This window comes from Ralstonia sp. A12, assembly GCF_000801955.1.
GTDB lineage: Bacteria > Pseudomonadota > Gammaproteobacteria > Burkholderiales > Burkholderiaceae > Ralstonia.
The window spans coordinates 57672-288357 of record NZ_JSZO01000008.1 but is presented as its reverse complement, the minus strand read 5'-3'; the positions used below and the strand labels follow the sequence as shown (position 1 = coordinate 288357).

Sequence of the window (230686 nt, the reverse complement as noted above, 5' to 3'; positions counted from 1 at the left end):
AGGTCAGCTTTGTGTCAGGCGTAGGCCAGAAAGGCCCGGTCGCGACCAAGATTCAAGCCATCTGATCAATCGCGCCCGCCAGGAAGAAACCCCGCCACGCGGGGTTTTTTTTTTCGTCTTCCGCGCATGGTCGTGCGCGCGTCAAACATGCGGCTGGTCATAGTGGATGGTCGCCGCCATGGAAACCGAGAAGATGAAGAAAGACGCGCTCTAGGTGCTCACATTGGCGAGTTCCGGACCAAGAGCGATACCCGCTTGGGCAGCGGACACTTCAGTGATCAGCGTACGCTCCCGAGCCTCACGAGACATTCGCGTCTTCCCGAAGCGGCCATTCAAGAATGAACGAACAGGGAAGGGCCGAGCACCGTGGCGGCGGGCTTTCTCAACGCCCAGGTCGAGAAAACACGTTGACGAGATTCCCATCCGGGTCGCGCAGCAGGAGCGAGCGATTGCCCCAAGGCATCACTGTCGTCGGCATCACGATGTTGGTTCCGGATGCATTCATCCGTTCGAACACCGCGTCAACGTCGTCCACCTCGAACTCCAGGATTGCCGATTGATTGGCAGCAGCAGTGGCAGCACCCACATTGAAAAGCTTGATCAGGCGCTCAGATGAAATCGCAAGCGTCGCGCACTCGAATCGTACTTCGGCAAAGCCATCGGCCAGCCGTACCGCATCGATGCCGGAAAGCTTCTGATAGAACATGACCAGCCTGTCGACATCCGGGGTCACAACACGAACCGATGCGAACTTCATTTTGAGCTCCTCGTTAAGAAAGGAGCTTCAGTCTATTGGTCGATACTGTCAGATTCTGGCAGTATCGTGCGACCGTCGACCTGATTGAGCTTGCGCCACTCACGAAGCAGTGTGGAACGCCGCTTTGGGTAGCGCTCCTCCAGTTGCTCGACGCTCAAGATCCGATCCGAACGGAAGTTTCGAAAATCAGCGCGAAGCTCGCACCAGCACATCAGCACACGCGCCTGGTCGAAATACACCAGGGCAAAGGGCCAGACGACACGCCGCGATTGAATACCGTTGCCGTCCACGTAAGTCATATCGAGCTTTTGCTCCGCACGCACCGCGGCACGCAGAAGGTCTGGCGAGACGATGTGGGTAGGCCTCTTCAATGGCGCGCCGACCAGCAGCGAAGACTCCTCCAGTTCGCGACGCAACTCAGTGGGCAGTACGGCGGCGATCTTCGCAAGTGTGCTGAGCGCGCCGGCCGACAGCGTCTTGTCGCCGCGATCGACCACCCAGCGCATGCCGAGCACCAAGGCATCGAGTTCCTCTGAGCGGAACATGATGGGCGGCAGCATGAAGCCCGGCTTCATCATGTAGCCAATGCCTGGCTCCCCCTCGATCATCGCGCCTTGCGCCTGCAAACTGGCGATGTCCCGGTATAGCGTGCGGATGCTTACGCCGAGCTCATCAGCGAGGGCCTTGCCGCTCACGGGACGTCGATAACGACGTAGCACTTGCAGGAGCTGGAGGAGGCGTTCGGCGCGGGACATACGTGAATCCTGTATCGACATCGAAGGCAATCAACGACGCGATCGGTGACTTCAGGCCGAGCGCAATAGGCGCGCTCGGGAAGGAGTTGCATGGTTGGCAATCTATGCGGCTTTGTCGAACGTCTCAAACTGGCCGAATGCGGCCGTTTTCGAACGGCAGCTTCCAACCCTAAACTGCCTTTCAGCGCTTAGGTCAAAGGGCGCCCCGACTCGGGCACATCCTCTTCAATCGATTGTTGGGCGACTGCTGGAATCGGGGCGCTAGGAACGAGCCCGTAGCGGGACATGACTGCCAACAACTTCTGGCGGTCTGGTGGCCCGCCGGCATTCACCACGCCCTGTACATCCAAAAAATACTGCGCACCCAGGTCAGGGGTAAGGACGATTAGTGCCTTGGCTGTGGCTTGATGAGGGTTGCTGAACGCATGGATGGAGCCTTTGGGGGTATGCATCCACTGCCCCGGCGCCAGATCCCTGACAACGCCGTCAACCGAATAGCGGATGAGCCCCTCCAAGGCGTATATGCATTCTTCATTGTGGGTGTGGCTATGTGGCGGCGGAACGTTTGCTCCCGGGGCGATCGTCAACTCGAAGACGCCCATGCCCTGCGTGGCGGAACCGTCTATGAGATAGCGCACTGTCAGGCCACCAATTGTGATTGGCTCAAGCGTGGATGTGTCTTTGGTCATCGCGAATGCTCCAAACAGGAAAGGTGTCCTCGGTGGAGGCACCGGGGCAGCAGATCTGAGATGCCTGGCTCGATAGCATAAACATACTGTCTGCATCCGAGCGCACAAGAAGAATGCGCGTCCGCCCACGGAAAAAAGCGGATTGAAGTCGCAAGGGCCGTTTGCGGCCGGAAGCGACAGGCCAAATGCCGAACCCCGATGACCGCTTCTGGCCGGGAGGAGGCAGAGCGCTGACTAGCAACTAGCGAACACGGCCAATCACGAAGAGGAGCAGGACGACAATGACCAGCCCCGCCAAGAATCCTCCGAACATTTTCCGGTTGCGGAACCAAGTTGGGCCGAATGCCACTGGTGAAAGATTTGCCACTACCTGACTGCGTCCGTTGCTGATGTCACCGAGGCGTCTGGCAACAGTTTCGAGATTGGACAAAAATCTTTCGCCGCCAGTCGAGTCGCCGTCAATCGTTGCTTTCCAGAGATTCACGCGCGCCTGCAGGGCCCCATCATTCCATTCGAGCGCCCATGCATAGTTCTTAAGCAACGTATCCAGAGCACGGCAAAGTTCGCCGTCCGCCGCGACGGCTTGCGCAAGGCTGGGTGCTTGTTTGCCATACGCGAAGAGCCCGGGGCGGATTTCTACCTTCGTAAGAAAGGACAGCGGGTTTATCAGTCGCGCTTTCTCTTTTGCGTAGAACCCCACGTCGACTCGCTTGGTGCACTCGACTGGAATAGTCGCGACCTCAAGTGCTCGCAAGCGATCTATGGAAACGTTGTGCTGCCGAGCCATCTCGTCGAGTGAAAGCATACGGTGCAGCCTCCCAAACAGAACCCGATGGGTATCCCTATGTTATCGAACGGCCGCTTCTGGCCGGTAGCTGCTACTCGTGAGGCAGGAGATCAACGACCGCTTCCGACCCGAAACAGGCTGCCAGAGTTGCAAAAAGCGGGCGATCAACGGAAAGCAAAGGGTAATTTCCTTCAATACGTGCGGTCCCATCACGCTATACCTTCGAGCGCTGTGATTTCCCAACGAGCGTATCGAAGGCAATAGATGAGCCATCTTCTTTCCATGAGCGCCTTTGCCCTGGCTGCATCGATTTCTCCCGGACCCGTCAACATCGTTGCGTTGAGTACAGGCGCTCAGCATGGACTGCGTGCCAGCATGCGGCATGTTACTGGCGCGACCTTGGGTTTTACGTTGTTGCTCTTGCTGACAGGGTTGGGATTACACGAAATCCAAAGTCATTGGCCAAATCTGACGAAGTTAATTCAGTTGGCCGGGGTAGCGTTTCTGTTTTACATGGCCTACAAGCTCGCTGTCGATGACGGGCGACTCGGAGCGGAGGAGGCGACAGATGGTCCGTCGTTGATCTCCGGAGCAGCGATGCAGTGGCTGAATCCGAAAGCATGGCTAGCGTCCGTTGCGGGCATGGGGGCATACGCAGCAAACGGCGACCGCATATTGGTCTGGCAGTTCACGGTAGTCTATTTCGTGATCTGCTATGGATCGATTGCCTGCTGGGCATACGCAGGATCATTTTTGCGTCAGTACTTGAGCGACCCCAAGCGGGTCCGGCTATTCAATCGCCTGATGGCGCTGTTGCTTGTGGGCAGCGCCGTGTACCTACTTCTGGCGTAGGCGGCAGGCTCGGCCATGCCCTGAGGCTCAACCACGATACTGGCGAGGCGTAGCCGCAACAAATTGCCGGAAAGTTCGTTGCAGATGGGCCTGATCAGAGAATCCCGCTTCAATGGCGACGTCGGCAATAGCTCGCCCCCGCCTGAGCTCTGACCGGCTGTATTCGATACGGCAATTGATCAGGTACGCGTGAGGCGTCATGCCGTAGCGATCTTTAAACGAGCGGATCAGATAGGAAGCAGAGAGATCTGCTGCTGCACAAATCTCCGCCAGCTTCAGCGAGCGCGTGCAGTTTTCTCGGATGTAGTCCGCCGCCCGGACGAGCTTTCTATTTGGGCTCCCAGCCACTGCAGGGGCCGGGTCCAGCGTTTGCTGCACTTCCGAAAAGAAGGTGAGCGCTGCACTATGTTTTCTCAGATGATCTGCGCGCTCGTCGGTGCAGATGGCGTATAGGCGATTCAACCCAGCATACAGGTCAGGCCGCGTCGTCATGGTGGTCGAGAACGCACGAAAACCGCAGCCATGACTGAAGCCGAGTTCATGCTGAAGATCCATCAGCCAAGAAGCGTCCACATAGAACATGCGATATGACCATGGCTGATGATCGATTGGATTGCAGGCGTGGACATCTTCCGGGTTAATGACAACCACCGCGCCGGCCCCAACCTGCTCCTGGACTCGCCCGTTGAGATATGTACTGTGGCCACCCGTGATCGCACCGATTGAGAACGTGTCATGCGCGTGTTTAGCGTAGCAAATCTGGTGACCGCCTTGTATTGAACGAGCCTCGATAAACGGCAGCGTTTCATCGCGCCAGAACGTCGGCGCTATTCTCTCTTTGGCCGTAAGGGGCGCACTGTTACTGTTCATTTGGATTCGCGGCTATGTCCACACATGGCATTGGGCACTGTAACGCATCCTCGGTCGAGCACGGTGTTTGGATTGGCCCGGGATTCGGCCGGCCGTTTCTGTCCGAGCGCAGTCGGATGCAATTGGCGGGAACGACTCAAAGCGACCACGCCGATGCACTAGTCAGTCGATGAGACCCAGCCTTGTCGATCGAGATATAGCTTAATTTCCTCAAGCGAAGCCTCCGTCGAGCAGCCCAAGAAAAGTGCTGCTGTAACTGCCCCCCAGGCCTGATAGACCTTCTCGAGATCACCTTTGGTCAGCGCCGAAAGTTCGTCCAAGCTCTGCACGACCACCTTAGGCGGAAAATCATTGCTGATTACTTGCTTGACCCGCTCGGCCTGATCAGCCGGACATTTTTTGAATGTTGCCATCCGCCTGCTATTTCCCGTTGTAGGCGAAGGCGTTTGCCCCGATTGTGACGATTCTCGGCGGTATGTCGAACGGCCGCTCTTGGCCGGAAGCGGACATGCGATGCTGGGCTGATTTCTCTCAGCAACTACGGTAGGCCTCAACGTACGCTAAAGACTACTTGTAGTAACCGACGCCGCATCCCAGGCCGGCGACCGCGGTAACGAAGCTCGCCTTCGGCACCCACGTCTTTTCAGCGCCGGCCTTGGGAGACATGTAGCTGACTTCACTGACCTGGCCCTCTTTCGCCGCGTCATAGAGCCTTGGGCCGTACACGTCGCCCGTGGGGTCCTTGAATGTCCTCACATCCTTGCCGAGCAACCCCTTAACGTTGGGATTGCCGACCGCGACGAGGAGACCGTCGCTGAGGTTGAAGCAGAACGGATAGAGGTCACCAACAAGGAAGCCGTTTTCGCCCTTGTTGATCTGGTCGAGCGTCTTGGCCGGATCGGCTTTGATGGCCGCAACCGTCTTCTTAAGCATGACCTGAGCGTCCGCCGCAGTACCTTGCGCAAATGCCGTAGTCGAGGACAAGGCAGCCATGGCGCCTAGCGCGCCAATCACGAGTTTGCGAAACATGGACATTCCTCCCTGCTCGTCGAGCCATTTGCAATTGTCATGCGCCGTGCGCGGACGTCAGTGCTGGTTTGCGCGATGGCCATAGGCGTACACAGCACCACCCGTCACTGACTTACGCTTGCCACACCGCATACCCTTCCTCGCGCAATCCGATCGCCAGTTCCACTTCCATTTCCCGCGCCGCCTCGTAAGGCATCGGGTTGAAGCACTCGTACAGCTCCGGTACCAGCCGCAAACCGTACTCCCGTACAAACCGGTTCGCTTTCAGCCCCGCCTTGTGTTTGTCAAAGCGCACGTCCGGTGACTGTCCTGTCATGCCGACATAAACGCAAGGCTTGTCGCCGAGGTAATCGGGATTGGCCTTCCTGAAGCGCGCTTCGGTCAGCACTTGCCGCGAGAGTTCGACGACGTAGACGTGGTGGTGGTGACGTGGCATTGAGGAGGGCTTCGACAGCGAAGAAACGGACTGTGAGGATAGATCGTAGCGCCCGCGCGTTTCTTCGACCACTGAGCAGAGAGACGCTTGCGGTTACCTGTTGGGCTCCCCTGTTTTCACCATTTCTGCCCGCTCGTCGTCTCTTCTTAATTATGCGAATTTCGTGATCTTCTTCACGGAGCGCATGTTTTGCCGGCCGGACGTTACGTAACGCGAAACGTTTTCAAGCGCTTGATACAGCGCTTTTTCGTGACAATCTTGTCAGATTTGGCGACCCGCAACGCCTTATGCGACAACGGTTACATCTGATTTAGATGATGTTGCCATCGTCCGTGGCACGCTCTTTGCAGAATTGCTCCCCATAAAAATGGTCACCAGCCGCTGCCGGAACTGCGTCTGCGTGAACCATCACAACGGAACGGCCTTCGGGTAGCCGGTCTGGATCTACGAGGGGAGCAGACGATGTCACTGCGTGGCGAGTCGACGTTTGGGGAGAGCCTGTTCATCAAGCCGGCACCACGCTGGCCGGAACCGGTTGCGCCGGCGATAGAGCTGGCAAGGGTCAAGATCGCGGTGGTGGGTCTGGGCTATGTCGGTGCACCGCTGGCGGTGGCGTTCTCGCGGCACTTTGCGGTGTCCGGGCTCGATATCGATGCCGCACGCGTGGCCGAGCTGGGCGAAGGACACGACCGCACCAATGAGCTGACCAGCAACGAACTGCTGGAAGCTGCTGCGCGCTTCACCACGGATGCCACTGTGCTGGGCCAGGCCGACGTGATTGTCGTGACGGTGCCCACGCCGGTGGACCACGCCCGCGTGCCCGACCTCAACCCCGTGATGCAGGCGTCCATTTCGGTGGGCAAGCACATGAAGCGTGGTGCGCTCGTCGTCTACGAAAGCACGGTCTACCCTGGCGTGACGGAGGAGATCTGCATTCCGCTGCTGGAGCGCCACAGTGGCCTGAAGCATCTGAAGGATTTCCACGTCGGTTATTCGCCCGAGCGCATCAACCCTGGGGACCGCGTGCACACCCTGACCACGATGACCAAGATCGTGGCCGGCGACACACCCGAGACGCTTGACGCGCTGGTGCGCCTATATGGCGCGGTGACGCAGGTGCATCCGGCCAAGAGCATCAAGGTGGCGGAGGCCGCCAAGGTGCTGGAAAACACGCAGCGCGACGTCAACATCGCGTTGATGAACGAGGTATCGCAATTGCTGGCGGCGCTGGGCGTGGACACGCACGACGTGCTGGCTGCTGCGCGCAGCAAATGGAATTTTCTCGACTTCCGCCCGGGTCTGGTGGGTGGGCATTGCATCTCGGTCGATCCGTATTACCTGACGCACAAGGCGGCGTCGTGCGGCTTTAATGCGAGCCTGATCCTGGCCGCACGTGAAACCAACGACAGCATGTCGCAGTTCGTGGTCGACCAGCTCATGCGGCGCATGACGCAATGTCATCTGCTCGGGCCGCAGACCGTCGTCACCATCCTCGGCACCACCTTCAAGGAAGACGTGCCGGACATCCGCAATTCCAAGGTGGCCGACATCGTGAAGAAGCTCGGCGCGCTGGGCATTCGCGCGCAGGTTGTCGACCCCTTTGCCAACAGCGACGAGGTGGCGCACGAATACGGCTTCCGCCTCACGCGACTGGCCGATGCTAAGCCGGCCGATGCCATCGTGCTGGCCGTGCCACACACGGAGTACCGCGAGGGCGGGTGGGCGCTGGTGGAATCGCTCGCCAGGCCTGGTGCGCCATTCGTGGTGAGCGATCTCAAGGCCGTGCTCGACCGGGATACGTGCCCGGATCGCGCAGTGCTGTGGCGTCCCTGACTTCGGTCTTTCGTTTCTTCCTTTCGTGGTTCGCCTGTCATGGATGCCTATCTGCTGCTGACGCTTTCGCTCGGCTGGGTGCTGTCGGCCCTGTTGTATCTGGTTCCGCTGCTGTGCGTGATTTTTTGGCGCAAGGAGACGTTTCTTGCGACGGATTACGCCGTGCAGCGCCGCGTGTCGGTGCTGCTGCCTTGCTTTAACGAAGGCCCGCACGCCTACGACACGATTAAGAGCATCAGCGAGTCGAACTATCCCGCCGGATTGCTGGAGATCGTTGCCGTGGATGACCACTCCACCGACGACAGTTGGGAGTGGATTCAGAAAGCGCAGCGCGACTTCTCTGGCGCAGTGAATATCGCCGCCTATCGGCAGCCCGTGAACAAAGGCAAGTACGAGGCGCTGAACCGTGCGGCCAACATCGCAGCCGATGCAGAGATCTTCATCTGCATCGACAGCGATTGCACCTTCCACCAGGATGCGGTGCGCGAGTTGGTGGCGTCGTTCACCTCGGACAGGATTGCCGCCGTGGGCGGGCATGTGCGCGTGAGCAACGTCAACGAGAACCTCGTCACCAAGACCCAGGCAACGGTGTACTTCTACGCCTACAAGGTGATGAAGATGTTCCAGAACCGCCTGCGCAACGTGACGTGCATCAGCGGTTGCCTGTTTGCCATCCGGCGTGATGCGTTCTTCGAGATCGAGGAAGACGTCAAGGCCTGCAACTTCCTCGGCGCCAAGTTCTCTGCCGGCGAAGACCGCTACATGACGCACCTGCTGATGCTGCGCGGGTACCAGACCGCGGTGAACCTCGATGCCATCTGCTGGACCGAGGTGCCGACCACCTTCCGCAAGTTCTTCACACAGCAATGGCGCTGGCGCCGCAGTGGCACGCAGGACTACCTGCTGACGCTGCGTTCGCTGGGTCGGCACGCGCGCAACGTGCATCCGCTTTCAGCCATGAACCTGATCCTGCCCGAGACCGTGAACTACCTGATGCTGTTCACCTTCGTCTTTGCGCTGGCATCGGGCAACGCGCTGGAGTGGATCGTGTCGCACCAGGTGTTCACGTACACCGTGTTCGCCCCGTTCTTGATGGGTGTGCATTTCTGGGCCAAGCGGTGTGCGCCCGATCAGGCGGTGGAGGGTGGTCCGCTGCCATTGCTGCCGTTCATCGCGGCGTGGGCGCTGGCGGGCACCGTCACCTGCGCAATGATGGCCATTTTCACGATGGACTCAAGCAGTTGGGGCACACGCGTTTCCAAGCAACCGGAAGAACCTGCAGGTACCGCGGAGGACGGCGCCGCAATTGAAGGCATGCAGCCGCAGCAGGGCTGACACATACAAAAACAAATCGAACGGACCGACCTCACGAGAGAGGCGGCCCGGGGGAGCTCAGACCATGTCTCATCGTTCAATGCGCTGGAAGGGCGCGGTGTTGCTTGCGCTATCGGTGTTGCCGATGCTCGCCTCGGCGGGCGAGGCCGATCTGTTCTGCGAGCTATCGGGCGTGCAGGCCGATGCGGAATCGAAGGTGCTTGACGCCCCCTATGCGTTTGTCAACGTGGGCAACCCGTCCATCTCGAACAAGGTTGTGTCAGCCGGCGTGAGCAAGAGCCTGTCGCAGGCACGCCGTGCGGGGTTGGTGCACGAGCGGGCGGCGGCTGAATGCGAGGCCTATCGCTCGGGCCTGGCGCTCAAGGAATCGGTGGACGGTGTGCCCGCGAAGATTGAACTGCGCTCGCTAGCAGCGCGGCAGCAGGGGTTGGCGCAAGCGCTGCAATCTGCCGAGCGCAACCTTGCCACGGAGCAGACCCTGCTGGCGAGCAACGACGCCACGCTGGCCGATTTCACCACTGCGCTGCGCCTGCGCGACGGTATTGCGATGGACTTGGCTGCACTGCGCCAGCGTGAGGCAGAACTTGCCACCGCCGCCGAGCCGGCACGGCAGCCGTTGCGCGAGCTGGTGAGCCAGAACGCCACCGCCCAGGCGCGTGCCGCGCAACTGGCTTCGCGCGTGAGTGCCACGCTAGGCTGGGATGTGACGATCCTGGCCGGCATGCGCCACGATTTCACGTCGGGATCGCAGTCACCGTTCGTCGGGCTCACGGCGTCACGCAGCTTTGGCTATGACGCTTCGGTGCGCGCGTCCGATCGCGTGGGTGAGCTCACAGCCAAGCTGGTTGCAGAGCAGCGCGACGGCGCGTACCAGCAGGTCCAGCGCATGCGGCAGTCGCTGGAAGGCGTGCTGCATGCCGAGATGCTGCGTCAGCGCAGCCTGGAACAGCGCAACACGGCCATCCACACCATGATCGAACGTACCCAGGACGTCGATACCAACGCCTCGCGCCGCCTGCTGCGCAACATGTCGGTAGAGAGCCTGACGACCTCGGCAGAGCTTGCCGCCAGCAATGCGCGCATTCATGACATCGACGCCTGGCTCAAGGCCAATCCCGACTTCAACTGATTCCGACTTCACCAACCTGCGGGGCACCTCAGATGATTGCCGCCTTCTCCAACTACTTTCAGTCGAAGATGCTTGTTGTCTATCGGCTGGCCTCCTTCTTCGTGCTGATTGCCATCATTGGCGGCATCTTCGGCTACATCGCGCTGCTGTTCTTCTACTTGCAGAGCACAAGCTGGGGCGCGCCGCTGGTGATCTCGCCCGCCCAGGAGCGCGTGCTCTCCTATCAACCGCAGGTGGCGCAACTGCGGGCGCAGCTCGACAAGCAACGTGCCGATCTGGCTGACCTTACAGCGCAGCTCGCGGTCAAGAAGGAGGGGTTGCAGGCGCTTGATGCACTGATTGCCCGCACCACTGAGGCGCAGCAACGCCAGATCGAGAACATGTCGCATGTGTCGAAAAATCTCGGGCGCCTGGTGAGCCTCAAGTCTGTCGACATTGCTGACAGCGAGCGCGCGCACACGCAGCTCAGGAGCATGATGGCCTCGACCGACGCAGAGCTGCGTGCGGGCCTGATCTCTAAAGAAGACGCAGCGGCGCGCATGGTGACGCTGCAGTCTTCCGCCAACGCGCTAACGGATTCGAAGATCGCCGCGGTGCAAGTGGGCGTGAACTCGACGCAGAGCCGCGCGGTGATGTCGACGTTGGGCGGCGCGGCGGATGATCTGCAAACCATGACCACGCTGGCGCAGACACAACAGATGATCTTCTCGCGCATGCAGCTCAAGGCCGAGATTGATTCGGCCCAGGCAAACCTGGTCGTGCTGGGGGCGAGCATCAAAGAGTCGGAGCGCATTCTGACGGTGGCGATGCGCTCGCCGTACTACAAGGCGCTCACGCAACCGGTGTCGGTGGCCTTTGTGCCGTACGAAAACATGGAGCGTGCCAAGGCGGGTGAGCCGGTCTATGACTGCGTCCTGCAGATCTTCCTGTGCAAGCAGGTGGGCAAGGTCGCCGCCACCTACGAAGCCGAGGAATATGCCAAGCACCCGCTGTTCCGCTACGACCTCAAGGGCAAGCTGGTGGAGGTGATCTTTAACGATCCGGCGTCGAGCACCAGCCGCGTGGTCTTCTTCGGCCGCAAACCGCTGCTTCTGTGAGGCCCGCCATGCTACGTCGTCTGTTTTGCTTGTTGGCCTGCCTCGCATGCGCATGTACGGTAGCCACCGCCCGGGAGATCGAGTTTTCCGGCCAACGCTGGGTGGTGCGCTCGTCAGGCGGGCAACTGAGCGGGCCGGGTCCCAACGTGTTCTCGGATGGTCTGGATGCCGTGCGTGTTGATGAGCAAGGGCGCTTGCACATGGCGATCGTCAAAGCTGCGCAGGGCTGGCATTCCGCCGAGGTGACGCTTTCCCGACCGTTGGGCTACGGCACCTATGCGCTGGATGTGGAGACCAATCCGTTCGGCATGGACCGTCAGGTGGTGTTCGGCTTTTTCAGCTACAGCAGTGCGCCGGAGCAGGCGCATCGCGAGCTGGACGTCGAGCTGTCGTACTGGGGCCGCGAAGGCGAATCAAACAACGCCCAGTTTGTCGTGCAGCCTTCTGGCAGCCCGGACACCTTGCGTCGGTTCAACGTCAATCACGGGCGGGTGACGTATCGCATCCGTTGGGAGCGGGGGCTGGCGGAGTTCAGTGCCACCGCAGCCGATGGCACGGTACTGCAGCACTGGTCCCGCACAGCGGGAGTGCCCGAGGTGGGCGACGCGCGCATCCAACTGAACCTGTGGCTGTTCCAAGGCAAGCCGCCGCAGAACGGGCAACCGGTGGAATTCATGGTGCGGGCGTTCCGCTTTACGCCAAGTGCGGCAGGGGGCAGCCGTCCACTCAGTGGATCACAGCCGTGATGGCGCTCCAGAAGCTGGCGTTCTCCGCGCCCAGCACCCACATCGATACACCAGCCAGGTTCAGCGTGTTGGCCATGGCGGCCTTGGTCTGCAGACCTTGCGCGCTTTCGTACCAGACTTCGTGCGCGCTGCCGTCGGCGGCGGTGTAGTTGAAGTGGGCCGATTGCGTGGTGGCATCCCACTGGGTTGTCGCACCCGTGGTGGTGATCAACGCAGGGATGTCTTTGAACGCAACCGAGGTGCCAGTGTTCCGTGTGCGATTCCAGTCATAACCATAAGCGGGTAGGCCAAGCAGCAGCTTGGTTGCAGGCACGACGCCCACGGCGTATTGCAGCGAAGCGAGCATCCAGTCGCTGCCGGCAACCGGGCCGGGGTGACCGCTCGGCACGTGCTCGTCGTAGGTCATGACCTGGATGAAGTCGGCACTCTGACCAAGTGCGGCGTAGTCGTACGGCCACGTCCAGGTGTTGCCGATGGAGTCTGCGGTCTTGGCTGGCAGGCTCAACATGAGCGTGGAATGGTTGGCATGCAGTTGCGCAGCCAGATCCGCGACGAAGCTGGTGTAGGCGTCACGATCCGTTGTGTATAGGCCTTCAAAGTCGAGGTTGATGCCGGCCAAGTTTTGCGTCTTGGCCAGCGCAATGATGTTCTGCAACGTTGCCGCCCGGTTGGTGACGAGTGCGCCGTGTGCGATGGCCGGATCGAAGTCTGTGCCGAAGTTGGTGATGCAGGCATACGAAAGTTTGCCGGCTGCCTGGTTGTTCGAGAGCAGTGTCGCGGGCAGTGTGCCGGTCAAGCCACCGTTGACATCAACGCGAATCACGTCCACCGAAATGGCGTTGACGGGCGTGGCGGCACTCATGGCCGATGCCATCGAAGTGGTGCTGCCGAGCGCGAACCCAAGCAATACCTTGGGCGCCGCCGCGGTGGTTTTGGCGGACGTTGGGGTGGTGGCGGCAGGCGTGGAGCTGCCCGTGGTCGCGGCTCCGTCGCCTCCTCCGCAACCAAATAGCAGAAGTGCGGCGCACGCCGCGCTGATCAGACCGACAACCTTCATTTGAAACCCCGTTCGTGTTTTGTGTTCTCTCGGGGTTTATCGGTCTGGTGCGCGCAACCTTGAGACGTCTACGTCTCATCCATATGCCCTAGGGATGAGGTGTGAAGTCAGGTGTTTGAATCGCTCGTGAGAACGGCCACGCGGCAGGCGCGAAGTCGCCTGCGGTGGGCGGCTTGGCTTTGCAATGGCCTCGATCAACGTCAAAGCGTCGATCAACGCAGCATCAGTACACCTGACTGGTCGGCCGAAACAGCACCTCGTTGATGTCAACGGCCTCAGGTTGGCTCATCGCAAACACCACCACGCGTGCAAACGAATCGGGTGAAATGGCCCGTTCGTACACCGCATGCACGCCGGCCGCGACGTCGGGGTCGGTGATCGTCTGCGTGAGTTCGGTTGCCACGGCGCCGGGGGAAACAATGGTCGTGCGGATATTGTGCGGTTTCACTTCCTGGCGCAGTCCTTCGGAAATCGCCCGGACAGCGTGTTTCGTTGCCGCGTAGACCGCACCCCCTGGGCCGACCTTGTGGCCGGCAACCGACGACACATTGATGATGTGCCCGTGCTTTTGCCGAATCATGTGCGGCAGCGCGGCTGCAATGCCATAGAGCACGCCTTTGATATTCACATCGATCATGCGATCCCATTCATCGACGTGAAGCTTCTCCAGCATGGAGCTCGGCATGAGCCCCGCGTTGTTGATCAGGACGTCGATGCGGCCGTGCAGTTTCACGGCGTGATCGACGAGGCGCTGAACATCAGCGCGGCGCGTGACATCGGTTTGGACGATGGCTGCGTTGCTGGGGCCGATGTCGCGTGCCAGGTTTTCCAGCCTGTCTACACGCCTTGCACCCAACACGAGCTTGGCGCCGAGCGCCGCAAGCTGTCTGGCAGCCGCCTCACCGAGGCCGCTGCTCGCCCCGGTGATGACGACCACGTTGTCTTTGATGTTGTCCATTTTGGCAATCGCTCCAATTTCCTAAAGGTGTGACGGGTCGTAGCCCGGCTTTTGGTACAGCGTGTCCCACTTGTCGAGGATGTCGGGTTGATACACATCCTTGACCCAGGCGGACGGCTGGACGACTTCAATGTCCACGGAAACAGACGCTGTTCCATAGCCGAGGGTGCGGGTGACGGCCTGCGTGATCTCGTCGGAAAGCTGCTGCTTCTGCTGCTCCGACTTGCCCGGCCAACACTTCACGATGACGTGCGGCATCGTTGCTTCCTGTCGTGATCAGTGCGATGCAATCGCGCCGGGGTACTGCGCGTCGCTGACGTGTTCAAGCCAGTCGACAACCTTGCCGTCGAGCGCTTCCTGGATCGCGAGATGGGTCATGGATGTGTCGGCAGACGCGCCGTGCCAATGCTTGACGCCAGCGGGAATCCACACCACATCGCCCGGGCGGATTGCTTCGAGCGGGCCGCCCCAACGCTGCACAAAGCCGCAGCCGGCGGTGACGATCAACGTCTGGCCGAGCGGGTGTTCATGCCACGCGGTGCGTGCACCCGGCTCGAATGTCACGCTGCCACCCGAGGCGCGCGCCGTGTCGTTGGCCGGGAACAGTGGGTCCACCCGAACGCTGCCCGTGAACCAATCGCCCGGTCCCTTGATGGAAGACACGCTCCCGCAACGCTTGATTTCGATTTCCATTTCTGGCTCCTGTTTTGACGTGTGCAACGCAACCGATGGGTGAACTTTACGGACAGATCGGTCCCCCTGGTAGTCGCTATACTTCGCAAACCGATATGAGCCAGATTCATGATGTCGACCATTGATCTGAACGTTTTGCGGGCATTTTTTGTGGTCGCGCGCGAGCGCAGCTTCACCCGGGCGGCGGCGCAGCTTGGCGTGTCGCAATCCGCGCTGAGTCATTCGATGCGGGGTCTGGAGGAGAGGATCGGGTTGCGATTGCTGACGCGGACGACCCGTGGCGTTTCCCCGACCGAGGCCGGCGAACGTCTGTTGTTGAACGTCGGGCCGTACTACGAGGGGATCGAGGCGGAGCTGGAGTCGCTGAGTGTGCTGCGGGACAAGCCGGCCGGGTTGATCCGCATCTCGGCCCACGATCATGCGGCCGATACCATCCTCTGGCCAAAGCTCAAGGCGGTGCTGCGGAACTACCCCGACATCTCGGTCGAGATCAACATCAACTACGGCATGGTCGACATCGTCGCGGAGCGCTTCGACGCTGGTGTGCGCAGCGGCGACCTGATCGCGCAAGACATGATTGCCACGCGTATCGGTCCGGATTTCAAAATGGCGGTGGTGGGTTCACCCGACTATCTGGTGTCGAACGGTAGGCCGGCCACGCCGCGTGATCTGGCGGCGCATCAGTGCATCAACCTGCGGCTTCCCACGCGCGGTGGTTTGTACGCCTGGGAGTTCGCCAAGAAGCGTCAAGCCTTGCACGTGAACGTGCACGGTCAACTGATCTTCAACACAACGCCTCAGATGCTTGAGGCAGCGCTGGAAGGATACGGACTGGCCTATGTGCCGCACGACCTGGCTGCACCGCATCTGGCCAAGGGGCGACTGTCGAGCGTGCTCGAAGAATGGTGCCCGACAGTGCCCGGCTATCACCTGTACTACGCAGGCCGGCGGCAAACGTCACCGGCCTTTGCGTTGATTGTTGAGGCGCTTCGGTATGTTGTGCCCTCGCCCTGATTAGATCAGGGTCGAATCATCATCCGAATAATCGCTGCCGCCCAAGTCGCTGTCATCGATCAGGCCAAGGCTATCGTCACGCGAGGCCGTGTTGCGATTGCCGCTGTCGCCGTCGTAGTAGTTGTTGATCACCGTTTCCGTGGTGCCGCCCATCAACGGCTGCTGACCAAAGAAGCCGCCACCGCCACTGTTGTGGTGGAACATGTTCTCGATGCCCTGGAACAGGAGTGCACCGCCTGCCACGCCCGCCGCTGTGGTGGCAACGCTGCCGAGCGTGCTGCCCAGGCCGCCGCTAAAGAAGCCCGAGCGCACGGGTTGCGCCGGGGCCTGTTGGGGCGATTGGGCCTGCGGCGGCATCTGCATGGGGGCGGCCTGCTGCGGAGCGTATGCGGGGTTGGGCGCGGCGCTGGTGCCGTGGCCGCCCCAGTTGTTGGCCGAATCCATGAACGACGTGCTGCGGCTGGCTTGTGCCGCCTGCAACTGGCTCTGTAGCGATGTGATCTGCGTTTGGGCCGATGCCAGCGCCTGGTCGAGCAGCATGGCGCGCTGCACGAGCAGGTAAGCGGCATCCGGCTGGCGGGCGGCGGCTTCCAGAATGCGGGCTTCGGCCTGCGGGTCTTTTGCCCCGGCGCGTGCTTGCGTCAGTTGGGCCAGGAAGTTTTCCAGGGCTTGCTGTTCTTGCGGGGACATGGCGCGGTTTCCTATTGGGGTGGGTGCGATGTGACCAAGTTAGGGGCGAAGTCTTAAACGAAAATTAAAGCCGGGCAGGTTCTTGTGTAACGGCCTGTAACCCTAGGCAGCGGGGCGGTACTGACTGGGGTTGGTGCCCGACACCTTGCGCATCAGGCGCCGCAGCGCGGTGGCATCTTCATAACCCACGGCTTCGGCCACGCGGTCGATGGTCATGCGGCTGGATTCGATCAGCATGCGGGCGCGGTTCAGGCGCACGCTCTGCACCAGTGCCAGGGTGCTTCTGCCGGTGGCTTCCTGCACGTGCCGCGACAGCGTGCGTTGCGACATCGCAAACGCATCGGCCAGTGCCTGCACGCTGGGCGGGTTGGGTAGTGCGGCTTCGATATGCGCCACCAGGCGGCCGATCAATGCGTTGCCGTTGGCCAGCATGGCGGGCACGACAAACGGTGCCTGCGCGTGGCGCCCGTCGATCAGCAACACGCGCCCGACGGCATCGGCAAGCGCCACGCCAAAGCGCGTGCGTAGCAGATGCAGCATCAAATCGGTTTGTGCAAAGGCGGCGCCTGCCGTGCTGACCGGGCCGTCTGCGCAGACCATGCGATCGGCGTCGACCGTGCAGGTAGGTTCCCGCTGCTGCAGCGTGGCAGCCAGCCACCACGAGGTCGTCACCCGGCGCTCTGGCAGCAGCCCCGCTGCCTGCAACAGAAAGACTGCCGAGCACGATGCCGCCACCTGCCCACCCGCTGCCACCTGCGCGGCAAGGGTGCGCGCTGCCCGCTGCGCATCCTCACGCGCCAGGCGTGCGGCAAGGGCGCCCACATCATCAATGCCGAGCCCAGGCACAACCCACGTGCTGCCATCGGGGCGGGGTCGCTTGGGCAAGGCGGTTGCGTCAACCTGCATGCCGCTGCTCAACCGTACGCTGGGTGCGTCGGCTGACAGCACACGCCACGTGGGGCGTGCCGCCTTTACGCGCGGCGCCAGTGTCGACGCTGCCTGCAGTACATCCAACGTGGCTGCTACGCTGGTGGCATACGCGCCGGAGAGTACGAGGATGGTGAAATCCGCCATGGCCAAATTTGCCTGAAAGATGTCGAAATCGACACTCGAAGTGTAGCGGCCGCGGGCGTTCAATGCAGGCATGCCCACCACACGCAAGGCCGCCCGCATGACACCGCCCAGCCCTCAAGACGACCGCCTGGAAGACTTCGCGCGCCGCCAGATCACGTTGGATGGCACGACCAAAACCGTGTACGTGGCCGGCACTGGCCCGGGCGTGATCGTCATGGCCGAGATGCCCGGCATCAGCCCGCACGTGGCGCGGTTCGCGCGCTGGGTGCGCGATGCGGGGCTGACGGTCTACATGCCGTCCTTGTTCGGCCGCGACGGCGCGGTGCCCGAGGCGGACGCCGGTGCGGAGGTCTTCCGGCACGCGTGCGTGAGTGCGGAGTTCCGCGCGTTTGCGGCCAACCAGTCGAGCCCGGTCACGCAGTGGCTGCGCACGCTGGCGCGGCTGGCCAATGCGGAGTGCGGTGGTCCCGGCGTGGGCGCCATCGGCATGTGCTTCACCGGCAATTTTGCGCTGACGATGATGTTGGAGCCGGCCATGCTGGCGCCGGTGCTGTGCCAGCCGTCGTTACCGTTGAACGCACCGGGCGGGATCGAGATTGCGCCGGAGGAGGTGGCCGCCGTGCGCCAGCGGCTGGAGCGCGAAGACCTGACCGTGCTGGCTTATCGGTTTGAGGGCGACCGCTTCTGCCGCGCCCAGCGCTTCGCGGCCTATGCCGAGGCGCTGGGTGATCGGTTCGTGGCGCGAGTGCTGCCCGACAGCGCCGCGCACCCGAACCCGCCGTCGTTCTTTGCCCAGCATGTGCCTTGCCCGCACAGCGTCGTCACTGCCCACCTGATCGACGCAGCCGGGGAACCCACGCTGGCGGCCCGCGACGAGATTCTGGCGTTCTTCCAACAGCGCCTGGCCTGAGTGGGGACTCACCTACTGCTGTGCGCCCGGCGCCGCTCGTCTGGTGTAAACCCCGGGGCCTCCATCCGAGCAAATTACTTTACAACTAAACTATTCATGACTAATGTAATACCGCATCGAACGCGGAGCCGTTGTCATGAAGATCGTCTGTATTGGTGGTGGGCCGGCTGGCCTGTACTTTGCCCTGCTGATGAAGCTGCAGGACCCGTCGCACGACATCACGGTCGTGGAGCGCAACCGGCCGTATGACACCTTCGGCTGGGGCGTGGTCTTCTCAGACCAGACGCTGGGCAACCTGCAGCGGGCGGATGCCAAGAGCGCCGCGCAGATCCTCGACGCCTTCAACCACTGGGACGACATTGAAGTCCACATCCGCGGCCAGGTGGTGCGCTCGGGCGGCCACGGCTTCTGCGGCATCGGGCGCAAGCGCCTGCTGAACATCCTGCAGGCGCGCTGCGAGGAAGAGGGCGTCAAGCTTGTCTTCGAAACCGATGTGCAAGATGACACGGCCTATGCCGACGCCGACCTCGTCATCGCCAGCGACGGCCTGAACAGCCGCATCCGCACCAAGTACGCCGCCACGTATCAACCCGATATCGACACGCGCCGCTGCCGCTTTGTCTGGCTCGGCACGCACAAGCTGTTCGAGGCCTTCACCTTTGCGTTTGAAGAAACCGAGCACGGCTGGTTTCAGGCGCATGCGTACCGCTTTGATGATGAGACCTCCACCTTCATCGTCGAGGCGCCCGAAGAGGTGTGGCGCGCGGCAGGGCTGGAGACGATGGAGAAGGAAGACGCCATCGCCTACTGCGAGCGCCTGTTCGCCAAGTACCTCGACGGCAACAAGCTGATCTCCAACGCCACGCACCTGCGGGGCTCGGCGCAGTGGATTCGCTTCCCGCGCGTGGTGTGCGGGCATTGGGTGCATACCAATGAACACAACACGCCGGTGGTGTTGATGGGCGATGCTGCGCACACGGCGCACTTCTCGATCGGCTCGGGCACCAAGCTGGCGCTGGAAGATTCGATTGAACTCGCACGCAGCATCAGCCAGTACCCCGGCGATCTGCGCGGTGCGCTGGAACACTATGAGTCTGTGCGCAGTGTGGAAGTGCTGCGCATTCAGAACGCGGCGCGCAACTCGACCGAGTGGTTCGAAAACGTGTCGCGCTACGCCAACCTGCCGACCGAGCAGTTTGCGTATTCGCTGCTCACGCGCAGCCAGCGCATCAGCCACGAAAACCTGCGCCAGCGCGACAAGCGGTATCTCGAATCGTTTGAAGACTGGATTGCTGAGCAGGCCGGTCTACCCAGCAGAAGCCGCGCACCTGACTACGGCCCGGTGCCGCCGATGTTCACGCCCTTTACCGTGCGCGGCGTCACGCTCAAAAACCGCGTGGTGGTGTCGCCCATGGCGCAGTACTCGTGCGAAGACGGTCAGCCCGCGGATTACCACCTCGTGCACCTGGGCGCGCGCGCCATGGGCGGCGCGGGCCTCGTGATGGCCGAGATGACCTGCGTGTCGCCAGATGCGCGCATCACCCCGGCATGCCCGGGTTTGTGGAACACCGAACACCGCGACGGCTGGGCGCGCATCGTGCAGTTCGTGCATGCCAACAGCGATGCGAAGCTCGGCATCCAGCTCGGCCACGCAGGCGCCAAGGGCTCGACCCGCGCGGCGTGGGACGGCATTGATCTGCCGCTGGAAGACGGCCACAACTGGCCGCTGATCTCCGCATCCCCGCAGCAGTATTTGGATGGCGTGAGCCAGTGGTCGCACGCCATGACGCGTGACGACATGGACCGCGTGCGCGACGACTTCGTCAACTCGGCGCGCATGGCTGCGGAGGCGGGTTTCGATTGGCTGGAACTGCACTGCGCGCACGGCTATCTGCTGTCGTCGTTCATCTCGCCGCTGACGAACCAGCGCAATGACGCGTACGGTGGCTCGCTGGAAAACCGGCTGCGCTTCCCGCTCGAAGTCTTCCATGCGGTGCGCGAGGTGTGGCCGCAAAGCAAGCCGATGTCGGTGCGCATTTCCGCGCACGACTGGGTGGAAGGCGGCATCACGCCGGACGATGCGGTGGAAATCGCGCGCGTCTTCAAGGCGGCGGGCGCAGACATGATCGACTGCTCGTCGGGCCAAGTCAGCAAGAAGGAGCAGCCGGTGTATGGCCGCATGTTCCAGACGCCGTTTGCCGACCGGGTGCGCAACGAGGCAGGCATCGCCACGATTGCCGTGGGTGCCATCTCCGAGGCGGACCACGTCAACAGCATCATCGCTGCCGGCCGTGCCGACCTGTGCGCCGTAGCGCGCCCGCACCTGGCCAACCCGGCCTGGACGCTGAACGAAGCCGCGCGCATCGGTTACCTCGACGTGGCGTGGCCCAAGCAGTACCGCGCGGGCAAGCTGCAGCTCGAACGCAACCTGGAGCGCGAGCGCGCCATGGCGGCGCAGGCGGCGGGGTTGTCTCCGCTGGAGCAGGCCAACCGCATGCAAGGGGTTTGAGATGCCGACACCAGCGATGCTCGCGGGCCGCCATGCCGTCGTCACCGGCGCAGGCCGGGGGATTGGCGCTGCGATTGCCGCGCAACTCGCGGCGCAAGGCGCCACGCTCACGCTGATGGGGCGAAACGCTGCTGTGTTGGAGGCGACCGCCAAGACGTTGCCGGATAGCGCCCGCGCGCAGGTCGTCACATGCGATGTGGCGGATGCGGCGAGTGTGTCGGCGGCATTCGAATCGGCGCGCGCCGGCCTTGGCCCGATCTCCATCCTCGTCAACAACGCGGGCCAGGCCGAGAGCGCACCGTTTGCCAAGACCACGCTCGACCAATGGCAGCGCATGCTGGCCGTGAACCTGACGGGCACGTTCCTGTGCACGCAGGCGGCGTTGGCGGATGTGCAGGCAGCAGGCCACGGCCGCATCGTCAACATTGCCAGCACGGCGGGACAGCGCGGTTATGCATATGTGTCAGCGTATGTGGCGGCCAAGCATGGGGTGATCGGCCTCACGCGCTCATTGGCGCTGGAGCTGGCCGCACGCGGCGTCACCGTCAATGCCGTGTGCCCCGGCTATACCGAAACCGACATCGTGCGCGAGAGCATCGACCGCATCGTCGCCCGCACCGGCCGCAGCACAGAAGAAGCGCTGGCCGAGCTGGTGAAGGGCAATCCGCAAGGCCGGTTGATCACGCCCGATGAAGTGGCGAATGCCGTGGTGTGGCTGTGCTCGGATGGCGCATCGTCCATCACTGGGCAGGCCATCTCGGTCTCCGGTGGGGAGGTGATGTGAGCAAGCCGCGCAAGACCGCACTCGCCACGCGCGTGTCTGGCTACCACGCCGTCGCACAAGCGCTGGGCGATGAACACATCGGCCTGGAAGCCCGAGCGCATGTGGATGACCACGTGGACGTGAAGATCTGGTTGCGCCTCTTGGCCTGCAGCACGCAGATCGAACAGCAGATCCGCCAGCGCCTGCGCACGCGCTTCAACACCACGCTGCCGCGCTTCGACTATCTGGCGCAGCTTGATCGCCACCCGGATGGCCTGCGCATGAACGTGCTGTCGCGCTACCTGATGGTGACCGGCGGCAACGTCACCGGCCTGACTGATCAGTTGGAGAAGGAAGGTCTGGTCAAACGCGAGTCGGACCCGGATGACCGCCGCTCCTTCCGCGTGCTGCTGACAGAGGCGGGCCGTAGCCATTTCGCCGAGATGGCTGCCGAACATGAACGTTGGCTGATCGAAATGTTCGAAGGCCTGGGTATGACCAACAAAGACGCGCTGTATGCGCAGCTCGGCCACCTGCGCGTGCATCTCGCACAGCGCGAGGCCGAGCTGGACGCCCGCGACGATCAACTTCAAACGAACACGACCAAATCATGACCGACCGCATTGACCCGGCCCTGTTGGCCGGCAACCGCCGCCCGCTCGCGGGCTACAAAGCGACGCATTTCAAGTGGAGCGTGGAAGGCGGCGTTGCCACCATCACACTCAACCGGCCCGAGCGCAAGAACCCGCTCACGTTTGATTCGTATGCCGAGCTGCGCGACCTGTTCCACCAGCTCAAATGGGCAGATGACGTGAACGCTATCGTGCTGGTGGGCGCGGGCGACAACTTCTGCTCCGGCGGTGATGTGCACGAGATCATCGGCCCGTTGGTGCAACTGAAGGCGCCCGAGCTGCTGATGTTCACGCGCATGACGGGCGAGCTGGTGAAAACGATGCGCGCGTGTCCGCAGCCGATCATTGCTGCCATTGATGGCGTGTGTGCTGGCGCTGGGGCCATCCTGGCGATGGCATCGGACTTGCGCCTGGGCACCGTGCGCAGCAAGACGGCCTTCCTCTTCAACCGCGTCGGCCTGGCGGGCTGCGACATGGGCGCGTGCGCCATCCTGCCGCGCATCATCGGCCAGGGCCGCGCGAGCGAATTGCTCTACACCGGCCGTTCGATGAGCGGCGAAGAGGGTGAGCGCTGGGGCTTCTTCAACCGCCTGTGCGAACCGGCCGAGGTGCTGGCGCAGGCGCAAGCGCTGGCCGCCGACGTGGCCGCCGGCCCGACCTTCGCCAATGGCATCACCAAAACGATGCTGCATCAGGAATGGACGATGACGATCGACCAGGCAATCGAGGCCGAGGCGCAAGCGCAGGCCATCTGCATGCTGACCGAAGACTTCTCGCGTGCGTACCACGCGTTCGTCGCCAAGCAAAAACCGGTATTCGAGGGCAACTGACATGAGCGACAAGGACTACCTGCAGTGGCCGTTCTTTGACGACAAGCACCGCCAACTCGAAGCCGAGCTGGATGCCTGGGCCACGAAGCACATCCCGCACGACCACGGCCCCGATGTGGATGCCGAATGCCGCGCGCTGGTGAAGCTGCTCGGCCAAGGCGGCTGGCTGCGCCACGCAGTGGGCGGCACGGCGCACGGTGGCGCGGGCGAGACCATCGACACACGCGCCATCTGCCTGATCCGCGAGACGCTGGCGCGCCATTCCGGCCTGGCTGACTTCGCCTTTGCGATGCAGGGGCTGGGCTCGGGCGCCATCTCGCTGCACGGCACGCCGGAGCAGCGTGAGCGCTATCTGACGAAGGTGGCGCGCGGTGAGGCGATCTCCGCTTTTGCGCTGTCTGAACCCGAAGCCGGTTCCGACGTGGCCGCCATGGCCTGCGCCGCGCGCGAAGACGGTACCGACTACGTGCTCGACGGCGAGAAGACGTGGATCTCCAACGGCGGCATTGCGGATTTCTACGTGGTGTTTGCGCGCACGGGCGAGGCACCGGGCGCGCGCGGCATCAGCGCGTTCATCGTCGAGGCCGGTACGCCGGGCTTCGAGATTGCCGAGCGCATCGACGTGATTGCGCCGCACCCGCTTGCGCGCCTGCGCTTCACCAACTGCCGCATCCCGGCCAGCCAACGCGTGGGCGCGGCGGGCGAGGGCTTCAAGGTGGCGATGCGCACGCTCGATGTGTTCCGCACCTCCGTGGCTGCCGCAGCGCTGGGCTTCGCGCGCCGCGCACTGGACGAAGCACTGACACGCGCCACCACCCGCAAGATGTTCAACGGCTTGCTGGCTGACTTCCAGCTCACGCAGGCCAAGCTCGCGCAGATGGCCACCGCCATCGACAGCGCCGCGCTGCTGACCTACCGCGCCGCGTGGCAGCGTGACCAGGGCCGCAACGTGACGCGCGAAGCCGCCATGGCCAAGATGACCGCCACCGAGAACGCGCAGCAGGTGATCGACGCCGCCGTGCAGATGTGGGGTGGCCTGGGCGTGGTGAGCGAGCAACCTGTGGAGCGCCTGTACCGCGAGATTCGCGCGCTGCGTATCTACGAAGGTGCGACCGAAGTGCAGCAACTCATCATCGCGCGCGAGTTGTTGCGGAACGTCAGCCCGGCGGCACCCGCCAAGCCCTGAACACGCCCTACGCCAGAGACGGAGAGCTCTCCATGCCCAGCGCCCATATCGACACCTTCGCCCGCGACCGGCTGCCGCCGGCGGAGCTGCAACCGGTGTATCGCTTCGACTTGCCGGCATTGCAGTTTCCGGCGCAGCTCAACTGCGCAACCCAACTGCTCGACCGTCGCGTAGCGGCAGGCGAGGGCGGCCGTCTCTGCATCCAGGCCCCCGGCATCCGTTGGACGTATGCGGATTTGCAGGAGCACGCCAACCGCATCGCCAACGTACTGGTGAACGAGATGGGCGTGGTGCCGGGCAACCGCGTGCTGCTGCGCTCGCCCAACAGCCCGATGCTGGCGGCATGCTGGTTTGCGGTGATGAAGGTGGGCGCGATTGCCGTGGCGACCATGCCGCTGCTGCGCGCCAAGGAGCTGGGGCAGATCATTGCCAAGGGCGAGATCGGCTTTGCACTGTGCGATGCACGGCTGATCGACGAGCTGAACGATGCGCTTAATGCGACCGATATGCAGGCGGCCAAGCCGGTGCGGGTTCTGCACTTTCACGATGACACGCCAGAAGGGTTGGAGGCCGCGATGGCGCGCCAGCCAACCACGTTCACCAATGTCGACACGGCCGCCGATGACACCTGCCTGCTTGCCTTCACCTCGGGCACGACCGGTGTGCCGAAGGCGACGATGCATTTCCACCGTGACATCCTGGCCATCTGCGCGTGCTGGCCTCCGCATGTGCTGCAGCCGCGTGCCGACGACATCTTCATCGGCAGTCCGCCGATGGCGTTCACGTTCGGACTGGGCGGCCTGCTGCTGTTTCCGATGAGCGTGGGGGCGTCGACGGTACTGCTGGAGAAGGCCTCGCCCAATGAACTGGTGGAAGGTATCCGTACCTTTGGTGCCACCGTGCTGTTCACCGCGCCTACCACGTACCGCACCATCGCCGCGCGTGGTGAAGAACTGCGCGCCACGCCGCTGCGACGCTGTGTGTCGGCGGGCGAAGCGCTGCCCGTGGCCACGCGCACGCTGTGGAAGCACGCCACTGGCATCGAGTTGATCGACGGTATTGGTGCGACGGAGATGCTGCACATCTTCATCTCCGCCGCCGATGCCGATGTGCGCCCCGGCGCCACCGGCAAGGCCGTCCCCGGCTACGTTGCGCGCGTGGTGGATGACCAAGGCAACCCTGTGCCGCCGGGCACGGTGGGCCGTCTGGCGGTGCAGGGCCCGACCGGCTGCCGCTACCTTGCCGACGACCGCCAGCGCGCCTACGTGCGCGACGGCTGGAACCTCACGGGCGACGCCTACGTGATGGACGACGAGGGCTATTTTCACTACCACTCGCGCACCGACGACATGATCATCTCGTCGGGCTACAACATCGCCTCGCCGGAAGTGGAAGACGCGCTGATGCAGCATCCGGCCGTGGCCGAGTGCGGTGTGATCGGCGTGCCGGATGAAGAGCGCGGCCAGATCGTCAAGGCGTTCGTGGTGTTGCATCCGGGCCATGAGCCAGGGCCGGAGATGGTCAAGATGCTGCAGGATTTCGTCAAGCAGACGGTGGCGCCGTACAAGTACCCGCGTGCCATCGAGTTTCGCTCGGCCCTGCCGCGCAGTGAAGTCGGCAAGCTGCTGCGCTACCGCCTGCGCGAGAACACCAAACCATGACGTATCACTTTGAGCGCACGACGCGCATCCGCTTTGCTCACTGCGACCCGGCCGGCATTGTGTACTTTCCGCAGTACCTCGTGCTGTTCAACGGGCTGGTCGAAGACTGGTTTACCGATGGCCTGGGCATCTCATATGCGCAGATGCTGGGGCCGCGCCGCATCGGCCTGCCCATCGTCAAGCTGGGCTGCGAGTTCAGCGCCATCAGCCGCATGGGCGACGACGTGCAGTTCAAGCTGAGGCTGGACCGGCTGGGTGGCAAATCGCTGTCACTGTCGCTCGACTGCTGGGCGGGGGATGAACAGCGCGTGCGCTCGCAGCAGGTGCTGGTGTTTACCGATCTCAATACGCATCGCGCCATTGCGGTGCCGCCGGATGTGCGGCAGGCGCTGGGCGAGTGCGTTCAACAATAAAAGGAACCCAATCATGCAAGTACTGCTTCCTCCCGGCTGGCCGCGCCCGAAAGGCTACGCCAATGGCGTATCCGCGCGCGGGCGCATGGTCTTCGTCGCAGGCATGATCGGTTGGGATGCGCAGGGCGTGTTCCATACCGATGACCTTGGCGGCCAGGTACGCCAGGCGCTGCAGAACATCGTCGAGGTGCTGGCCGAAGGCGGTGCCAAGCCCGAGCACATCGTGCGCATGACGTGGTACGTGACCGATAAGAAGGCCTACGTTGAGGCCTATCCGGAAATCGGCCGGGCCTTCCGCGACTTGATCGGCAGTTTCAGCATTGCGATGACGGCGGTGGAGGTGGCGGCGCTGGTGGAGGATCGGGCGAAGGTGGAGATTGAAGTGACGGCTGTCGTGCCGGACTAGCCGATGATCTCTGCTGACGGAGTACAAAAAAGTCTGGACCTGTACAAAAAAGTCCATACCAATACAAAAAAGTTTGTACCTGTACAAAAATGTCTGTACCAACCGCGGATTGGAGGGCTGTCGGCACCAGTCTGCTCTCCAAATCTGGTGCCAATGTCTCTCCATGTGACACCTAAGCGCGGAGGGATGGTATCAACCGTTGATGCGGATGGCCGCTTCTCTTGGACTGAGTATCACTATTGAAGTGAAGAGCGGTGTTGGGTTGTTTACTTACAGAGTTGTCGATGAACCGTCGACTGACGTTGGGGTGTTCCAACATCAATTGGCTGCCCTTGGGAAAGGGACGGTTGGCGAGAGGGGGGAGAAACGACGGGGCTACTTGTTAAGGCTGCCTTGCCGGCAGCAACTCAGAACTAGGGTGAAGCAGCGCACACCTGCGGCGCGGCATACCAGATGCTATAGCCGGTGTTTTTGCAGGAGAGTCGAGGGCTCGACTTTCAGTGCGACGGCGATGCGCTCAATGTTGTAGATGGTCACATTCTTTTCTGCGCGCTCAAGCATGCCAACGTAGGTCCGATGTATTCCGGCCCTCTCGGCAAGTTCCTCTTGAGACAGCCCGAGCGCAAGACGTTCGCGCCGAACATTGTCGGCGAATATGGTGACGAGACGGCAGTTCTGTGGCGCAACGGACATGCGGCAAATGTCGGCCGTTGCACACTATGATTCTACATACTATGATTGGCATATCCATTCGGCATGCAAGATGTCGAGCCTCAATAGCTACGGTTAGTTTGGGGGAGTACAGTGAAGTCTCGTGGCCGGAATCGATCGACCGGTAAGTCTGGGTGTAGTGCTTGCGAGTTGCGGATCGGATTCGAGGGCGGCAAGATCGTTTTTCGGGCCGTGCAGAGTGGCTTTGACTTTGTGCTCGATCAAGGTGAGGTGAAAGGGCTGCTCTTCCATGAAGCGGCCAAGAAGCTGGAAGTTTCACTACATCACGGAAGCACGATCAGCATTAGGTGCGACTTCGAGAGTGCGAAGTTCTACGCGGTGCGCCTGCTTCCGGAAGAGCGCGACCACGAGTTCATGTACCAGCCAGCCGTCGGAGAGCGCTGCCGCGCGTGGGATGATCTTCGGTAGGCATGCATCGCGAACTCTTCGGTTTTCTCAGTTTTGCACATCTTCGGCGGACCACACAAACGCCCGATGGTGTATGGTTTGACTGTGTAATAGCACGAATCGACTCAACCGCTCATATCTCCATGGCTGCCAAGGACATTCGCCGTCACCAATCGACCCTAGCGGTCGGTTTCGGCAGCCGCACGTTCGTTCCGTCTGGACGAACTCGTACGCGAATAGCGCGCTGATTCCCAGCCCCTATTTGTCCCGGCTTTACCCGGTCTGACATCTGCGGCGACACGCCGCCAGTTCGCGTATGGAGAAACATCTTGACCGCTCCCCGAAAGCCACCGGAGTACCCACCTGGATTTGTTCCTTTGAGGGAGCTTGCCGTACTGCGCAGTCCGGCATCATGGGAGCTACTCGTCCCGTCGACCACGTATACGGCCCTTGATGCTGCCGAACACGCCAAAGTGGACCTTGCTGAGGTCAGGGAGGACGAGCCCGAATCCCGGTCGGCAGAACAACCTACGGTCGCGGCGACAGAAGTCGTGCCGGCGCGCCGCCGGACCAGGGCTAGGCATATTCCCGTCTTTGCACAGGAGGCGCTGGAGCAAGCCAACGCAAACCTGCAAACGGCTGACCGCCATCAGCAGAAGCACGCGAAAGCATTGTTGGAGCAAGCTGGTACCAACGATGGATACCGAGTACTGCCTCGTATCCGACCAGCCCTGAAGAAGCTCGAAGAAGCCCACAGCTTGTTAAGCAATCTCCGTGAGCCAATCCAGAAGCTGAAGATTGACCTCATGCTTGCAAGTGCAATGCGGGCGACCTTGCCTCCAGGCGCTTCCAGACAGCGATCGATGAAATCGACAAGTCGATCGACCACCTGCAGAAGACGAAATTCTCGTGTCGGACCACACAGATTCCACCTACCACCAAATGCCGATCCCCACGTAACATTCGGTTCTTGGGTCTCGTCGCCGTTGAACGGGTCGACTATCTCGCTATTGTGATGAATCCAGATAAGCTTCGGCTTACGCTTGGCGTTTATCGGCGAGCTGCGCCGCCTCTTTGAAGTCGGTGAGAATGCTTTTACGCTGCTCAATCGCGCTGCGGGCCTGAAGCAGCTCAACAGCATCGATGATCTGTTCCGCGATCTGGTGCTCGACGATCGGTCGGCCTTCCAGCGGGCTTTGGAGGTTGCATCCGAGTTCGATACGCTCGCCCAGATCCGACAGGAGTTGGAGATTGCGCGCAAGCAGCGCGATGCGTTGTTGCCGTTTCGCCAGCAGCGCGTGAGGGCGAGTGAACTGTTTCAGCTTGCCGCGGTTGCAAGTCATGTTGTCATTGTCGAGAACGAGCGATCTCTTCATCAGCTACCGGAGTTGTCCGGCGCGGTAGCGATTCTGGGCGCCGGATTGAGCCTGGGGTGGGTGCATGATGCGTGGCTGACCAGTAAGCGGGTAGCGTATTGGGGTGATATGGACACCTGGGGCCTGAGCATGCTTGCAAGGGTGCGCCTGGCGATCCCATCCGTGACAGCATTGCTCATGGACCAGGATTGTTTTGACCAATACGCGCCGGAATTGGCGGTGTGCGAGCCGGTTCCGGTGGATGGCGGGATACCCGACGGGCTCACTCTGGACGAGGGAGCCTTCTTTGCTTATCTCCTGACGCAAGAGAGGGGGCGCCTGGAACAAGAGTTCTTGCCGAAGGAACTTGTCAACAAAGCCTTGTGCGAGTGGCACGGCGCATGATTTCCTGGCGTGATCCGCCACAGCAAAAGGCTTTGCTTGCGCGGATGCCTACCCGTTGAACACTCCACTCAATCAGATGTCGCAAGGGCACGAATGTGGAACCTCGCCGTCAGGAAGTCACGTCCTGTTCATCGACCTCGTCGCTGCAGTCTATCGCTTCTTCAGAGCGGCTTTGGTGGTGCGCGGACGTTGCGCGAGCGACGCTTAGCACTTTGTCCTAGGCGCCCCCTTTCGGTACCCCAACCAAACTGTTCACGCCTCAGCATCCGTGCTGTTGCTTCAACCACGAAACCGCTTCATCGACCATGGGATGGTGGCGGTTCGTATTCCAGACAGCCGCGGCTGTCAGCACCATCACCTTCTCTTTCAATGGCCGAATGACGACGTTCTCCGGTGCCAGCTTGCGCATGGACGCCGGTACCAGCGCGACGCCCTGGCCGCAACCGACGTAGGCAATCTGCGATGTGACCGAACGCACTTCGCGCATCACGCGAGGCGTCAAGCCGTGCGAGCGGCAGATGGAGGTCAGCATGTCGAAGTAGACCGGGCTGACCTGTCGGGACGACATCACCAGTTGCTCATCAGCAAGCGACTGCAGGCGCACCCTTGGCAGCGCGGCCAGCGCATGGTCCTTGGGCAGCGCCACGGCGAGGCGGTCTTCAGCCAGCGGCATCGTCGCCATGCCGCTCCCTAGCTCACCATCCAGGCGGACGAAGGCGATATCCAGTTCGCCCGCTTCCAGGGCGGGAATGGCCTCGACGCTATCGATTTCGCTCACGAATACCGTCAGGTTCGGATGCGCGCGCTTGAGTGCGTTCAGCAGGGGCGGGACGGTATCCAGCATCGCAGACGTAATGGCCCCGACGTGCAGCACGCCGGACTGGCCGGCGGCCACTTCCCGCACGACGCGCTCCAGGCGCTCGACCTGGCCCACGAACTGGCGGACTGCAGGCAGGATGGCCGCGCCTGCAGGGCTGAGCTGGGTCCCGCGTCGGGAGCGATAGAACAGTTGCAGCTTGAGCGACTGCTCCAGCACCTTGATCTGCTCGGTGAGCGGCGGTTGCGACATGTTCAGACGCTTCGCCGCCCGCCCAAAGTGCTGCTCCTCGGCCACGACGAGAAACATCCACAACTGCCGTATCAGCCTGAAGTCAATCGCGTTGCTCATCTGGGATGTGTCTCCTTGCTGGATGGCGGTGTGTTCTCTCTGTTCTGGAAATCGTATCAGACAGATACGTAATGAGAAATTTACATATCAGACCGCTGAGACCACGATTGCCTCACTGCGATCGGAAACCAGCGTGATGACCCAGACCTCCCTCCTTGAACGCCTCGCATCGCTCGATACCAACACGGTGTCGGATGCGCTCGATTTTCTTGGCCTGCCGGGCGCAACGGTTGGCCTGCGCCCGCTGTGGGACTGCCCGAAGATCGTCGGCCGTGCGAGCACCATCCAACTCGGCCCCAAGGCGGATGCCAAGCCCACGGTGCACCTGATTTCGCCTGTCATTGATGCCATCGAGACAGACGACCGCGTACTGGTGATCGCCGGCGGTGCGGATGGCATTTCCTGCTGGGGCGACATCCTGGCCAACGCGGCCACTGCCAGGAAGGTTCGCGGCTCGGTCATCGATGGCCTGAGCCGCGACATCGAGGGCAGCGAATCGATCGGCTACCCGGTCTATGGCCGCGGCATCACGATGATCAGCGCGCGTAACCGGGTGATCCAGATCGACTCCGGCAAGCCGGTGCAGATGGCCGGCGTCACCGTGCACGAAAACGACTACGTGATCGCTGACCGCTGCGGCACGGTCTTCGTACCTGCTGTCCGCATCGAAGAGGTGCTCGACCTTGGTGAGCGCATTGCGCGCCGTCAGGACGGCATGGTGGCCGCCGTGCGTGCCGGCCGCTCCGTGGCCGAGGTCATGCACGACAAGGAATTCGAGGCCATCGCGGTCCGCTGATCAGACAACAGACATGCTTCGATTGGAGAGTTGCACATGACGAATCCACAGAAGGCCCGCGCGGAGGACCAGGAACTGGTCGCGCTGTTTGCTGGCCTCGACACACCCGGCGTCTCGGACGCCATGGACAAGCTCGGCTTGCATGGTCAGGCGCTGGGCATCATGCCGCTGGCCGACTACACGCAGGTCGTGGTCGGGCCGGCCTTCACGGTCAAGTACGTGCCGGCCAGCGTCCCGGCGGGCACCGTCGGTGATTTCATCGACGACGTGGCCGAGGGCGATGTCGTCGTGATCGACAACGACGGCCGCACCGACTGCACGGTCTGGGGCGACATCATGACCCAGTACGCAGGGCTGCGCGGCATTGCCGGCACGGTGATTGACGGCGTCTGCCGCGACGTGAACAAGGCGCTGGGCGATCACTACCCGCTGTTCACGGCAGGCCGCTTCATGCGTACCGGTAAGGACCGCGTGCAGGTCGAGTCGGTGAACGCAACGGTCGGTATCGGCACCGTGCGTGTCGCGTCGCGCGACATCGTAGTTGCGGACGCAAACGGCGTTGTCATCGTGCCGCGCGCCCGTGCCCGCGAAGTCGCGCAGATCGCCCGCCAGATTGAGGAAGTCGAATCGCACATCCGCGAGCAGATCGCACAGGGCAAAGCGCTGGGCGAGGCCCGCGCTGCGCTGGGTTATCACACGCTGCAATCCAAGGCCTGAACCATGAGCACGATCAAGACCTACGACGCGGCGCTGCTGGAGCGGGCGCGCAAACTCGGCACCTCGACGCTGTTCGAAGCGTCAGGCTTGTCTACGAGCGCGGTCGATCCGGCCGTCCGTACGGTATGGCCTGGCGCATCGATTGCTGGCCCGGCCTACCCGTTGGAATGTTCGCCGGGCGACAACTTGTCCATCCACATTGCCATGGAGCGCGTATCGCGCGGCAGCGTGCTCGTCATTTCGACTGGCGGCTTCGTCGCGGGCTATTGGGGCGAAGTGCTGACGGTTGCAGCAGAGGCGGCCGGCGTGGTTGGCCTCGTCATTGATGGCGGCGTGCGCGACATCGCTGCACTTACCGCGCGACGCTTTCCAGTGTTTAGCCGTGGCATCTCCATGCGCGGCACGATCAAGGCCAGCGCACCGTCAGTCGGCCAGCCGATCAGCTTTACTGGCACACCGGTCGCCGTCGGTGACTTGGTGGTGGCAGACGACGATGGCGTGCTCGTCATTCCCGCAGATCACGTCGCGCAGACGCTCACCCAAGGTCAGGTCCGCGCCGACAAGGAGGCAAAGATGATGAGTGCCTTGCAGCAAGGCAAGAGCACGCTGGAACTGATGGGCCTCACGAGCTGGAGGACAGCGCAATGACCGATCCCGCCTACGGATTGAACCGCTTCCTGGCTGCCGCACGACCGTCGGCCACGTACCGCGTGATGGATCGCGTGGCGGCACGGCGTGCCAGCGGTGCCAGCGTCATCTCGCTGAGTGCCGGGGAGCCGGACTTCGATACACCCGAGCACGTGCGTGAGGCCGGTATCTCGGCCATCCGTGCCGGCCACACCCGCTATACGCAGGTGGCAGGGCTGCGCGCGCTGCGCGAGGCGATCGCTGCCAAGTTCCAGCGCGAGAATGGCCTGGACGTCGACTGGCGTAACACGCTCGTGTGCAGCGGCGGCAAGCAGGTGATTTTCAATGCGCTGGCGGCCACGCTCAATGAAGGCGACGAAGTCATCGTCCCAGCGCCGTACTGGGTGAGCTACCCCGAGATCGTGCAACTCTGTGGCGCACGCCCGGTGATCGTGGAGTGCGGTGCGGAGACAGGTTTCAAGCTGACCCCGCAGGCGCTGGAGCAGGCACTGACGCGCAAAACGCGTTGGCTGATCCTGAACTCGCCTTCCAACCCGACCGGGGCGGTGTACACGCGCGAGGAGCTTCTCGCGCTGGCGGGTGTCCTGCTTGATCATCCTGACGTGCTGGTGTTGTCCGATGACATTTACGAGCACCTGATCTTCGACGATCTGGCGTTCTTCACCATCGCCCAGGTCGAGCCCCGGCTGCGCGAGCGCGTGCTGACGATGAACGGTGTCTCCAAAGCCTATGCGATGACGGGCTGGCGTATCGGCTTTGGCACTGGGCCTAGCTGGCTGATTGAGGCAATGGAGAAGCTGCAGGGCCAGCAGACTTCGGGTGCAGGCACGATCTCCCAGCACGCGGCCTTGGCAGCGTTGACGGGGCCGCAGGACTTCATTGAGCAGTCTCGCGCGGTGTTCCAGCGCCGACGCGATATGGTGGTCGAACTGCTCAATCAGGCGCAGGGCTTGCACTGCGTAGTGCCACAAGGCGCGTTCTACGCCTTCGCATCCTGCCAAGGCCTGATCGGCAAGACGACCTTGGCGGGTACACGCCTGGACAGCGACGAGGCTGTGGTCAACGCGTTGCTCGACGAAGCAGGTGTGGCGACCGTGCACGGCAGTGCGTTTGGGCTTGGGTCGTACATTCGCATTGCCTATGCGCTTGATGATGCGTCCTTGCGGCAAGCGTGCACAGCCATTCAGGATTTCTGTCGCGCGCTCATTGCATGAGTGCACTCGGGAGCGTGAGTTCAATGCCTCAGGAGTTCGTCAAATCGCAGTTTGCTTTCATCATCGATGGTGCGGCGGTGGACATCGCTGCCATCCATCGCGATGGTGAAAAGGCGCCGATCGTGTTTCTGCACGGCTTCGGTTCCACCAAAGAGGACTACGCCGATATCCTTCGCCATGCGGAATTCGCCGGCCATCCTTTCGTTGCGTATGACGCGCCCGGCTGCGGCGAAACCCGCTGTGCCGATCTGTCGAGAATCAGCATCCAGTTCCTGGTCGACACGGCGCTGGCTGTACTGGAGCGCATCGGCTTCGAGCGTTTTCATCTGATCGGACACTCGATGGGCGGCCTGACCGCGTTGATGCTCGCGCACCGGCATCCCGAGCGGGTGCTCAGCTTTGTTGATATTGAAGGCAACATTGCGCCCGAGGATTGTTTTCTCAGCCGGCAGATCGTCGACCACCCGCGGGAAGACGCCGAGCGGTTCTTCGACGATTTCATCGAGCGCACCCGGCATGCACCGGCCTATGCAAGCGCGCTATACGCCGCGAGCCTGCGTCACAAGGTCCGGGCCGGGGCAGTGGGCGGTATCTTCCGCTCGATGGTCGACCTGTCCGACAACGGCGATCTGATGCGCAAGTTTCTCGGCCTGCCATTCCCGCGCATGTTCATGTATGGGGCGCAGAACGCTTCGCTTTCATACCTGAGCCACATCCGCGAGCAGGGCGTCGTGTTGGCTGAGATTCCGGAGTGCGGACACTTTCCTATGTATTCGAATCCGGTGCTGATGTGGAAGGCGATTGCCGCGTTTCACGCGGGTACGCGTTGAAACCTTCCGCAAGAGCGTTTTAGTCGCTGCCTGGGTCGAGAAGGTTCGAGCTGAAATCGCATGTCTGTGCTGCCAACCGGGCAATCACGGCAACCAATGCCTGCGGCGTGCTGGGGCGGTGCAGGGCAACGTACCGAACCGGCGGTAAGGCAGGTTGTGTACGGATGATCGAAAGTGCGCCACGCGCAACCATATGACCCAGACACGCCTTCGGAAGATAGCTGACGCCAAGACCTGAGAGTGTCAGGCCCAATTGCGCGATCAAGCTGTTGCTTGCCAGAATGCGCGGCGTACCGATGCCTTGTTCCTGAAGAAAGCGCATGTACAGGTAGCCCGTTCCAGACTGCGTGCCCTGCAAGATCAGCGGAAACTGCGTAATCTCGGCTAGCGCGATGCTCGCCTTCTTGCGCCCAAGCGCCGGTGAACACATCCAGGCGTTTTCCACCTCGCCAACCTGAGTCGTGGCGAACGATTCCGTGCCGTGGGTCTGCGGAACCACGATGAGATCGATGGTGTCGGCTGCCAGGCGCTCACGGAGTGTCGCTGTCAGATCCACCTCGGCTTCCACCTTGGCCTTCGGGTATTCGGCCTGTATCGCGGAGATCAGGCGAGGAAGCCACGTGAGCGCCGTCAGTTCGGTGACGCCAATTCGCACCTGCTTGACCAGTACATCCTTTGAGCTGATCTGCTCGACAATCTGATCGCGCCGCTCCAGCAGTTCCTTTGCATATTCGAAGATCTCCGAGCCTTTCTCGGTGAGCCGTGCGCTGCGGTGCGTGCGGTCGAACACCTCAATGTCGAAGATGCGTTCCAACTCCTGCACGCGCTTCGAGACTGCCGACTGCGTAGCATGAAGCCGACTCGCTGCGGCTTCGAAAGAGCCCAACTGAACAATCCAATACAGCGCCTCCATCTGCTTGAACGTCAGCATCGTTAGCTCCAATATATGAAAAAAAGCGATTATTCATCATACAAAAAAATCGCTTTTTGTTCTAATTTAAGACGCTTATGGTTGTGTCCAGCCGCCTGCTTTGAGCAGACGGATATGACTACAAGAGGAGACAACCATGGAATCCGCAGTCGAAAGTCCGCCCCTGCAGGGCGTATCCCCCAAGCCTCGCATCGGCCTCGCATGGCAGATCGTTATTGGCTTGGCCGTCGGCATTGCGGTCGGGCTCGCTCTGAATCACTTCCCGCAGATCCGGGAAGGCGTGGTTGCCGGGCTGCTCCAGCCGGCTGGCGACATGTTCATCAAGCTGATCCGGATGATCGTGGTGCCGATCGTCTTCACAAGCATGGTGATCGGCATCGCGGGTGTGGGCGACGGCAAGACGCTGGGCCGGATCGGCTTGAAGACGCTGGTGTATTTCGAAGTCATCACGACCATAGCGATCGTGTTGGGCCTCGTTATCGGGAACGTGTTCCAGCCTGGTGCGGGCACAGATATGGCACAACTAGCGCATACCGACATTTCGCGTTACCAGCAGGTCACGCAGCAAGTGCAGGGCCACCACGGGTTCATGGCGCTGGTGCTGAGCATCGTTCCCGACAACATTCTGGCTTCGATGGCCAAGGGTGACCTGCTGCCCGTGATCTTCTTCTCTGTGCTGTTCGGTTTGGGCCTGCAGTCCGTGCCCGAGGAGTTCCGCAAGCCGGTGGTCGCCACGCTTAAAGGTATCGCCGAGGCGATGTTCAAGGTGACGGGCATGGTGATGCACTATGCCCCCATCGGGGTCTGTGCACTGATTGCCGTTACGGTGGCCAATTTCGGCTTTGCATCGCTGCTGCCGCTGCTCAAGCTTGTTGCCGTGACCTATCTGGCGATTGCGGTGTTCGTCATTGCGGTGCTGGGCGTGACTGCCCGTCTATTCGGCTTCCGCATTCTCACGTTGTTGCGTGTCATCAAGGACGAACTGATCATCGCGTTTTCCACGTGTAGCTCAGCTACGGTGCTGCCGCAGCTCATGAAGAAGATGGAGGACTACGGCGTACCGAAGAGCGTGACGGCCTTTGTTGTCCCTACGGGCTACACGTTCAACCTGGACGGCGCATCCATCTATCTCGGCATCGGCACGCTGTTTGTCGCGCAGCTGTACGGCATCCATCTTGGCTGGCAGGAGCAGCTTGTCCTGACACTCACGATGGTGGTCACCTCGAAAGGCGCGGCGGGCGTACCCGGCTTCATGTTCGTGATCCTGCTCGCCACGCTCGCCAGTGCCGGTCTGCCGCTGGAAGGGCTCGCGTTCATCGCGGGTGTGGACCGCATCATGGACATGGGCCGCACAGCACTCAACGTTGTCGGCAATGCACTGGCACCGCTCGTGATCGCCAAGTGGGAACGCCAATATGACGCCAAGAAGGGCGAGGCCTATCTCGCCTCGCTCGAAGCATGAACAGCAAGATCGCACGCCGCCAAGCAGCGATCAGACATCAGTCAGACAGCGGAGTTATTCAGATGGATGCCAGCAAAGGCGAATTCTTTTCCGAAGCGTTGATGCGAGAGATCGTCGCGCGGTTTCACCATGTCGAACGCGACATGGACGGGCGCGAACGACTGTTCTTCGATAACGCCGGCGGTTCGTTCCGACTCAAGGCTGCCCTGGAGGCATATGCGGGTATCGATGCACTGCCGGATTGCCCTGAGCGTATCCATGAGCGCGCGCGCCATCTCCAGGACGTGCAGGCGCGCGGTGAGAGCGACATCCGGACCATCCTCAACGCAGAAGGCGGCAGCATCTATGCTTCACTAACGGCATCAGGCGCGATGTTCGACATGGTGCGAGCCATCATGGAGAACGTGCCAGGCACCAACGCGGTGACCACCGTACTGGAGCACCCGTCTTCGTACGATGCGATGGTGTTCTATGCGGAACGCACGGGCAAGACGCTGCGCGTTGCACGGAGCAACCCGGAGACAGGTGGCGTGGACGTGGACGAGATCCTATCGCTCGTCGACAAAGACACGACACTGTTGAGCGTGATCTATGCCTCGAACATCTCCGGCGCGAAGCTCGATATCGCCACCATCGTGGAGCGAGCACGTGCGAAGAAGCCAGGGCTGTTCATCGTTGTGGATGCGGTACAGCACGCCCCTCACGGTGTGATTGATCTGAAGAAGACGCCGGTCGACGGCATCAACTTCGCGCCGTACAAATTCTTTGGTTGCCGTGGTTCCGGCATGTCATGGCTCTCGCCGCGCGCGGCGGGGCTTCCTCATCACCGGCTGAGCGCAAAGCAGCCGGGAGAATGGGAGTTGGGCAGCCCTGCGCCGGCGCAATTCGCGGTAGTCAGCACGATTGTCGACTACGTGACGTGGATCGGCCGGTATTTCAGCGATCAGACCGACCGCCGCGCGCTGTTCGTTGAAGGTATGCACCGGATTGAACAGCATGAACGAGCGCTACTTACGGCGTTGCTGGATGGCTATGGCGGGCAGGGCGGTCTGCGTCAGATGCGTGGCATCGAAGTCTACTGGGACCATCCTGATCTAACGCAGCGCGACCTGATCGTTGGCGTGGGCTTTCAGAATATTGAGCCCACCGAAGCGGTGCGCGAGTATGAGAAGCGCGGGGTCATTGTCTACGAACGGGTCGCCTCCAGCCTTTACTCTGGACGCATGTTGAAGTCGTTCAACCTCTCCGGCGCGGTGCGGGTATCCCCGCTGCATTGCCATACGCCTAGGGACATCGTGCGCTTTCTCGCCATCACAGAAGAGTTGGCAGCACTTTAAAGAAAACGGCCCGGATCGTCCGGGCCGTTTTGCTCTGCGCGGCAGAAACCTGTGCGCATGGAGTAGTGCTAGGGCAGTGCAGCGTCCACCAACAGGGTACAGCTCAGTGCCCGAATGCGCTGATCGACAAAATAGCCGCCTCCTTCCGTATATCGAAGGAAGACGCGGTCGCAAACCATGCATTCCCAGACATCGCTCCGGTTGTACGGAAGATAACGAGGGGCGATCGGTGCATCATCAGACCAATACCCCGTGCCGCCGGGGTGGAACTCTGCAAAGGTAGCTTCGTCAACATTGCCCTGGACGAGCGTGCCGATGCGCTGCAACTGTTCTTCAGGGAAAGAGACGGGGAGGCTGGACCAGCCTGCCAGCGACGTCTTGGAACACTCACAAGGCATCTGCACGCTGTCGGAGCGTGAAGCCAGGTTTTCGAGTTGCTGGAAATCCAGGTAAGGCAGATCGTTCATATGGAGCGACGCCACAAGCGATTGCGGTGCTCAAGTTTTTCGTTGCAGGTCATGGTAAGCCAATAACGCGCGCTTGCCTCACTCTCGCCGGCGCTGGTTGGGGACAGCCATTCAATCGTCCCAAAACCATTTTCAAAAGTTACTGCCTTGAGTTGCGCAGCCACTTTGATGGCCTATCAAAGTTCAAGATAGGTGCATCAGAAAATGGTATTTCATGTCAGTGGCTTCCCCCATATAGGATGGCTCGCCAAGGGTCATCACACACTCACCACGGGGCAAGGCGGTGCCAAGCAGAGCGGCGCATGCCCAACCGCGCCAGCGCCTCGAATGCAAGTGCATGAAGACCGACACCTTATGGGTTGGCCACACGAGGAGGGGAGCATGAAGAAGGTCATTCTGACCTGTGTCGCACTTGCGGCGCATTGGGTATCGCAGCAGGCCATCGGCGCTGAACTTGGCCCGTCGTTGCAGAAGATCAAGGACACGGGCGTGATTTCGCTCGGCGTGCGCGAGAGCTCTGTTCCGTTTAGCTACAACCTGGGTGGCCTACGACAGGTCGGCTACTCGCACGACATCAGCCTCAAGATCGTGGAGGCCATCAAGACGCAGTTGAAGTTGCCAAACCTCCAGGTGAAGGAGGTTCCGCTTACAGCGCAGAATCGCATTCCGCTGCTGCTGAACGGCACCATCGATCTGGAGTGCAGCGTCACGACCAACAACCTCGAGCGGCAGAGGCAAGTAGCGTTCAGCAACACCATCTTCATTATCGGAACGCGCCTGCTGACCAAGAGGGACAGCGGTATCAAGGATTGGTCCGATCTGCAGGGCAAGAACGTGGTGGTCAATGCCGGCAGCACAACGGAGCGGTTGCTGCGCAAGATGAATGATGAGCGCAAGCTCGGCATGAACATCATCAGCAGCAAGGATCAGGCACAGTCATTCTTGACGCTTGAGACGGGGCGAGCCGTCGCCTTCATGAACGACGATGCGCTCGTGTATGGCGAGCGTGCGAAGGCTAAGAACCCCTCGGACTGGATTGTCGTGGGTAAGCCTCAGTCCAGAGAGGCGTATGGCTGCATGCTTCGCCAGAATGATCCGCAGTTCAAAAAGCTGGCGGACGACGTGATCGCCGGGTTGATGAAGGACGGCACCATCGAGGCGATGTATACGAAGTGGTTCACCCAACCGGTTCCACCAAAAGGGTTCAGCCTCGACTTCCCGATGTCCGACGACATGAAGGCGCTGTTGAAACACCCGAACGACAAGGCGCTCGACTGAACAGGCGTCAGGCTCAGAGGTTGCCGCTCGGTGACCTCCGCGGCCGCTGTAGCAGGCTGTGCGGGGCTCGCAATCGGCACCGGGCATGCCGCGTTCGGTAGCACCGAACGCGCGGTTCGCATTTTCGAGATTGTCCGGCCAGGGCGATAGCCCGAGACTGGTACCTACTAAAAAAGACCAGGAGACAGTGATGTTGCATGAAGACATCGGCGTTACCGCCGATGGCGCGTCTGCTCGCCCAGCCGCCGCCCAAAGATCCCAACGTGTTCGCGGAATCATCGGAGCATGCTCCGGCAATTTGGTGGAATGGTTCGACTTCTTCGTCTACGCCTACACCGCGATCTACTTCGCGTCTGCGTTTTTTCCAAGCGGTGATCAACTGAGCCAGCTGCTTTCGACCGCGGGCGTGTTCGCTGCGGGCTTCTTCATGCGGCCGCTAGGCGGCTGGCTGTTCGGCTGGATTGCCGACACGCGCGGCCGCAAGATATCGATGATCATTGCCGTCTTCATGATGTGCGGCGGGTCGATGATGATCGCGGTGCTGCCGACGTATCAGTCCATTGGCATGCTTGCGCCGATCTTGCTGGTGGTGGCGCGTCTCATCCAAGGGTTGTCGGTTGGCGCGGAGTATGGAGCTGGCGCGACCTACTTGAGCGAAGCCTCCTCACGGGGAAACCGCGGCTTTTTCGGCTCATTCCAATACTTCACGATCATTGCTGGCCAACTGCTGGCGTTGCTGACTGTCGTGACGCTGCAGCACACACTGAGTATCGCGGAGTTGAAGGCGTGGGGCTGGCGTATCCCCTTCTTCATGGGGGCCATCAGTTCGGTGGTCGTGGTCTATCTGCGGCGTTCCATGATCGAGACAGCCTCCAGAACCGGCATGAAAAGCAAGGAGGCGGGCTCCATCCGCGGTTTGCTCAAGCACAAGAGGGCAGTTCTGCTGGTACTCGCGTTTACCGGCGGTGGTTCTCTGTACTTCTACACGTTCACAACCTACATGCAGAAGTTTCTGGTGGTGTCGACAGGCATGAGCGCCGAGACCGTCAGCGTGGTGATGACCGCGTCACTGGTCTGTTTCATGCTCTGCCAACCACTGTTCGGCATGCTGGCGGATCGTCTTGGCATTCGAGCGCACATGCTGCTGTTTACAGGGCTGGCATCCGTGTTGGTCGCACCCATCCTGTTTGCGCTCAAGTCGGTCTCTAACCCTTACGCAGCGTTTGCCTTGGTCACAGGGGGCCTGCTCATCTCGTGCTTCTACACGCCGATTGCCGGCCTAGTGAAGGCCGATCTGTTTCCGTCCTCGGTGCGCGCGCTGGGCGTCGGCTTGCCCTATGCCTTGGCCAACGCCGCGTTTGGCGGCACCGCGGAGTACGTTGCACTAGCGTTGCGTTCCGCTCACATCGAGTGGTACTTTTTCGTGTATGTCGCGGTCCTTGCCGCAGTCGGGTTTCTTGCCTCTGTGGCGCTGCCTGATCTGGGCAAGCATGGTTATCTGGATGGATCGGGCGAGGTTGAGCGGAATACCCGTTTCAGGCTGTTTTGACCGACGGTCGAGCGAACAGCTTTTCCGGCGCGACGGGCTACGTACCGACCCAGCTCGCGCCCGGCCAAGCGCCGCTCAGTACGAGTCGCCGCGCAAGCGCCACAAGCTCCAACGAGGCGACGTTGGCCGCTGGCGACACCCGTCGCGTCATGAGTTTTGCCAAGACGATGCGGCGCGAAAGGTCCGGCGAATCCAGCGGGGCCGCAGCGAGCGCGCCGCTGGCGATTTCCTCTGACACGGCGGATGTGGGTAGGACGGTATAGCCAAAGCCAGCGGCTACGAGGGATTTCTGCAGATTTAGCGAGTTGGTCTCGACCGCGACCGTTGGCGTAATACCGGCCACGGCACAGGCGTGTTCCACGACCGTTCGCAGGCCATGTGGCGCGTTTGGCAGGATCAGCGGCAGGTTTTGCAGCGCTGCGACATCATGCACGTCGTCCAGCGCCACGCTGCCCGGCGGGCCAACCAGATAGAGGCGTTCATCCAACAACGGCTCCAGGTGCAGGCCCGCACTGGATTTCACATCGTAGAGCAATGCAACGTCCACATCGCCCGCCTCCAACCATTGCACTAGGTTGCCGGCATAGCCGGCAGTGAGACGCACGACCAACGCCGGATGCTTGTTCTTGATCGCAGCCACCAGTTCTGGCGCCAGCAGCTCGCATGTGCTCGGTAACAAGCCTAGCGACGCGGTGCCGGTGATCGCGCCGCTCGACGGCTTGATTTCGGCTCGCGCGCGATCGAGTTCCTGCAGCGCACGCCGCCCATATTCCGCCAGTGTCTTGCCGGCCTCGGTCAGCACCATGCCGTGCCGCTCGCGGCCGAACAACTCGACGCCGAACTCCTCCTCCAGCAACCGGATGTGCCGTGATACCGCAGGCTGGACGATGCGCAACATCTCTGCAGCCTTGGTGGCGCTGCCCGTTTCCGCTACGGCCAGAAGCGCGCGTAATTGCCTGATGTCCATGCTGGGTGAGCCTCTTGATGGCTTATCGCAAGCGGTGATTGAGCCATCAAATAATTGTATTTCAGAAAGCTTGCCAGTCAATTCTATGATTCATTCCGCAGTTCCATCAACCCACTGAACCGCCATGAATCACCCCACATCTGATCATCTGACCTGGCATGAAGACATCTTCCAGGTACTGAAGCAGCGCGACGTCGAGCAAGTTGCCTATGTGCCCGACGCCGGGCATTCCCATGTCATCAAGCGTGCGATCGCCGACCCTGACATTCGAGACATCGTCCTGACGACCGAGGAGGAGGGCGTAGGCGTTGTGAGCGGCGCATGGCTCGGCGGTCAGCGCGCTGTGCTGCTGATGCAGAGCAGTGGGGTGGGCAATTGCGTGAACATGTTCTCGCTGCTGGATAGCTGCCGCTTTCCGTTCATGACCATCGTGACCATGCGCGGTGAGTACGCCGAGTTCAACCCGTGGCAAGCCCCCATGGGGCTCGCAACGCAGCGCGCGCTCGAACTGATGGGTATCACCGTCTATCGCGTTGACCGACCGGAAGACGCAGCGGAGATCATTGATGCGGGCTTGGTATCCGCATTCGATGCAGGCCAGCGCGTGGCTGTGCTGCTCTCCCAAAGTCTCATTGGCCGTAAAAAGTGGATTCGCTGAACATCATGACGACCTCGACTCAACAACGTACGATCGACCGCCGGGCCTTCGTGGCGGCGCTGCTCAAGCAGTTTCCCGATGCCCTGGTTGTGACTGGTCTCGGCTCACCGTCCTACGACGTGTTTGCCGCTGGCGACCGCCCCAGCAATTTCTACCTGTGGGGCGCTATGGGCGGATCGACTTCGGTGGCTCTGGGCTTGGCAGTTGCCCAGCCGGACAAACAGGTCATCGCTATCACCGGCGATGGCGAGCAACTGATGGGCGTGGGCAGCATCGCCACCGCGGCTGCTCAGCGTCCGGACAACCTGGCCGTTGTCGTGCTGGACAACGGCCACTTTGGCGAGACCGGCATGCAGCAGAGCCACACGAGCCTGGGTGCGAACCTGGCTGCGGCTGCCAAGGCATTCGGCGTGCCCAACACGCTGGAGATTTCATCCGCAGAGCAGGTCGGTGAACTGGTAGAAGTCATCAAGCGTCGCCAAGGGATGACGCTCGCGCAGGTGTACATCTCGTCAGAGGAATGCCAGCGTGCACTGCCGCCGCGCGATGGCGTGTTCGTGAAGAACCGTTTCCGTCAACACCTGGGCTTCGCCCCGCTGTAATTCGTTCATCGTTTTTTTGGACCGCGCCGCCATGCAGCAGTACCCAATGCTCATCGATGGCGCCCACGCTCCCGCGAGCGATGGGCGCTGGTTTGAAACGCACAACCCATACACGGGCGAGCCCTGGGCGATGGTTGCCCGCGCCACGCCTGCAGATGTCGAACGCGCTGTGGAGGCTGCGGACCGCGCGTTCCGCTCGGGTCCGTGGGCGGAGTTGACCTGCACGCAGCGCGGCGCGCTCCTGCGGAAGCTGGGCGACCTGATCACGCGCGATGCCGAACGCCTCGCACAAACCGAAGTGCGTGACAACGGCAAGCTGCTGGCCGAAATGCGCGCGCAAGTAAACTACCTGCCGCAGTGGTTCTACTACTTCGGCGGCCTGGCGGACAAGATTGAAGGCGCCGTCATCCCGCTCGACAAGAAGGGCTACTTCAATTACACCCGCGCGGAGCCGCTCGGTGTGGTCGCGGCCATCACGCCATGGAACTCGCCGTTGATGCTGTTGGCTTGGAAGATCGCGCCAGCGTTGGCAGCCGGGTGCACGGTTGTGGCCAAGCCTTCCGAGTTCACGTCGGCATCGACGTTGGAGCTTGCCAAACTGTTCGAAGAGGCCGGCTTTCCGCCGGGCGTCTTCAACGTGGTAACGGGCTTTGGAGCAGACATCGGCTCTGCACTTGTGACCCACCCCAAGGTTAAAAAGGTCACGTTCACCGGATCGGATGCCACAGGCCGCATCATCAATCAGCAGTGCGCGGCGCAGTTCAAGCACGTCAGCCTTGAGCTCGGCGGCAAGTCGCCGAACATCGTCTTCAGCGATGCCAATCTGGATGATGCTGTCAACGGCGCGGTGTCAGGCATCTTCGCTGCCACTGGACAAACCTGCATTGCGGGATCGCGGCTGCTGCTGCAGGACGAGATTCATGACGCCTTCATCGAGCGCTTGTTGGCGCTCGCGAAGACCGCCAAGCGCGGCGATCCGACGCAGCCCGACACGCAGGTGGGCCCCATCACCACGCCCGCGCAGTATGAGAAGGTGCTTTCCTACATCGGCATCGCGCAGGGAGAGGGCGCACAACTCGTCTGCGGTGGCCGTCCTGCACCGGAAAGCGGAAAATGGTTTGTCGAGCCGACGATCTTCACCGGCGTCACGCCCAAGATGCGCATTGCACAGGAAGAGGTGTTCGGCCCCGTGCTGTCCATTCTGCGATTCAAAGACGAGGATGAAGCTGTTGCGATAGCCAACGACAGTTGCTATGGACTTGGTGCTGGCGTGTGGACATCCGACATTGGCCGCGCATTCCGCGTGCCTCAGCGCATCGAGGCGGGCACCGTCTGGGTGAACACGTATCGAGCCGTGAGCTTCATGTCGCCGTTCGGCGGCTACAAGGATTCGGGTCTCGGGCGCGAAAACGGCATGGTCGCTATCCAGAGTTATCTGCAAACGAAGAGCGTGTGGGTGAACATCGGCGCGGCGACAGGCAATCCGTTCACGATCCGATAAGCTACGGTGCGCAAGCATCGGAGCTCAATCCATGACTGAAACCACCTTGCTGGCGGGGTTGGCAGGAAACATTGAAGTATTGATCGATGTCCCGGCGTACACCCCACTGGGTGTTGCTGTGGTGGCCCACCCGCACCCGTTGCAGGGCGGGTCTGCCAGCCACAAGGTGCCGCATCAGATGGCCAAAGCGCTGCTCGCCTGCGGCTACGTGGTGGTGCGCCCCAACTTTCGGGGCGTCGGCCGGTCAGAAGGTGTGCACGATGGCGGGCTAGGCGAGGTTGGAGACCTGCTTGAAGTCATTCGGTACTGCCGGCAGGCGTACGCGGGCCAACTCCTGTTGGCGGGGTTTTCCTTCGGCGCTTTCGTCATGGCACACGCCGCGGCTGCCTTGACGCGCGAAAGCGTCACGCAGGATGGCCTGATACTGGCTGGCACGCCTTGGGGCACGGTCGACGGCCAGCGCACCTACGAAACGCCGCCCGTTCCCGCCGACACGCTGGTGATTCATGGCGAGCAGGATGAGCGCGTGTCGCCTACTGCCGTATTCGACTGGGCGCGGCCGCAGGGGCTGCCGGTGGTCGTGGTGCCGGGCGCCAATCATTTCTTCACGGGCAAGCTTGGCGTTCTTGGCCGCTTGGTGACGGACTACGCCCACATGAAGCGCGCCGCCCCGGCGGGCATCTGAGTGCCAGCGATGCCCAACGCTCTGACCCATGATGCAACCCTCGATGGTCTTCCCGTCCCCCAGCGGGTGTTCGCTGCGCTTGCGATCCTAGCGGGGGTGTTCATGGGGGCGCTGGATGCATCCATCGTCAACGTGGCGCTGCCGACCATCGCCCGCGATCTGGAGGTGTCGGTGTCGGCCGTGATCTGGGTGGCCAATGCGTACCATATTGCCGGCGCGGCAACCATGATGAGCTTCGCCGCTTTTGGCGGCGTAGTCGGCCGCAAGAGGGTCTATGTAGCGGGGCTGGCTGTGTTCACCGTTACGTCCTTGGGTTGCGCCATGTCCGGGTCGCTAGCGTGGCTCGTAGCGTTTCGTGCCGCACAGGGCCTCTGTTATGCCGCGATTGTGAGCATCGGTATTGGTATGTATCGGCGGATCTACCCCGCGCATCTACTTGGGTCGATTCTCGGTATCAATGCACTCGTGGTGGCGGTAGGTACGGTAGCCGGGCCGACGGTGGGTGGTGTGATCGTGACCGGGCTGGGCTGGCCCTGGCTCTTCCTTGTCAATCTGCCCCTTGGCATGTTGGCGATCGGCTTGGCTTGGCGCAACCTGCCGCCCGATCACGAAACTGGCGGCGGGTTCGACGCAAGGGGCGCAGTGCTTTCGACCATCGCACTGGTTGCACTCGTTACGGCAGTCGACCAAGCGGGGCGCTGGCCCAGTCAGGTTGTCGGTTTGCTGGCTGCGGTCAGTTTGCTGACGGGGGTGCTGTTCTACCGGTCGCAGCGGGCGGCATCCGCACCCTTACTGCCATTGGCCATCTTCGCGTCTAGTCGCTTCTCGTTGGCAGCCGTGACTTCGCTGGCATCGTTCACGGCGCAAGGGCTTGCGTTTGTCGCGCTGCCGTTCTTGTTTCAGGCGACGTATGGGCGCAGTGCGATTGCATCGGCACTGCTGTTTACACCGTGGCCGCTCACGGTGGTGTTTGCCGCGCCGCTGGCGGGGCGGCTGGCTGATAGATTCGACGGCACTGTCGTATCGAGCATCGGCACAGCGATCTTCGCCATCGGATTGGCAGCCACCGCGCTCCTCGGTGCGCAGCCGGCCATCCACGACATTTTGTGGAGGCTCGCCCTCTGCGGTCTTGGCTTCGGGCTGTTTCAGGCACCCAATAACCGGGAGATGCTGAGTAGCGTGCCCAAGTCGCTGAGCGGGGCAGCATCGGGCATCTTGTCCACCGCGCGGGTGCTGGGGCAGTCGTTGGGGGCGGCCATTGTCGCTGTCATGATGGCAACAATGGCTATACCTGCGCAGCGCCTGGGACTCGACGGCGACGCCGTCATGCATGGCGTACTGTGGATGGCCACGGCAATTGCGGCATGCTCAAGCCTGTTCAGCGTGCTACGTATTGGCAAGCAAGGGAAGGCAGAGGAGTACAGGTGAGACGGTTGGGTGGCTTCCTAAGCCACCTTAAGCACCTTCTTCCACAGCAGAGCAGCCTCCTGCGTATTTGGCTCTGGTGAATGTCTATATCGGAAATTCGAGATTTACCGGAACGCGTGACCGCCCGAAACTAGGTGACCCGCGTTGACAGTTCCGGAGACAAGCGACATGTACGCAGACACACTACCCCGCCTTCGCTCGCTGCTATTCGTTCCTGCAGACAGCGAGAGAAAGCTTGCCGCGTCTCTGAAGTCCCCGGCGGACGGGCTGATATTCGATCTCGAGGACTCGGTGCCAGAAAGGGGAAAGGACGAAGCCCGGCACAAGCTCACCACGTTCCTGGACGCGCACGGAACCTCAATGCACGCGGCGCTTCTGGTACGTGTGAATGGGCTGGCTTCCGGGCACCTGCTGAAAGACCTGAAGGCAGTGATGCCTTACCGCCCGAACGCTATTGTTCTACCGAAATGCAGGAACGTCGAAGACGTCCATCGTCTCAGCGATTTTCTGGCCGCCTTCGAGTGCGCCATGTTGAACGGCGAGTGGCAGACAAGCATTATCGCGATGGCCACAGAGTCGTCGGAAGGCGTGTTTGGCCTGTCGTCTTATAGAAACGCGTCGTTGCGCTTGCGGGCTCTGATGTGGTGCGTTGATGATCTGGCTGCAGATTTAGGGGCATTCTCGTCACAGACAGGGCGCGAACTCGCCGCACCATTTTCCGTGGCACGAACCATGTGCCTGATGGCGGCGGCACAGGCAGGTATCGAAGCCATCGATGCTGTCAGTACGAGTCTGTCCATGCCCGAGCAGATCGAGCAGGAAGCCGCTCAGGCGAAGCGCGACGGTTTCACCGCCAAGGCGGCGGCACATCCTTCCCACATCGAGGCCATCAATCGCGCGTTCCTGCCGCAGGACGAGGAGGTCAAGTGGGCGCGCAGCGTTGTGGCGGCGTTCTCAAGTGGTGGGGCGTCTGGCGTTGCTCGACTGGGCGACAGGATGATCGATCAACCCCACTTGCGCCTGGCCCATCGCATTTTGTGCCAGGTGGACGGCGTGGACTAACGCTGCGCATTCATTGAAGCGCTGACTAGTGTCAATCCGAACTGGTGTCCGACGGTATGGAAGCGCTGCCACCGGCTGCCTGCGCCACCTTGATCAACTCATCGATCAGCGCACGCGCACAACCAGGAAGCCCCTCGAGATCGCGCGCGATGACCGCACGCTCTCGGACGGCCCAGGCGTCGGCCAGTTCGACAAGCTCAAGTTGCATGGTCTTGCGGTGCCGCAGTGCAGCGGATAGTGGCACCACACCGATCCCCACACCGGTTTCGATCATGCGGCACATTGCCTCGAAGCTACGGACCTGAATACGGATCTGCAGCTTGCGCCGCTGGTCGCGCACGAGTTCTGTGAGGAACGCATGTAGCGTGCTGCCTTCGTGGAGGCCCACATGCGGATAGTCCAGCGTGTCGGCGAATCCGACGCCGCGATCGGCTGTGGCCAGAGGGTGCCCGATCGGTGTACAGAGCACGAGCTTGTCAGTGCTGAAATGCACCACTTCAAGCCCGTCGGATTGGACTGGGCCCGAGATGATGCCAAGGTCCGCGCTGCCATCCAGCACGCCGCGGATGATGTCGCGAGTCAGTCGCTCTTGTAGGTCAACCGTCACGGCGGGCCGCTCGGCCATGAACGTGGCCAGAACCTCCGGCATGAATTCGGTGACCGCCGTGGTGTTGGCGAAGATGCGGATATGCCCGACCTCGTCCTTGGAGAACTCTTCGAAATCACTACGAACATGCTCGAACTGGCGCTCGATCACGCGGGCGTGCCGCAGTAGCTTTTCCCCGGCGGGCGTGAGCGAGAGGCCCTTGTTGTCGCGGTAGAAAAGTCGTGTGCCGAGTTGTTCTTCCAATGCTTTCAGGCGTGCGCTGGCTGCTGCCGGTGATAGGAACGCGCGCCGGGCGCCCCGAGAGAGGTTCTGCTCCTCGGCGATACGTGAAAACAATCGTAAGTCGGCGAAATCGAAGTGCATATGGGTTCCTCGGCGCGCCACTGTAGCAAGCTGCGAAAAGGCTCGCAATTGGCAATGACCAGAGTGCGGACTGTTTGCTTCACCTGATGTTCGATAGAGCTGAATGCGTGGTTCGCATTTTTGAGATTTACGAGCGCGAGCGATGAACCGAGACTAGTCTTGCGCCGCCGCGCAGACCTTGCTCGACTCTTCATACCCGCTATGCGTCCTCTCGATGGCATCACTGTAGTTTCGCTCGAACATGCAATCGCTGCGCCGTTTTGTACGCGCCAGCTGGCTGATCTTGGCGCTCGCGTCATTAAGGTTGAGCGGCCCAAGGTAGGTGACTTTGCGCGCGGGTATGACGAACGCGTGGACGGCCTGTCGTCCCACTTTGCCTGGACCAATCGCTCGAAGGAAAGCCTTGCGCTGGATTTGAAGCATCCCCAGGCGCAGACCATTTTGGATTCACTGCTCGATAAGGCTGATGTGCTGGTACAGAACCTGGCCCCCGGCGCTGCAGAGCGCTTAGGTTTGTCCTACGAGACGCAGTCGAAGATTCGCCCACGCCTGATCGTCTGTGACATCTCTGGCTATGGCAACGACGGGCCCTACCGCGACAAGAAAGCCTATGACCTGCTGATCCAGGCGGAGTCCGGCTTTGTGTCGATCACCGGCACGGCGGAGCAGCCCTCCAAGGCCGGGTGCTCGATTGCTGACATCGCCGCTGGCATGTACGCCTACACGAATATCCTGGGCGCACTTCTGCAGCGCAATCAGACCAACCGAGGCGCGCACATCGACATCTCGATGTTGGAGAGCATGGTCGAGTGGATGACCTACCCGCTGTACTACGCCTACGAGGGTGCCGCACCTCCGCCCCGTGCCGGTGCGTCCCACGCCACCATTTTTCCCTATGGTCCGTTCAAGGCCGGCGATGGCAAGACTGTCATCCTTGGCTTGCAGAACGAGCGCGAATGGGAGGTGTTCTGCCGCGTAGTGCTTGAACAGCCGGCGTTGGCTACCGACGAGCGCTTCTCAGCGAATTCGCTGAGAGCCAGGAACCGCGAGGCACTGACGGCGCTCATCCATGAGGCGTTTGCTTCGCTGACGGCCGAGGCCGTGGTCGAACGGCTTGAGCGGGCACAGATCGCCAACGCACGCATGAACGATATGCAGGACGTCTGGAACCACCCGCAGCTCATGGCGCGCGGGCGGTGGACGAGCGTTCCGTCTCCCGTCGGCGAGATCCCAGCCCTGTACCCGCCCGGCATGCCCGGCGCATTTGCACCACGCATGGATGGTGTGCCAGCTCTTGGCCAGCAAAGCCGGGCCATCCTGGCTGAACTCGGCTACGACAAGACCGAGATCGATCGACTCGCGGAAGCTGGCGCGATCTGACAACGTTGACTCGCGGCACCACAGTTCATCCTGGAAATCACTCGCAATGACTGATCAACGCTCAGCCCGGTCCTACCTCTTCGTTCCAGCCAACCGCCCCGAGCGCTTTGCCAAGGCGCAGGCCGCAGGAGCGGATGCGGTCATCCTGGACTTGGAGGATGCGGTGTCGATGGAAGCCAAGAACGCGGCCCGGCACCATCTGGCCGACTACCTTGCTGGCGGAGGGGCCGGCATCGTTCGCATCAACAGTCTCGAAACACCTTGGTGCGATGACGACTTGAGACTATGTACGCTGCCGGGGGTGCAGGCTGTAATCGTGCCCAAGACCAGTACTGAAGATGACGTTGCGGCGGTACGTGCGCGCCTCTCCTCAGTACCGTTGTTGCCCCTGATCGAAACGGCGCGCGGTATGGTCAATGTCAACGCGATTGCCGCAGGGCGAGGTGTGGACCGGCTCGTGTTCGGTACCGTCGATTTCCGCACGGAGCTCGGCATTGACGGCGACGATGCGGAGCTGCTGACGTTCCGTTCACAGCTTGTATTGGCATCTGCTCTGGCAGGGATCCAGTCGCCGGTTGATGGCGTGACGCTCGAAATTGGAAATGAAGACGTGCTGCGAGCTGCCTGTGTTCGAAGCCGACGGCTCGGGTTCGGCGCCAAGCTTTGCATTCATCCCAGCCAAGTCGGTACGGCCAACCAGGCTTTCAGCCCCAATCCGGTCGAGATCGAGTGGGCGCGACGTGTGCTTGAACAGGCGAAATTCAGCCCGGGTGCGTTCCAACTCGACGGAAAGATGGTTGATGCCCCAGTGATTCAGCGTGCGGAAAAACTGTTGCGTCAGTCGGGCGAATCGGCGCCGTGAACGCCGAACGAGATTCCCATCCTACGTACGTCCAGCATGAAGACAGTCCGTAGCGTGGGGGATCTGCATCCCGCGCTTCTGGAGCGGGCTAACCATCATGGTCGCCCGTTGCCGTCTTCAGAGACCACCTTCACGCAGTCGCGCGACTGTTTGTAACGAAACACCGAACCATTCATAGAAGGTGACTTCGAGGTCGCGCGCTTCCGGCCAACCGATGCGGCGCTTCAGATGCCCAACCGGCATCTCCGTCTGCGCCGATTCAAATAATGCGCGCATGAGGCGCTGTGTTCTGCAGAGTTGACTAAGCGCCGCGCCGCGGGCGAACAAAAGCGCCCGCAGGCGCTCGGGCTCCATCCCTAGGGTCGTGGCGGTGGACTTCGCATTCCATGGCGTATCCGGCTCTCGGAAAATCAGCCTTGATACAAGCACTGGCAATACCTTCTCCTGTGCAGCGGGTTCCAGCGAAGTGGCTTCTTCTTCGTTGAGCTCGATAGCGCAGCCGGTTGCATTGAACGTGTCGCCGGTAAGTTGGAGGTCGAAGGGTTCGAACGCGGGTACGCGCACTGGGTGGCCCACCGGCAGCAACCTCCGGTAACCACGCTGGCGAATGCTATGTCCGGTATTCGACGCAGTGAGCGTTACCGGGAAGGCTGGTACAAGCCGCTGCAGCAGGAGGGGCGTGCGGCATTGGAGCTGGACGTGCATGCCGAATCAACACTGATGAAACAGATGGCCCTATCGTCGCAGAGCCTTGAGGGCGCGACCATCCGGAAGTTCCGAACGCCCCGTTCAGCGCTACGCGAGACCGCCCGTGTTCGGCACAAGCGAAGTGCGTGTTCCGAACTTCGGAATTTGAAGGGTTGCGAGTCGAGCGCATAGTCGAGTCCGATGCAATTCACTCTCGAAACTGCCATGGACATCGATACGCTGCGCCAATGGATTGGCCGTACGGAATCGTTCGAAGATGAGATCACCGCTTTTCCGGTGCGTGCTCTAGGTGCAACGCTGGACCTCGGCCTGCCGCCGGTTGTGCGCGGCGATGCCGTGCGTCCGCTCTGGCATTGGCTGTACTTCCTACAGCCCGCTCCCCAATCGGAAATCGGTGAGGATGGCCACCCGAAACGCGGCGGATTTCTCCCGCCTGTGCCATTGCCGCGCCGTATGTGGGCTGGCGGACGACTGCAATTCCACCAGCCGCTGCGCGTGGGTGAGGTGGCGTCACGGCATTCGCGCATTCTGGATGTGACAGCCAAGAGCGGTCGGAGTGGCTCGCTCGCGTTCGTGGCGGTGGAGCACCAATATGCGAGCGCTCGCGGCCTCGCCATCACCGAGCAGCACGACATCGTGTACCGCGAAGCAGCGGCGCCCGACGCAGCGCCACCTGCGGCGGTACTGGCACCGACCGACGAGGAATGGTCTCGCAACATCGAGGCTGACCCTGTTCTGCTGTATCGCTATTCGGCGCTTACGTTCAACGGCCATCGAATTCACTATGACCCGGACTATTGCCGCGATGTTGAACACTATCCAGGCCTGATTGTGCATGGGCCGCTGCTGGCCACGCTGCTTTTGGATCTGGTCCACCGCGAACTGCCCACAGCGCTGGTGCGCAGTTTCACGTTCAAGGGCGTGCGCCCGACGTTTTCAGGCCAGAGATTCCAGGTGTGCGGCAAGCGCGATAAGACGGGCACCCAGATCTCGCTCTGGGTGCGCCAGGAAGATGGGGCGCTGGCTATGACCGCCACCGCCGAAATTCATTAAGACCGCATTTGGAGACCAACGTGCTCACCCGAGTCGACGAATATCAAGACATCCGCGAAGCTATCCGCGATCTGTGCAGCCAATTTCCGGCGGAGTATTTCCGCAAGATCGACGAGCAGCGCGGATATCCGGAGGACTTCGTCAATGCCCTGACGGCTGCCGGATGGCTGGCGGCGCTGATCCCCGAGGAGTACGGTGGTTCTGGCCTCGGACTGACACAGGCCTCGATCATCATGGAAGAGATCAATCGCGCGGGTGGTAATTCCGGTGCGTGCCACGGCCAGATGTACAACATGGGCACGCTACTGCGCCACGGCTCCGAAGCGCAGAAGCGCGAGTATCTGCCCAAGATCGCCAGCGGTGAGTTGCGCCTGCAGTCGATGGCTGTGACCGAGCCGACCACCGGCACGGACACTACGCGAATCAAGACCGTGGCGGTTAAGAAAGGCGATCGTTACGTGGTGAACGGCCAGAAAGTGTGGATCTCGCGCGTGCAGCATTCTGACCTGATGATTCTGCTCGCGCGGACCACCCCCATTTCCGAGTGCAAGAAAAAGTCGGAAGGCATGTCGATCTTCCTGGTCGACCTGCGTCAGGCGATCGGTAACGGCCTGTCGGTCCAGCCCATTCTGAACATGGTCAACCATGAGACCAACGAGCTGTTCTTCGACAATCTGGAGATTCCTGCCGAGAACCTGATTGGCGAGGAGGGCAAGGGCTTCAAGTACATCCTCGACGGCCTGAACGCGGAGCGCACCCTGATTGCGGCCGAGTGCATCGGCGACGGTTACTGGTTTATCGACAAGGTGACCAAGTACGTCAACGAGCGTGTCGTGTTCGGCCGCCCGATTGGCCAGAACCAGGGTGTGCAGTTCCCGATCGCCAAGGCGTTCGTCAACATTGAGGCGGCGAGCCTGATGCGCTTCAAGGCGGCGGGCCTGTTCGATGCGCACAAGCCTTGCGGTGCCGAGGCCAACATGGCCAAGCTGCTGGCAGCGGATGCTTCTTGGGAAGCGGCCAACGCGTGCCTGCAGTACCACGGCGGCTTCGGTTTTGCGGCGGAGTACGATGTGGAGCGCAAATTTCGCGAGACGCGCTTGTATCAGGTGGCGCCTATCTCGACCAACCTGATCCTGTCGTACGTGGGCGAGCATATTCTCGGCATGCCGCGGTCGTTCTGACGCATGCTTGCGATGCAACTCCACGATCCCGGCTGCGACACCGTCTGCGAAGAAATGGACGTGCTGCGCGAAGCGCTGCAGCCGTCCGCCCTGCGCATTCCGCTGCGGGACATCCTCGAGATCGGCTGCGGAACGGGCGACATGACGCGCAAGATTGCCGACGCATGGCCGACGGTACAAATTCGCGCCCTGGAGGTCGACCACATCCAGTTGGAGCGCAACCAGGCCCGCAACCTTCATACCAATATCAGTTACGAAGCCGGGTCCGCGCAGGCCATTCCCTGCAAGTCAGAGTCGTGCGATGCGGTACTGATGTTCAAGTCGTTGCACCATGTTCCCATCGACCTGCTGGATCAAGCCCTCGACGAGATTCATCGGGTACTACGTCCGGGTGGGGTCGCCTGGTTTGCCGAACCGGTTTTCACAGGGGAGCTGAACGAGATCATCCGGTTGTTCCATGACGAGCAGGTGGTGCGACGGGTCGCGTTTGACGCCCTTGTGCGCGCCAGTGCTGACGGCAGATGGGCACAGACGAGCGAGATTCACTATTTGGTTCCGGTGCAGTTTCGAGATTTTCCCGATTTTGAGCGCAAGGCAATGCACGTCACACACAGCGATTTCGGACTGACCGATGCCCTGATCTGGCGTGTGCGCGAAGCATTCGAGCGACACATGGGCCAGGACGGCGCGCGCTTTGTGCGGCCGATGCGGGCGAATCTGTTTCGCAAGGCGGATTGCTGAGCCAGAACTTGCGTTGAGCTGTTTAGGGCTGATCTTTCCGAACTGGTCGCCACGAAGGGGCACGGGTTCTCGCTGAAGTGCTTGCCAGTACCGCAAGCATCGAAGGTTGCGATCAACCCATGTCTAACCTGCATTGGCAGTGATTCTTCGTGTACCTCTATTGTGATAACTAGGCCATCAACGCTAGTGGCTGATCCCAGCCGGTCCAGGTCGCAGAGCCAGCATGCTCGGCGGTGTGCGAGGTCGTTGCGTTTGCGGGTATCAGCTGCTCGAGTTCGCTGCCAAACAGGTTGGCGCAGGCTGCGTTCAATGCGTTGATGGATCGCAAACCGCTTTGTAGGGCAAGCGTCTTCAACATCTCCGACATTTCCAGCGTATCTGCGGGCGGCATGGCGCTGGCTTCCAACGTGGCCAGAGTGTAGAGCGCCCGCACACCAGCGCATGCAAGGCTTCACCTTCCACAAATAGGAGCACACATCTGGCGCGTGCCTGTCTGCCAACGCTCGCCCAGCGTCGCTGCATTCCACATCTGCGCTGGATACTCGAATGCCAAGATGGCCAAGGTGCGCGACCACGGTCTGTCGTGGTGGATGGCCGCCATGTAGGCCGGATTGCGTGCTTTTCGCCGTTGCCCTAGGACTTACCCTGATTCCCTCCCAGGATTCAGTTTCCGTTCAGGTTCGGGAACCAAGAATGGCGGCATGAACCGTCTTCATCCGAGCCGCGCATGAGCCCCGCATTTCGTTCCCGTCTCTTTCAGATGCATCGCTATACCGGCTTGACGGTCGGGCTCGTGATCCTACTGATGGCGGTGACGGGCGCATCGATCGCATTCCGTCCGGAGCTTGAGCCCGTGCTCAATAGCGATCTGCTGACGGTGCCGACTTGCACGGGCCGCGTGCCTCTCGATACGCTGACGGCCAATGCAGCCGCGTTGCGGGCCGATGCCAAGCTCGATTACATCCGAATGGTTGCGGGCGAACCTGGTGCAGTGCGCATGCCGTCTGCGATGGTCCGGTTCACCGATCAGCATTTCGTCTACCTGAACCCATGTACCGGAGCGGTGCTGGGCGAGCGGGCCCGCTATGGTGGTCTGCTTGGCACCATCGAGAAAATCCACCGCTTCCGTTTCATGAAGAACGGCAGCCTGATCACTGGGACAAGCGCGATCTTGTTCGGCGTGTTGCTGATTGGCGGCGGCGTTGCGCTCTGGTGGCCCCGCACGCGCGGTGGCTGGCGGGATGCGTTCTCGCTCAGGTCTGGAACAACGCGCGTGGTGTCGCCTTACCGCCTGCATCGGACGGCTGGCATTTATGGCGGCCTGATCCTCCTGTCGATGGTACTGAGCGGCTTGCCACAGGCGTTTGACTGGTATGCGCACGGTCTCTATGCGCTCGTGGGCTCGCCCGAGCCTGCAAAGCCGCCAAAGTCGGAAGTGCAATCAACCGGCGCGACACGCCTGCCGCTTGAGCGTTTCTGGCAGACCGCACAGTCGTTGTCGCCCGAGCCGCGTGATGCGCTGATGCATATCCCGGAAAAACCACGGGCGCCGGTCGAGATGTACCTGATCGATCGTAGTGCCCCGCATGCGAACGCACGCACGATGCTGTACATGGATGCGTACTCGGGGAAGGTGCTGAAGTACGTTCCGTACACGCAAAGCAGTCTCGGGCACAAACTGTATTTCTGGTTGCTGTCATGGCACACCGGGCTGGTGGGCGGCGTGTTGGGGAAATTGCTCCTGATATTCGGTGCGCTCTGCGTGCCCGTGCTGGCCTACACCGGCATCCGCAATTACCTGCGCCGGGTGCGGCGCAGTGGGGCGAACCACGCACGCCTGGTGGTGCGTGTTGCGAAGAAGACGAAGGAAGCCGACGCCGTCTGCGCGTTCGAGCTGGTGCACCCGGCAGGGAAAAAGCTGCCACGGTTCACCGCCGGAGCGCATATCGACGTGCACATGGGCAATGGCATGGTGCGCCAGTACTCGCTGTGCAACGACCCGCAGGAGCGGCATCGCTATGTGATTGCGGTGCTGCGGACCGACCCATCGCGCGGCGGATCGATTGCGATGCATGGGCACGTTCGCGAAGGGGACTTGCTTGAGATCGGCAAGCCCAGCAACCGCTTCGCACTGGACGAGTCTGCACCGCATTCGTTGCTGCTGGCCGGCGGCATCGGCATTACGCCTATTGTCTGCATGGCGGAGCGGCTGTCGCGCCGCGCGGCGGAGTTCGAAATGCACTACTGCGCGCGCTCGCGGCCCCGGGCGGCGTTCTTGCAGCGGCTTGCGAAGGCGCCGTTTGCACGCCGGGTGGCGTATCACTTCAGTGATGCCGGTGTGCAGCACCGGATCAACGTTGAACAGGTGCTCGACCGGCAGCCGGCGGGTACGCATCTGTATGTGTGCGGGCCGTCGGGCTTCGTCAACGCGGCACTAGCTGCTGCACGGCAGCGTGGCTGGCCGGAGCAGCAACTGCATTGCGAACGCTTCGGGCCCATCGTGGGCAAGCCCACCATCGTGCATGCCTTTGACGTGCAGCTCGCGAGCACCGGTAAGGTCTACCGGGTGCCCCAGCACATGACGGTCACCGCATTGCTGGCCGAACACGGTGTGAAGATCCCGACCTCGTGCGAGGAGGGCGTCTGCGGCACGTGTGTCACGCGGGTGATCGCAGGTGAGGTAGAGCATCTCGATTGTGTGCTCACAGATGAGCAGCGGCAGCGGAACGAGCATTTCACGCCGTGCTGTTCGCGCGCGAAGGGCGAACTTCTCGTGCTGGACATCTGACCCATCGGGGATGCCCGCGCCATGCGGGCCGCAGTTTCTGTTTTCTTACGACGTCGTCCTGACGAAATACGCATGACATTCAACTTGATTCGAGCATTCGCGCACACCGCCGCTGCCGTCGCTGCGCTCACGGGGGCGCTTCATGCAGGCGTTTCCGTTGCAGCCGAGCCCGCCGCCAGCGATGCGCAGTCATTGATCATCACCTACCAGACTACCCCCGTGAACCGGCCAGTGCTGCGGCAAGCGATGGAGCAGTCGACTGCGCCCGAGCTTGCCCGCTGGAAGCAGGACGGACGAATCAAGCAGTACAACTTGCTCTTCAACCGCTACGCCGATTCGGACAACTGGGACGCCATGGCCGTGCTGACGTTTGCCACGCCGGACGACCTGTATCGGTGGCGAGAAACCGAGCGGTTGCGGCCCGCAGGCCTGTCAAAAGAGGCCGCTGCGGTGACGACGTCGATCCACACGACACCGGTCGACATGAAGCGCCTGGCGCCGTTGGATGCCAAGTCTGCGCATGCCGTGTACGTGGTCATCCCCTACAAGACGCTGGTGTCAGAGCCCGACTATGAGAAGTATGCGGACGGCTATGTCATTCCGCAGTTCAAGGGATGGATGGAGGAGGGCGTGTTGCAGGGGTATTCGCTCTACACGAGCCGGTTTCCGGCCGGCCGCCCGTGGAATGCGATGGTGGTGCTGCAATACAAGAATGAAGCCGCGCTGAGCACGCGTGAGGCGGTGGTTGCGAAGGTGCGTGAGCGTCTGAAGGCCAATCCGGAATGGAAGGCGATCAGCGACGGCAAGAAAGAGGTGCGTACCGAGCTGCAAGTGGTGATCGCCGATCGCATTGCCGTGAACCCATGAAGAACGCTGTTGAGGACTCTCCAATGAACACCCGCATCGTTGCCCTGACCCTCCTTGGCCTGGTTGCTGGCCACGCGCTGGCTGCCGAGCCGGCTGTCTCTGATGCCGCTGCCGCGCCGGAGCGCATCGTCCTGCTGGTCGATGAGATCAAGGCGATCCGCAACTTCCCGGTGGTCCTGGCCGAGCGCCTCGGCTATCTGAGCGATGGGCGGACTACCGTGACGGTCATGAACATCCGTGACGACGTATCGACCGCCGAGATGCTCAAGGATGGCCGCGTCGATGCCGTGATGGCTTACTACCACCACAACGTGGTCAACCAGTCGCGCGGCATCGATACCGAGGCGGTTGTCACGCTAGGTGTTACGCCCGGCGCCAAGGTGCTGGTCGCGAACCAGGCGAAAGCGAAGTACCAGAGCGTGGCCGATCTCAAGGGCGCGCGCTTCATCGCTGGCGGGGCAGGTTCGTCGAAGAGCACGCTGGCGAATGCGCTGGTACTGGCAGGCGGGCACGGCATTGGCGACTACATGCGTCTCGGGACGGATGGGAAGGAGAAGAACATCGAGGCGCTGCGCGACGGGCGCGCTGAGTTCGTTGTCGCGCCCACCCCGGATGGAGACGTCTATGAGTCGAACGGCGTGGCGACCGTGTTTGCCGACCTGACCACGGTTGACGGCACACGCCGGAACCTGGGCGCGCTGTTCCCGTCGAGCACGGTCTACATGTCGAGTGCGCGCGTGCAGGCCCACCCGGAAATCGCCCGGCATCTGGCGGGTGCGTTCGTTCGTACGCTGCACTACATCAACACCCATACGCCGGAGCAGATCCTGGCCGTCATTCCGCAGGAGATCAGCGGGAAGGACCGCGCCGCCTATCTGAAGGTGCTGAAGCAGGAGATTCCGATGTTCGCCAACGATGGCCGCATGCCGGAGGACGGCGCAGAGAAGGAGTGGCGAACCCTCGCAGCGGCCAATCCAAGCTACGGCTCGGTGAAGATTGCCCGGACCTATACCAATGTATTCGTCGACGAAGCACTGAAGACCTTGCGCTAATGCATGGTTTGCTGTGAAAAAACACGAGGAAGTGATGCATGCCGCTATTGCGTGTTGCACGTACCGCCGGGATCGCCGCGATGTTGGGCCTGTCCACGCTGTCGGCCCATGCCGTACTCCCCGATGAAATCCAGGTCTACACAGGTGACATCAACGCACCGGGCGAATTGGGTCTGGAGTTGCACCTCAATACCACCCCCAGCGGTATCGGCGAGCCGTCGTATCCCGGCGAGGTCACGACGCCGCATGGCTGGCGCGCAACTGCCGAGTTCTCCTATGGCTTGACGCCTTCGATCGAGCTTGGGCTGTACATCCCGACCGCGCTCACGCGCGGCAATACGTACTACGTCACTGGCCCCAAGGTGCGCATGAAGTGGATGCCCGTGCGGCCGGAGGACGGCGTTGGCCGCTTTGCCGGTATCAACGTGGAGCTGGCCCATGTGGCATCCCGATTTGAACAGTCTCAGCAGGCGGCGGAGTTGCGCCCCATCTATGGTTATCAGAACGAACAATGGTTGTGGGCCATCAACCCGGTGCTCGATTGGAATCTGAGCGGGCCCGACCGCAGCGGCGTTCCTGAAGCGGCACCTGCCTTCAAGGTGGCCCGCACGGTGGCGGCCGGTGTGCGTGCGGGGCTGGAGTACTACGCGGGCCTCGGTCGCATCAACCATCTTGCGCCGTTGCACGAGCAGCAGCACACCGTCTTCCTGGCATTCGATGTAGATCGCAAGCCGTTCGTCTTCAACGTCGGCATCGGCCGCGGCCTGACGCGTGCGACGGACCGCTGGACGATCAAGTGGATTTTCGAGATTCCGTTTCATTGATCCGGGCCACATCGGGCGCAGCGTTTCGCAGAGTCGCTGTGCCCCGGTATGGCTCCGGCCGTTTTCAGTGCGCGGTGCTGGCGGCCCTCTGTCGAACGAGCAGCATGCTGACTAAGATGAACCCGACCAGCGCAGCCGATGCGGAATAGCGGCTGAGCGCCAAGCCGCCTGCGTTCAGCGGCTTATCCAGGAAGTCGCCCACGACGGCGCCCAGCGGCCGGGTCAGGATGAACGCGGCCCAGAACAGCAGGGTGCGTGATACGCGGGTCCAGTAGTAGGCCATCACGATCAAGGCCAGCAGCGCGCCGAACACGATGGCTGCACCGGTGTATCCCAGGCCTGCCGTGTCGGCGGTCCAGTCGCCCAGCGCTGTCCCCAGCGTTTGGGAGAACATGATCGTCACCCAGTAGAACGCCTCGACCTTCGGCGTGCTGACGGTGCTGACCGAGATGGAGCCGAGGGTTCGGTGCCAGAAGACGAGTGAGCCCAGCAGCAGTACCAGCAGCAGGGCCGAACCACCGGCGTATCCGATGCCGAGCGATCGGTCCGCAAAGTCGGCCAGCGTGGTACCGACGGTGGTGGTGGCGATGATGGTGGTCCAGTACAGAAAGGGACGGAATGCTTTGGCCTTGATCTGCGCCATCACCAGTGCCAGGAAGATCGCCGCGAAGATGCCGGTGCTGAGCAGGTAGCCCAGGTTCATTGACATCGAGACGGCATCGCCGCCGGTTTCTCCAAGCGTCGTCGCGGCGATCTTGATGATCCAGAACCCGAGCGTGACCTCGGGGACTTTGGCCAGGGCGGCCTCTGTCGAGTGGCGTGATTGGATGACTGACATGGTTCTCTCCAAGGCTGATGCAAGTAGCGGTATGTCGGATTCTGGTAGGCAAGTCTCCTCTTGCAGACTTAGGTTACTCATAGGCAGTTTTCGTGCCCTGCGCGTGTTTGGTATCGCTGGAACCGTGGGGGAAATCGTTCTCTACGTACCAGACCGGATTGCAATCAGCTGTTAAGCAAGCATCATTTGGAGATGAGGCGTTGCGTCCGCTTGTGGTGCGCGAAATGCCCGATGGAATTTGCAGAGGATGCGTATGAAGGCGTTGATTGTTGAGGATCAAGATCGGTTAGGCCGGTTCCTTCAGCAAGGGCTGACGGAGTGCTCATACACCGTCACGCTGGCCCGGACCTGTGCAGCGGCGACCGACGCCATCGTTGAGTCCTCTTACGATGTCGTGATCCTGGATCTTGGGTTGCCCGATGGCGATGGCCTTGACCTGCTCCGTACTTGGCGTAAGGGCGGTTTCCAGGAGCCGGTGCTGATCCTGAGCGCACGCGACGGCGTACAGGACCGCGTGAAGGGGCTGGACATCGGTGCCGACGATTACCTTGCCAAGCCATTCAGTCTGGAAGAACTGCTTGCGCGCGTGCGATCGCTGGTCCGCCGCCACGCTGCCGTCAAGCAGGTGGTGCTCGAGCATGCAGGCATTTGCCTGGATCTGCTCAGTCACACCGTCACGCTCAATGGCAAGCCGGTCGACCTGACCAGTCGAGAGTACGCGCTGCTCGAAGTCTTCATGCAGAACCAAGGGCGGATTCTGCCGCGCACGCTGATCTCGGAGAAGATCTGGTCGGCACACTACGACGTGGATACAAATCTGCTGGATGTCTACATGAGCAGGCTGCGTGCCAAGCTCGAAGTACCGGGCAAGCCGCTTTTCAAGACCGTACGCGGTGTCGGGTACCAGCTCCTCTGACAGGTGGCTGGTGTGTCGCCTGCGGCGCCGGTGAGGTGAAATCAGTCCAGCGCTGACAGCCGCCGCAGTTCTTCCGCACGCTCGCGGGCATTCAACGGCAGGTATCCGAGCCCTTCATTCGCGATGGCCTGCTGCCCTTCGTAAGACAGCATCAAACGCAGGTACTCGCGGGCGACAGGATTAGCCTTCCGCTGCGCGTCGGTGCGCAAATAGATCAGCAGATAGCGGTCCAGCGGGTAGCGGTTGGTGACGATGTCTTCTCGCGTTCCGCTGGAGGGTGCATCTTCCTCGTGCTCCGACAGCGGTACTACCCTGACCGCCGGAACGCCTCGGTTGATGGCGGCGAATCCGATCGCCAGCGGGTCCGCGGCGACGCACTCCACCGCATCTCGAGACTGCTGGAACGCGGTGAACCCTTTGGCGAATGGTTGGTCGCCCAGCCGGCGCTGCATGAGCCGGCCCAGCGCTGTCGATGGTGCAAGCCCGCAGAGATGGATGGGGCGCGAAGCCCATTCACCATCCAACCCGAGTTGGCCCCACGTAGCCATGCCATGAGGCGACGCCGTGAACACGCGGGCCAGTTGCTCCATGTTGAGGTGGGGCAACGGATTCTGCGCGCCCACGAAGATGGCCAACGGCGCCGACAGCGCAGCGGGATTCAACGAATCGTGTGCAACCCGGAACATGACCGGCGCTGTTCCGGTCTGCTTCATGTAGGCCGCCAACTCTGCGTCGGAAAACTCGGCGCCCATCGGGGCGAGCAGGGATGTGCCGCGTGCCAGTGCGCCTGGCGCAGTGCGTGTGCCTTTGAGAATCAGTTCGAACCTGAACTCAGGATGGAGCCGCTGAAAGAGCGCATTGATCCTGACGAGCATGCCCTGCATGTCGTTGTAACCGATGATCCGGATGACACCATCGGAATTTTGATAGGGCGCCCCCATGGGTTGTTGGAGCCGTGCGGGCTGAAAGTGCGGTAATGCGCTGCCGGTTTCCAGCTGTGTTTCGACTGGTGTGTCTACGCTTGCAGCCGGGGCTGCGGATGCCGCGAAGATTGCGCCAACAGCGATGGTGAATCCAACTTGGCGGACCATCCGCCGGATGGAAATTGCATGCATGGGGTTGTCTTCCATCCTGTCCGCCCGCTCACGGCGCCTCCGTTGTGGTCAACGGCTGCGCCGGAGCGACTACGGTTGTGTCTTCTCAATCGAGCTTCTTCAACTCCTCCTTCACCACTTCCGGCTGCAGTGGAATAAAGACGCGTTCGTTGGCCACCGCCTGCTGGCCTTCCTGGCTCAGCACCAGCTTGAGGAACTCCTTGACCTTCGGTTCAAGCGGTTTGCCAGGTGCCTTGTTGACGTAGATGTAGACGTAGCGGCTGAACGGATACTTGTGCGCATAGACGCTCTCCACCGTCGGCGCATAGCAGGTGCCGCCCTGCGTGGATGAGAGCTTCAAGACCTTCACGTTAGGCGTGACGTTTGCCATGAGCGCGTAGGTCAGGCCGCCCGGATGCGTCGCCATATCTTCTGCCGCGACGGTGAACGCGTGCGTGAAGCCCTTGCCTTTGACGAACTGGATGTTGTCCTTGTATTCGCCACCGTGCATCGCGATCTCTTTGAAATACTGCTCGATGCCGTTGACGGGCTTCAGGCCGTAGAGATGAATCGGGCGGGAAGCCCAATCCCCTGTTGCGCCGAGGTCGCCCCAGGTGTTGACTTCCTTGTAGCCGAGCTTGCGCGTCTTCGAGTAGATGGCGTCGAGTTGCGGCAGGCTCAGGCAGTCGATCGGGTTGTCCTTGTCGACGAGGATGATGCTGGCCGCGGTCTTGCCCAGCGAGCCGACGCTGCCCGTGGCCACTTTGATCTCCAGTGGCTCATAGCCGAACTTGTCGACGAAGGCCTTGCGCTCGGCGGGGAACATCTCACGGCCGACGGGCGCAAGCTCGCCCTTGCCCGAGACCAGCCCCGGTGCGCCGGCGCCGGAAGCACGCAGGTCCATCGTGAGCGACAGGCGCGGGTACTGCTTGCGATAGATCTTGGTCCACTCCATCACCATCTCGTCCATGATGTCGGCGCCGACGATATTCAGCTCCTCTTCCGGCTTGCTCTCGACCGGGCCGGGATTCCATTTCGGAATCGACGGGTCGGCCTTCAGCGAATGCTCCGGCGCTGCGTACTTCAGTGCATGGGCGGGTACGGCACTCAGCGCGCAGATTGCGGCTGCGATACTGACGGCCAGGGTGGCTGTCCTTGTCATGGATGTCTCCTAGTTTGGGTGTCGACGCTCGGTTGGGCGTGATCGTCTCTACCTTAGGAGCCCCACCCGAATGCAGGATGAATGTGACCTGAAAGTTCGTTCAGGATTGGGCATGGCAAACGTGAAACGTACGCACGTCTGCCACGGCTCCGCGATTACAAGTCGAACTTGACGTTGAATTTGATGGTGCGGTCCATGCCGATGCCGTAGGTGCCGGTCGTCACGGAGTTCCAATAGCGCTTGTTGGCAAGGTTGTCGATCGCAAGCTGGAACGTCGTGCGGCGCCCCTGGATGCGCGTGGTGTAGCTGGCACCGATGTTGTACAGGCTGTAGCCCGGGATATAGCCCTGGTCCTGCGCGTTGACAGGCCGTTTGGAGATCAACGCAATACCGCCGCGCAACGTCAGGCCGGGCACTGCGGCGGGGCTGTACGACACGCCAATGTTGCCGGTCCAGTCCGGCGTGTTCTCCGGCGTCATGCCGTTGATCAACGGCTGGTTCGGGGCCTCCTGGCGTGCCTTCAGGCGTAGCACCGCAGCGTGGATGCGCCAGGCGCGATTGATCTCATAGGTTGCTGTGGCCTCGACACCCTTGTACGACAGGTCGCCGCTGTAGCCAAAGATGTTGGTGACCGGGTCGGTCACCGCATTACCGCGCGTGATCTCGAAATACGACGCACTGACCGACAGCCCTTTGAAGAACGAATCGCGAATGCCGAATTCCTTCTGCTTCGAGATGGCAGGCGCCAGGATCACGTTCGCGTTTGCAGCATTCGCGGGCGCTGTGCCGCCAGCTTCGAGACCCTGCATGTAGCTGGCGAACAGCGTGGTGGTGGGCAGCACGTCGAACAGTACGCCATACGCAGGCGAGAACACATGGTTCTGCGACGTGACGGAGCCGGATTCCTCCGTATCGAGCACCTGGCGCGCCCCCACCAGCAGCTTCAGGCGCTTGGTGAGTGCGATCGTGTCGTAGGCGTACACGGCCTCGTCGGTACTGGTCTGCGACGGGCTGGTCACCCCGGGCTTGGTGTAGACCGGCGGGTTGAGGACGATCGGGTCAAAGATGTTCTGGCGCTGCGGCAGCGTCATGTTCTGCACGTCCGCGGCCAGCGAATAGCGCGACGTGCGCGACACGCCCAGAGTGAGATCGTGCGTGATGGGCCCGGTCGCAAAATGGCCGAGCACCTCGGTGCGGATGAAGGTATTGCGATATTCGTTGGTGACCGGCTGTACGTTCACCAGACCGTTGGCGCCGGTGTTCAGGTCGTAGCCGGAGATGCGCACGGTGGTGCGGTGGCGGTGCGAAGCCGAATAACCGAGCTGGGTGAAGACCTTCCAGTCGTCACTGATCTGGTAGTCGGCGCGGCCTTGCCAGTTGAAGGTTTCGGGGGTGTACAAGTCCCACCGGCCAGAAAGCAGGTTTCTAGGGTCCGGCACCGGCGTGATCGGCACAACGCCGTTGACGGCCGGCTTGAGCGAGATGCCGGCCTGCTCCGGCACCTGGCGGCGGTAGTACTCGAAGTCGCTCTGGAAGGTGAGCCGGGACGTGGCCTTCAGATCCAGGCCGAGGCTGACGAACTCGCCGTCGCCACCCAGGTCGCGGACGCCGTTCTCATAGTGCGTAGCCGATGCATTCAGGCGCACGCCAAGTTGCTTCTGCGGGCCGTAGCGCCGTCCAATATCGATGCTGGCGCCATACTGGCCGAATGCATTGCCAGCCAAGCCAAACGTGGTGACGTCCTGCTCGCCCGCGCGCTTGGTGACGAAGTTGATGATGCCGGCCGGGCTGGCGATCCCGAACATCAGCGCATTGGCGCCCTTGAGCGTTTCAACGCGCTCCTTGTTCTCGGTGGGGTTTGTGATGACGCCGGTGACCGGCAGGCCACCATCCAAGCGGTAGTTGGAGAACAGGTTGAGCTTGATGCCGCGAATGGCGAAGGCATCGTTGGCGCTACCGGCGGAGTTGGTCGACACCACGCCGGCCACGTTCTTGATGGCCTCCGAATAGCCTTCCTGCGTCTGGCTCAGTGCGTGGCCGGACGAGACCTCCTTGGTCATCGGCAGGCTCTGCTCGTTGGCAAGCTCCGGCTTGTTGTATTCCTTCATGGCGTCGCTGCGCGGGGCCACGCCCGCGGCAGCGTACGGGGCATCCAGCCCGGACGCAATCGAAATGCGTTCGCGCAAACCGCTTGCGATGCGCTCGGCCTGCTTGCGCAACGCCTCCGGGTCGGTGCGGGAGGAATACGGAAACACGACAGCCAGTACACCGATCGTGGTTCCCACCGCGTCCTTGACCGGCACCTTCCATTCATAGCGAGCACCACGTGCGTCGACGGCTCCGTGGGGCGTGCCGCTTTCAATGACGGCAAGGTCACCGGGCTCCGCTGGCTTGCCGTATCGGCCAATGTTGGAGGCGGTGATGGGATAACCCGAGACCTTCGCTGTGCGCGCGTGCAGCGCCAGAACCTCCACCCCGGGATACTGTTCGAGCGCGTCATCAATCAGGAACTGCGCATAGGACTCGGTGGGGATGCGTTCGTCGAGCTGCATCGGCGCCGTCAGGCTCTCAGGATCGAGAATGCGGCGGCTGAGGTCATTGCGGTATTGCGCGGCCTGACGCAGGAGGGCATCTTCATCGGTCCCGGGCGCATAGGGGAATGTCAGCTCGGCAATGCCAATGGGCCGCCGGGCGATGTCGAACAGTGGCAGCGTCACCTCGACGTTCTGGTCACCCTTGCGGTTGATCTCGACGAGTGCGCGGCCGGTGCGGAACACGGCCACATCTTCGGGGCTCGAAGGCGTGCCCACGAGTGCGGGTGTTCTCGATGCCACGATCGTGCTCTGCCCGCTGGGCAGTGAAGCGTGCAGTTCGATGCCGATCAGTTCCGGATGCAGCCGTGCGTAACTGTCGACGAGATACTGCGCGTAGGATTGCGCTCCGTCTTTGCGATCGACCCGACTGTCCTGCGCGCTCGACGCTTGTGCGTCCGCAGCCAGCGCCCGCATTTGCGGGATCGCCAACAGGATGGCCAGGGCCAGGGTTGTCTTGGCCAGCTTCATATTGTCTCCACCTTTATTTTGCCCGGCCTGTCAGATCGGCCTGGTGCGTCTGGTACTGCCTGACCAATGCTCTTGCGCTCTTCTCCGTACGCCTTCAGGTTGGCGCTGCAGCATTGGCCTGCTTCAGCAAGTGCGCGGCTCCGTTAGTTGGCGCGTCCGTCCACCAATCCGCGCGCCGTGCTCACCTGTGATGCACGCAGCGGCACGTAGCGGGCGTGGTCCAGGACGACCTGCTGCCCCTCGCGGCTGAGCACAAATTTCAGGAATTCCTCCAGGGCCGGGGGCAGCGGCTTGCCCGGCGCCTTGTTGGTGTTGAAGTAGGTCAGGCGGCTGAGCGGATACGTCGCCAGGGCAACGTTCTCATAAGTCGGGGCTTGCGGCGTGTCACCCGCCTTCTCGACCAGCGGCACGAGCTTGACGGGGGCATCCATGTAGGCCATGCCCGAATACCCGATGGCGTACCGGTCGGCGGCGACGTCCTTGGCCATGGGAAACACGAGCTTCTCGAACTTGACGCCATCGCGCCATTCGCCACGCTTGCCGTCTGCGCTCAGCACCCGCTGGCGCACGAACTCCTCAAAGCCGTTCCACGGGCGGATGCCATACAGATTGATCGGCTTGTCGGCCCATTCGCCGGTCAGGCCAAGATCGCCCCACTTGGTGATGGCTGCACCGCCGCGGGCATGTGTGGACGAGTACATCTGGTCGAGCTGCTTGAAGGTGATCTGCTCGATCGGGTTGTCCTTGTTGACGAAGAAGGCGACCGTATCGAGCGCGCCGAAGTGCCGGTACGAACCTCCCGTGATCGGCACGCTGAGCGGGTCGTAGCCGAACTTGGCTTTGAACTTGCTGATGTCATCGGGCTTGAGTTCGCGTGAAACGAAGACGAAGTCCAGGTCGCCCTTGATCAGTTCGATGGCCCCCAGGCTGCCCGCATACGGCGGCGAGATCGACAGGTTGACGTCCGGGTAGTAGGTCTTGAACTTCTCCATCCACTTCTGCGCCAGGACCACCATCACATCGGATGCCGCGCCCTTGAACGTGCCGCTGATCTTGATGTCACGCCGCGGTTGATAGGATGGGAGCTGCGCGTCCAGCGTCGGCTGCAGGACTTCCGGGGCCGGCAGATCGCGGCCGTGTTCGACGCCCGCCTTGGCTTGCGCTTCGGTCTGCGGCTTGTTTGTCGCGGTTGTCGGGGTCACCCACATCAGCATGGGCGTCGTGCTCTGCTGCGCCTGGGCATGGGCCGGCGCGAGCATCACCAGCGATGCAGCGGCGGCCAGCGCCGTGGCGGCGAGTGTGATGGATCGGTTCATGGTTAGGGTCTCCTCTCGTGTTGTCGTTCTATGTCTGTTCGTGCTCGCCTTCCAACTCATCTGAGCTTGGCAAGCTCTTCCTTCACCTCTTGCGCGGTCAGGGGGTAGTAGCCGGAGTACAGGATGGGCTCCTGGCCCTGGCGACTGAGTACGTAGCGCAAGAATTCCTTGATCACCGCAGGCACTGGCTCGCCCGGGTTGCGTCGCAGGCGGATGTACATGTAGCGCGTCAGCGGGTAGCGGCCGCTCGATGCCGTCTCGTGTGTTCCGGCAACGGCCTGACTGCCAGCATCGCGTGCCACGGGCACTGTCTTGAGCCCGGGGCCGCCATCTTCGAAGCCGCCGAAGCCCATGGCTGCCGTGTCGGCCGCGATCGCTTTCGCGGTGTCGGCCACGGACGCCTCGTGCACGGTGCTGCTCCAGGCGCCGCCTTTGAGCGCCATGATCTGCATCGACATGGCATTCGGCGTGATGAGGGGTGGTACATCGAGGGTGATCGGGCGGTTGGCCCATTCACCCGTCAGGCCGAGCTGGCCCCAGCGCGTGATGGTGGGCGAGCTACCGAAGATGCCGGCCAGCTGCTGCATCGTGAGGCGCTCGATCGGGTTACTCGCATTCACGAAGACCGCCTGTGCAGTGGTGCGCTGTTGGGTATCGAACCCGCCCCGCGCGACCCGGATCTCGAACGGCATGTGCCCGGCATTCAGTTGCTTGAACGACGCCGTCTCGTCGGGCCAGAGTTCGCGGCCCATGGGGGCCAGATCGGTTTCGCCGGCCATCAGGGCATGGAAGCCGTTCAGCGTGCCGAGGTGCTCCCAGCGGTCACCTTTGCGGACGCCGGGCTGCAGCGCGTGAAAGTCATGCATCCACCGTTCCATCAGCGACTTCATGCCGTCGCTGCCGATGCTGCGGATTTCGCCTTTGACCGGCCCACCCGCAACGTAGCGGGGCAGCGCGGGGTCGAGCGTGGCGCGATAGCCGTCGAGCTTGGGCAGCTCCTGCGCGATCTGGTCGGCGGGCAGCGGTGCAAAGCCGGGCTGGCCTGCGGCGATTTGCTGCCCCTCGGGGCTCAACGCAAGGCCGACGAATTCCAGGACGGCCAGGGGCAGCGGGGAGTCCGGCCGTTTGTTGAATGCCAGGAAAACGGGCTTGCCGTTGTGCAGCGCCACGCGCACGAGCACCGGGGTCTTCATCATGTCACCGGCGAACTGGTGCGCATAGGGCGCGAGCTCGGCCGGCAGGGGCGGGCGCGTCATCGGCGCAACGTCTGCGAGTTCGAACATGAGTGCGCCGATGGCGGCGGCATCGCTGACATGCTGCCAACGCGGGCCGCGGGAGATGTCCGGCTGCCGCTGGTGCAATGCATGCAGCCATGCGTTCATCAACGGACCCATCTCGCTGCTGCCGACGCTGCTCACCGTCGTGGTGTCGGTCCGCTGTGTGGATACGGCGGCTGTCACGCTGGCCGTGCCGGCCAGCAGTGTTGCCGCCAGCAGTGGGCCGAGCGCGCTCCTGAACCTCGGCATCATGGGTCGATCTCCTCAAGCGCCGGTGTGGCTGCAATGCGGATCTGAAGTTCGTCGCGCAGTGCCACAGCGTGGGTTGTCAGGGCTTTCGCGTCCTGACCGCTGCCGTAGGCGTAGCCCACGTTCAGTGTGCCGATTGCGACGCCGCTGCGGTTGCGGATCGGCAGGTCTACGCCAAAGCGCTTGCCGTTCGAATACACGCCGGTGATCGGCGCGGTGGCGTCCAACACTTTCATGTCATCCGTGTCGGCCTTCTTGCCGTGGCGTCCGAAGGTGGAGCCCAGCAGGACCAGGTCGCCCTTCGGTTGAACCCGTGAACGCAAGGCCAGCACCGTCACTTCGGGGTGGCGTTGAAGCGCTTCTTCCACCAGGGTTTGCGCTCTGGATTTGGTGGTCACCAGCGGCGCGAAAGGGTAGGGGTCCATCAGGTTTGCGAGACTGAGGATGCGTCGCGACAGTGCGTCACGGATGATGCCGGCAATGCGCTCAAACTCAGCATGGTTGCCTCCGACCGGATAGCGCCACACCAGGCCGAGACTGCCAACCGTCTGACCGCCGACATCGTGCAACGGCAGCTCGATTTCGATGCGCTTGTTGCCCTGGTCCATTGCGACGTGTGCCTTGCCGGTGGCGATCACATCGAGGTCATCGGCATCGGCGGGTTTCCCGATGCGACCGATGTTCGAGGCAATGACGACGTTGTCAGCCGCGTTGGGCGGCGTCACGTGCATCACGACGGCCCGGAGATCGGGATGCTGCGCGACCGTGCGGTCAACGAGTTCCTGGGCGTAGCTTTTCACCGGTATCGACGCCGGAAACTGTGCTTGTGCTGCCGATACTGCAACGAGCGCCAGGGCAGCGATGGCGTATTTCGGGACCCTCGCGGCCGGGACCTTGGCTCTTGTTTTGTCGATCATCATGATGAGGTCTGTTGGTTGGACGCTGACCGGGAACGAGGAGGTAGGTCCACTGGTCTCCAGCGGACCCAACCAGACTCAGTGCGTGTCTTGCAGCGGTGCCGGACGCCATTTGGCCAGGCGCATTTCGACCAGCGTCATCAGGTATTCAGCCGCGAGCGCGACCACCATGATGATGACGATCGCCGCGTACATCCCGGCTGCATCGAACGAGCCCTTTGCGATGTTGATCAGCAGGCCGATGCCATACCGCGCGCCCACGAACTCGCCGACAATGGCACCTACGATGGCAAAGCCGAAGCTGACGTGCAGCGAAGCGAAGATCCAGCTCATGGCCGACGGAATCACAACCGAGCGCGTGAGTTGCCAGCCGCGGGCGCCCAGGATCTGCGCGTTGGCCAGCAGGTTGCGGTCGGCCTCACGCACGCCCTGGAAGGCGTTGGCAAACACCACGAAGAACACCATCACGAACGACAGCGCCACCTTGGAGGTCAGCCCCAGGCCAAAGATCATGATGAAGATGGGTGCCAGCACCACGCGGGGCACCGAGTTGATCACCTTGATGTAGACCGAGAACACATCGGACAGCATGCGATTGCGCCCCAGCGCGATGCCCGCGATGATGCCGGCCACCGCGCCCGTGATGAAGCCCAGCATCGACTCCTCCATGGTCACCCACAGGTGGTACCACAGCGGTCCATCGGACGTGCCTTCGGTCAGCCAGGTATAGAGGCGCGAGACGATCTCCGACGGCTTGGAGAAGAAGAACTCGTCGATCAGCTTCATGCGGACCAGCACTTCCCACCCGCCCAGAAAGACGATGAGAATGAAGTAACGCCAGAAGTAGACGGTCTGCTTGCGGCGCTTTGCGCTGCGCGCGGCTGCGGCTTCAATCTCTGCCGAGGATGGAACGGAGACGCCGACCGGTGGCTTGAGAGTGGCTTGATTGTTCATGCTGCAGCCTCCGCAACGCGGGCTTCCTCTTGTGAGGCACCGCGCTGCACTTCTTCGCGCAGGTCATTCCAGATGGTGCGCGAGATATCGATGAATTGTTCGTCGTAGCGGATTTCGCTGGCGATGCGCGGGCGCGGGATGTCGATCGTGTAGACCGACTTGACCGTGGCAGGTCCAGACGTCAGCACGTACACCTTGTCTGCCAAGGTGATGGCCTCTTCGAGGTCGTGGGTGACGAACACCACCGACGCCTTTGATTGTGACCACAGGCGCAGCAGCTCGTCGTGCATCAGCACGCGGGTCTGTACGTCGAGCGCGGAGAACGGCTCGTCCATCAACAGGATCTGCGGGCCGTTGATGAAGGTCTGCGCAAGCGAGACCCGCTTGCGCATGCCGCCCGAGAGCTGATGGGGGAACTTGGTCTCGTGCCCGGTCAGGTTCACGCGCGCCAGCCATTGGCGAGCGCTGGCATACGCTTCTTCTTTCGAGACTCCGCGAAACAGCGGCCCAGCGACGACGTTGTCGATCACGCTGCGCCAGGGGAACAGCGCGTCGGTCTGGAAGGCGAACCCGATGCGGCTGTCGATGCCGTCAATCGGGCCACCGAACAGGCGCACCTCGCCAGCGGAGGGCTTGGCCAGGCCGGTGATGAGGTTCAGCGTGGTGGACTTGCCGCAGCCGGTCGGGCCGACAACGGCAACGAACTCGCCGCGCTCGACGGTCATCGTGAAATCCCGGATGGCCGTCATTGACTTGCCGTCGGGCGTCAGAAAGCGACGGCTGACGTTGATCAGCTCGATGGCTGGCTTGGAGGTGGTCGTTGCCATTGCTGCACCCATGATCACTTCACCTTCGCGACGAACTCGGTCGTGTACGTCTTTGCGAGGTCGATCTTCTTGCCCTTCACGTTGGGCGAGAACGCGCTCAGCACCGACAGCACGGTTTCCGGCCCGCCCTTGGGCATCACGCCGTCTGCCGTGAACATCGCCTTGCCGCCTTCCAGCGCTTTGATATAGCCGTCCTTGTCACCCACGTAGAAATCCTTGGGCATCTTCTCGGCAATCTCTGCCGCGCTGTGCGTGTTGATGTAGCGCAGCGTTTTGACGAAGGCGTTGGTGAGCTTCTGCACGGTGGGCTTGTTCTTCTCGACCCAGTCCGTCGGCATGTAGAGCGAGGCTGCCGGATAGGTGCCGCCCAGCGCTTCCTTGGTTTTCTCGGCCGTGCGCAGGTCTACCAGGACGCGTGCTTCGCCGGTCTTGAGCAGGCGCGTGATCGTGGGCTCGGTCGTCATGCCGGCCTGGATCTTGTCTTGCTGCATGGCCATGATGAACGTCGTACCGGCGCCCACTGGCAGCGAGGTGAACTGCCCGATTGGCACACCGGCCTTGACCATCAGGTACTGCGTCAAGAAGTTGGTCGACGAACCCAGGCCCGTCACGCCCATCGTCTTGCCCTTGAGGTCGGCCATGCTCTTGACCTGGGGCTGCTTGCTCGACACGAGCTCGACCTCGCCCGGTGCATGGGCCAGCTGCACGACCGACTCGATGTACTTGCCCTTTGACTGCAGGTCGACGCAGTGGTCGTAGAAGCCCACCACGCCCTGCACGGCGCCGGCCAGCATCTCGTTCTCGGCATCCACGCCGGCGCCTTCGTTGAGCAGTTCGACGTTCAGGCCTTCTTCCTTGAAGTAGCCCAGGCCTTCGGCCAGCTTGGCGGGCAGATAGATGATCTTCTCGTAGCCACCAACCATCAGGGTGATCTTGTCGGCCGCCTGCGCGGCAGGGGCTGCGGCCATCATGCTGGCGATGGCGGAACACAGCAGGAGTTTGTCTCGGGTTTTCATCGTTATGCGTCCTTGGTAGCGAGGGATCACGTGGTAGTTGGTTCGTTCCAACCGTGTCCACACACTAGACAGCCAGCCTGTCTCGAACGTGAACTGATTCTGAAAGCGCGTTCAGGTCACACTGGATTTTGGGGTGGGTTTTCCCTAGACCTGCTGTGCCAACCATTTGCCGCCGGCGTAACCGCGGGGACGGCCCGGCCGCAAGAAGCGCGTCAGATGGCCTCGGGCGGGGTGCTGCACAGAAGCAGCCGTGATGGACCAGTGCAGTGGGATGCCGGAGACAGGGCGCCTCTCCCGTGAGGTCGGTAGATGCCCGTAGCAAAGCTTTGCGTCGAGTCGAGGATCTCGAGTCGACCAAATTCCCGCAGATGCCCTGCGGGCCGCATCACGCAGCGAGCGCGGCGGGAATCTCAATCACGACACGCAGCCCGCGGCCGACGTCGCGGCTGGTAGCCCAGATCTTTCCCTTGTGCATTGCGACAATGCTGCGGCAGATGGCCAGGCCCAAGCCGCTGCCGCGCTGATCCTGTCCGGGCGAGGGCAGGCGCACGAACCGTTCAAAAATGCGTTCGCATTCGTCGGGCGTCAGGCCGGGGCCTTCGTCCACCATGCTGATGCGCCAGGTGCCGGCCGCCAACGTCGAGTCGAGGTACACCACACCGCCCTGAGGGCACACTCTCAAGGCATTGGTCAGCAGATTGAGCAGGACCTGTCGGATGCGTGGCCCGTCGATGTTGACTTCCCCCTCGCCCCGGTGTGACCAGGCAAAGACTTTGCCGACGTGTTCGGCCAAGGCCGAGGCGTCCTGCGCGAATGCACTCAGAAGCGCGACTGGAGACTGTTCACGCAGCTCTATGAGTACGGCGCCGGCGTCTGCGCGTGAAAGGAACAGCAGCTCGTCGATGATCCGGTTCACGCGGCCGAGTTCTTCCAGGATGACGGCCACCGAATCCATCTGCTGCTGCGTCAAACCATCACTGACCAGCAGCCGCTCGGCGTGGAGCGCCACCAGCGACATAGGCGTCTTGAGTTCATGCGAAGCCTCCGCCGCGAAGCGCCGGATCTCGGCAAACGACATCTCAAGCCGGTCGAACATCTGATTCAGGAACGCAGACAACTGCGCGATCTCGTCCTTCACATCGCCAACCGGAATGCGTTGACTGAGATCGTCGGAGCGGATGCGGTTGGCGGTGGCCTGGATCACGCGCACGGGGTGGAGGATCAACCGGCTCAGACCGTAGCCCACCGCCACGCTGATTACCAGCGCCGTGCCAAGCAGCCCGAGGAAGACCAGTCGATACCCGGCCATCAGGTCCCTCACCGGCGCTAGCGGCGTTGCGACGATGACGTCGAACGGCGCGAGTTGAAACTCGCTCACCCGCACCTCGCCGATTGTGTCCATGCCGATCGAATACGCACGCTCCCCAGCAATGTCGGGAATCGATTGCCCGTGCAGGTTGCTCGACTTGAAGAAGCGGTTCGCCATCGAAGCGTGCATGTCGATATAGAACAGCGACGACGCCGATTCGGTGGCCTGGCGGATGCGATCGTCGATCTCTGGCGGCGTCAGCTTGGCGTAGTCCCTGCCGAGGGTGGCCTTGAGATGCTTGAACTGGGCCTCGTTGAGCTCGTCGAGCTGCTTGACGAGATAGCGGTCGAGCAGGAAATGGCCCGCGATGAAGAGGCAAGCCAGCGTTGCCGTAACGGTAATGGCATACCAAAGGGTGATGCGGCTGCCGATCGACTTCATGCGAGGTGCTCCAGTCTCATAGCGCGGCGAAGAGGGTTCGCGTTTGGTCGCGTGCGCGTTCACGTTGATGCTATTCGATCCGGCGCGAGCTTGGCTGAATGAATTTTAAGGATCACTACAGGAAGCGTACAGAGTCCCCCCCTAGACTCGGTTCACGCTTCCACGGATCGGATGCGACCAACGACATCTCAAGAACGGAGACACCCCATGAGCAAGTTTTTCAAGCTGGCGCTGGCAACGGCACTGACCGGCATGGCCGCTTTGAGCAGTGCGCCCTCCTGGGCGGACAAGAACTGGACGCCGCCTTCCCACAAGATCTACGGCCAGAAGCTGTCTGACGAGACGATGTCCAAGCACCCAGAACTGCTGAGCATCACGCTGCACGGCGTACCGCCGGGCCAGACTGATGTCTACACGATGTTTGCGGGCTCGTACCCTGAGCGTATCGGCAACGCGGACGATCCGGATGACATCGACGTGAGTAAGAAGGGCATCACCATTGTCGATCCGCGCTGGAACCGCACGAAGGACAACCCGAAGAAGTTCGTCGTGCTGATGCCCATGCGCGATGCCAAGGGCAACAACATCGGCCTGGTTGTCTACGCGTTTAAGAACCCGCCGGCCAACCCGAACACCAGCAGCCAGGAACTGGCGTTCCTGAAGAAGTCGAACGCGCTGCGGGACGCCCTGGCCAAGAAGATCCCGAGCTACGACGCCCTGTTCGAGCAGGCCAACTGAAGCGGCGCGCCGCATTTGCGAAGGGTGAAGACTCCCATGAAAGCGAACATTCGCACGGTCGCCACCGCCATGGCGCTCGCAGCATCGACGTTGTTGTCCAACGTTGCCATGGCGGGCGAGCCATTGCGCTTGCTCAGCCGTACCGATCTGCCCGGGTATGACGGTGATTTCGATCATTTTGGTGCGGACATCAAAGGCAACCGGCTGTTCCTGGCCGGCGAAGACGGCGGAACATTGGAGGTCTTCGACCTGCGCAGCGGCGCACACCTGAAGACCGTCAAAGGCATGGAGACGCCGCATGCCATCCATTACGAGCCGAAGACCAATCGGCTGTTTGTCAGCAACAGCGGCGCAAGCCTGAGCAAGGTGCTGGACGGCAAAAGTTATGCGGTGACCGGCACGATCAAGCTGACACCGGGTGCGGATGTGATGAGCTACGACCCCTCGTCACGCCGCCTGTGGTTTGTCACCGGCGGAAAGAACGCGCCCACCAAGATGACGAAGACGCTGGTGACGCAGGTTGATGTCGACTCGGGCAAGACGCTGGCCGAAACCACGTTTGACACCGACTTTACCGAGGGCATCGTGGCCGAGCAGGCCGGCTCGCGCGTCTTCGTCAATGTTGCCGGCAAGGGTGAGATTGCCGTGCTCGACAAGAAAACCGGACAGCCGCTGGCAACCTGGCAGATCAAGGAGGGGAAGGACAACTCGCAGATTGATCTCGACGAGAAGAACAAGCGCCTGTTCGTGATCACGCGCAAGCCGTTCAAGCTCGTGGTGATCAACACGGAGACCGGGCAGTCGGTAGCGAGCTTCGATGCGCCGGGCCGTACCAACGGCATGATGTTCGACGCGAAGAACCACCGTATCTACGCTGCCGGTGACGACTACGTTGCCGTGTTCCAGCAGCGCGATGCTGATCACTATGACGAGATCGCGCGCGTGCCGTCGGAGAAGGGCGCGAAGACGGCGTTCCTGGTGCCCGAGCTCCACCGGTTGTACGTGGCCGTTGGCGGTTCGACAGACACCAAGGCCGGATTGCTGCGGTACGACGTACTGCCCGGCAACGCGAAGTAGCGCGGGGTAGTGCCGGGCGTATCCCTGTGCGGCCTCCGTGGTCGCCGGGGAGGACTGCGCCCGCCGCATGCCTTTCTCGCACGTTCTTGAGCCTCCGCAATGCTGCGATGTCCTCACCGTCTGTTTGCGCAGATCGTCCTCCTGTCTCTGGGGGCGGCGTGTTCCTCGGCGCGCGCGGTCGATCTGGTCGAGTCCTGGCAGGCAGCGCGCGCGAACGATGCCGCGCTCATGGCATCGCAGGCAGCGCTGCGTGCCGCAGAAGAAAAGATCGCGCAGGGCGATGCGTTGACGGCCTCGCACGTTGACCTGACGGCCAACGCAGGGCAGGCCGGTCAGGACTATCGCCCGGGGTTGGCAACGTCGTCACACCCAGGCTCTTACACAAGCGGCCAGAGTTACGGCACGAGCGTTGTCTGGAGCAAGCCGCTGTACGACGCGAGTGCGAACTTTGCCCGGGAACGCCTTCACCGGGAAGCCGAACAGGCCCGGATTCAATATCAGCAGATCGAGCAGGATCTGATGCTGCGGGTCGCGCGCAGCTACTTCGACGTGCTGGTCGCGCGTGAGAACGTCGCGCTGGCAGACACCCAGGCGCAAGCCATCGGCGAGCAACTGGCGCTGGCCAGGCAGTCGTATGCGCTGGGCCTGAGCAGCGCCAGCGATACCGATGACGCGCAGGCCCGGCACGACGGCGTGGTAGCCGCACAGATTGCCAACCAGAACGACCTTACCAACAAGTCGGATGCGTTTGCCGTGCTGACCGGGGTGAACTCGCAGCAGCTGGCCCCCATCCTGTCGGGGTTTTCGGCGAGCGAGTTGCCGCCGGCAACGCTGGCGATCTGGCTCGACCAGACACGGCGCAGCAATCCTACCGTTCGTCAGCTTGAGTTGGGTGTCGAGATCGCGGAGCTTTCCAGCGACCAGTACAGCTGGCGCGGTGCGCCGGTCATCACGGCGGTTGCCAGCGTGGGGCGGCAATACGAGGCGGGCAGCATTTCGACGTCGGGTGGCCGTGATGCTGTCACGGCCGGCACGATCGGGCTGCGCCTGACGATCCCGCTCGTCGACGGCGGCACGCGGCAATCGTTGTTGCGCCAATCCATGGCGATCCAGGACCAGCAGCGCTACGCGCTGGAAGCCGGACTGCGCGAGGCGCAACGTGCCACGCGCCAGTTCTTTGCCAGCCTTCGAGATGGCGCCCAGCGCATTCGGGCGCTGGAGCGCGCCCGTGTGTCGGGCGAGTCATCGGTGCGATCGAGCAAGGTAGGGCAGGAGGTGGGCGTGCGCACCATTATCGACGTGCTCAACGCCGAGCAGAACTACTACCAGACGCTCTACAACCTCACGTCTGCCCGTTCCGACTACCTGTATGCGCGCCTGCAGCTGGCGGCTTCCGCCGGCGCACTGGATGACTCAGTCCTGGCGCAAGTCAATGCGGCACTCGGCTCGGCCAAATGAGCAACGAACCATGACGCTGAACAAGCCTTTCATGCTGCGTGGCGCGATCGCGCTTGGAGCCGCGGGGCTGGTGATCGCGTTGCTGCAGGTCACCCTCTTCGGCCGGCCATCCGAAGCTGCGAAATCGCCGGCCAAGCCAGTACCCCTGATCAGCGTTGTGCGGGCCGAGGCACGCGATCTGCCCGTCAAGCTGTCCGCGCACGGGCATGTGGTGCCGCTGAATCAGGTTGACGTGCGTCCCCAGGTGGGCGGCACGGTGCGCGGCATCCACTTTCGGGAGGGCGATGACGTCAAGGCGGGGCAACTGCTGTTCACGATCGACGCGAGCGACGTGACCGCGCAGCTCGAGCGCGCCCAAGCGAGTGCGGCGCAGATCGAGGCGCAGGTTGACGATGCCGAGCGCGACCTGGCCCGCATCCGGCAACTGGCGAAGTTGCACTACTACTCGACGAGTGCGGTCGACACCAGCGCCAGCAAGCTCGAATCATTGAAGGCGCAGTACAAGGCCGTCCAGGCAGAAGTGGCCAGTTCCCGTTTGCAGGTCGAGCGCACGCACATAGCTGCCCCCATGGCGGGCCTGACCGGCGCGCTTACCGTCCACCCCGGCAGCCTCGCGCAGACGACCGCCGCGGTGCCGCTCGTGACGGTGGTGCAGATCGACCCGATCGGTGTTGAGTTCTCGCTGCCGGAATCGCAACTGGCGCGGCTGCTGGATGCGCGCGCAGCTGGCACCGTCCGCATTGAATTGCAGACGCCCGATGGCAATCGGCAGCCCGGCTCGCTCGTCTTCGTCAACAACACCGTCAATACCGACACCGGCACGATCACGCTCAAGGCGTCGTTTCCGAATGCGCCGCGCTCGCTCTGGCCTGGCGCCTATGTGGACCTCGCCATCGACGCAGGCGTGAGTCACGGCGCCATCGTGCTGCCACCGCAGGCACTGCTTGAGGGGCCGCAGGGCCGCTTCGTCTACGTGCTCGATGCCGACAACAAAGCGCAGGTGCGGCAGGTGACGTTGCTTCGCCTGCAAGATCAGATGGCGGTGGTCGACGGCCTCAATGGCGGGGAGCGCGTGGTTGCCGAGGGGCAAGCGGGCCTCAAGCCCGGGGCTGCGGTTCGCATCGCGGCACGCACGGGCAAGGACGCGCGATGAAGCTATCCGAGGCCTGCCTGCAACGCCCCATTGCGACGATGCTGTTCTGGATCAGCGTGCTCGTCGCAGGCGTGGTCTGCTGGATGCAATTGCCCATCTCGGCCCTGCCGCAATACGACACGCCCACGCTGGAAGTCAGCGCCAAACTGCCCGGTGCGAGCCCGCAGAACATGGCCAGTTCGATTGCGACGCCGCTGGAAAAGCAGTTTTCGGCGATTCCCGGGCTGGTGATGACCACGTCATCGAGCATCCAGGGCGAAACCAAGATTCAGCTGGAGTTCGACGCCAGCCGCGACATCGACTCGGCGGCCGCCGACGTGCAGGCGGCGCTGTTCCGGTCCACGCGTTCCCTGCCCAGCGAGCTGCCGGCGCCGCCTTCGTACAAGAAGGTGAACCCGGCCGACATGCCGATCCTGCTCATCGGCCTGAGTTCTCCGGCGCTGTCGCTGTCAGACCTCAATGCCTACAGCGACAACGTGGTGGTGCCGGCGTTGTCCGCCATCAAAGGCGTGGCCCAAGTGCAGGTGACCGGCCAGAAGCGCTACGCCGTGCGCATCCAGGCCGATCCGGCGCGGCTGTCGGCGCTGGATCTGACGCTGGCGGAACTGGCGGCCGCGCTGAAGAACGCGAACTCCAACGCGCCCATTGGCCAGCTCGACAACCAGCGCCAGATGCTGACCGTGCAGATCAGCGGCAACCTGCGGCACGCGGCCGACTTCGCCCAGATTGTGGTCGCCAACCGCCAGGGCCGCGTGCTCCGTTTGAGCGACGTGGCCGACGTGCGTGACAGCATCGAGAACGTGCAGAACGTCAGCACGCTTGACGGCAAACCATCGATCCTGTTGTCGGTGCAGCGTCAACCCGATGCCAATACGGTGGCGGTGGTCGATGCCGTGCACACGCTGCTGCCGAAGCTGCAGGCCGCGCTGCCGGCGTCGGTCTCGATCGAGACACGCGGTGATCGCTCGATCTCGATTCGCGAGGCGATCCACGATGTCAACCTGACCATGCTGTTGACGATCGCGCTGGTTGTGATGGTGATGCTGCTGTTCCTGCGCCGGGTCGCGATCACGCTGGTTCCTGCGCTCAGCGTGCCGCTGTCGCTGTTCGGCACCTTCGGGCTGATGGCGGCGTGTGGCCTGAGCCTGGACAACATCTCGCTGCTGGGGCTGACCATTGCGGTCGGGCTGGTCGTGGACGACGCGATTGTCGTGCTCGAAGCGATCATCCGCCACATCGAAGAGGGCATGACGCCGCGCGAGGCTGCCGCAGCCGGCGTGAGGGAAGTGGGCTTCACGGTGATGTCGATCTCGATCTCGCTGGTGGCGGTGTTCATCCCGATCTTCTTCATGCCGGGCACGATCGGCCGGCTGTTTCACGAGTTCGCCATCGTCGTGTCACTGGCCATTCTGGTGTCGGCGGCGGTGGCGTTGACGTTGATCCCCCTGCTGGTGCCGCTGGTGATGCGCGTGCCGGTCGCGCATCGCGAAGCGGGGCGCTGGAGCCGTCTCTTCGAGGCCGGGTTCGAGCGCTGTGCTGCAGGGTATGCGCACGCGCTTGATGTAGCGCTGCGGCACCGCGCCATCGTGCTGATCATCGGCGCAGCCACCTTCGCGGTTACAGCCTGGCTTTACATTGGCGCGCCAAAGGGGTTCTTCCCCCGCGAGGACATTGGGCAGCTGATCGCGAACGTCGACGCGCCGGAAGACATGTCATTCGCGGGCCGGCTGGCGGTGATGGGGCAGATCGAGCGCGTCGTGCTCAACGATGCCAATGTGGCTGCCGTGGCGACCAAGGTGGACCACGACACGACGCAGCTCGTGATCGACCTGAAGGATCGCAGCCACCGGCCGCCGCTGGACGATGTGCTGGCGCAACTGCGCCGGTCCACGTCGTTCCTGCCCAGCATTCGTGTGTACTTCAGCCCAGTGCAGAACCTGCGTGTGGGTGGGCGCACGTCCAAGAGCACGTATCAGTACACGCTGCAATCGGTCGGCGCGGGCGAGCTTGATGTCTGGGCCGGAAAGCTGGTCGATGCGCTGCGCCATTCCGACGTGCTGGTCGGCGTGAACAGCGACTACCAGAAGAACGGTCTCGAAGCGCAGCTGCAGGTGGATCGGGAAAAGGCGGCACAGCTCGGGATCGACATGGCGACGCTGCGCAACACGCTGTATGGCGCGTTCGGCAGCCGTCAGGTCTCGACCATCTATGCGCCGGAAGACAGCTATCAGGTGATCCTGGAAGTCGTCGATGAGAAGCGGCGCGACGAGAACGACCTGCTGGCGATCGAGGTGCGCAGCGCGACCGTCAGGACCGTGCCGTTGAGCGCGTTCGCCACCGTCACGCGCGGAAAAGGTGTGATTGCCGTCAACCACCAGGCGCAGTTGCCTGCGGTGACGCTGTCATTCGAGCTGGCCCCCGGAAAATCGTTGTCGGACGCGGCCGCCGCCATCGCATCGGCGCAACAGACGCTGAAGATGCCGGCCACCGTCTTCGGTGCCTTTGGCGGCCAGGCGGCGCTGTTCCAGCAATCACAGACGACGCAGCTGTGGCTGATCGTGATTGCCGTTGCGGTCATCTACGTGATCCTGGGCATGCTGTACGAGAGCTGGGTGCATCCGGTCACGATCCTGCTCGGCATTCCGTCAGCGGCGCTCGGTGCGCTGCTTGCCCTGCGATGGTCCGGCATGGAGGTCAGCTTCATCGCCATGATCGGCATTCTGCTGTTGATCGGCATCGTGAAGAAGAACGCAATCATGATGATCGACTTCGCGATCGGGGCGCGCCGTGACGAAGGGCTTGGTGCGGAAGACGCCATCCGCAAGGCCTGCCTGCTGCGCTTCCGGCCGATCATGATGACCACGTTGTGCGCGTTGATGGGCGTGCTGCCCATCGCGCTGGGTATCGGTGCCGGCGCTGAGCTGCGCCAGCCGCTCGGCGTCTCGATCGTGGGCGGCCTGCTGCTCTCTCAACTGATCACGCTGTTCATCACTCCGGTGCTGTACCTCGGGTTCGATTCGCTTGGCGCGTCACGCGCGCGACCGAAGCCCATGTCCGCGATCTCCCCCCAATCCTGAGCGGACGCATGCATTTCCTTCCCAACCCATCAAGAGACGTTTATGCATAAGCCATTTTCGAGCAGCGTGAGGGTACGTTTGCGCTGCACAGCACGCTGGTTGGCACTCATCGCGAGTGCCGCAATCGCCGGGCCTGTACTGGCGCAAGGCGGGCCGCCCATGGTGACCGACGATCCCGAAACGCCCGGCGACGGCCATTGGGAGATCAACCTCGGCGCGATTGCAACCCGTACGCACGGCCGCCTGGAGGTGGCCGCACCCGATGCCGACATCAACTACGGCTGGGGCGACCACATCCAGCTCAAGGCCGACATTCCGTGGACCTTTGTCCGTGACGATGGTCAACGCTGGAAGTCGGGCCTGGGAACCGGCAACTTTGGCGTGAAATGGCGCTTCATTGATCAGGAGCAGGCGGGCTTCTCGGTGTCGACCTATCCGCAGTACAGTCGGAGCATGCTGGATTCATCCACGCGGCGTGGCATTGCGGGCGATGGGCACGAGTTCTTCCTGCCGCTTGAGGTGGCAACCGATGTCGGTGGCTTTGGGGTTTCGACCGAGGTTGGCCGCAACTTCGTTTCGGGCGGCGGCGACAGTCAATGGGTTGCCGGCATTGTGGCCGGACATGCTTGTGGCGAAGGGCGCGAATGCATTGCCGAGGTGCGCAGGACGCAGGCCCCCGGCGCACACCACACATTGCTGAACCTCGGCATGCACTGGAAGATCAACGACACCTACACGCTGCTGGGTGCAGTCGGCCGCGAGTTCGGAGCGCCCTCCGAAGACCGGCAGCAACTTCTGGTCTACGTGGGCCTGCAGATCACCCGATAACGTGGTCGATGCTGTGCGCGGAATCAGCGCGTGGTGAACAAGCGGAGCAGAGCGTGGATAAGCCGCTGATCGACGACCAGTTGTGGGCGTCGATCGAGTCGTTTCTCCCACCAGCGAAGCCACGGCGCTTCCGGCATCCGGGGCGCAAACCGCTTCCGGATCGGATTGTCCTGGCGGGAATCCTGTTTGTGCTCCGGACCGGTATCCGTTGGAACCAACTGCCAACAGAAATGGGTTGCGGATCGGGGGTCAGTTGCTGGCGCCGGCTGCGTGAGTGGCAGCGGGCTGGTGTGTGGGATCGACTGCACGAAGCGCTGCTAGCGCACGTGAGTATTGCTGAACGTATTGATTTTTCGCGGGTGGCTTGCGGCGCGTTCTCGGCGCGAGCTGTCAGATCGCTCTGAAACACGCGATTGCCGCTCCGACGTTACGTTGCGGAGTATAAGAATGTGCCCTCGGCGAAAGCGCGTGATTTCGCCGAGGGCTCCACGGAATCGACGCGGGCCTTGCTATGGCCCGATGGTCAAGTTCAGCCGAGCGAATTGAAGGTCTTGAGCAATGCAGCCATGGCTGCATTGCATTCGCTGGAATTCTGCGGGTCGGCCCGCAGTGCTGCCAATGCTCGGTCAATGGCTTTGTCCAGCATGTGCCAATCATCCGGGGCCCTGGGTTTCAGGCCGGCTTCCGCCGAGTCCCAGGCAACCTCGAGATCCTTAATGCGGGTCTTAGCCGCTGGCAAGTTTCCCTCATCCACAAGGTTGGCTACGTCGGCGGCGATGATTCGGAACGAGGTCAAATCCCCTAGCTTGGACACGGTGTGCGCTGCGGAGGTTGTGCCCACGCCCGCCGCGTTCGCGTCGGTTGACTTTGAGCATCCTGTACCAAGCAACACGAAAATCACGGTAGCCGCGACAGCGGCGGAGCAAGGGATTGAACACCGAAGATGGCGCATGAGTTTTCTCCTTGGAGTAGCGTGCGGGTTGGGTTATTCGGCGGCCTGAGCGCTTCTGAGACTGTTCGCGTTGATCTGAGCAGCGGCCACGAGCATGACAATCACGGCTAGGAACAGAGCACTGGTCCAGAGCGCTCCGATGCCGAGGCCGCCGTAGGTTTTTGCTTGCGTCAGCAAATCACCGAGCGCTGCACCGAAGGGGCGAGTCAGGACATAGGCGACCCAGAAAGTCAGCACAACGTTGCTCCCAAGACGCCACGCCACATAGGTGGTGGCAATCAATGCGCCGAACGCTATGGAGCCCCAGGCGAAGCCGAGCCCCAATGCTTCGGTTGCCAAGTCGCCGGCAGCGGTGCCGAGCGCGAAGGTGCAGAGGATCGCGCCCCAATAGAAGACCTCTCGCCTGCGCGTGACGATGTCTTGTATGGACAGCGTGTGCTCCATCCGATACCAAGCTGCAAAAATGGCGACAAGCAGGATGGCGAAGACCGAGGTGCTGAGATAGAGGCTGACGCCTAGACCGTCGGTCAGTAAATCCGTGATCTGGGTGCCGACCACGCTCACTAAGACAACAGATAACCAATACACCCACGGGGTGTAGCGCTTCGTGCGCAATTGCACGAGTAGGGCCACGGCCAGCAATGTCCCCATGACCAAACGAGTGACCCCTTGGCCCAGACCGGCGTTGACCGCGAGGAAGTCGGCGGTGGTCTCTCCGACGGTGGTGGACAGGATCTTGATCACCCAGAATGTGAGGGTGACCTCAGGAACCTTGCTGAGCCAATGCTTGGATTGGGACGTTTTGAGCGCATTCACGAGACATGTCTCCCGCTGGTTTGTATCCATTGGGGGCAGTCTGAGTGGCAAAACATAGCTGAGGCATAGGGCGTTTCTTGCCGCCCACATGGATCGTCGTTGCTTCAGGCATGTTGAATGCCGGCTATGCTGGCCGCCGACACATCTCCGGCGATCCGTGGGATCACGCATTGGTCGAGCCGCTCAGTGTTCTGTGGCTAGACGCTGTACTTGACCATTCTGAGCAGAACCCTTTCGCAGCATGGGCCGCTGTTCTGTTGATGAAAAAAGTCTGGCCAGCTAGGCACCATGCGGTTGGCCAGACTTTGTGTCCATCGTTTGTCTATCGATGAGTCCCTTTGGTACAGACTTTTTTCTGACCCAGTTGAAAAGGGGCTGAACCAAATCAACGCTTTACACGCGATTTTGGTACAGCCTTTTTTGTCTGTCGTTATCTGCACGCCGCAAGACGATTCCCGCTTGGCGACCAGAGCAATCATAAGCAGCGCAGCGACGGCGCGCCCCCAAGAAAAGCGGCAGGATGAACCCGCCGCTTCCCAGTCTTGCCGATGCGGAGTTAGGCAGTTTCGGCTTCTTCGAGGGCCTCGGCGAGAACTTCAAACGGGCTCGAAAGCACCCACTGCTGAGCCGGCGAGCTGTTGAAGGTATAGCCCCAAACCGGCTGACCATCCTTGATCCCCCGGTCTTTCACGTCGACCACCAAAGACGGATTGGCGAGGGACGTGATGTAACCCGGCCGTACAAAGAAGCTCCATCGCTGAGTGGGCGTGGGCGCACCGTTATAAGGCGACACGATCAGCGGTACCTCACTTGCTGCGCGTTGGCCCTGGAAGTCAAGGGCCAGCCACCCTTGGGAAGAGCGCAGCAGGACCGCGTTGTTATGCCACTCGATGTCCCAGATCGTAGTTTGGCCATCGCCGGTTTGCTTAAGCTCTACGGGGGAGAAAGCGATTTGATCTCTGACGCCAAGGAAAAAAGTGGTGTTGGCACGCAGCCGGATGACTCGCGCTTCATTAGCCATATTGCCTCCTGTGAGATTATGTTCCGCGCTGGGAACATGATTAGGAATAGGATTATGTCTACCGGCTGTCAAAATATAAATCTTTGCTGATATCGAATTTTTTACATTTTCAATATTCAATCAACAGATATAATGATTATTGTATTTGAATATTATATTTTTGATCTGCTGTGAATATTTATATAATCTGTTTTCTAGTAAGTCTGATATTCGCGATGCTAGCTTCAGTGACGTGAAAATCAGTCAACGCAGGGACGCGACTCCCCGGGCAAGCCGCGCTTGGCGCCTACTTGGCGCCCCGCTTGAGGTGTTGGTGGAAGTGTCGGTGCGGGAGCGTGTGCAATCGGTGGGTTACATGACGGCGCATGAAGTACGCCGCTGCAACTGGATGCGGCTACATCCGTTTCAAAATGGATCGGCGCCGGCAGTCGCAAGAGAAACTTAATGCAGTGTTCGGGGCAGGTTAATCACCGCAAGCAAAAAGTGGTGCAACTCAGCGATTGATGCTGACGGTGCTCCATCATGAACGGAGCACCGTCGATCGATGCAGGATTCAGCCCGCGCTTACGGCTCGTGGCGCAGATAGCCTTCCTTGCTCGGGTCGGGCATGAAGTACGTCACGATGAACGACACGGCGCACAGCGCAGTCACGTACCAGTAGAACGTCGATTCGCTGCCGGCCTGCTTGAACCACAGCGCCACATACTCGGCCGAGCCGCCGAACACCGCGTTGGCAATCGCATACGACAGGCCCACGCCCATCGCGCGGACTTCCGGCGGGAACATCTCGGCTTTGATCAAACCGCTGATCGACGTATAGAAGCTGACGATGGCCAATGCCACCGTAATCAGGCCGAATGCGGCGACCGGACTCGACACCGTGGCCAGCGCGTTCATCAGCGGCACCGTGCCGATGACCGACAGCGCCCCGAACAGCAGCATGGAATTGCGGCGGCCGATGCGGTCAGACAGCGCGCCAAACGCCGGCTGCAGCATCATGTACACGAACAGCGCCACCGTCATGACGTTGGAGGCGGTTTTCTTGTCCATGTGTGCCGTGTTGACGAGGTACTTCTGCATGTACGTCGTGAACGTGTAGAAGATCAGCGAGCCGCCGGCGGTAAAGCCGATCACGCGCAGGAACGCGCCTTTATGTTTCCACGCGCCGCGAATCGTGCCCGCGTCCTCGGCCTTGCGCGACGCGGTGGTCTGCGTTTCGTGCAGTGACTTGCGCAGGTATAGCGCAATCAGCGCCGTGAGCGCACCCACCACAAACGGAATGCGCCAGCCCCAGGCTTCCATTTCAGCGGTGCTCAGAAACTGCTGCAGGATGACCAGTACGAGCACCGCGCCCAACTGACCGCCGATGAGCGTCACGTATTGGAATGAGGCAAAAAAGCCGCGCCGCCCGGCCAGCGCCACTTCACTCATGTAGGTGGCGCTGGTGCCGTATTCACCGCCCACCGACAGGCCCTGGAACAGGCGCGCCACCAGCAGCAGGAACGGAGCGAGCGCACCGATCTGTGCGTAGGTGGGCAAGACCGCGATCAGCAACGAGCCGCCGCACATCATCAGCACCGAGATCATCATCGCGGTGCGCCGGCCGTGCCTGTCGGCAATGCGGCCGAACAGCCAACCGCCAATCGGTCGCATCAGGAAGCCTGCTGCAAACACGCCGGCCGTGTTCAGCAACTGCGTTGTCGGATCCCCTTTGGGGAAGAACGCCGGCGCGAAGTACAGCGAGCAGAACGCGTAGACGTAGAAGTCGAACCACTCGACCAGGTTGCCCGACGATGCGCCGACGATCGCGAGGATGCGGCGTCGGGTGTCATGTGGGTCGACGGCTTGCTGGTTGGCTGTGATTTCCATGGGAGCGTCTCGGGTGGATGTTCTTGTGGAGCGGCGCTAAGCCGGACCTCGGAATTGTAGCGACAAGTGACGGATTGTCGCGCCCCGGAATTGCCCCGATGGGGACATGGCACGTTGCCGGAAGTGCGCAAAACAGGGCACTTCCGGCGGTTTGGGGTGACGCAGAAACGGGTACGCTCATTGCTGGCGACGTATTGGTTTTGCCCGCTTCACTCCGTTCAGCGCGCCCCTTGCCGCGCGTTGAACACCACCCGCAACACCAGCGCCACGAGCGACGCCACCGCACAGAACGTCATCAACCCCGACCAGCGCGCGCTGGTCCACGCCAGGCTGGCACCGTACGCACCCACCGACATGCCAATGAACAGCATTGTCATGAACACCGCGTTGATGCGGCTGCGCGCTTCTGGCGCAAGCGCATAGATGATGGTCTGGTGCGAGACCAGTGCCGCCTGCACACCCACGTCAAAGACGAGCGTGCCGATCACGATGGCGATGAGCGAGTGTGGAAACAGCGTCATCGCAGCAAACGTCACCGCCATCAGCAATGCACCGCCCACGACGATGTGGCCCGGTGCCACGCGGCCGGACAGACGCCCGGCAATGCTCGCACCCAGCGCACCCGCCGCGCCCGCCAGCCCCAGCAGACCCGCCTGGCCCGTCGACAGCCCGAGCGAGCTTGTCAGATGCAGCGCGACGGTCGACCAGAAGCCCGAAAACGCAATGCCGATGAACGCCTGTGTGAGCGCCGACGCCCGCAGCCGCGGATGCTGCATGAACAGCGTGCCCAGCGAGCGCAGCAGCGTGAGGTACGGCTGTCGCGTAGCGGGTGCTACGCCAAAGTGGGACGCACGCACGGCAATCGCCAGCCCGACGATCGCCACCGCAGACACGCCAAACGCTGCGCGCCAGCCGAAGTGGTCCGCCACGATGCCGCTGAACACGCGTGAGCTGACGATGCCGATCAGCAGCCCCGTCATCACCGTACCGATGTTGCGGTTGCGGTTCAGGTCTGTGCTGATGGCGGCGGCGCTGGGCACGAAGTCCTGCGCAATGGTGGCCGACAGTCCGATCACAAAGCCCGAGGCCGCCAGCAGCGGCAGGTTGGGCGCCAGGCAGCTGCCGATGAGCGCCAGCGTGAGCAGCACCGCTTTCCACAGGATGACGAGGCGGCGGTCGTAGCGGTCGCCCAGTGGGCCAAAGAAGAAGATGCCGCTGGCATAGCCGGCTGCCGTGAGCGTGGGCAACACGCCCAGCGCGTGCGGCGCGATGGCCAGGTCGTGGCTGATGAGACCGAGCAGCGGGTGGTTCAGGTAGATACACGCCACGCTGATGCCAGCACCGGCCGTGAGCAGGCGGATCAGCCCTTTTTGATCGCTCACATGGCTCGAGGCGGTGGTTGTGGAGGGCGTTGCGGGTGTAGCGGGTGTGGGTGAGGCAGGCGAGGCCGACATGGGAACCTCATGGAGAAGATTGCTGCGTCGCAGCGAAGCGGCGATCCTAGCAACTTTCCTTTGAGGTTGCTGACGGCGGAATAACCCCGCTGTCGGTGATGTCGACCCTGCGCGGTCAGGCGCGCTCGCTGGCCGGTGCGGGCGATGGTGGCGAGGCTTCTTCCACGTCCTCGCTGTGACCGCCCTGCACGTCGTGGCCGGCGTTGTCGATCCACAGGCGGGCGCGGTCTTCGCCTACGCGGGAGAGCTCCATGCGGTATTCGTAGCGGTCGGGCCGGTACAGGCCCTGCAGCAGTTGCACCGGGCGACCGCTCATCTCGCGCACGATGCGCTGTACTGAGAGCAGTGGCGCACCGACGGCCACGTCCAGGTACTGTGCCGTCGCCACATCCGCCAGCCGCGCCGAAACCACCTGCGACGCGCGATCAATCCGCACGCCAGAGGCTTCGATCAACCGCAGCAGCGATTGGTTCGCCAGCCGCTCAAGCGTGAGCTTGCTGGTCACGTCCAGCGGCAGCCATGTGGTGATGAGCGCCATGGGCGTGTCTTCCAGATGGCGCACGCGCACGAGCTTCTTGATCGGTGTGCCGGGGGCCACGTCCAGGCATTTGGCCTCGTCGGGTGGGGCCAGCACGTCTTCAAATTCGACGACGACGGCGGAGGTGCGCTCGCCCACGTCGATGATGTTCTGCAGCAGCGTCTGCCCGCCGCCCATCATCAGCGGATCATCGGGCTTGACCACGAAGGTGCCCATGCCGCGGTGGCGACGCACCAGACCTTCCTTGACCAGGTAATCGAACACACGCCGCATCGTGACGCGCGACGCGCCAAACTGACGGGCGAGTTCGATCTCGCCCGGCATCGGCCCATCCCCGAATTTGCCTTCGAGAATCTGCTGACGCAGGACAACGTAGATCTGGTGGTAGAGCGGTACCACGGCATCGGGCATGGCGGTCGTGGGTCCGTGCGTGTGCGGCGAGGTGGAGATCGGAAAGAGTGGTCGTCAGGAGAGAGAACGACCAAGCGCGGGATGACTTTAGAAAAAGACGGCAAAAAGCAGGGCGTACGCCCGTCCATCCGCGACGATAGGGGGTTTTGGCTACCGTGTAAAGTTGTGTGTTACCCGCTTGTTACCTGTCAGCCGCTGGCTTATCGGCGTCATCCGCTGGCGGATTATTGCCATGGCTGTAACGCGGGTTCGGCTCGCGCATCGAGTTCTTGGGCGTCACCGGTTCGCCCAGCGCGTTGACCAGCGCCACGTGGATCGGCGTGCCGCTTTCGCGGTCGCGCAGCAGCATCGGGCCTTCGCCGTCGGGGGTGAGGTAGCGGTCGCCCCATTGCATGAGCGCCACGATGGCGGGCAGCAGATCGACGCCCGCACGCGTCAGCCGGTACGCATCGCGCACGCGGTCGCCCGGCTCCTGGTATGGCACGCGACGCAGGATGCCGTAGGCCACCAGTGCCTTGAGCCGCGACGACAGGATCGCCGTCGAGCACCCCGTGCGGCGCAGGAACTCATCAAACCGCGTCACGCCCGAGAACGCCTCGCGCAGCACGAGCAGCGTCCATTTCTCGCCGACGATCGACACCGCCGCCGCGATCGAACAGGGCTCTTCCATCGACGTCACCAACTCGGACGCCGCAGGGACGGGGAAGGGTTCCGGGATTCTCATACCAAAATCATAGTCAATTCTGACTTTACTTGCAAAAGTCAGGGTTTCTGCTAATCTAGGTTCAAATTGAAAAGTCAGGCGGTGATCCCGCGCTGGCCACCACAAAAACGATCCATCGCGTGAGGAGATCCCCATGCTGTACACCATCCACCGTTACCCTGCCGAATGGATCGACCGCTGGACCATGCACGACGGCTCCATCGCCACCGTGCGCCCGATTCTGCCGCAAGACGCCCCGCTGGAGGCCGCCCTGGTCGAGGGGTTGTCGTCCGAGTCGCGCTATGCGCGCTTTCTGGTGGGCGGCGGGCGATTGTCCGACGACATGCTCGCCGCCTACACGCAGATCGACTATGTGAACCACATGGCGCTGGTTGTGAGCGTGGCCCGCGCGGATGGCACGGGCGAAGACCTGATCGCTGACGGCCGCTTCGTCATTGAAGACGGTCGGGCCGAGTTCGCCATGCTGGTGGCCGATGCCTGGCAGGGCAAGGGTGTGGGTCGGCGCCTGTTTGCCACGCTGGTGCGCGCGGCGCGTGTTTCGGGCGCCCGTGAAGTCTTCGGTGAAGTGCTTTCCATTAACCGCCGCATGATCGGCTTGGCGCGCGATGCGGGCTTCCGCGTCGCCAACGTGCCGGGTGATGCCACCGTATGCACCGTGCGCCTGCCGCTGGCGCAGGTTGAGGCCGCCATCACGCCGTTCGTGTTCGCCTGACCGTTCCCGCTTCGCGCATCTGCACCCCATGCAGGTGCGCTTACCGAGTGTCTCTTTCGCCGCCGTTGTGCGGCTTCTTTTTTGCCTGATTCATCGACAATATTGTTGCTCAGTGCAAAAAAACATCGCTTTTGTGGATGAATGGATGCGCATAGACTTTTCCACGTGGCCTGGTGCGTGGGTGGCCCCCCCTCCTGCGTGCCGGTGCCGCCTGATTCCAACCATCTCTGGCCTGTGCCCCACATCATGAGCGACGTGACTCCTGTGCTTGCCCCGTTCCACCTTGCTTTCCCCGTGCACGACGTTGCTGCGGCGCGCGCCTTTTACGGCGATCTGCTCGGCTGCCCTGAGGGGCGCAGTTCGTCGGACTGGGTCGACTTCAATTTCTACGGCCACCAGATCGTCGCCCACCTGGCACCAGACGAAGTCGGCCATCGCCAGACCAGCGCCGTCGATGGCGACAACGTGCCCGTGCGCCACTTTGGCGTGGTGCTCTCCATGGCCGAGTGGGAAGCTGCTGCCGACAAGCTGCGCGCCGCCGGCATCGACTTCATCATCGAGCCGCACATCCGCTTCAAGGGCGAGGTGGGCGAGCAGGCCACGATGTTCTTCCTTGATCCGTCGGGCAACGCGATGGAGATGAAGGCGTTTGCCAATATGGCATCGCTGTTTGCCAAGTAAATCGCTCGGGCTGCGTTTTTTAAAACGCAGCCCGTAAAGAAAGATCATCAATTGGTGGTCTTTCTTTACGAAATAAGTTTCCCCCATTTTTCTTGTATTCGGGTTTTCTTTGAAGACCCAGGGGAGCGTTCGCGCTGCGTGTTCGCAGAACCTGGATGCCGCTGCAGATGGCTTGATGACGCGGCAAACAAGGATGGTGCAGGCCATGCACCAGAGGCGAATCGAGATTCAGCAAGCAGGATTGAAAAATGGGCACAGCCATTGCCCAGGAGAGCGGTTGCGCTAAAAACAATAAAAACTGAATCCATTGCGCTGGCATAGCTCTTGCCAATACCGGATTCCAAGGCATTCACGCCGCCATTGCACAGAGCGTGAAGCCGGAATGTCGTGTTCATCAAACCAAAGGAAGAGCCACACTATGTCCAGCGCCCCCGCTTCTGCTTTGCCGTTGGCCGACGCGCCAGCGGTATCTGATGCCAAGACCACCGCACGCAAGGCTGCACTTGCCGCCGCTGCCGGCACCGCCATCGAGTACTACGAGTTTGGCGTCTACGGCTACCTGGCCAGCACCATTGGCCCGATGTTCTTTCCTGGGGACAACGCCACTGCGTCGTTGCTTGCCATCCTGGCCGTGTTCGGCAGCGCATTCCTGATGCGGCCAGTGGGCGGCATCGTGCTGGGGCGCCTGGGCGATCGGCTTGGCCGCCGCGCGATCCTGCTGGTGACCGTCATCGGCATGGGCGTGGCGACGGGGTTGGTTGGATTGTTGCCCACGGCAGCCAGCGCGGGGCTGATCGCGCCGGTGCTGTTGCTGGCGATCCGCCTGGCGCAGGGCTTCTTTGCCGGCGGCGAGGTGACGGGCGCGGCGGCGTACGTGGCGGAATCGGCGCCGCGCGGCCAACGTGGTTTCTACGGCGCGTTTACGCCGGTGGGTGTGGCGATTGGGGGCGCGTTTGCGGCCACGGTGTGTGGCCTGACGAGTTCCGTCCTTGGCGCTGAGCAGATGCAGGCGTGGGGCTGGCGCGTGCCGTTTCTGATGGCAATCCCGATGGTGATCGTGTCGTCGATGGTGCGCCGTCGTGTCGAGGAATCTGTGTCGTTCCAGCAGTTCCAGGCGCACCACGAGCCGCCCAAGGCGCCGCTGCGCGAGGTGCTGCGCGAACACGGTCGGAGCGTGCTGCGCGTGACGTTGCTCGCCTTCGGCCAGAACGTCGGCTACTGGGTCGGGCTGGTCTTCATGAACCTCTACCTCACCACGCACCTCAAGTACGACAAGACCACCGTCTATTGGATTCTTGCGTTCGTGAGCATCAGCATGGCGTTTCTGATGCCGGTGTTCGGCGCGCTGTCCGACCGCATCGGCCGGCGCAAGGTGCTGGCGGCAGGCTTTGTCGGCTACGCGGTGCTCGTGCTGCCGATGATGTTGCTGATGGACCAGCACAGCATCGGTCTGGCCCTCCTCGCGATGATGGTGGTGGCGCTGCCGTTGCCGATCGTGCAGTCGGTCGGCTATCCGACCTATGCCGAGCAGTTCCCCACCCGCGTGCGCTACACCGGCATGGCGTTCAGCTTCAACATCGGTGCCATTGTGGGCGGCGGCATCACGCCCTATGTGGCGACGGCGCTGATCGGCCAGACCGGCAACCTGCTGATGCCCGGCTTCCTGCTGGTGGGCGGCGCGCTGGTTGCGCTGATGGCACTCGCGGGATTGCGCGAGACGGCGCAGGAGGCGCTGCAGTAACCCAACGAGTATGCTTGGGGCCGATCTCGTATTGCTGAGAGCAGCTGACAAAACCCTCCTGGCGTCGTTGTGCCTCCTTGCCGTACTCAAGTACTGTCTGCGTCGGCACGCCTGGCCAGGACCGCTGCGCTGGGTTTTGTTAGCCGCTCTTAGTCGAGCAGACCCGAAAGACGCCCCATGCTTCGAGAACTCAAGACTTTCATCGCCGTTGCCCGGCACGGCACCTTTGCGGGCGCGGGTGAGCGCATCGGCCTCACGCAATCGGCGGTAAGCGCGCAGATCCAGCGGTTGGAGGAGTCGCTCGGCTTCCAGTTGTTCGACCGCACCGGCCGTTCGGCCACGCTCAATGCCGCAGGGCGCGACGCGCTGGCGCTGGCCGAGCACATCGTCACGCTGTACGACCGGCTTGGCGAGCAGGCCAGCGGCAGCGAGCAGCGCGGCCTCGTGCGCGTTGGTGCGATTGCCTCGGTGCAGACGTCATTCCTGGTGGATGCGCTGGTGCAGTTCCGGACCGAATTCCCGCATTGCCGTGCGCGCGTGTTGCCGGGCGTGTCGCTCGACCTGCTCGGCCTGGTGGACGCCGGCGAGATCGACCTGGCCGTGCTGATCCGCCCGCCGTTTGCCGTGCCGGCTGATCTTGAATGGCGCACGCTGGTGGCCGAACCTTTCGTACTGCTTGTGTCCGACAGCCTGCCCGGCGATGACTGGCGTGTCTTGCTGGAGCACCAGCCGTTCATCCGTTACGACCGCCGCTCGTTCGGCGGCCGCCGCGTCGACCAGTTTCTGCGCGACCAGCACATCACCACGCACGACGTGATCGAACTCGACGAGCTGCAAGGCATGACGCTGCTCGTGGCGCGCAGGCAGGGCGTGGCACTGGCGCCGCAGACCGCCGCGCAAGGCACCTGGCCGCCCGGCGTGCGCGCCATCAGCCTGGGCGACGACACCTTCTACCGCGAGATCGGCCTGATCGAACGCCCGCGCCACAGCCGCCAGCCCATTGCCGGCCGCCTGGCCGATTGCATCGACGAAGCGGCGCGCAGCACCTGACACACCCATGACCACTGCGTGATACCCGGCATGAGCGGTGGCGCGTTGACCAGTCGTTATATCGACTCGTATATTACGACGATCATTCCTCCATTCATCTGGGTCTCTCATGCAACGTTTCTCGCTTCGCACGCAGGTGCGCGCCATTGGTCTGGTTGCTGCGCTGTCGCTGGGCGTGGCTGCGCCCGTGCACGCCGCTGATCTGGTCGTTTCGGCCGCCGCCAGCCTGACCAACGCTTTCAAGACGATCGCCCAGCAGTACGAAGCGCAGCATCCGGATACCAAGGTCGTGCTCAACTTCGGCGCGTCGGATGTGCTGATGCAGCAGATCGTGAAGGGCGCCCCAGCCGACGTGTTTGCCTCCGCCGATCAGGAAGCGATGAACAAGGCTGTGGAAGAGAAGGTCATCAAGACCGACACGCGCCATGACTTTGTTGCCAACCAGCTCGTGCTGATCGTGCCGACCACCGGCACGGTGCCCGTGCATGCGCTGACAGACTTGACCAAGCCCGAAGTGAAGCGCGTGGCGATCGGCAACCCGGCATCGGTGCCGGTGGGCCGCTATGCCAAGCGCGCGCTGGAAGCGGCCAAGCTGTGGGAGCCGGTAGAGGCCAAGGCGGTGTTGGCGCAGAACGTGCGCCAGGCGCTGGACTATGTGTCGCGCGGTGAGGTCGAGGCCGGCCTCGTGTTCTCCACCGATGCTGCCATTGCCGCCGACAAGGTGAAGGTGGCGAGCCCCGTGCCGCTGAACGTGTCGCTCACGTACCCGATTGCCGTGACGTCGGGCACGAAGCAGCCGCAGCAGGCAGCTGACTTCGTCGCGTTTGTGATGTCGCCGGCTGGCCAGGCAGTGCTGGCCAAGTACGGTTTCCTGAAACCCTGATTACGCGGTAGCCGGTTGCCCCGCACGCTCGGCGTCCTGCTTGGGCGTGCGGTGGATGCGCAGCACCAGGAAGGCGCCCGCCACGCACAGCCCGCCCGAGATCATCGACGACAGCGTGTAGTTGCCCAGCGTGGCGCGCATCATGCCCGCACCCAGCGTGGCAAACGCCGCGCCCAGCTGGTGCCCGGCGACAATCCAGCCGAACACGATGGGCGCTGCGGCCTTGCCGAACACATCATTGGTCAGGCGCACGGTCGGCGGCACGGTAGCGATCCAATCCAACCCGTAGAAGATCGCAAACACCGGCAGGCCGAAGAACTCGAAGCCGAACGCATACGGCAGGTAGATCAGCGACAGCCCGCGCAGGCCGTAGTACCAGAACAGCAGCACACGGCTGTTGTAGCGGTCGGACAGCCAGCCCGACAGCGTGGTCCCCACCAAGTCGAAGATCCCCATTGCAGCCAGCAGGCTCGCGCCCTTCACTTCCGTCATGCCGTGGTCTGCGCACATGGCAATGAAGTGCGTGCCGATGTAGCCGTTGGTGCTGGCACCGCAGATGAAGAAGCTGAAGAAGAGCAGCCAGAAGTCGCGCTTGCGTGCAGCCTGCGCGAGCGTGTTCATGGCCAGTACGATCGGGTTGGCACGCGGGCCCTGATCGGCTTCTGGTGCATCGGCGGGTTCGCCGTAGGTGCGCAGGCCCACGTTCTTGGGGGACTCCGGCAGCAGCAGCCACACGATCGGCAGCAGCAGCGTCAGCGCGCCGGCCACGATCAGCACCACCGGGCGCCAGCCGAAGTGCTCGACCACCGCCGCCATCATCGGCAGGAAGACGAGCTGCCCCGTGGCCGAGCTGGCCGTGAGGATACCCATCGCCAGCCCGCGGTGCGTGGTGAACCAGCGGTTGACCACCGTCGCGCCCAGCGTGATGGCCGCCACACCCGTGCCGCCGCCCACCATCACGCCCCACAGCAGCACCATCTGCCATGGCTCATGCATCATCGCCGAGAGCGCCGTGCCCGAGACCAGCACCACCAGCGCGCCCAGCACCGTGGGGCGGATGCCGAAATACTGCATCGACGCCGCCGCAAACGGCCCCGTCAGCCCATACAGCGCAATGCCGATCGAGATGGCCAGCGAGATCGTGCCGCGGCTCCAGCCGAATTCGTGCTCAAGCGGCAGCATCATCACGCTGGGCGTGGCGCGCGTACCGGCCGCGCACAGCAGGATCAGGAACACCACGGCCAGGGCGAGCCAGCTGTAGTGGAAACGTGGGGCAATGAGGCGGGCAAGTCTCTGCATGGGAGGGGCGTCCGATTCTTGTGGGCTCGACAATGCGCTATTCGTTACCGACCGGTAACAACGTGCTTGCGATGGTAGGTACCGCTCGGTAACATGTCAAGCAGCAATCGAATGTCACCGACGCGGCTGGGGGTTTGCCTGCCGCTGCGTCTGCAGGAGTCATCACATGGCAGCACGCGGTCCACGCGCCGTTTCTCCTTCCGTTGAGCAACCCAAGCCGCCGCCCCGCCGCATCAGCGGTGAGGATGCGCATGCCAGCCTGCTCGAGGCCGCCCGTCAATTGTTTTACTACGAAGGCGTGCGTGCCGTGGGCATTGAGGCGGTAGTGGAGAAGGCCGGCGTCAACAAGATGAGCCTGTACCGCCAGTTCAAGTCGAAGGACGACCTTGTCCTCGCGTATCTGGAGCGCAGCGACCAGAACTTCTGGGGCTACTTCAATGCCAGCATGGCCAAGCACCCGGACGACGCGCGCGCGCAACTGCTGCAGTTCTTTATTGATGTGTCGGGGCGGGCTTCGCAGCCCGGCTACCGTGGTTGCCCGTTCGTGAACGTGGCGGCGGAGTTTCCGGACCTGTCGCATGCGGCGCGGCAGTTCGTCCAGCGCAATAAGGCGCTGCTGCTCTCGCGCTTGCGCGATCGTGCCGAAGCTGCCGGTGCCACCGATCCCGATGCGCTGGCCGATGATCTTGCCTTCCTGATCGAGGGGGCCTATACCGCCAGCCAGACATTCGGCACCGATGCGCCGCGGTTGATCAAGAGCTTGCCGCGCACGGCACGTGTCCTGCTGGATGCCAATATCCCGGTGCGCAAACCGGACTGATGTTGTAGTCGCGTCACGGGCGCGCGAGTGCTGCACGATGCCGCTACACTCGCTGGCATTGTTGCTTCGGCTGCACCCGATTCGATGACGCCCAACCAAGTCCCGCTCTCTCCTGTCTCTTCTGTCCGGCCGACACAAACCGCGCCCGTGCAGCCGTTGTCTTTGCCGGCGGCGCTGTCGCAGGCGCAGCGCGCGCTGGACCGCATCGTGCTCGGCAAGCCGTTGCAGATCCGTCTGGCGCTGGCGTGCCTGCTGGCACGCGGGCACCTGCTATTGGAAGACTTGCCCGGTGTGGGCAAGACCACGCTCGCGCACGCACTGGCCCGCACGCTCGGGCTGCAATACCAGCGCGTGCAGTTCACCAGCGATCTGCTGCCGACAGATCTGATCGGCGTGTCGATCTACGTGAAAGAGAAGGGCGCGTTCGAATTCCACCCCGGTCCGTTGTTCGCGCAGGTGGTGCTGGCCGACGAAATCAACCGCGCCACGCCCAAGGCCCAGAGCGCGCTGCTTGAGGCGATGGCCGAAGGGCAGGTGACGCACGACGGTGCCACGTATCCGCTGCCCGAGCCGTTCTTCGTGATTGCCACGCAGAACCCGTTGAATCAGATCGGCACGCACCCGCTGCCCGAATCGCAGTTGGACCGCTTCACAATGCGGCTGTCGCTTGGGTATCCCGATCAAAGTTCGGAGCGTGCGCTGTATCTGGGTGGCGGTGCGCCGCAGGACATCCAGCCTGTGCTGACCGCCGCGCAGGTCGTCGCATTGCAAGTTGCCGCCGATGCTGTGCACGTGGCACCCGCGTTGGTCGACTACGTGCTCGCGCTGGTGAATGCCACGCGCACCGATGCGCAGGTGCAGATGGGCTTGTCGCCGCGCGCCGGTCTGGCACTGCTGGCGGCGGCACGCGCCTGGGCGCTCATCGATGGTCGTGATGCCGTGCTGCCCGAAGATGTGCAGGCCGTGTTCAAGGCCGTGGCCGCGCACCGGCTGCTGCCGACGGGCGGTACGTTGTCGGCCACCGCGCTGGCGCAGCGGCTGCTCGATACGGTCGCCATTCCCTAAGCACACGGCGCCATGGCGCGTTTCACTTCTCTGCTGCTTGCACCGTTGCGTGCGCTGTTCCGCCTGTTGCTCGCGGGTCTGGCCGCACTGCCGGGCATCCGCTTCGCGCGGGCGCGTGTGCAGCGTTTTCTGCAACGGCCGCGCAAACCACGCGAAGGCCGCATCCGCCTGGATCGCAACCACGTCTACATCTTGCCCACGGCAGCCGGCGTGGGTTTTGCGCTGCTGCTCGTGGTCATGCTCATCACCTCGCTCAACTACAACGTGAGCCTGGGTTTTCTGCTGACGTTCGTGCTGGCCGGCGTGGCGGCCGCTGCCATGTGGCAGACGCACCGCAACCTGGTCGATCTGGAAGTGCGCGGCGCGGCGGGTGAGGCCGTGTTTGCCGGGCACGCGCTCAACGTGAGCGTGGCGCTGGCCAATGTCACAGCGTGGGCGCGCGTGGGTGTGGAGGTGAGCGCGCATGATGTTGCGCTTCCTGCTGCGCCGGTCGAGGCCGCGCTCGATGCGCACGACGCAACGGTAGCGGCGCTGGCGTTTGCCGCGCAGCCGCGTGGCTGGTTCAAACTGCCGCGCCTGACGGTATCGACACGTTTCCCGCTCGGTCTGTTTCGCGCGTGGAGCTATGCCGATGCACCGCTCACGCTGCTGGTCTATCCCGAGCCTGAGTCTTCTGTGCCGCCGTTGCCGGCCAGCTTCGCCCCCGACCCTGGCGAGGAAGACAACCCACGCGCCGCCCGCACCCAGGTCGAAGAAGCCGCCGACCAGCTGCGCGCCTATCGCCCGGGCGACGCACTGCGCAGCATCGCCTGGAAGCACAGTGCCCGGCTCGACACCTGGATGAGCCGCACCGGCCAGCAGGTACGCCACGCGCAATGCGTGCTCGCCTGGGATGCGCTGCCGACCTCCATGAACGCGGAGCAACGCCTCTCGCGCCTGTGCGCGTGGGTGCTGGCCGCTGAACACGCACCCGCCGGTGACGAGCCCGAATACACGCTGATCTTGCCGGGGGTCTCGCTGGGCCCTTCGCGGGGCGTTGCGCATCGTGATGCATGCCTGCGCGCGCTGGCGTTGTGGGGCAAGCCGGCCATGCCCGAGGATACGGAGGCGGCAGCATGAGCACCGCCATCATCGGTACCGAAGCCGCGGCGTTCGGCTCCGCCCGGGCCCTCACGCACCGCGAGCACGGCTGGCTGATCGCGCAACTCGCTGTTGTGCTGGTGCCGTTGCTGCGTGCGCTGCCGCTGGTGACGTGTGCTGTGTTTGGCGTGCTGTTGCTCTGGCGCACGCTGCTGTGGGTGCGTCGCGCGCCGTTGCCGGGCAAGTGGGTGCTGGGCCTCACGGGTGTGGCTACGCTGTTCGTCACGCTGGCGCTGTCTCTGCGCACCGGCGGCAACATCGGCCGCGACCTGTCGGTCGCGTTGCTGGGCGCGTTTCTCGTGCTCAAACTGATGGAATCGCACACGGTGCGCAACGGCATTCTGGCCACGCAACTGTGCTGCTTCCTGCTGCTCTCGCAAACGCTGTTTGATCAGCCGCCCTGGTTGGCCGTCACCATGCTGGCAACGGTGGCGCTGCTGTTGCGCAACTGGCTGCTGCTGTTGCATCCGCAGGCGCGCATGCGGGTGTCGCCGGTGGGCGTGCTGATCCGGTTGGTGGCGATGGGCTTGCCGTGTGCCGCCGTGTTGTTCCTGCTGTTCCCGCGTCTCGATCATCCGCTGTGGAGCCTGCCGCGTTCTGCTGAAACTGGCACGAGCGGCATCACTGACCGCATGGCGCCCGGCTCCATCGGCCAGTTGATCCTGTCGGATGACCTCGCCTTCCGCGCCGACTTTGCCGGTACGCCGCCACCGCTCGATACGCTTTACTGGCGTGGCATGGTGCTGTGGCGTTTTGATGGCCAGGCATGGACGGCAGCCACAATGCGGCAACGCCCTGTGCCCGGGAGCGTACCCAATTCTGCGAGCGCAATTGCAGGCCAATCGGGCGTGGTCGACTACAACATCACGCTGGAAACGACGCACCAGCGCTGGCTGTTTGCGCTCGATCGCGGCCTGTCGATCGATGCGCGCGACGACATTGGCCGCAGCGTTGACGCGGAGTTCATTAGCCGCCAGCCGATCGACCAGCGCATGCGCTACCACGCGCGTTCACGTGTGCCCGACCGTAATCGCGCGGACGACGCACAGCCGCTCGACCCCCCCACGCTGCAGACTGCCTTGGCGTTGCCGCAGGGCAACCCACAGGCACGCGCGCTGGCCGCACAGTGGGCTGCGCTGCCGCCGGTGGATCGCGTATCGGCCGCGCTCAAGCTGTTTGGTAGCGCACCGTTTGCGTACACGCTTCAACCCGAGCCATTGCAGGGCCAGCAGATCGACGACTTCCTCTTCCGCACGCGCCGCGGCTTCTGCGAGCACTACGCCGGCAGCTTCGTCTTTCTGATGCGCGCGGCGGGTGTGCCAGCGCGTGTGGTGGTGGGCTACCTCGGCGGCGAGGTGAATGCCGTGAGCGGCGACATCATCGTGCGCCAGTCCGATGCGCATGCCTGGGCCGAGGTGTGGTTGGCCGGGCGCGGTTGGGTGCGTGTGGACCCGACTGCCGCCGTCGCACCGCAGCGCGTGGAACGCGGCCTGGCAGCGGCCGTGCCCGCCAGTGAATTCCGCTCGCGCCGCGTGGAAGAGCCCGCGTGGCTGCGCAGTGCGCGCTGGGGGCTCGATGGCCTCATCAGCGGCTGGAACCGCTGGGTGCTCGGCTACGACCGCAACCGGCAGGCGCAGCTCTTTGCCTGGCTGGGGCTGGATGCGGCGGACCCGCGTGCGGTGCTGTGGGGGGTGTCGGCCATCTTCCTGCTCGCTGCATTGCCGCTGCTGTGGCAGCAGCGCAAGCCCAAGCCTGATCCGGTACAGGTGCAATGGCAGCGCGTGTGCGACCAGCTGGCGCGGCACGGCTGTCCGCGCAGCCCGACAGAAGGGCCGATGGCCTACGCCGAGCGTGCCGCCGCGCAGTTCCCGCAGGCGGCGGAAGCCTTGCGCCGCGTGGCCGCCGGTTACATCGCGCTGCGCTATGGCCGCGAGGGTGGCGATGCGCAAGCGCGTGCACAGCGTCTTGCACGTTGGAAGGAAGACGTGGCCGCGCTGCGCGTGCCTGCATGACCGGAGCACCATGACATGAGCCAACCTGACATGCACCCGCTCGATAACCCTATCTGGTCGTCGCTGGCAACTGGGCACCGGCATTTCCGGCAGTGCGGTCCGCATGCCTGTCGCTACCCTGCCGATGTTGCGCCTTTTGCGGCGCTTTCTCCCGCCACGGCTGACGAGATGTCCGCAGCGTGGGAGGCTCTGCATCGGCTGCTCGACCCAGGCGAACAACTGTCGTTGTTTGCGCCGGGGCATCTCGACGTTCCGCCGGAGTTTGAAGTGGATCGGGCCGGCATCCTGCAGCAGATGATCGTGGTGCATGCCCCCGATGATCCCGTCGACACGACTGGCATTCTGCGCTTGGGCAACGCCGATGCCGCCGATATGCAGGCGCTGGCGGAGCGCGCCAAGCCTGGCCCGTTCCGGACACGCACACATGAGACGGGTCACTACATCGGCTTGCGAGAGGGTGAGTCTGGTGGCCGACTGATCGCCATGGCGGGTGAGCGCATGCAGCTGGATGACTACGTCGAGATCAGCGCCGTGTGCGTGGACGATGCCTACCGTGGCAGGGGCCTCGCCCATCGGCTGATCCGCATGCTCCAACACGAGATCGTGCAGCGCGGGCAAACGCCGATCCTGCATGTGTTCGACCACAACCGTGCGGCGATCGCGCTGTATGAGCGCCTGGGGTTTGCCGTCCAGCAGTCATTCCATCTGACCAAGGTGATGCGCCTGGAAGCGTAATCCATCGTTGTCCCGGCCTGCCGCGCAATGCGGCGATTTTGTCTTCGCGCCGAGTTGGTACATGACTCATATTGGGTAATTTAGAGTCAGTGTTCGAAACATAATCCCACTTTCATCTCACTTCTCGCGAACGTTTGCACCCTTTTGCTGCTTGGGTTTGCATGGATTGCTGCTGCCCGATTCTGGCCCTGGTAAAGGCATGGCGGCGTTTGACAATGTTTGCAATCAAACAGAGGTCGCTTCATAGACTGCATTTCAAGCCGATATGCAGTTAATGGTCAGATCCATTTGAAAAATGGATGGCCAGAGGGGGGCGGCACATTATCAAGCGCATTTTTGAAACGGGAGACTGACATGACGAGAATGCATCGCGGCGCACTGGTTTCGGCCACGCTGGCAGGGCTGCTGATTCTGGGCGGCTGCGCCAGTTCGGGTTCGGGCGACATGAGCGGAACCAGCGGTGGCGGCACCTCCGCCAACAACGGAAGCGGCGGCTCGGGCAGCTCGGGCACCTCGGGTGGTACGGGCGGGTCCACCACGACTGCGTCGACCACGCCCACGGGCGATGTCGCCAACAAGGGCGGCGGCGTGCTCTCGGCCACGGGCGGTGCCATCAGCGGCGTGGGCGGGACTGTTGCGGGCTCCAATGCGCCGGGTGCGTCTGCGCTGGGCAACGTGGTCGACAACGTCGGCAATACGGTCTCTGCGCTGGGCACAGGTGTGCAGTCCGGCCTGGGCAGCATGGGCACCAACCCGAACCCGGTGGGGACCACGGTGTCCAGCACGGGTAACGTTGTCACCCAGGTTGGCAATACCGTCAACGCCACGGGCGGTCTGGTGACCGGTCTGGGTACTGGCCCGCTGCAGCCGCTCGCACCGGTGACCACGCCGTTGGGCGGCGCGGTCTCGCAAGTGGGGCAGGCGGTGGCCAATGCGGGCGGCACGCTGGGTACGGCCCTGTCGACCGGGCCGGTGGAGCAGGTCACGCAACAGCTCAGCTCGACCGTCGTGCCGCTCACCTCGCAAGTCACCACCGCCACGCAGACGCTGGGTAACGCCACGGGCCTTGGCGCACCCGCGACGAACTTGCTGCAGACCGTGGGCGGTACGGTGGCAAACGTCGGCACGTCGCTGACCGGCACGAATGCGCCGGTGGTGTCCAACGTGGGCGGCGTGGTCTCGGCCACGGGCAGCACGGTGGCGGCGCTGGGTGGCGCGGTTTCCACGCCGGGTGGAAGCACGTCGGGCAGCCCGCTGGCGCCAATCACCAATGCGCTGGGCGGTGCCACGGGCGGCAGCAATCCGCTGGGTGCGGTGACCGGGGCGCTGGGCGGCGCAGCAGGTGGCGGCACGGGCAGCAACCCGTTGGCCCCTGTGACGAGCGCGCTGGGTGGCGCAGCCGCTGGTGGTGCCAATCCGGCGGCTGGTGCGACGGCACCGGTCGGCTCGCTGCTGACGGGGGTGGGTTCGTCGCTCACCTCAACCGGTGCGGCCACGCCGCTGGCCCCCGTAACGGGTGCAGTGGGTGGTGCAGTGGGTACGTTGGGCGGTGCGCTGGGGGGCACGCCGCACCACTGATCTGCGTCACGCCGATGAGCCGTCCATGCTTCGCGCTGGACGGCTTTTTTTACTGATAATGCACCCGAAGCTCACATTTCATTTGGACGAGGGGTGACCGGCATGAGCGCAGGCGAACTGTTGTTCCGGATGTTCCGTTATCAGGCATGGGCGAACGAAGAGATGGTGCAGGCGATGCAAGGCCTTCGCTCCGAGCAGCACGCCGAAGCGCGGCACACGGCGCTGCGCTTGATGAACCACTGCCTGGTGGTCAACAAGATCTTTGCCGCGCATCTGGCCGGCAAGCCACACGGCTTTGCGGCTGACAACACGCCTGAGACGCCCACGCTGGAAGCCCTGCGCGCAGAGCTTGCGACGATGGATCAGTGGTACCTCGACTACGTGCGCGCGGTCACGCCGGCCATGCTGTCCGAATCTGTGCCCTTCACATTCACGGATGGTGACCTGGGCTACATGACGCGCGAAGAGATGCTGATGCACGTCATCACCCACGGCGGCTATCACCGTGGTGAGGTGGGGCGGGTGATGCGGCAGGTAGCGGAAAGTGCAGGGCCCGACTTCCAGATGCCGTGGGATACCTACGCCGTGCATCTGCACAGGACCGAGCCCGCACGCAGACTGCAGGGCGCAGAAGCACCGGCCGTGCTGTAACCGCCTACGCCGCCCGCAACTCCCGAATGCCCTTGCCCAGCCGCTTGCGCAACAGCGTGCGCAGCGTCACGCCATCGGCATAGCCGACCTGCTCGGCAATCTGGTCGACGCTGTGCTTGCTGGTCTTGAGCAGATGCACCGCACGCTCGATGCGCAGATCCTGGATGTGTGCGATGGGCGTTTTGCCGAGCACCTCGTTCAACCGGCGCGACAACGTGCGCTTGCTGGTCGCCAGCGCATCGGCTGCGGCATCGAGCGTGATGGCGGTGTCGAGCCGCTCGCGCACCCAGCGGTCGAAGCGCTCGACCAGCGGGTCTGCATGCGAGAGGTGATCGGCAATCACGTACGCCGACTGCGATGGCCGTGTGTCGAACACGAGGTAGCGCGCCACCAGCGCGGCCAGTTCCGGACTGCTCTGGCGGATCACCCACAGCGCCATGTCGATATGGCTGAGTGCAGCGCCAGCCGTGAGCATCGCGCCGCTGGGTACGATGATGCGATGCGCATCCAGCCGCACCTGCGGATAGCGCTGGCGGAACAGCGGCGTGAGCCACCAGGTGGTGGTGGCGTCATGACCATCCAGCAGGCCGCTTTCTGCCAGCACAAACGTGCCGATGCAGGCAGCCGCCATGCGTGCGCCACCGGCTGACCATGCACGCAGGGCGGGCAACGCGTCCATCACGTCTTCACGGCCCAATGCAGGCACCAGCACGTCGGGCATCTTCGCGCTGATGGCCGGCACGATCACCCAGTCTGGGGAAGCCGTATCGTCCACGCTGCACACAGGCACTTGCAGGCCCAGCCCGCTGTGCACCTGTGGCCGCATGCCGACCACCGCCACCTCGAACGCCGGCACGTTGATACCCGCTACCTGCGCCAGTTCGTTGGCCGTGGCAAAGGCATCGAGCACCGTGGCCAGCCCCGTATCGAACACGCCTTGCAGCGCGAGCACGGCAATCCGCATGGCAGTATCGATATCAAAGTTGTCAATCGGGACAGTATTTTCCGCCATGACGGCTTTGTAAAGTACGTCTGTGCGTGCAGACCCCTGCGCGGCATCAGGAGACCCAAGATGATCAAGTACGCGTTTTTCGCCCGGCTTGTTGCCAAACCGGGCAAGGAACAGGCCGTGGCTGACTTCCTCGCCGCTGGCCTGGAGATGGCCAATCAGGAAGCCACCACCCCGATCTGGTTTGCGTTGCGCATTGCGCCCAACGTGTTTGGCATCTTCGATGCCTTTACCAGCGAGCAGAGCCGCCAGGCCCATCTGGATGGCCCGATCGCCAAGGCACTCATGGCCAACGCGGCCGAGTTGCTGGCATCGCCGCCCGAGATTGCGCCGATCGAGGTGCTGGGCATGAAGAACACCGCCGCAAGCTGACCGAGACCGCACGCGAGAAAAGGAGACGCACGATGTTCGAGCAGGAGCTGTTCGCCGGTTGGGGCGACATGGACTTCAATTCGCACATGAAGAACACTGCCTATCTGGACAAGTCTGCGGATGTACGGATGCTGTACTTCGCCGAGCAGGGTTTTCCGATGGCCGAGTTCATGCGGCTGCGCATTGGACCCGTGGTGATGAAAGACGAGATCGAATACTTTCGCGAACTGCACCTGCTCGATCGCATGACGGTCCGCCTGACGCTGGCCGGCCTGTCGGATGACGGCAGCCGCATGGTGTTGCGCAATGACTTTCTGCGTGACGGCAAGTTGGTGGCGCGAGTGACTTCCACTGCGGGTTGGCTCGACCTTGCGCGCCGCAAACTCACGTGCCCGCCAGAGCCGTTGCTGCGCGCCCTGCAGGCCATTAGCCATGCGGATGACTTCGTGACGCTGCCCAGCAGCATGCAACCCGCTGCAACGGGTGCTTGAGTCTGGGTCATTCAACGCAAAAAGAAAGGGCAGGCGCCCGGTGTCATCCACCGAGCGTCTGCCCTTTTTTCGTGTGGCGCAGTGTCAGCCCGGGTTCAACCCGGCACGCGCACCCAGCCTTCCATCAACACGCGCGCGCTGCGGCTCATGATGGCCTTGGTGACCGTCCATTCGCCATCCACCAGCTTGGCTTCCGCGCCCACGCGCAGCGTGCCGGACGGATGCCCGAAGCGCACCGCGCCACGTTCACCGCCACCGGCCGCGAGGTTGACCAGCGTGCCCGGAATGGCCGCCGCCGTGCCGATGGCCACAGCCGCCGTACCCATCATCGCGTGGTGCAGCTTGCCCATCGACATGGCACGCACCAGCAGGTCCACATCGCCCGTGCCGACGGTCTTGCCGCTCGAGGAGACGTAGTCCTTCGGCGGTGCGACGAAGGCCACCTTGGGCGTGTGCTGCCGCGTAGCCGCTTCGTCGATGCTCTTGATGAGGCCCATGCGCACTGCGCCGTGCGCGCGAATCGTCTCGAACATGGCCAGCGCCTTGGCGTCGCTGTTGATGGCGTCCTGCAGCTCGGTGCCGGTGTAGCCGATCGACTCCGCATTCACGAAGATGGTCGGAATGCCGGCATTGATCATGGTTGCCTTGAGCGTGCCTACGCCGGGCACGTCCAGATCGTCGACGAGGTTGCCGGTGGGGAACATCGCGCCGCCACCGTCACCGTCTTCGTCCGCAGCGGGGTCGAGAAACTCAAGCTGCACTTCCGCTGCCGGGAAGGTCACCCCGTCCAGTTCAAAGTCGCCCGTCTCCTGCACCGCGCCGTTGGTGATAGGCACGTGCGCAATGATGGTCTTGCCGATGTTGGCTTGCCAGATGCGCACGATGGCCACGCCGTTCTGCGGCACTCGGTTGACATCCACCAACCCGTTGCTGATGGCGAACGGGCCCACGGCGGCCGAGAGGTTGCCGCAGTTGCCCGACCAATCCACAAACGGCTTGTCGATGGAGACCTGGCCGAACAGGTAATCCACGTCATGGTCCGGGCGTGTGCTCTTGGCGAGGATCACCGTCTTGCTGGTGCTCGACGTGGCGCCGCCCATGCCGTCGATCTGCTTGCCGTACGGGTCGGGGCTGCCGATCACACGCATGAGCAGCGCGTCACGGGCGGCACCGGGTTCCTGCGCGGCTAGCGGCAGATCCTGCAGGCGGAAGAACACGCCCTTGCTGGTACCGCCACGGATGTACGTGGCGGGCACCTTGATCTGAGCCGGATGTGTCATGCAGCCACCTCCTTGATCATGTCGGTCATTTCGCGTGAGTGGTGTCGGTGGCTGCTTGCATTCGCGCACGTGCGCATCCCCGCTGTGCGGGGCCCCTGCTTACTGCTCATGCCGCCTCCTTGTTCGATTCCAGGAAGTCTTGCGCGAAGCGCTGCAGTACACCGCCCGCTTCGTAGATCGAGACTTCCTCGTCGCTGTCCAGGCGGCACGTGACGGGCACTTCCACACGTTCGCCGTTCTTGCGGTGGATGACGAGCGTGAGGTCTACACGTGGTTGGCGCGCGCCGATCACGTCATAGGTTTCGGTGCCGTCAATGCTCAGCGTCAGGCGCGTGGTGCCCGGCTTGAACTCCAGCGGCAGCACGCCCATGCCGATCAGGTTGGTGCGGTGGATGCGCTCGAAGCCTTCGGCCACGATGACTTCCACGCCGGCCAGGCGCACGCCCTTGGCGGCCCAGTCGCGCGAGCTGCCCTGGCCGTAGTCGGCGCCGGCAATCACGATCAGCGGCTGCTTGCGGTCCATGTAGGTCTCGATCGCTTCCCACATGCGCGTGACCTTGCCTTCGGGCTCGATGCGCGCCAGCGACCCCTTCTTCACCGCGCCGTCCACCACGGCCATCTCGTTGATGAGCGTGGGGTTGGCAAACGTCGCGCGCTGTGCGGTCAAGTGGTCGCCGCGGTGCGTGGCGTACGAGTTGAAGTCCTCTTCCGGCAGGCCCATCTTGGCCAGGTATTCACCAGCGGCGCTGCTCGCCAGGATGGCGTTGGATGGCGAGAGGTGGTCGGTCGTGATGTTGTCACCCAGCACAGCCAGCGGGCGCAGACCCTTGAGCGTGCGCTCGCCGGCCAGCGCACCTTCCCAGTAAGGGGGGCGGCGGATGTAGGTGCTCTGCGCGCGCCAGTCGTACAGCGGGCTCACGTTGGCAACGGACTCACTGCGCTGCTCGAACATCGGGATGTACACCTGGCGGAACTGCTCCGGCTTGACCGAGGCGCGCACGATGGCGTCGATCTCTTCATCGGTCGGCCACAGGTCTTTCAACGTGATGGGCTTGCCGTTGGCGTCCGTGCCGAAGCTGTCGCGCTCGATGTCGAAGCGCACCGTGCCGGCAATCGCATAGGCCACCACCAGCGGCGGCGAGGCGAGGAACGCCTGCTTGGCATACGGGTGGATGCGGCCATCAAAGTTGCGGTTGCCCGACAGCACGGCGGTGGCGTACAGGTCGCGGTCGATGATCTCTTGCTGGATCTTCGGGTCCAGCGCGCCGCTCATGCCGTTGCAGGTGGTGCAGGCAAACGCGACGATGCCGAAGCCGAGCTTCTCCAGCTCTGCCTTCAGGCCGGCGTCTTCCAGATACAGCTCAACGGCCTTGGAGCCGGGCGCGAGCGAACTCTTCACCCACGGCTTGCGCGTCAGGCCCAGGCGGTTGGCATTGCGCGCCAGCAGCGCGGCGGCAATCACGTTGCGCGGGTTGCTGGTGTTGGTGCAGCTCGTGATGGCGGCGATGACGACGGCGCCATCCGGCATCTGGCCCGGCGTCTCTTCCCACTTGGCGGCGATGCCCTTGGCGGCGAGGTCGGTCGTAGCCACACGTGCGTGCGGGTTCGAGGGGCCGGCCATGTTGCGCACCACGCTCGACAGGTCGAAGCGCAGCACGCGTTCGTATTCGGCGCGCTTCAGTGTGTCGGACCACAGGCCCGCTGTCTTGGCGTACGTCTCTACCAGCTTGACCTGCTCGTCGGTGCGGCCGGTCAGGCGCAGGTAGTCGAGCGTGTTGTCGTCAATCGAGAACATCGCGGCCGTGGCGCCGTATTCCGGTGCCATGTTGGAGATGGTGGCGCGGTCGCCCAGCGTCAGGCGCGAGGCACCTTCGCCGTAGAACTCCAGGTACGCGCCCACCACCTTCTGCTTGCGCAGGAATTCGGTCAGGGCCAGCACGATGTCGGTGGCGGTGATGCCGGGCTGGCGTTGGCCCGTCAGCTCTACGCCGACGATGTCGGGCAGGCGCATCCACGAGGCGCGGCCGAGCATCACGTTCTCAGCTTCCAGCCCGCCCACGCCGATGGCGATCACGCCCAGTGCATCCACGTGCGGCGTGTGGCTGTCGGTGCCGACGCAAGTGTCGGGGTAGGCCACGCCGTCGTGCGCCTGGATGACCGGCGACATCTTCTCCAGATTGATCTGGTGCATGATGCCGTTGCCCGCCGGGATCACGTCGACGTTCTTGAACGCGAGCTTGGTCCAGTCGATGAAGTGGAAGCGGTCTTCGTTGCGGCGGTCTTCAATGGCGCGGTTCTTGGCGAAGGCGTCGGGGTCGAAGCCGCCGCATTCCACGGCCAGCGAGTGGTCGACGATCAGCTGCACTGGCACCACCGGGTTGACCTTGGCGGGGTCGCCGCCTTGGTCGGCAATGGCGTCGCGCAGGCCTGCCAGATCCACCAATGCGGTCTGGCCCAGGATGTCGTGGCAGACCACGCGGGCTGGGAACCAGGGGAAATCCAGATCGCGCTTGCGTTCGATCAGTTGCTTGAGCGAGGCGGTGAGCGTGGCCGGGTCGCAGCGGCGTACCAGATTCTCGGCGAGTACGCGCGAGGTGTACGGCAGCTTGTCGTACGCGCCTGGTTGGATGGCTTCTACGGCCTCACGCGCGTCGAAGTAATCCAGCGTTGTGCCGGGGAGGGGTTTGCGGTGTGCTGTGTTCATGGTGTGGGTGCATCCCTTGTTTCTCCCCCTGCCGGGGGCGACTCACTTTCTTTGTCTTGCCAAAGAAAGTAAGCAAAGAAAGGCGTGCCCGAGATGGCGAAAGCCTCCTTGAATTTTCGTAACCGGGCGGAGACGGGGAAAACTCGCTGCGCTCAGACAGTTCCCCGTCTTGTTTCCGCCCGCTTACGAAAATTCAAGGCGCCATCAAGGGCAGGAACGTCAACGGCCAAACCGTCTGGGGGTTTGGGTTGACGTTCCTTTTTTGCTTTTTGCTTGTCTTCTTACGCGCGCTTGGCGATCGGCACGAACTTCAGGTCGTCCGGGCCGGTGTAGTTGGCGCTCGGGCGGATGATCTTGTTGTCGATGCGCTGCTCGATGATGTGCGCAGCCCAGCCCGACGTACGTGCAATCACGAACAGCGGCGTGAACATTGCGGTCGGCACGCCCATCATGTGGTACGACACGGCGCTGAACCAGTCCAGGTTCGGGAACATTTTCTTGATGTCCCACATGACCGTTTCCAGGCGCTCGGCAATGTCGAACATCTTGGTGTTGCTGGCTTCTTTCGACAGCTTGCGCGCGACTTCCTTGATGACCTTGTTGCGCGGGTCGGACACGGTGTACACCGGGTGGCCGAAGCCGATCACGACTTCCTTGGCTTCCACGCGGCGGCGGATGTCGGCCTCGGCTTCGTCCGGCGTGTCGTAGCGCTTCTGGATTTCGAAGGCGACTTCATTGGCACCACCATGCTTCGGGCCACGCAGCGCGCCAATGGCACCGGTGATGGCCGAGTAGATGTCCGAGCCCGTGCCGGCAATCACGCGGCCGGTGAACGTCGAGGCGTTGAACTCGTGTTCCGCATACAGGTTGAGCGACACGTGCATTGCGTCGACCCACGACTTGGACGGCTCCACGCCGTGCAGCAGGTGCAGGAAGTGGCCGCCGATGGAGTCGTCATCCGTTTCGACTTCGATGCGCTTGCCGTTGTGGCTGTAGTGGTACCAGTACAGCAGCATCGAGCCCAGCGATGCCATCAGGCGGTCGGCAATGTCGCGTGCGCCGGGGGTGTTGTGATCGTCCTTCTCGGGCAGCACGGTGCCGAGCACCGACACGCCCGTGCGCATCACGTCCATCGGGTGAGCGGAAGCAGGCACCCATTCCAGTGCGGCCTTCACGTTGGCAGGCAGGCCGCGCAGGGCCTTCAGCTTGGCCTTGTAGGCGGTCAGTTCAGCTTTGGTGGGCAGCTTGCCGTGCACGAGCAGGTGGGCGACTTCTTCAAACTCGCACGCGCCGGCCAGGTCGAGGATGTCATAGCCGCGGTAGTGCAGGTCGTTGCCGGTGCGGCCGACGGTACACAGTGCAGTGTTGCCTGCCGTCACGCCCGACAGGGCCACGGATTTCTTCGGCTTGAAGGCGCCGGCGTTCGGGGTGCTGTTGTCAGCTTCGCTCATGGGGGATCTCCTGTGTCGGTTCGTGTGTAGTGTTATTTCTGTGCAGCAAACAGTGCGTCGAGCTTGTCTTCGTACGCGTGGTAGCCGAGATATTGGTACAGATCGGCGCGCGATTGCATGGTCTCCACGGCGGCCTTTTGGGTGCCGTCACGCATCACCGTCTGGTAGAAGTTGAGTGCAGCGGCGTTCATCGCACGATATGCGCCGCAGCAGTACAGGGCGATATCCACGTTGGCACTGCGCAGCTCGTCGGTGGTGAAGAACGGCGTGCTGCCAAACTCGGTCAGGTTGGCCAGGATGGGCACCTTCACCGCGGCCTTGAAGCGGCGGTAGTCGTCCAGCGTCTTCATCGCCTCGGGGAAGATCATGTCCGCACCCGCTTCCACATAGGCCACGGCGCGCTCGATGGCGGCATCCACACCTTCCGAGGCAGCCGCATCCGTGCGGGCCATGATGACGAAGCCATCATCGGTGCGGGCATCTACGGCTGCCTTCACGCGGTCGACCATTTCGTCGATGGGCACGACCTCTTTGCCCGGGCGGTGGCCGCATCGCTTCTGGCCGACCTGGTCTTCCATGTGCACGGCGGCCACACCCGCCTTGATGAATGAGCGGACGGTGCGTGCGATGTTGAATGCGCCGCCCCAGCCGGTGTCGATGTCGACCATCAGCGGAACCTGCACGGCGTCGGTAATGCGGCGGGCGTCGGTCAGCACGTCTTCCATCGTGCTGATACCCAGGTCTGGAATGCCCAGCGAGTTGGCGGCCACGCCACCGCCCGACAGATACACGGCCTTGAAGCCGGTTTGCTCGGCCATCTTGGCGGCGTAGGCGGTAATGGTGCCCACCACCTGCAGCGGTTGGGACTCGGCAACGGCAGCGCGGAACTTGGCGCCGGCGCTGGTGGGGTGTCGTTGGGTTGTGCTCATGTGGGCTCCAGAAAGAATGGACCCTTACAGCAGGAAGCGGGCCACCCCGGCGGCCCTGCGTAACCCGTTGATTTGTATGGAAGTGACGTTGCCGCCCTCGCGCACATCATTTCAAAACTGGAATTTCAGATTTCAATATGGAAATGCGCGGCGCATAATGACCGGACCGTCGTTTCTGTTGCCCCGCACCGCACCATGAGCCTCACCCCTGCTGACCCGGCTGGCCGCCCGCGCATCTGGGCCTGCGGCATCAGCCGCCTGAGCGATCTCTTCCTCGACATTGCCGCCGAGTACAACGACCGCGCCGAGTTGCGCGTCATCACACGCGGCTTTGAAGACATCGTGCGCGAGATCGATGCGGCGGGTCTTGAGCGCCCCGACGTGGTGGTCGCAGGCGGGTCCAATGGCGCGTATCTGAAGCCGCGTCTGTCGCTGCCCGTGGTCGTCATCAACCCGACCGGCTTTGACGTGATGCACGCGCTGGCCCGCGCGCGGCGTGATGCGGAGTCGGTGGCCCTCGTCACCCACGGCGACACGCCCGACGAAGTGCGCCGCTTTGTCGCTGCCTATGGCATGGACGTGGTGTTTGCTTCCTACACATCGCGCCAGGGCGCAGAGAGCTGCGTGTTGGACCTGCGCGACCGTGGCGTGGGTGTGGTGGTCGGCCCCGGTCTGGTGACGGACCTGGCTACGCAGGCCGGCATGAACGCGGTGTTTCTGTATTCGCGCGACTCCGTACGTGCCGCCTTCGACACTGCCCTGGAAGTCGTGCAGGCCACCCGCCGCGAAGCGCAGCGCCGCCAACGGCTCGACAACCTGCTGCAGCATCTGCGCGATGGCGTGGTGGCGCTCGACGCGCAAGGCCGCGTGGAGGCCATCAACCAGCGTCTGGCCACCGCCCTGGGCATCGACGCGAAGCAGGCCACCGGACAGCCGCTGCTCAGCATCGCGCCCAACCTGCTGGGCTTGCTGCCGGATGCCGAAGGGGACACGCTGGGCACTGTGCACGGCGTGAACTACGTCATTCATCGTGGTCCGCTCACCAGCACGGGGGCTGGCGCCTCAGAAGGCACCGTGTTCACCTTCCAGGAGTCCCGCGCGGTGGAGCGGCTGGACCGTACGCTGCGTTCACGTCAGCGCCCGCAGCAGTTCAGCGCGCGCTACCGGATCGATGACCTGGTGGGCGAATCCGCCTCCATCGAACGTGTGCGTACGCTGGTGCGGCGCTATGCCAAGTCCGATGCCACCGTGCTCGTGCTGGGCGAATCCGGCACCGGCAAGGAGATGGTGGCGCAGGGCATGCATCAGCTCAGCGCGCGGCGTGACTTCCCCTTTGTGGCCATCAACTGCGGCGCCTTTCCTGAAGCGCTGTTGGAGAGTGAGCTGTTCGGCTACGAAGAGGGCGCGTTCACCGGTGCACGCAAGGGCGGCAAGACCGGGCTGATTGAAGCGGCACACCGCGGCACGCTGTTTCTCGACGAGATTGGCGAGATGCCGCTGCCGCTGCAAAGCCGCCTGCTGCGCGTGCTGCAGGAGCGCGAAGTGGTGCGGCTGGGCTCCACCGAACCCACGCGCGTGGACATCCGCGTGGTGGCCGCCACGCACCGCGCGCTGACCGACGCGGTGGAGGAGGGTACCTTCCGCGCCGACCTGTACTACCGCCTGAATATCCTGAGCATTGCGCTGCCGCCACTGCGTGAGCGACCTGATGACGTGATGCCCCTGGCCGCCGAATTGCTTGTGCAAGCCGCACGCCGTGAGCCGCGCCTGCTGTTGCGCATTCCCGATACCGAGGTTGCCGCACACGTCCTGAGCGAGGTTGCTGAGCCGCTGCGGCACTACGCCTGGGCGGGCAACGTGCGCGAGCTGCAGAGCGTGGTCGAGCGGATTGCGGTGGAACTGGCCCACGCCGATGACACCGGCGCCGGCACCATCACGCAAGACGTGCTGGGGCTGATCGCCCCGGAACTGTTTGCCCACGCCGTGCGCGGCAAGAAGCCTGCGTTGACACTGCGCGAGCGCAGCCGGGGTGTGGAAGCTGAGGAAATTCGCGCCGCGCTGGCCGCGCACGATGGGGATCGCAACGCCGTGTGCGCGGCGCTGGGCATCAGCAAGACGACGCTGTGGCGGCGGCTGCAGGCGGGGTAAAAAGCCTAGTCCAGCAACCGCAATGCATCCGCCAGCGACAACACCGTCGTGCGCGACTCAAACGCCGTTGCAAACAGATGATCGTGCACGACCTGATCCGGGTCGTAGCAGCAGTCCTTGACGGTCAACAAGCGGAAGTCTGCATCGCTCGCGTGCGCGATGGACGACAGCATCACGCCCGTCGACGCCACGCCCACCATGAGCAAGGTATTGACGCCCTGCGCGGAAAGCCGCACCTGCAGATCGGTGCCATAGAACACGCTGGCACGATGCGCGATGATGATCGGTTCATCATCCTGCCGGCCGAGTTCTGGCGAGATCCGGTCGTGGACGAACAGACCAAGCTGCTTGACCCCTTGCCCGTTTTTGTTCAACGGACTGACTTCCGGATAGCCGGGGCTGAAGTGGAACTTGGCGAAATAGACGCGGATGCCCTTGGCCCGCGCGGCATCACACAGCGTGCGTGTGTTGGACAGCAACGTGGGCGCGACCGATGGAAACAACTCCATGATGTCGGTCTGATAGTGCATGACCAACAGCGCGGTTTGCGACGGCACAATGGTCGGAGTCTGCATGGTCACGTTGGGTGGTGGTGGGTGGTGGCCGACTCTATCACGGCCCCCTGACGCCGAATTGCAGGCAACCAAGCGTCGCGTTTTTGCATCGATTTAACCGACGGCCGTCACCCGGGCGCGGCATGGTGTCCTATGGTACGGTTGAAAGAAGTTTGCCCATGGCCACGCACCAACGGCAGGTACACGGGCAGCATGGATGTGCTGTTGAGGAGAGTGAAGCACCGTGAGTGATGCGAAACACGACGCGCGACGCACGCTGCAAACGGACAAGGCTGCCGTCAGCAGGGCGTTACGCCTGAGCGTGCCGCCAGAGGCCAGACCTGCGCCCGTGAGCCGGAAAGACTGGCTGCGGCAAAGGAAAGAGCAACTGCACGCGGCCCGGATTGCCGCCAAGCAACGGCGCGATCTACTCAAGGCCGAAATCCTGTCGGCCGCGCAGGATGTTGCCCGGGAAGAACGCGTGGCTGCCAAGCTGGAAGCGGACCGCCTGAAGGCAGAAGCCAAGGCAGCAAGCATTCACGCCAAGGAAGACGCACGCGCTGCTGCCAAGTTCGAGCGCAGCAAGCCCGCCCGCGCTACATCCAAGTCAAAACGAAAAACGCTGGGATCAGGAAAACGCAAACTGGTCTCGTACGCTGATCTGCTGCGCATGCGCGGGTGATCGGCGGGGCGATCGTCAGTAGAACGATCACGCCCCGTGTTGCAGTCGGACGGCCCAGCCGCTACATTCACGCCAGTCGAAAAAGGCAGACTTGGTGTGGTCCAGCCCAAGTCCTTCCCTGAGTGAAGTTCAGCGGAAGCTCTGTCCATGCCTCGTGCATGAGTCCCACGACGAACATCGACGCCGCTCAGGCGTTGTTTTTTGTTCGTCCGTGTGGTTCTCAAGATATCGAACTGCTCCGGTCGAACGACCATCACGGAGTCGCTCATGCACGATTTACCCATCCACGACGTTGTCATTGCCGGCGCAGGCCCGGTTGGCTTGTTCCTCGCCTGCGAGCTGCGCCTCGCCCACCTCTCGGTGCTGGTGCTGGAGCAAGCTGAAGATCCACATTCGCCCTTGAAGCAGCTCCCGTTCGGGATGCGCGGGCTGTCTTCGCCCACCCTTGAGGCCTTTGACCGTCGCGGCTTGCTGGATGACATCGCCGCGCCGCAACGTGCGGCCGTGCCGCCCGCGCATTGGTCGCAACAGCCTCAGCCTCAGCGTCGTGGCGGCCCTGGAGGCCATTTCGCGGGCATCCAGTTCTTCCATGACAGGATCGACGATGCAAAGTGGCCGTATCGCTTGCCCAGTCCGGCAGGCACCAACATGGCATGCGAGCTGGCGCACATTGAATCCGTCCTGGCCGCGCGTGCAGGCGCACTGGGCGTGGAGATCCGGCGCGGCCTCGGCGTGGATGGTGTCGAGCAAGGGGACGAAACGGTGACAGTGCGCGCCGGCAGCCAGACCTTCCGCGGACGTTGGCTGGTCGGTTGCGATGGCGGGCGCAGCGCCGTACGCAAGGTGGCTGGTTTTGAATTTGCCGGTACGGAACCGGAGTTCACCGGCTATTCGGCTGCGATAGAACTGACAGAGCCGCATATGCTTTCCCCAGGGCGCCACTACACGCCCACAGGTATGTTCACCTATCAACCGCCGGGCACCATCGCCATGGTGGATTTTGACGGCGGTGCGTTCCATCGCACCCAGCCGATCACGCTGGAGCATGTGCAGCGTGTGCTGCGCCATGTGTCCGGCGCCGACGTTACCGTGAGGGCGCTCAAGCTTGCGACCACGTGGACAGACCGCGCCTTCCAGGCGACGACGTATCGCAACGGGCGTGTGCTGCTTGCCGGAGATGCCGCGCACATTCACTCGCCGCTGGGTGGTCAGGGGTTGAACCTCGGGCTGGGCGACGCCATGAATCTTGGATGGAAGCTCGCCGCAACCATTCGCAGCGATGCGCCGGATGGTCTGCTCGACAGCTACGGCGCGGAGCGGCATCCGCTGGGTGCACAGATACTGGATTGGTCGCGCGCGCAGGTGGCGCTCATGCGGCCGAGCCGCAGCACGCGGGCGCTTGAAGCCATCCTTCGCGATCTGATCGACACGCGCGATGGTGCGACCTACTTTGCGGAGCGCATCTGGGGTTTGTCGCTGCGGTATGAGATGGGCGGCGGTGACAGCAATCACCCGCTGGTGGGCCGCAGCGCGCCCGATTTCGCACTGGCAGATGGCACCCGGCTCGGCGAGCGCCTGCGCAGCGGCAAAGGCCTGCTGCTGGACTTCGACGCGCGTGCGCCACTGCAGACGCTGGCAGGCCGCTGGCCCGACCGCATCGCCTATGTCGCAAGCGATGCGGAGGACAGTCTTGGCCTGACCGCCGTGCTGATACGCCCCGACGGCATCGTCGCCTGGGCGGGTGACGGCCCGGCCGACCAGGAGGCGTTGACGCAAGCCGCATCGCGATGGTTCGGCGCGGCTTGAGAGCGTCAGGCTGCGAGGCTCAGGATGCGGTCGTCAGTGTCGCTTCCAGCGCCTTGAGGCCATCGCGATAAATGCCCTCGAACAGGCGCGATGCGTCCTCGTCGCTCACGCCTGCTGGCGTGAACTGACCAGACCATTCGACGCGCGAGGCCTGATCGTCATCCGTGCCGACCACGCGCAGCGTGGAGCGGTAACCGGTGACGGGGAATGGCGCCTCGAGGATCGAGTAGGTGTAGCTGCGCGCGCTGTTGTCGAAGGCTTCGAGCCGTTCGATGATGGCGTCGCCATCGGGGTTAGCGAGGCGGCGCACACGGCCGCCTTCGCTCAACGCGCTCTTCGGGATATACGGCAGCCAGTCGGGCAGCGAATCGAAGCCGCCAATCAGTTGCCATACGCGGTCCGGTGCAACCGGCAGCGTGATCGTTGCAGAAGCGTGTGCCACGGTGGGCTCCTTGAATCAGATAAGGGAGTGCCGATCAGACGCGGTCGACCGGCAGCGGTGCGTTGGCGGCAACGAGGTGCTGCTCGCGCAGTTCGCGCCAGAAATCGGCGGGGATGGCTTCCTTAAGTGCGGCAACGTCTTCGGCAATGCGCTCCGGCCGGCTCGCGCCCGGAATCACGGCGGCGACAGCGGGGTTTGCCAGCACGAACTGCAATGCCGCCGCCTTGATGCTGACGCCATGGCGCTGCGCGATCGCCTTGATGCGCTCGACCTTGGCGATGATCTCGGGCGGTGCCTTCTGGTATTCGAAGTGCGCACCACCGGCCAGGATGCCGGAGCTGTAGGGGCCGCCCACCACGATTTCAGCGTTGCGCTCCAAGGCCTTTGGCAAGACCCGCTGCAGCGCGCGCTCGTGATCGAGCAGCGAATAGCGGCCCGCAAGCAGGAAGCCGTCGGCCTGCGCTTCAGCCAAGTCCAGCGTCAGTTCGATTGGTTCGACGCGGTTCACGCCCAGGCCCCAGGCCTTGATCACACCTTCTTCGCGCAGGCGGGTCAGCACGCGGAATGCGCCTTTGCGGGCGGTTTCGAAGTACGAGAGCCACTCATCGCCGTAGAAATCCTGGGCGATGTCATGCACCCAGACGATATCGAGGCGGTCGGCGTTCATGCGCTTGAGGCTGTCTTCGATGGAGCGCAGCGTGGCGTCGGCCGAGTAGTCGTTGACCAGCTTGTTGGGGCGGCCGGCGGCAAACAGGCCGCTCTTTTCGCCCAGTGCGCGCGCGCTGGCGTCTTCCACTTCATCCAGGATCAGGCGGCCGACCTTGGTGCTGAGCACGTATTCATCGCGTTTGTGCTTGGCCAGCGCTTGGCCCAGCCGGATTTCTGACAGGCCGGCGCCGTAGAAGGGCGCCGTGTCGAAGTAGCGCACGCCTTGTGCCCAGGCGGCGTCTACGGTGGCCTGTGCCTCCGCTTCCGGGATGTCGCGGAACATGTTGCCCAGCGGTGCGGTACCAAAGCCGAGCACGTTGCCGGCCAGTGTGTCTTTGATGCTCATGACTGCTCCAGATAAACCAAACAATGTGTTGGGGTGAAGGCAGTCTAGGGTTGTCTGTTGAGTCCGTCCAAGACATAATTTGCTGAACTTAAGTCTTAGAAGGTCTCAATCGAGGTCTCATATGTTGGATATCCGCCAGCTTCACTATTTCGTGGCCGTTGCAGAAGATGAGCACGTTGGACGTGCCGCCGAGCGGCTCCACATCTCGCAATCGCCCCTGAGCCGACAGATCGCCCAGCTGGAGGAAAAGCTCGGGCTGGTGCTGTTCGAGCGCTCCCAGCAGCGGATTCGCCTGACGCGGGACGGCCGCACGTTCCTGGCCGAAACGCGCGCCTTTCTCACCCACGCCAACCGGCTCGAAGCGCTGGCGCGCCGGCTTGGACGGGGTGACGAGGGCGGCCTGTGCATTGGCTATCTGGAATACGCCATGCATTCGGGTGTGCTGCCCAATGCACTGCGTGAGCTACGCGAAGGCCGGCCTGCCGTGCATATCGCGCTGTACAACCAGCAGTCGGCGGCGCAGTTGGAAGGGTTGCGCCAGCGCAGCCTCGACATCGCGCTCGTCTGCGAGCCGCCGTCACCGGATGATCCGGATCTCAATGCCGCGCAGGTGCTCAATGACCCCATGCTGCTCGCGTTGCCAGAAGATCACCCGCTCGCCAAGGCAACGTCCCTCAGCCCGGACGATCTGGCTGCGCAGAAGTGGATCGGCGTGATGCATCAGGAAACCGCGCTGCGGCACGACACGTTCATCGCGGCGTGCGCAAAGGCGGGCTTCACGCCAACGATCACGATGGAGGCCACAGAGCCGCTGGCGGCCCTCGGGCTTGTGGCGGCGGGGCTGGGTGTGACCACGATCCAGCAGAGCTTGCGCCACCAGGCGCCGGCGGGCGTGGTGCTGCGCGAGCTGTCCTGGTTCACTTACCGGATTCCGTTGTGGGCCGTCTGGCACAAGATCAACCTGCGGCCGCTGGTGGAGACGTTTCGCGAGACCTTGTTGCGAACAAACGGTGTACTGCCGGAGGCAGTCGACTAACGCCTCCGGCCCGCCTGCCGCCCATGGAAATGGCGAGCAGGCATCCACGCAGGCACCTGCCCGCACACCCGCTTTACCCCCAACCACATCGCCGCTTTCCCGCTACTCAGCTTCCTTACGGAAGACGCTTGCCGGGCGGGTTTTTAAGTTTTCCTTAACGAACCTACTGTTACGATTTATTACGGGGTGTGCTCTGGAAGTCTGATGTGGCGATTGCCAGGGGCAAACAAATTAAAAAAATGGGTCAGACCCACACGTGGGCTGACCATGCCACCGCAATGTAGTGCGCGCCAGAGCAGTCGCGACCGCATTCGGTTTTCGGGAGAGGCGCAATGCGATTGCTGGTGGTCGAGGACGATCCGATGATCGGAGAGGACCTCGAAGAAGGACTGCGCCAAGAAAACTATGCGGTGGATTGGGTGCGCGACGGCGAAGCCGCAACGCTTGCCTTGCGCCAGCAGGTGTATGACCTGCTGCTGTTGGATCTGGGCTTGCCGGGCCGCTCCGGAAGCGAGGTCCTGAAGGCCTACCGTGACCAGGGCGGTGATATTCCGGCACTGATCATCTCTGCGCGTGACACACCAGCCGATCGCGTGACCACGCTGGATGCCGGAGCCGACGACTACCTGATCAAGCCCTTTGATTTCAGCGAGCTCATGGCGCGGATACGCGCCTTGCTCCGCAGGCGTTCTGGCCGACGGTCGGCCACGATCGCCTACGGCAGCCTCAGCCTGAACCCCGGCACCCACGAAGCGCGTTTTCAAGATCAGCCGCTCAACCTCTCCAAGCGGGAGTTCGCGCTGCTGCTCGTGTTGATGGACGCGCGCGGCGAGGTCGTGTCGCGCGAGCTGCTCAAAGAGAAACTCTACGACTGGGATGCGGAAATCGAGAGCAATACCGTCGAGGTCTACATCCATGCGTTGCGCCGCAAACTCGGGCGCGACTTCATCAAGAACGTACGGGGTGTCGGCTACAAGCTGACGCAGACGCCATGAAGACGATCCGGGGATACCTCCTGGCCTGGCTGATCGGCGGCATGCTCCTCTGCACGTTCGTCGCCGGTGTCCTGCTGTACAACGTCGTGCGGGCAGAGAACCGCCAACTGTTCAACAACCAGCTCAGGCACATCGCAGGGTCGTTGCTGATCCACTTGCCGCCACTCGCCACCGAGGCCGGCAAGCCAGACGCCGACGAGGGCGACTACCCGGACGACGGCATCGTGGTGCAGGTCTGGGACGCCAGCGGCAAGCTGACCTACACGTCGCGTCCGGCAGTCACCTTGCCCCGCTACCCCGACGACGGACTGAAGACCGTGCCGTTTCGTGGCGAGCGCTGGCGGGTGTACGGCGAGGCCCGCTCGGGACAATTCGTTCAGGTCGCGCAGCCGATCGTTGTGCGCAAGGCTCTGGGCCTGCGGCTGATCTGGCTGGCGCTGGCACCGTTTCTCGTGCTGGTCCCGATGCTGGCCGCCATCATCTGGTTTGCCGTGCATCGCGGCCTGGCCCCGTTGCGTCGCACGGCGGAATCCATCGAGCAACGCGGGCCCAGTGCGCTGGAGCCGGTGGAGATGCACGCGCTGCCGCGCGAAATGGGCCCGATCGTGGATGCGTTGAACAACCTGATGAAGCGCCTGGAACGTGAGCTGACCTGGCGGCAGGAGTTCACGGCAGAGGTCGCGCACGAACTGCGTTCACCGTTGACTACGCTGAAGCTGCAACTGCAGTTGGCCGAGCGCGTGCAGACCGACGAGCAGCGCGTGAAAGCCTTCGCCAAGCTGCACGCCCGTCTGGATCGGGCGACCCATCTGGTCTTGCAGTTGCTGACCTTGGCGCGTCACCAGCGCGGCCTGCAAGACGCAGACATGCGCCCTGTCGATCTGACCAAGCTTGCGCATCAGGTGGTGGCCGATCTTGCCCCGCTGGCAGAGAGCAAAGACATTGCGCTGACGCTGGATGCAGTGGCAGGGGCCCCCGCCAAGGTTCAAGGGGACGAAGACGGCTTGCGCACGCTGCTCAGTAATGTTGTCGACAACGCGGTGCGCTATACGGCGCCGGGCGGCCGCGTGGATGTTGCCGCATTGTGGCAGGACGATGCGCTGGCATGGCGCGTGGTGGATACCGGCCCCGGAATTCCGTGGCAGGAGCGCCTGCGCGTATTTGACCGCTTCTATCGATTGGTCGACGCGACGACGGTCGGCAGCGGTCTGGGCCTCGCCATCGTCAAGAACATAGCCGAGCGCCACCAGGCCACCGTCGTGTTGAGCGACAACCCGGCAGGGCATGGTCTCGTCGTCACCGTGGCGTTTCCACCGGTAGATCGGAAAGCCGTGGAGTCGCTATCCGCGGACACGGCCGCACGTCGGCACGTTCAGGACTAAGCCGAGCGTCGCTTCTCGGTAGCTGCTCGCGCGGTAGAGGCACCCTCAAACAGGGGGCATGCCATCGCGCGGCATTGCATCTCATTCAATTACGTCGATCAGTCAATGCAAGCCACATCTTCTTCCGCACCGATACTCCCTACGCCGGTGCCACCCGTCTTGCGGTCGCTGATCGACCAAACGATCAATTCGATTCTGGAAGAGGCCGCTTCGAGTTCCGGACTTGAGGCAGGGCCGATCGGACGATGCGGGGACTACGCAATCGTTGGCGCGCGGGTGCTGACCTTGCTTACCCGCCACTCCTATGTGGCGGTCTCCGGCGGCGAGCTCATCGACTGCGGCAGCGGCCGCTACGTTGTGCTGAATCCTTCCAGAACTGCGCGACGCACCGCGCGAAAGCTCTCGGAGGTGAGGGAATACCACTGCTGGATTCAAGCGCAGCACGAGGTTGCCCCAAACCAAATGCGCCTGGAAATTGTCGATTTCACGGCCAGACATGACGAGCAGGTGGCGAACATGCTCGGCGTGCCTTTCACCCGAACGGCCGCGCCCAGCTATTTGTGGGACTGGGAAGACGCGATTGGCGAGGTGCCGGAAGACGCCCGCGCGCACATGAAAACCACGCGCAAAAAGCTCGATTGGCTGTGGGAAGACGCCAACTGCACGCGCCTGCTGCACAAGTACGAGAAGGACTACGACGTCGTGTTCCGGCGTCTGACCGCGCTGGCCATCCTACGTTTGGCCGACAGCTTCAAGACCGCGTGGGCTGCCCCAGAAAACGCGGCGTTTTCCGAGGCCGGTGTCGAATAGGCGATCATGTCGAGTCTGCACGCACGCCTGCTCTGAGCGCACCATGACCAGTCCCAACCCCGACAACCTGCAGCCTACGTTGATCGGCGCCCACGTCGAACTCCGCCCCCTTCAAGCCGATCACGCAGCGGACCTCGTTGCCGCAGCGGCAGATGGCGAGCTGTGGAATTTGAAGGTGACAGTGGTGCCAGGGCCGGAAACAGTGGACGGCTACGTGGCGACGGCGCTGCAAGGGCGCCAGGCCGGCACGGTCATGCCGTTTGTGATTGTCCGGCGTGAGTCCAACCGCATCATCGGCAGCACGCGCTTCTGGAAGATCGACCGCACCAACCGGAAGCTCGAAATCGGGCACACGTGGTTGAGCCAGTCGGCCCAACGGTCGAGCATCAACACGGAAGCCAAGCTGCTGCTCCTGACGTTCGCGTTTGAAGTCATGCAGTGCGTGCGCGTGCAATTCACCACCGACGAACTGAACGAAAAATCCCGCGCGGCGATTCTGCGCATCGGCGCAAAGCAAGAGGGCATCGTCCGCCACGAGCGCATCATGCCCGACGGCCGAAAGCGCAACTCGGTGCGCTTCAGCATCATCGATACCGAGTGGCCGGAGGTGAAGGCCATGTTGGAAGCACGGCTCGCGCGATAGCCGATGTGGGGCAGCCGGCCATTGCTCCAGGTAGGGCGCCAACACCTCTGCCACCCACTCACCAAACGCCTGCATGCGCCGAGACAGATGGCGCCGGTGCGGATACCAGCTCCGCCGTCATGCCAGTGTGAGCCGCTTCAGACTGCGCAATCGGCGGTCTGCGCGGCCGTCTTGTCGATCTTGCGCGATACAGGAAGGGTGACGACAAACGTCGTCCCCTGCCCGGGGCGGGTGATCACCTCAATGCGGCCGCCATGGCGTTTCACGATGCTGTGAGAGACCGAGAGCCCCAACCCTGTGCCCTGGCCGACGGGCTTGGTGGTGAAAAACGGATCAAAGATCCGGCTGACCACTTCGGGCGGCATCCCGATCCCGTCATCCGCAATGTCGACCGATACCCAGCCGTTGCCGCTGCGTGAGCCAATGGTGATCACACCGCGCTCCGGAATGGCCTGGACGGCGTTCAACAACAGGTTCATGAAGACCTGATTGAGCTGCGACGGGATGCACTCCACATGCGGCAACTCGCCATACGCACGCACCACCGTTGCCTTGTACTTGATCTCGTTGTGGATCACGTTCAGCGTGCTTTCAAGACCGGCATGCAGGTCTGATGACTCCCATGCCTCACTGCCCGGCCGCGAGAAATCCCGCAGATCCTGAACGATGCGGCGCACGCGCATGGAGCCTTCCAGCGAGTCGTCAATCAGCGGGAGGATGTCGTCGCTCACGTAGTCGAAATCTGCGCGTTGCCGGCTTGCCGCCAGACTGGATTGCGCGTCTTCGTTCAGTTGGCCACGCACCTGGTCGTAGGCGGATATGAGTTGGAGCAGGCCCTGTACCCATCGTTTCAGGGTGTTGAGATTGGCATGCACAAAGCCGATCGGATTGTTGATCTCATGCGCCACGCCTGCCGCAAGCTGACCAATGGAGGCCAGCTTTTCCGACTGCAGCAGTTGCACGTGCGCCTCCTCAAGCTGGTGAATCAGTTTGCGCTGTTCTTCTTTCTCTTGCTCCAGGCGTGCCTGTGCCTGCTTGCGCTCCTCGATTTCCTGCTCCATCTTGCGGCGCATGAGTTCGAGCATATGGGTGGTGCGCTCGTACTCCCGCAGCGTGGCTTCCAGTTTGCAGGTGCGGTCCCGCACCTGTTCCTCCAGCGTGACGGCCATGCCTTGCAACAGGGTGGTGCGAGCATCAAAGCGCGACACCATCAGCGTGACGGTGAGGATGCCGAGCGTGAACATCGCAATGGTGGTCGCCAGCCACTGTGTGTTGATGCCGTGGGCTGCGCCGCAGATGGCGCCGGGGGCGAAATGGGCGGCCGCCATGCCCGTGTAGTGCATCCCGGTGATGGCCCCGCCCATGATGATGGCGGCCACGATCCGTTTGATGATCAGGTGCCGGCGTTCAACCGCGCTGAGCGCGTGCGCGATGCTCAGCGCCGCCGCCGCCGCCACGATGGCAACCAGAACCGACGCGGCAAACAGTGCCGGATCGTACTGAATGCCAGGCTGCATATGCATGGCGGCCATGCCCGTGTAATGCATGCTGGCAATGCCCAGGCCCATCAGCACCCCGCCGGTTGCCAGGCGAGCCAGCGTCAGCTTTGTCAGCGTGACGACGCGCAGCGCGAAGTACGAGACGAGAATGGCGATGACGAGAGAAGCCAGGGTGATCTTGAAGTCGTACCCGAGCGGAACGGGCAGCGAAAACGCCAGCATGCCCACGAAGTGCATCGACCAGATGCCGATCCCCATGGCCGTGGCACCTGCGATCAGCCACATGTGCCGGAGCTTGGGCTTTTCCATCGGCGAGATGAGCCTGGCAAGTTCCAGCGCCGTATAGGACGCCAACGTCGCAATCACCAGCGACAGTGAAACGAGCAACACGTTATACGTGCCATGCATGGTTGGCTCCTGTTGCAGGGCCGGCAAGCTAAGGATCGGGCGATCCGGATACGCAGGCGAGGATACCGAGCGTGGTGCCAGCACCGTCCGCAGGCAGCACCGTGCATTGCGGTTGCGTCAGGCTGCGCATGTGCCTCCTGATTCGCATCCCATCCACCTTATTGCCAATATCGTCAGCAGGACCTCGATTCTGCATGGGGATAAATGCTTAGATCCATTTTGTGAGGGGGTGTAGGTGGTTATGTACGGTGTCATTCATTAGGGGGCGCCATTTTCTGGATGGCTCCGGTGTGGCCAAGCCAGTGTTGGCCTGAAGGCGGGTGTTCTTCAGTTTTGCGGAGTCTGAAAACCTCTTCCTGAAAACCTCTTCCTGAAAACCTCTTCCTGAAAACAAGTGACGTTCTCCTCCCACAAAATATTCTGGCACTAGGAGGTGATACGTATGATGCTTTGTATAGGGCCGTCGTTAATGACGTTATCAGCGCGTGATTCCCAGGCATAAGGCAGAAACCGGTCCATAAACCTCTTCCCTGCTCATGACGCACATCACCGAAACGGAACTGTCCGAGGCGATCGTTGATCTCGTCAACTGCGGGGTGTTTTCGGTCGATCGCGACATGCGCGTTCTGAGCTGGAACCGCTTCATGCAAACGCACAGCGGCCGCACCGGCGAAGAGGTCATCGGGCAGGGTCTGTTCAGCCTGTTTCCGGAGCTGCCTGAAAAGTGGCTGCGCAAGAAAATCGAGGCCGTGTTTAGCCAGGGTGTCACCACCTATACCTCCTGGGAGCACCGTCCGTACGTATTTCGTTTCAGCCCGGCCCCGCCGATGGCGGACGTCATCGATTTGATGCGGCAGAACTGCAGCTTCATTCCCATTGACGATGGCAATGGCACCGTGATTGCAGTGGGCGTGACGCTGATTGACGCGACCGATATCAGCCTTGCCGTTGGCGAGTTGCGCAAACGCGAGAAAATCGCCACCGATGCGCTGGCAGAACTGACCCTGCGCAATATGCAACTGTCGGCCCTGAATGAGCAGCTGGCGCAAGCGCACCAACAACTGCTGCAATCTGAAAAACTGGCGGCCATTGGTCAATTGGCCGCCGGGATTGCGCACGAGATCAATAATCCCGTCGGGTTTGTGCTGTCAAACCTGAACGCACTGGAGCGCTATCTGCAGACGCTGGTGACCTATGCGCGCGACGTGCAGAAGTTGGCGGTCGCGGCGCACCCCACACTCGGCACCCAACTGGCCGACCTGGCGGAAGCGGCAGACTTCGATTACCTCGTCATGGATACGCCGGTGTTGGTGAGCGAATCAAAGGAAGGCCTGCAGCGGGTCCGGGAGATCGTGGTCGATTTGCGCGATTTTTCCCGCGCCGACAGCGCACACCAGTGGGAGCAGGCAGACCTCCACCGCTGCATTGAATCCACGCTCAACATCGCTCACAACGAAGTCAAATACCAGGCCGAGCTGATCCGTGAATTTGGCGACGTACCGCTGCTGCACTGCATTCCCTCGCAGATCAGTCAGGTGGTGCTCAACCTGGTGGTCAATGCCGCGCAGTCGTACAAGCACCGCCGCAGGAGCGGGGACGAGCCGGGCACCATCACCATTCGTACCGGCTTCAATGGCGGCGAGGCGGGCCAGATCTGGTTTGAAGTGATCGACGCCGGCTGCGGCATCCCACCGGAAAATCTCAAGCGCATCTTCGACCCGTTCTTCACCACCAAGCCGATCGGGCAAGGGACAGGCCTGGGCCTATCGGTGACCTACGGGATCGTCAGCGCGCACGGCGGCCATATCGATGTGAACAGCGTGCCCGGCCGGGGCACGACCTTTCGGGTCACGCTGCCGCAGCGTCGCGCAGCCACCGACAGCGCCGCCCAACAACACGCGACGAGCACGAAGCTCGCCGCCTCGAACGACGCACCGTAGCGAGGTCAGCATGGCACCCCCGGTGCGGCTGCCCGACACGGTCATCCCCATACTGCATCAGCAGAAGGAGGTTCGATATGGCTGTCTATGAAACAGAAGCGTCGCACCCCGATACGGTTGGGGACGAACATGCGGGCACGCCGGAGGGGCCACAGCCCCAAGCCACCGAAGCCGCCCAAGCCGATCAGCAAGCTGCGCCGTGCCCTCCTGTTACGCGCCCCGCGCTGGCGCCGATGGTGCTTCTCGTTGATGACGAGCCCGGTGTACTGTCGGCGCTGCGGCGCCTGCTGCGCCCTACCGGCTACCGGGTATTGACCGCGGAAAGCGGCGCCGCCGGTCTCGAACTGCTGGCAGCGAATCCGGCCGATCTCATCATCTCCGACATGCGCATGCCCAACATGAACGGGGCTGAGTTTCTGTCCAAGGCGCGCGCAGCGTATCCGGACACGATGCGCATCCTGCTCACGGGCTATTCCGAGATCGACTCGGCCGTGCGGGCCATCAATGAAGGCGGCGTCTATCGCTACCTCAACAAGCCCTGGGACGACCAAGACCTGCTGATGACGATTCAGCAGGCCCTTGAGCAACGCACATTGAGCCGCGAGACCGCCAGGCTCACCACCCTCACGCAGCAGCAGAACGAACGGTTGCAGCAGATGAACGCAGGGCTGGAAACCGAGGTGGTGGCACGCACCGAAGAGATTCGCCAGACGCTCATGTTCCTGGAGGATGCGCAGCGCGACCTCAAGCGCAACTTCACCAACATGGTCCAGGTGTGCGCCAGCATGATCGAGCTGCGTTGCGGCGCCGTGGGTGGGCAATCCATGCGGGTAGGCGACCTCGCACGCCGGATCGCGCTTGCCTATGGGCTAACGGGCATGCCGGTGCAGGACATCTTCCACGCCGGGTTGCTGCACGGCATTGGCAAGCTTTCGTTACCGGACAATCTGCTCAACCGGTCGCTCGACCGGCTCACCCCGGAAGAAAGCAAGCTGTATCACCAGCACCCCTTGCGCGCGCAGATGGTTCTGACGGCGGTGCCGCAGCTGGCGCACGTGGCGCAGATCATCCGGCACCAGTACGAGCGCTACAACGGCCGCGGCACACCGGACCGGCTCGTGGGCGAGGACATTCCCATCGGCTCGCGCATCGTCGCACTTGCACGGGACTATGTTGACCTGCTGATGGGCGGCCTCGTCAGGCAGCGCGTCAGCGCCGAGCAAGCGGCAGAGATGATCAAGGCCCAGTCCGGCTTGCGCTACGACCCGCTCGTCGTCGTACGCTTTGCCGCGGTCCTCAAGGAGTTGGAAGACATGCCGCCGGTGCGGCAAGTCCGCTCGATTGACCTGCGCGAAGGGATGCGCCTGGCCGACGATCTGCTGACCCGCCGGGGCGTGCTGCTGATTGGCCGCGACAGCGTCATCAACGCGCACCAGATCGAGCAGATCCGGCGCTTTGAATCGCACGAGGACGTGCCGTTCGCCATCGTGATCTATCACGACGCCTGAGATTGGCTGGCTGAGCGCGCCAGCCCGCGCTCAGTTTGCGCCGCCCGTGACCGGCGCCGCGGGTGCAGATGCGGGTGCTGGCGTCGGTGCCGTAACTGCCGGCGCAGATGCGGGCGCGGGTTCAGCATGCGCGTTGGGCTCCGGCGCGGGCGGCGTGGCAACCGGCGCGGAGGCAGGTGCAGGTGTGGTGGCTGGCGCTGCCGCCGGAGCAGCCGGAGCCGATGCGGGTGCCACCACCGGCACGGGCGGCGCCGGCGGCGTCGGCACCACGGGCGTGGTCATCTTCATCGGCTCGCCTTGCGCCGTGGGTGCGGGTTCGGGCAGCGGGGCCACGTGTTCTTTTGCTGCCGCCTCCGCCACCTTCACAGCCGCACGGTCACGGCGCACCGGGTCGATTTTCAGGAAGTGGTCGACCAGGTTGAAGTAGCGCTCGTAAAACACCCCGGCCGGAATCGTCTCGCTGGCCACCTTCACCATCGAATCGTCACCCGAGCCGATCGGCAAAGACACCGAGCCCAGGATGCTCAACCCCACGCTGGCCGACGTGCTCGTTTTCTTGAGCGAGTAGCGGTCTTGCACAGCGTTCACGTACGCCGTGCTGGACGTGCCGTCTGCATTGGCATCTGCACACACCACGTGGAAGGCAATCACCACGTGCGAGTCATTGTTCGGCTGGAAATTCTTGCTGCCGTCGATGGTGTCAGCACGCGGCGAGCTCGACACATACCCCTGGCTCAGCAGCGCACGGCGCGCGGCTTCACACGTGGCATCGGCCTTGGCGTGGAACGTGCGCGCATATGGGCTGGCCGCCGCATCAAACTGCTCTTGCTGATAGAGCGGCGTGGGCGCGGAGCTGCATGCCGACAACAGGGCGGCAACTGCACACGAGGCGGACAACAGGCGGAAGCGGTAGGGCATGGTGTGGGTCAAAAGGGCTTGGCCGGGCGATGTACGGTGCGATGCCATCGCGGGTGCGGCGCAAGTTTTGTGCGCGGCGCTGGCGGGTGACCACGTGGGTTTGCGTGGCCGGGCGTCATTATAAGTTTGTTGGGTGATGGGGCAGGCTGTCTGGCCCCCTTGGAGCGATAGCGGCGACTCTGGAATGCGCCGACTTTTGTTCGCGTGGGATCAGCTTGCCAAAGAAGCGCTTGGAATATAGGGGGCCTCCGCCGGCACGATCAGCCCTTGAAAATCCCCCACCGCCTTCTCACGCTGCGCAACAACAAACGGCGTGATGTCTTCCACTGACAGCAGCACCTCGCGCCCAAAGCGTTCCAGCGTGCGGCCGCGCAGGCCGAGCTGGATGGCACGACGCTCGATTGGGCGCCCGGTCGGATCGTGGTCTGGGTCCCATTGAAGGCGGACATCGGAGTGCGTGACTTGCGTGCGCCACTCGTCCTCAGTCGCACAGTCGGATGCGGCAAACGACGATGCCACCGCGGTGCGCAGCAGCTCATCGAAGAACGCTCGCGGCAGCCGGATCGCCAGGATGCGCTCCTGCCCTTCCTTCGTCGCCCAGCCGGCGCGGAACATCATCCAGAGGAAATTCGGCTTGATCCAGCTCATGCGGCCAAAGCTGAAATCGCCACCAAATGCTTGATGGGCGACGGCGTACTCGGCAATCGACGGTTTGTAGGCTTGGTAGACGTAGATTGAATCTGCGTCGTACTGGGCCATGATGTGTTGGCCCGTAGTAGGCCAGTGTTGGAGTTGTTCTAGGTAGGGTTGAAAAAGCATGTGGTTCTTGGACTGCCGCTATATGCCGGGAGCTTCTCCTTCCAGTACCGAATTGAGTATCTGCAGAACCTCCCCTGTTCCAACAATGAGCGGCCCCTCTGCAACTTCAACTATTCGGCCAACCCACAACGTGTGTGGGTACGCTTCCGGTGTCAGAAGCCAAACTTCCGCCTCGCATTCTTCGTCTGTCATTGCGGTGCCAGCGCCAACAAACTCGTGGTGCGCGCTGGACCAATAGTCCGATCGAATGCCGTACGCGGGACGATACCCGGATCGCACGACTCTGATGTTGCCTTCGGAGTTACGTGCGGTGAGTAGGAACTTGACGATGATGTCGGGTGGCCGTGAGGGGCGAGTCATCTGCCGCACTATTCGACTGTCACACCATGAATCACAAGCTCGGTCCGGCTGTACTGATTCTGCTCCGAGAGCTGCATCTCCGTTTGATAGTCCGCTAGCCACACGTTATGAAGCTCCGTGACTACACCTTTCGATGATGTCTGCTTGCAATGCAGGTCGATGGCGGAACCTGTCAGTTTCTCGAAGACTGTCGATGCCGGCCGCTCACGCCCCACGATACAGATGCGCTCCTTCGCCCCCTTGAAATCAGGCTGCGGCAGCGGGATGCGTAGCGTTGTGCCCTCTTTGAGCGGCTGATTGGCGGCGACCAAGGCCGCTGCATCCTGCAGGTTGGCCTGCGCTTCACGGACGACAGGCTGTACGAAGTGCAGGCGTAGCGTTGCGATGCCATAGAACAGGGAGAAGCTGGTCCAGTTGCCGTCCCTTGACGGATCTGCGGGCGTCGTGATTTCGGCGATGACGCCGTTGTTGCGTCGATTGATGAACGTCGTGATCATCCGCTGCGAATTTGCCGGTGCGCCCTTGCTGGTCCATTCCAGATCGAATACCGCGCGCTTGAATGAAAGCGGTCGACTGCCATCTGCCGGCAGGCTGTTGCGAATGAATTGAGGCAACTGACGTTCGTCGAATGCTTCGTTCAAGTACGTTTCGGGTTTGCTCAAGACAGAATCCGCTGCAGGCGGTTGGTGTTCCATCCGACGAAGCAGGGCAAGCGAGGCGTGACTCCGCAAGGGCTCCGGTGCAGAGGTCACTTGATCAACAAGTAGGCGAATTTGTTCACAGAGTTCGAGTGGTGAGTCGAATGTGTCGACTTCACTAGACTTCACGGCTGCGTTGAGGAGCTTGTCGGCCTCAAGCATTCCAGCAATCGTGCTGCGTTCGCCAGTCTCGTCATCAGATGGCTTGTGTAGGGCCGCGATTCTCGCGGCTTCCAGCAAGCTTTGCGTCGCCACAGGCGACATCAACGGCAGATACTGAAAGACATTTCCGTCCCGCGTGCGTAGGAACACTTTGCAGTCTCGAGGTGTCGCAGTCACCATCGTCTTCATCAACTGCAGTGAACGCAGCCGCTCCGACGGCGACAGTTTCGTGCTCCATAGCGGCAACCCGCTTTTCTCCGAACCACATAGCCGTTTGCGTAACGTCGGGTCGTTCAATACCTTTTTGGAAAGCCGCAGCGCCTCTTCTCCTTGCGGAGAATCAGGAACGAAACCTGTGGCCAGCAATGTTTCACGGAGTGCTGCATCGCTTGGGGGTTGGCACGGAAACGCCCCATTCTTCGTCGCCGAGTTGGCAGGTGCCGGGGTCATGGTCGACGTCGTGGTATCGACGGCATGTGCCGCAGCGGAGAAGAAGCAGAGCAGTGCCAGGAGCGATTTTCTGTAGATCCGCATGTGAGTTGTGAACGTTCTTATATGTTGTGCGACGCGCGGTGCGCGGATTTTTCTCTTGTTGGGTGAAGTCGCCCCTGGGCCTGCAAAGTATCAGGCTTAAAGAGGCTGATGGTTAAGCCAACTTTCTGAGCCATCGAATTCATACCAACGCCCGTCAGACTCAACCGTCGTGCTCTCCAGGCGTGGCCAGCGAAACCGAAAGCTATACAGATAGAACGGCAGCACGAAATACCGCCGCTCCTCCAGATCAAATACCGCCGTCTTCCGCTCCGGCAGCGTCTCCATCCAGCTCATCGCCAGGAAGCGTGAATCTGGCGTGCATGCAAACAAGCACCCCCACGCATACCCCGGCGCCCGAACGTTGTTGATCCAGATCGAGTGATAGGAATCACCGCGCGGTGGTTCGCCTTCAAAGCCCAGATAGATCTGGTGGCGGCCGTCTGGCGTGATCAGCTCGATATCCGCCATGCCGGCCCAGAGGGCCGAGCCGTTTGCCGACAGTTGGCACGTCATCACGTTTGCAGTCTTGCCAACGACCTCGCGGCGCTGGCGCGTGAGGGCGAATGCCCTGTGCCGCAAGCGCTGCGGAAAGTGCTTGTTCATTGCCACTTGGGCGAGCGCAACTTGTACTTCCATGTCGACAGGCGCCCCGTGCTCGATCCACCCAACCGCCAAGTCTGGCCAATAGGACGTCGGCCACGCAAGCGCGGTTAGCAGTGCGGCCCGAACCTGTTCGGCGGGCAAGTCATGCTGGTAGGGCTGCTCCAGAAGCGTGACGATGGCAGGCGATTGCGTCATTGCACAGCCCCCTAAACCTTCGCCCGGCCAGTGCGCAATGCCATGGCCCAGTCTGGCCGCCCGCGCTGTTCTGCAAGTACTGCCGCGTCATCCCACGCATATTCAACCGCGCGAAACTCGGCGGCCCAATCATCGCCATGCCCGGTCACGATGGCATAGCGCGCATGCGGGCTGCCGGCCTCAATACGGTGGGCGACAGGGTGTACATCGCTAAACGCTTGCAGCCCGACGCTGCCCGGGTTGACGACGAAGCGGCCGTCCACCAGCCTCACCGCGCGGGGCAGGTGGGTGTGGCCACACAGCACGAGCTTGGCGTTGGCATTGCCGGCGCGTGAAAGCACCTCGTCGTGCGTGGCCGCGCGGCAGCCGTCTTCCTCAAGCGTTTCCACAAAGTAGGTCACATCGCTTTCCATTGACCCGTGGACGAGCAGCACGTCTGCGTTGATGTAGTGATGCGCCGGCAGGCTGGCAAACCACGCGAGCTGGTCAGGCCGCAGCTCCGCAAACGCGTACTGATCTGATGCACCCATACGCGCGGGATCACCCTCAACAAGCTGCCTTTCATGATTGCCGCGAATGGTCGGCAGGTTCAGTGCCATTAACCGGTCGACCGTCTCGCTCGGCTGCAGCGGGCCAGACGCAATATCGCCTAGGTTCACGATCAGATCGACACCCTGGCTTTGAATGTCTTCCAGTACAGCGTCCAGCGCGGCCAGGTTGCCGTGAATATCGGAAAGGGCGGCGATTCTCATGGGGATTTTGAGGGAGTGGAGTTTGCCTTGGCCTTATGCGAAAAGCCGAGGCACGAGATGCGAGCGGAACTGCGCATATTCCTCCGCGCTGGCAAAGCAGCGCTTGGGAAACAGGCTGAAGTTGTAGTCAGAGCGGTAAAGCAACACCATCGCCTCGTTCTCTTTTGCCTTAGAGAGATCGGCCCACAGCAGCTTCTCTTGATAGTTCTCGGTACGGACGTAGACGCCTTGGTCATCCCACGAGAACTGATATTCGAGATGCAGGTTCTTCTGCTGCTGATATAGGCGCCGGCCCCGATTTGGAATGATCAGGTAATAGAGAGCGATGCGGAGTGCCGCAACACCCACTGCTGCTCCGGCCAACCCGGCCGCATACGGGTTTCTTGTCGCCATATAGGCCGCGACCCCCGCGACAAACGACACGGCAATCCACGCAGCCCTTGAGCGGCTCATCAGGTAGTGAAGCCGGTAGCCGGCAATCACCTCTTGTTCTGTTGTCTGGAATGCGTGCGCCATGACGGTGTGCGGATTAGGTGCCGCATCGTACCTGAGAGTTTTTGCGCGAGTATGCGCTGGTCCGCGCGCAGTTTGATTAACGAATCATCAGAAACCCCCACCGCAGAGGGCTTCACAACCCCAAAACGTGGGCTATGCTATTTGCCGACAAAATCCGAATCGAATTACCTTATTCGGATTATAAATAATCGCCTAATCCTAAATATCTAAAAGGCGGTTCCCAAGAAAGAAAACCTTCAAGGGTCAGGCAATGGGGCGTAGGAGAAAGAAACAACCCTCCACGAGCGACGTGCTGCTGGCGTTGCCGTGGTGGATGCTGGCGATTGGCTCGGGGGCCAGTTACCTGATCTTCCACAACATCCTTCCGGCGGCATTTGCCACCAATCCGTTTCTGGGCATCATCGTGGTGATGATTCGCGGGCTGGCGTGGGTGCCCGCCTTGCTGCTCGCCTTCTTTGCCGTGTTGTCGTACTTGCGGGAGCACCGCCAGCGGGCCGACGCCCGGCTCGGCATCACGCGCATTGAACCGGCAGGGCGGTCTCGGCCGCAGAAGGTGCAGCCACAACCTGCCCGCAACGCCGCGCGCACCGACGCGCCCAATCCCACGCGCGACGCCACCACACCTCCGCAAGCCCCCACGCAGGCTGAAGCTGCCGTGCCGCAGAGCTGGACTCTGGAGGCCATCAAGTCGCTTGAGTGGAAGCGGTTCGAGCTGCTGTGCGTGCAGTACTACGAACTGATGGGGTTCACGGTGAAGACGGTGCCGCACGGCCCGGACGGCGGCATTGACGCCACGCTGTACAAGGCCGGCCTGGATGCGCCCGTGGCGGTGGTCCAGTGCAAGGCGTGGTCCAAGCCCGTCAAGGTGGAGCAGGTGCGGGCGCTGGGCGGCTCCATGCTGGCGCACAAGGTCAAGCGGGGCGTGTTCTGGTCTTTGTCCGGTTATGTCGGGAACCCGGTGCAGGACTATTCCGAGCTTGCCGGTATCCAGCTATTGGACGGGCCGGCGGTGCTTGAGCGCATCCGCGCGCTCGACGCGGACAAGCAGGCCGCGCTGCTGGCGAAGGTGTTTGAGGGGGATTACCGCACGCCTTCGTGCCCGGCTTGTGGGGTGAAGCTGGTGGCGCGGAATGGGAAGAATGGGGTGTTTTGGGGGTGTACTAATTTTCGGACGGGGTGTCGGTATACGTTGCAGATGGGGCGGATGCTCTAACCGAGAACGCTACCCCATCAATCAAATCTAAGTGATTAACTAATTCATAAAATCAGATGCGAAAAGAGTTTAACGGTCACTTTCCTGTCGAGCAGGGCGATATCGATTCAATGATGAGAGAGGCATGGTTTGTATTTGATACAAATGTTTTGCTAAATCTCTACAGATATAGCGAATCGACTAGAGATGATTACTTTGGTCTTCTCGCGAAGATTGGCGCTAGGGTCAGGATACCTTTTCAGGTTGCTGCTGAGTTCTTTGACAACAGGATCAAAGTTATATCTGATCAAAACGCTATTGGTGGAACGCTCGAAAAAGCTTTGAGGGGTGCGCATAACAAGGCAAGAAGTGACCTTGAGTCTATGAAGCGTCACGCACAGATAAATATCGTCAAGCTTATTGCGGAGCTTGATCGATCATTCGAGGCTGCGGTGCAGGAAGTAATGGATCTTAAAAAGCGTCGCCCTCCGATTGAAATTATGTCGGATCCAATCCTAGAGAAGCTGGCAAGGCTATTGGAGGGTCGGGTGCGGGACGAGCCCAGCGTCGATAAGGTTCCAGAAATAGAAAAATGGGCGAAGCAGAGACTTGAAGAGAAGGTGCCACCAGGATTTGCGGATTCCGAAAAACAAAGCGGAAAGAAATTTGGCGATGCGAAGATATGGTGGGATATTCTGCAGCTTGGGCGAGCTAGCTCGAAGCCGGTTATTTTTGTCACTGATGACGTAAAGGAAGATTGGTGGCTGCGCGTGGATGGGAAAATAATAGGGCCGTTGCCGCAGTTGAGGCAAGAATATCGTCGCGTAACTGGTCAAGAGTTTCATATGTACCAGGCAGACCAATTTCTGCAGCATGCTAGCGCTTTCTTTAAGACGTCAGTTGAACAAGCCTCCGTTAGCGAGGTAACTGAGGTTCGGGATCGACTGGCTACAGAGGAGCTGGAGGATCATAGATTGGCCCATCTTCATGAGGCTCGTGAAGAGTACGCGTCAAAATTGAGGGATGCTTCCGATCGGTTGCAGAGGCTAAGGGCGAGATTCGGAAGCGAGAAAAATGAGAAAGCCGATAGGGTTGCAAAGGATATAGAGAAGGATTTGTTAAAGGCGAAGGAGTCGCTGGATTATGTCGATCATTTGATAGCGCGAACTCTGGCTATTCGTAAGAGAAGGCTTGGAGAGAGGCAGCTAGTGTTGGATATAAATTCAAATAAATATGGTGTCACTAAGATCCTGGCGCAGCAGTTTTATGAGCAGGGTGATGAATTTTATGAGATGGGCGCCCCCGAACTTGTGGAGTTCTATCCAGCGGAGATCGAAATGCTGGAGACTTCCGGAGGCATTGAGTGGGTTGAGCGGCTGGGGGGGTTTTACGGTATCGCAGGGGACTGATTGCAGAAGCGCCTGAATGTGAATACGAAGATCCAAGACGGTGGCCCTTTGGCTTGCCGTACATCACTTTGCGGCGCTAAACTCCTCCCCGCTGCGAAAACAACCGCAGCCGGGACTGCAATCCCGAACGAGATAACCGGAGAAACTTCTCAAGTTTCCTCCGCTGCTGTCGTTCGCCCTACGGGCGGGCCCGGCAGGGAGGGCTCCGGCCCTGCCGTCTAGTTATCTCGTCGGTATTGCAGACCTTGTCGTGTGCCCGCCCACCCTCACCGGTGGGTGGCTCCCCACTCAATCAGTAGAGGGCAAGACAATGGATCAACCGACCCAAGCCGTACCCATCCCACGCGGGCATTGCCCCGCAATCTGGCATCCCACCCGCATCGCGCAACATCCTCCGTCCGGAGGCGCCCGATGAGCCTTGAAACCAAGCGCGACTATCTGCAAGGCGCCCTGAGCGGGCGAGATTTTCTGCGCCGCACGCAAGCGGGCCTGAAGCTGCATCGGCAGTTCGAGCCCAAGACGCTGCGTTGGGAATACCAGCTCCACATCCAAGACAAGCCCGCCGAATACCAGGCCGGGTTTCTGGACGCACTTGGCGCGTACATGCTGACCACGCTGGAGGGCGTGCTGGTCGACCTGTACCGGTGGGAAATCCTGCGCGTGCTGGAACGCGCAAATCAACAGAAATAAAAGAACCGCAATGAACGCGACCCCGAGACGGGCGGGGGAGCAATCGGGAAGCCGTTCGGCTGGCCCAACATCCCACAACTGACACGCCGACCTTCAACCGCCGAGCTTTGATCTCGGGGGAGGGGCGCTAACGGCAACCAACGTCGTGAAGTGAAGCGTCACTTCCGAATGGTGAATGGATCGGGCTATTTGTCTCTCAATTTGCAGGTGATGCGTTGTTTTTTCGATGCGCATCTCTGAAATTTGCCAATTCCGATATCGCCATATTTCTATGTCGCATCACGCTGCGGAAAACAGCATGTGCACGCAATCGTTTTCGTCTGTAGCGCACGTCGGATGCATATTTAGGCGCATTTGAGTCATGAGCGCGGGTTCTAAACGCTGTGACGAAACTGTCACAGTCGGTGCATAACCTCGCCGCCGCTACCCATTCGTTCGCCATTTGGTTTTTGGGGGGAGTCGGTAGCCTTCTTGCAAAACGACTATTCAAAAAAAATCAGAGTTGAACAATGGAAAAGAAAAATCTGCGGCCGATTACGGTGGCCGTTCGCGGCATCTTTGCTGCTTCGCTACTGCTCGTCTCTCTTGCCGGCTGTAACGGGTCCAGTGATGACACGCCCACGGGCACGCCCGCTGCCACGGGGGATATCAGCAAGGTCCAGAACGTGGTGGTCATCTATCTGGAAAACCGCTCGTTCGATAACCTGTTTGGCAACTTCCCAGGCGCCAACGGCCTGAGCAACGTCACGGCGGCCAACGCGCAAGTGGATTTCGACGGCAAGACCGTGCTGGCAAACCTGCCCGCCGTCTGGGGTAGCGAAACCGATCCTGCGCTTGGCAAAGTGAGCGCCTTGCCCAATGCGCCTTTCCGCCTGGATGCCGCGCCCATCAACAGCACCATGAGCGTGGTCGGGCCGGATCTCGTGCATCGCTTCTATCAGCACCAGATGCAGATCAATGGCGGCGCCAACAACATGTTTGCGGCGTACTCCAACCGTGGCGGCTACGTCATGGGCTACTACGACGGTTCGGGCTTGAACCTGTACAAGCTCGCCCAGCAATACACGGTGGCCGACAACTTCTTCCAGGGCGCGTTTGGCGGCTCGTTCCTGAACCACCAATACTTGGTTTGCGCCTGTGCGCCGACGTACCCCAACGCACCGGCCAGCGAGATCGCAACCGTAGATGCCACGGGCAAAGCGTTGAAGATTGATCCGACCTCGCCCGCCAGCGCCAGCAAGGGGCCGGTCAAGTTTGTTCAGGATGGTTCCGTCACGCCAGATGGCTATGCGGTCAACACGATCCTGCCGCCGTATCAGCCGAGCGCTGCGCCTTCAGCACCAGGTCAGGATGTGCGCCTGGCCAACCCCGCTGGTGATGCCTACGAAGGCTCCGCCGTGCTGCCCCCGATCGACTCCACCAAGTTCACGACCATCGGCGACACGCTCACCGCGGCAGGCGTCAACTGGAAGTGGTATGCCGGTCAATGGAACAACGCGCTGGTCGAAGGCCTGACCGTGCGCGACAGCAAGAACTACAAGCTGATCTGGACGGAAAACCCGGGCCAGCCGGATTTCGAGCCGCATCATCAACCGTTCAACTACTACTCGCGCTTTGACCCGACCACCACGCTGGGGCAAGCCGAGCGTGCCAACCACCTGCAGGATGCGACCAACATGCTGGCCGATGCCGCAAACGGCACCTTGCCTGCGGTCTCGTTCTACAAGCCTGCTGGCAACGTGAACGGCCACCCCGGCTACTCCGACGTGCAAGACGCCGATGTGGACCTCGCCAACGTGCTGGCTGCGCTGCAGAAGAGCCCGCAATGGGGCCACATGGCCATCGTTGTGACGACGGATGAGTTTGGCGGCTTCTACGACCACGTTGCACCGCCCGCCGGTGATCGCTGGGGCCCCGGCTCGCGCATTCCTGCCGTCGTGATCTCGCCGTACGCGAAGAAGGGCTATGTCGACCACACCTACTACGATACGGCGTCGATCCTGAAATTCATCACCAAGCGCTTCAACCTGAAACCGCTCGCCGGCTTCCGCTCGGCGACTGGCGATCTGACCAACGCGTTTGACTTTACGCAGACGCCGTAAGGTCGGCGCTGCCGTGATCAGGCGGTCGATGGCGAAAGGCCACTGAGCATCCGGTGGTTTAGCCTGCTGACGGACCCCCACGCTTTCGGTTCTTACCCCCAACCGTGGATACATAGTTGCGGGGTTAAGCAACGACAGAAGGCAGCGAAGCTGTCTCACACCCCTCTCGCAGGGGTGTTTTTTTGTCCGTTGCCTACGAGATTTCCCCCTAATGTGACATCGTATGCATTTCGATGCAGTCTCGTGTCGGTGCCTTTATGTGAAGGACGAGAAGCAGGCCGTGAGGGCCTGCCCCGTCTGCGGTCGAATGACAGTTGCCAACTCTGGCTAGCATTTCCGGAGTTCACGTAGAGCACGTACTTCCACGATGAAGTCGTGTGTGAGCCAGTATTGCGCAATGGGGCGTTTGCACCCCGGATAGTGAACCCTTGTCGCGCTCACCGGCCAGCCGAGGAACTTCAGTCGGCGGATATACGCGGCGAGGCGCCAGCGGCTGGTGCCGAACTTCGGCTGAGTGAGGCGCTCGCCGTTCAGCAGGCGCTCCAGCACCTCGGCTGGCAATGAATTCGTCGAGGGCCAAGTCGCCTCGATTTCGAACGGCAGACCAATTTCGAACTGGGTGGGTTGCATCGTCGCGTTCCTTTCCGCACGGGGCGGTTCGTTGATTGACGATGTCGATTAAATTTCCCCTAACAGGGTCCCCCGCAAGACTCCCCCAGTACCCAAGCATGGGGGACACCATGCTCTCACTTCTCCTTAACTTCTCCTCCGCGGCGCAACCGGTCCCAGGCGTGCGCGAAGACCTTGGGCGAGTACCGCGGAAGCTTTGCCTTAGTTACCCGGTAGACCGGCTCGACGGCGTACTCAAACGGTACTCAACGCCATGCCGCCATTGAGGAAGAACGCTACTCTGGTGTCTACAAGGAAAGACCTCAATGAACCTCGATAATCAATGTGACTGCTGTGACCACTTCACCCTGGACGCGAAAGGAGAATGGGAGATTTGCCCCGTGTGCTTCTGGGAAGACGACGGCTTCGGGTTGGACGCGCTCGACCGGTGGTCGGGTGCCAACCATGGGCTGACCCTGCGGGAAGCGCGGGACAACTTTGCGCGTATAGGCGCGTGCTGCGAGGCGATGCGCGCAAAGGTCCTGCTGGTCGATGCGAGCAGCCGCTATCGGTATGCACCGCGTCAGCCTTGACTCACGTGCCACCGCTTTTTTTACCAAGACAGAACAACGTCCGCAGCCAGAAGCGGTTAAAAAAGGAATTAGACATTCCAGTGCAGTGCAGGAGCACACATGCACATGATGATGAAGGACGCATTGTCGTATTGGTCCCCGCTATGCGGGCTGGTACCCTTGTACTGCTATGGCTGCTCTTGTCGGAACGCAATGAGGTCCAGATGCCGGCCGCTGCGTTGGCGTTAGGAACGTTTGCAGTGGCCTCCTTTGCTGGCGGTATGTATTTCGAGGGGCAGAACAGTCGAGCTGTGATGAAATTGTTGGCAAATTTTCCCCAGCAGCGGCTAACGGCGCACAAAAATGTCTGCACCTGTACAAAAAAGTCTGTACCAAACGTGGGGTTGAGTGCCTTTGAGCGGGCCTCGGCGTGAGGCTGGCAAGTGTCGTAGTATCGGGGGCAGTCCAACATGCGAATTGATCCATATAGCTTGGAGCTGTTTATCTCTGTGGTTGAGGAGGGCTCCATCGCACGCGCGGCCAGCCGTAACCATATCGCGCCTTCAGCGCTCAGCAGGCGTGTCGCGGACTTTGAGGCCGCGATCGGTCTTCCCTTGCTAATACGCTCTTCCAAAGGGGTTGAGCTAACTGAGGCGGGGCGTCACGCATTCTCGCGCGCGGTGTCGGTACACGATCAATTGCAGTCGCTTGAACGAGAAGTCCGGTCACTCAGTGGCGAGGTGGCTGGTGTTGTGCGCCTTTGCGCGAACACGTCGGCGATCGTCGGTTTTCTACCGGAGCGTCTGAAATCCTTTCAGTCCCGATACCCGCTCGTGCAGATCGCGTTGACCGAACGAATCAGCGATGAGGTTGTGCGTGCTTGTATTGACGATCGGGCCGATGTCGGCATATCCGCCAATAGCAAGATGCCGAGCGGTTTGGAGTCCTGGCACTTTGCAGACGATCCGCTGATGGTTGTGTTGCCGCCCGGCCACGAACTCGCCTCCGTCGATGCCCTAGTGTTCAACGACATCATCCGATTTCCATTGGTTGCGCTGCAAGCGGGAGGCTCGCTGGACCGGCTCCTAAAGGAGCGTGCGGACGCAGCACAAATGCCGCTCAAGCTGACTGTGACGGTCAACAGTTTTGATGCGCAGTGCCGCATGGTCGATGCCGGGCTCGGCATCGGCATCATCCCCACCAGCGCTGCGTCCGCGCTTGCCGGCTCGCTTGGTCTTGTCCACCGACCGCTCAATGAGGTGTGGGCGACCAGCCGCAGCCTGCGCGTTCATGCGCTCAGAAAGTCCCCCCGGCTCAAAGCCGTTCAGGCACTCATCGATATGCTGATACAAAACCAGGGCTAACGCGGACGTTGCGGTTTGCGATGCCCCCCGTGCCAATCCAGCACTTCGTCGCCGCTGTCCGCGCCGTCTAGATTTCTTTTCAAGGAGAGCTTAGATGGCTTCACTGGATTTGACTGGCCGGATTCTGTTTCTCTGCACGGATCCTGAACGGATTGAGCAGCAGCTTGCCGGCGTTGACCTGACGCAGGTCAATGCAGGGGAATTGAGAGACGATGTTTCGACGGACGAGATCACGCCAATGAGCGTGCTTACCCGTTTCGACGATCGTCTGGGCCGATTCCCCTATCTTGGCTTGCGAACCGGCGGACGCAACCCCATTGGCCCTGACGCCGTGCGCAGCGGGCGCTTCTGCGTGACTGTCGCAGGCAGCCGATATGGCAAAGGTTCGTCGCGCGAGCACAGCCCGCTCGCCGAGCGTCGCGCGGGCATTCTGCTCGTAATCGCGAAGAGCTTCGAACGCATCTATCGCCAGAATGCAGACAATCTGGGGCTCTTCACATCGACGGATTTCGGGCTGATCGAGCGCATACAGCGCGGCGAGGCGATCGACATCGAGGAACTCGTTGCCTCGCGTGATAGCCTCGCAGCGGCAATTTTGAGAAGTGGTGGCCTTCTGCGATACGGCGCGCAGCACATGCGGGACATTCGCCCCGCCGATGCAGAAAAACCGACGCCGCGCACGCTTGTGCAGAAGATCCTAGAGCGGCACGCCTTGCGCACCGAAGGCACGGGCGAATCACTGCAGCTTGGCGCGGGTGCCTTTGTGCGAGCGGATTGGCGTTTCATTCACGAGTACTACACGGGAATGGCGACGCATATGCTGCATGCCGCGTTCGGTGAGCCACTGTCGCTGCATGAGCCTGAGACCATTCTTGCCTTCGAGGATCACCTTTCGTACTCCCACAGAAGCGACCTGCATGTCAGGGGCGGCCTGCTTCCCGACGTTCGGGAGCTGTCGGAAGCGCATCGGCAGTTCGCCCGCGATTACGGCGTGAGGAATCATGGATATTTGAGTGAGGCGGATAGCACCTTGATTGAAGGCTCCGAGGGGATCTCACATGCGATGATGGCCGAGCGGTACGCATTGCCAGGTCAATTGGTTGTTGGAACGGATTCGCACACACCTCACAGTGGTGCGCTGGGTTGCTTGGCGTTTGGCGTTGGCACGACCGACATGGCCAATGCGTTCGTCACCGGTGCGGTGCGGATGACGGTGCCCGAGTCGCTTCGCGTGATTTTTAATGGTCCCGTTCCGACAGGCGTCACGGCGAAGGACCTCGTTCTCCACCTGCTTGCTGAACCTAGAATTCGCCGTGGCGCGGGTGTGGGCAAGGTGTTCGAGTTTGTCGGTTCAGCCATTGCACAGATCAAGACCGACGAGCGGACAACGCTCACGAACATGGCGGCCGAACTGGGCGGACTCGCTGGCATCGTCGCGCCCGATGATGAGACTGTCCGATTCCTCAAGGAGCGACGCGGCATCGATTTCGAAATTGAACCCTGGATGCACAGTGATGCCGACGCAGTCTACGCCGAGGTGATCGAGGTCAATTGTGCGGATATCTCGCCGATGCTTGCTGCACCTGGCGACCCTGGAAACGGCATCGCGCTGTGTGATCTGGTGGTGCGTCCGCGTGTCGATATCGCCTATGGAGGTTCGTGCACCGCCGGCAAGCGAGAGGATTTCGATCGCTATCACGAGGTTCTCGCCTGGGCTTCGGAGCGCGGCATCCGGGTGCCCGCCGAGGTGAAGCTGTATCTGCAGTTCGGCACCTCCGACGTGCGGGACTACTGCGTGCAGCGCGGCTATATCGCAGCATTCGAGCAAGTTGGGGCCATCCTCCTGCAACCTTCTTGTGGCGCGTGCGCCAACTGCGGGCCGGGTGCCTCCATTGACGCCAGCCAGGTCACCATCAGCGCGATCAATCGCAACTTCCCGGGCCGATCTGGGCCAGGGCAAGTCTGGCTGGCCAGTCCACCCACCGTAGTCGCCAGCGCGCTGGTCGGCAGAATCACATCATTCGCTGAGTTGCGTCAGCAATACGAATAAGGAAGACCGAATAGCGGTCAAGAGGCGATCACTTGCTCCGCCTTGAAGGCTTGGTGATTCGCGTCCTATTAAAACAGCAATGCAGGAGGCATACATGGCCCCTCTGGAGGGCGCCGCATATCTACAGGCCTCTAAGTCGCTTTTGAAATGTCCGCATCACGGCCAGAGGACCCTGAGACTGAATGACTCTTGCTGAGCATTGAGAGCAGAGAAAAGCGAGGAGGTCACCCTCCTCAAGCACCGACCAATGTAGGGTGTGCCTATGGTTCACCCTCATGGTTGCTAGTCGTTCAGAACTTGTGACGGATACCGGCCGCCGCACCGAGCATACTGCGAGCACGCGCCGGAAGTCCGTAGCCTGCCGCGTTCGCGTCTACCGTAGACTGATCGAGAGCCAGTCCGGCGTGGCAGGCATAAGCTGCAGTCAGATACAGGTCTGTCCGTTTAGACGCACTGTAATCGGCGATGAACGCCAATTGCCACGGGTTCGATAGTGTCGATGGAGCACTATTGATCGTTTTTATCTTCTGATAGATATATTCGAGGGAGAGACCCACAGCGCTCGTAGCCTGGTAGTTGACGCCGGCCCAGTAGTAATCATCGCGCAAAGCGAGTGAACTATCGGCGTTCTTGTTTTGACCCCAACGGTAGCCCGCCATCATTTTCGTTGGACCGTACGTATAGCTGGCCGCCACGGCGGCCTTGCGCACGGTTCCCGTGCCGAATGCGCCGCCGCCGAGCGACACGCTCGGATTGTATTGGTCGTAGACCACTGTTGCTCCGATTGGCCCGGCGGCGTATGCAACACCAGCCCCGTACCCGCTATCGCGCCGGAACTGACCCGCGACTTCGCCGCTGCCACCGCCGCTTGGATTGACGCTGGACGCACCATTGCCGAAGGTCCAATGAAGCTGTGCTGTCAGCGGGCCGAATGTGCCAGCGTAGACGGCCATATTGTCGGAGCGAAAGTTGAGGCCGGTTAGCACCGTAACGGGCTCATACTGCGTGGCATAGGAAGTGGGTTGGAAGTTTGCCAGCAACTGGAAAATCGTCGTGTATTGACGCCCGAACGAGAACTGACCAATGTCTTTGCTTTGTAGGCCAACGTAACCTTGGCGACCAAATAGGCGGCCGCTTTGCTGCGATTTGCCGTCGTCAACGCTGAATCCGCTTTCCAGTACGAATACGGCGGAGAGCCCACCACCGAGGTCTTCCACTCCGCGCATGCCCCACCGCGAACCGCTGAGCCCTCCCGAGTTCAGGCTGATTCTGCTTTTAGCGGGTCCCGGGAAACCTGTTTGGCCAGGTGGAATCGCCGAGAGGTGGTTGACGTACTCGATGTTTGCATCGATCACGCCATACAGCGTCACGCTCTGCTGAGCCAACACGTGTCCCGACGCGGTCCCCAACAATGCCAATAGCACAACTGGACTTTTCATTTTTACTGTCTCCATTTGTTGTCTTGCGCCATCGGTTTAACTTGGTGATGTCGCGACGCAATTTTTTTAAAAAAAAGAGCCCCATACTTGGGCCGGCGGCTCAAGATTACTGAATACAAATGATGGATTTCAGTGCGGCGACTTTCCGTCAACAACGGACGGCGAATCTATTCTTCGTGATGCTGGAGGTCTAGACGATCAGATGCAGTTTAGGTAAGTCTTTCGGCGCAACCTCATCAGACTCTTCGTCTCTCGCCGATGTTATTTCTTGTTTTTAGTCAGCCCGGAAGGCTCGATATTCCTGGAGCGAACCGGGATGTTTTGAATAGATTCCTGCGCTACCGAGATAGCTCTTCGAGCCCAAGATTGCGTGTGCGCGGGCCCATGAGGCCAATGGCTAACATGACAATCGTCATTGCCCCGCCAATAAAGAGGAAAACGCCGCTGACACCAAAGTCTTTGAGAATATTGGCGATGATGAAGGCGGAGAATATGGCGGAAAGGCGGCTCCACGAATAGACGAAGCCGACGGCACGAGCGCGAATGCTTGTTGGGAAGAGCTCAGTTTGATAGGCGTGATACGTATAGGAAATAATATTGCCTGCCAGCGTTAGGCATACTCCCATCACTACCACCAGTGATGCATCACGGAAATAGCTAAACAAGAGTCCACAAATAACATTCACAAAACTTAGCGCAACGATTACCGTTTTTCTTTCAAGGCGATCGGCAATGAAGAGCCCGATCAAAGGGCCCACAGGTGCAGCTATGGCAATGATGCTGGAGTACATCAGGCTTTGTGTGACCGTGACGCCTTGCTTGATGAGCAAAGTGGGCACCCAACTGGCAAATCCGTAGTAGCCGACGGTTTGGAAGATGTTGAAGATCACCATCATCAGGGTGCGCTTGCGATATGGCTTCACCCACATATCTCGGAAACTTCCCTGGGATCCGGTCTGTTCGGGAATCGCGGGCGCCGGCAGAGCTTTTCCGTACTCGCGCTCGACTTTGGCCTCTAGGCTTCTGAGGATTGTGTCAGCTTCCTGGTATCGCCCCTTCTGCGCTAGCCAGCGAGGACTTTCTGGCAGTCGCAGGCGTATCCACCACACAAAGATGGCACCGTGCGCGCCCAAAAGAACTACCCATCTCCACCCCTCAAGACCCAAGAACGAGTGAGGAACCAGGAGGTAAGAAAGGAACGCGACCAACGGCACGGCCGAGAAACCAACGGCTTGTCCGCAAGCAAATGCTCGGCCCCGAATTTGCTTGGGAACCAGCTCGGAGATGTACGTGCCAATTGTGATGAGCTCGACCCCCAAGCCAAGGCCGGCTACAAACCGCCAGAAATTGAGCCCCAGCGCCGTGTCCTGGAACGCCATCAGGGTATTTGCAGCGGTATACAGGAGGAGGGCGTAGGTGAATATCGCACGTCGGCCATATCTATCGGCTAAGAAGCCGCAAACCAAGGTGCCGAGAAACAATCCAGCGAACAGCGATGCGATGAAGCTTGCAACACCAGTGGTGCCGAATAGGCCATGAGTTGTTTGTGTCAATACTCCGCTTTTTACTAGTCCTGGTGCTATGTAGCCTGTGTACATCAAGTCATAGATCTCGAAAAAATAGCCGAGACTCAACATCATGACCATGATCCAGACCGACTTTGTTGGCGGAAGCCTGTCCAAGCGGGCACCAATCTGGCCGATTGAGTGCTGAACGGCGTCAACTGTTTCGATTGGTTCCGACTGCAGGGAGCCCTGCGGCGCGACTCCGTTATTTGGGTAGGCTATCGCTCTGGATAGTTTCATCTGTGTCTCCCATAGTCGGTCTGAGCCGATTCTTTCGGGTGGAGCGGCGCTCGGTCTTCGATCACCGCTAGGGGGGTGGACCGTCTACTCGACCCGACTAAGGAGATACCTATATTGGTCGGCTTTGGTTGCATACCCGGCGGCATTTGCCGAGATATTTTTGATTTCTTCGCTAGTCAATTCTCTAGCGACCTTCGCAGGTGATCCAATAATGAGGACGTTATCCGGGAATACCTTCTTTTCAGTGATCAGAGCGCCTGCCCCCACTAGGCAATTCTTCCCGACCACTGAGCCGTTCAAGATCACAGCCTGTATGCCAACGAGGCTTCCGGCGCCAATCGTGCACCCGTGAAGCATGGCTTGGTGACCAACGCTTACGTTATCTTCGACAACAAGCGGGAAGCCTGGGTCGGTATGCAGGACAGCACCCTCCTGAACGTTGCTGTTCTCGCCAATGAAGATCGGTTCGTTGTCTCCGCGAAGGACGGCATTGGGCCAGACGCTTGCGCCTGCACCAATGGTCACTCTACCGATGACGGTAGAGCCCTCGGCAACAAAAGCAGAGTCAGCGATGGCGGGCGACTGGTCACCCAACTGGAAGATAGGCATAGTGCGCTTCCCTATGATTTGGTTTGTCGATAACCCGGCGATGAGCCGATATCTAGTCCGAGATCTGACCTGGCTCAGCGAGGTGCTCAGCTGCCTTCACAACTCCGCTGCGAACAAGTTCGTCGATCTGATCAGCCTTGTAGCCGAGTGAAGCGAGGGTTGAGCGGGTATGCTCGCCAATGCGAGGAATGGCCAGACGGGGCTGGAGACGGGCCCCATCTATTGAGATTGGTAACAGCGGAATGTCGGTGTTCGACCCGTCATCAAGCGTCAGCTTCACCAGTCCACCGCTTTCCTTGAGGTGGCGGTCGTTGAATAGGTCTTCTGGACGCGCAATGGCGGCGAATGGCACACTGTTCGCTTCAAATGCTGCCGCCAGCGCGGTCGGTTGGAGTGTGCGAAGCGTGTCCGACAGCAATGGGATCATCCAGTCGCGCGCCAGAACGCGATCATTGTTGGACTTGAGCCGCGGATCGCCCTGCAGGTCCTGTCGCCCAAGGATGTCACACAGGGAATTCCATTGAGCATCGCCGGTGGCGGCAATGAACATCTGTTGCTTGTCGGCAAGTTCAAAGACATCGTAGACAGCCCATGCGTTAATGCGCTCGGGCATTGGGGCGGCCGGTTGCCCCGTTACGACGAACTGTTGCATGTGTTGTGCGGACAGCAGTACGCAGTTCTCGAACAATGCAGATTGAACCTCCTTGCCAATGCCGGTGAGGTTCCGTTCATAGAGGGCGGCTAGTACGCCGATGGCTCCGAACATGCCGCCCATGATGTCGTTCACCGAACTACCAGCGCGCAGCGGCCGCCCAACCGGGCCCGTCATATAGGCAAGGCCGGCCATCATTTGGACGACCTCATCGAGGGCAAGTCGTTTGTCGTAAGGGCCACTCAGAAAACCCTTGTGGGAGACATAGACGATCTTCGGGTTGCGTTTGCGCAGTGCTTCGTAGTCCAGGCCTAGTTCTTTCATCCGGCCTGGCTTGAAGTTCTCTACAAAGACGTCAGCGGTATCAACCAGCTTGAGCAGTGCGTCAATGCCGCTTGGCTCTCCAAGGTCGATCGCCACGCTTTTCTTGTTCCGATTGAACGTACGGAAGAAACCGGAACCAGCTCCTAGCAAGCGACGCGTGTTGTCTCCTTTGGGTGGCTCAACTTTGATGACTTCGGCGCCGAGATCACCCAAGATCATGCCGCACGTTGGTCCCATGACCATGTGCGATAGCTCAACCACACGAATGCCGTGCAGTGGCAGTTTGGTGTCCGTTTTCCCTGCGTTCTCTAGATCTAGGCGGCTCATCATTGCACTCCGTGCGCACTCAGTTGCTGGGGAACCGAACTATCGAGAATGCCCGCGCGGGAGATGTGCCCATAAAGCGGCTCGCTCGGTAGCTCCCGGGTCAAGATCGCCCTTATCCCGATCAACCCTTGAAGATCAATGCCCGTCTCATAGCCCATGCTGTGCAGCAAGTAGACGAGGTCTTCCGTCGCCACGTTGCCAGTCGCACCAGGGGCGTGAGGACATCCCCCCAAGCCAGCGAGGGAGGCGTCGAACTCGCGGACGCCATGCTCTAGTGCAACGACGGTGTTCGCCAAGGCCAGGCCCCGCGTGTCATGGAAGTGAAGGCTCTTGACCTTTCCGTCTGCAATAGGCAGGAGACGCTCAAGGAGCCGCTTGACGTGAGTTGGCGTGGCGTGGCCCGTTGTATCGCCCAGCGCGACGACATCTGCCCCGGCCTGGATTGCCTTGAGTGCAACGTCGCACACATCTTGCTCAGGCACATATCCCTGGTATGAGCAGCCGAAAACAGTTGAAAGCCCCGCCACCAGCGCGGTATGGGACCAAGCGGGCTCGCTGTCGCGTAGCTCACGCATCCGTTGAAACTCGGCGATCATCGCATCCGGCGTTTTACGAACATTTGCCAGGCTGTGTTTTTCACTGACGGAGATTGGAGCGACGATCCGATGTGCTCCCGCCTTCAGAGCGTTTTCAGCTCCCTTCAAATTCGGTACCAGCGCTGTTACCACGAGGTCCGGAAAGGTTAGGGCATGGGCCACAACCTGTTCGGCATCAGCCATCTGCGGAAGCAGCTTTGCCGGAACAAACGAAGCCACCTCGATGTGCCGAACTCCGGCGGTGTAGGCGGCGTTGACCCACGCCTTCTTGGCGTGTGTCGGCATGACCACAGGGACGCTTTGCAAGCCATCCCGAAGTCCAACCTCCTGAACGATTACATTTTTGCTTTGCTGCCGCACGTTACTGCCCTCGACTTGTCGATTGAGTGGCAAGCATGCAAGGGCGGTGGTGCTGGGACAACTGTCAGGACGCGATGGATGCCATCGTCACAGGCGATGGCAGGAAAGCCTTGTCAGATAAGGGCGTAGAGCGCCCAGGGCTATCCCTGTCAGGGTTTATTCGGACGTTCGATGACCCAGCAAGTGATCCAGAAAGCGACGAGCAGCCACTGAAAGTTCACCAGCATGGTCTACGCAAATGACGAATCGTCTCGTGGCCCACTCGTCTAGCAAAGGTATCGCACACAAGTTGTACAGGTTGCGATATCTCTCAACGGCCTCGATCGGCAGCACCGCGAGTCCAAGGTTCCAGTGAATGAGGCGGAATACGGCATCAAAGCTTGATACGTTTGCGCGGTATCGAATCGTCCGCGCGTGCTCGGACGCTGTGCGCTTCATCAGCGCGTTGACTGCCGCGTTCACTGATAGTCCGATCTGCTCGTAGTCGAGCGTATCAACAAAGGAGAGTGTCTCTCTATCTGCGAGCGGATGATTTCTCTTGACGACTACAGCGAAGTGGTCGGATCGAAACGGTAGCATTCTGACTTCAGTGCCGCCGACGAAATCTCGACAAATTCCTATGTCGGCCGCACCGCTTGCGATAGCCCGAACGACATCGGCACTCACTCGCTCCTCAAGGACAATCTGGATTTTGTCGTTCGCTTGGAGGAATGAAGCGATTTCGTCGGGCACGAACTCAACGATCGAAGAGACGTTGGCCAATACGCGAACCAAGCCCCGTACTCCGGTTGAGAACTCACTCAGATCGCTTTGAAGTGCTTCGACGCCGTGCATCAGTTGCCTTGCATGACGTAGAAAAATCTCGCCGGCCGCTGTTGCGGTTACCCCGCGAGATTTTCGCAGGAGCAATGCCGTGCCGAGCGCCTGCTCCATATCGGTGACGCGTTTACTAACTGCGGCGGCGGCCATCCCTTCACGTTCGCTCGCGCGCGCGATGCTGCCTTCTTCGCAAATGGCGATGAACAGTCTGAGTGAGGTCGGATCCGGTTGCCACATTTCGTCGTCTCCTGCGAAGCTTGACTTACCCGCGCTGCCCTGAGTATGTCAGGAAGTCAATGAAAGTCCGGGCGGGCGGCGACGGAGCAGTGTTTTTACGCCAGAGCATGCCAACGTCCATCGGCGGAATTGCGGTTGCCACATCCCGCGCTTCAATTCGCTTGCCCTCGAGAGACCAAGGACGGAACACCATCTCCGAGAGAATCGTTACCCCGAAGCCATGTGATACAAAACCTCGAAGCGCCTCCATCGAGCCGGTGCGAAGAATAACCTTTGGCGCCTGTTTCTGCCTCCTCCAGTACCGCATCGTCGACTCTTCGCCTTCGTCTACCGTGAGCATGATGTAAGGGTGCTCCGCGATGTCGCGCAGGGATGGGTTGGACAACTGAGCGAGCGGGTGAGCAGGAGCTACCCAAAGTTTTCGGTGAGAGCGAATGAGGCTACGGTGCTCGAAGCGATTGATCGCGGTCACGTTCGAGAGCAACGCGATGCCGATGTCGATCCGGCCCGATACTACCGCTTGCTCCAGCGTCTCCCGATCGAGATCGTGAAGCTCGAAATGGATATGCGGATAGCTCGCTCGGAACCGGGCGAGCACCTCGGGAAGGAAGTACCCCATCACCGTGTATGACGCACCTATGCGCACCACGCCTTGAGCATCTCGGGATCGAGATCGGGATTTGTGCAAGGCATCACTGAGCGAGTCGATGACGTGTCGCGCATGATAGTAAAAATCATGTCCGTCTAGTGTGAGCGAGACGCCGTGTGGCAGCCTGTCAAACAGGCGCGTTCCCAGTATTTCTTCTAACGTAGAAACTGCATTCGTGACCGCCGACTGAGAGATGTGCTCATTGGTGGCGGCCATCGAGAACTGTCCGCTCTCCGCTGCTGCCACAAAGTAGCGAAGCTGCCTCATCGTGAAATCTTGCGGCATTCGATTCTTACTCCCCAGTAAGAGGGAATGAAAGCTATGAGTGCGCTGCGGGAGCAGAGCATTGCGAGCTATTGCTAAGTAAGATATCTGAATATCAGATATCTGGTGTCTGAAAGTGTGATTTTACGATAGTGGGGCGCTTCCCTAGACTCCTCTTAGAACCCTACAAGAGAGAGCTCACCGCGTGAGCTTCTCGCCGGAGACAATCTGTGAACGGTCCACTATCCCACGGTGCAGATCAAGTACGCGCCGAAAGCCCTGCTGCGGTCACGGTAGACGACAAGTACACCCTCTCGAGAGGACGGGTGTACATGAGTGGGACGCAAGCGCTGGTCCGTTTGCCCCTCTTGCAGAAAGAACGTGACCTTTTGACCGGACTGAATACGGCGGGCTTCATTTCCGGCTACCGAGGGTCTCCGCTCGGATCGCTCGATATGGCGCTCTGGAAGGCGAAGAAGCATCTAGCGGATAGCGATGTCGTGTTCCAGCCTGGCATTAACGAAGATCTCGCTGCGACGTCTGTGTGGGGTACGCAACAGCTGAACTTGTTCCCTGGAGCGACCCGCGATGGCGTCTTTGCGATGTGGTACGGAAAAGGCCCAGGGGTGGACCGATCCATGGACGTTCTTAAACACGCCAATTCGGCGGGTTCCGCTAAGCACGGTGGCGTGCTCGTACTGGCTGGCGACGACCATGCGGCGAAGTCATCTTCCGTCGCACACCAGTCAGAGCACGTTTTGCTTTCGGCGGGCATTCCCGTGCTTTACCCTTCAAACGTTCAGGAATATCTGGATTACGGCTTGCACGGCTGGGCTATGAGCCGCTACACGGGCCTGTGGGTGGCTATGAAGTGCGTAACTGACATCGTCGAGTCCACTGCGTCGGTAGAGATCGATCCCGACCGTGTTCGACCGATCATCCCAAGTGATTTCGCCATGCCGGCCGACGGCCTGGGCATTCGTTGGCCCGACGCGCCCCTTGAGCAAGAGGCGCGTCTGCTTGACCACAAGCTATACGCGGCACTCGCGTATGTTCGGGCAAACAATTTGAACCGCATCGTTATTGATTCGGAGCGTGCGCGATTCGGCATTATGGCTGCCGGCAAGGCCTACCTTGACGTGCGTCAGGCATTGATCGACCTTGGGCTCGACGAGGATACTTGCCGACAGTTAGGCATTCGCCTACTCAAAGTCGGATGTGTGTGGCCATTGGACGCACAGCATGCAAGGACCTTCGCCACTGGTCTGGAAGAGATCCTTGTCGTGGAGGAAAAACGCCAAATTCTTGAGTATGCACTCAAGGAAGAGTTGTACAACTGGCGCGAGGACGTGCGTCCGAAGATCTACGGCAAATTTGACGAGCGCGATAACCAAGGCGGTGAATGGGCCCTCCCTCAGGGCGAGTGGCTGTTGCCGGCCCACTACGAGCTTTCCCCTGCGTTGATCGCCAAGGCTATTGCCAAGCGACTACAAAAATTCGATCTGCCCGAGCAGATACGCAATCGCGTTACGGCCCGGATTAGCCTTGTCGAAGCCAAGGAACGCGAGGCGGCGAGGCCGCGACTCTCGGTTGAGCGCAAGCCATGGTTTTGCTCCGGCTGCCCCCACAACACATCGACGCGCGTGCCAGAAGGTTCCCGCGCGATGGCTGGCATCGGCTGTCACTACATGGCAATGTGGATGGATCGGAGTACACAGACATTTAGCCAGATGGGGGGGGAGGGCACAGCCTGGATAGGCCAGATGCACTTCACCAGGGAAAAGCATGTCTTTGTGAACTTAGGAGATGGAACTTACTTCCATTCGGGTCTGCTTGCCATTCGCGCGGCAGTTGCCGCGAACGCGAACGTCACCTACAAAATTCTTTATAACGACGCAGTTGCCATGACAGGCGGCCAGCCCGTCGATGGCACACTGAGCGTGCCTCAAATCGCACATCAAGTTCATTCGGAAGGCGTGAAGCGCATCGTCATCGTGACAGATGAGCCCAAAAAATATCATGCGCGCCTCGTACTTCCGCAGGGTGTCGACGTTCATCATCGCGACCAGTTGGACACTGTTCAACGTGCACTACGCGACATACCGGGCACTACCGTACTGATTTACGATCAGACCTGCGCGACGGAAAAGCGACGTCGTCGAAAGCGTGGTTCGTATCCCGACCCGGCACGCCGTGCCTTCATCAACGACGCGGTTTGCGAGGGCTGCGGCGACTGCTCGGTGCAATCGAATTGCTTGTCCGTCGAGCCACTGGACACTCCGCTGGGCACAAAACGAAAGATTAACCAGTCATCGTGCAACAAGGACTTCTCATGCGTGAAGGGTTTTTGTCCGAGCTTCGTGGTTGCTGAAGGCGCGCAGCCGCGCAAGCCCCAGGTGCTACGCGGCGGCGGCACGGACAAGCCTGATTTCGACGCCCTACCTCTACCATCGTTGCCAGCTCTCGAAAAACCATATGGCATTCTCATTGCCGGTGTCGGCGGTACGGGCGTCGTGACCGTTGGAGCCCTGCTCGGCATGGCGGCGCATATCGAGCGCAAGGGCGTTATCGTGCTCGACATGGCCGGGCTCGCGCAAAAGGGCGGTGCTGTTCTCAGCCATGTGCAGGTCGCGGCTACACCCGATGCACTGCATGCAACACGCATTGCGATGGGAGAGGCCCGGCTCGTAATCGGTTGCGATGCGATCGTTTCGGCGTCAAGCGAGGTGCTGTCTCGCACGCGGTCTGGTGTGACGTTCGCCACCATCAATAGCGGGGCGACGCCAACGGCAGACTTCGTCAAGAATCCGAAGTGGACCTATCCGGCTGTGCAGATTGAAGCGGAACTGCGCAACAGCATAGGCGATGGATGCACGTGCATCGATGCGAACGCACTGGCATTGAGCATCCTGGGCGACACGATCTACAGCAACCCTCTGCTGTTGGGCTTCTCATGGCAGAAGGGGTGGTTGCCACTGGAACTCTCGAGCTTACTGCGCGCCATCGAGCTCAACGGTGTATCGGTCGAGAAAAATCAGCAAGCGTTCAATTGGGGTCGCTATGTCGCTCATCATGGCGACGCCGTAGCTATGGACCTCACTAAGCGCCCTGTCACGCAGCAAGCGGTCGTTATGCGGATGCCAGAATCGCTCGATAAGCTGATCGCAACGCGCGAATCATTGTTGACTACATACCAGAACGAAGCCTACGCGCTGACTTACCGTCGGGTGGTCGACCGTATTCGATTGAGGGAGTCAGAGCTCGCTGCAGATACGAAGCTACCGCTTACGCGAGCGGTGGCAATCAATTTGGCGAAGCTCATGGCATATAAGGACGAATACGAAGTCGCCCGACTTTACGCGGAGCCAGCTTATCGCGAGAAACTGCGTGAGCAATTCGAGGGGGAGCCGGGCCGAGACTACAAACTCAGCTTCTACCTTGCCCCACCGCTGCTTACGAGACGCGACGAGCGGGGGCATCTCACGAAACGGCGCTTTGGTCCATGGGTGTTGCCGATTTTTCGCTTGCTTGCCCGAATGAAGTGGCTTCGAGGAACCGCGCTGGACGTCTTCGGCAAGACGGCTGAACGGCGTGGTGAGAGGCAACTGATCGTCGACTACATCGCGTTGGTCGACGAGCTTTGCGCAACACTCGATGCCGGACGTCTTCCACTGGCTCTGGAGCTAGCTGGTTTAGCGGACGAGATCCGGGGCTTCGGTCACGTGAAAGAGCGGAATATCGTGGCTGCAGCGCAGAAGAGGGAGCGGCTGTTGCACGCGTACCGTACGACAGAGCACTCTGTCGCGAGTGCGTAAGACTGGCAAGTGCATCTATAGTGGTGGCCTTGCAGTTCACGAATACGTGGCACACATAACCAGCAAGCCTCGCACCCACGCTGGAAGGTTGTCGCAGAACACGCATGCCACGCGAATCGCAGTGCCGTCACGGACCGAAGCGAGAAAATGCCCGACACGCCACAGGTGTCGGGCAAGCCCGGAAGCCGCAATCGTTCGGGGCGCCGGTGGCGCCAATGGCCTAGACGTTCGACAGGTCCGTAATAGCCTCGCGGCTTCCCGCCACCTCCCGCAGTCTGAATTTTTGGATTTTCCCCGTTCCCGTCTTTGGTAGTGTTCCGTAGATGACCCTGACGGGGCACTTGTAGTGGGCCAGTCGTTCACGACAGAAGCTGATGATTTCAGTTTGGTCCGGGGCCGTCACGCCTGGCTTCAATTCAATGAACGCGCAGGGCGATTCACCCCACTTTGGGTCCGGCTGGGCGACCACTGCGGCGATCAGGACAGCCGGATGTCGATGAAGTACGTCCTCGACCTCAACAGAGGAAATGTTCTCGCCACCAGAGATGATGACGTCCTTGGACCGGTCTGTAATCTGGATATAGCCGTCCGGATGCATCACAGCGATGTCACCGGTGTGGAACCAGCCTCCTATAAACGCGCTGGCAGTGGCTTCGGGATTTTTCAGGTATCCCTTCATCACGATGTTGCCTCGGAGCAAGAGCTCTCCCTGGGTTGTTCCATCCCAAGGTACAGGCTCGCAAGTGACCGGGTCAGCAACACGAAGCCCCTCCAAGCCGGAAGCCCGGTTGCCCTGGCGGGCCATGAGGCGTGCTTTCTCATCCATCGGCTTATCGCTCCAAGCGGGATTGATGAAGCTGCTCACCGGGGTGCCGGATGCTTCTGTGATGCCGTAGACGTGCTCGACTTCGAAGCCCATCTCGATGACAGCCTTCAATACTGCTGCTGGCGGAGGCGAGCCAGCCGTCCTAACTCGGACGGTCTTCTGCAGTTGGCAACGCTCAGCATCAGAAGAGCTGGCGAGTGATGCCAATACGATCGGCGCTGCGCAGAAGTGATCCACGCCGTGCTGCTCGATGGCGCTAAAGATATTCGCGGCGGTCACTCTTCGCAGGCAGACGTGTGTGCCGGCAGCGGCGGAGATCGCCCATGCGAAGCACCAGCCGTTCGCGTGGAACAGGGGAAGCGTCCACAGATACACCGGTCGACGGGGCATGCCCCAATCCATCAACTGAAGCATGCTCATCAGATAGGTACCCCGGTGACTCGGCACAACGCCTTTCGGGTCTGAGGTCGTTCCGGACGTGTAGTTCAGGGCGATCGCATCCCATTCGTCCTCCGGCCACACGCCTGGAAAATCAGTGTCACCCTCGGCGAGAAAGGCTTCGTACTCCATCTCGCCGATCAGATCACCGCTGGATGCTTCGATGTCGGCGATGTCAATGACCAACGGCTTGTTTTCAATCTGCTCGAGCGCTTTCGCTGCAAGCGATGAGAATTCCCTGTCGACCAAGAGAACCTTGCATTCCCCGTGACGCAGGATGAACCTGACGCCGTCGGCATCCAATCGACAGTTGATCGCGTTAAGCACCGCGCCGGACAGGGGAATACCGTGATGTGCCTCGACCATGGCCGGAGTGTTGGGCGCGAGAATGGAAACCGTATCTCCGCGCTTGATCCCTCGCTTGACGAGGGCACTGGCCAACCGTAGGCAGCGTTCTCGCGTTTGTTTCCACGTTTGCCGCAACGGACCGTGAATGATCGCGATGTGGTCAGGGTATTGCTCTGCACACCTGTCGAGGAAGTGGAGCGGTGTCAGCGGAAGGTGGTTCGCAGGGGTACGGCCAAGCCCGCTCTGATAGATGTTTCCGGTCATAGCAATGTCTCCACGTCGGGTTATGAATGCTTGGTCCTGAGGGGTTCCCCATTCCTCAGGCCGCACCACAATCTAGCTTTGACCCAACAGGGGGAATGTCATCCCCGAGACATTCCTACGGTTTGGCAGAAAATCATTCAGGAGAGAAGCGATTGTCGGCTGCAAGACATTGGAACGCAGCATCGCCCTCTAACCTGAGTCCCTGTAAGCGCTCAAGTCTTATGGCTGGCCGGACAGGTAATCGGTAGACGTCGGTAGACGCCACTGCCAACCACCGTAACCGTACTCTGATGCGAGAAAAGAACGTCTCGCACGTACTTTTACGCGTTCTGATGGAAAGGGCAGCAATGAATATCTCTAGCGACGACCTGAGTGACCTCAGGGATGCTTTGACGCTAAACACACGGGCAATGTCGAGCTTTGGTGGACGACTCGCTGTTCTCTACAAGTTTGTCGATGCCGCGCTTCCGCAACTGAGCGTGGCGCAGCGCGCTGAGGCGGCGTGGAGCCTTAGGCAAGGCATTGAAGATGTGATGTCAATCGCTGACGACATCGCGCTTCCGGCCGAATACCACGCGGCGCTGCTGGAGCAGACCAACGTTCTTCTGACTGCGTTAGAGAGGAAAAGCGTCACCTCGCAGTAGGTCACTCCTCTTGATCAGAGATGGCTCCCTCCATCCAGATCCCGGTTCCCCGCTGTCTCTCCACACCGGGATCCTTCTTGTGCCGCGCTATTGCGGCATTTTTTTTGGGGGGCTGTGCTCGGAACAACTGCGGCTGTTTCCCGTTGGACTAGCTTGCGCGCGACCAATTTCTGAACGCAACGCTATCAATGTTGCTTCTCGGGCAACTCTAAGCATTGCCCCAGGTTCTTTGTCGCGTCAAGCAGACGCGGCCTTACGTCCAGGCGTCCAGCAACCTTAGTACGGCTTGATGAGCGCCACTTTTCAAGCATGACTGTGGATCAAGCAATGTGTCTGAAAGTAGAGGACCGATTGTCGGCTGCAAGACATTGGGGCTCGAGAACGATCGCTAACCTGATTTCAAGTGGACGCGAGGTCCGCATGACAGTTGAGCGAGGTAGTAGATGGAACGAGCTGGACCGCCACCGGATGAACTTTTGTCGATCCGGTCTGCTGTTGAATGGGCAATTGCTACGCGACGTAGCGTTCGAGCCTTTCTTCCGAAGCCCGTCCCCGCCCCAATCATCAAGGCAATTCTTGATGTGGCGCGCTATGCGGCAACCGGGGTGAACATTCAACCCTGGAAGGTACACGTGCTCACCGGCGACGCCCGGGATCGGGTATGTGCCGCAATTGCCAAAGTTGATAACGATCCTGCGTTGGCGGAAGCGCATACCGATGAATGGGACTACTACCCAGGCGAGTGGGTGTCACCCTACATCGACAGGCGTCGTGATATCGGATGGAAGCTCTATGGCCTTCTTGGCATCGAGAAGGGAGACAAGCCAAGGATGCACGCGCAGCACGGCAGGAACTATCAGTTCTTCGATGCGCCGGTCGGCCTGTTCTTCACGATCGACCGCGTGATGCAGCGTGGCAGCCTTCTCGACTACGGGATGTTCCTGCAGAACATCATGGTTGTCGCCCGTACTTATGGTTTGAGCACCTGCCCTCAGGCCGCCTTCATGAAGTACCACAAGATCATCGAGCAAGAACTTGGCTTACCAACAGAGGAAATGTTCCTGGTGGGCATGAGTCTGGGCTACGCCGACGAGAGTCGCGTTGAGAACACGCTTGTCTCAGAGAGAGCGCCTTCGTCCGCCTTCACGGTTTATCACGCCAACTAGCTTTACTAACAGATGGACCAATAGCAGCACAACGATATCCATTCTCAAATGGAGGAGACCATGAGTAACGAAGTTGATGTTCAATCGATCGCACAGAACGCGAGGTTCTCGCGCTTCCATAGCTTGATCCTGTTCTGGTGTGTTCTGATCCTCGTTCTTGACGGATACGACTTGGCCGTTGTGGGCGCGGCATTGCCGTCGATCATGAAGCAGATGGGGGTGGATGCGGCAAAGGCCGGTTTCATGGCGAGCTCGGCCCTGTTCGGCATGATGTTCGGGGCGATCTACCTTGGCACACTGGCCGACAAGATTGGCCGGCCGGTATCGATTTGCGTGTGCATTGCACTGTTCAGCTTCTTCACGGCCGCGGCTGGACTTACGCACGATCCATTGAGCTTCAGCGTCACTCGCTTCCTTGCGGGCCTGGGGATCGGTGGGGTTCTTCCCATCGTGACTGCGCAGATGGGTGAGTTTGCACCACGCAAGATCCGAGCTCGCCTCGTCACCATTGTCTTCGCGGGGTATTCGATCGGCGGCATCCTTGTGGCGCTCACCGGGAAGCAACTGATTGAAACCTACGGCTGGCAGTCGGTGTTTTTCATCGCCGGCACGCCCATCCTGGTCATTCCCTTCATCTTGCTTACCATGCCCGACTCGCTGGCGTTTCTGGTACAGCGGAACCGCACCGAGAAACTCGTACAAGTGATCAAGAGGATCGCTCCAGAGGTTCAGGTCAGTAGCCGAGATCGGTTCGTCATGCCGCAAGAGGCTATGGTGACCAAGGCGCCGGTGGCCAAGCTGTTTCAGGATGGACGCGGATTCAGCACCGTCATGATCTGGGTCGCGTTCTTCATGGGTCTGTTCATGGTGTACTCGTTGAGCTCTTGGCTCACGAAGTTGATGGCGATGTCGGGCTACAGCCTGGGGTCTGCACTGACCTTTGTACTCGTCTTCAATATTGGCGCTGTGATCGGTGCCGTTGGCGGAGGTTGGCTGGGCGACAGGTACAACATCAAGCACGTGCTGGTCGCCTTCTATGCAACCGGCGCCGTGTCACTAGCGCTGATGGGGTACACGAAATCGACAGAGCTGCTGTTCCTTGTCGTGTTCGTGGTCGGCGCCTGCACCCTCGGGACGCAGCTCCTGGCGTACGCATACGCTGGTGAGTTCTACCCTGCCGCAATTCGCTCCACTGGCGTGGGCTTTGCATCCGGCATTGGTCGCCTTGGAGCGATCGCGGCCCCCGTGCTGATCGGCATGCTGGTAGCGATGCGGCTGCCTCTGGAGCAGAACTTCTTGGCTATCGCCCTTGCCGGGGTATTGGGCACCATCGCCGTCATGATGATTGACCATCGCCGCTGCGCAGCCAACACACATGGTGCAGCTGTGCTTCCCCCACACGCCGACATCCGTTCGTCAGCAAGCAGTTGAACCATCACTCTCAGGAAATCAACCGATGCAGATTAGTAACAACGTATTCGTGGTAACCGGCGGCGGCTCAGGACTGGGGGCCGCAACCGCCCGCTCGCTCTCCCAGAAGGGGGGCAAGGTGGTGATTGTCGACCTTGATTTGGTTGCGGCCGAGGCCATGGCTGCTGAACTCGGCTGCGCATTTGTCTGCGCCGACGTGACAAGCGAGGACGGTGCAAAAGACGTATTCAAAGCCGCCACTGCATTGGGAACGCTACGTGGCCTAGTGAACTGCGCTGGTGTCGCACCTGCGGAGAAGGTTGTGGGAAAACAGGGGCCGCACGCAATGGGATCCTTCTTGCGTACCCTCAACATCAACCTGGGCGGCACGTTCAACATGGTTCGGCTGGCGGCTGAGGTCATGCAACAGCAGCCCGTTGACGACGATGGCGAACGAGGTGTGATCGTCAACACCGCGTCAGTTGCCGCGTTTGATGGCCAGATTGGGCAGGCTGCATACGCAGCATCGAAAGGCGGCGTTGTCTCCATGACTTTGCCGCTCGCTCGAGAACTGGCCAGGTCCGGAATCCGGGTGGTGACGATCGCCCCGGGGATCATGGAAACCCCGATGCTGCTCAAGATGCCTGCAGATGTGCAGGAGGCGTTGGGTCGGTCCGTTCCCTTTCCTCCGCGTTTGGGCAAGGCAACGGAATTCGCCAGTCTGGTCGAGCACGTGATTGGGAATCGCTATCTGAATGGCGAAGTTATCCGGCTCGATGGCGCCATTCGAATGGCGGCGAAGTAAACCACTAGAACGGAAACCGTATATGAGCACGAACGATCCAGTCGTCATTCTGTCCGCCGCACGCACCCCGATCGGCGGCTTCCAAGGGGACCTCGCAAGTCTCACCGCGCCTGAACTTGGCGGGTTCGCCATTCGCGCCGCCGTTGCGCGTGCAAATGTGGACGCTGGCGCGGTGCAGGAACTGCTGATGGGTTGCGTACTGCCTGCCGGCGTTGGCCAGGCCCCAACACGTCAAGCTTGCTTGAACGCCGGCCTCGCTGAATCGGTTCCATGTACGACCATCAGTAAGGTGTGCGGATCTGGCATGAAAGCCGTGATGCTCGCGCACGACTCCATCGCTGCTAGCACCAGCAACCTCATGGTTGCAGGTGGGATGGAGTCGATGAGCAATGCGCCCTATCTGCTTCCCAAGGCGCGGAAAGGGTATCGCCTCGGGCATGGGCAGCTGCTGGACCACATGTTCTTCGATGGACTGGAAGATCACTATCGGGACGACACACGTGGCCGGCTGATGGGCACTTTTGCCGAGGATTGCGCGGAGCGCTACCGCTTTTCTCGCGAAGCGCAGGACGAATGGGCAATTCTGTCGACCCAGCGCGCGAAGGCAGCCATCGAGCGCGGCGATTTCGAGTGGGAAACAACGCCGGCCACGGTCCAGACTCGAACTGGCGAGGTCACTCTGCAGACCGATGAGCAGCCGCTGAAGGCCGATCTTGAAAAAATTCGCACGTTGAAGCCGGTTTTCAAAAAGGGGGGAACCGTGACACCGGCGAACTCGAGTTCCATTTCTGACGGTGCCGCTGCGCTGGTGCTGGCGCGGGAATCGACTGCTCGGAAGCTGGGTGTTCAGCCGCTTGCACGAATCGTGGGGCACGCAACGCATGCGCAAGCACCGGCGGACTTCACCACTGCACCGGTGGGTGCAATCCAGAAGCTGCTTGGTCAGACCGGATGGTCGACCACGGATGTCGACCTGTGGGAGATCAACGAGGCGTTTGCTGTGGTCGCCATGGCAGCGATGCACGACTTGCGGCTGGACCCCGAAGCCGTCAACGTTCACGGCGGAGCTTGTGCTCTTGGTCACCCCATTGGTGCGTCGGGCGCGAGGATTCTCGTAACGCTTCTTGGGGCCCTGCGGAAGACGGCTAAGAAGCGTGGCGTGGCAAGCCTTTGTATCGGTGGTGGCGAGGCAACGGCGGTGGCGATCGAACTGTTGTGAAGAAAGCCCCGGCCTTGCAACGAACGCGGGGCCGGTGGCGTTACGAAGTTGTTGGTTGGAGCCGAAAGTGAGTAACGTAGTTCTACGAAAGACAATCGAGCGGGTGGGCCTGATTCAGATCAATCGACCCGACGCGCTGAACGCGCTCAATGACGAGGTAATGGACGGAATTGGCGCGGCTGTCGACGCTTACGAGCGGGATGAGAACATCGGTTGTATCGTCCTGACCGGCAATGAGCGCGCGTTTGCCGCCGGTGCGGACGTTGCCTACATGAAGGATTTCGACTTCCAAGAAGTCTACAAAGGCAACTTCATCTCGAGAAACTGGGAGCGGATTCGGGCGGCGAGAAAGCCTGTTCTCGCTGCGGTGTCGGGCTATGCGCTGGGTGGTGGATGCGAATTGGCAATGATGTGCGATCTCATCTTTGCCTCGGACACAGCCCGATTCGGACAGCCCGAAATCAAGATTGGCACGATGCCGGGCGCTGGCGGAACGCAACGTCTACCGCGACTAGTCGGCAAAGCCAAAGCGATGGATCTGTGCTTGACCTCGCGCATGGTCGACGCGGCCGAGGCGGAACGATGGGGCATCGTCTCGCGTGTCTATCCAAGCGATCAGCTGCTCGATGAAACGCTGGAAGTGGCCAAGCTCATTGCCAGCTACTCGCTGCCTGTGGTCATGATGATCAAGGAGTCGATCAATCGGGCATACGAAAGCTCTTTGAGCGAAGGTCTGCTCTTCGAGCGCCGTGCTTTTCATTCGACGTTTGCACTTGCGGACCAGAAAGAGGGAATGTCGGCCTTCCTATCGAAGCGCTCGCCGAGTTTCAAACATCGCTGACGAAAGGGCAATGCCCCGACCTCCGACAGCATGTGGCCCGACGGTTCGCTGCGGTAGTGAGCGAGGTTCGTACGCTGGTACATCACTCGTCGAGCGTGGTATAGGAGATCGGGCAACTGATTGGGCGGTGAAAAGTTTCCAAACCGATTCGCAATTGGTAGACAAGGCAGGCACGTGAAACGAGCTCTCACGGAGGTCACCGGCATCATGAGTGAGATTGCCGCGGCATCTTCTGAGCAGAGTCGTAGCGTTGGACAAGTGAACCAGGTCGTCTCGTAGATGGGCGGCGCGACACAGCTGAACGCTGCGCCGATGGAGCAAGCTGTTGCGTCGTCGGTGTCCTTGCCGGAGCAAGGGCTGCAACTGAGCGAGACGGCGGCGTTCTTCTGTCTGAATTCCAGCGCGTAGCTCCTGCGATCGAACTCACCCAGCACGAGTGCGATCTTCCGTCTACTGCGCTCGCTGAGCTTAGCCTGCGTCACTCCAATTTCTTTGTTGCTCGTGCAATCCCTAGCTTGCCATCAGCGCATCTTACGTTGGCATTGGTGACTGCTGAATCGACGCGGTCCCACTATTGCCACCGTATCCGAGCACCTCGTGGTGCTCCGGTTGTCGAGCTCCTTGGCGCCTGTTCGCATATTCCGCCTCTCAGACTCATCCCCCGGACCAACTCTCAAAACTAGCGAAGTACCCCCTTCTGCGGAGAGGTCCCAAGCATGACGATCCGGCGTGCCCAAAAGTCTTGAAAGTGACAATCCCGTGAGGCTCCGGGCGGTAGCGTGTTGGTGCAGTCCAACCATCGACAAAACTGCACGTCATCGACGTCCATAAGATCAGGAGACCACATCATGCTAGACCTCGACCACAGCCGGCGCCGATAGAGCCGCTCACAGCCTTTGGCTAGGGCCGCTGCATGATTTCGGCCAGTAAGCAAGCCTGCTAGAACGCAGGTTCGCAATTCATGCATGACCCACTACGGACCAATCGTTGGTCAGTGGTGTTCCGAAGCAGAAGTGAATCGCTTGAGGTCGTTAAGACCCTCCAACGCTCGATTTCACTTCGACCAGCAGGAAATGTGGAGACGTACGATGAACAAACGAGTTATCTCAGCGCGCGTGATGCTGTGCTGCCTTGCATTGGCACAGGCGGCATGTGGAGGGGGAGATGACCCACCGACTCAGGCAGCCACTGCGCCGACTACTACCTCATCTCTATCGGTACCCTTAGCGACATGTGGTGCCGGCGATACCCCGGAAAAGGGGTTGCAAGGGCAAGTCCCGATGTCGGAGCGCGCGGCGGGATTCCAGGGCTACACGTGCAATCTCACGAAGGCGTCCAATGTCCCAGCCCCGGATAATGGATATCGCCAGTTTGTGTCCGTACGCGATCGCAGCGGGCATGTGTGCGGTTATGCCGGGGGTGTCACTTCGCTTGGCAGTTCAAACACCATGGTGGTGGATATGACAAATCCCGACCAACTGGTGCAGACGGCCGTGCTCTCGAGCCCGGCCATGACGAGCCCTGGGGAGGGGCTACGCACGCATACCGGCCGGGGCTTGCTGATTGCAGCACACTACAACGCTAGCCCCGGTACCACAAGCGAGTCGCACGGATTCGATGTCTACGATGTTGGGACCGATTGCCGATTCCCACAGTTGCTGACAACCACGGAACTTATGTTCAATACGGCCGATTCGCTCCCTTGGCCAGGTGTGGGGCCCTGGCCGGCGAGCGATGCCGTATTCGGACATGAGGGCGCCATCTCTCAGGATGGACTTACCTACTACATCGGGGACTTTCCGCACAACGCTTATCACGCCGTCGATATCACCGATCCCACTAAGCCCGTATTGTTAAGTTCATTCGTGCCGCCATCGGCAACGGGCCTCAAGGATCCTTTGACCGGGCAGGGTGTGGTGCATGGGCTTTCAGTCAGCAACGACGGCACCCGCACATATTTCACCACCGGCGCGATCGCGTTTCGCAGTGATGCAATGGTGCCTCAAACAGGAGAGTGGCATAACGGGTTCCTTGTCGTCGATACAAGTGAGATCCAAGCCCGCACCCCGAACGCAAAAATGCGGCTCATTCATGAAGAGAATTATCACGATAACGAGGCCGAACAGATGACGATCCCGTTTACGGTCAAGGGTCATCGCTATCTTCTCAGTACCGGAGAATCGGGGACTGGGGGACTGGGCCCAAAGGGGAAGAAGCAGGCCTGTGCCGCTGGTTTGACTCCCTTCGGGATTGCCAGAATTTATAACCTTGACGACGAAAGCAACCCTGCCCTGGTTAAGAAGATTGTGCTGGAAGCCAACGACCCGAAGAACTGCTCTTTGGTCGAGGGCGAGATCGACTCAGGCTACGGATTGGCGTATGACTCCCATATGTGCAGCGTCGACAATCGCGATGAGGCAACGACGCTTGTTTGCTCGCACTTCCTATCGGGGATCCGAGTGTTCGACATCCGAGATCCGGCCAACTTGAAGGAAATTGCGTACTACAACCCACCTTCTGTAACAGGTCCCGGCAAGCCGATACCGTGGTGTGGCGCTATCTCCACGCTAGATGCGTTGACGGGCAGACTCTACAGCGCATGCGGTGGAATTGGGGTGTTGTCATTGAAGTTTGCGCACTCGGTGTGGCCGTTCACTGGATCGACAACGCCTGCTGACAAACAACTATGAAACGAAACAGCCTAGCCAGGATCACGTGCGCCGCACTTTTCCTGGCGACGCTGGGCTGGGTGCTGTCGCACGCATCCATTGGGGCCAGCACGAGGGACTCACGCTTGAGTCCGGAAGGGCTGGCCCGGTCGTTCTGCGTGCCGATTCCAGCCTCGGCAAAAGTGGCGGAAAGTGAGGCCGCCGATCATGCGATGGTGGTCCAAGTTCCCTCGGTACCATCCGATTCTGCTGCAGATTTCCGCTCCGTCAAGGCGGCGCAGGGTGAAGTCATTCGATTCACTGTTTCAAGCGCACGAGCTGGGGCGGTCGGTGTCCATGGACTGTCAGACATCACGCCGATTCAGGCTGGCGGGACCGTCACGATTGCCATGCGTGCCATCTACTCGGGGCGGTTCCCGTTGCACTTCCACGGAACCGATGGATCTCATTTCGAACTGGCTGCCGTTGAGGTGCGGAGCGCAGACGCACAGCTTGCTGGCAAGAATCATTGAGGCTTCATGGTATTGCACGGTCATCGTTCGATGGCTGTAGGATTATTGAGACGTAACAACAATGCTGACGCATTCTCTTGTCACAACAGGACACTCACCGCGTGGCCGCGACCGTGTCCGACGTATGCTGAAGGCCTTGATGACCTGCGCGGCGTTCTGGGGAGCGTGCGCGCTCCTTTCGCCAGCGAGAGCTTACGAAGCGGACGTGCACTATGGTCTTGTCAAATGGCTTGCTCATAAGGCCGGCTACACCGACTGGCAAGCCGAAGCGATTGCACTAGGTGACAATCGTGTCGATTCAGGTATGCCAAGCACGCTTGAGGTAGTGCTTGAGTACGCGTGTATCGGACACTATCCCGATGCAGCACGAGCGATCCAGGCGCGACACTATCCTTCCGCACAAGCACTGCCGGCACTTCCAAGGGATCGCATCGTAGTGCCGGGCAGCCCGGCTGCGCGCCACGTTCTGGACGACACTGTTGGCCGCGCGACGAGCCAGGAGGCGCAATATCTTGGCTTGTTGGGTGCAGCGTTGCACCCTCTGCAAGATTCGTGGTCCCATGCCGGTGAGCCGAGCATACCAGTCCTCGCGGCGTCGCTTCATTGTGACCCGACACTGGCGTCTGGGCCGCCGGAAAGGGCGGGGGCAGGGGCCCATGGCGCAAACGTAACCTTCGTCGCACCCGATGATGTGGTCGCCATGGCGAATGCCACATATACGGAACTACTGAAGTACCCCGTGATACAAGGGCAAGCACGAACGGCTGCGCAGTGGGCTGATCTTGTCGACAAGGTCAAGCGCTTCGCCATTGCGCGCACTAAGACCGAGAAGCGGAAGTGGTTCCGTGAGCAGGGATTTGAGTCGACAGATTTTCTGGCTGGCATCAGTTTGCCGGATGGGCCAAGCGCTGGATCGCTCGAGCCCTTCGACCATGCGATGCCGCAGCTGACACAGTTCGCCTCCCAGCAGCATGACGCACCTCCCGGCACAAAGGAATTCTTCGATCGATTACTTGCGCGCTGGCTGAGCAACGAGCCCGTCGAGACGGTCGTTGGCGAAATGAGTGCGTTTGGTACGAATGCTGGGGGCAAGAAGTCAACCGACCTGCAGGCCGCGCGTGAAAGGGCTGATCTCGTTGCCCTGATGAAGCTTTGGAAGATGCGTGATCACGGTTCCGTAGAGTCTCTTGCACACGCGCCGCGGCCTTTTTCAGCAAAGCAGCTAGCGAAAGTCCGTGCGATCACCGCGAAAGGTGATGGTTACGTAAGCCCGAGCTCCCCGGTAGACGCATTTGTTCCGCTTGTCGCCAAGGGGAAGTATGTTTCGCCGCTATTGCCATACATTGTTCGCACTATTCCCAGCGACGATGCCACTAGACCTAGAGTGATTGCGATCGCGCGGCTGAAGCACACGCCTTATGACACAGTCGGTTGGATTGCCGAACGTGTCGGTTCCGAATGGCGGCTCGTCGACATGGTAGCTGCCGTCGATCAATAACCCATATACCTGGACCCTGTGAGGGCTCCAGTTGCGAGAAGGAGCTGGCAAGTTGGGTGGACTCCGAAGTGCTATCAGCCTGAGCAGTTCCTCGAGTTTTGCGCGCCGAGCTGCTAGGTTCCTTGCGTCGTTGGCTTTGGGGTACCTTTGGGTGCCCTCGGCCAACGCCCACTTCTTTTCGGTGTCCTACACACTCCCCATACCTTTTGCAATGTATGCATGGGGTGCTTCACTCAGCATTGTGATTTCGTTTGCGCTTCTCGCCTTGTTTGCGACGTCAAGCAAGGTGAGCAATCTGGGCACGGAGCGGACTAGCACGCTATGCCGACTCAGAGATGGGCGCGTGATGCAGGGGGGGCGTGCTCTGAGCTTGGCGTTGCTTCTGCTCTGCATTGCAAGTGGTCTAGCCGGAGCGCAAAGCAACTACGAGAACTTCAGCATGACCTTCTTCTGGGTCATCTGTGTGGTCATGCTCCCCTATACGGTGGCGATCTTCGGCAACTTCTACGCTGTGATCAATCCTTGGAAGGTTCTGGTTGATCTCGTTGAGTTCATGGTCGGGCGGTCTTTTGGAGGGGTGCTCGCTCTGCCCACAAGAGGGAAGTACTGGCCCGCCCTTATCATGTACATGGCGTTGATTTATATCGAGCTTTTTTCGCAGATATCGCCATTTGGTTTGTCATGGGTGCTGACGGTCTATGCCATCATCAACGTCGGCGGCGCGTGGTTGTTTGGAAAAGAAGAGTGGCTTCGCCACGGCGAGTTTTTTGGTGTGATGCTCCAATTGATTGGTAAGTTCGCGCCAATAGCATGGGAGGAGGATTCGTCGGCCGGCAGCTTCGCGGTAAAGGTCAGCCTTCGTCGTCCGATGCTGAGCCTCATACGAGAGAAGGCGGAGGATACGTCTCACGTCGTATTCATCCTTTTCATGCTTTCATCCACGGGATTCGATGGCTTGCATGAAACCGTTCCGTGGGTGAGTTTCTTCTGGGCGAAGATCAATCCCTATATAGCCGGATTGGTGCACGCGTCCGCCCGGGAGCAATTGCTCATTTCTGCCAACGCGTACCTGCTCTGGCAAAGGGCGATGCTTTTCTTTTCGCCTTTCATCTATCTGCTGGTCTTCATGGGCGTTGTTGGTCTCGTGGCGCGAATTGCCGGCCCAACGTTTAGTGTGCGGGAAATGACGCTACGTCTGGCGCCTTCCCTTGTGCCCATTGCGCTGGTCTACCATGTGGCGCACTACTTCACGATGGTCTTCTCGCAAGGCGGTCAGATCGTGCGGTTGATCTCCGATCCTTTTGGTGCTGGCTGGAATTTATTTGGGACCGCTAAGATTGATGTGCCGCCAATCATGTTCGATCTCGGAACGATATGGCACACGCAAGTCGCGATCATTTTACTGGGCCACATCGCCGGCGTGATCCTTGCCCACATCGAGGCGGTGCGCAGTGTCGCTAGCCAATCCCGTGCATTACTGGGGCAGCTTCCGGTTCTTGCGCTCATGGTGGTGTTCACGACGATGGGCTTATGGATTCTGTCCCTGCCACTCGCGCCAGGGCAGTAGTCGTGCCCCTGCTCCATCACCTTGACACCTCCGCAGGAAGAATAACTGCTGCGGCACCCGATTGTGGGTAAGGATAGAAAGCCACTGAGAGTGGTTGACGATTTATCGAAACGAAAATGCCCATCAGATGTGCTGATGGGTTTTTTTGCCGCATGTTTCAGCTCGATAGACCCTCACTTTGCTATGCACAGATGGCATTGGTTCTTCTTCCAATGCCAGTGCCGCAATCCTAGTCACCGCCGTTTTTCAGAAAATGTCTCGCACAGGACATTTCTCCACCGGCCCAACTCATAGAGTTGGACGCGGCTATATAGCTGACAAGCTTCGTTGCACAAAGGCTGAAATGGAGGGGCGGGAGGAATATGCCTCGCTATAGCAACTAGCTCAAGCAAACGATCAGCAGCCAGTATTTCCATATGACCCCACCAGCTAGTTCGTAGGAGGCACGGCAATGCGGAGAAAAAGCGAGCATCATCCTCACGCCATCGAGGGCACTACGTTGCGAAGAGGTCGATTCCGTTTTGCGAGCGGGGCAACGGCGCTTGTCGGTAAAGCGGCGGCACTAACCATGGCGGGCGCTCTTGCAGCATGCGGGGCGGACGGGTCCGGCGCAGGAGTGCAGGGTAGCTGCATGGCAATGCAGAACATGACGTTCGGCGACGCGACAATTACGAAAGCCACATTTGCGCCCGCCACTAGTAAAGAACCAGAGCGTTGCGTTGCACTTGCTCACATGGCTAAGGAGCTCGATTTTGAGGTGAGCATGCCGACGGACTGGAATCATCGGACTGTCTTCATCGGGGGAGGAGGCTTTGATGGCAGCGTTTCAGATATGCTTGATTTCACCGTCAGTCCCGGCCTTCGACAGCATGGCTATGTGACCATCAAATCGAACCATGGCCACAATAGCTCTCCAATGGATGCCTCGTGGGCACTCGACGATCAGGAGTTCGCTGACTATGCGACGGACTCTGTCCCCCGGGTACTCACGCCCGCAAAGCAGATTCTCCAGTCTTACTACGGGGATCGCGCATCGACTGCTAAGACTGTATTCGAGGGGTGCTCGGGCGGTGGACGGCGCGCCCTGATGCAAGCCCAACGCTACCCCCAGCTATTTGATGGCATCATCGCGCGTGCGCCTGCCAATGCCTTCAACCCGCAATTCTTGTGGTATCAGAAGGTGGCCAAGCAACTTGCGCAGCCAGGTGGCGCGTTGAGCGCTGCAAAGGTCAAGGCGGTCGCGAACGCTGTGTACGCCAAGTGTGACGCGCTTGACGGGCTGGCGGATGGAATCGTTGGTCGCCCGAACGCCTGCAACTTCGATCCTATCGAACTCGCCTGCACCGGGGCTGAAACCGATAGCTGCCTTACCCCGCAGCAGGTCGAATCAGCTCGTACTTTCTATGCTCCGACCAACATCGCCAATGGCCGCTATGTCTGGGCTGGCTTTTCACCGGGCGGCGAGGACGGCAGCACCGGATGGGCGGCAGTAATCAACCAACAGTCTTTGATGGCGGGTTATATCAAGTACATGGTGGCACGTGATGCCACGATCGACCCGCTTCAACTGGATCCCACTCAGTACACTGCGCGCATTGATCAGCTTGTATCAATGCTTGATGCGACAAGCCCCGATCTGAGCGCATTCAAGGCCCGAGGCGGTAAGTTGATGATGTGGGCTGGTCAGGCCGATTGGCTGATCACTGCCAACAATGCGACTGACTACTACCAGCAAGTCGTGCAGAAGAGTGGCGGACAGGCTGCTGCGGATGAGTTTCTCGAGTACTACACAGCCCCGGGTGTGGGTCATTGTGGGCAGGGGAACGGCGCTGACAAGGTCGATCTGGTTGGTCCGATGTTTGATTGGGTAGAGAAGGACATTCCCCCAAGAACGTCGCCGATCATCGCTATGTCCACAATGGCCCCGAACAAGAGTCGCCCGGTGTGCAGATACCCGCAGTACCCGAAGTACATTGGGGGGGATCCGAACGCTGCGTCGAGCTTCGCTTGTACATCCCCCTAAAAGCAATCTAGGTGTTCGAAACGTCTATCAATTCCATTGATGGACGTTTCTCTTTTCGAGCACTGCTGTGATTCGCATCGCCTACAACTGAATTGCACTCAGACACAAAGCGGATGGCCGATACCAAGCAACTCCTCCCATGGCCGTACGCTAGTCGAGGTGGTGAGGCGGGGCTCTTGAGCCTCAAGGCAATCTGGGCATCCGCATTCTTGGTTGTATCCCTCTCGCAGCTGCAATGCGAGAATCAAGCAGCCGGAGCTGCGACTGCGCGACGGGATCGCCCGTTCCAGTTCGACTGCGCGGCTATCCCACCATCTCGGAAGCGGGCTCTCGCAAACCGCTGTCACTAGTTGAACCGTGACAGCGGCGTCCGATTCCATTGCCCGCTAGGTTCAGCGCCGTGCCATCATCTCGGCAGACCAGAAGAACTGGCCGCTCCGTTGCGGATACATGCCCGCAGAAAGAAGCGCCAAGTCAAGGTCTGTCGATTTGCGGCCTTCGGCTCGCCTACACGTATTTCAAGAGAATCTCTGCGAGAGCCTCGGGAGCCAGCCGCGGAATATCGTGTGCGCAGTCGAGGCGATGTGTGGCCCATTCAGGATCCAGTCGCAGACGTTCGTACAGCTCAACGAACGGACTTCCTTCCCAGCCGCACGCGGCGACGAAGGCTTTGCTGGGGACATTGCGCCAATTGCCGGTCAACTTGATCGCCTGGAGGAAGGTGGCGATTGGATGGGGACGGCATCGCCTGTCGAGATGGGCCGGCGGCACGCAAGTCAAACCATCCGCAGCCACGCCCGCGATGAATCGCTCCCGATAAATCGGGGTGGTGAGCGACCAAACCGATGCACCGTTATCCGGCACATAGGCATCGGCGTAGACGATCGCTTTGACGCGGGATGGCTCCTTGTCCGCGGCGCCAGTGATGACCATTCCCCCATACGAATGACCTACCAGAACGGCAGGCGTATCGCGCCCGCGAACCGCTTGAACCACCTCGTGAATATGACGTTCGAGATTGGCCCCGGTCGAAAGCTCGTCACCCAGCCCCGAAAGGGTAAGCGCCTGCACTTCGTGGCCTTCGTTTGATAGCACCTTGCTGACAGCATCGAAGGCCCAGCCTCCGTGCCAACCACCTGGCACCAAGACGACTCTTGTCATGTGATTTGCCCTCTCGAATGCGTTAGCCGGGCCAGCCTTGAGCTATCAGCTACAGCACTGTCGACATGCGTTCGTTGTCGTTTGGAATTGCGTTCCCGTAACTGGCGCTAAGAGGTCGCGCTAGTAGGTGCGCACGCGCTTCGGAATCCGTACTCGACCTTTCGCTTCTGGTCGAATTGCGTCGGCGCGGCAAGCGGCAGGTTGCGGCGGCAGCTCTGCGACGTCCCCCCTGACTTACCGTCGCCCATGCATTGCAACGCACAAGACGAAATCAACCGCGAAACGCCGATACCCGGAAATTTGAAGATGTCATCTCTGTTCTCGGCAAGACGATGGAGAGGCGACAACTACTGAGTCGGAGTTCTGTATGGTGTTTGTGAGCCAGAGACCCCTCGCAGGCAAAAGGTGATGATGGCCGAAGCATGAGCGTCAGTCTGAGCTGCATCGGTTGGGGGACTATTCGTGAGCGGCGCAACCAAGCCTTCGAAAAGGCAACCGACTATGCAGTCTGCCGATGCTGCGGCATCCTGTGCGGGGAATTCCCCAGCCGCCATACCTTGTTCGATGATCGTCTTGAAGACTCTCGCCAGCGCGCGGTGATAGATCAGGCGAGTTGCCTCGACGTCTGGCTCAACCGGTTCCGCGACTAGGGCGTAGGCTAGGCGTCGACCCCGCAATGCGCGACTCGCGAAGGTCCATGCTGCGGCGCCAAGTCGTTCGAATGCTGTCCCGTCATGCATGGCGATGCCAGCCACCACATCGACTTCTCGCTGTGCGGTCATTCTTACCAGTTCGACCATCAACTCCGTCTTCGACGGGAAGTAGCGGTACAGCGTGCCGATTGCGATGCCGGCTGCCTCGGCAATCGAAGACATCTGTGCCTCTCGGAATCCGGATTCTGCCACCAAGCCTCGTGCAGCTTTGAGGATCAACGGATGCTTGTCGGCGCCTCTCCTACGAATGCGAGTACGCGGGGAGTTATGTGGAATTTCCATTTCAGTTAATGTTTGGCTCGGCAAGTGCGATTCTATGACGCAGCTCTCATACTGGGCTGATCTAGCCTCTATCGAAATATAGACCACCTTTGGGATTGGCGCAGATTGCTTGGGCAAACTTGGGCCGACCCGTACAAATACCTAGGACCTCTTGCTTGACACGTTGCCTCTGAGGCCATAGTCTAAAGTGAATCTGGATTCCACTTAAGGTGAGCCCGAGCATTGTTTGATTTCGGCAGCTTCCTTGGGCGCGGATGTGTGCCTGAAATCCGGAAGACTGGGCTTCTGCACAGGGCTTGCCACATGCCTGCGGTGTTACCTCGGCGAAGGATGCTCGGCGCAAAAGTTGATCATGCAATTGCCCAACACTCGCTCCAAATGATGAACCACGCAAACGGCATGCAGGCCAAGCGAGCGGAACCGATGCGAGTTCCCCCCGTAATCCTCTCGGACGCACGCGGCTCGATCGGCTCCACTCTGTGCAACCGCAGTGATGACTTGCACAGGCCTGGCCAGCTAACCTTAGAGGGTTTTCTTTCGCAATCGCCCTGGTACTCGGCGCTGACCGTGGAGCAGAAGACGCGAGTCATGCGTGACAGCTTTGACCGGTCTTACGACGCTGGTGCAGTTGCATGTCATCGGGGCGACCCTGCTGACCACTGGCTCGCGGTGATGGAAGGGATCGTAAAAGTTGATACCGCCTCGAGGGAGGGGCGCGTTATCACGTTCGCAGGCGTGCCGGCCGGCTCCTGGTTTGGTGAAGGCGTTGTCCTGAAGGATGGGCCACGGCCCTATTCTGTCGTCGCGATTCGCGATAGCCGCTTGGCGTTCGTGCCCAAGTCAACCTTTCTTTGGCTCCTAGAGCAGAATCATTCGTTCAGCAGATACGTGATCGACCAGCTCAACGCTCGGTGTGGCTACTACGTTGGATTGGTGCACAACCTGCGATTGCACGAGGCGTCCGCACGGGTTGCATTCTGCTTGGCAGAGCTCTTTAATCAGCAGCTCTACCCCGCGACAGACAAGACATTGGGCTTCTCCCAGGAGGAAATTGGGAGGCTTTCCGGACTATCAAGGCAGAACACGAATCGGGCTATCCGCGAACTGGAGGATGCTGGGTTGGTGGCCGCGGAGTATGGGTCGATTCAGATACTGGATCTGGAGGCACTGCGAAGGTTTGCGCACTCAGGGGATTGAGTCGGCGTGAGGCTTGGATGTCGGAGCTTACGGATGAAACTTACCAGCTCCTAAAGGTTGATGCCGCACAAACCGGACCCACTTACTGGCTACGGCACAACGCCATCTCTATCTCGAGCGCTATCCGCAAACGGCGCGGGCCGGCGCCAGCCTTGATGACGGCAACCTGTTGCCTCAATGAATATGCATGCTGTGTGCAAGTGTCGACATCGGCAAAAGAGTCGTGCACAGGTGTGGTCTCTGGCGACACAATGCGTGTCGCCGGACTGGCTCTATTTCTCCGACGTATTTGCAACGGTATCGTCAGAGAATGACTTTTAGCTCAATCAGAAGGTCTTTCGCCGCAACGCGGTCGCCAACCTGAACGTGAACAGCGGCAATTTCGCAGTTGCGCTCTGCCGTGATATGCGTTTCCATCTTCATGGCTTCAAGCGCAAGCAGCGTAGTACCGGCCGATACCCGTTGCCCTGGTGTAACTGCTACCGTCACCACAGAACCGGGCATCGGTGCCGCAACATGCAGCGGGTTGGTCGGGTCGGCGACAGGTTGACTACGTCGCACTTTACTTGCCTGCGCAGCGCTACGTTGCTCGACCAGTGCAGTGCGAGATTGCCCATTCAACTCAAACTGCACCTTGACCATTCCTTCCTCGGCATCGTCATGCTGACCCTGCAATGAAACGAGTAAGGTTTTCCCGGGTGCGATGTCGATCGCGACTTCTTGCTGCGGGAGCAGGCCATAAAGATAGGCGGCCGTTGGCACGATCGAAGTATCGCTGTAGGCACGAACGTGCGCGAAATAGTCTACGGTCTGTCTCGGATACATCAGATACGAAGCAAGCTGGCGGTCGTCAAGCGCGCACTCGCAAGCGGACTCGCCTTGCGCGCGAGCCATTTCCAGATCGACTGCTGGAATCTGGTCGCCAGGTCGATAGGGAGTCGGTGGCGCATCCTTGAGCACTTTGTGCGCGAGATCGACCGGGAATCCGTCCGGCGGAAAACCCAGCTCCCCTTTAAACAATGAGACGACAGATTCTGGAAACGCGATTTCCTTGGTCGGATCGCGTACATCGTCGGCACTCAGATCATTGGCCACCATCATCAGAGCCATGTCACCGACCACCTTTGAGGTGGGGGTCACTTTGACGATGTCGCCGAATATCTGATTCACGTCAGCATACGCACGTGACACTTCGGTCCAGCGATGTTCGATGCCGAGCGAGCGCGCCTGCTCCCGCAGGTTGGTGTACTGGCCCCCCGGCATCTCGTGGCGGTAGACGTCGGCAGTGCCTGCACGGATTTCTGATTCGAACGGTGCGTAATAGCGGCGTACACCTTCCCAGTACATTGATGCCTCGTGTAGGCGATCCATGTCGAGGCACGGATCGCGCTCGCTGCCCACCAGCGCGGCAGCGATGCTCGATAGGTTGGGCTGGGACGTGAGGCCGCTCATCGCATCGAGCGCTCCATCCACCGCATCGCAACCGGCAGCGATGGCAGCCAGTGCCGATGCTGCCGAAATACCGCTCGTATCGTGCGTGTGGAAGTGTACGGGTAAGCCAGTCTCTTCCTTGAGTGCCTTGACGAGCGCTGCGGCCGCTTGCGGACGGCAGATGCCCGCCATATCCTTGATGCCGAGCACGTGCACGCCGGCCTGCTGCAGTTCACGTGCGATGCCGACGTAATACTTGAGGTCGTATTTGGCACGCGAGCTGTCGAACAGATTGCCCGTGTAGCAAATCGCGCCTTCGCATAGCGCGCCACTTTCGCGTACTGCATCGATCGCGACGCGCATGTTGCGTACCCAGTTCAACGAGTCGAACACACGGAACAGATCGATGCCCGTAGTGGCCGCCTGCTGAACAAAGAAGCGCACTACGTTGTCCGCATAGTTGGTGTAGCCCACCGCGTTTGAGCCACGTAGTAGCATCTGGAACAAAATATTGGGTACTCGCTCGCGCAGTTGCGCGAGACGCTGCCATGGGTCTTCCTTGAGGAACCGTAGCGCGACGTCAAACGTGGCGCCGCCCCAGCATTCCATCGAGAACAGTTGCGGCAACTCGCGTGCGTAGAATGGTGCTATCGGCAGCATGTCGGCGGTGCGCATGCGCGTGGCGAACAGCGACTGGTGTGCGTCCCGCATTGTTGTATCTGTCAGCAGCACAGATTTCTGCTCCAACATCCAGCACGCGAATTTCTCCGGGCCGAGCTCACGCAGGCGGTCGCGTGTGCCCATCGGCAGCGGTACTGCGGCGTCTACGGCTGGTAGGACCGGCTTGGGAAGCGGAAGCGCAGGAAGTGCGCGACCGCTCATCTCGGCGTGACCGTTGACACTTACGTCACCTAGGTAGCGTAGCAGCTTGGTTGCACGGTCACGCCGCTTGGTGAAGGCGAGCAACTCAGGTGTCAGGTCGATGAAGCGGGTCGTGACGTCGCCACGGCCGAAGGCCGGGTGGCTGATGACGTTCTCGAGGAACTGGAGGTTCGATGCCACGCCGCGAATGCGGAACTCGCGTAGCGCCCGGTCCATGCGCCGGATTGACTCGGGTGCCGTCGGCGCCCACGTTGTCACCTTGACCAGCAGCGAATCGTAGTATGGCGTGATGACAGCACCGCTGTAGGCCGTACCGGCGTCGAGGCGCACACCAAAGCCTGCCGCGCTGCGGTAGGCCGTCAACCGGCCGTAGTCGGGCAGGAAGCCATTTTCCGGATCCTCGGTAGTGATGCGACATTGGAGTGCGTGGCCGTTGAGCGGGATACCCGACTGCGCTGGCACACCCACCCCACGCGTTACGATAGCGCCCTGCGCGTCGAGCACGTCTTCGGATAGGCCGACCGTGCCACCTTCCGTGACGCGAATCTGCGCCTTGACGATGTCGACGCCCGTGACCATCTCAGTGACGGTGTGCTCCACCTGGATGCGCGGGTTGACCTCGATGAAGTAGAACAAGCCACTGTCGGCGTCCATCAAGAACTCGACGGTGCCCGCATGGCTGTAACCCACTGCGCGCGCTAGCCGCAAGGCTGCTTCGCACAGCGAATCTCGCGAAGCACGGTCAAGGTACGGTGCCGGCGCGCGTTCGACGACCTTCTGGTTGCGTCGCTGAACCGTGCAGTCGCGTTCATAGAGATGTACGAGATTGCCGTGCGTGTCGCCCAGTACCTGAACCTCGACGTGGCGCGCGTTGCGCACGAGCTTTTCGACATAGACCTCATCATTGCCGAACGCGGCGAGCGCTTCTCGGCGTGCCGCCGCGAGAGAGGTGCCCAGATCCTGCTCGCTCTCCAACACGCGCATGCCGCGGCCGCCGCCGCCCCAGCTCGCCTTGAGCATAAGCGGATAGCCGACCGCGGCTGCCAGTTGCCTACATTCATCGAGGTCGTGGGGCAGTGGTGCGGTGGCGGGCATCACCGGAACGCCGGCGGCAACCGCCGCATTGCGGGCTGAGACCTTGTTGCCGAGCGTACGCATGACCTCGGGCGAGGGACCGATCCAGCGAATCCCAGCGTTGATGACAGCCTGTGCGAACTCTGGATTTTCGGAGAGAAAGCCGTATCCGGGATGGATCGCGTCGACTTTCGCTTGCCGCGCAACGCGAAGAATGTCGTCGATGTCGAGGTAGGCTGCGAGCGGTTTCTTACCATCACCGACCAAATAGCTCTCATCGGCCTTGAAGCGATGCAGCGCGAGACGGTCTTCCTTCGAGTAAATCGCCACCGTCCGGATGTTCATCTCGGCGGCGGCGCGCATCACGCGGATCGCGATCTCCGACCGGTTAGCAATCAGTAGGGATTGGATGGGGACGTAAGTCATGGAAGTCAAGGCTCGGAAAAATAGGAGGCGGAGCTGCAAGGCGTCCGATGTGGCAACGTTGGTCGTCCGGACGGGCAATCCGGACTAGCCGTTCGAACGGGAACGGCGTGTCGCTAGTGCGTCAGCGCGGGTTGTCGCCGAGGTGTGTTCCCTGCTCAGCAATAAGCTCACTAGGCTGAGTGTCGGAATGGGCAGGCGACAACTGTCAGACTAGCCAAATGTCACTGGGGGGAGAGTACGAGTCCATCCAATCGCAGTGTCGATTGACAGGCGCCCATGCCCAGTTGGTAGTCACTACTGCTTCGTGCCTGCTTCGATCATTTCGTACGCAGGGGGTACTACGCGCCCGATCATTTCTGCTGGCGAGCTCTGCTTGATCCGGACTTCTGTGATTGTTCATTACGTGGTTTCCGCGGAAGACGCCATCGTTGCTTTCTCCGGATGTTGGCATTCGAATGTGCCGGACAAGCATCACTTCGACCAAGCCTCTTCTACATAGAGCAGTCTTCCTCGCTGGCACACACCTGCAATCCTAGAAGACCGGCGTTTCGAGAATGTCACGCAGAGGACATTTGCAGGGCTTTGAAACTCATAGAGTTAGACGCGACTACCTAACTGACAAGGTCTGGTGCAAAGCCAAGCCTTGGGAAGTCGAACAAGAAGACGTCACGAGAGACGATCTCTCCATGCAAGAGATCGACAACCAGCTGCTCCAATCACATCTATCAGCTGGTTTTTAGGAGACACCGCAATGCAGAGACAATCCGAGCATCACCATCAACGTCTCGTAGGTAGTAGGCGGCGGAGGCATAGGTTCCATCTTTTTGCATGGCACAGAAGCGCTCATCGGCAAGATGCAGGCGCTCGGCAGTGCGTGCACCTGAGAGCTGCGCCGTAAGCGCAAGCACATCTATTGGTTATCGGTAGTTGTAATTCGAGGCGACGTGGACTCGGGGCCAACGCTCGCCTGTGCGAAAACCCTCAAGGCTAAGCAAGATGATCCGAATTCGCTCGATTTCAGGTCGCGTACATCGGTTATACGCTTCCCTGAAGAGTCGCTATCGTGATGGTTTCTCTCTCGATCTGTCGCATCGGATCAATGTCGGTGACTACGCAACGCCGATGTTGATGAGCGGTTCGCGGCAAGTCACGTTAGATCATGCACCACTTGATCAGTGGGGTGACCAGACGCGCGCCGTTGCCTCAATCTTCGTGCTAGCTGGCGACGATTTGGTACGCATTGCGACCAACATCAAGAGTGCTGCTGGCGTGCGTGCAGTCGGCGTGGTCATGGATCGTTCGCATCCGGCATACGTGTGCAACCGTGCTGGACGGGCCTACTACGGCTATGCAGTCTTGGCCGGCCGAAAATTCGTCGTTGACTACCGCCCTATACTGGATAGCACCGGGCGGACTATCGGCTGCTTCGCCGTTGGACTCGACGTCAGCAACATGCGCACGCTAAAGCTGGCCGAGAAACTGGGGTTCGGCGTGGCAGGTGGCACAACCGCATTGCTTGTCGCGCGGGATTTCCTTGCCACCGCACTTGGTTCTGTGCAAGCACCTGGAGCAGCGCAGTGGGCAACGAGTCTTGGCATCTCCCTCCTGCTAGGTCTCGCTGTGTATGCTGCAATCGAGTGGTTTGCAGGCCGTCCATTGCGAGAGGCTGCAGAAGCCGCTCAGCGATTGGCCTCTGGTGATCTTTCCGCGCAGATTCCAGTCAAGCGCGGTGATGAGATCGGCGGTATCCTCGATGCGCAGAATGGCATCAACCTCGGTCTCGCTACGTTGATCGGCCGTGTACGCGAATCGACCAATAGCCTGACTGCCGCGGTAGGCGAGATCGCGGCTGGCAACGCAAACCTGTCCAGGCGCACCGATGCGCAGGCCAGCTCGCTGGAACAGACGGCAGCGGCCATGGACGAACTCACCTCGACCGTCCGCAACAATGCCGAAAACGCGCGTCAGGCGCTCGCATCCGCGCAATCAGCAAGCCAGCTGGCAGTTGATGGTTCCAATTTGATGGAGCAGGTGGTGGGCACGATGGGTGAGATTCGTGAGGCATCGCACCGGATGTCGGACATAGTCAGTACGATCGAGGGTATCGCATTCCAGACCAATATCCTCGCATTGAATGCCGCAGTTGAGGCGGCTCGTGCGGGAGCCGAGGGCCGTGGCTTCGCCGTGGTTGCACAGGAAGTGCGCATGCTGGCGAAGCGCAGTGGGGACGCAGCGCATGAGATCAAGAGCCTGATCGGAGGGGCGGTAAGCAAGATCGACACGGGAGCGCAGTTCGTCGACCAAACCGGGCGGAACATGTCACGGATCGTTGCTTCGATTCAGGACGTGACGCATTTAATGGCCGAGATTAGTGGTGCCAGCGACGGGCAAAGCGCCGGGATCGAGGAGATCAATCGTGCGATTGCCTACTTGGACGAGATGACCCAGCAGAATGCGACCTTGGTCCAGCAGGCAGCGGCGGCGTCGACGAGTATGCAAGAGCAGACCGGCATGCTCGGTGGAGCGGTGAAAGCGTTCAAGCTAGCCGCGAACTGAAGCAGCGAATTGTATTTGCATTTAGCCCAATCTAACGGCCGGGGTAATTTCTTTGACTGCGATGCAGGCGGGAATCGTCCATGATCTGCAATGCAGCGCACATGCTGATACTCGTCCTTATCGCAATAGCTCTATGGAGCGGAACACTCGGGCCTGACGTGACCGGTATTCCAGTCCAGTTTGTGTGAGAGGGTTGAAGCTTATTGGATAGGCTCTGGCACATAGAGGGCTAAGGGCCAAACGCTCGGCCCCGCTCCAGGTCAGGCCCCAGCTCACACTCATAACAGCGGACCGTAGCCGCTACGTTGGAGACGAAGGGCGAGTGAATGGCCGGAGCCAGCTTCGCTAGTCGACGCCGAGCTGCCGCCCAAGGCTAGTAGGCTGTAGCACTGGCCCCAAGTGGACGTACGATCATCGCGGTCCGCCAAGGCCGCGCCGAGCGCCTAGTCATGTGCTTTCAGTACCGTGAACGCGAACCAGCCACTGCCGGATGCGCTGCTGTGCCGGCGCATCACTGATGCCGCGCGCCGAATCGAGGAGAAGGAAATGATCTGCCAACTCCCCGGGCTCACGGCCGAACTTTGAGGTGCCGTACGCAGAATCGTCTAGCGCGAGCCAATTCTTCAGGCGCTTCCCGTAGGTGTAGGAGACGATGACATCTGTCCGACCTGCGCCGCTTTGCTCATAGCTCAACCGAGGTTTGATATCTTTGGTCGTATCGACCACACGCTGTGCGAGCTCCTTCGGCAGGTAGGAAATCACTACATCGACAGGCAGTGTTTGTAGCCACGACGTTGTGAGGACGATTTCGACGGATGGATACGGCCGCAGCATCTCAACCAGCAGCGGAGCGAATTCGAATAGCCGGCGACCTGAGTCCAACGTTATCCGTCCATCGTTGTCGAGCAGTGCCTGACCAGCGTGCAGGGTCCCGTCGTAATCCAGCAAAATGGTCGGCGCCGTTCGGTCCAATACGAGTGCCGGCGATGTTTTGCGCTCTGACGCTGGCGAGAGGGTACGCACCACGGAGTCCCAGTGCACCTTATGCCCCAATGCCCATAGTGCGTCGATAGCGTGGTCTTTCGGCATGACCAGCATGGGAAGACCGAGTGCTGTCAGCACTTTGAACAGAGAATCTGTTCTGACGGGTTTTCCGGCCTCGAGCCTGACCAGCACCGAAGGTGAAACTCTTGCGCCGTAAGCTGCTTCGACGAGGTTCAGCCCAAGCGTAGCCCGCCGACTCTCGACGAGTTGACCTAGCGTTTGAAGGTTGATTGCTAGTGGAAGCGAGGCGGTCGCAGACAAGGGTGTGGACATGATTTCGGCTGCATCGCTTCGGTCCGTTCAACGGCACTTGCGAAATGCAGCGGCAACGGTGATTCTTGGGAAGTATGTGTCGCCCAATTCGAGTGCGCCGTGAGGTTGTGCACTTTGCCCATGCGCGGGAAGTTGCCGGCAAAGGAAAACGTTCGAAACCGCACGAACTAAGTACCGCGTGCTCCGTCACGGAGGCGATAAGGACTTGGGGCGGCGACAGAGGTGAAGCGCAGATGCGGAATCGACGGTGGAACAGTGGGTAGTCCAGCAAGGACCTCCGCCACCGTGCGCCGCCTGCCGGCATCGGGGATCAATGCTAGGACCTGGTCCAGCCCGAGAACAACGAACCGCTGGCGCCCGCGGGTCACCACCTCAACCGAGCCAGACGCAACACGGTTCAACACTGCGGCAGTTTTCGCATTGAACGCCAGCATAGGCGTACCGAGAAGGTTGACGCGCTTCGCACGAGCACGCGCTGCGATCGCCGTAACAGCGATTTGGAAAGCGACTCTGTTTCCCGCTCCAGAGTTCAGATTGCCGTTCGACCTACCTGGAAATTTACGCATGCTCTCACCCATAAGCGATCAGTTGGACAAATTTCCTCAAGCGGGAAGTTCTCCTTACGTCTTCTAGCTCTACCCCCAAGCATCGTTTCGCCGGGCCGCCCTCTCTGGCTACGGCTTCAGCACGAGCCGCTCACCGGTACGAATCTGGTTTGACCACCGCTTGCCACCGAGTCGATCGACATGCTTCTGGAGGTTGCCTCCCCACTCGAAGCCAGTAGCGAGTCCGATGTCCCGTACTAGCCTGACAACTTTGACGCGCAAACACGTCTCCAGAAATTGGTCGAGGACGTGTACCCGCAAATTGCGGAGCGTTTGCGCGATGTTGATGGCCTCCTCGAGTGAGTGCCGTTTCCCTACGTCACTGGCCAACTCAAGCAGTGCACGTTCAGGCACTGACACGAGAACCTCAGGGCTCCCATTTGGCAAGGGCTTGAGGCCCGCCATGTAGGAAAAGCCGTCGTGGAATAGCTGCGTCGTCTGGTAGGAGTACAAGACGTGCTCTGACACCCATACGGGAAATCGATATGGTGTTTGACCCCATAGCACGGTGCGCGGTCGAAACGCGACGTTGTGCCGAACGCCCTGCCAATCGAGCGCGGTTTTTCCACCAACGTGCAGACCTCCCACACGCCGAGACAGGTAAACAATGATGCCGCCGCTCGTCGGTTTGTCACCTCTGGCTAGATACGCCCCTTTGGACAACCGCAGCAGCCATCCAGCTCGCACCCAGTAACTGGCGAGCGCGGGACTCACGCCCAGTTCACGCAACATCGCCGGGTCAAGCGGCTGGCCTCTTGGCGCGTTGTCGAGGACGTGTTGAAAGGCTTTGCCACTCATACTGCACGTTAGTTGGTGGCCTCAACTCATGATGCTCTTGAGTTGCCGCACTAATTTAACGCTCGTCACGGCGCTGTGAGCCGCGGGCAAGCGGAGATTGGCATGCGGTCTACCTCAAAGATTCGAGTGTTCGCCCGGCTTCGAACAACATTCCTTGGTCTCGCGACACTTTCAGAACGAACGCTCTGGCACCTCGGCAACCTAGAAAGTAAGGCACCTCCGAATACAGACCCCGGATCTCGTACGGATCTACATAGGAGTTAGCCAAGATGGTGAACATCCTTTCCTCGTCTTGAACCACGGCGGACCCCGGCTGATACAAGGCCAGTGTCCCTTGCCCCTGCGCGCATTTGGCGTAGGCCCAAGCCAAGCTCTCCACCCCAGTAATCTTCGCTCGAGCAAAACCGAGCGCTTTCCCAGTCAGCACGCCATTTGCTGGTAACGCGTCTTCTTCATATAGAGACTTTGCTCGCCCCTTCCACACCAAGTCCTCATCCCGAAAGGAACGAATTGCGACTAGTGACGTGGCGCCCATGAATCTGGTCCTCGTCCGACCGATAGCACGAAACTGCTTGAAGCACTCTGTTCCCCCGACACGAAAGATCTCGTTCGCGGCATCCTTGGGATCAAGCAGTTCTTCAGTCCTTGTGGATTTCCCGGTCATCGAATCCACTTCATCGCGAGTGAACAGCCATTTCGAACTACACAGGTTGGCGATCGCTTGCTCAAACGTGGCTTCAGATGCCGCCGGGGTGCTAAACAGCGAGCTCTCGCCAGGGCTGATCAGAGTCATCCTTTTGCCGATCGGTGCGACCAATTCGATTTCCGGGGTAGCAATCAGCGCTTGCCGCATTGCCAATGGCTCCGCGTGGCTGGACAGCGCGATGCACCAGACTAGAAGGGAAGCGGCAATAGCTCTCATGGACTCGTTCGCAATCAATTCGGTGGTTGGTTTGAGGAGCGCTGAAATGAGAGAGCTAGCTGACCGACCTCACGCTCGCTCTCCACTCGGCCACCCAGACCGCGCCTGTGTCTGCCTTGGGTTGCCCCGGAAGACACGGATGAATCGCGCCGTCTTGCCCTTCATAGGCGAACCACTGGACACCACCTACCGTGTAGCTGTGGAGCACCGTGATTGGATCCAACTGACTGGGTGCTTCCGCGTTGCCGGCAAGGGCGACCCTGTAGACGCGGCAAGCGCCGCGGCCGACGTATTCCACGATCTGGAGCAGCTCCTCCGCAGACGGGACTAGGTATGCGTTCAATAGTGAATTGGCGCCGTGATCGTGACGATCTCGCTCGATCAGAAAGCAAGGCGACTCGCCCGTGATGCCTACGTACCGCCATGGCTGATAGGGGCGTACCAAGTGCCGTCGAACAGCCTGCGATTCTTCGCACCCAAATTCTGTAAGCAACATTCCCAACCAGTTTCTTGAACAAAGCGCCGCGGGCGGCAATACGCAACGGCTACACGCCGACGCACCGCTCTTCGACAGACCACTATAAGTGACAATTCTGCCCTAGATGGTCTCCTTTGTCACTCATAGAGCGTGGCCTGATAGTGATCCACTCCATAGCATCTTTTTCCTTTAGGGGAAGGAGATGCGAGACCCATTGATCCTCTTTGGCAAGAGAGTGGCAGCGCTGCGAAAACAGAAGGGGTGGTCGCAGGAGAAGCTTTCCCTCGAGAGCGGAATCGCACGTAGTTACCTTGGCGGGATCGAGCGAGGACAGCGAAACATCGCGCTGCTCAATATCGTGCGCCTTGCACGAACGTTGGATGTGCCGGTCTCCGAGCTATTTATTTGGAATATCGAGCCCTAAGCAAAGCCTCAACTCTGTTCGTTCCCTCCTAAGCAACACGCGACGGCCCTAAGCAATCGCGGCACGCTCGCCACTGCAGTTTCCAACGTAGTCACGCCCGGCGCAGATCCGCCACTGGCGGCGTCGCCTACGACGCGCGGCCACATACCAGCCTTGCAATTTGCTCTTCACTAGGCAGCGTACCTCCTTGGCCGTTCGCACTCGATCTGCGTTGCCTTACAGCCTCGCGCTCCGCACAAGGCTGATTTCTATCAAAGAAAAATCCCGCAATCGCCCACGATTACAGTCTCATATAATCTTCTTTTGATTAAATCTATACTTAACAGATATAAATAATACAGAAAGAATAATTTTGCGTGAGTTGATTTAAAAGATTTTTTCTTGCAACATGCGGTAAATTTTGTAATCGCTCTCTGCGCTTCGTGAGCCGCTTGATGGCTCCCGTCGACCTGAAAGCGTACGCCTCTTCGACAAAAACCTTCGGGAGAAGCAAAGGCCCAACGGCACGAAAGAGCCTGCTGATCCTCATCCGAAGTGGTTGGCCATACACCGTCGAAACGGTGAACCGGTTGGCAGATGAAATGAGGATGCGAGTACCTGTTCAGCAAAGAAGGTCAACTCTTTGAGTTGTTGCTGTGCAGCTCGAAGCTTATGACACGCAACTCAAGCGAGGCGGGCGCGTCGCAGCCGATTTTGTTATGCGTAACGTTGATTTCAAAGGCGCAACGGTTTTGTTGCGCTAGGTAAGCATGTAGGCCGCGAGATGTTTGTATGTGTTAAGGCACGGGTTTTTAGCGATGAAACGGGCGCATATGCGGAAATCCCAGCGCTCTTAACGCCTGTTGGCGTTCTGGAGTCGTTGCTCGACTACTGTCTTTCTCGTAGTCACGACCGCAGCTTGGCCTGGATGACGAAGGTAACTAGGTCGGTACGGATGTTTCTTGAGTACTTGCAAACCAATCCGGCTGAGCGCGACACTTATTGCCTCTTTCAGAACTTCGCTCAGAGGCTTTACACCGGCACCTTTGATCGGGTGACTCGGTTGGACCCCAGCGGATTGTGTTGGGCGCCACGCTCGCCGCAGGATGCCTCGCACATCGTCACGTACCTGACGGACTTCTTTGACTGGCTAGGCGAGATGCGCCCCGAGGCGGCCCAGGTGAACCCCCGCTATGCGGGTGGCGCCTTCGACCGGCAGACCGACGAGGCGGCCTATCAGTACCGACGCAGCAAGGCCTTCCTCGGGCACACCTGGGCGGCGAACGCGTCGCCCGCCGAGAACGGGCACCGCGTCCGGGGCCAGCGCCTGCCGAAGGTCGAAAAGGGCGAACCGCCTGCTTTCCCGGAGGAGCGCTTTGAGGAGCTACTGGTCAAGGGATTCCGCGCAGCGGGGCGCTACGACTATCGCGGCATGCTCCTTACCTTGCTGCTGCACGGCGCGGGCTTCCGTGAATCAGAGCCTTTCCACCTGTATATCTCCGATGTTTTCCCGGACCCGACCAACCCGGGTCAGGCCATGGTGCTTATCCACCACCCGAGCCATGGTGCCGCCCCCGCCGATTGGCGCGACGAGCGGGGACGACCGCGTAAAGGCAACCGTGCGGAATACCTCGCACACCAGTTCGGCCTCCCGCCTCGCACCAAACAGATGGAGCGCCAGCACGCCGGCTGGAAGGGGGGCACGCACGATGGCCCCTATTACAAGCGGGCGTACTGGTTCCTGCCCAAGTATGGTGAGTGGTTCCAGCACCTCTGGCACCGCTACCTCGAACAGGTCGCGCGCTATGAACGCGCCCACCCGTTCGCCTTCATCAATCTGCACCGCGAACCTGTCGGTGCCATGTACACGCTCGCCCAGTACAACAAAGCGCACGCCGCTGCGTGCGAGCGGATCGGGCTCACGGTGAGCAAGGAGCTGGGCACGACGCCGCACGGCCACCGCCACGCCTATGGTCGGCGACTGCGCAAAGCTGGCCTCGACAAGGCGCTCATCCGCCGCTTCATGCATCACGCCTCGCTAGAGAGTCAGGAGGTTTATACCCAAGCGAACACTCGCGAAGCCCTAGTGGCGCTGAAGGCGGCCACGCAGCGACTGCAGGAGAGCTACACCGGCACGCCATCCGCGTCCGGCCTGTCGCTGCTTGGCATCGAACCCAACGTCTGAGGAATCCTTATGGACCAGAAGAAGACGACTGCAACCAAGGCGCCTGTCGCTGACACCACGAAGGAGATAGGTGCGAGGCGGGAATCGGATACTACCCTCGGCTGGGTCGAGCGGGACTATCCGCAACTCGACGCTTGGCGCACCCTAGCAGTGAGGTGGTTGAAAGGCGAAACCAATGGTGTCAGCGGAAAGCTCCAAGCCTTGGTGGCTTTCTTCGAGCGCTACCTCGTCCGTCACAACCTGCCGCTCGACCCGGCAGTGTTCCTGGCACGTACCACCGTCTTGCCCGAATTCTTCGGGGTAGCCTGCCCGGATTCAACGGCGGGCATCAGGTACAACAATGCCATGCACGCCTTCCTGCAATTCGTGCTGCTGAATGAATTCAGTGAGCCGAGTGACGACAGCTTGCCAGTGGTCTCGCCTGCCTTCCACAATCCCGTACCCCGGCTGTCCAAAAGCGGCCAGCCGAAGCGCGATGAGAGCGTGCATTCGCCGCTGCCCTACGGCTACATCGACGAACTGCGGCAAATGCTTGCAGCGGGGCCGCACTTCCGCGACTGGCAGTGGGCGCAGAGCGCGCTGGGCGTCGAACTCGGCCAATCCGGGCGTGTAGCGCCTGACTGGTTCGAAGTGACCGAAGATCGGATTGACCGGAACGACCCTGACTGCGTATGGCGGGTCCGCAAGCTCAGCAGGAACTATCGCGGTGGGCAGGTGCTTGAGATGTGGAGCCCGGTGCGCTGGATGGCCCTGCTCGTGAAACTCATCCTGCCGTTGCGCACTATCCAGGTCCGCCTGCTCGGCTCGGGCGAGGCCGATACCTGGCGCTATGCGGCGGGGAATTGGGCGTTGAATGCGAGCCGGCTCACGCAGGGCAGTGAACGCCGGCCGCTGCAACAGGGGGTGTTTCGCCGCAGCAACCCGCTCGCCGACGGCGAGGCGGTCTCGACGGCGCTCTACATCAACACAAACAAGACCGCCGACAGCGCCACGTCCGGTCCCGAGAAGGGGTATGTGTTGCCGTGGCCCTCCGGTGGGCCGGTGCATCAGGATGTCTTCTATTGGCTGGAGAAGCTGCGCAACTGGCAGGAGAGATACAACCCGGTTACGCGGCGCACCGCGTGGTCGGAACTGGACGGCCGCCACATCAACGTGAAGAGCGAGGTGCAACTGGCGGGCTATCCCGACACCTGCTTCCTCTTCCGCAGGCCGGAGGCACGAGACGGCGAGCATCATCTGCCGCTAACCATAGATTCCTTGGAGGGCTCATGGTTCCGCCTGCTGGGAGCGCTGGAACTAAGGCTGTCTGACCGGGGAGAAACCCATCGCAACGGCGCTCCGATTCGATTCCTGCCGCCACCAGAAGTAAGGGCTATGAGTAAGCAGAAGACATATGTAGTAACCCTCTTCCCTTTGCACAGTCTGCGCGTCTCGCTCATCACCGCGCTGGCGCTCGAAGGCCAGGTGCCGTTCCCCGTCCTGCAAAAGCTTGTCGGCCACAGCCGCCTGCTGATGACCCTCTATTACACGAAGCCCGGCGCGACCCACGTCCGCGGCGTGCTCCTTGGCGCCGCGGAGCGGCTAGAGGCGAATAAAGAGGAGAGTATCCAGAACTTCCTGTGCGACACCGAACACGATGAACTTCTGCGAAAAGCAATTTGCAACAGCGTGCCCAGCCTCGCCGCCGCCATCCCGCAGCATCCGGCGGCGCGCAACGCGACAGGCTGGATGCCCATGCACCACGGCCTGTGCCTCGTCGGCGGCAACACCAGTGAGGCCGAAGACAACGGCGCGGTAGGTGGCTGCTACAACGGCGGGCCGAAAATCGGCTCACCCGCAGCTCTTAAGTACGGACCTGTTCCGGGTGGTAGCCGGAACTGCGTGCGCTGTCGCTGGTTCGTAACCGCGCCGCATCACCTGCCGGCATTGGCGGCCCACTTCAACACGCTCGCCTATCACTTCGACGAGGCGCGCAACGCCTGTCTTGCCCGTGAAAACGAGCTTCAGGACTTGAAGAAGCAGAAGGCGGATGCCGAGGACGCCAAGCAACCATTCGCCCGGATGGACGTCTACCGGCAGGCCGAGCGGATGTGGGAAAGCGCCATGAAGCGCTTCAGCGACCTCGCCGAAGACCTCGTAGCCTGCTGGCGTCTCATCGAACGCTGTAAGGCAGCCTTCGATGCGTCACAAGGCGACGGCACGCAACTGGTCGCCGTCGGCATGATATGCGACTTGCATGTGGCATTCGAGGAAACGGAGTCGGAATTGCTTCAACTGGCTGGCGTCTGCGAAAACGTCGAAATCTATCCCGACCTAGAACCGGGTAAAGCAGTGTTTCGCCGCAGCCAGTTGCTCGATGCGGTGCTCTACCGCGAGGACCTGCAGCCCGTCTTCATGCTGATGAGCGAACAGGAGCAACTGCTCGCGGGTAACGCCTTCATGCGCCGCCTTGCCCAGCAGGTGGACCCAGCGAATCCCGCGCTGGGTCAGCGCCGCGTGATTCACTTGATGGACGCGGGCATGAGTCTCAGCCGGTACTTCGATATCGACCTGTCTGCGCTGCTGCCCACGACGAATCCCGTCCCGCCGTATTCAGCCAGACGCCAGGTACTCGCCGGAAACGACGCATGAACGGCGCGACGAACATCCACCCGGACGCTGTGCTCGAGTCGTTGCTCGCCAAGGGAGGGCGCGCCGACCGGCGTACCAACCTGGCGAAAATGCACGACCTTTGCCGCAGGCGGCATGAGGCGGGCTCGCGCGACTTCTCGCTGCCTGCCATCGGCCGCCTGGCCGAGGCCGAAGGCATCATGAAGGGGCGTGCTCTCTATAACGCCCAGTCGGTCGACTACAAAGCACTGATTGAAGCGTGGGCCGCCTACTCCGGGCCACCCGCGCCCAAGCCGCCGAAGACGCTGGCGAGCCACGAATATCTGATGCGTATCGAGGACCCGGCAATCCGCTCAATCATGCAGGCCACTATCGCGGAACGCGACAAACTTAAGGCGCAGCTCAATGTGTTGAAATCCAACGCACAGGTGACCGTGGACCGGCGTCCACTCAGCGCAGCTGTCGTAGCGACGCCCGCTTCGCAGCCGGTGACTGTACTCGCTATGGCCGCACAACTCACTCCTTCGGAGCGCGAGGCATTGCAGAAGGCGGTTTCGACCGACTTCCTCAAAGAGAGGGGGTTGAGGGAAGGCAGCCACGGCGAAATCGTTACTGAGCGCGGCCGACCGGTATTTGAGGTGGGGTTCGCGCGCGCGATTCGCAAAGTGCTAGGCGACTGACCGCTCCAACGGAAAAACGCCGACGCGGCCGTCGGCGCTCGAGTAACGATGTATTGCGATGTATTTATACATCGCAATATTCGGAGATGCGGAAGTCCTGTTTATGGGGCTTCTGCGTTAGTCACTCACGAACTATGCACCGTTAAGGTATAAGTCTCACGGAGTGTGGGGGTTTGTTTTTGGGCGTTTGGTGCTTCAAGACTAGGGCGCGGGGTTTCTGGATGCGATTGGCGCGTACATGCTGACCACGCTGGAGGGCGTGCTGGTTGATACGTCCCGGTGGGAAATCCTGCGCGTGCTGGAACGCTAACCAAAAAAACGAAGGCACACGGCTAGCGCCGGTACTGCCGGATAAAGGGTTCGCACTTGTCCACCGGGCTCAGCTTTGCAGCCCACTGATACAACGTCTCCACAAAGCTGCTGCTTACCGTCACCGGCTGGTCATCCACGCGGCCCAGCAGCGCGGCCTGATCCGGGTAGGGCTTCTCAAGGAGGAGCCGGATCTCGCCGCCGCCACTGCCCAGCGTCAGGTAGACAGCCTCCCGAGGCTCGAACTGCGGCGAGAACGTGGCGTGACGCAAGCTGGCACCGTCAACGGCCTCCACAAGCTTGGTGATGAGCGCCGCGTCTTCGGTGGTGTATTCGCAGCCGGATCGCTTGAGCTGCGCTTCATCCATCGCCCTGAGCGGTAGGAGACCCGGGTCGGTCAGGTACAGCGTGACGGCGGTCGCCCGGTGCATCCGCGCGCTCAGGCCGTCGAGTGCCCAGTAGTCGTGGTTGGTCTTTGCGACGGGCTCCGTGCTGGCCAGCTCGGCGGTGGCTTGCCCGAATGCGGCCGGGCTCAAGGTGCAGGCGCAGGCCAGGGCCAGAGAGATGATGGTTCGCGTCAAGTTTCGCCCCCTCGAAACGGCAATGTTGTTGTGCTGTGAATGCTGGACCGGTCATGTGACGGATGCGGCTGGGATTCTCTCAGCTTCTGTGTGTGGTTGTGTTAAGTGCCGTTGTGGTGGGTGCGTTGCCTTTTGAAGTAGGCGAGGGGGCTAGACACGCCTGCATTGATCCATGCCGACGCGTTGTGAATCCAACGTATCGGGGGGTGACGCTGGGCGCGCGCCCGTGCTAAAAGCGTTGCCATTTCTCACGCTGTGTCCCACAGAGGATCAACAAACAGGATGAAGTCAGTCAGCGCATTACTCATGGTCGTATTGCTGGCCGGATGCGCCTCCGCTGTCGAGGAGCGCGTATCGAACAACTACATGGTGCAGGGGGCAGCAGCGCAAGCACGTGGCGACTGGGATACCGCACGCCGGGCCTACGCGCGCGCAACCGTCAACGCCGATCAGGCTAGGTTGCCTGCCGGCCGCAGAGCGATCCTGCACTACGAGTACGGGCGTTCACTGGGCGTGACGTGCTTCTTTGATCAGTCTGAGCAAGAACTCAATGCCGCCTATGAACTCGATAAGCAGGCAGGTCAACCGCTGTATCTGTCCTTGATCGAACTGGCCAGGCTGAGCCTTGATCAGCAGAAATTCGCGCAGTCTGTGGCGTACTTTGAGCGCGCGTTGCCCGAGCTCGACAAGGCTGGCGCTGCCTCTAGCGCCCCTGCTGGCTATGCCGATGTTCTGGATGAGTACGCCAAAGCCCTGGCGGGTGCGGGAAACGCCGTCGAATCGAAGATTCAGGTGAATCGCGCGGCAATGCTCCGGGCGGCGAAGCAGAGCAAGCGATCCAATACAGATCGCACGCCGTACGGCAAGTTCTGTACGCCGGCGTAAGCCGATGATCGAAGCCATGCAACAAGAGAAACACCCATGCGGCGCCATACAACAGTCCGGATTGCCATCTACGCGCTGACTTTGTCGGCAGCGCTTTCCCTGGTTTCGATTGCGACCTACCTCATCGGGTACCAAGGCGAATGGGGCGAGGTGTTTGCTGCCTATTCAGCCCGGCAGCGTTGGCTGTGGTTGGTTGCGTTGCTATGGTCGCTTGCCGCGTTGGTCTCTGGCGCTGCGTTGCTGCGCAGGCTGGCATGGGGGCGCACGCTCTACGTATCGGCAGCCGTTGTTGCCGTGATTGCCTACTTTGTGCTCCAGCCCTGGATACTGGCATTGAGCGCCGTGCCCGTGCTGGCGTTGACAAGCGCAATCTTGCTGAGTCGCTTCGGTACCAGTTATCTGACGGACGCATCTGACGTGTCTGCCACGCCCACCAAGCGAACCCTCTTCGCCATGGCCGTTCTGGCTGTATCCGCCATCGTGTTCACCATCAGCTATCAGGGCATCACGCTGCGGCTCGGGTGGATGCTTACGGTGTTCCACCGGCCAGGGGTGTCGTTTCTTGGCGGGCTGCTCGGGCTAGTGGTGGGGGCGGGCTTGATGCCCAAGGACAAACGAGCCTGGGCTTTCGGCATCGGGTTGATGGTGTCCGTTGTGATCATGGCTGCCACTGTCCTGGGGTATCTGCCGTATGCGTCGCCGTTTGTCCGCCTCCTCGGGCCGGGCTACCGCGAATACGCCATCGATCTCAAGGTGATCAACACGATGCAGGTTCTGTTCGGTCTGCTTGGTGTGTGGATGCTGCGCAAGGATCAGGCGATCGAACCAAAACAGCCGAAGCCGCCGAAGCCGCTTTCCTGGCCTGACTACCGCTGAGCGCAGCACGCATGTGCTTGCGACATCGTCCATCCGCGGATCACGAACTGAATCTATGCTGAAGCCCCGTTCTCCCTTCATTGCGTCTGGCACAGGCGTGGTTGCTGCAGCCGTGCTGTGCGGGTTGGCCCTGTCCGCCAATGCCGATATGAAAAGCGCCGAGCAGGCGATGCGGCAACAACGCTATGGCGAAGCCGTGGCGGAGCTCAAGCCGCTCGCCCAGCATGGAGATGCGCGAGCGCAGGCAAGCCTGGGTACGCTGATGATGTATGGCCTCGGCATGCCACGAGACGACAAGGCTGCACTGGAGACCTTCACCAAGCTGGCGAAAACGAACCCTGCATTGGGTGACAACGGGCTGGCTGGGTTCTATGTGCTGCGGCAACCCGGCCCGGAGGGCTACGCAAAGGCGCTGGCGCTGTACCGCAAACACGCTCAGGAGGGCGATGCCATGTCGCAGTACGGGCTTGGCACGATGTACCTGTACGGGTATGGCGTACCCGTTGACTACGTTCAGGCAGCGCATTGGTACCAGCGCTCCGCTGATCAGCGCAACGTCTGCGCATTGAGCGGGCTCGCCTATCTGTATGACGCTGGGCTTGGGGTTCCGCGTGATGGGGCCAGGGCCGTGATCCTGTATCAGCAGGCGCTCGACGGCGGCATGGCGTTGGCGGGGTACAACTTGGGGGGGCTGTACGAGAGCGGCCGCAGCGTGCCAGCAGACCCGCGGCGTGCGCTTGCCTTGTACGAGAAGGCGGCCGCGCAAGGCATCGTCTATGCCCAGACCCGCATCGGTGTCATGTACCGGGACGGGCGAGGCGTCCAGGCGGACGTTGTGAAAGCGCAGACGCTGCTGAGCAAGGCCGCTGACCTGGGGGACCCGAACGCCTATGTCGAACTTGGCAACATGGCGTACACGGGCGCCGACGGAAAACAGGACTACGCTGTGGCGATGGGCTGGTACCTCAAGGCGGCGCAGGCTGGCGTGTCAGCCGGAGAGGCGGGCATCGGAATGCTGTACGAGTACGGCCACGGGGTCCCTAAGGACGACGCAAAAGCCTTCGAGTGGCTCAAGCGGGCCGCCGAACACGGTAACGCGGACGGCCAGCGTGATCTGGGTGTGTTTTATCTGATGGGGCGTGCAACAGCCAAGGACAGCACCACGGGCATACGCTTGCTGCTGAGTGCCGCAGAGCAAGGCGATTTGAGTGCGAGAAGCATTGCCGGCCGGATATATCTGGGCGGCAAATACGTTCCTGCGGACTATCCGGCGGCAATCAAATGGTTGCGCCTGGCCGCCGTTGCCGGCGATGTGAAAGCCCAGTACAGCCTGGGCACGGCGTACTACGACGGCAAGGGTGTCAAGGAGGATGCTCGCCTTGGTTACGCATGGCAGTCAGTTTCTGCCGCACACGGCTATGACTTCGCAAAGCAGCACTACGCAGACAGCGAAAATGCATTCTCGTACGACGCGCTTCAACAGGCGAAGATTGTCGCCTTCAAGTGGACGGTCGGGCAGGATCTGAAGTTGGATGCGGACCCGGCGGGCTATGTCGGGCTGGGCATCTTCAACCTGAATGCTCCATTTGCACCGGGGAAGTGAGTCAAACCATGTATTCGATTGATCTCGGCACGCTGAAGCTCGAATTTGAATCGGCACGGGTCATGGTGCCCCGTGATGGCGTGACCTATGACTGGTTTAACAACGACTGGATCGATACGCAACAGCAGATCGAGATCGAGCAAAGCGATGGTTCGGCAATGGTGACAGGCCTGACGGGGCGTTTTACGCAGCGAGGCCCGTATCGGGTCGGCATTGTGACGCCGCGCATCGACACGGAACAGGGTGTCATCGAGTATTTGCAGAGCAAGCCGCCCAGGTCGGAATTGGCGACGAGTGAGGCCGTACAGGCGGCGGTCAAATCGCAGGACTTTCATTGGGGCAAGCTGCTGTCGCTGGACTGGACCGCGTTGGGGTATGCGCCGGGCGGTACTGAATACTGTTTACTGCCTGCGGGTGGGCCTGCAATATCGGTAGACCTGTTGCGTTTGGATTGGGCAACGGTGCGCGTGGTCGCGGTGCGTTGATTGGCGGCGGCTGCGATCTGACCGGTCCCGCAAAGCGGATTCGACGACCCAGCAAAAGGCGGTGAAGCTACACCGCCACCACCCCCCGCCCCAACTGCGCAGGCACCGGCACCACCACCACCCGATTACCCCCATCCGCCTTGGCCATCTGCAGCGCGCTCTCTGCCACTTTGGTCAGTGTTTGTGGCAGCACACCTTCCTGTGCCCATCCGCTCGCAACACCCACGCTCACGGTCACGTGGTCTGCCACGCTGGAGCTTGCGTGCGGAATGGCCAGCGCGGCCACGGCATCGCACAGGCGCTGCGCGGTTTTGGCGGCCGTTGCCATGTCGATGTTCGGCAGCAGCACGGCAAATGCGTCGCCGTTGTAGCGGGTGACGAGGTCGGCGTCGCGCTGCATCTGTTTGGCCAGGCACTGCGCAACGGTTGTCAGGCATTGGTCGCCCAGGATCGGGCCGTAGTGCTCGTTGAAGTCTTTGAAGACGTCGATGTCGACGGTCAGCAGTGACAGCGGTGCCTCCCAATGCGCGCCGTGTCGCCAGGCATCGTTCAGGGCCGCTTCAAACGCGCGGCGGTTGGGGATGCCGGTGAGCGGGTCGGTGGCAGCCAGGCGTTTGAGTTCGGCGCGGGCAGCGGCCAGGCGCGAGTGCAGGACGCTGTTCTCGATCAGCAGCAGCAACAGGACGAAGCTCGCGCCCAGCAGCCCGAACGCGCGCCCGACGTAGAAGCCGAGGTCGTAGCGCCCGGCGTTGAACACGGCACTGAGCGCGACATCGCAAATCCACACACACAGCACCACCATCAACCAGACGTCGATGGTCAGGTGCGGCTTGCTACGCCACAGCACGATCAAGGCCACCATGCAGCACAGCCATGTGCTGCCGGCCACGGCCATTTGTGCTGGTCCATAACGATTGCCGACCATGAAGGCGGGCAGCAGGTGCTCGCCGGCGGTGGCCAGCGCCACGCACGCAGCGGATGCCGCCAGCACGGCGGCGATGATGAACAGCACCGTCCCGCCAGCGAGCGGCGTTTCGGCAAAGCGATCGGGCTCCCGGTCTTCACGCACTTTCAGCACGGCATACACCATGACGAACAACGGAAAGCCTGCGTGCCAGAACATGTAGATCCAGGCAGTGCTTTGCGGCCCGGCGCCCAGCAGCCCGCCGTGTGAAAACAGCCCCGGAAATGACAGCAGGTGCCCAACGGCCGTGGTTGCCGTAAACAGGTAGCCGCAGGCCAGCGCCAGCATGGCGCGTGAACGCGTGATGGAAAATTGCCCGAACAGCAGGACGGCCGTGATCAGGTCATTGAGAATGAGAGCTGATTCGTAAGTGGGGATGAACGAGGGAAGCTGTGCCAGTTGCACTTTGGCAAATGGCAGTGCCGAGATGAAGACCACCAGCGACAGCAAGGCCACTGCCTGTGCCGTCAGATAGGTCCTGCGCCCCGGAGACAGGCTCAGCAACAAGCCCGGCTGCACTTCAAGATGTCCCGATCTCAAAATGGCCCCCTTGCAGCGGTGACTGCGTCACTCGTTTTGTTGCATCGCACGGCTGTTGTTGTACGGGGTGTCTGTGTCCCCCAAGAGCCTTGCGTGTCATCGATTCCCACCCATCGTTGATAGTCATGAGGGGGGCCGATGTCAAAGCCCAACGTTGCACACGCGCACGTCGTTTGGGGGTGGGGGTAAGATGCGTCGCACCCGCGCCACACATACCCAGCCCGCTCCCGGAGCCGACCACCTTGAGCCGCGCCCAACATCCCCTGCAGGGAATCGCCTTTCTGATTGCCGCGGTCGCGTTCTTTGCTGCCTTCGACACGCTCACCAAATACGTCAGCACCGCCGTGCCGGTGGCGATGGCGCTCTGGTTCCGCTACCTGTTCCAGACGGTCACGACGGGCGTCACGCTGCTGCCCAGCCGGGGGCGTGCATTGTTGCGTACGCGCCGGCCCGGGCTGCAGGTGCTGCGTGGGGTGTTGCTGCTGTCGGTCAGTCTGTTTGCGTTCCTGAGCCTGCGGCAGATGCCGGTGGGTGAGGTGACAGCCATCGTGATGCTGACCCCGGTGGTGATTACCCTGGTGGCAGCCTTGCTGCTGGGCGAGCAGGTTTCCGCCGTGCGTTGGGTGTTCATGACGGGCGGTTTTCTGGGGGCCATGATGGTGCTCCGGCCCGGCGGGGGCACCTTCGGCTGGAACATGCTGCTGCCGCTGGGGCTGGTGGCCGCCAATACCGGCTTCCAGGTTGTGACCAGCCGCCTGGCCAACGTGGACGAGGCGGGCACGACCCACTTCTATACGGGCGCCGTCGGCACGCTGCTTCTGACCTTTGCGCTGCCGTTTGGCTGGCAGACGCTGGAGTGGACGTGGTGGCTGCTGCTGATCCTGATGGGAATCGTCAGTTCAGCAGGCCATGCCCTGCTCATCCTGGCGTACACCCGCGCGCCGGTGGCGATGCTCACGCCCTACCTCTACATGCAGATCGGCTTTGCCATGATCGGCGGCTGGCTGGTCTTCTCGCACGTGCCGGATGGCTGGTCGGTGGCAGGCATCGTGGCCATTGCGATATGCGGGGCAGCGGGCACGTGGGTCGCGGCGCGCGAACGGCGCATGGCGATGGCGCTGTCACCTGCGTCGTCCGGCGGCTAGTGCCGCGTGCATATGCGAACGGCGCATATGCACATGCCTGGCCGCGGGATGCTCATATAGCCAATCGATCGTTCGCGCCTGCAGGGCACGTGACTATCCTTGCCGCTTTCGTCAAGGATCACCATGTCGTCTCCCGCATTTCCGATCGTTTCGCGCGCGCTTGCCGCGCTGCTGCTGCCACTGTCGATGGCAGTTGCCACGCCGGCGCTGGCTCAGAGCCCAACGCCCATCCTCGACCAGATCCGCCAGTCCGGCACCGTCACCCTGGGTTATCGCGAAGGCGCGGTGCCGTTCTCGTTCTCAGACGCCAAGGGCCAGCCCGCCGGCTATGCGGTGGACCTGTGCCTGCGCGTGGCCGAGGCTGCGCAGCGCCGGCTCAATCTGCCGGAGCTGAAGGTGCGCTGGTTGCCGCTGACCGCGCAGAGCCGCGTACCGGCAGTGGTCAATGGCCTGGTTGCTCTGGATTGCGCGCCCAACACCATCACGGCCGAGCGCAAGAAGCAGGTGGATTTCAGCCTGGCCTATTACGTCTCGGCAGTGCGCATGCTGGTGCGCACCGATTCGGGCATCCACTCGTTTGACGACATGCGCGGCAAGACCGTGGTGACCAGCGCGGGCTCCACCAGCGACCGGCACGTGCGCCGTCTCAAGGATCAGTACGGCTATCGCGAGGTCTATGCGAAGGACCACGTTGAATCGTTCCTGTTGCTCGACACGGCACGCGCGCAGGCGTTCGTGCTCGACGATGTGGTGCTCTACGGCCTGCGCGCCAACGCAAAGACGCCTGAGCAGTACGAGGTGGTTGGCCCCACGCTGTCGGTGGAGCGGAACGCGCTGATGCTGTCCAAGGCCGATGCGCAATGGAAGGCGCTGGTCGACCAGACACTGACCGCGCTGTTCGCCAGCCCAGACGTGCTTGCGCTGCAGAAGCGCTGGTTCCAGCAGCCGATTGGCGCGCGCGGCATCGTCCTGGGTTTGACGCCGTCGCCGGAAGTGCTGGCCGCCTGGAAGCACCCGTCGGACGAGGCCGTTGAGTGACGGCAATTGCAGCGGCAACCCCCGCGCTGCCGGATTGGAACGACGTGGAAGCGGCCAGCGCACGCTTGGCCGGCCACGCGCTGCGCACACCGGTGTTGCGCTCCCCCGAGATGGATGCCTGGGTTGGGGCACAGGTCTACTTCAAGTGCGAGAACCTGCAGCGCACCGGGGCGTTCAAGTTTCGTGGTGCGTTCAATGCACTGGCGCGCTTTGATGCCGGGCAGCGCAAGCGCGGTGCGGTGGCGTTCTCTGGCGGCAACCATGCGTTGGGCATGGCCCTGGCCGGGCAGATTCTTGGCATTCCCGTCACCGTGGTCATGCCGCACGACGCCCAGGCCAGCAAGGTGGATGCCGCACGGCGTTGCGGTGCGCGCATCGTCTTTTACGACCGGCGCACCGACGACCGGGAAGCCATCACGCGTGAATTGTCTGAAGCGCATGGCCTGACGCTCATCCCGCCGTATGACCATGCCGACGTCATTGCCGGCCAGGCGACCGTCACGCGCGAGCTGATCGAGGAGGTGGGGCCGCTGGACGCGATCTTTGCGAGCCAGGGCGGTGGCGGGCTGCTCGGCGGCGCAACGTTGGTGACGGCTGCGCTGGCGCCGGCCTGCAAGGTGTATGGGGCCGAACCGGTTGCGGGCAACCATGGCCGGCAGTCACTGCAGGCCGGCCGCATCGTGCATATCGATCCGCCGGAGACGATTGCGGACGGTGCGCGCGCGCAGCATCTGGGCGCGCTGACGTTCGCGCTGTTGCGGCGCGGTGTGACGGAGATCGTTTCCGTGGAAGACGCGGCGCTGGTTGCGTGCATGCGCCGCTTTGCGCAGGTCATGAAACTGGTGGTGGAGCCAACGGCGTGCCTTGGCCTGGCCGCCGCGCGCTATGGCGGATTGCCCATCAACGGGGCGCGCATTGGCGTGATTGTGACGGGCGGCAACATTGATCTGCCGCGTTACCTCGGGCTGCTGCAGGAAGACGCATAGGCGCCGCACCCAATGTTCCGTGCGGCCGCGTCAGGCCACGCAGGACAGCCGCTCCCGCATGGTCTGCAGGATGTTCCGCCAATGTGAGTAGATCAGAAAGTGGCCTCCATCCCCCACTTCGTGTAGCTGCGCACCCGGAATGCGCCGGACCAGCCCGCGCGCCGCGTTGATGGACACGTGCCAGTCCAGCGCGCCATGAAAGAACTCAACCGGCATGGCAAAGCGGTGGCCATCGACTTGCCAGCCGTGCACGTTCAGCAGGGTCTCGACCACGAAATGCTGGCCGCCGTGTTTGACGCCGGCCAGCAGCTCCTGCGCGTAGTTCTCGCGAAACGCGGCTTGCCGGAAGACTTGCTGGTCCACGTCCGGCATGGATTTCAAGATGGATTCAATGTAGCGGTAGACATCCTTACGGATGCTGCGCACCACCACGTGCAGCAGCGGCGGCAGCAGGTTCGGCATGTAGCGCGCCACCATGAGCGCCATGCGGAAGTGCGCGGAATAGGCCTTGATGTCGTCCACGCGTTCGATCGGGGGCGTGGCCGCCACGATAAAGACGGCGCTCACGCGCTCGGGCAGCGCCTGCGCGGTGGCAAACGCATAGGGCATGCCGGCGGAGTACCCTAGCACGGCAAAGCGATCGAGCTGGAGATGGTCGGCCAGTGCCTGCACGTCGGCGGGCCAGTCGGCCACTTTGCGGCCGGGCATCGGGTCGGAGTCGCCCGTGCCCGGGCGCTCGGGAATGATGAGGCGGATCGATGCCTCACGCAGCAATGCATCGTCCGGATGCCGCAAGTGCCGCGAGCACGACAGGCCGTGCATCTGGATCACCGGCAGTCCATCTGGGTCACCGCTGTCCGACCACGCCAGCACGCGGCCATCGGGCAGGACCATGCGGCCGTCCCCTGCGCACGCGCGCGTCGCCAGCGTGGGGCTAGCGGGCTTCCCCAACGGAAGGTGGTTGAGGTGGCCGCCAGCCTGGTCGAGCCACAGCGGCGTTGACCAGATGGCCTGCACCAGTTCCGGTTGGCGGCGGACGCCCACCTTGGCAAAGACGGCCTTCAACTGCGTCTTGGCGGTGTTCGTGGTGGTGCCCAGGTCCTGCGCGGATTCCTCCAGCGTCAGCCCGCGCACCAGCCGCTGGGCAAGCCGTGCTTCTGCGGCGGTCAGGCCAAACAGTTCACGCAGGCCGCTCTCCGGCACCAGCGGCACATCGGCGCTCGCCACCCAGAGCATTGCCAGCGGGGTCGTTTCGTTGGTCGGCTGCAGCTTGCTGACGAGCACGGAGAGTGACCCGGCACCCTGCTCCAGGCGGAATGCGGTGCGGGTGCCGGCGTGTGCGGCAGCCGAAGCCACGTCGCGCAGCGCTTCTTCCAGCAGCTTTCTTGGGCGGGATTCCATTCGCCCGGCAACGAGCACCAACCCGTTGTTGTTGTTCAGGATCAGCCGCAGCGCGCGGTTCATGCTGACCACGGCGCCGGTGTCTTCCACCAGCGCCACGCCAACGGGCAGACGGTCCAGCACGGAGTCACTGATCTGGCGATGCGTTTCTGCATCGGCCTGGGTCTGGCGCATATCCCACGCGCGCACGAAATGCGGCGCAAGCAGTTGGAACACCTGCTGCTCTGCCGCACTGGCGGTGCTGGGCAGCGGGTTGCTGGTGTCGCCAAACCAGCTGCCGACGATGGCATCGGTCTCTGCAGTGGAGACGTGCCGCGCATCGTGCGCGCCGGTCTGCATCAGAAAGTCGGCCATGGCCTGCAGCAAGCTGGGCCACAGGTCGTCGTCGCTGGCGGCGCCGTAGATCAGGCCAATGAGTCTGGAGAGCGTTTCCGCCGGAATATCCACTTTCTCGCCCATCGGCTCCTCCCACGTGGCATGACCAACACCCAGCACGAACAATGCCCATACCGAGCGCCGATCATGACACGGCCCTGGCAAGTAACGCATACCCCGATCGGGTGATGCATCTTTGTGGTGCGCCGTCCACCATGAGCCTGAGCGGAATACACAACGGAACGCACGACGGGGTCTGGGGAGGCCACATGACGGATCTGCATCTGCTGGCAGGCGGTGCCACGCCCAGCACTCACGCGCCGCCGCGCAATGGTTGGCCGATGCCTGCGTGGGTTGATCCGCCCGTTACGCACATGCTCCGCCTGCTGGAAGAGGCGTTTTCCGCGATGGACGAGGCGGTGCTGCTGTTGTCTGGCAGCGGCGTGGTCGTGCATGCATCGGCACTGGCCAAGTCCTTGCTGGACAGCCGGTGCGGCCTGCGGGTGCGCAGCGACCGGCTCTGGCACCCGAGTCAGGCGGTGCTGGCGCACCTGAACAAGGCGATGGCCACAACATTGCACACCGGGTGCCGCGCCAAGATGACTGTGTCGCTTGCCTGGGGCGAGACCTTGAGCCTGGACATGGCCCCCGCCAACCCGCAGATGTTTCCGTCGGACGCGCCGCTCGTCTTCGTGCGGATGCGCCGCAACAGCGCGCTCAAGCAGGCTGATGCCGACAACCTGATCACCGCGTTCCAGATCACGAAAGCCGAGGCGAAGGTGCTGGCAGGGCTGGTTGCGGGGCTGGCACCGTCCGCACTTGCTGCGCAGAGCGGCGTGTCGGAACACACCGTGCGGTCGCACATCACCAGCATGAAGGGGAAGATGCACTGCAACCGGATCGTGGATCTGGTGAAGCTGGCGGTGCTGGCGTAGGGCGCGGGAACCGGCAGCCTGCGCGGTTGCGGTGTGATGTCCGTATGGAACCACTTGTCGGGCCGTTTCTTCACGGTGCCGTCCGCCAACGCGGCGGCCATGCCGCCCCACTGGATTGCCAGCTTGAGGCGCTTGCCGTTCATCTGATGCACGCCGCACATGTTCAAACGGGTGGCAGCGCAGCGTAGGCCGCTTCCGCAATGGTCGGAAGCGGGGGCGTCGGGAGGGGCTTGTGGTCGCCCACTTGCGCGGTCTTCACACGGTTGCGGCCGTCTTTCTTGGCGGCGTAGAGCGCCCTGTCCGCCGCGAGCATCAGGGCGTCGAGCGTGCAGTCCGGATCTGCAGTGCTGGCGACGCCAACGCTGCAGGTGTAGGCCGGAATGCCCGCGCCGACGTGGTGCAGGATGGCGCGGCGCACAGCCTCGGCCTGTGCATGCGCGCGAACCGTGTCAGCGCCGGTCAGCAGAATCGCAAACTCTTCGCCGCCCATGCGGGCAAGTGGTGTGTCGGGCGGAATGGCCCCGGCGGCGCTGCGGCAGAAGTCGAGCAGCACCTGATCGCCCACGCTGTGCCCGTAGTGGTCGTTGATCGATTTGAAATGGTCCAGGTCGATCAGCAGCAGGGCGATCGATTGGCCCGACCGCGCAGCGATCGCACCTTGCTGTTCATGCACACAGGCAAATGCGCGGCGATTAAGCAGGCCGGTGAGCGGGTCGATGGAGGAGCGCCGCTCCAGCTCGGTCTGCAGGCGGCAGGTGGCCGCCATGATGAAGCCGACGGTCAGGATTAGCGCCGTCAGGCTGTAGCTGGCCAGGTAGGCAATCTGAAACGGTGTGACGGCGTAGAGATCCGTTTCGGCCACCCGGTTGGGCAGCAACGCGGTCACGCAGCGCACCACGACGATCAGCAACTGAATCACCAGCGCCAGCGCCAGGAACCACGTATTGAAATGCCGCTGCCCATGGCGCACGACCTGCACAAGCTGCGCGCCATAGAACAGGCTCAGGAAGAACGTGATACACGCCAGCCGCGCCATGTAATCGGGCTGCACGAGCGACCACCAGGCGATGCCCGCAGTGCCGGCCACCACCGTGGCACACAGCAGGCGCCAGCGCAGCGGGCGGCCATAGAACGCCTGGATGCCGAGCATCCATAAGCTGAAGCCCGCAAGCAGCATTGCGTTGCCGCCCACCAGCGACGCCCAGTCCGGCAGATAGCTGCGCAGCATCAGCAGACAGCCCGCCACAAACAGCACCGCTGACCCCAACGCCCACGCCCCCAGCCCGCGGATGAAGCGTGGAAAGCCCCGATAGACCGAGAACTGGACAACCGCCATCAGGCCGACCGTGATGACGGCGATGAGGGTGACAGTGCGGAGGTCGATCGGGATCAGCATGCGGGCACTCGTACGGTTTCCCGTGCTTGCTGGGGCGGGTGACGAGGCCACAGCTGGTGATGTTGACTGGTACCGGATCGTAGGGAGCGGCATGCATGGCGCACACCCTGCAGTCAGGGGGGATTTGCGATTGTTTTCAATTCAATAACGCTTAGATCTGATGTGCGATGTTCTTTCTTCCAGTTTGGGGAGGGGCTATCGCGCCCGCAGTACCGACGGCGGCATGCCGAGCAAGCGCTGAAAGCTGCGGCGCATCCGTTCCGTATCGCCAAATCCGCATTCGTTCGCCACGCGTTGCAGGGACGTGGCGCCGCTCTCCAGCGCGGCGCGGGCCGCTTCCACGCGCAGCTTCTCGACGGCCTTGGCGGGGGTGAGCCCGGTTTCGGCCTGGAAGGCGCGCGCGAAGTGGCGCGGGCTCATGCAGGCGTGTTCGGCCAGATCGTCCACGCGGTGGGGCGCGCCCAGGTTGCGGCGCACATGATCCAGCAGCGGTTTGAAGCGGCCGCGGGCAGAGTCCATCTCGTTGAGTGCCGAGAACTGCGATTGCCCGCCGGGGCGTCGGTAATAGACGACGAGTTGCCGTGCCACCGCACGTGCCACGCGCTCGCCCAGGTCTTCGGCAATCACGGCGAGTGCGAGGTCGATGCCGGCGCTGATGCCTGCGCTGGTCCAGAAGCGGCCATCGTTGACGTAGATGTGGTCGGCTTCCAGCTGCACTTGAGGGAAGTCGCGCGCGAACTGCTCGCTGCGGCACCAGTGCGTGGTAGCGCGCCGGCCGTCCAGCAACCCTGTGGCGGCCAGCAGCAGGCTGCCCGAGCACACGCTGGCTACGCGCGCGCCACGTGCCGCGCAGCGCTGTACGAAGCGGCGCGTGCGCGCGTCCAGCATGGCGGCATCCACGCCATCGCCGCCCGCCACGAGCAAGGTGTCGACCTGGCTTGCGGACGGCAGCGCCTCGGTGGCCCAGAGCGCGCCCGACGAGCTGCGCACCAGACCGGGCTGTGCGGCCACGGTCCGCAGCGCGTAGTGGCCATCCCGATAGCGGCTGGCAACCTCGAATGCCGCCACCGGCCCGGCAGCGTCGAGCACCTGGAAGTCAGGAAACACAAGAACGGCAATGCGGTGGGACATGGCAGCAGGTGGACCCAGATGGCAGTAAATGAGGGAGGCATGACATTGCTGCCAACACGATAGAGCGCGATGCTGTGAACCGTCAACCCACGTCACCTCACCCAACAGGAGATTCGTGCCATGAGTGCTTCCCCCTTTATCGTTGTGTTTGCGTTGTTCGATCGTGTCACGCATCTTGATTTCACCGGCCCCGACGAGGTGTTCTGGCGCCTGCCCGGCGCCCAATGCGTGATGGCATCGGCGCGTGGTGGGGAGATCCGTGCTGACGGCGGCCTCACCATCACGAACGTGCAGCGTTTGGCTGACATTCCGCGTGCGGACCTCATCTGCGTGCCCGGCGGCTTTGGTGTGATCGAAGCCATGGCCGATGCCGACTTCGTGCGTGAAGTGCGCCGGCTGGCGGACGGCGCCCGCTATGTCACCTCGGTGTGTAGCGGTTCGCTCGTGCTCGGTGCTGCCGGTTTGCTGCAAGGCAAGCGTGCGGCCTGCCATTGGGCGTGGCGTGATCTGCTGCCGCCCTTCGGCGCCATCGTGGACGAGAGCCGCGTGGCGCGCGATGGCAACCTCATCACCGGCGGCGGCGTGACGGCCGGCATCGACATGGCGCTCACTGTCATGGCTGATATTGCCGGCGCGGACTATGCGCAGTCGGTGCAGCTCGGCATCGAGTACGCACCGGCGCCGCCGTTCGAATGCGGGCGGCCCGAGCTGGCTGCGCCGCAAATCCTCACCGCCGTGAAGGCGCGCCTGGATAACCTGCGCGCAGATCGCCACGCAGCAGTACAGAAGGCTGCGCAACTGCTTTGAAACGGCGAGGCGCGCGCGCAGATTGCGGCGACAATGGCGTCCTTTCACGATGTCATGGCCGCCAACCTCTGCGCGCCGCACCTCACATGAACACACCGTCCTCCAACCTGAACGCCAATGGCTCCCGTGGCCCCATCGGCATCGTGGCTGCTCTGCACGAAGAGATCAGCGAGTTGCTGATGCTGTTGTCCGGCGCACGCGCCGTGCGCATCGGCAACCGCGATTTCTGGACAGGCGAGCTGGATGGCCAGGCCGTTGTGGTGGTGCTGTCGCGCGTCGGCAAGGTGGCGGCCGCGTCCACGGCAACCGTGTTGGTTGCGCAGTTTGGCGTGCGGGCGGTGGTGTTTGCCGGCGTGGCCGGTGCGTTGGCACCCGGCGTGGCGGTGGGCGATGTGGTGGTGTCGTCTGAACTGCTGCAGCACGACGTGGATGCCTCGCCGCTGTTCCCGCGCTGGGAGATTCCGCTGACGGGCGTGGCGCGCTTTCAGGCCGATGCTGCGTTGGCCCAAGGGCTGCTCGAAAGCGCCCGGGCGGTGCTGGCTGATCCGCTCGGGTTGCTGGGGCAGCCGGTCATGGAGGCATTTGGCATTGCCGAGCCGCAGGCATACGCCGGTCTCATCGTCAGCGGAGACCGCTTCGTTGCCACCTCGGCTGAAAGCGCAACGTTGCGGGCGGCATTGCCCGACGCGCTGGCTGTTGAAATGGAAGGCGCCGCAGTGGCGCAGGTCTGCCATGAATGGGGTGTGCCGTTTGCTGCCATCCGCACGATTTCCGACCGCGCAGACGACGCGGCCAGTGTCGATTTTGCACAGTTCATTGCAGAAGTGGATTCACGCTACAGCGTGGCCATTCTGCGCAAATGGCTGTCGGTCGCGCACGGTGCGTGAGGCGTGGCCTTCTGGCTACCGGTCCTTTGTGATGGCCAGGTATTTGTCGAGCGCGTTGGCGCGTTCGCTCAGCCGGAAGATCTCGTTCTCGAGCCGTTGCAGATCGTCCGCCGCCTCCTTGCCGTAGACCGTGGTCTCAAAGGCGTCGGTTTTCTCATGGAAGTCCAGCCACGCCTGCTGTGAACTCACCAGCGCGTCTTTCGCCTTGCCGTTGAGCTTGCCGAGCAGGGTCTTGTACGTGTTGTTCAACCGGTTGTCCTGTGCCGCTTTTTCGGCGGACAGGCATGCCGCGATAGCGCTGGTGCTGGCGTTTGCATCGGCCTTGTCGACGCACGCATAGAGCCTGGTCGTGATGCCTTGGGGCGCGCGGCGTTTGATGCCCTGGCCCAGGGTCTCGGCTGCGAGTGCTCCGGTGCAGCTGGCAAGGAGGGTGAATGACAGGGCGAGTGTTTTCAGTGTCGCTGGCGTGTTCAAGGTGTCACTCCTGACCGTTATGCCAGGCCGAACTCCTGTGCGTTGATCTTTGACATGGGGATGGCGCATTCCATGATGATCTGGGCGGCGGCGGCCGCCGGCGCGATGACGGACTTGGCCGTCGTCATGGCTTCCTGGATTGCCAGCCCATAGGCGACATGCCACGTGGTGGGTGTCATGCAGAACTTGCTGACCCTGGGGTGGAGGAACGGCCAGAACACCTGGAGCAGGCGCACGGGCAAGTCATTGGATCGCCCTTCGCCGGGGTAGCGTGGCACGCCGAAGGCTTCAGTTCCGCAGGTTTTTGAGACATGGGTGAAGATTTCGCCCAGATCGGGCAGTGGCGTGGCGCCCAGCTTCTGGGCCTGACCCGCTACCAATGACCAGACTGAGTACCGCGTTTCGGCCAGTGGAGCGTTCAGGATATCCCCAAAGAAGAACGCATGGCCATCCACCCCCTGGATGACGACAAACGGCGGTGTCTCCGAGCGCGCAGCGTACTCCGCACGCAAGCCCATCTGGCAGGCAAAACCCGCCAATGCGCCCAGCGCTGTGAACAGCGTCTCGACATGCACGCCGCGCTCGCTCTGCAGTGCTTTCATCATCGCGTGATAGATCTCTTTGGACGCGACTTTGGCACCGATGAGTGGGTCTTCAGGGAGCTTGTCGGCAATCGTCAGGAGCATGGCCGCGACGGCGGGGTGCTCGGCCTCGGCCGGCTGTGCATTTGGCCCGGTTGTCGAAGGGGCTGCTGCTTTGGGCTGAACCGCTTCTGTGGGCTCGACCGGTGCTGATTTCTTGCCAAACAGGTTTCGAAACATGACGCGATCCTCGCTGGCACAAGGCCTTGAACGATGACCGCGCGATCTTAGCGGAAACCGCAGTCAGCCCGGCAGATAGGGTTGGAGGTTCTTCAAAGCGTTTTCCACATACGCCTCTTTCTCACCTACCGGCGCCACGTAATGCAGCGCTGCGGTGGCAGCTTCCAGGCCTTCCGTGCGCGCAATGACCCAGGCCGCCAAATACGGTGAAGCAAAACACCCGCCAGCTGTCGCCACATTGCCATTCGCATAGAACGGCTGGTTCAGCACCTCCACACCCGCTTCCTGCACCCAGGGCTTGGTGGTCAGGTCCGTACACGCAGGCACGTTGCCGACCAACCCCAGCTTGGCGAGGACCAGCGTGCCCGAGCACTGCGCGCCAATCAGTTGACGCGCGGGGTCGAGCGCCAAGCGCGCCATCAACCCCGCATCGGCAACGACCTCACGCGTGCGCATGCCACTGCCAACGAGGACGGCATCCGCCGTGCGTGCCTCTTCCAGCAGCGACTGCGCATGCACCGTCACATCGTTCATCGACGTGACCTGCGCCTGCGGGCAACACAACGTCACGCGCCAGTCGGGCTTCTTGATGCGGTTGAGCACGCCCAGGGCGATGAGCGAGTCCAGTTCGTTGAATCCGTCGAAGGTGAGGATGGCGATGTGCATGGTGGTCCTGGGGCGCGGCCCTGTCGAGTGTGGTGTGGAGCATGCTAGGGTGTGGTGGCAATACAATCAAAAAATTGTCCTTAGTACATCTGGTATCCGCTGTCATGACGCAAGCTCGCTATCAGCCGTTGGTCGATGCACTGGCTGCGCAGATCCGCTCTGGCGATCTGCCGCCCGGCACGCGCTTGCCGACGCACCGCCGGCTGGCAGAGCGCCACGGCATTGCGCTGGTTACGGCCACGCGCGTGTATGCCGAACTCGAAGCGATGGGGCTGGTGAGTGGCGAGGTGGGGCGCGGCACCTTTGTGCGCGAAGCCGTGCTGCCGCGTGGCCTGGGGATCGATCAGCAGGCCGTGGCGGCAGGGGTGGTGGACCTGAATTTCAACTATCCGGCGCTACCAGGGCAGGCCCAGATGCTGAGCCGCGCGCTGCGGCAGCTCGCCACTCAGGGCGACCTTGAAGCGTTGTTGCGCTACGCCCCGCACGGCGGTCGGCTGCACGAGCGTGCTTGCGTTGCGCGGCACCTGGCGCTCAGGGGTCTGGCGGTCGAGCCTGACAACGTATTGCTGGTCGACGGTGCGCAGCACGGGCTGGCGATCACGGTAGCGGCGCTGCTGAAACCGGGCGACGTGGTGGCGGTGGATGCGTTGACCTATCCCGGCTTCAAGGTGCTGGCCGAGATGCTGCATCTGGAGTTGGCGCCGGTTCCTGCAGCGGGGCAGGGGATGGATCTCGATGCGCTGGAGCGCCTGTGCACACGCCGCCGGGTGCGCGCCGTCTATGTCATGCCCACCCTGCACAATCCGCTCGGCTGGGTCAGTGGTATTGGCTGGCGGCGCAGGCTGGCGGCCATCGTGCGCCAACATGGCTTGCTGGCGATTGAGGATGCCGCCTACGCCTTCCTCGCAGGCGATGCACCCACGCCGGCGGCCGCGCTGGCCCCGGAAGCAACGGTCTATGTGTCGGGCCTGTCGAAGAGCGTGGCCACGGGCCTGCGTTTCGGCTTCGTTGCCGCGCCGACGGCTTGGGTGAGCAAACTCGAACGCGCCATTCGCGCCACCACCTGGAACACGCCCGCCATCGTCACGGCGCTGGCGTGCGCGTGGCTTGACGACGGCACCGTCGATCGCCTTGAAGCCGAAAAGCGGCGCGATGCGATGGAGCGCCAAGCCATCGCCCGCAAGGCCCTGGCCGGGCTGACGCTGATCAGCCACCCGGCGTCGTACTTCGTCTGGCTTGTCCTGCCGCCGGAAGTGCGGGCCGACCACGTGGCCGCGGTGCTGCAGGAAGACGGCATCTCCGTATCGACGGCAGAGCCGTTTGCGACATCGAAGCAGGTACCGCACGCATTGCGTCTGGCGCTCGGCTCTGTCGCGCTCGACCGGTTGCATGCGGTGCTGCGCGCCGTGAGGCAGCGCGTGGGGGAACAGGTTGGCCGATAGAGGTGGCCAACCCCATATCCATCAGCTTGACTACACTCACACCCCAACACGACATTCAAATGCTTTGCCGATGGGAGAACGCATGAAGCACTGGCTTAAGACACTGGCAGGATGGGTAATCTGCGCATGTGCAACGCTGAGCGGCGCGGCGCACGCAGCCGAGTTCGCCACGTTGACCGTGGCCGTTGGCGCGCAACCACTTGTGTGGACACGCGAGGCACTGCTGCACAACCCGCGCCTGACCGACGTCACCGTGGAAGACCAAAACCTGAAGCGCCGCCTGACCTTCAAGGCGGTCCCCGTGACTGAATTCTTCAAGGGCCGGCCGACCAGCGCGGACGCCAGCGCCACCACCATCGCCAGTGATGGCTACGTATCGCATCTGCCGATGGGCTTGCTGCTGGCTGACCGCCCCGATGGGCCGCGCGCCTGGCTCGCCGTGGAAGACCCGGACACCCCGTGGCCGACGCTCAAGGGCCAGGACATCGGGCCGTTCCGACTGATCTGGACAGCGCCGCAGGCCTTGGCCTCCGTGGTGAACGAAAGCCTGTGGACCTATAACATCGTGCGCATTGACGTGGCCGCGCAGCCGCAAGAGCGCTTCGCGGCCATCCGCCCTGCTGCCGGGCAGCCTGCGGATGGTCCGGTCATGCGCGGCTTCGCCACCTTCCAGCGCGTCTGTTTCTCGTGCCACACGCTCAACCGTGCGGGCGATGCCAACCTGGGCCCGGACCTGAACGTGCCCTACAGCCCGGTGGAATACCTCGGCGACGAGAAGCTGCGCCATCTCATTCGTGATCCGCAGTCGCTGCGCTGGTGGCCGAACGCGCGCATGTCGTCCATTGACGAGAAGACGCTGTCTGAAGCCCAGCTCAATGATCTGCTGGCGTACTTCCACCATATGGCGCACCACAAGGCGGCTGCCGCGCGCTGAGGCGCGTTGCCTTCAGTGCCCGAACTGCGCTTGATATTGCGATGGCGTGAGATCGAACCGGCGCCGGAATGCTTTTGCCAAATGCGCTTCTGAACCGAAGCCGGCATCGCGGGCGGCGCGCTTGACGGAGTCGCCCGCCTCCAGGTGCGCACGGGCTGCCTGAAGACGTAGCGTCTCCAGAAAGGCGCGCGGCGTCATGCCGGTTTCGCGCGCGAAGCGGCGGTGGAAGGTGCGGGGCGCCTCACCAGCCACCGCGGCCATCTGCTCGACATCAATGGGTTCGCGCAGGCGCGTGCGCAGCCAGTCGACCAGTGTTGCGTACTGACCGGACTGGGTTTCCAGCGCCAGCGAGTACTGCGACTGATTGCCCATCCGCCGCACGGCAAGAATCAACTGCTTGGCCACCCGCGCCGCGACCCAGCGGCCGAGATCCTGCTCGACCATCGATAGGCACATATCGATGCCCGCCGTGACGCCGCCTGATGTCCACGCCTTGCCGTCCTGCACGTACAGCGCATCGGGTTCGACGGCAACGTTCGCGAAGATCTGCGCAAGCAGTTGTGCCGATGCCCAGTGCGTGGTGGCACGGTGCGCATCGAGCACGCCCCAGTTCGCCAGCACGAACGCGCCAGTGCAGACCGACCCGAAACGCCGCGCCGAGGCACACACTTCGCGCGCCCACTGCGCAAGCGATGCATCGGCGCCGGTCGCCAGCAAGCCCTCGCGTTCGCCGCCGGCAACGATCAGCGTGTCGATGGTGGCCGGTGCCAGCGAGGCCGTTGCTTCCGTATCGATGGCGATGCCGTTCGAGGCACGCACCAGCCCGCCCTGCGATGAGACCGGCACCACACGGTAGGCCGGCTCAACGTTGAAGGCATTCGCCATGGCAAACACATCGGCTGGGCCCGCCACGTCCAGCATCTGCACCGCCGGGTAGGCGACCAGCGCGACCACGCGCGGGCCCGTCGGGCAGCGGTTTGCATCGGAGGGAGTGGCAGTGGAAGCGCGTGGCATGGGTAGCGCCATCATTGGCAGAAATCGACAAATCATTGTCATTGCTGCCAATGGGAGCGTCAAGCTACGCTGAGTTTCCCAAAAACGCTGACGTGTCCAACCATGAACCTGGCCCGCTCTTCGACGCTCGATTGCCTGCTTGCCCAGGAGGGACGTTGATCGTGCGGCGCGCTTTGCTTGTCGGCTGGAGTGTCTGTGCGATGGCTGTTGGCACGGCCGGTTGCTTTGCGTTGCAGGTGCATCAGGACCCAGGCGGCGTGCCTGCTGCTCCGAGCCAAGCCGGAGCGCCCGCCGCGCAGTCGGAGATTCCTGCCAACCATTCGCACCCTGGGCGTGCGCGGCCGCTCGTGGCTGTGGTCGGGCATAACGCCAATACGGAGTTGACCGACTTCGTGGTGCCCTACGGCGTGCTCAAGCGCGCGGAGGTAGCCGATGTGCTTGCACTCGGTACACAGCCAGGGGCGATTCAGATGTTTCCCGCATTCCGCGTGGAACCCGACGCCACCATCGACGCATTCGACGCGCGCTTTCCTGATGGCGCGGACTACGTGGTGGTGCCCGCCGTGCACGAGGATGATGATCCGCGCCTGCTGGCCTGGGTACGGCAGCAGTGGGAGAAGGGCGCAACGGTCATCGGCGTTTGTGATGGCGCGTGGGTGCTCGCACGCGCCGGCTTGCTGGCGGGCCGCAGCGCAACTTCCCACTGGTATGCGCGCGATGCGCTCGTCCGGCAGTTTCCGCAAACGCACTGGGTGTCCAGCCGCCGCTACGTGGCCGATGACCGCGTTGTGACCACGACGGGCGTGACCGCCTCCGTGCCCGTTGCGCTGGCGTTGATCCAGACGATTGGCGGAGCGGAGCGTGCTCGTGCGGTGGCCGATGCCATCGGCGCGCCTGACTGGTCTGCCGACCATGCGAGCGCGGGCTTCCGGCTGAGCCCACGGCATCTGTACACGGCGGCCAGCAACATGCTGTCATTGTGGCGGCGCGAAACACGCGGTGCGGCCCTGCAGCCCGGCGGCGATGACGTTGCGTTGGCGCTGGTGGCGGATGCCCATGCCCGCACTGACTTCACGCGCGTGCTGGCAACAGCTGACACCTCGGGCGGTGTGCGCATGGGCAGCGGCCTGGTGTTTCTTCCTGACCGGGTGGGTGCCGCGGCGCAGGCGATACCGCCGTTATCCAGCACACCACTGTCGCCGCGCGCGGTGGTCGCGCTGGATCGGGCACTGGAGGAGATTGCTCAGCGCTACGGCGCCGATACGGCAGCATTTGTTGCGCTGCAGATGGAGTATCCGATGCGCCCCGCCCCGCCCCAGGCGCTGACCCCACGCGAATCGCAGTAACACCGGCAAGTGCCTGGCACTATTCCGCCGCCCACGCCACCAGCGTAGCAACGGTGTTCATATTGCGCGCGGTCCCTGTCTTGGCGGCGGGAATCTTCAGTTTGGAATGCGCCATGCCGTCGCCGTAATGCACGTAGATCTCACGTGCGCCCAGGGCGACTTCTTCTTCCTGCCGGCCGCTCAGGGCCGCCAAGGTATCGGCAGGCGGCGGCGTATCGAGAAAGATGGCGACCGTCCGATTGGCTGCCTGGGCTTTGAATGGATTGCTCTCCAGCACCGCTGCCAGCTCCGCGCCTGTGCGCACGAGCACACCCACGGGCTTGCCGGCGTAGTCCTCCAGGCAGCGCTCCAGCTTGGCTTTGACCGAAGCCTCAGACAGCCGGGTCTGAAAGACCACATTGCCGCTCGCAATGTAGGTGCGCACGTTGGTCAGGCCAAGGGATTCGCACATTGCCCGAAGGTCGGCCATGGGCAGCTTGCCGGTGCCGCCAACATTCACGGCCCGCAGGAAGGCGACATAGGTCGGCATGACGGAAGGGTCTCCTGAATCTGTCTGTCAACTGAGCGATGCGTGGGTTGCGTACATTTTGTTACTTGTGTGACGCGAATGTATAACCCTACGCCCCGCCTGCCCGGTATTCTGCGCCCCGAATCCATTGAGCCAGGAGCGGCCCGCCAACGGGGGTGTGGCGCATCCTGCATTCCCGCACTTGCGAATAAGGAGAACCCAGCATGTGGAAGAAGATTGCCCCGACGTTGATCGTTGCCGCGCTTGCCGGCCTGACGGCTCTGCCGGCAGCAGCCGATGATTTGCGCAATGCGCTTGGTGGTGCACTGGGCGGCGCGGGCGGTGCAGCCGTGGGCGGCGCAATCGGCGGCCAGACGGGTTCGGTGATTGGCGGCGCGATTGGCGGCGGCGCAGGCGGCGCACTGACGGCCAACGGCCGCGAGCGCAAGGGCGCCATCGTTGGTGGTGCACTGGGCGGTGGCGTGGGCGCTGCTGCGGGCAACGCCATGGGCGGCCGCACGGGCGGCATCGTCGGCGCGGGCCTGGGTGGCGGCGCGGGCGCGGCGCTGGGCGGCAACGTGCAGCGCAACTCGTATTCCGATCGCTACGACCACGATCACGATCGTGGCCGCCGTCGTCACGGCAAGCATCACCACCACGACTGATGTGATGTTCACCGGGGGTGCATGCACTCCCGGTTATCCAGCTTTTCCCTCCTGCAATCAGCCGATCTGGTTGATGCTGCCCCTCCCCAAGACATATCCCTGACGCCGGGTCGCCGTTGACGCCAGCGCGGTCTACCATACCGTGGCAATCGATGCCGCCAGGAAGGAGACCGCCATGACGCAACGCTTCGACGCCATCATCATCGGTACGGGGCAAGCTGGCCCGGCGCTGGCTGCGCGACTGTCCGGCGCGGGCATGAAGGTCGCCATCATCGAGCGCGGGCGGTTTGGCGGCACGTGCGTCAACACCGGTTGTATCCCGACCAAAACACTGGTGGCCAGCGCATACGCCGCGCGTCTCGCGCAACGGGCCGCCGAGTACGGTGTGATGATCGACGGACAGGTGTCTGTCGATATGGCGCGCGTGAAGGCGCGCAAGGATGAGATTTCCGGGCGCTCCAGTCGGGGCGTGGAACAGTGGCTGCGCGGCCTTGAGCACTGCACCGTCTTCCAGGGCCATGCGCGCTTTGAAAGTGCGCAAACCGTGCGCGTCGGTAACGATTTGCTGGAGGCCGAGCACATCTTCATCAACGTTGGCGGACGCGCGTTGATCCCCTCGATGCCGGGGCTGGACCAGGTGCCTTATCTCACCAACGCGACCATGATGGACGTGGACTTCCTGCCCGAGCACCTGATCGTGATCGGCGGCAGTTACGTGGGGCTGGAATTCGGCCAGATGTACCGGCGTTTCGGCGCACGTGTGACGATCGTGGAGAAGGGCCCGCGCCTGATCGCCCGTGAAGACGAAGATGTGTCGCAGGCGGTGCGCGAGATTCTGGAGGCCGAGGGGATCGACGTGCAATTGGCGGCCAACTGCTTGAGCGTGCGCGGCGAAGCGGGCAACGTCGTGGTTGGGCTGGATTGCACGAGCGGTGCGCGTGAAGTGTCAGGTTCGCACCTGCTGCTGGCCGTCGGGCGTGTGCCCAACACGGATGATCTTGGCCTGGACAAGGCGGGTGTCGAAACCGATGCGCGCGGCAACATCCGTGTTGACGAGCAATTGCGCACCAACGTCTCCGGCATCTGGGCCCTGGGGGATTGCAATGGGCGTGGCGCGTTCACGCATACGTCCTACAACGACTACGAGATCGTCGCGGCCAACCTGCTGGATGACGATCCGCGCAAGGTGTCGGACCGCATTCAGGCGTACGCCATGTACATCGACCCACCGCTCGGCCGCGTCGGTATGACGTTGGCGGAGGCCAAGCAGTCGGGCCGCAAGCTGTTGGTCGGCAATCGCCCGATGACACGCGTTGGGCGTGCCGTGGAGAAGGGCGAGAGCCAGGGCTTCATGCGGGTGGTGGTGGATGCGCAAAGTCACGAGATTCTGGGCGCTGCGATTTTGGGCGTGACGGGGGATGAGGTCGTGCATTCGCTGCTCGACGTGATGTATGCCAAGGCGCCGTACACCACCATCAGCCGTGCCATGCACATCCACCCGACCGTGTCGGAACTGGTGCCGACGCTGCTGCAGGAGATGCAGCCGGTGCCGTAGCACCGGTGCCCAAAAGCAGATATCGCGTGCCTCAAACGCCCAGGTGAATCGACGGCAACACCGTGCTCAACTGCGCCACCACCAGCGCGTCGACCTGGAAGAGCATCGCAATGGCCGTCACCACAACTGCCGCACCGAACACCTGCTGCAAGCGCTGCGCATACCGCGACACCTTGCGGACCTGTGCGGTTACATAACGGCCGCCGTACGCGATGACGAGCAACGGAATCGCCGCCCCCGCAGAGAACAGCGCAAGCAGCACGCCGGCACGGCCCAGGTCCTGCGCCTTGGCCACCAGCGCCAGGATGGAGGCGAGCGTGGGGCCGGCACACGGTGTCCACACCACGCCCAGCGTCATGCCCAGCACAAAGCCGCCCGCCAGGCCGGTGCCCGTGCGGGATGCGACACCCGCAAAGCGATCGATGATGCCGCCAAAGGGGGCCACGAGCCGCTCGAACACGCTGGGCCACAAGCGGGCCAACCCCGACAGGAGCAGGATCACGATCGCCACGGTGCGTACGGCATCCTGCGCCCAGGCAAACGAACTGGACAGCGCGCCAAATGCCACGCCAAGCGCCGAGAATGCGAGCACGAAGCCCAGCGCAATCGCCACCGGGCGCAGCGCGCTGGCTTCGTCGCTGGAAGCACTCAGCACCATGGGCAGCACCGGCAGCACGCACGGTGATGCAATTGTCAGTACGCCGGCCAGCGCGGCAAGAATGAGGTCGATCATCGGGGGTCTCCTAGTTGGTTGAGCCGATGACCGCATTAGGCGTCGCCCACGTATCGCGGCTGTTTCCGCAAGCAGGCGCAAGTGCAATGTTTCTTGTTTGGCGGCCTCCCAGATACAGAGCGATACAAAAGGCCCTCTCAAGACCCCTGAAGCCGCCGCACAATGCGCCCATCGCGTGCCGTCGGTGTTACGGTGCGACTGCTGAAAGGATGCCTGCCATGAAGGATCTGCTGCTACTTGCCACCATGACGTTCTCTGCGCTGACCTGCGAGCTGGGCGGCGCGGGTGTCTGCCGCTGGGTGGCGCCTGGGCCTGCGCGTACGCGGCTGACAACATCCGACCGGCGCCGGCAAGCCAACCCGTTGTTCAGCCAACCATCCACCCCCATCGAGCACAAACCATGAGCCAGCCCGACCACATCCTCATCGTTGATGACGACCGCGAGATCCGCGAGCTGGTGGGGACCTATCTTGAACGCAACGAGATGCGCGTGACGCTGGCTGCCAACGGGCGTGAGATGCGTGCCGCGCTCGACAAGGGCTCGGTCGACCTGATCGTGCTCGACCTGATGCTGCCCGGCGAAGACGGCCTGGCCCTGTGCCGCGACCTGCGTGCCGGCCCGCGCAAGAACCTGCCCATCCTCATGCTGACCGCCCGCAACGAAGAGGCCGACCGCATTCTCGGCCTGGAAATGGGCGCCGACGACTACCTCGTGAAGCCGTTTGCCGCGCGTGAACTACTGGCCCGCGTGCGCTCCGTGCTGCGTCGTACGCGCATGCTGCCGCCCAACCTGCAGATCACCGAGGCCGCTACGGTGCTGGCCTTTGGCGACTGGCGGCTCGATACCACGGCGCGGCATCTGCTGGATGACCAGGACGTGGTCGTCGCCCTGAGCGGCGCGGAATACAAGCTGCTGCGCGTGTTCCTCGACCATCCGCAGCGCGTGCTCAGCCGTGACCAACTGCTCAACCTCACGCAAGGGCGCGACGCCGAGCTGTTCGAGCGCTCCATCGACCTGATGGTGAGCCGCCTGCGGCAACGCCTGGGTGACGACGCGCGCGAGCCGAAGTACATCAAGACCGTGCGCAATGGTGGATACGTGTTCGCCTCGGCGGTGGAGATTCGCGAGGAGCGCGCATGACTGCCTTGCACACCTTGCGTCTATGGCCGCGCACATTGTTTGCGCGTCTGATGGTCATCCTGCTGGTGGGGTTGGCACTGGCGCAGGGGTTGGCGTTCAGCCTCGTGGCGCATGAACGTTCCGACGCGGCCGATCGGTTGATGCTCGGCAACCTGGAAACGGATGTCGCCAGCTCGGTCGCCATGCTCGATATGCTGCCCCCAGCCAAGCGTGAGGTCTGGGCAGACCGGCTGAGCCGGCGCACGTACCGCTACGTGCTCGATGCCGGTATCCGCAGCGATGCGCCCCCGCGCGACGCGCTGTCTCGCGAGGCGGCTGCCACCATCGACCGCGCGTTGGAGGGCCGCTACAACGTCACCGCCAATGCCGTGCCCGGCGGCGGTAATCAGTACCAGGTACACCTGCGCCTGAGTGATGGCAGCCCGCTCACCATCGACGTGCATCCTGCGCCGGCGGCCATGGCGAGCTGGCTGCCGCTGCTGTTGGGCGTGCAACTGGTGCTGTTGGGCGGATGCGCGTGGCTGGCCGTGCGCCTTGTCACGCGCCCGCTCAAGCAGTTGGCGACCGCCGCAGAAAGCCTCGGCCCCGATCTCAAGAGCGAGGCGATTCCCGAACACGGTCCGGTGGAAGTCGCGCATGCTGCGGCGGCCTTCAATGCCATGCAGCAGCGCATTGCCGGCTATCTGGCCGAGCGTGTGCAGATCCTGGCGGCCATCTCGCATGATCTGCAAACGCCCATCACCCGCATGCGCCTGCGGCTGGATCTGATGGACCCTTCTGAAACGCAGGAGCGGCTGGTGCAGGACCTGCGTGCGATGGAGCATCTTGTGCGCGAAGGCGTGACCTACGCACGCACATTGCACGGCAGTGCAGAAGCCCCCGCTCGGGTAGACATCGACGCGTTGCTCGACAGCTTGAGCTATGACTATCGGGATGGCGGCACGCCCATCGTGGTGGAGGGCAAGGTCGGGGCACCGGTTGAAACCCGCCCGCAAGCGCTGCGGCGCATCCTGACCAACCTGATCGACAACGCCATCAAGTTTGGCGGTGATGCCGAGGTGATGGTGTCGCGCGAGCCCGGCGGCAACCTCGCCATTGTGGTGCTGGACCGCGGCCCTGGTATTCCCGAGGCGGAATTGGAGCGGGTGATGCAGCCGTTCTACCGGCTGGAGACGTCACGCAACCGGGGCACGGGCGGCACCGGCCTGGGCCTGGCGATTGCGCAGCAACTGGCGCAGGCCATGGGCGGGCGTCTGGCGCTGACCAATCGTCAGGGTGGGGGGCTGCAGGCAACGCTGACGTTGCCTGCGTAGTCGGCTTGATCCGGCGTATGCCGCTCAGGGCACGATGGAGAGGAACAGGTAGGCCGCAAAGATCGCAAGGTGAACCACACCCTGCAGGATCGTCGTACGGCCCTTGCCCAGCGTGAGCGCCGACACGATCAGGGTGAGGAACAGCAACACCATCTCCTTCGGCCCCAGGCCCAGTTCGAGCGGCCGGCCAATCCAGATGAACACGGCGGCCACCGTGGGAATGGTCAACCCGATACTGGCCAGTGCCGAGCCCAGCGCGAGGTTCAGACTGGTCTGGATGCGGTCGGCGTTGGCGGCGCGCACGGCGGCCAGCCCTTCCGGCAGCAGCACCAGCGCAGCGATGACGATACCCACAGCCGCTGCAGGTGCGCCAGCGCTCAACAGCGCGGCTTCCACCGAGGGCGACAGCACCTTCGCCAGGCCCACCACGGCCACCAGGCACACCATCAGCAGCACCGCGCTGGTTGCGGCCACGCGCGCCGGGGGCGGCGGTGCATGCACGTCTTCGTCAGCGCTGTCGACGAGGAAGTAGTCACGATGGCGGATCGTCTGCACGATCACGAAGCAGCCGTACAACACCAGCGACGTCACACCGGCAAAGCCAAGTTGCGATGGGGTCAGGATCGGGCCGGGTGTGGAGCTCGTGTAGTTGGGCAGCACCATGGTCAACGTGACCAGCGCAGCCAGCACGGCCAGCGCGGCGTTGGCGCCCGGTGCCTGGAAGGCCTGCTCGCGGTGGCGCAGGCCGCCCACGAACAGGCACAGGCCCACGATGCCGTTACAGATGATCATGACCGCCGCGAATACCGTGTCGCGCGCCAGCCCGGCTTTCTCGGGCCCGGATGACAGCATGACCGACACGATCAGTGCCACCTCGATCACGGTCACGGCAATGGCCAGCACCAGCGTGCCGAACGGCTCGCCCACCTTGTGCGCGACTACCTCGGCGTGGTGCACGGCGGCAAAGACGGCACCGGCCAGCGCCAGCGCCATCAGCGCGATCAACCAGCCGGGAGGTGTCATGAGCGTGCCGCCCACCAGCACCACCCACGCGAGCAGCGGGGCGGCGATTGTCCAAGGGGGCAGCTTGTTGGAAGTGACGGCCATGGAGGGTTCCTTGTTGTTGTCTCAACGCCGGCAAGCGGCGAAGGGCGCGGATTCGGGTGGCCCAAATATATAGCATGCGCCACTGCAGGCCTGTCACGGCCTGTGACTGCCACCCCCGGCGCGCTGGCCGTCAGGGCACGCGCTGGAGGATGGTCAGCCCAGTCACGCCCAGCATGGCTGCCGAGCGCGTCAACCTGCCTGGATTACTTTGCCGCGGCCGCAGCCGAAACTTCCTGGCTCCAATAGCTCGGCAATGCGCCATACGGATTCGGCAGCGTCTTGGACGTGAAATACACGCTGCCCGCGTCCTTGGCAGACGCGCCGCGCATGAAGGTCTGCATTTGCGTGGCCGATGCGGCGTACACGATGTGCGCGAAGCGGCTGGCCGGGTAGTTGGCCTGCCAGGCCAGCGGCGCGTACTTGGTGTAGTTGCGCGCGCTGTCTTCGAACGTGACGATCTGGTCCGCCACCGGCAGGCTGGCGTAGATCTCCGGTACGTTGGTGCCCGGGTTGCCCGTGACCGTGTACGTGGACGACAGGCCCTTGATGTAGTTGTAGACCGATTGGTAGAACTGCACGTGCGCGGTCACGCCGTCGGCGGTCATCTCGTCGATGAAGAAGCCGTCGACCTGATAGAGCGCCTGATAGGTGTTGATGTCCTGCACCACGGCAGACAATGCCCGGTTCGCGTATGAAGTCGACACATAGCCGATCACCTTGCCGCCTGCCGCACGCACCTTGGCCACCGCTGCAACATAGTTCGGGTCTTGCGAGGTGCCCGGGCCGCTGTTGGGGTTGAGGATGACGGTGGTCGGCACCGTCTGCGCGGTGGTTGCGAGCGTGTTCCACTGCGTCGCACCGCTGCCGGATGGGTAGATGTAGGCCGGTACCAGCAGGCCTTCGGCCTTGGCGTGCGACGCACCTGCCAGCGCGCATGCCGCAAAGGCAATGGCTGATCCGACGAGTCGTGCCGAACGTGCTACCGAACGTGCTACCGAACGTGCCACAACATGCGTGGCGAATGCGGGCGTGAGCCCCCCCGTGTGTGTCTTTTTCATTATGTGCCTCCTGACAGTGCAGAGGTCTGCATCCGTCAATTGGCCCGCTGCCATTGCGGGTCAGCGGGCAACTGGCTGACTTCCGGCGGTTCACCGCTTGGAAGTCCCTATAGCTTTGCGTCGCCGGATCACTCCGGTTTTGCCAAAGTTCTGGGCACTTGCCCATTAGCCGAAAACTCTACCGGGGCGCCGTGCTGCCGGCAAACACAGATTGCGCAAATGCGCAGGATTGCCGCGGAGCGTTGTCGGAAACCGACGCAGCCTGCGCTTACGCGAAAGAGAGCATTGACGCCGCCGTACGCGGATTCATCAATTTCGTGCACCGGTGAACTTGATCAATCCGCAGGTGCCCTGGGTGGCTGCGGTGCTGGTTAGTCGCGTAGCGGCAAGTGTCGGGAGGGCCGAGCGGATGTGTCGCGTCTTCGTGATGGGCAGGTCAAGAGGACAGGGCGAATGGTGCGTGTTCCCGCAGGGTGATGTTGCGGCTGCGATGGTATCCAGATGGCGGGCGGGATTGCACGGATTGCCTGCGACAGCGTTCCCGGCATCCGCCTGCAAAGCCAACAAGCATTCGTTTGCGTGACTTCAGTGCGCATTCTGGTCGCGGGATCGAGTCGGAACGATGTCCGTAGATTACGCACGGGTTTCATCATTCCAGCCGGGTCCGGGTGCTAGTCTGGGCGCTCACCTGACCGACGGTGGCCTCACCCCCTCCTTTCTACAAGAAAGGGTTTGATGAAGGGAACGGCAACGCAGTTTGCCGAATGACGACAGAAGCGTGCCGCAGCGATTGCATTGCGGGCGAGCGCGCTCCCGGAGACCACGTTCACATGCAGACCGACGACATTCACCTGCGCCAGGCTTCGCTTGACGATTGGAGCGCCGTTGCCGCACTCCTCCAGCGCTGCGGGTTGCCTGCAGATGGCACCCAAGACAGCATCGACGCCTTTCACGTGGCGCTGGATAAAGACCGCATCATCGGCTGCGTGGCGGGGGAGCAGGGCGGCCGCTCCATCGTGGTCCGCTCCGCCGCGGTCGACCCCATTTACCGGGATCGCGGCATTGCCAGCCGGCTGATCGAAACGTTGCTGCTGCGTGCGCGTGGCACTGGCGCGCGTGAAGCGTATCTGCTGTCGACGACCGCACCGTTATATTTCGCGCGCTGGGGTTTCTCACTGTTTCCGGCGGAGAAGGTGCCGGCAGAAGTGCGCGCATCACTGGTCTTCCGCAGCGCGGAGCGCACCTCGGCGCTGTGCATGCGATGTGACTTGCGATAGCGCGGAAGAGGGTAGTTAGCAAAAGTGCGGCGCCACGCTGACCACCAACGCAGCCACATATAACCCCAGACCGAACATCGTGTGCATCACCACGCTGTGCAGCCGCGCCGCCGCTGGGCGTGGCGTGCGGCTGGCGGCAATGCCGGCGCCCATGGCCGGCTGCATCACGAAGAAAGGCGCCGCCACACTGCCGATGCCGACGATGAGCGCGGGCCCGATGGTCGGATGACACGCCCAATCGAGTCCCCACCCCGCCAGCAACACGCCCGCGAAGGCGATGCCGATCACGTAGTGGGTCGTCCAGCCGATCAACCGTTCGCCCGCGATAGGCGCTGAACCGCTGATAGGGGTGTGCCGCACGCGCCCGCGAAGCAGATGGCCAAACCAGCGCCCGACCATGCCGTAGTCCAACGGCGGCACGCCAAGCAGCCGCTGCCGGACGATGGCCCAGATGTCGATGATGACGGTAGCGCCTGCACCGATCAGCAGCGCGCAGAGCAGTGTGCGCGTGGTTTCAGGCATGGGCCGCCTCCAATCGCGTGGCGCGTGCGCGGGCAATCCAGCATGCGGCGCTGAAGCGCACATCCGCGCCATGCACGTAGGGCTCGGACGCAGCGCGCATGGCATCGACAACGCGTACACGCGTCTGTGCGTCGACCGCTTGCAGTGCCAGCCCGACGGGGCCAAACCGGCTGAGGTAGGGCACGAGTTCCCGCTCGGGCAAGGTGCATGCGAAGTCGGCGGGTTGGATGTCGATGTCGGTCCAGCCGCTGGCGGCCAGGATGCTGGCCACCCGTTCGCGATCGGCAAAAGCGAACTGCCCTGGCGCGCCCGGCTGGCGCTGTGGGAGGTTGGACAGCAGCGGCGCCGCCGCACGCTCTGCGGTGGTCATGAATGGGTTGTCAGTGCCGCTGCGCCAGGCGATGAACCAGAGCGCTGCACCTTCGCTTGCGGCCAGCCGCAGGTTTGCGAAGGCCGCAACCGGGTCGTTGAAGAACATCACACCCAGGCGGGAGACGATCATGTCGAACGTGGCGGGCTCGAACGCGTGCGTTTGTGCGTCCGCGCGGATGAAGCGCACCGATGCGGCTTCACGCTCGGCACGCGCCTGGGCGAGGCGGAGCATCGGCGCGGAAATGTCGACACCGGTGCACTGGCCGGCCGCGCCTATCTGCCGCGATATGGCAAGCGTGGTGCTGCCCGTGCCGCAGCCGACGTCCAGCACGCGCTGGGCGCCGTGGGTGCTGACGGCCTCGACGAGCCGGTCTTCGAAGGGCTGGAACATCGCGTCGAGCACGGCCTGGGTGTCGACCCAGGCATGCCCGCTGTGGCCGTTCCAGAGTGCAGCCTGGGTATCGTCAGTTGGGGGCATCGTTTTCATGATTGCTGTCCTGTGCGCGCCATCCGGGCGCGAGCACTACACTGTGCAGGTTCAAGTCGACTTGAGGTCAAGCAGTGAGCACGCTGGACATTGCCGAAGTGACGCAGCAGGCTGGTGTGCCCGCCTCAACGCTGCGGTATTACGAAGAGAAGGGGCTGATTGCCTCGACCGGACGGCGCGGGCTGCGCCGCCAGTTTCATGCCAATGTGCTGGAGCGGCTGGCGTTGATCGCGCTGGGGCGTGCGGCGGGCTTCTCGCTCGACGAGATCGCTCACATGTTCGTGTCAGAAGGGCAACTGCATGTTGACCGCCAGATGCTTGCCGCCAAGGCTGATGAGCTGGACCGGACGATCCGCCGCCTGACCGCCATGCGCGACGGCCTGCGGCATGCCGCCGTCTGCCCCGCGCCCAGCCACATGGAATGCCCGACGTTTCAGCGGATTGTGCGGGCAGCGGCATCAGGTGCAATCGCGCCAGCCGATACGGCGCAGCCGCGTGCCCGGCGCCAGCAGGCGCGCTAGCGGCGTGCGACAATTTCGCCCCCAAGCTGCAATTACCAACCAGGAGACCCCGATGACCGCATCTGCTGCTGTATTCGCCATTCTCGTTGCTTTGCTGCTCGGGGCGATGATCCCGGGGCCGAGCTTTGTGCTGGTTGCGCGTAATGCCATCGGCCTGTCGCGTCGCGATGGCCTGGCCACGGCACTGGGGATGGGCGCGGGCGCGCTCTTCTTCGGCGGCCTGGCGCTGGCGGGGCTCTATACGCTGTTGCAAGCCGTCGAGTGGCTCTATATCG

208 protein-coding genes, 1 pseudogene and 1 riboswitch (2 of these 210 only partly in view) are annotated in these 230686 nt (G+C 61.8%); of the genes and pseudogenes, 122 read left to right on the top strand and 87 right to left on the bottom strand.

Annotated features, from left to right (window positions below):
* Positions 1 to 65: the 3' end of a cold-shock protein gene (locus PI87_RS13175; protein WP_039598125.1), read on the top strand. The gene continues 139 nt to the left of window position 1, outside the view; only the last 65 of its 204 coding nucleotides appear in the window; its start codon lies beyond the left edge, outside the window; its stop codon occupies positions 63 to 65.
* 317 nt (positions 66 to 382) lie between these two features.
* Here PI87_RS13175 and PI87_RS13170 read toward each other — a convergent pair whose 3' ends face one another.
* The 4 genes from PI87_RS13170 to PI87_RS13155 all read right to left on the bottom strand — a co-directional run bounded on the left by PI87_RS13170 (position 383) and on the right by PI87_RS13155 (position 3006).
* Positions 383 to 757 (bottom strand): VOC family protein, encoded by a 375-nt coding sequence (locus PI87_RS13170; protein ID WP_039598124.1) that lies wholly within the window; start codon positions 755 to 757, stop codon positions 383 to 385.
* A 32-nt stretch (positions 758 to 789) separates the two neighbouring features.
* The gene (locus PI87_RS13165) at positions 790 to 1512 is read right to left on the bottom strand and encodes a helix-turn-helix transcriptional regulator (protein WP_039598123.1); all 723 of its coding nucleotides are present in this window, start codon (positions 1510 to 1512) and stop codon (positions 790 to 792) included.
* Positions 1513 to 1700: 188 nt separating this feature from the next.
* Positions 1701 to 2201: a cupin domain-containing protein gene (locus tag PI87_RS13160; protein WP_052321518.1), complete on the bottom strand. Its 501-nt coding sequence runs from the start codon at positions 2199 to 2201 to the stop codon at positions 1701 to 1703.
* A gap of 241 nt (positions 2202 to 2442) precedes the next feature.
* On the bottom strand, positions 2443 to 3006 hold the full coding sequence (locus PI87_RS13155; protein ID WP_039598122.1) for a hypothetical protein: 564 nt from the start codon (positions 3004 to 3006) through the stop codon (positions 2443 to 2445).
* 246 nt (positions 3007 to 3252) lie between these two features.
* On the opposite strand from PI87_RS13155, the gene PI87_RS13150 reads away from it, so the two are divergent.
* Positions 3253 to 3840 carry a LysE family translocator gene (locus PI87_RS13150; protein WP_039598121.1) on the top strand — a complete coding sequence of 196 codons (588 nt, stop codon included), beginning with the start codon at positions 3253 to 3255 and terminating at the stop codon, positions 3838 to 3840.
* A gap of 27 nt (positions 3841 to 3867) precedes the next feature.
* Here PI87_RS13150 and PI87_RS13145 read toward each other — a convergent pair whose 3' ends face one another.
* From PI87_RS13145 to PI87_RS13130, 4 genes are all read right to left on the bottom strand, one after another.
* Positions 3868 to 4710, bottom strand: coding sequence for an AraC family transcriptional regulator (locus PI87_RS13145; protein WP_039598120.1), 843 nt, complete (start codon positions 4708 to 4710; stop codon positions 3868 to 3870).
* A gap of 158 nt (positions 4711 to 4868) precedes the next feature.
* The gene (locus tag PI87_RS13140) at positions 4869 to 5123 is read right to left on the bottom strand and encodes a hypothetical protein (protein ID WP_039598119.1); all 255 of its coding nucleotides are present in this window, start codon (positions 5121 to 5123) and stop codon (positions 4869 to 4871) included.
* A 154-nt stretch (positions 5124 to 5277) separates the two neighbouring features.
* On the bottom strand, positions 5278 to 5739 hold the full coding sequence (locus PI87_RS13135) for a cache domain-containing protein (protein WP_039598183.1): 462 nt from the start codon (positions 5737 to 5739) through the stop codon (positions 5278 to 5280).
* Positions 5740 to 5851: 112 nt separating this feature from the next.
* A complete protein-coding gene (locus PI87_RS13130) occupies positions 5852 to 6175 on the bottom strand; it encodes a hypothetical protein (RefSeq protein WP_039598118.1) in 324 nt (107 codons plus the stop codon).
* 462 nt (positions 6176 to 6637) lie between these two features.
* On the opposite strand from PI87_RS13130, the gene PI87_RS13125 reads away from it, so the two are divergent.
* From PI87_RS13125 to PI87_RS13105, 5 genes are all read left to right on the top strand, one after another.
* Complete coding sequence (locus PI87_RS13125; RefSeq protein ID WP_084209952.1) at positions 6638 to 8008, top strand: nucleotide sugar dehydrogenase; 1371 nt, start codon at positions 6638 to 6640, stop codon at positions 8006 to 8008.
* Between the two features lie 39 nt (positions 8009 to 8047).
* Positions 8048 to 9343 carry a glycosyltransferase gene (locus tag PI87_RS13120; protein ID WP_039598117.1) on the top strand — a complete coding sequence of 432 codons (1296 nt, stop codon included), beginning with the start codon at positions 8048 to 8050 and terminating at the stop codon, positions 9341 to 9343.
* Between the two features lie 64 nt (positions 9344 to 9407).
* Positions 9408 to 10472, top strand: coding sequence for a hypothetical protein (locus tag PI87_RS13115; protein WP_157003125.1), 1065 nt, complete (start codon positions 9408 to 9410; stop codon positions 10470 to 10472).
* Positions 10473 to 10504: 32 nt separating this feature from the next.
* A complete protein-coding gene (locus tag PI87_RS13110; protein ID WP_039598115.1) occupies positions 10505 to 11569 on the top strand; it encodes a hypothetical protein in 1065 nt (354 codons plus the stop codon).
* Positions 11570 to 11577: 8 nt separating this feature from the next.
* A complete protein-coding gene (locus PI87_RS13105; RefSeq protein WP_157003124.1) occupies positions 11578 to 12315 on the top strand; it encodes a hypothetical protein in 738 nt (245 codons plus the stop codon).
* Here the strand turns inward: PI87_RS13105 and PI87_RS13100 are convergent.
* On the bottom strand, positions 12296 to 13177 hold the full coding sequence (locus PI87_RS13100) for a glycosyl hydrolase family 18 protein (protein WP_198139555.1): 882 nt from the start codon (positions 13175 to 13177) through the stop codon (positions 12296 to 12298). The two genes, PI87_RS13105 and PI87_RS13100, sit on opposite strands and share 20 nt — an antisense overlap.
* Here PI87_RS13100 and PI87_RS29435 point away from each other — a divergent pair.
* Positions 13176 to 13376 (top strand): hypothetical protein, encoded by a 201-nt coding sequence (locus PI87_RS29435; RefSeq protein WP_198139554.1) that lies wholly within the window; start codon positions 13176 to 13178, stop codon positions 13374 to 13376. The genes PI87_RS13100 and PI87_RS29435 overlap by 2 nt on opposite strands.
* Positions 13377 to 13595: 219 nt before the next feature.
* On the opposite strand, the gene PI87_RS13095 is transcribed toward PI87_RS29435, so the two are convergent.
* Genes PI87_RS13095 through PI87_RS13085 form a run of 3 tightly spaced genes read right to left on the bottom strand, consistent with a single transcriptional unit; the run spans position 13596 to position 15017 of the window.
* Complete coding sequence (locus tag PI87_RS13095) at positions 13596 to 14330, bottom strand: SDR family oxidoreductase (RefSeq protein WP_039598114.1); 735 nt, start codon at positions 14328 to 14330, stop codon at positions 13596 to 13598.
* A 21-nt stretch (positions 14331 to 14351) separates the two neighbouring features.
* On the bottom strand, positions 14352 to 14588 hold the full coding sequence (locus tag PI87_RS13090) for a tautomerase family protein (RefSeq protein WP_039598113.1): 237 nt from the start codon (positions 14586 to 14588) through the stop codon (positions 14352 to 14354).
* A gap of 18 nt (positions 14589 to 14606) precedes the next feature.
* Positions 14607 to 15017: a (R)-mandelonitrile lyase gene (locus tag PI87_RS13085; protein ID WP_039598179.1), complete on the bottom strand. Its 411-nt coding sequence runs from the start codon at positions 15015 to 15017 to the stop codon at positions 14607 to 14609.
* Positions 15018 to 15134: 117 nt separating this feature from the next.
* Here PI87_RS13085 and PI87_RS13080 point away from each other — a divergent pair, with 117 nt between their 5' ends.
* The gene (locus PI87_RS13080; RefSeq protein WP_039598178.1) at positions 15135 to 16037 is read left to right on the top strand and encodes a LysR family transcriptional regulator; all 903 of its coding nucleotides are present in this window, start codon (positions 15135 to 15137) and stop codon (positions 16035 to 16037) included.
* On the opposite strand, the gene PI87_RS13075 is transcribed toward PI87_RS13080, so the two are convergent.
* Together PI87_RS13075 and PI87_RS13070 are read right to left on the bottom strand one after the other, a co-directional pair.
* The gene (locus PI87_RS13075) at positions 16038 to 16727 is read right to left on the bottom strand and encodes a DUF2076 domain-containing protein (protein WP_039598112.1); all 690 of its coding nucleotides are present in this window, start codon (positions 16725 to 16727) and stop codon (positions 16038 to 16040) included.
* Between the two features lie 102 nt (positions 16728 to 16829).
* Complete coding sequence (locus PI87_RS13070; protein WP_039598177.1) at positions 16830 to 17801, bottom strand: GlxA family transcriptional regulator; 972 nt, start codon at positions 17799 to 17801, stop codon at positions 16830 to 16832.
* Positions 17802 to 17898: 97 nt separating this feature from the next.
* Here PI87_RS13070 and PI87_RS13065 point away from each other — a divergent pair, with 97 nt between their 5' ends.
* The 9 genes from PI87_RS13065 (at position 17899) to PI87_RS13025 (ending at position 27111) form a co-directional block, all read left to right on the top strand.
* Entirely contained in the window at positions 17899 to 18711 is an 813-nt protein-coding gene (locus PI87_RS13065; RefSeq protein ID WP_039598176.1) for a dienelactone hydrolase family protein, read from the top strand.
* A gap of 136 nt (positions 18712 to 18847) precedes the next feature.
* Positions 18848 to 21220 carry a bifunctional salicylyl-CoA 5-hydroxylase/oxidoreductase gene (locus PI87_RS13060; RefSeq protein ID WP_039598111.1) on the top strand — a complete coding sequence of 791 codons (2373 nt, stop codon included), beginning with the start codon at positions 18848 to 18850 and terminating at the stop codon, positions 21218 to 21220.
* Between the two features lies 1 nt (position 21221).
* On the top strand, positions 21222 to 22004 hold the full coding sequence (locus PI87_RS13055) for an SDR family NAD(P)-dependent oxidoreductase (RefSeq protein WP_039598110.1): 783 nt from the start codon (positions 21222 to 21224) through the stop codon (positions 22002 to 22004).
* Positions 22001 to 22597, top strand: a complete 597-nt coding sequence (locus PI87_RS13050) for a MarR family winged helix-turn-helix transcriptional regulator (protein WP_039598109.1) — start codon at positions 22001 to 22003, stop codon at positions 22595 to 22597. Before PI87_RS13055 ends, PI87_RS13050 begins: the two co-directional genes overlap by 4 nt.
* A complete protein-coding gene (locus tag PI87_RS13045) occupies positions 22594 to 23445 on the top strand; it encodes an enoyl-CoA hydratase family protein (protein WP_039598108.1) in 852 nt (283 codons plus the stop codon). The genes PI87_RS13050 and PI87_RS13045 overlap by 4 nt, the downstream gene beginning before the upstream one ends.
* Before the next feature lies 1 nt (position 23446).
* Positions 23447 to 24631, top strand: coding sequence for an acyl-CoA dehydrogenase family protein (locus PI87_RS13040; RefSeq protein WP_039598107.1), 1185 nt, complete (start codon positions 23447 to 23449; stop codon positions 24629 to 24631).
* Positions 24632 to 24663: 32 nt separating this feature from the next.
* Positions 24664 to 26292, top strand: coding sequence for an AMP-binding protein (locus tag PI87_RS13035; RefSeq protein WP_039598106.1), 1629 nt, complete (start codon positions 24664 to 24666; stop codon positions 26290 to 26292).
* Positions 26289 to 26705, top strand: coding sequence for an acyl-CoA thioesterase (locus PI87_RS13030; protein WP_039598105.1), 417 nt, complete (start codon positions 26289 to 26291; stop codon positions 26703 to 26705). Before PI87_RS13035 ends, PI87_RS13030 begins: the two co-directional genes overlap by 4 nt.
* Before the next feature lie 13 nt (positions 26706 to 26718).
* Entirely contained in the window at positions 26719 to 27111 is a 393-nt protein-coding gene (locus tag PI87_RS13025) for a RidA family protein (protein WP_039598104.1), read from the top strand.
* A 456-nt stretch (positions 27112 to 27567) separates the two neighbouring features.
* Here the strand turns inward: PI87_RS13025 and PI87_RS13020 are convergent, their stop codons facing one another.
* Positions 27568 to 27804: a helix-turn-helix domain-containing protein gene (locus PI87_RS13020; protein WP_039598103.1), complete on the bottom strand. Its 237-nt coding sequence runs from the start codon at positions 27802 to 27804 to the stop codon at positions 27568 to 27570.
* Between the two features lie 168 nt (positions 27805 to 27972).
* Between PI87_RS13020 and PI87_RS13015 the strand changes: the two genes are divergently transcribed.
* Together PI87_RS13015 and PI87_RS13005 are read left to right on the top strand one after the other, a co-directional pair.
* Entirely contained in the window at positions 27973 to 28251 is a 279-nt protein-coding gene (locus PI87_RS13015) for a hypothetical protein (protein WP_039598102.1), read from the top strand.
* Between the two features lie 1022 nt (positions 28252 to 29273).
* Complete coding sequence (locus PI87_RS13005) at positions 29274 to 29990, top strand: Wadjet anti-phage system protein JetD domain-containing protein (protein ID WP_232313989.1); 717 nt, start codon at positions 29274 to 29276, stop codon at positions 29988 to 29990.
* A gap of 259 nt (positions 29991 to 30249) precedes the next feature.
* On the opposite strand, the gene PI87_RS13000 is transcribed toward PI87_RS13005, so the two are convergent.
* On the bottom strand, positions 30250 to 31158 hold the full coding sequence (locus PI87_RS13000) for a LysR substrate-binding domain-containing protein (RefSeq protein WP_039598100.1): 909 nt from the start codon (positions 31156 to 31158) through the stop codon (positions 30250 to 30252).
* A gap of 136 nt (positions 31159 to 31294) precedes the next feature.
* Here PI87_RS13000 and PI87_RS12995 point away from each other — a divergent pair, with 136 nt between their 5' ends.
* Genes PI87_RS12995 through PI87_RS12975 form a run of 5 tightly spaced genes read left to right on the top strand, consistent with a single transcriptional unit; the run spans position 31295 to position 35363 of the window.
* Positions 31295 to 31954, top strand: coding sequence for an RraA family protein (locus tag PI87_RS12995; protein WP_039598099.1), 660 nt, complete (start codon positions 31295 to 31297; stop codon positions 31952 to 31954).
* A gap of 36 nt (positions 31955 to 31990) precedes the next feature.
* Positions 31991 to 32671: an RraA family protein gene (locus PI87_RS12990; protein ID WP_039598098.1), complete on the top strand. Its 681-nt coding sequence runs from the start codon at positions 31991 to 31993 to the stop codon at positions 32669 to 32671.
* A gap of 3 nt (positions 32672 to 32674) precedes the next feature.
* Positions 32675 to 33319: an RraA family protein gene (locus tag PI87_RS12985; RefSeq protein WP_039598097.1), complete on the top strand. Its 645-nt coding sequence runs from the start codon at positions 32675 to 32677 to the stop codon at positions 33317 to 33319.
* Entirely contained in the window at positions 33316 to 34533 is a 1218-nt protein-coding gene (locus tag PI87_RS12980) for a pyridoxal phosphate-dependent aminotransferase (RefSeq protein WP_039598095.1), read from the top strand. The genes PI87_RS12985 and PI87_RS12980 overlap by 4 nt, the downstream gene beginning before the upstream one ends.
* 23 nt (positions 34534 to 34556) lie before the next feature.
* The gene (locus PI87_RS12975) at positions 34557 to 35363 is read left to right on the top strand and encodes an alpha/beta fold hydrolase (RefSeq protein ID WP_039598094.1); all 807 of its coding nucleotides are present in this window, start codon (positions 34557 to 34559) and stop codon (positions 35361 to 35363) included.
* A gap of 19 nt (positions 35364 to 35382) precedes the next feature.
* Here the strand turns inward: PI87_RS12975 and PI87_RS12970 are convergent, their stop codons facing one another.
* Positions 35383 to 36294 (bottom strand): LysR family transcriptional regulator, encoded by a 912-nt coding sequence (locus PI87_RS12970; RefSeq protein WP_039598093.1) that lies wholly within the window; start codon positions 36292 to 36294, stop codon positions 35383 to 35385.
* Between the two features lie 136 nt (positions 36295 to 36430).
* Between PI87_RS12970 and gltP the strand changes: the two genes are divergently transcribed.
* Positions 36431 to 37756 (top strand): glutamate/aspartate:proton symporter GltP, encoded by a 1326-nt coding sequence (gltP, locus tag PI87_RS12965; protein ID WP_039598092.1) that lies wholly within the window; start codon positions 36431 to 36433, stop codon positions 37754 to 37756.
* A 62-nt stretch (positions 37757 to 37818) separates the two neighbouring features.
* Positions 37819 to 39093, top strand: a complete 1275-nt coding sequence (locus tag PI87_RS12960; protein ID WP_039598091.1) for an aminotransferase class V-fold PLP-dependent enzyme — start codon at positions 37819 to 37821, stop codon at positions 39091 to 39093.
* Between the two features lie 68 nt (positions 39094 to 39161).
* Here PI87_RS12960 and PI87_RS12955 read toward each other — a convergent pair whose 3' ends face one another.
* The gene (locus tag PI87_RS12955) at positions 39162 to 39560 is read right to left on the bottom strand and encodes a hypothetical protein (RefSeq protein WP_039598090.1); all 399 of its coding nucleotides are present in this window, start codon (positions 39558 to 39560) and stop codon (positions 39162 to 39164) included.
* Between the two features lie 381 nt (positions 39561 to 39941).
* Between PI87_RS12955 and PI87_RS12950 the strand changes: the two genes are divergently transcribed.
* Together PI87_RS12950 and PI87_RS12945 are read left to right on the top strand one after the other, a co-directional pair.
* On the top strand, positions 39942 to 40838 hold the full coding sequence (locus PI87_RS12950; RefSeq protein WP_039598089.1) for a glutamate/aspartate ABC transporter substrate-binding protein: 897 nt from the start codon (positions 39942 to 39944) through the stop codon (positions 40836 to 40838).
* Positions 40839 to 41028: 190 nt separating this feature from the next.
* The gene (locus PI87_RS12945; protein ID WP_084209951.1) at positions 41029 to 42387 is read left to right on the top strand and encodes an MFS family transporter; all 1359 of its coding nucleotides are present in this window, start codon (positions 41029 to 41031) and stop codon (positions 42385 to 42387) included.
* Positions 42388 to 42424: 37 nt separating this feature from the next.
* Here the strand turns inward: PI87_RS12945 and PI87_RS12940 are convergent, their stop codons facing one another.
* Positions 42425 to 43435, bottom strand: a complete 1011-nt coding sequence (locus tag PI87_RS12940) for a LysR family transcriptional regulator (protein ID WP_232313988.1) — start codon at positions 43433 to 43435, stop codon at positions 42425 to 42427.
* 43 nt (positions 43436 to 43478) lie between these two features.
* On the opposite strand from PI87_RS12940, the gene PI87_RS12935 reads away from it, so the two are divergent.
* From PI87_RS12935 to PI87_RS12910, 6 genes are all read left to right on the top strand, one after another.
* On the top strand, positions 43479 to 44012 hold the full coding sequence (locus tag PI87_RS12935) for a thiamine pyrophosphate-binding protein (protein ID WP_039598087.1): 534 nt from the start codon (positions 43479 to 43481) through the stop codon (positions 44010 to 44012).
* A gap of 5 nt (positions 44013 to 44017) precedes the next feature.
* Positions 44018 to 44614 carry a thiamine pyrophosphate-dependent enzyme gene (locus PI87_RS12930; protein WP_039598173.1) on the top strand — a complete coding sequence of 199 codons (597 nt, stop codon included), beginning with the start codon at positions 44018 to 44020 and terminating at the stop codon, positions 44612 to 44614.
* A gap of 31 nt (positions 44615 to 44645) precedes the next feature.
* Positions 44646 to 46115 carry an aldehyde dehydrogenase gene (locus PI87_RS12925; protein ID WP_039598172.1) on the top strand — a complete coding sequence of 490 codons (1470 nt, stop codon included), beginning with the start codon at positions 44646 to 44648 and terminating at the stop codon, positions 46113 to 46115.
* A gap of 31 nt (positions 46116 to 46146) precedes the next feature.
* The gene (locus PI87_RS12920; protein WP_039598086.1) at positions 46147 to 46800 is read left to right on the top strand and encodes an alpha/beta hydrolase; all 654 of its coding nucleotides are present in this window, start codon (positions 46147 to 46149) and stop codon (positions 46798 to 46800) included.
* Between the two features lie 9 nt (positions 46801 to 46809).
* Positions 46810 to 48228, top strand: coding sequence for an MFS transporter (locus PI87_RS12915; RefSeq protein ID WP_039598085.1), 1419 nt, complete (start codon positions 46810 to 46812; stop codon positions 48226 to 48228).
* Between the two features lie 168 nt (positions 48229 to 48396).
* Positions 48397 to 49290, top strand: coding sequence for an HpcH/HpaI aldolase/citrate lyase family protein (locus PI87_RS12910; RefSeq protein ID WP_039598084.1), 894 nt, complete (start codon positions 48397 to 48399; stop codon positions 49288 to 49290).
* 31 nt (positions 49291 to 49321) lie between these two features.
* On the opposite strand, the gene PI87_RS12905 is transcribed toward PI87_RS12910, so the two are convergent.
* Positions 49322 to 50260 carry a LysR family transcriptional regulator gene (locus PI87_RS12905; RefSeq protein WP_039598083.1) on the bottom strand — a complete coding sequence of 313 codons (939 nt, stop codon included), beginning with the start codon at positions 50258 to 50260 and terminating at the stop codon, positions 49322 to 49324.
* A 201-nt stretch (positions 50261 to 50461) separates the two neighbouring features.
* Between PI87_RS12905 and PI87_RS12900 the strand changes: the two genes are divergently transcribed.
* The gene (locus PI87_RS12900) at positions 50462 to 51640 is read left to right on the top strand and encodes a CaiB/BaiF CoA transferase family protein (protein WP_039598082.1); all 1179 of its coding nucleotides are present in this window, start codon (positions 50462 to 50464) and stop codon (positions 51638 to 51640) included.
* A 46-nt stretch (positions 51641 to 51686) separates the two neighbouring features.
* Complete coding sequence (locus PI87_RS12895; protein WP_039598081.1) at positions 51687 to 52502, top strand: HpcH/HpaI aldolase/citrate lyase family protein; 816 nt, start codon at positions 51687 to 51689, stop codon at positions 52500 to 52502.
* A 117-nt stretch (positions 52503 to 52619) separates the two neighbouring features.
* Here PI87_RS12895 and PI87_RS12890 read toward each other — a convergent pair whose 3' ends face one another.
* The gene (locus PI87_RS12890) at positions 52620 to 53207 is read right to left on the bottom strand and encodes a hypothetical protein (RefSeq protein WP_039598080.1); all 588 of its coding nucleotides are present in this window, start codon (positions 53205 to 53207) and stop codon (positions 52620 to 52622) included.
* Between the two features lie 207 nt (positions 53208 to 53414).
* Between PI87_RS12890 and PI87_RS12885 the strand changes: the two genes are divergently transcribed.
* From PI87_RS12885 to PI87_RS12875, 3 genes are read left to right on the top strand one after another with little or no spacing between them, the layout of a single operon-like run.
* Positions 53415 to 54263: an FAS1-like dehydratase domain-containing protein gene (locus PI87_RS12885; protein WP_039598171.1), complete on the top strand. Its 849-nt coding sequence runs from the start codon at positions 53415 to 53417 to the stop codon at positions 54261 to 54263.
* A gap of 20 nt (positions 54264 to 54283) precedes the next feature.
* Positions 54284 to 55444, top strand: a complete 1161-nt coding sequence (locus PI87_RS12880) for an acyl-CoA dehydrogenase family protein (RefSeq protein ID WP_039598079.1) — start codon at positions 54284 to 54286, stop codon at positions 55442 to 55444.
* A gap of 3 nt (positions 55445 to 55447) precedes the next feature.
* The gene (locus PI87_RS12875; RefSeq protein ID WP_052321514.1) at positions 55448 to 56185 is read left to right on the top strand and encodes a class I SAM-dependent methyltransferase; all 738 of its coding nucleotides are present in this window, start codon (positions 55448 to 55450) and stop codon (positions 56183 to 56185) included.
* 169 nt (positions 56186 to 56354) lie between these two features.
* Here PI87_RS12875 and PI87_RS28070 read toward each other — a convergent pair whose 3' ends face one another.
* Positions 56355 to 56618 (bottom strand): hypothetical protein, encoded by a 264-nt coding sequence (locus tag PI87_RS28070; RefSeq protein WP_052321513.1) that lies wholly within the window; start codon positions 56616 to 56618, stop codon positions 56355 to 56357.
* 294 nt (positions 56619 to 56912) lie between these two features.
* Between PI87_RS28070 and PI87_RS29925 the strand changes: the two genes are divergently transcribed.
* The 4 genes from PI87_RS29925 to PI87_RS12850 all read left to right on the top strand — a co-directional run bounded on the left by PI87_RS29925 (position 56913) and on the right by PI87_RS12850 (position 61716).
* Complete coding sequence (locus tag PI87_RS29925; RefSeq protein WP_084209950.1) at positions 56913 to 58973, top strand: PepSY domain-containing protein; 2061 nt, start codon at positions 56913 to 56915, stop codon at positions 58971 to 58973.
* Between the two features lie 72 nt (positions 58974 to 59045).
* A complete protein-coding gene (locus PI87_RS12860) occupies positions 59046 to 59840 on the top strand; it encodes a hypothetical protein (protein WP_039598078.1) in 795 nt (264 codons plus the stop codon).
* A gap of 23 nt (positions 59841 to 59863) precedes the next feature.
* The gene (locus PI87_RS12855; protein WP_039598077.1) at positions 59864 to 60892 is read left to right on the top strand and encodes an ABC transporter substrate-binding protein; all 1029 of its coding nucleotides are present in this window, start codon (positions 59864 to 59866) and stop codon (positions 60890 to 60892) included.
* A 38-nt stretch (positions 60893 to 60930) separates the two neighbouring features.
* On the top strand, positions 60931 to 61716 hold the full coding sequence (locus PI87_RS12850; protein ID WP_039598076.1) for a hypothetical protein: 786 nt from the start codon (positions 60931 to 60933) through the stop codon (positions 61714 to 61716).
* Between the two features lie 64 nt (positions 61717 to 61780).
* On the opposite strand, the gene PI87_RS12845 is transcribed toward PI87_RS12850, so the two are convergent.
* The gene (locus PI87_RS12845) at positions 61781 to 62554 is read right to left on the bottom strand and encodes a COG4705 family protein (protein ID WP_039598075.1); all 774 of its coding nucleotides are present in this window, start codon (positions 62552 to 62554) and stop codon (positions 61781 to 61783) included.
* A 253-nt stretch (positions 62555 to 62807) separates the two neighbouring features.
* Here PI87_RS12845 and PI87_RS12840 point away from each other — a divergent pair, with 253 nt between their 5' ends.
* Positions 62808 to 63470: a winged helix-turn-helix domain-containing protein gene (locus tag PI87_RS12840; protein ID WP_039598074.1), complete on the top strand. Its 663-nt coding sequence runs from the start codon at positions 62808 to 62810 to the stop codon at positions 63468 to 63470.
* 41 nt (positions 63471 to 63511) lie between these two features.
* Here the strand turns inward: PI87_RS12840 and PI87_RS12835 are convergent, their stop codons facing one another.
* The 10 genes from PI87_RS12835 to PI87_RS12790 all read right to left on the bottom strand — a co-directional run bounded on the left by PI87_RS12835 (position 63512) and on the right by PI87_RS12790 (position 77094).
* The gene (locus tag PI87_RS12835) at positions 63512 to 64600 is read right to left on the bottom strand and encodes a PstS family phosphate ABC transporter substrate-binding protein (RefSeq protein WP_157003123.1); all 1089 of its coding nucleotides are present in this window, start codon (positions 64598 to 64600) and stop codon (positions 63512 to 63514) included.
* 70 nt (positions 64601 to 64670) lie between these two features.
* A complete protein-coding gene (locus PI87_RS12830) occupies positions 64671 to 65726 on the bottom strand; it encodes a PstS family phosphate ABC transporter substrate-binding protein (RefSeq protein WP_039598072.1) in 1056 nt (351 codons plus the stop codon).
* A 155-nt stretch (positions 65727 to 65881) separates the two neighbouring features.
* The gene (locus PI87_RS12825) at positions 65882 to 68788 is read right to left on the bottom strand and encodes a TonB-dependent receptor (protein ID WP_039598071.1); all 2907 of its coding nucleotides are present in this window, start codon (positions 68786 to 68788) and stop codon (positions 65882 to 65884) included.
* A gap of 143 nt (positions 68789 to 68931) precedes the next feature.
* Positions 68932 to 70104 carry a PstS family phosphate ABC transporter substrate-binding protein gene (locus PI87_RS12820; RefSeq protein WP_039598070.1) on the bottom strand — a complete coding sequence of 391 codons (1173 nt, stop codon included), beginning with the start codon at positions 70102 to 70104 and terminating at the stop codon, positions 68932 to 68934.
* A 56-nt stretch (positions 70105 to 70160) separates the two neighbouring features.
* Positions 70161 to 71633, bottom strand: coding sequence for a substrate-binding domain-containing protein (locus tag PI87_RS12815; RefSeq protein WP_232313987.1), 1473 nt, complete (start codon positions 71631 to 71633; stop codon positions 70161 to 70163).
* Entirely contained in the window at positions 71630 to 72550 is a 921-nt protein-coding gene (locus PI87_RS12810; RefSeq protein WP_039598069.1) for a hypothetical protein, read from the bottom strand. Before PI87_RS12810 ends, PI87_RS12815 begins: the two co-directional genes overlap by 4 nt.
* A gap of 75 nt (positions 72551 to 72625) precedes the next feature.
* On the bottom strand, positions 72626 to 73501 hold the full coding sequence (locus tag PI87_RS12805) for an ABC transporter permease (protein WP_039598068.1): 876 nt from the start codon (positions 73499 to 73501) through the stop codon (positions 72626 to 72628).
* Positions 73498 to 74340, bottom strand: a complete 843-nt coding sequence (locus PI87_RS12800) for an ABC transporter ATP-binding protein (RefSeq protein ID WP_198139553.1) — start codon at positions 74338 to 74340, stop codon at positions 73498 to 73500. The genes PI87_RS12805 and PI87_RS12800 overlap by 4 nt, the downstream gene beginning before the upstream one ends.
* Before the next feature lie 2 nt (positions 74341 to 74342).
* Entirely contained in the window at positions 74343 to 75344 is a 1002-nt protein-coding gene (locus PI87_RS12795; protein ID WP_039598067.1) for an ABC transporter substrate-binding protein, read from the bottom strand.
* 385 nt (positions 75345 to 75729) lie between these two features.
* Positions 75730 to 77094: a HAMP domain-containing sensor histidine kinase gene (locus PI87_RS12790; protein WP_039598066.1), complete on the bottom strand. Its 1365-nt coding sequence runs from the start codon at positions 77092 to 77094 to the stop codon at positions 75730 to 75732.
* A gap of 207 nt (positions 77095 to 77301) precedes the next feature.
* On the opposite strand from PI87_RS12790, the gene PI87_RS12785 reads away from it, so the two are divergent.
* From PI87_RS12785 to PI87_RS29425, 7 genes and pseudogenes are all read left to right on the top strand, one after another.
* Complete coding sequence (locus tag PI87_RS12785; protein WP_039598065.1) at positions 77302 to 77832, top strand: hypothetical protein; 531 nt, start codon at positions 77302 to 77304, stop codon at positions 77830 to 77832.
* A gap of 36 nt (positions 77833 to 77868) precedes the next feature.
* Positions 77869 to 78909: a hypothetical protein gene (locus PI87_RS12780; RefSeq protein ID WP_039598064.1), complete on the top strand. Its 1041-nt coding sequence runs from the start codon at positions 77869 to 77871 to the stop codon at positions 78907 to 78909.
* A gap of 99 nt (positions 78910 to 79008) precedes the next feature.
* Positions 79009 to 80367, top strand: a complete 1359-nt coding sequence (locus tag PI87_RS12775) for a TolC family outer membrane protein (RefSeq protein WP_039598063.1) — start codon at positions 79009 to 79011, stop codon at positions 80365 to 80367.
* Between the two features lie 10 nt (positions 80368 to 80377).
* On the top strand, positions 80378 to 81520 hold the full coding sequence (locus PI87_RS12770) for an efflux RND transporter periplasmic adaptor subunit (protein ID WP_039598062.1): 1143 nt from the start codon (positions 80378 to 80380) through the stop codon (positions 81518 to 81520).
* On the top strand, positions 81517 to 84597 hold the full coding sequence (locus PI87_RS12765; RefSeq protein WP_039598061.1) for an efflux RND transporter permease subunit: 3081 nt from the start codon (positions 81517 to 81519) through the stop codon (positions 84595 to 84597). The genes PI87_RS12770 and PI87_RS12765 overlap by 4 nt, the downstream gene beginning before the upstream one ends.
* A gap of 159 nt (positions 84598 to 84756) precedes the next feature.
* Complete coding sequence (locus tag PI87_RS29430) at positions 84757 to 85425, top strand: hypothetical protein (RefSeq protein ID WP_039598060.1); 669 nt, start codon at positions 84757 to 84759, stop codon at positions 85423 to 85425.
* 53 nt (positions 85426 to 85478) lie between these two features.
* Positions 85479 to 85817, top strand: a pseudogene (locus tag PI87_RS29425) (transposase); the annotation flags it as partial.
* A 137-nt stretch (positions 85818 to 85954) separates the two neighbouring features.
* Here the strand turns inward: PI87_RS29425 and PI87_RS12755 are convergent.
* The 7 genes from PI87_RS12755 to PI87_RS12725 form a co-directional block, all read right to left on the bottom strand.
* Positions 85955 to 86377 (bottom strand): hypothetical protein, encoded by a 423-nt coding sequence (locus tag PI87_RS12755; protein WP_039598059.1) that lies wholly within the window; start codon positions 86375 to 86377, stop codon positions 85955 to 85957.
* 33 nt (positions 86378 to 86410) lie between these two features.
* Complete coding sequence (locus tag PI87_RS12750) at positions 86411 to 87193, bottom strand: COG4705 family protein (RefSeq protein WP_039598166.1); 783 nt, start codon at positions 87191 to 87193, stop codon at positions 86411 to 86413.
* A gap of 556 nt (positions 87194 to 87749) precedes the next feature.
* Positions 87750 to 88214 carry an RICIN domain-containing protein gene (locus PI87_RS12745; protein ID WP_052321512.1) on the bottom strand — a complete coding sequence of 155 codons (465 nt, stop codon included), beginning with the start codon at positions 88212 to 88214 and terminating at the stop codon, positions 87750 to 87752.
* A gap of 564 nt (positions 88215 to 88778) precedes the next feature.
* A complete protein-coding gene (locus PI87_RS12740) occupies positions 88779 to 90083 on the bottom strand; it encodes an MFS family transporter (protein WP_039598058.1) in 1305 nt (434 codons plus the stop codon).
* Positions 90084 to 90301: 218 nt separating this feature from the next.
* Entirely contained in the window at positions 90302 to 91537 is a 1236-nt protein-coding gene (locus PI87_RS12735) for an MFS transporter (RefSeq protein WP_039598057.1), read from the bottom strand.
* Positions 91538 to 91652: 115 nt separating this feature from the next.
* Positions 91653 to 92486, bottom strand: a complete 834-nt coding sequence (locus PI87_RS12730; RefSeq protein WP_039598056.1) for a GntR family transcriptional regulator — start codon at positions 92484 to 92486, stop codon at positions 91653 to 91655.
* Positions 92487 to 92667: 181 nt separating this feature from the next.
* Positions 92668 to 93210: a winged helix-turn-helix transcriptional regulator gene (locus tag PI87_RS12725; RefSeq protein WP_039598055.1), complete on the bottom strand. Its 543-nt coding sequence runs from the start codon at positions 93208 to 93210 to the stop codon at positions 92668 to 92670.
* A 133-nt stretch (positions 93211 to 93343) separates the two neighbouring features.
* Here PI87_RS12725 and PI87_RS12720 point away from each other — a divergent pair, with 133 nt between their 5' ends.
* Positions 93344 to 93922, top strand: coding sequence for a GNAT family N-acetyltransferase (locus tag PI87_RS12720; protein ID WP_039598054.1), 579 nt, complete (start codon positions 93344 to 93346; stop codon positions 93920 to 93922).
* A 246-nt stretch (positions 93923 to 94168) separates the two neighbouring features.
* Positions 94169 to 94603: a VOC family protein gene (locus PI87_RS12715; RefSeq protein WP_039598053.1), complete on the top strand. Its 435-nt coding sequence runs from the start codon at positions 94169 to 94171 to the stop codon at positions 94601 to 94603.
* 19 nt (positions 94604 to 94622) lie between these two features.
* Here PI87_RS12715 and PI87_RS29065 read toward each other — a convergent pair whose 3' ends face one another.
* Positions 94623 to 94952 carry a hypothetical protein gene (locus tag PI87_RS29065; RefSeq protein ID WP_157003122.1) on the bottom strand — a complete coding sequence of 110 codons (330 nt, stop codon included), beginning with the start codon at positions 94950 to 94952 and terminating at the stop codon, positions 94623 to 94625.
* Positions 94953 to 95021: 69 nt separating this feature from the next.
* Between PI87_RS29065 and PI87_RS12710 the strand changes: the two genes are divergently transcribed.
* From PI87_RS12710 to modA, 3 genes are all read left to right on the top strand, one after another.
* Positions 95022 to 96344, top strand: a complete 1323-nt coding sequence (locus PI87_RS12710; RefSeq protein ID WP_052321511.1) for an MFS transporter — start codon at positions 95022 to 95024, stop codon at positions 96342 to 96344.
* A 177-nt stretch (positions 96345 to 96521) separates the two neighbouring features.
* Entirely contained in the window at positions 96522 to 97394 is an 873-nt protein-coding gene (locus tag PI87_RS12705) for a LysR family transcriptional regulator (protein WP_039598052.1), read from the top strand.
* Between the two features lie 109 nt (positions 97395 to 97503).
* On the top strand, positions 97504 to 98277 hold the full coding sequence (gene modA / locus PI87_RS12700; RefSeq protein WP_039598051.1) for a molybdate ABC transporter substrate-binding protein: 774 nt from the start codon (positions 97504 to 97506) through the stop codon (positions 98275 to 98277).
* On the opposite strand, the gene PI87_RS12695 is transcribed toward modA, so the two are convergent.
* Positions 98278 to 99576, bottom strand: a complete 1299-nt coding sequence (locus tag PI87_RS12695; protein ID WP_039598050.1) for an MFS transporter — start codon at positions 99574 to 99576, stop codon at positions 98278 to 98280. It lies immediately after the preceding gene.
* Between the two features lie 166 nt (positions 99577 to 99742).
* On the opposite strand from PI87_RS12695, the gene PI87_RS12690 reads away from it, so the two are divergent.
* From PI87_RS12690 to PI87_RS12660, 7 genes are all read left to right on the top strand, one after another.
* Positions 99743 to 100396, top strand: a complete 654-nt coding sequence (locus PI87_RS12690) for a TetR/AcrR family transcriptional regulator (protein WP_039598049.1) — start codon at positions 99743 to 99745, stop codon at positions 100394 to 100396.
* An 84-nt stretch (positions 100397 to 100480) separates the two neighbouring features.
* Positions 100481 to 101461, top strand: coding sequence for an AAA family ATPase (locus PI87_RS12685; protein WP_039598163.1), 981 nt, complete (start codon positions 100481 to 100483; stop codon positions 101459 to 101461).
* A gap of 12 nt (positions 101462 to 101473) precedes the next feature.
* A complete protein-coding gene (locus PI87_RS12680) occupies positions 101474 to 102580 on the top strand; it encodes a DUF58 domain-containing protein (RefSeq protein ID WP_039598048.1) in 1107 nt (368 codons plus the stop codon).
* Positions 102577 to 104613, top strand: a complete 2037-nt coding sequence (locus PI87_RS12675; RefSeq protein ID WP_039598047.1) for a transglutaminase TgpA family protein — start codon at positions 102577 to 102579, stop codon at positions 104611 to 104613. Before PI87_RS12680 ends, PI87_RS12675 begins: the two co-directional genes overlap by 4 nt.
* Before the next feature lie 15 nt (positions 104614 to 104628).
* Positions 104629 to 105348 carry a GNAT family N-acetyltransferase gene (locus PI87_RS12670; RefSeq protein ID WP_039598046.1) on the top strand — a complete coding sequence of 240 codons (720 nt, stop codon included), beginning with the start codon at positions 104629 to 104631 and terminating at the stop codon, positions 105346 to 105348.
* A 354-nt stretch (positions 105349 to 105702) separates the two neighbouring features.
* The gene (locus PI87_RS12665; protein ID WP_039598045.1) at positions 105703 to 106926 is read left to right on the top strand and encodes a collagen-like triple helix repeat-containing protein; all 1224 of its coding nucleotides are present in this window, start codon (positions 105703 to 105705) and stop codon (positions 106924 to 106926) included.
* Positions 106927 to 107028: 102 nt separating this feature from the next.
* On the top strand, positions 107029 to 107577 hold the full coding sequence (locus tag PI87_RS12660) for a DinB family protein (RefSeq protein ID WP_039598162.1): 549 nt from the start codon (positions 107029 to 107031) through the stop codon (positions 107575 to 107577).
* A 4-nt stretch (positions 107578 to 107581) separates the two neighbouring features.
* Here the strand turns inward: PI87_RS12660 and PI87_RS12655 are convergent, their stop codons facing one another.
* Positions 107582 to 108541 (bottom strand): GlxA family transcriptional regulator, encoded by a 960-nt coding sequence (locus tag PI87_RS12655; RefSeq protein ID WP_039598161.1) that lies wholly within the window; start codon positions 108539 to 108541, stop codon positions 107582 to 107584.
* A gap of 108 nt (positions 108542 to 108649) precedes the next feature.
* Between PI87_RS12655 and PI87_RS12650 the strand changes: the two genes are divergently transcribed.
* Both PI87_RS12650 and PI87_RS12645 read left to right on the top strand, forming a co-directional pair.
* A complete protein-coding gene (locus tag PI87_RS12650) occupies positions 108650 to 108958 on the top strand; it encodes a putative quinol monooxygenase (RefSeq protein WP_039598044.1) in 309 nt (102 codons plus the stop codon).
* 32 nt (positions 108959 to 108990) lie between these two features.
* Complete coding sequence (locus tag PI87_RS12645; protein ID WP_039598043.1) at positions 108991 to 109449, top strand: thioesterase family protein; 459 nt, start codon at positions 108991 to 108993, stop codon at positions 109447 to 109449.
* A 95-nt stretch (positions 109450 to 109544) separates the two neighbouring features.
* Here the strand turns inward: PI87_RS12645 and prpF are convergent, their stop codons facing one another.
* From prpF to prpB, 4 genes are all read right to left on the bottom strand, one after another.
* Complete coding sequence (gene prpF, locus PI87_RS12640; RefSeq protein ID WP_039598042.1) at positions 109545 to 110729, bottom strand: 2-methylaconitate cis-trans isomerase PrpF; 1185 nt, start codon at positions 110727 to 110729, stop codon at positions 109545 to 109547.
* A 106-nt stretch (positions 110730 to 110835) separates the two neighbouring features.
* Positions 110836 to 113433 (bottom strand): Fe/S-dependent 2-methylisocitrate dehydratase AcnD, encoded by a 2598-nt coding sequence (acnD, locus tag PI87_RS12635; RefSeq protein WP_039598041.1) that lies wholly within the window; start codon positions 113431 to 113433, stop codon positions 110836 to 110838.
* Positions 113434 to 113714: 281 nt separating this feature from the next.
* Complete coding sequence (prpC, locus tag PI87_RS12630; protein WP_039598040.1) at positions 113715 to 114884, bottom strand: bifunctional 2-methylcitrate synthase/citrate synthase; 1170 nt, start codon at positions 114882 to 114884, stop codon at positions 113715 to 113717.
* A 32-nt stretch (positions 114885 to 114916) separates the two neighbouring features.
* The gene (gene prpB / locus PI87_RS12625) at positions 114917 to 115813 is read right to left on the bottom strand and encodes a methylisocitrate lyase (RefSeq protein WP_039598039.1); all 897 of its coding nucleotides are present in this window, start codon (positions 115811 to 115813) and stop codon (positions 114917 to 114919) included.
* 195 nt (positions 115814 to 116008) lie between these two features.
* Here prpB and prpR point away from each other — a divergent pair, with 195 nt between their 5' ends.
* A complete protein-coding gene (prpR, locus tag PI87_RS12620; protein WP_039598038.1) occupies positions 116009 to 117961 on the top strand; it encodes a propionate catabolism operon regulatory protein PrpR in 1953 nt (650 codons plus the stop codon).
* A 5-nt stretch (positions 117962 to 117966) separates the two neighbouring features.
* On the opposite strand, the gene PI87_RS12615 is transcribed toward prpR, so the two are convergent.
* Positions 117967 to 118536: an isochorismatase family cysteine hydrolase gene (locus PI87_RS12615; protein WP_039598037.1), complete on the bottom strand. Its 570-nt coding sequence runs from the start codon at positions 118534 to 118536 to the stop codon at positions 117967 to 117969.
* A 223-nt stretch (positions 118537 to 118759) separates the two neighbouring features.
* Between PI87_RS12615 and PI87_RS12610 the strand changes: the two genes are divergently transcribed.
* Entirely contained in the window at positions 118760 to 119197 is a 438-nt protein-coding gene (locus PI87_RS12610; RefSeq protein ID WP_039598036.1) for a hypothetical protein, read from the top strand.
* 267 nt (positions 119198 to 119464) lie between these two features.
* On the top strand, positions 119465 to 121003 hold the full coding sequence (locus tag PI87_RS12605; RefSeq protein ID WP_039598035.1) for an FAD-dependent monooxygenase: 1539 nt from the start codon (positions 119465 to 119467) through the stop codon (positions 121001 to 121003).
* Between the two features lie 19 nt (positions 121004 to 121022).
* Here the strand turns inward: PI87_RS12605 and PI87_RS12600 are convergent, their stop codons facing one another.
* A complete protein-coding gene (locus tag PI87_RS12600; protein ID WP_039598034.1) occupies positions 121023 to 121445 on the bottom strand; it encodes an SRPBCC family protein in 423 nt (140 codons plus the stop codon).
* 34 nt (positions 121446 to 121479) lie between these two features.
* On the bottom strand, positions 121480 to 122499 hold the full coding sequence (locus PI87_RS12595; protein ID WP_039598033.1) for an aldo/keto reductase: 1020 nt from the start codon (positions 122497 to 122499) through the stop codon (positions 121480 to 121482).
* A 121-nt stretch (positions 122500 to 122620) separates the two neighbouring features.
* On the opposite strand from PI87_RS12595, the gene PI87_RS12590 reads away from it, so the two are divergent.
* From PI87_RS12590 to PI87_RS12570, 5 genes are all read left to right on the top strand, one after another.
* Positions 122621 to 123535 (top strand): LysR substrate-binding domain-containing protein, encoded by a 915-nt coding sequence (locus tag PI87_RS12590; RefSeq protein WP_039598032.1) that lies wholly within the window; start codon positions 122621 to 122623, stop codon positions 123533 to 123535.
* Positions 123536 to 123867: 332 nt separating this feature from the next.
* A complete protein-coding gene (locus PI87_RS12585; RefSeq protein ID WP_039598031.1) occupies positions 123868 to 124530 on the top strand; it encodes a response regulator in 663 nt (220 codons plus the stop codon).
* Positions 124527 to 125912, top strand: a complete 1386-nt coding sequence (locus tag PI87_RS12580) for an ATP-binding protein (RefSeq protein ID WP_052321510.1) — start codon at positions 124527 to 124529, stop codon at positions 125910 to 125912. The genes PI87_RS12585 and PI87_RS12580 overlap by 4 nt, the downstream gene beginning before the upstream one ends.
* A 159-nt stretch (positions 125913 to 126071) precedes the next feature.
* Positions 126072 to 126722 (top strand): hypothetical protein, encoded by a 651-nt coding sequence (locus PI87_RS29060; protein ID WP_157003121.1) that lies wholly within the window; start codon positions 126072 to 126074, stop codon positions 126720 to 126722.
* Positions 126723 to 126765: 43 nt separating this feature from the next.
* On the top strand, positions 126766 to 127365 hold the full coding sequence (locus tag PI87_RS12570) for a GNAT family N-acetyltransferase (RefSeq protein WP_039598030.1): 600 nt from the start codon (positions 126766 to 126768) through the stop codon (positions 127363 to 127365).
* A gap of 137 nt (positions 127366 to 127502) precedes the next feature.
* Here the strand turns inward: PI87_RS12570 and PI87_RS12565 are convergent, their stop codons facing one another.
* The gene (locus PI87_RS12565; RefSeq protein WP_039598029.1) at positions 127503 to 129272 is read right to left on the bottom strand and encodes a histidine kinase; all 1770 of its coding nucleotides are present in this window, start codon (positions 129270 to 129272) and stop codon (positions 127503 to 127505) included.
* Between the two features lie 536 nt (positions 129273 to 129808).
* On the opposite strand from PI87_RS12565, the gene PI87_RS12560 reads away from it, so the two are divergent.
* Entirely contained in the window at positions 129809 to 131212 is a 1404-nt protein-coding gene (locus PI87_RS12560; protein ID WP_039598028.1) for an ATP-binding protein, read from the top strand.
* 77 nt (positions 131213 to 131289) lie between these two features.
* Positions 131290 to 132720: an HD domain-containing phosphohydrolase gene (locus PI87_RS12555; protein WP_039598027.1), complete on the top strand. Its 1431-nt coding sequence runs from the start codon at positions 131290 to 131292 to the stop codon at positions 132718 to 132720.
* A 30-nt stretch (positions 132721 to 132750) separates the two neighbouring features.
* On the opposite strand, the gene PI87_RS12550 is transcribed toward PI87_RS12555, so the two are convergent.
* The 6 genes from PI87_RS12550 to PI87_RS12525 form a co-directional block, all read right to left on the bottom strand.
* Positions 132751 to 133638: a DUF2242 domain-containing protein gene (locus PI87_RS12550; RefSeq protein ID WP_039598158.1), complete on the bottom strand. Its 888-nt coding sequence runs from the start codon at positions 133636 to 133638 to the stop codon at positions 132751 to 132753.
* Between the two features lie 210 nt (positions 133639 to 133848).
* The gene (locus tag PI87_RS12545; RefSeq protein WP_198139551.1) at positions 133849 to 134397 is read right to left on the bottom strand and encodes a DUF4291 domain-containing protein; all 549 of its coding nucleotides are present in this window, start codon (positions 134395 to 134397) and stop codon (positions 133849 to 133851) included.
* A gap of 428 nt (positions 134398 to 134825) precedes the next feature.
* The gene (locus tag PI87_RS29055) at positions 134826 to 136211 is read right to left on the bottom strand and encodes a hypothetical protein (RefSeq protein ID WP_157003120.1); all 1386 of its coding nucleotides are present in this window, start codon (positions 136209 to 136211) and stop codon (positions 134826 to 134828) included.
* Positions 136212 to 136307: 96 nt separating this feature from the next.
* Entirely contained in the window at positions 136308 to 136955 is a 648-nt protein-coding gene (locus tag PI87_RS29570; RefSeq protein WP_232313986.1) for a hypothetical protein, read from the bottom strand.
* 65 nt (positions 136956 to 137020) lie between these two features.
* Entirely contained in the window at positions 137021 to 137761 is a 741-nt protein-coding gene (locus PI87_RS12530; protein ID WP_039598024.1) for a metallophosphoesterase family protein, read from the bottom strand.
* Between the two features lie 33 nt (positions 137762 to 137794).
* Positions 137795 to 138277 carry a YcxB family protein gene (locus PI87_RS12525; RefSeq protein WP_039598023.1) on the bottom strand — a complete coding sequence of 161 codons (483 nt, stop codon included), beginning with the start codon at positions 138275 to 138277 and terminating at the stop codon, positions 137795 to 137797.
* A gap of 289 nt (positions 138278 to 138566) precedes the next feature.
* Here PI87_RS12525 and PI87_RS12520 point away from each other — a divergent pair, with 289 nt between their 5' ends.
* The 4 genes from PI87_RS12520 (at position 138567) to acpA (ending at position 143670) form a co-directional block, all read left to right on the top strand.
* Entirely contained in the window at positions 138567 to 139490 is a 924-nt protein-coding gene (locus tag PI87_RS12520) for a restriction endonuclease (RefSeq protein ID WP_442965489.1), read from the top strand.
* A gap of 56 nt (positions 139491 to 139546) precedes the next feature.
* On the top strand, positions 139547 to 140878 hold the full coding sequence (locus PI87_RS12515) for a PIN domain-containing protein (protein WP_039598021.1): 1332 nt from the start codon (positions 139547 to 139549) through the stop codon (positions 140876 to 140878).
* 411 nt (positions 140879 to 141289) lie between these two features.
* A complete protein-coding gene (locus PI87_RS12510; RefSeq protein ID WP_039598020.1) occupies positions 141290 to 141568 on the top strand; it encodes a hypothetical protein in 279 nt (92 codons plus the stop codon).
* Positions 141569 to 142077: 509 nt separating this feature from the next.
* Positions 142078 to 143670, top strand: a complete 1593-nt coding sequence (gene acpA, locus PI87_RS12505; protein ID WP_084209947.1) for an acid phosphatase — start codon at positions 142078 to 142080, stop codon at positions 143668 to 143670.
* 327 nt (positions 143671 to 143997) lie between these two features.
* On the opposite strand, the gene PI87_RS12500 is transcribed toward acpA, so the two are convergent.
* Entirely contained in the window at positions 143998 to 144300 is a 303-nt protein-coding gene (locus tag PI87_RS12500; protein ID WP_052321508.1) for a hypothetical protein, read from the bottom strand.
* 305 nt (positions 144301 to 144605) lie between these two features.
* Here PI87_RS12500 and PI87_RS12495 point away from each other — a divergent pair, with 305 nt between their 5' ends.
* The 3 genes from PI87_RS12495 to PI87_RS12480 all read left to right on the top strand — a co-directional run bounded on the left by PI87_RS12495 (position 144606) and on the right by PI87_RS12480 (position 148265).
* Entirely contained in the window at positions 144606 to 144872 is a 267-nt protein-coding gene (locus tag PI87_RS12495) for a CPCC family cysteine-rich protein (protein ID WP_039598019.1), read from the top strand.
* A 449-nt stretch (positions 144873 to 145321) separates the two neighbouring features.
* The gene (locus PI87_RS12485; RefSeq protein ID WP_039598017.1) at positions 145322 to 146215 is read left to right on the top strand and encodes a LysR family transcriptional regulator; all 894 of its coding nucleotides are present in this window, start codon (positions 145322 to 145324) and stop codon (positions 146213 to 146215) included.
* A gap of 94 nt (positions 146216 to 146309) precedes the next feature.
* Positions 146310 to 148265: an aconitase family protein gene (locus PI87_RS12480; protein WP_039598016.1), complete on the top strand. Its 1956-nt coding sequence runs from the start codon at positions 146310 to 146312 to the stop codon at positions 148263 to 148265.
* Positions 148266 to 148555: 290 nt separating this feature from the next.
* Here the strand turns inward: PI87_RS12480 and PI87_RS12475 are convergent, their stop codons facing one another.
* The 7 genes from PI87_RS12475 to PI87_RS12445 form a co-directional block, all read right to left on the bottom strand.
* The gene (locus PI87_RS12475) at positions 148556 to 149704 is read right to left on the bottom strand and encodes a porin (protein ID WP_039598015.1); all 1149 of its coding nucleotides are present in this window, start codon (positions 149702 to 149704) and stop codon (positions 148556 to 148558) included.
* Between the two features lie 338 nt (positions 149705 to 150042).
* Complete coding sequence (locus PI87_RS12470; RefSeq protein ID WP_084209946.1) at positions 150043 to 151509, bottom strand: MFS transporter; 1467 nt, start codon at positions 151507 to 151509, stop codon at positions 150043 to 150045.
* A gap of 84 nt (positions 151510 to 151593) precedes the next feature.
* Positions 151594 to 152118 carry a gamma carbonic anhydrase family protein gene (locus PI87_RS12465; RefSeq protein WP_039598014.1) on the bottom strand — a complete coding sequence of 175 codons (525 nt, stop codon included), beginning with the start codon at positions 152116 to 152118 and terminating at the stop codon, positions 151594 to 151596.
* A 52-nt stretch (positions 152119 to 152170) separates the two neighbouring features.
* Positions 152171 to 153421, bottom strand: a complete 1251-nt coding sequence (locus tag PI87_RS12460) for a CaiB/BaiF CoA transferase family protein (protein WP_039598013.1) — start codon at positions 153419 to 153421, stop codon at positions 152171 to 152173.
* Positions 153421 to 154377 (bottom strand): hydroxymethylglutaryl-CoA lyase, encoded by a 957-nt coding sequence (locus tag PI87_RS12455; protein ID WP_084209945.1) that lies wholly within the window; start codon positions 154375 to 154377, stop codon positions 153421 to 153423. Before PI87_RS12455 ends, PI87_RS12460 begins: the two co-directional genes overlap by 1 nt.
* Before the next feature lie 156 nt (positions 154378 to 154533).
* Entirely contained in the window at positions 154534 to 155433 is a 900-nt protein-coding gene (locus tag PI87_RS12450; protein WP_039598012.1) for a LysR substrate-binding domain-containing protein, read from the bottom strand.
* Positions 155434 to 155458: 25 nt separating this feature from the next.
* Entirely contained in the window at positions 155459 to 156367 is a 909-nt protein-coding gene (locus PI87_RS12445; RefSeq protein WP_039598011.1) for a LysR family transcriptional regulator, read from the bottom strand.
* 209 nt (positions 156368 to 156576) lie between these two features.
* Here PI87_RS12445 and PI87_RS12440 point away from each other — a divergent pair, with 209 nt between their 5' ends.
* A complete protein-coding gene (locus PI87_RS12440) occupies positions 156577 to 160161 on the top strand; it encodes an indolepyruvate ferredoxin oxidoreductase family protein (RefSeq protein WP_052321506.1) in 3585 nt (1194 codons plus the stop codon).
* Between the two features lie 220 nt (positions 160162 to 160381).
* On the opposite strand, the gene PI87_RS12435 is transcribed toward PI87_RS12440, so the two are convergent.
* A complete protein-coding gene (locus PI87_RS12435; RefSeq protein ID WP_039598010.1) occupies positions 160382 to 162037 on the bottom strand; it encodes an acyl-CoA synthetase in 1656 nt (551 codons plus the stop codon).
* Positions 162038 to 162384: 347 nt separating this feature from the next.
* Here PI87_RS12435 and PI87_RS12430 point away from each other — a divergent pair, with 347 nt between their 5' ends.
* The 11 genes from PI87_RS12430 to PI87_RS12380 all read left to right on the top strand — a co-directional run bounded on the left by PI87_RS12430 (position 162385) and on the right by PI87_RS12380 (position 176391).
* On the top strand, positions 162385 to 162681 hold the full coding sequence (locus tag PI87_RS12430; protein WP_039598009.1) for a hypothetical protein: 297 nt from the start codon (positions 162385 to 162387) through the stop codon (positions 162679 to 162681).
* Positions 162682 to 163124: 443 nt separating this feature from the next.
* Positions 163125 to 163847, top strand: coding sequence for a nitroreductase (locus tag PI87_RS12425; protein ID WP_039598008.1), 723 nt, complete (start codon positions 163125 to 163127; stop codon positions 163845 to 163847).
* A 60-nt stretch (positions 163848 to 163907) separates the two neighbouring features.
* Positions 163908 to 165278: an MFS transporter gene (locus PI87_RS12420; protein ID WP_039598151.1), complete on the top strand. Its 1371-nt coding sequence runs from the start codon at positions 163908 to 163910 to the stop codon at positions 165276 to 165278.
* Positions 165279 to 165303: 25 nt separating this feature from the next.
* Positions 165304 to 166062 carry an SDR family NAD(P)-dependent oxidoreductase gene (locus PI87_RS12415; protein WP_039598007.1) on the top strand — a complete coding sequence of 253 codons (759 nt, stop codon included), beginning with the start codon at positions 165304 to 165306 and terminating at the stop codon, positions 166060 to 166062.
* Positions 166063 to 166084: 22 nt separating this feature from the next.
* The gene (locus tag PI87_RS12410) at positions 166085 to 167281 is read left to right on the top strand and encodes an acetyl-CoA C-acyltransferase (protein WP_039598006.1); all 1197 of its coding nucleotides are present in this window, start codon (positions 166085 to 166087) and stop codon (positions 167279 to 167281) included.
* Positions 167282 to 167348: 67 nt separating this feature from the next.
* Positions 167349 to 168122, top strand: coding sequence for an enoyl-CoA hydratase (locus PI87_RS12405; RefSeq protein WP_039598005.1), 774 nt, complete (start codon positions 167349 to 167351; stop codon positions 168120 to 168122).
* A gap of 1088 nt (positions 168123 to 169210) precedes the next feature.
* Positions 169211 to 170812 (top strand): LVIVD repeat-containing protein, encoded by a 1602-nt coding sequence (locus PI87_RS12400; protein WP_157003119.1) that lies wholly within the window; start codon positions 169211 to 169213, stop codon positions 170810 to 170812.
* Positions 170809 to 171303, top strand: a complete 495-nt coding sequence (locus tag PI87_RS12395) for a hypothetical protein (RefSeq protein ID WP_039598004.1) — start codon at positions 170809 to 170811, stop codon at positions 171301 to 171303. The genes PI87_RS12400 and PI87_RS12395 overlap by 4 nt, the downstream gene beginning before the upstream one ends.
* Before the next feature lie 124 nt (positions 171304 to 171427).
* Positions 171428 to 172801, top strand: coding sequence for a hypothetical protein (locus tag PI87_RS12390; protein WP_039598003.1), 1374 nt, complete (start codon positions 171428 to 171430; stop codon positions 172799 to 172801).
* Between the two features lie 439 nt (positions 172802 to 173240).
* The gene (locus PI87_RS12385) at positions 173241 to 174368 is read left to right on the top strand and encodes a hypothetical protein (RefSeq protein ID WP_157003118.1); all 1128 of its coding nucleotides are present in this window, start codon (positions 173241 to 173243) and stop codon (positions 174366 to 174368) included.
* Between the two features lie 631 nt (positions 174369 to 174999).
* Complete coding sequence (locus PI87_RS12380; RefSeq protein WP_232313985.1) at positions 175000 to 176391, top strand: tannase/feruloyl esterase family alpha/beta hydrolase; 1392 nt, start codon at positions 175000 to 175002, stop codon at positions 176389 to 176391.
* 507 nt (positions 176392 to 176898) lie between these two features.
* On the opposite strand, the gene PI87_RS12375 is transcribed toward PI87_RS12380, so the two are convergent.
* Complete coding sequence (locus tag PI87_RS12375; RefSeq protein WP_039598002.1) at positions 176899 to 177552, bottom strand: alpha/beta hydrolase; 654 nt, start codon at positions 177550 to 177552, stop codon at positions 176899 to 176901.
* A 347-nt stretch (positions 177553 to 177899) separates the two neighbouring features.
* Positions 177900 to 178547: a TetR/AcrR family transcriptional regulator gene (locus tag PI87_RS12370; RefSeq protein WP_039598001.1), complete on the bottom strand. Its 648-nt coding sequence runs from the start codon at positions 178545 to 178547 to the stop codon at positions 177900 to 177902.
* Positions 178548 to 178877: 330 nt separating this feature from the next.
* Here PI87_RS12370 and PI87_RS12365 point away from each other — a divergent pair, with 330 nt between their 5' ends.
* Positions 178878 to 179744: a Crp/Fnr family transcriptional regulator gene (locus tag PI87_RS12365; protein WP_332308699.1), complete on the top strand. Its 867-nt coding sequence runs from the start codon at positions 178878 to 178880 to the stop codon at positions 179742 to 179744.
* Between the two features lie 303 nt (positions 179745 to 180047).
* On the opposite strand, the gene PI87_RS12360 is transcribed toward PI87_RS12365, so the two are convergent.
* Positions 180048 to 183557: a pyruvate carboxylase gene (locus tag PI87_RS12360; RefSeq protein ID WP_039598000.1), complete on the bottom strand. Its 3510-nt coding sequence runs from the start codon at positions 183555 to 183557 to the stop codon at positions 180048 to 180050.
* A 996-nt stretch (positions 183558 to 184553) separates the two neighbouring features.
* Here PI87_RS12360 and PI87_RS12355 point away from each other — a divergent pair.
* A complete protein-coding gene (locus tag PI87_RS12355) occupies positions 184554 to 186113 on the top strand; it encodes a methyl-accepting chemotaxis protein (protein WP_039597999.1) in 1560 nt (519 codons plus the stop codon).
* A 447-nt stretch (positions 186114 to 186560) separates the two neighbouring features.
* Here the strand turns inward: PI87_RS12355 and PI87_RS12350 are convergent, their stop codons facing one another.
* The 3 genes from PI87_RS12350 to PI87_RS12340 form a co-directional block, all read right to left on the bottom strand.
* On the bottom strand, positions 186561 to 187430 hold the full coding sequence (locus PI87_RS12350; RefSeq protein ID WP_039597998.1) for an HAD domain-containing protein: 870 nt from the start codon (positions 187428 to 187430) through the stop codon (positions 186561 to 186563).
* A 674-nt stretch (positions 187431 to 188104) separates the two neighbouring features.
* The gene (locus PI87_RS12345; RefSeq protein WP_039597997.1) at positions 188105 to 188833 is read right to left on the bottom strand and encodes a type IV toxin-antitoxin system AbiEi family antitoxin domain-containing protein; all 729 of its coding nucleotides are present in this window, start codon (positions 188831 to 188833) and stop codon (positions 188105 to 188107) included.
* A 109-nt stretch (positions 188834 to 188942) separates the two neighbouring features.
* Positions 188943 to 189686, bottom strand: a complete 744-nt coding sequence (locus PI87_RS12340; RefSeq protein ID WP_157003117.1) for a hypothetical protein — start codon at positions 189684 to 189686, stop codon at positions 188943 to 188945.
* A gap of 749 nt (positions 189687 to 190435) precedes the next feature.
* On the opposite strand from PI87_RS12340, the gene PI87_RS12330 reads away from it, so the two are divergent.
* The 4 genes from PI87_RS12330 to gmtX all read left to right on the top strand — a co-directional run bounded on the left by PI87_RS12330 (position 190436) and on the right by gmtX (position 196111).
* Positions 190436 to 190657: a helix-turn-helix domain-containing protein gene (locus tag PI87_RS12330; protein ID WP_039597994.1), complete on the top strand. Its 222-nt coding sequence runs from the start codon at positions 190436 to 190438 to the stop codon at positions 190655 to 190657.
* 763 nt (positions 190658 to 191420) lie between these two features.
* Positions 191421 to 192821, top strand: coding sequence for a gamma-mobile-trio recombinase GmtY (gene gmtY, locus PI87_RS12325; RefSeq protein ID WP_039597993.1), 1401 nt, complete (start codon positions 191421 to 191423; stop codon positions 192819 to 192821).
* A gap of 9 nt (positions 192822 to 192830) precedes the next feature.
* A complete protein-coding gene (gmtZ, locus tag PI87_RS12320) occupies positions 192831 to 195452 on the top strand; it encodes a gamma-mobile-trio integrase GmtZ (protein WP_084209943.1) in 2622 nt (873 codons plus the stop codon).
* Positions 195449 to 196111 carry a gamma-mobile-trio protein GmtX gene (gene gmtX / locus PI87_RS12315; protein WP_039597992.1) on the top strand — a complete coding sequence of 221 codons (663 nt, stop codon included), beginning with the start codon at positions 195449 to 195451 and terminating at the stop codon, positions 196109 to 196111. Before gmtZ ends, gmtX begins: the two co-directional genes overlap by 4 nt.
* 332 nt (positions 196112 to 196443) lie before the next feature.
* Here the strand turns inward: gmtX and PI87_RS12310 are convergent, their stop codons facing one another.
* A complete protein-coding gene (locus PI87_RS12310) occupies positions 196444 to 197001 on the bottom strand; it encodes a hypothetical protein (protein WP_052321503.1) in 558 nt (185 codons plus the stop codon).
* A gap of 282 nt (positions 197002 to 197283) precedes the next feature.
* On the opposite strand from PI87_RS12310, the gene PI87_RS12305 reads away from it, so the two are divergent.
* The 4 genes from PI87_RS12305 to PI87_RS12290 all read left to right on the top strand — a co-directional run bounded on the left by PI87_RS12305 (position 197284) and on the right by PI87_RS12290 (position 200850).
* Positions 197284 to 197886 carry a hypothetical protein gene (locus PI87_RS12305; protein WP_039597991.1) on the top strand — a complete coding sequence of 201 codons (603 nt, stop codon included), beginning with the start codon at positions 197284 to 197286 and terminating at the stop codon, positions 197884 to 197886.
* A gap of 36 nt (positions 197887 to 197922) precedes the next feature.
* Positions 197923 to 198762: a hypothetical protein gene (locus PI87_RS12300; RefSeq protein WP_039597990.1), complete on the top strand. Its 840-nt coding sequence runs from the start codon at positions 197923 to 197925 to the stop codon at positions 198760 to 198762.
* Between the two features lie 124 nt (positions 198763 to 198886).
* Positions 198887 to 200365: a tetratricopeptide repeat protein gene (locus tag PI87_RS12295; protein WP_198139550.1), complete on the top strand. Its 1479-nt coding sequence runs from the start codon at positions 198887 to 198889 to the stop codon at positions 200363 to 200365.
* Positions 200366 to 200373: 8 nt separating this feature from the next.
* Entirely contained in the window at positions 200374 to 200850 is a 477-nt protein-coding gene (locus tag PI87_RS12290; protein ID WP_039597989.1) for a hypothetical protein, read from the top strand.
* 67 nt (positions 200851 to 200917) lie between these two features.
* On the opposite strand, the gene PI87_RS12285 is transcribed toward PI87_RS12290, so the two are convergent.
* Complete coding sequence (locus tag PI87_RS12285; RefSeq protein WP_232313983.1) at positions 200918 to 202321, bottom strand: sensor domain-containing diguanylate cyclase; 1404 nt, start codon at positions 202319 to 202321, stop codon at positions 200918 to 200920.
* Between the two features lie 275 nt (positions 202322 to 202596).
* Here PI87_RS12285 and PI87_RS12280 point away from each other — a divergent pair, with 275 nt between their 5' ends.
* The 3 genes from PI87_RS12280 to PI87_RS12270 all read left to right on the top strand — a co-directional run bounded on the left by PI87_RS12280 (position 202597) and on the right by PI87_RS12270 (position 205523).
* Positions 202597 to 203499 (top strand): DMT family transporter, encoded by a 903-nt coding sequence (locus tag PI87_RS12280; protein WP_039597987.1) that lies wholly within the window; start codon positions 202597 to 202599, stop codon positions 203497 to 203499.
* Between the two features lie 123 nt (positions 203500 to 203622).
* Complete coding sequence (locus PI87_RS12275) at positions 203623 to 204537, top strand: amino acid ABC transporter substrate-binding protein (RefSeq protein WP_039597986.1); 915 nt, start codon at positions 203623 to 203625, stop codon at positions 204535 to 204537.
* A 5-nt stretch (positions 204538 to 204542) separates the two neighbouring features.
* A complete protein-coding gene (locus PI87_RS12270; RefSeq protein ID WP_039598143.1) occupies positions 204543 to 205523 on the top strand; it encodes a threo-3-hydroxy-L-aspartate ammonia-lyase in 981 nt (326 codons plus the stop codon).
* A gap of 30 nt (positions 205524 to 205553) precedes the next feature.
* Here PI87_RS12270 and PI87_RS28060 read toward each other — a convergent pair whose 3' ends face one another.
* Positions 205554 to 207473, bottom strand: coding sequence for an alpha/beta hydrolase (locus PI87_RS28060; RefSeq protein ID WP_084209941.1), 1920 nt, complete (start codon positions 207471 to 207473; stop codon positions 205554 to 205556).
* 95 nt (positions 207474 to 207568) lie between these two features.
* Between PI87_RS28060 and PI87_RS12260 the strand changes: the two genes are divergently transcribed.
* Positions 207569 to 208234, top strand: a complete 666-nt coding sequence (locus PI87_RS12260; RefSeq protein ID WP_232313982.1) for a helix-turn-helix transcriptional regulator — start codon at positions 207569 to 207571, stop codon at positions 208232 to 208234.
* Positions 208235 to 208397: 163 nt separating this feature from the next.
* On the opposite strand, the gene PI87_RS12255 is transcribed toward PI87_RS12260, so the two are convergent.
* Both PI87_RS12255 and PI87_RS12250 read right to left on the bottom strand, forming a co-directional pair.
* Positions 208398 to 209630 (bottom strand): GGDEF domain-containing protein, encoded by a 1233-nt coding sequence (locus PI87_RS12255; RefSeq protein ID WP_052321500.1) that lies wholly within the window; start codon positions 209628 to 209630, stop codon positions 208398 to 208400.
* A gap of 195 nt (positions 209631 to 209825) precedes the next feature.
* Entirely contained in the window at positions 209826 to 210761 is a 936-nt protein-coding gene (locus PI87_RS12250) for a GlxA family transcriptional regulator (RefSeq protein WP_039597985.1), read from the bottom strand.
* A gap of 120 nt (positions 210762 to 210881) precedes the next feature.
* Here PI87_RS12250 and PI87_RS12245 point away from each other — a divergent pair, with 120 nt between their 5' ends.
* Positions 210882 to 211568 (top strand): DJ-1/PfpI family protein, encoded by a 687-nt coding sequence (locus tag PI87_RS12245; RefSeq protein WP_039597984.1) that lies wholly within the window; start codon positions 210882 to 210884, stop codon positions 211566 to 211568.
* A gap of 86 nt (positions 211569 to 211654) precedes the next feature.
* Entirely contained in the window at positions 211655 to 212455 is an 801-nt protein-coding gene (locus tag PI87_RS12240; RefSeq protein ID WP_039597983.1) for a 5'-methylthioadenosine/adenosylhomocysteine nucleosidase, read from the top strand.
* A gap of 15 nt (positions 212456 to 212470) precedes the next feature.
* On the opposite strand, the gene PI87_RS12235 is transcribed toward PI87_RS12240, so the two are convergent.
* From PI87_RS12235 to PI87_RS12225, 3 genes are all read right to left on the bottom strand, one after another.
* The gene (locus tag PI87_RS12235; RefSeq protein ID WP_039597982.1) at positions 212471 to 212929 is read right to left on the bottom strand and encodes a lysozyme inhibitor LprI family protein; all 459 of its coding nucleotides are present in this window, start codon (positions 212927 to 212929) and stop codon (positions 212471 to 212473) included.
* A 17-nt stretch (positions 212930 to 212946) separates the two neighbouring features.
* A complete protein-coding gene (locus PI87_RS12230) occupies positions 212947 to 213750 on the bottom strand; it encodes a hypothetical protein (RefSeq protein WP_052321499.1) in 804 nt (267 codons plus the stop codon).
* 63 nt (positions 213751 to 213813) lie between these two features.
* Complete coding sequence (locus tag PI87_RS12225) at positions 213814 to 214416, bottom strand: DJ-1/PfpI family protein (protein WP_039597981.1); 603 nt, start codon at positions 214414 to 214416, stop codon at positions 213814 to 213816.
* 104 nt (positions 214417 to 214520) lie between these two features.
* Between PI87_RS12225 and PI87_RS12220 the strand changes: the two genes are divergently transcribed.
* Positions 214521 to 215858 carry an aminotransferase-like domain-containing protein gene (locus tag PI87_RS12220; RefSeq protein ID WP_039597980.1) on the top strand — a complete coding sequence of 446 codons (1338 nt, stop codon included), beginning with the start codon at positions 214521 to 214523 and terminating at the stop codon, positions 215856 to 215858.
* 82 nt (positions 215859 to 215940) lie between these two features.
* Positions 215941 to 216792 (top strand): cytochrome c, encoded by an 852-nt coding sequence (locus tag PI87_RS12215; protein ID WP_039597979.1) that lies wholly within the window; start codon positions 215941 to 215943, stop codon positions 216790 to 216792.
* 12 nt (positions 216793 to 216804) lie between these two features.
* Here the strand turns inward: PI87_RS12215 and PI87_RS12210 are convergent, their stop codons facing one another.
* Positions 216805 to 217806 (bottom strand): GlxA family transcriptional regulator, encoded by a 1002-nt coding sequence (locus PI87_RS12210; protein WP_039597978.1) that lies wholly within the window; start codon positions 217804 to 217806, stop codon positions 216805 to 216807.
* A 200-nt stretch (positions 217807 to 218006) separates the two neighbouring features.
* Between PI87_RS12210 and PI87_RS12205 the strand changes: the two genes are divergently transcribed.
* Positions 218007 to 219152, top strand: coding sequence for a DJ-1/PfpI family protein (locus PI87_RS12205; RefSeq protein WP_198139549.1), 1146 nt, complete (start codon positions 218007 to 218009; stop codon positions 219150 to 219152).
* Positions 219153 to 219171: 19 nt separating this feature from the next.
* Here the strand turns inward: PI87_RS12205 and PI87_RS12200 are convergent, their stop codons facing one another.
* Entirely contained in the window at positions 219172 to 219681 is a 510-nt protein-coding gene (locus tag PI87_RS12200; protein WP_039597977.1) for a DUF1697 domain-containing protein, read from the bottom strand.
* 203 nt (positions 219682 to 219884) lie between these two features.
* Here PI87_RS12200 and PI87_RS12195 point away from each other — a divergent pair, with 203 nt between their 5' ends.
* Both PI87_RS12195 and PI87_RS12190 read left to right on the top strand, forming a co-directional pair.
* On the top strand, positions 219885 to 220325 hold the full coding sequence (locus PI87_RS12195) for a hypothetical protein (RefSeq protein ID WP_039597976.1): 441 nt from the start codon (positions 219885 to 219887) through the stop codon (positions 220323 to 220325).
* A 175-nt stretch (positions 220326 to 220500) separates the two neighbouring features.
* Complete coding sequence (locus PI87_RS12190) at positions 220501 to 221880, top strand: FAD-containing oxidoreductase (protein WP_039597975.1); 1380 nt, start codon at positions 220501 to 220503, stop codon at positions 221878 to 221880.
* A 31-nt stretch (positions 221881 to 221911) separates the two neighbouring features.
* On the opposite strand, the gene PI87_RS12185 is transcribed toward PI87_RS12190, so the two are convergent.
* Positions 221912 to 222613, bottom strand: a complete 702-nt coding sequence (locus PI87_RS12185; RefSeq protein ID WP_039597974.1) for a cytochrome c biogenesis CcdA family protein — start codon at positions 222611 to 222613, stop codon at positions 221912 to 221914.
* Positions 222614 to 222831: 218 nt separating this feature from the next.
* On the opposite strand from PI87_RS12185, the gene PI87_RS12180 reads away from it, so the two are divergent.
* The 3 genes from PI87_RS12180 to PI87_RS12170 are packed head-to-tail and all read left to right on the top strand — an operon-like array spanning position 222832 to position 225067.
* Positions 222832 to 223017 (top strand): hypothetical protein, encoded by a 186-nt coding sequence (locus tag PI87_RS12180; RefSeq protein ID WP_157003115.1) that lies wholly within the window; start codon positions 222832 to 222834, stop codon positions 223015 to 223017.
* Positions 223014 to 223754: a response regulator gene (locus PI87_RS12175; protein WP_039597972.1), complete on the top strand. Its 741-nt coding sequence runs from the start codon at positions 223014 to 223016 to the stop codon at positions 223752 to 223754. Before PI87_RS12180 ends, PI87_RS12175 begins: the two co-directional genes overlap by 4 nt.
* Positions 223751 to 225067 carry a sensor histidine kinase gene (locus tag PI87_RS12170; RefSeq protein ID WP_039597971.1) on the top strand — a complete coding sequence of 439 codons (1317 nt, stop codon included), beginning with the start codon at positions 223751 to 223753 and terminating at the stop codon, positions 225065 to 225067. The genes PI87_RS12175 and PI87_RS12170 overlap by 4 nt, the downstream gene beginning before the upstream one ends.
* Before the next feature lie 24 nt (positions 225068 to 225091).
* On the opposite strand, the gene PI87_RS12165 is transcribed toward PI87_RS12170, so the two are convergent.
* Both PI87_RS12165 and PI87_RS12160 read right to left on the bottom strand, forming a co-directional pair.
* Positions 225092 to 226174, bottom strand: a complete 1083-nt coding sequence (locus PI87_RS12165) for a calcium:proton antiporter (protein ID WP_039597970.1) — start codon at positions 226172 to 226174, stop codon at positions 225092 to 225094.
* A 203-nt stretch (positions 226175 to 226377) separates the two neighbouring features.
* A complete protein-coding gene (locus PI87_RS12160) occupies positions 226378 to 227232 on the bottom strand; it encodes a spherulation-specific family 4 protein (RefSeq protein ID WP_039597969.1) in 855 nt (284 codons plus the stop codon).
* Between the two features lie 63 nt (positions 227233 to 227295).
* A riboswitch (cyclic di-GMP riboswitch) is annotated at positions 227296 to 227386 on the bottom strand.
* Positions 227387 to 228062: 676 nt separating this feature from the next.
* On the opposite strand from PI87_RS12160, the gene PI87_RS12155 reads away from it, so the two are divergent.
* Positions 228063 to 228509 carry a GNAT family N-acetyltransferase gene (locus tag PI87_RS12155; protein ID WP_039597968.1) on the top strand — a complete coding sequence of 149 codons (447 nt, stop codon included), beginning with the start codon at positions 228063 to 228065 and terminating at the stop codon, positions 228507 to 228509.
* 15 nt (positions 228510 to 228524) lie between these two features.
* Here PI87_RS12155 and PI87_RS12150 read toward each other — a convergent pair whose 3' ends face one another.
* Positions 228525 to 229031, bottom strand: a complete 507-nt coding sequence (locus PI87_RS12150) for a DUF2938 domain-containing protein (protein WP_039597967.1) — start codon at positions 229029 to 229031, stop codon at positions 228525 to 228527.
* The gene (locus PI87_RS12145) at positions 229024 to 229890 is read right to left on the bottom strand and encodes a class I SAM-dependent methyltransferase (protein WP_039597966.1); all 867 of its coding nucleotides are present in this window, start codon (positions 229888 to 229890) and stop codon (positions 229024 to 229026) included. The genes PI87_RS12150 and PI87_RS12145 overlap by 8 nt, the downstream gene beginning before the upstream one ends.
* 74 nt (positions 229891 to 229964) lie before the next feature.
* On the opposite strand from PI87_RS12145, the gene PI87_RS12140 reads away from it, so the two are divergent.
* Both PI87_RS12140 and PI87_RS12135 read left to right on the top strand, forming a co-directional pair.
* A complete protein-coding gene (locus PI87_RS12140) occupies positions 229965 to 230411 on the top strand; it encodes a helix-turn-helix domain-containing protein (protein ID WP_039597965.1) in 447 nt (148 codons plus the stop codon).
* 52 nt (positions 230412 to 230463) lie between these two features.
* Positions 230464 to 230686, top strand: partial view of a LysE family translocator gene (locus PI87_RS12135; protein WP_039597964.1) — the 5' end (the start) only. Its footprint extends 416 nt past the window's final position; only the first 223 of its 639 coding nucleotides appear in the window; it begins with the start codon at positions 230464 to 230466; the stop codon falls past the right edge of the window.

Coding starts and splice junctions, on each gene's coding strand:
- PI87_RS13170 (WP_039598124.1), bottom strand. CDS start 757: ATGAAGTTCGCATCGGTTCGTGTTGTGACCCCGGATGTCGACAGGCTG.
- PI87_RS13165 (WP_039598123.1), bottom strand. CDS start 1,512: ATGTCCCGCGCCGAACGCCTCCTCCAGCTCCTGCAAGTGCTACGTCGT.
- PI87_RS13160 (WP_052321518.1), bottom strand. CDS start 2,201: ATGACCAAAGACACATCCACGCTTGAGCCAATCACAATTGGTGGCCTG.
- PI87_RS13155 (WP_039598122.1), bottom strand. CDS start 3,006: ATGCTTTCACTCGACGAGATGGCTCGGCAGCACAACGTTTCCATAGAT.
- PI87_RS13150 (WP_039598121.1), top strand. CDS start 3,253: ATGAGCCATCTTCTTTCCATGAGCGCCTTTGCCCTGGCTGCATCGATT.
- PI87_RS13145 (WP_039598120.1), bottom strand. CDS start 4,710: ATGAACAGTAACAGTGCGCCCCTTACGGCCAAAGAGAGAATAGCGCCG.
- PI87_RS13140 (WP_039598119.1), bottom strand. CDS start 5,123: ATGGCAACATTCAAAAAATGTCCGGCTGATCAGGCCGAGCGGGTCAAG.
- PI87_RS13135 (WP_039598183.1), bottom strand. CDS start 5,739: ATGTTTCGCAAACTCGTGATTGGCGCGCTAGGCGCCATGGCTGCCTTG.
- PI87_RS13130 (WP_039598118.1), bottom strand. CDS start 6,175: ATGCCACGTCACCACCACCACGTCTACGTCGTCGAACTCTCGCGGCAA.
- PI87_RS13125 (WP_084209952.1), top strand. CDS start 6,638: ATGTCACTGCGTGGCGAGTCGACGTTTGGGGAGAGCCTGTTCATCAAG.
- PI87_RS13120 (WP_039598117.1), top strand. CDS start 8,048: ATGGATGCCTATCTGCTGCTGACGCTTTCGCTCGGCTGGGTGCTGTCG.
- PI87_RS13115 (WP_157003125.1), top strand. CDS start 9,408: ATGTCTCATCGTTCAATGCGCTGGAAGGGCGCGGTGTTGCTTGCGCTA.
- PI87_RS13110 (WP_039598115.1), top strand. CDS start 10,505: ATGATTGCCGCCTTCTCCAACTACTTTCAGTCGAAGATGCTTGTTGTC.
- PI87_RS13105 (WP_157003124.1), top strand. CDS start 11,578: ATGCTACGTCGTCTGTTTTGCTTGTTGGCCTGCCTCGCATGCGCATGT.
- PI87_RS29435 (WP_198139554.1), top strand. CDS start 13,176: ATGGCCGATGCCATCGAAGTGGTGCTGCCGAGCGCGAACCCAAGCAAT.
- PI87_RS13100 (WP_198139555.1), bottom strand. CDS start 13,177: ATGAGTGCCGCCACGCCCGTCAACGCCATTTCGGTGGACGTGATTCGC.
- PI87_RS13095 (WP_039598114.1), bottom strand. CDS start 14,330: ATGGACAACATCAAAGACAACGTGGTCGTCATCACCGGGGCGAGCAGC.
- PI87_RS13090 (WP_039598113.1), bottom strand. CDS start 14,588: ATGCCGCACGTCATCGTGAAGTGTTGGCCGGGCAAGTCGGAGCAGCAG.
- PI87_RS13080 (WP_039598178.1), top strand. CDS start 15,135: ATGTCGACCATTGATCTGAACGTTTTGCGGGCATTTTTTGTGGTCGCG.
- PI87_RS13075 (WP_039598112.1), bottom strand. CDS start 16,727: ATGTCCCCGCAAGAACAGCAAGCCCTGGAAAACTTCCTGGCCCAACTG.
- PI87_RS13070 (WP_039598177.1), bottom strand. CDS start 17,801: ATGGCGGATTTCACCATCCTCGTACTCTCCGGCGCGTATGCCACCAGC.
- PI87_RS13065 (WP_039598176.1), top strand. CDS start 17,899: ATGACACCGCCCAGCCCTCAAGACGACCGCCTGGAAGACTTCGCGCGC.
- PI87_RS13060 (WP_039598111.1), top strand. CDS start 18,848: ATGAAGATCGTCTGTATTGGTGGTGGGCCGGCTGGCCTGTACTTTGCC.
- PI87_RS13055 (WP_039598110.1), top strand. CDS start 21,222: ATGCCGACACCAGCGATGCTCGCGGGCCGCCATGCCGTCGTCACCGGC.
- PI87_RS13045 (WP_039598108.1), top strand. CDS start 22,594: ATGACCGACCGCATTGACCCGGCCCTGTTGGCCGGCAACCGCCGCCCG.
- PI87_RS13040 (WP_039598107.1), top strand. CDS start 23,447: ATGAGCGACAAGGACTACCTGCAGTGGCCGTTCTTTGACGACAAGCAC.
- PI87_RS13035 (WP_039598106.1), top strand. CDS start 24,664: ATGCCCAGCGCCCATATCGACACCTTCGCCCGCGACCGGCTGCCGCCG.
- PI87_RS13030 (WP_039598105.1), top strand. CDS start 26,289: ATGACGTATCACTTTGAGCGCACGACGCGCATCCGCTTTGCTCACTGC.
- PI87_RS13025 (WP_039598104.1), top strand. CDS start 26,719: ATGCAAGTACTGCTTCCTCCCGGCTGGCCGCGCCCGAAAGGCTACGCC.
- PI87_RS13020 (WP_039598103.1), bottom strand. CDS start 27,804: ATGTCCGTTGCGCCACAGAACTGCCGTCTCGTCACCATATTCGCCGAC.
- PI87_RS13000 (WP_039598100.1), bottom strand. CDS start 31,158: ATGAGCAACGCGATTGACTTCAGGCTGATACGGCAGTTGTGGATGTTT.
- PI87_RS12995 (WP_039598099.1), top strand. CDS start 31,295: ATGACCCAGACCTCCCTCCTTGAACGCCTCGCATCGCTCGATACCAAC.
- PI87_RS12990 (WP_039598098.1), top strand. CDS start 31,991: ATGACGAATCCACAGAAGGCCCGCGCGGAGGACCAGGAACTGGTCGCG.
- PI87_RS12985 (WP_039598097.1), top strand. CDS start 32,675: ATGAGCACGATCAAGACCTACGACGCGGCGCTGCTGGAGCGGGCGCGC.
- PI87_RS12980 (WP_039598095.1), top strand. CDS start 33,316: ATGACCGATCCCGCCTACGGATTGAACCGCTTCCTGGCTGCCGCACGA.
- PI87_RS12975 (WP_039598094.1), top strand. CDS start 34,557: ATGCCTCAGGAGTTCGTCAAATCGCAGTTTGCTTTCATCATCGATGGT.
- PI87_RS12970 (WP_039598093.1), bottom strand. CDS start 36,294: ATGCTGACGTTCAAGCAGATGGAGGCGCTGTATTGGATTGTTCAGTTG.
- gltP (WP_039598092.1), top strand. CDS start 36,431: ATGGAATCCGCAGTCGAAAGTCCGCCCCTGCAGGGCGTATCCCCCAAG.
- PI87_RS12960 (WP_039598091.1), top strand. CDS start 37,819: ATGGATGCCAGCAAAGGCGAATTCTTTTCCGAAGCGTTGATGCGAGAG.
- PI87_RS12955 (WP_039598090.1), bottom strand. CDS start 39,560: ATGAACGATCTGCCTTACCTGGATTTCCAGCAACTCGAAAACCTGGCT.
- PI87_RS12950 (WP_039598089.1), top strand. CDS start 39,942: ATGAAGAAGGTCATTCTGACCTGTGTCGCACTTGCGGCGCATTGGGTA.
- PI87_RS12945 (WP_084209951.1), top strand. CDS start 41,029: ATGTTGCATGAAGACATCGGCGTTACCGCCGATGGCGCGTCTGCTCGC.
- PI87_RS12935 (WP_039598087.1), top strand. CDS start 43,479: ATGAATCACCCCACATCTGATCATCTGACCTGGCATGAAGACATCTTC.
- PI87_RS12930 (WP_039598173.1), top strand. CDS start 44,018: ATGACGACCTCGACTCAACAACGTACGATCGACCGCCGGGCCTTCGTG.
- PI87_RS12925 (WP_039598172.1), top strand. CDS start 44,646: ATGCAGCAGTACCCAATGCTCATCGATGGCGCCCACGCTCCCGCGAGC.
- PI87_RS12920 (WP_039598086.1), top strand. CDS start 46,147: ATGACTGAAACCACCTTGCTGGCGGGGTTGGCAGGAAACATTGAAGTA.
- PI87_RS12915 (WP_039598085.1), top strand. CDS start 46,810: ATGCCCAACGCTCTGACCCATGATGCAACCCTCGATGGTCTTCCCGTC.
- PI87_RS12910 (WP_039598084.1), top strand. CDS start 48,397: ATGTACGCAGACACACTACCCCGCCTTCGCTCGCTGCTATTCGTTCCT.
- PI87_RS12905 (WP_039598083.1), bottom strand. CDS start 50,260: ATGCACTTCGATTTCGCCGACTTACGATTGTTTTCACGTATCGCCGAG.
- PI87_RS12900 (WP_039598082.1), top strand. CDS start 50,462: ATGCGTCCTCTCGATGGCATCACTGTAGTTTCGCTCGAACATGCAATC.
- PI87_RS12895 (WP_039598081.1), top strand. CDS start 51,687: ATGACTGATCAACGCTCAGCCCGGTCCTACCTCTTCGTTCCAGCCAAC.
- PI87_RS12890 (WP_039598080.1), bottom strand. CDS start 53,207: ATGCACGTCCAGCTCCAATGCCGCACGCCCCTCCTGCTGCAGCGGCTT.
- PI87_RS12885 (WP_039598171.1), top strand. CDS start 53,415: ATGGACATCGATACGCTGCGCCAATGGATTGGCCGTACGGAATCGTTC.
- PI87_RS12875 (WP_052321514.1), top strand. CDS start 55,448: ATGCTTGCGATGCAACTCCACGATCCCGGCTGCGACACCGTCTGCGAA.
- PI87_RS29925 (WP_084209950.1), top strand. CDS start 56,913: ATGAGCCCCGCATTTCGTTCCCGTCTCTTTCAGATGCATCGCTATACC.
- PI87_RS12860 (WP_039598078.1), top strand. CDS start 59,046: ATGACATTCAACTTGATTCGAGCATTCGCGCACACCGCCGCTGCCGTC.
- PI87_RS12855 (WP_039598077.1), top strand. CDS start 59,864: ATGAACACCCGCATCGTTGCCCTGACCCTCCTTGGCCTGGTTGCTGGC.
- PI87_RS12850 (WP_039598076.1), top strand. CDS start 60,931: ATGCCGCTATTGCGTGTTGCACGTACCGCCGGGATCGCCGCGATGTTG.
- PI87_RS12845 (WP_039598075.1), bottom strand. CDS start 62,554: ATGTCAGTCATCCAATCACGCCACTCGACAGAGGCCGCCCTGGCCAAA.
- PI87_RS12840 (WP_039598074.1), top strand. CDS start 62,808: ATGAAGGCGTTGATTGTTGAGGATCAAGATCGGTTAGGCCGGTTCCTT.
- PI87_RS12835 (WP_157003123.1), bottom strand. CDS start 64,600: ATGGAAGACAACCCCATGCATGCAATTTCCATCCGGCGGATGGTCCGC.
- PI87_RS12830 (WP_039598072.1), bottom strand. CDS start 65,726: ATGACAAGGACAGCCACCCTGGCCGTCAGTATCGCAGCCGCAATCTGC.
- PI87_RS12825 (WP_039598071.1), bottom strand. CDS start 68,788: ATGAAGCTGGCCAAGACAACCCTGGCCCTGGCCATCCTGTTGGCGATC.
- PI87_RS12820 (WP_039598070.1), bottom strand. CDS start 70,104: ATGAACCGATCCATCACACTCGCCGCCACGGCGCTGGCCGCCGCTGCA.
- PI87_RS12815 (WP_232313987.1), bottom strand. CDS start 71,633: ATGATGCCGAGGTTCAGGAGCGCGCTCGGCCCACTGCTGGCGGCAACA.
- PI87_RS12810 (WP_039598069.1), bottom strand. CDS start 72,550: ATGATGATCGACAAAACAAGAGCCAAGGTCCCGGCCGCGAGGGTCCCG.
- PI87_RS12805 (WP_039598068.1), bottom strand. CDS start 73,501: ATGAACAATCAAGCCACTCTCAAGCCACCGGTCGGCGTCTCCGTTCCA.
- PI87_RS12800 (WP_198139553.1), bottom strand. CDS start 74,340: ATGGGTGCAGCAATGGCAACGACCACCTCCAAGCCAGCCATCGAGCTG.
- PI87_RS12795 (WP_039598067.1), bottom strand. CDS start 75,344: ATGAAAACCCGAGACAAACTCCTGCTGTGTTCCGCCATCGCCAGCATG.
- PI87_RS12790 (WP_039598066.1), bottom strand. CDS start 77,094: ATGAAGTCGATCGGCAGCCGCATCACCCTTTGGTATGCCATTACCGTT.
- PI87_RS12785 (WP_039598065.1), top strand. CDS start 77,302: ATGAGCAAGTTTTTCAAGCTGGCGCTGGCAACGGCACTGACCGGCATG.
- PI87_RS12780 (WP_039598064.1), top strand. CDS start 77,869: ATGAAAGCGAACATTCGCACGGTCGCCACCGCCATGGCGCTCGCAGCA.
- PI87_RS12775 (WP_039598063.1), top strand. CDS start 79,009: ATGCTGCGATGTCCTCACCGTCTGTTTGCGCAGATCGTCCTCCTGTCT.
- PI87_RS12770 (WP_039598062.1), top strand. CDS start 80,378: ATGACGCTGAACAAGCCTTTCATGCTGCGTGGCGCGATCGCGCTTGGA.
- PI87_RS12765 (WP_039598061.1), top strand. CDS start 81,517: ATGAAGCTATCCGAGGCCTGCCTGCAACGCCCCATTGCGACGATGCTG.
- PI87_RS29430 (WP_039598060.1), top strand. CDS start 84,757: ATGGTGACCGACGATCCCGAAACGCCCGGCGACGGCCATTGGGAGATC.
- PI87_RS12755 (WP_039598059.1), bottom strand. CDS start 86,377: ATGCGCCATCTTCGGTGTTCAATCCCTTGCTCCGCCGCTGTCGCGGCT.
- PI87_RS12745 (WP_052321512.1), bottom strand. CDS start 88,214: ATGGCTAATGAAGCGCGAGTCATCCGGCTGCGTGCCAACACCACTTTT.
- PI87_RS12740 (WP_039598058.1), bottom strand. CDS start 90,083: ATGGAAATCACAGCCAACCAGCAAGCCGTCGACCCACATGACACCCGA.
- PI87_RS12735 (WP_039598057.1), bottom strand. CDS start 91,537: ATGTCGGCCTCGCCTGCCTCACCCACACCCGCTACACCCGCAACGCCC.
- PI87_RS12730 (WP_039598056.1), bottom strand. CDS start 92,486: ATGCCCGATGCCGTGGTACCGCTCTACCACCAGATCTACGTTGTCCTG.
- PI87_RS12725 (WP_039598055.1), bottom strand. CDS start 93,210: ATGAGAATCCCGGAACCCTTCCCCGTCCCTGCGGCGTCCGAGTTGGTG.
- PI87_RS12720 (WP_039598054.1), top strand. CDS start 93,344: ATGCTGTACACCATCCACCGTTACCCTGCCGAATGGATCGACCGCTGG.
- PI87_RS12715 (WP_039598053.1), top strand. CDS start 94,169: ATGAGCGACGTGACTCCTGTGCTTGCCCCGTTCCACCTTGCTTTCCCC.
- PI87_RS29065 (WP_157003122.1), bottom strand. CDS start 94,952: ATGCCTTGGAATCCGGTATTGGCAAGAGCTATGCCAGCGCAATGGATT.
- PI87_RS12710 (WP_052321511.1), top strand. CDS start 95,022: ATGTCCAGCGCCCCCGCTTCTGCTTTGCCGTTGGCCGACGCGCCAGCG.
- PI87_RS12705 (WP_039598052.1), top strand. CDS start 96,522: ATGCTTCGAGAACTCAAGACTTTCATCGCCGTTGCCCGGCACGGCACC.
- modA (WP_039598051.1), top strand. CDS start 97,504: ATGCAACGTTTCTCGCTTCGCACGCAGGTGCGCGCCATTGGTCTGGTT.
- PI87_RS12695 (WP_039598050.1), bottom strand. CDS start 99,576: ATGCAGAGACTTGCCCGCCTCATTGCCCCACGTTTCCACTACAGCTGG.
- PI87_RS12690 (WP_039598049.1), top strand. CDS start 99,743: ATGGCAGCACGCGGTCCACGCGCCGTTTCTCCTTCCGTTGAGCAACCC.
- PI87_RS12685 (WP_039598163.1), top strand. CDS start 100,481: ATGACGCCCAACCAAGTCCCGCTCTCTCCTGTCTCTTCTGTCCGGCCG.
- PI87_RS12680 (WP_039598048.1), top strand. CDS start 101,474: ATGGCGCGTTTCACTTCTCTGCTGCTTGCACCGTTGCGTGCGCTGTTC.
- PI87_RS12675 (WP_039598047.1), top strand. CDS start 102,577: ATGAGCACCGCCATCATCGGTACCGAAGCCGCGGCGTTCGGCTCCGCC.
- PI87_RS12670 (WP_039598046.1), top strand. CDS start 104,629: ATGAGCCAACCTGACATGCACCCGCTCGATAACCCTATCTGGTCGTCG.
- PI87_RS12665 (WP_039598045.1), top strand. CDS start 105,703: ATGACGAGAATGCATCGCGGCGCACTGGTTTCGGCCACGCTGGCAGGG.
- PI87_RS12660 (WP_039598162.1), top strand. CDS start 107,029: ATGAGCGCAGGCGAACTGTTGTTCCGGATGTTCCGTTATCAGGCATGG.
- PI87_RS12655 (WP_039598161.1), bottom strand. CDS start 108,541: ATGCGGATTGCCGTGCTCGCGCTGCAAGGCGTGTTCGATACGGGGCTG.
- PI87_RS12650 (WP_039598044.1), top strand. CDS start 108,650: ATGATCAAGTACGCGTTTTTCGCCCGGCTTGTTGCCAAACCGGGCAAG.
- PI87_RS12645 (WP_039598043.1), top strand. CDS start 108,991: ATGTTCGAGCAGGAGCTGTTCGCCGGTTGGGGCGACATGGACTTCAAT.
- prpF (WP_039598042.1), bottom strand. CDS start 110,729: ATGACACATCCGGCTCAGATCAAGGTGCCCGCCACGTACATCCGTGGC.
- acnD (WP_039598041.1), bottom strand. CDS start 113,433: ATGAACACAGCACACCGCAAACCCCTCCCCGGCACAACGCTGGATTAC.
- prpC (WP_039598040.1), bottom strand. CDS start 114,884: ATGAGCGAAGCTGACAACAGCACCCCGAACGCCGGCGCCTTCAAGCCG.
- prpB (WP_039598039.1), bottom strand. CDS start 115,813: ATGAGCACAACCCAACGACACCCCACCAGCGCCGGCGCCAAGTTCCGC.
- prpR (WP_039598038.1), top strand. CDS start 116,009: ATGAGCCTCACCCCTGCTGACCCGGCTGGCCGCCCGCGCATCTGGGCC.
- PI87_RS12615 (WP_039598037.1), bottom strand. CDS start 118,536: ATGCAGACTCCGACCATTGTGCCGTCGCAAACCGCGCTGTTGGTCATG.
- PI87_RS12605 (WP_039598035.1), top strand. CDS start 119,465: ATGCACGATTTACCCATCCACGACGTTGTCATTGCCGGCGCAGGCCCG.
- PI87_RS12595 (WP_039598033.1), bottom strand. CDS start 122,499: ATGAGCATCAAAGACACACTGGCCGGCAACGTGCTCGGCTTTGGTACC.
- PI87_RS12590 (WP_039598032.1), top strand. CDS start 122,621: ATGTTGGATATCCGCCAGCTTCACTATTTCGTGGCCGTTGCAGAAGAT.
- PI87_RS12585 (WP_039598031.1), top strand. CDS start 123,868: ATGCGATTGCTGGTGGTCGAGGACGATCCGATGATCGGAGAGGACCTC.
- PI87_RS12580 (WP_052321510.1), top strand. CDS start 124,527: ATGAAGACGATCCGGGGATACCTCCTGGCCTGGCTGATCGGCGGCATG.
- PI87_RS12570 (WP_039598030.1), top strand. CDS start 126,766: ATGACCAGTCCCAACCCCGACAACCTGCAGCCTACGTTGATCGGCGCC.
- PI87_RS12565 (WP_039598029.1), bottom strand. CDS start 129,272: ATGCATGGCACGTATAACGTGTTGCTCGTTTCACTGTCGCTGGTGATT.
- PI87_RS12560 (WP_039598028.1), top strand. CDS start 129,809: ATGACGCACATCACCGAAACGGAACTGTCCGAGGCGATCGTTGATCTC.
- PI87_RS12555 (WP_039598027.1), top strand. CDS start 131,290: ATGGCTGTCTATGAAACAGAAGCGTCGCACCCCGATACGGTTGGGGAC.
- PI87_RS12550 (WP_039598158.1), bottom strand. CDS start 133,638: ATGCCCTACCGCTTCCGCCTGTTGTCCGCCTCGTGTGCAGTTGCCGCC.
- PI87_RS12545 (WP_198139551.1), bottom strand. CDS start 134,397: ATGGCCCAGTACGACGCAGATTCAATCTACGTCTACCAAGCCTACAAA.
- PI87_RS29055 (WP_157003120.1), bottom strand. CDS start 136,211: ATGCGGATCTACAGAAAATCGCTCCTGGCACTGCTCTGCTTCTTCTCC.
- PI87_RS12530 (WP_039598024.1), bottom strand. CDS start 137,761: ATGAGAATCGCCGCCCTTTCCGATATTCACGGCAACCTGGCCGCGCTG.
- PI87_RS12525 (WP_039598023.1), bottom strand. CDS start 138,277: ATGGCGCACGCATTCCAGACAACAGAACAAGAGGTGATTGCCGGCTAC.
- PI87_RS12515 (WP_039598021.1), top strand. CDS start 139,547: ATGCGAAAAGAGTTTAACGGTCACTTTCCTGTCGAGCAGGGCGATATC.
- PI87_RS12510 (WP_039598020.1), top strand. CDS start 141,290: ATGAGCCTTGAAACCAAGCGCGACTATCTGCAAGGCGCCCTGAGCGGG.
- acpA (WP_084209947.1), top strand. CDS start 142,078: ATGGAAAAGAAAAATCTGCGGCCGATTACGGTGGCCGTTCGCGGCATC.
- PI87_RS12500 (WP_052321508.1), bottom strand. CDS start 144,300: ATGCAACCCACCCAGTTCGAAATTGGTCTGCCGTTCGAAATCGAGGCG.
- PI87_RS12495 (WP_039598019.1), top strand. CDS start 144,606: ATGAACCTCGATAATCAATGTGACTGCTGTGACCACTTCACCCTGGAC.
- PI87_RS12485 (WP_039598017.1), top strand. CDS start 145,322: ATGCGAATTGATCCATATAGCTTGGAGCTGTTTATCTCTGTGGTTGAG.
- PI87_RS12480 (WP_039598016.1), top strand. CDS start 146,310: ATGGCTTCACTGGATTTGACTGGCCGGATTCTGTTTCTCTGCACGGAT.
- PI87_RS12475 (WP_039598015.1), bottom strand. CDS start 149,704: ATGAAAAGTCCAGTTGTGCTATTGGCATTGTTGGGGACCGCGTCGGGA.
- PI87_RS12470 (WP_084209946.1), bottom strand. CDS start 151,509: ATGAAACTATCCAGAGCGATAGCCTACCCAAATAACGGAGTCGCGCCG.
- PI87_RS12465 (WP_039598014.1), bottom strand. CDS start 152,118: ATGCCTATCTTCCAGTTGGGTGACCAGTCGCCCGCCATCGCTGACTCT.
- PI87_RS12460 (WP_039598013.1), bottom strand. CDS start 153,421: ATGAGCCGCCTAGATCTAGAGAACGCAGGGAAAACGGACACCAAACTG.
- PI87_RS12450 (WP_039598012.1), bottom strand. CDS start 155,433: ATGTGGCAACCGGATCCGACCTCACTCAGACTGTTCATCGCCATTTGC.
- PI87_RS12445 (WP_039598011.1), bottom strand. CDS start 156,367: ATGCCGCAAGATTTCACGATGAGGCAGCTTCGCTACTTTGTGGCAGCA.
- PI87_RS12435 (WP_039598010.1), bottom strand. CDS start 162,037: ATGACCGGAAACATCTATCAGAGCGGGCTTGGCCGTACCCCTGCGAAC.
- PI87_RS12430 (WP_039598009.1), top strand. CDS start 162,385: ATGAATATCTCTAGCGACGACCTGAGTGACCTCAGGGATGCTTTGACG.
- PI87_RS12425 (WP_039598008.1), top strand. CDS start 163,125: ATGGAACGAGCTGGACCGCCACCGGATGAACTTTTGTCGATCCGGTCT.
- PI87_RS12420 (WP_039598151.1), top strand. CDS start 163,908: ATGAGTAACGAAGTTGATGTTCAATCGATCGCACAGAACGCGAGGTTC.
- PI87_RS12415 (WP_039598007.1), top strand. CDS start 165,304: ATGCAGATTAGTAACAACGTATTCGTGGTAACCGGCGGCGGCTCAGGA.
- PI87_RS12410 (WP_039598006.1), top strand. CDS start 166,085: ATGAGCACGAACGATCCAGTCGTCATTCTGTCCGCCGCACGCACCCCG.
- PI87_RS12400 (WP_157003119.1), top strand. CDS start 169,211: ATGAACAAACGAGTTATCTCAGCGCGCGTGATGCTGTGCTGCCTTGCA.
- PI87_RS12395 (WP_039598004.1), top strand. CDS start 170,809: ATGAAACGAAACAGCCTAGCCAGGATCACGTGCGCCGCACTTTTCCTG.
- PI87_RS12390 (WP_039598003.1), top strand. CDS start 171,428: ATGCTGAAGGCCTTGATGACCTGCGCGGCGTTCTGGGGAGCGTGCGCG.
- PI87_RS12385 (WP_157003118.1), top strand. CDS start 173,241: ATGACCTTCTTCTGGGTCATCTGTGTGGTCATGCTCCCCTATACGGTG.
- PI87_RS12380 (WP_232313985.1), top strand. CDS start 175,000: ATGGCAATGCAGAACATGACGTTCGGCGACGCGACAATTACGAAAGCC.
- PI87_RS12375 (WP_039598002.1), bottom strand. CDS start 177,552: ATGACAAGAGTCGTCTTGGTGCCAGGTGGTTGGCACGGAGGCTGGGCC.
- PI87_RS12370 (WP_039598001.1), bottom strand. CDS start 178,547: ATGGAAATTCCACATAACTCCCCGCGTACTCGCATTCGTAGGAGAGGC.
- PI87_RS12365 (WP_332308699.1), top strand. CDS start 178,878: ATGCTCGGCGCAAAAGTTGATCATGCAATTGCCCAACACTCGCTCCAA.
- PI87_RS12360 (WP_039598000.1), bottom strand. CDS start 183,557: ATGACTTACGTCCCCATCCAATCCCTACTGATTGCTAACCGGTCGGAG.
- PI87_RS12355 (WP_039597999.1), top strand. CDS start 184,554: ATGATCCGAATTCGCTCGATTTCAGGTCGCGTACATCGGTTATACGCT.
- PI87_RS12350 (WP_039597998.1), bottom strand. CDS start 187,430: ATGTCCACACCCTTGTCTGCGACCGCCTCGCTTCCACTAGCAATCAAC.
- PI87_RS12345 (WP_039597997.1), bottom strand. CDS start 188,833: ATGAGTGGCAAAGCCTTTCAACACGTCCTCGACAACGCGCCAAGAGGC.
- PI87_RS12340 (WP_157003117.1), bottom strand. CDS start 189,686: ATGCGGCAAGCGCTGATTGCTACCCCGGAAATCGAATTGGTCGCACCG.
- PI87_RS12330 (WP_039597994.1), top strand. CDS start 190,436: ATGCGAGACCCATTGATCCTCTTTGGCAAGAGAGTGGCAGCGCTGCGA.
- gmtY (WP_039597993.1), top strand. CDS start 191,421: ATGTTTGTATGTGTTAAGGCACGGGTTTTTAGCGATGAAACGGGCGCA.
- gmtZ (WP_084209943.1), top strand. CDS start 192,831: ATGGACCAGAAGAAGACGACTGCAACCAAGGCGCCTGTCGCTGACACC.
- gmtX (WP_039597992.1), top strand. CDS start 195,449: ATGAACGGCGCGACGAACATCCACCCGGACGCTGTGCTCGAGTCGTTG.
- PI87_RS12305 (WP_039597991.1), top strand. CDS start 197,284: ATGAAGTCAGTCAGCGCATTACTCATGGTCGTATTGCTGGCCGGATGC.
- PI87_RS12300 (WP_039597990.1), top strand. CDS start 197,923: ATGCGGCGCCATACAACAGTCCGGATTGCCATCTACGCGCTGACTTTG.
- PI87_RS12290 (WP_039597989.1), top strand. CDS start 200,374: ATGTATTCGATTGATCTCGGCACGCTGAAGCTCGAATTTGAATCGGCA.
- PI87_RS12275 (WP_039597986.1), top strand. CDS start 203,623: ATGTCGTCTCCCGCATTTCCGATCGTTTCGCGCGCGCTTGCCGCGCTG.
- PI87_RS28060 (WP_084209941.1), bottom strand. CDS start 207,473: ATGCGTTACTTGCCAGGGCCGTGTCATGATCGGCGCTCGGTATGGGCA.
- PI87_RS12260 (WP_232313982.1), top strand. CDS start 207,569: ATGACGGATCTGCATCTGCTGGCAGGCGGTGCCACGCCCAGCACTCAC.
- PI87_RS12255 (WP_052321500.1), bottom strand. CDS start 209,630: ATGCTGATCCCGATCGACCTCCGCACTGTCACCCTCATCGCCGTCATC.
- PI87_RS12250 (WP_039597985.1), bottom strand. CDS start 210,761: ATGTCCCACCGCATTGCCGTTCTTGTGTTTCCTGACTTCCAGGTGCTC.
- PI87_RS12245 (WP_039597984.1), top strand. CDS start 210,882: ATGAGTGCTTCCCCCTTTATCGTTGTGTTTGCGTTGTTCGATCGTGTC.
- PI87_RS12240 (WP_039597983.1), top strand. CDS start 211,655: ATGAACACACCGTCCTCCAACCTGAACGCCAATGGCTCCCGTGGCCCC.
- PI87_RS12230 (WP_052321499.1), bottom strand. CDS start 213,750: ATGTTTCGAAACCTGTTTGGCAAGAAATCAGCACCGGTCGAGCCCACA.
- PI87_RS12225 (WP_039597981.1), bottom strand. CDS start 214,416: ATGCACATCGCCATCCTCACCTTCGACGGATTCAACGAACTGGACTCG.
- PI87_RS12220 (WP_039597980.1), top strand. CDS start 214,521: ATGACGCAAGCTCGCTATCAGCCGTTGGTCGATGCACTGGCTGCGCAG.
- PI87_RS12215 (WP_039597979.1), top strand. CDS start 215,941: ATGAAGCACTGGCTTAAGACACTGGCAGGATGGGTAATCTGCGCATGT.
- PI87_RS12210 (WP_039597978.1), bottom strand. CDS start 217,806: ATGCCACGCGCTTCCACTGCCACTCCCTCCGATGCAAACCGCTGCCCG.
- PI87_RS12205 (WP_198139549.1), top strand. CDS start 218,007: ATGGCTGTTGGCACGGCCGGTTGCTTTGCGTTGCAGGTGCATCAGGAC.
- PI87_RS12200 (WP_039597977.1), bottom strand. CDS start 219,681: ATGCCGACCTATGTCGCCTTCCTGCGGGCCGTGAATGTTGGCGGCACC.
- PI87_RS12195 (WP_039597976.1), top strand. CDS start 219,885: ATGTGGAAGAAGATTGCCCCGACGTTGATCGTTGCCGCGCTTGCCGGC.
- PI87_RS12190 (WP_039597975.1), top strand. CDS start 220,501: ATGACGCAACGCTTCGACGCCATCATCATCGGTACGGGGCAAGCTGGC.
- PI87_RS12185 (WP_039597974.1), bottom strand. CDS start 222,613: ATGATCGACCTCATTCTTGCCGCGCTGGCCGGCGTACTGACAATTGCA.
- PI87_RS12180 (WP_157003115.1), top strand. CDS start 222,832: ATGAAGGATCTGCTGCTACTTGCCACCATGACGTTCTCTGCGCTGACC.
- PI87_RS12175 (WP_039597972.1), top strand. CDS start 223,014: ATGAGCCAGCCCGACCACATCCTCATCGTTGATGACGACCGCGAGATC.
- PI87_RS12170 (WP_039597971.1), top strand. CDS start 223,751: ATGACTGCCTTGCACACCTTGCGTCTATGGCCGCGCACATTGTTTGCG.
- PI87_RS12165 (WP_039597970.1), bottom strand. CDS start 226,174: ATGGCCGTCACTTCCAACAAGCTGCCCCCTTGGACAATCGCCGCCCCG.
- PI87_RS12160 (WP_039597969.1), bottom strand. CDS start 227,232: ATGAAAAAGACACACACGGGGGGGCTCACGCCCGCATTCGCCACGCAT.
- PI87_RS12155 (WP_039597968.1), top strand. CDS start 228,063: ATGCAGACCGACGACATTCACCTGCGCCAGGCTTCGCTTGACGATTGG.
- PI87_RS12150 (WP_039597967.1), bottom strand. CDS start 229,031: ATGCCTGAAACCACGCGCACACTGCTCTGCGCGCTGCTGATCGGTGCA.
- PI87_RS12145 (WP_039597966.1), bottom strand. CDS start 229,890: ATGAAAACGATGCCCCCAACTGACGATACCCAGGCTGCACTCTGGAAC.